We start from the raw sequence: 210,489 nt of genomic DNA, 5'->3' as shown, positions 1-210,489 counted from the left end.
TCGACCTCGGCGCCCGCACCCCCGAGGAGACCGCCGTCTCCGTCGCCGCCGAAATCGTCGCCCACCGCCGCGGCGGCAGCTGCCTGCCCCTCTCCGCCGGCGACGGCCCCATCCATCACGACCTGGCGGCGGTCGCGGCAGAATCCGAGCGGCAGCCGCGGCCGCACGCGGCCTGAGCACCGGGTGGTCCGGGTGCGGGGCCGCGTCCGCGGCGCGACGCTGGAGACCTGAGGACCGGCCCCCACCCGGCGAGGTCCGAGCGGCCCGCCGGTCGTCCGCCGCACCGAAGGGACCACCGCCATGCGCATGCTCGTCCAGGCCTCGATCGACACCGAGCGCTCCAACGCCGTGGTCGCCGCGGGAAAGATGCCCGAGTCAGTGGAGCAGATGCTCAGCATCCTCAAGCCCGAGGCCGCCTACTTCTACCCGCTGCACGGCCGCCGCGGCTTCACCATGGTGGTGGACATCGCCGACGAGGCCGACCTGATCCCCCTCGTCGAACCGCTCTGGACGGAGATGGGCGCCGACGTCGAGGTGGTCCCCTGCCTCACCGCCCAGGAACTCCAGGCCGGCCTCGCCCGCTTCGCCGCCCAATCCTGAACCGCCCCGCCCCGGAGGTCAGTCGGCCTCGCCTGCGGGCACCACCCATCGCGTCGGCTGGCCGGTGACCTGCGCGATCATGTCGTAGTCACCGTCGTAGTGCAGCACGGTGACGCCGTGGCGCTCCGCCGTCGCGGCGATCACCAGGTCGGCCGTCGACACCGCCCGCCAGTTGCCCGCACCGACCAGCAGCACTTGGACGTCCAGCGCCCGGTCCCAGACCTCGTCGGTCGTCGGCAGCCAGTCGAAGCCGCGCATCTCGTCACGGATGCGCTCGGCCTCCGCCTTCGACCGGGCGCTGCGCAGGACCTCCAGTTCCACCGCCGCGCAGACGGCCAGCAGGCCGGCGTTGTGGAGCGGCTCCACCGCCCTGCGGACGGCCTGCTTGGGGAATCGGGCGAGCGCCGAGGTGTCGATCAGAAAGCGTTCCGTCATGCCGCCCGGTGCTCCGCATCACCCTCCACCGGCCCGGTGAGGTCCGGAAGGCCGCCCTCGGCCAGCCAGCTCAGGAAGGACTCGCGTTTCCGCCGCTTGATCGCATCGGCGAGCGCGGCGTTCACCGTGGCCACCTTCGTGGTGGTGCCGAAGATCTCCGCGGCCTCGGCCAGCAGCTCGTCGTCCACGTCTATCACCGTGCGCGTCATGGCAACCTCCCGAGGCCGTGATATCGAATCTCATGCTATCCGATATCACGGCCCCGGAGGCGTCAGCCGATGTCGAGGCGGGCGAGGCGGCGCAGCAGGGCCGGGCTGAGGCGGCCGAGGAGGCGGGCGGCCTTGGCCTCGAAGGTGACCGGGACGACCGGCTTGCCGGTGCGGACGGCGCGGAGGATCTCCGCGGCGACCTTCTCGGGCGGGAAACCCCGGCGGGCGTACGCCTTGGTGGCCTTGGCCCGCTTGGCGGCCTGCTCGTCCGGGTCGGTGCCGGAGAAGGTGGTCGTGCTGGTGATGTTGGTCGCCACGATGCCCGGGCAGATCGCGGAGACGCCGATCCCGTGCGGGGCGAGTTCGGCCCGCAGGCAGTCGGAGAGCATGAGCACCCCGGCCTTGCTGGTGGCGTACGCGGCCAGCGACTTCGCCGGCAGGTAGGCCGCCGCCGAGGCCAGGTTGACGATGTGTCCGCCCCCGCCGCGGGCCACCATCAGGGCGCCGAAGGCGCGGCAGCCGTGGATGACGCCCCAGAGGTTGACGTCCAGGACGCGCTGCCACTCCTTCTCGGTGGTCTGCAGGAAGGTGCCGGCGTGGCCGATCCCGGCGTTGTTGACCACCACGTCGGGCACGCCGTGCTCGGCGGCGACCTGTCGGGCGAAGGCGTCGACGGCCTCGCCGTCGGAGACGTCCACCCGGTGGGCGTGCGCCCGCGGGCCGACCAGGCCGCAGAGGTCGGCGGTGCGTTCGGCGGCGGCGAGGTCGAGGTCGCAGACCACCACCCGGTCCCCCTGCTCGGCGAAGGCCAGGGCGGTGGCCCGGCCGATGCCGCTGCCGCCGCCGGTGACCACCGCGAGCCGGCCGCTCACCGGCGGGCCCTGGACATGCCCGGCGGCGACCCGGGCCACGTGCTCGCGGACGAACCGGGCCACCGTGCCGCCCTTCTCCAGCAGCGCGGACCAGTGGCCGGCGTCCAGGGTGCGGCGGGTCAGGTGCGGCACCCAGCGCTCCAGGCCCTCGGAGAGGAAGGTGGAGACGTAGCGGTCCCGCTCCAGGGTGATCAGCTGGACGGGCACCTCGGTCGGCCGCTCCCGCGGACTGCGCAGCACCGGACGGAAGTTGGCCCGGTACAGCTCGATCCCGCGGACGGCGTCCCGGCCGAGGGTCGGCTGCGGGTGGCCGGCCCGCGGGGTGACGGCCTCCATCCGGTGCAGCACCGTCGGCCAGGCGCGGGCCAGGAAGAGCCGCCAGACGGCCGGTGCCAGGTAGGGCAGTTGGAAGGCCGTGATGTACCAGGAGTGCACGCCCTGGACGAGCAGCTGGCGCAGGTGCCGCGGGGTGGGGCGGCGCATCCGGTGCCTGATCCAGTGGCCGATGTGGTCGAGCGACGGCCCGGAGACGGTGGTGTAGGAGGCGATCCGCCGCTGCGCGCCGGGCTCGGTGACGGCCTCCCAGGACTGGATGGAACCCCAGTCGTGGGCCACCACGTGCACCGGCTCGTCCGGGCTGACGGCGTCGGCGACGGCGAACAGGTCGGCGCCGAGGTGCTCCAGCCGGTAGCCGTCCCGGGCGGCGGGCACACCGGAGCCGCCGGCGCCGCGGACGTCGTAGCGGACCACGTGGTGGTCGGTGGCGAGGTCGGCGGCGACGTCGTCCCAGACCGCGTGGGTGTCCGGGTAGCCGTGCACCAGCAGGACGGTCGGCCGGGCCGGGTCGCCCTGCTCGTACACGGCCAGCGGCAGCCCGCCGGAGTGGACGGTGCGGCGGCGGATGGTCATGCGGCCTCCTCCTGGAGCGTCCAGCGCCGCACGTGCGGCAGGTCGTCGTCGAGCCAGAACGCGTCGTCGTCCGTGACGACGAGCAGCTCCTCGAACTTGATGCCCACGTCCCGGAAGCCGATGTGCGGCTCGACCGCCCACAGGCCCGGGGTGGGGGCGTGCCGGGACGACCGGCCGTCCGCCCACAGCGGGGAGCGGCCGTGCAGCCGCTCGCCGATCAGCTCCCGGCCGAGCGTCTGGAGTGTACGCACGCCGAAGCCGAAGAGGGTGACACCGGCCGGGCCGCGGGCGGTCGTCCGGGTGACCCGGTGGCCGATCACCCGGCCGGGGTAGACCCGGTGCCGGTTGTCGTAGCCGTGCACGGCGAGCTGGGCGTCCACCGCCGCGTACACCTCGTTCAGCGGCTTGCGGGCCCTGACCTCGGCGAGGATCAGCTCCCGGTAGACCTTCAGGTCGGCGGCGAGGCGGTCCCAGACCGGGTTCTCGCCGACCTTGCCGCCGTAGCCGATGTCCGCGGTGTAGCCGTCCACCACCGGCGCGCAGTCCAGCACGTACGGCATGCCCTCCTCCAGCCGGCGGCTCCCGGCGAAGAACTGCAGCGGGGTGCGGAAGTGCCGGAAGGCCGTGCGGTCGCCGAACCAGGCGAACGGCACGTGGAAGTAGTCCTGCACCCCGGCCCGCTCCAGGCAGCGGCGCAGTTGCGCGGTGGCCTGCCGCTCGGTGACGCCGGGTTCGATCCAGGCGGCGACCTGCTCCGCGCAGTGGTAGGCGAGTTGCTGCGTCTCGCGGAACCTGGCGAGGTCGCGCTCGTCGTACGGGAAGGTCATGTGCGGGCTCCTCAGAGGTCCAGGACGAGGGTCTCGCCCTCGGCCGCGCGGGAGACGCAGGGCAGCAGGGCGCCGCCCGCGCGCTCGGCCGGGGTCAGCCGGCGGTCGCGGTGCTCGGGCGTGCCGTCCAGCACCCGCACCCGGCAGGTGCCGCAGAATCCCTGCTTGCAGGAGTACGGCAGGTCGGGACGGAGCCCACGGGCCACGTCCAGGGCGGAACGGTCCGCGGGGACGGCGAGTTCGGGACCGCCGGTGCCGAGCCGGACGGTGAACGGATGCCCGCCGGAGACCGGCGCCGCGCCGAACCGCTCGAAGTGCAGGGCGCGGGCCGGCGAGGCGTCGAACGCCCGCTGGACGGCGGCCAGCATCGGCGCCGGGCCGCAGCAGTAGACGGCCGCGCCGCGCGGGGCCCGGGCGAGCAGCTCCGCGGCGTCCGGGACGCCGTCGCGGTCGTCGGTGCGGATCTCCACCCGGGCCGGGTCGAGGGCGCGCAGTTCCTCGGTGAACGGCAGCGCCGCGGCCGTCCTGCCGGTGTGCACCAGCCGCCAGTCCAGACCGAGCGCCCGCGCCTGACGGGCCATCGGCAGCAGCGGGGTGATGCCGATCCCGCCGGCCAGCAGCAGCACCGCGGGCTCCGCGCAGAAGGCGAAGCCGTTGCGCGGGCGGGCGGCGGTCAGTCGGCTGCCGACCGCGACCTCGTCGTGCAGCTCCACGGACCCGCCGCCGCCGTCGGCGACCCGGCGCACCGCGATCCGGTAGCGGTGCCGGTCCGCGGGATCCCCGCAGAGCGAGTAGTGCCGCTGACGGCCCGAGGGCAGGGTGAGGAGCAGACGGGCACCGGGCTGCCAGGACGGCAGCGGGCCGCCCGAGGGCTCGGCGAGGTGGACGGCGACGACGTCCTCGGCGACCGTGCCGTGGCCGGTGACCACCAGGCGCAGCGGCGGGACGGGGGCGGGGGCCGGCCTGCGGGGACTGCGGCGCAGCCCGGGGCTGCCGAGCGCCGGACTGTAGCGGTCGCCGAACGCGGTGAGCCACCGCATGAACCGGTCGTCCCGGGGACGGCCGTACAGGTCGGGCGGCGGAGTGACGAGATCCATCGGTGGCGGCTCCGTGGCAGGTCGGAATCGGACGGGGGAGGCATCCCCCAGGGCGCGTGGGGGATGCCTGCGTCCCTGGGGGGTGCCCCCTCAGTGGGTGGCGGCCGCGCGGGCGGCCGGGGAGGTGGCGAGGTAGCCGAGGGCCTGGCTGGAGGAGCCCTCCTGGGTGGGGTGGTAGCCGGGCTTGAAGTAGCGGGCGGCGGAGCGGGCCATCGCCTTCGGGTCGGGCAGCAGTCCGCGGCGGGCCTGCACCTGCGCCTCCCGCCAGGTCGGCCGGATCCGGCCGCGGAGTTCGGGGTCGGCGGCGAGCAGGAACCGGACGCCCCGCACCCACAGGTGCACCAGCAGCGGCCCGGAGACGAGCATCCCCCGCATCCGCCGCAGGTAGCCGGGGTCGAGGTGGACGAGCAGGTCGTAGGCGACGCTGCGGTGCTCGACCTCTTCGGCGCCGTGCCAGCGCAGCAGGTCGAGCATGGTGGGGTCGGCCTGGGCGCGGTCGAGGCCGGGCGAGTTGAGGGCCCAGTTGCCGAGGAAGGCGGTGAAGTGCTCGATCGCGGCCACGAAGGCGACCCGTTCGATGATGTTCTCTCGGCGCCGACGGCCCGTCAGTCCGGGCTTGTCGCCGAGGACGCGGTGGAAGATCCAGCCGATCTGGCGGATGTAGGGGCGGGGGTCGAGGCCCTGGCCGAGCAGGTGGTCGAGGACTTCCTGGTGGGCTTCGGCGTGGATGGCCTCCTGGCCGATGAAGCCGAGGACCTCCTCGCGGAGCCGGTCGTCGGTGATCATCGGCAGGGCGTCCGAGAAGACCCGGACGAACCAGCGCTCGCCCTCCGGGAGGAGGAGGTGGAGCACGTTGATGGTGTGGGTGGCGAACGGCTCGTCGGGGATCCAGTGCAGCGGCAGGCTGGACCAGTCGAACTGCACGTCGCGGGGTTCCAGGACGAGGTCGTCGTGGATGCGCGGCGGCGGGGTGGTGCTGGGCATGGGGGGAGCCTCCTGGCCTGCTGTGGCGGCTTCGGCCCTGGCAACGTACTCGCGGGTAGCAGGCCCGGCAAGGGCCTTATCGACATTGAGTCTAATAAGTTTCGCGTCCACCACACGCCTCGCCCGGCCGGGACGGTGGAGGTGTGGCTCAGTCCGGTACGGGCACCGGCGGACGCAGCGCCGCCCGGAGCGCCGTCAGGAAGGACTCGACCGCCGGCCAGGTCATCAGCAGGGCGTGGTCGTCCGGCGAGCCGTCGTCCGGGTCCGTCCGGAGCCGGGCGCGTTCCGCCGCCCGCCCGGCCGGCTCGGCGCCGATGCCGACCACGACCAGGAGGAACGGCGCCGCGAGGCGGCCGACGAACACGTCGGTGCCGGGCCGCAACGGCCTCCTGCCCGTGGCGGGGAGGCGCCGCACGCCCCGGCTACACCGCCATGGCGAGCATCAGCGGGGCTGCGCGCAGCGAGAGGAGTTCGGCGGCGGCGCGCAGGCGGTGGGTCTCGGTGGCGGGCAGGGAGGTGGCCAGGCAGCCGACGGTGGCGCCGGCGGTGACGGGGACGGCCGCGCAGACGGTGCCCAGCGCGTACTCCTGGAGGTCGAGCACGGGGACGGTGGCGGGCTGCCGGTCCAGGCGGTGCAGCAGCTGCTCGGTGTCGGTGATGGTGCGGGAGGTGAGCCGGGCGACGGGGTGGCGGGCGAGGTGGTCGCGGCGGCCGTCGTGGTCGAGCTGGCCGAGCAGGCACTTGCCCATGGCGCTGGCGTGGGCCGTCGCCCGGAAGTCCACCCACTCCTGGACGGCCGGGGCGTGGTCGGTGGCGGAGACGGCCTCCACGCTCAGTTCGCCGTCGTGGTAGCGCGTGAAGTAGACGGCGGCGCCGAGTTCGTCCCGCAGGTCGGCGAGCCGCCGGTGCAGCCGGGCCCGGACGAGCTGTTCGCGGTTCTGCTGGCCGAGCACGGTGAGCGCGCCGCCGAGCAGCCAGACGCCGTCGTCGAAGAGCAGGTAGCCCTCGCACTCCAGGGTCTCGGCCAGTTCCTGCACCGCCGCGGCCTGGACGCCGAGTTCGCGGGCCAGCCGGGCGGTGTCGACGCCGTGCGGGTGCCGGTCGACGGCCTCCAGCAGGCGCAGTGCGCGGTGCAGCGGCCCGTATGGGTTCGGGTGGCCGTGGGTGGGGCCGGTCCGGCGGCCCCGGCTCGGTGCCGGCATGGGCGTCCCCTTCCGCTCGCGCGAGTGCGCGGCGCGGCCGCGCACGTCCAGCCTAGCCGCGGAGGGGCCGCCTTGGCCGCCCGTACGACCGGATGCGGCACGGTTCGTGAGCGTCCGTCAGATTCCGGGGGGTCTTGTGGTAAGGCGAAGGGCCCCTCCCCCACTGCCCAGGGGGGAGAGGCCCGGTCGGGGTGTCCGGTCAGGCGTCGTCGCCGGCGCGGAGCTTCTTCACCGCGGCCTCCAGACGGCTGCCGTACTCCTCGTCGGCCGCGTGGAAGTGGGCGAGGTTCTTCTCCACGATGTCCTCGCGGCTCACCTGGGCGAGGAAGCCTGCCAGGTTGGCGATCAGGCGGTCCTTCTCGCCGTCGGACATCAGCCGGTAGAGCTCGCCGGCCTGGAAGAAGTCGTCGTCCTTGGTGTGGGCCGGGGTGGTGTAGGTGCCGGTGTGGCCCTCCAACCGGACGGGGGCGGCGAGCGCGTCGCCGGTCTGCGCCGGGCCGTCGAAGGAGTTCGGCTCGTAGTTCTTGGCGCGGCCGGCCGTGTTGAGGGCGCCCAGGCCGTCGCGGCCGTAGTTGTTCACCTCGGTGGCGCGCGGGGCGTTCACCGGCAGCTGGGTGTGGTTGACGCCGAGGCGGTAGCGCTGGGCGTCGGCGTAGGCGAACAGGCGGCCCTGGAGCATCTTGTCCGGGGACGGGCCGATGCCGGGCACGAAGTTGTTCGGCGAGAAGGCGGCCTGCTCGACCTCGGCGAAGACGTTCTCCGGGTTCTTGTTGAGCACCAGGCGGCCGACCTTGACCAGCGGGTAGTCGGCGTGCGGCCACACCTTGGTGAGGTCGAAGGGGTTGAAGCGGTAGGTGGCGGCCTCGGCGACCGGCATCAGCTGGACGTACAGCGTCCAGGACGGGAAGACGCCGCGCTCGATGGCCTGGTGGAGGTCGCGCTGGTGGCTGTCGGCGTCGCCGCCGACCACCTCGGCGGCCTGCGAGCCGTCCAGCGAGCGGATGCCCTGGTTGGTCTTGAAGTGGTACTTCACCCAGTAGGCGTCGCCCTGCTCGTTGACCCACTGGTAGGTGTGCGAGCCGTAGCCGTTCATGTGGCGGTAGGAGGCCGGGATGCCGCGGTCGCCGAACAGCCAGGTGATCTGGTGGGTGGCCTCGGGGGCGTGCGCCCAGAAGTCCCAGACGTTCTCGGCCTCGGTGATGCCGGTGTACGGGTCGCGCTTCTGCGAGTGGATGAAGTCGGGGAACTTGATCGGGTCCTTGATGAAGAACACCGGGGTGTTGTTGCCGACCAGGTCGTAGTTGCCGTCGGCGGTGTAGAACTTCAGCGCGAAGCCGCGGGGGTCACGGACCGCGTCGCTGGCGCCCAGGTTGCCGGCCACCGTGGAGAAGCGCAGGAAGACGTCGGTGCGCTTGCCGACGGCCGACAGGAAGTCCGCCCGGGTGTACTGCGAGACCTCGTCGGTGACCTCGAAGTAGCCGTAGGCGCCGGAGCCTCGGGCGTGCACCACGCGCTCCGGGATGCGCTCGCGGTTGAACCGGGCGAGCTTCTCCAGCAGCTGCTGGTCCTGGATCAGCAGCGGGCCGTACTCGCCGGCCGAGGCGGAGTTCTGGTTGTCGGCGACGGGCGCGCCGGACTCGGTGGTCAGGGTCTTCGGCATGAGGGTCCTTCAGTAGCAGCGGTGCGGTGCAGGGGGTCTGGGATCAGACGCCGAGGAGGCGCCAGAGGGCGGCGCGGCGGCGGGAGGTGTGCTCGCCGTCCGGACCGTCGGCCGGGGCGAGGGCGGCTGCGGCGGCACCGGCCGCGGCGGCGTCCCGGAGCGGCCGGGCGGCGGTCAGCCCGGCGGCCTCGTCGGCGGTCAGGCCGGCCGCGGCGAGGGCGGACTCGGCCTCGGCGGCGGGCAGCGCGTCGAACCAGCGCAGGGCGAGGGCGGCGCGGCCCGCCTCGGTCAGGCGGCCGGTGAGCCGGAGCCGGGCGAGGCCGCCGTCGGGGTAGACGTTGATCTTCACGTGGGTGGCGGTGCGGCCGGTGTCGAACCGGAAGCGGTGCCGGGTGTCGGGCTGCAGCCGGGTGCGGGGCAGCAGCGGGAACCAGCCGGCCGTGTCGGTGGCGGGGTCGCCGCCGGCGGAGGCGTCGTAGCCCACCAGGTCGGCCCAGCCGGGGGCGTTGGCGACGAAGTGGGTGGTGTCCACCTCGGCGGCCAGGACCTCGCCGCCCCCGGCCAGGGCGATCCGGACCCAGTCGTTGGCCTTGTCGCGCCGACGCCGGGTCTCCCAGCCCTCGCCCATGACGGTGGCGCGGCCGGGAGCGTTCAGGTTGTGCGGGGAGGAGAAGTAGCGGTCCGAGGCGGCCTCGGCGACGCCGCCGGTCTCCTGGGCGGCGAGGTCGAAGGTGAGGCCGTCGAGCTCGCGCGGGTCGGGCAGCACCTCGCCGTGCACCCGCAGCCGGGCGACGCCGCCGTCCGGCCAGATGTTGAGCCGGACGTGCGTCCAGCGGGTGCCGTCGTCGACCGCGAACTCGTGCGCGGTGTCGCCCTTCAGCGGGGTGCGCGGCACCAGGTCCGTCCACTCGGCGGCCTCGACCTCGGCGGGCGAGGGGTGGCCGGGTACGGAGGCGGCCTGGACGGAGGCGGTCTCCGGGTAGTTGCCGGTGAAGTGCGCGGTGTCGACGACCACGCCGCGGATCACGCCCGCCGCGCCGAGCCGGACGATCGCCCAGTCGTGGTCCTCGTCGGTCGGGTGCGGCTGGTCGGCCGAGGCGCCGCGGCGGCGGCGGGACTCCCAGCCGTCCATGATCTGGCCCTTGTGGCCGAAGGTGTGCGGCCGGAACTCGGCGGGCCGGGCGACCAGCAGGTTCTCCGCGTCGGCGAAGGTGTCCTCGTTGGTGGCGACGACGCCGGCGCCCAGCCGGCGGGAGGCCAGGTCGACCAGCTCGGTGAAGGGCGCGGCCGCGGTCTTCTCGGTGCTCAACTCGACTCTCCTCAAGGACGGGTGATCTGCCGGCCGAACGGCTCGCCGGCGGTGTCGACCACCCGGCCGCGGAGCCAGGTGGTGCGCACCGCGCCGGTGAGGGTGCGGCCGGCGTACGGGGTGACGGGGTTGCGGTGGTGCAGCTGCTCGGCGTGCACCGCGAAGTCGGCGTCCGGGTCGAAGGCGACGAGGTCGGCGTCGTACCCGGGGGCGATGGCGCCCTTGGTGCCGGTGAGGCCGACCAGGGCTGCCGGGCCGGAGGCCATCCAGCGGACGACGTCCGCGAGGGCGTGGCCGCGGCGGCGGGCCTCCGTCCAGACCGCGGGCAGGCCGACCTGCAGGGAGGCGATGCCGCCCCAGGCCGCGGCGAAGTCGCCGCTGCCGCCGTAGCGCCGGAGCAGCTTCAGGTCCGGGGTGGACGGCGAGTGGTCGGAGACGACGGCGGCGAACTCGCCGGCCGCGAGGGCCGCCCAGAGGGCGTCCCGGTTGGACTCGGAGCGGATCGGCGGGCAGCACTTGAAGGCGGTGTCGCCGTCCGGCACCTCCTCCGCGGTGAGGGTGAGGTAGTGCGGGCAGGTCTCGGCGGTCACCTGCACGCCGTCCTCCCGGGCCTGCCGCAGCAGCGGCAGCACGGCGGCCGAGGAGACGTGCAGGATGTGCACCCGGGTGCCGGTGCGGCGGGCGGTGTCGAGCAGCCGGGCGACGGCGGCGGCCTCGGCGTCGTCGGGCCGGGAGGCCAGGAAGTCGCGGTAGTGCACGCCGGGCTGCTGCGGGGCGGCGTCGAGGACGGCCGGGTCCTCGGCGTGGATGATCGCGAGCGCGCCGAGCCGGGCCTGCTCGGCGAGCGCGGACTCCAGGTCCTCCTGGGTGGCCAGGTGCGGGAACTCGTCCACGCCGGACGGGGCGAGGAAGCTCTTGAAGCCGAAGACGCCGGCCTCGTGCAGCGCCGCCAGGTCGCCGGTGTTGCCGGGCACCGCGCCGCCCCAGAAGCCGAGGTCGACCCAGGCCTGGCCCTCGGCGGTCTTCCGCTTGGCCTCCAGCCCGGCGGGCGTGGTGGTCGGCGGGACGGAGTTCAGCGGCATGTCGACGATCGTGGTGACACCTCCGGCGGCGGCCGCCCGGGTGGCCGTGGCGAAGCCCTCCCACTCGGTGCGGCCGGGCTCGTTGACGTGCACGTGGGTGTCGACCAGGCCGGGCAGCAGGGCGGTGTCGCCGAGGTCGGTGAGGTGGCGGTCCCCCGCGAGCAGCGAGCCGTGCGCGGCGACCTGGGCGATCCGCCCGTCCTGGACGAGGACGTCGGCCGGGCGCTCGCCGTCCGGCAGGACGACCCGGCGGGAGCGGATCACGGCCGGGGTGGACGACGTGTCGCTGAGGGGCATCGGGACCTCCGAAACGAGGGTACGAGCGGGGAGTGCCGAAGGCGCGCAGGGGAGTTGGGCCGCCGTCGGGTGCCGGACGGCGGCGAGTGCTCGGAGCCTAGGCCCGCCTTCAACAAAACGTCAATGTAGGAATCCACAAGGGGCTGCGGGCTACCGGCCGAGCAGTTCGGCGGCCAGCCGCTCCCCCGCGGTCTCGGCGAGTTCGCCGGCCCTGGTCATGCTCTCGCCCGGCCGCTCGGCCAGGTCGGTGAGCGCCACGGCCGCGGCGAAGCCCGCCGCCCGCCACTCCGGCTCCGACAGTTCCAGCCGTCCGGCCACGGCGGCCACCCGAACCCCCGCCCGGGTGGCCGCCGCGGCGACGCCGGCGGGGGCCTTGCCGTGGAGCGTCTGCGCGTCCAGGCATCCCTCACCGGTGACGACGAGGCGCGCCCCACGCACTGCCTCGTCGAAGCCCAGGAGATCGAGGAGGAGCTCGATCCCGGGCCGCATGGTGGCGCCGAGCAGGGCCAGGGCGGCGAAGCCGACCCCTCCTGCCGCCCCGGCGCCGGGGGCGTCGCGGACGTCCCGGCCGGTGACCGCCCGGACGGCGTCCGCCCAGACGGTCAGACCTTCCTCCAGGACCACCAGGTCGTCGCCGTCCGCGCCCTTCTGCGGGCCGTACACGGCGGTGGCGCCGCGCGGCCCGAGCAGCGGGTTGTCGACGTCGCAGGCGACCACCACGTCCACCCCGGAGAGCGGGTCGGCCAGCGGTCCGAGGTCGATCCGGGCGAGCCGGCGCAGGGCCGCGCCGCCCGGCGGCAGCTCGCCGCCGTCCGCGTCGTACAGGCCGACGCCGAGCGCCTGGACCATGCCCGCGCCGCCGTCGGTGCAGGCGCTGCCGCCGAGGCCGAGCACGATCCGCGCGGCGCCGAGCGAGACGGCCCGGGCGATCAGCTGGCCGACCCCGTAGGAGCCGGCCGCCAGCGGGGCGGTGCGGCCGCCGGGGAGCCGGGCGAGGCCGGAGGCCTGCGCCAGCTCGACCACGGCGGTGTCGCCGCGGACGGCGATCGCCGCGTCCACCGGCAGACCGGTCGGGCCCGCCACCTTGACCGCGACCCGCTCGAAGCCGGCCGCGAGGGCGGCCGCCAGGGTGCCCTCGCCGCCGTCGGCGACCGGGAGCTCCCGGACCTCGGTGCCGGGGGCGGCGCGGCGGACGCCGGCGGCGATCCGGGCGGCGACCTCGGCGCCCTCCAGGGAGCCCTTGAACTTGTCGGGCGCGACGACCACATGACCCTGAGCGGGGGTGGCGGGCATGGTGGTGGCCTTTCTACGGGAACGTCTACGTACTGGCACTACCCAGGTGGGCGGGGGTTGCGCAGGTACCGCCCACCCGGGGGCGTGGTGGGCCCCCTCTCCGCCGTTCCCCTCGTCCCGCTTCCGACGTTCGAGGGGCTCCCCTCGGCAGGAGAGGGGGCCGGGGCGGCGCGCACGGGCACGACCGAAGTGCCTACCGGGAGGGTGGCGCGCCGCCGGCCTGGGACGACCGGCAGGGGGCGGGCAGGGCCGCGGCCCGCTGCCGGTCGGGATGCCGCCTCCTGGCGGCGCGGGCACGACCGGACAGGTACACGCCGCCAGGAGGAGTCGGGGGGACGGGCCGGGTCAGACCGTCCGGCCGGAGAGCCGCTCGACGCCGCGCAGCAGGGCGGAGTGGTCGAGCGAGCCGTCGCCGTTGGCGCGGGCGGAGGCGACCAGCTGGGCCACCACGGCACCGACCGGCAGGGCGGCGCCGACGGCGCGGGCGGCGTCGGTGACGATGCCCATGTCCTTGTGGTGCAGGTCGATCCGGAAGCCGGGGGCGAACTCGCGGTTCAGCATGTTGGCCCGCTTGCGGTTGAGCACGGTGGAGCCGGCCAGGCCGCCGCCGAGCACCTCCAGCGCGGCCTGCAGGTCGACGCCGGCGTTCTCCAGGAAGACCACGGCCTCGGCGAGGACCTGGATGTTGACGGCCACGATCAGCTGGTTGGCGGCCTTCACGGTCTGGCCGGCGCCGGCCGGGCCGACGTGGATCACCGTGGTGCCGAGGGCGTCGAGCAGCGGCTTGGCCTCGGCGAAGTCCTCCGCCGCGCCGCCGACCATGATCGACAGGACGGCCTCGATCGCGCCGGCCTCGCCGCCGGAGACCGGGGCGTCCAGGGTGCGCACGCCGCGATCCTTGGCCGCGGCCTCGACCTTGATGGAGGTCTGCGGGGTGATCGAGGACATGTCGATCACCAGGGTGCCCGGCTGCGCGTTCTCCAGGACACCGCCCTCGCCCAGGATCACCTGCTCGACCTGCGGGTCGGCCGGGACCATGGTGATGACGACCTCGGCGTCCTTCACCGCGTCGGCGATGCTGGTGGCGCCGTGGCCGCCGGCGGCGACCAGGGCGTCGATCTGCGGCTGGGTGAGGTTGTAGCCGGTGACGTGGTGGCCGGCCCGGACCAGGTTGGCGGCCATCGGGCTGCCCATGATGCCGAGGCCGATGAAGGCGATCTTGCGGCTCATCGCGTCGTGCTCCTTGCGTTGGGGAGGTGGTGGGAGGGGGCTCAGCCGGCGCGCAGCTCGCGCGGGAGCCACGCGAAGCTGTCGGCGCTGACGCCGGTGGAGGGCTTGTACTCCAGGCCGATCCGGCCCTGGTAGCCGGCGGCGGTGAGCCGGGCGAAGAGGTCCTCGAAGTCGAGTCCGCCGGTGCCGGGCTCGTTGCGGGCCGGGACGTCGGCGATCTGCACGTGGCCGATCCGGTCGGCGTACGTCGAGATCACCGCCGCCAGGTCCTCGCCGTTCCTGGCCAGGTGGTAGAGGTCGCAGAGGAACTTGGCGTTGCCGAGGCCGGTGGCCGCGTTGACCTTGTCGACGACCTCGACCGCCGCCTCGGCGCTGAGCAGCGCGTAGTCCGGGGACTCGACCGCGTTGAGGGTCTCGATCAGCAGGACCGCGCCGACGGAGTGCGCGGCCCGGGCGGCGAGGACGAGGTTCTCCAGCGCCAGGGCGTCCTGCTCGGCCGGGTCGGCGCCCGCCACCCGGTTGCCGTAGAGGGCGTTCAGCGCCTTGGTGCCGAGGGAGTCGGCGAGGGCCGCGGCGACCGGGACGTTGGCCCGGAAGCGCTCGCTCTCGGCCGGCACCGAGGCGGTGCCGCGGGCGCCCTTGACGAGGTCGTCGAGGAAGTTGAGGCCGGTGAGCTGCACGCCGGCGTCGGTGAAGGCCTTGCGGAGCGCGTCCAGCTCGGCCTGCGAGGGGTCGTGCTCCTCGCCGAAGGGCCACCAGAGCTCGGCGGCGGTGAAGCCGGCCGCGGCCGCGGCGGCGGGGCGCTCCAGCAGCGGGAGCTCGTTGAACAGGATCGACAGGTTGACCGTGTAGCTGTGCGCGGCGGCGGCAGTCACGTGCTCACCTTCCCTCTCTTCCGTTCCCGACTTCCACGATCCGGAAGGGGGATTCTGTCTGGTGGAAGCTTCGCCGAGGAGCTTCCGGGCCGTCAAGGCCGTCGCAACAATTTGTTGAAGTGGCCGAACGGCGCCGGTCGCACCGCCCGCGGCCTGTCCGATCACCCAGCCGCCCCGCACCCCCGCACGCCCGGTCCGACCCTTGCGCGGGCCGTCTAGAGTGAGCGCGTGCGATTGATGGTGGAGTTCACGACAGAACCGTTCGAGCTGGACGGCTTCCCGGACCACGCCAAGGCTGCCCGCCGGGTCGTGGACGAGGCCGGCCTCGACGTCTCGGTCGGGCCCTTCGGCACCAGCGCCGAGGGCGACGCCGAGCAGACCCTGGCCGCGGTGACGCGCCTGCTGCGCGAGACCCTGGAGGCCGGGGCGACCCGGATCTCCGTCCAGATCAGCGTGCTCGGCGACGAGCAGTCCCCGGAAGGAGGGGGTACGCCGTGAGCAGCGCCCTGGAACACCCGCTCACCGCCGCGATAAAGCCGCTGCTGGACGCGGTGGGCGCCACCGCGGTCGAGCCGGCCGAGGCGCGCCCGGACGACGTCGTCCTGGAGTGGGACGGCGAGGCGGCCGTGGCGGTGCGGCTCCCGCACCTGAGCAGTGCGCTGGACCGACTGCTCGCGGAGATGGTGCGCCAGTTCGACGGGCGTCCGCTGACCGAGCTCGACCGGGCCGAGAAGCAGCACGTGGTCGCCCTGCTGGAGGAACGCGGGGCGTTCACCGTCCGCCACGGGGTGGAGACGGTGGCCTCGGCGCTCGGCGTCAGCCGCTTCACGGTCTACAACTACCTGAACCGGCAGGAAGGCTCCCGGAAGGGCTGACACCGCCCGCCCCGAGTCTCCACCGCCCGCCGCGCCGGACCCATTGGCGGATCCCACACGACATCCCCCGGCAACCCGGCCCGCCGCGAAACGTAACCACCAACCGTTCAACAAAGTGTTGACGGTCCGCGGTGGTGGATCTAGCTTGTGCGAGTGGCACCACTCTTCAGGAGGTCCACCCGTGACCAACGAATCCACCGCTCCGACCGCGGACGCCGGGGCGCTTGAGTCCCTGGCGGCGGCCCCGGCCGCCGATCTGCGGGAGACGCTGCTGGAGATCTGCTCCAGCCCCCGCTGGGCCGAGGCGGTCGCGGCCGCCCGGCCGTGGCGGGACCGCACGGCCCTGCTCGACGCCAACGCCGCCGCCATGGCCGTCCTCGACACCGCGGACCTCGCCGACGCGATGGCCGGCCACGCCCGGATCGGCACCCCGAAGGCCGGCGACGCCACCTCCGAGCGCGAGCAGGCCGGTATCCGGGGAGCCGACAGCGCGCTCCTCGACGACCTGCGCGAGGCCAACGCCGCCTACGAGGCGAAGTTCGGCCACGTGTTCCTGATCTGCGCGACCGGCCGCACGGCCGCGACCATGCTCGCCTCGCTGCGCGAGCGCCACTCCAACGACGCCGCCACCGAGCGCGAGATCGTCCGCGGCGAGCTGCGCAAGATCAACGACATCCGCATCAACCGACTGCTCGACGGGGCCTAGACTCCTGACGGTCAGTCAATTCCTGCCATCAGTAAGGCGCTTCAACCCATGACTGGCATCTCCACGCACGTGCTCGACACCAGCCTCGGCCGCCCGGCCGAGGGCGTGCCAGTCGAGCTGGCACTGCACACCGAGGGTGGCTGGAAGGTGCTCGGCACCTCCGCCACGGACTCCGACGGCCGGGCCAAGGACCTGCCGGCCGCGGAGGCGGGCTCGGTCGTCCGGCTGCTCTTCGACACCACCGCGTACTACGCGGCCCGGGGCGAGGCGGCGCCGTTCTTCCCCGAGGTGGCGATCGTCTTCACGGTCGCGCCCGCGCAGCACCACTACCACGTGCCGTTGCTGCTCAACCCGTTCGGCTACTCGGTCTACCGCGGAAGCTAGAAGACCGACCTGGAACCTTAGGAGCCATGCCATGGCCCACGTGCTCGGCCAGAACCAGTACGGCAAGGCGGAGAACCGCATCGTCCGGGTCTACCGCGACTCCACCCGGCACGAGATCAAGGACCTGAACGTCTCGGTCTCCCTGCAGGGCGAGTTCGAGGACGTCCACCTCACCGGCTCCAACGCCAACTGCCTGCCCACCGACACGACGAAGAACACCGTCTACGCCTTCGCCAAGGAGTACGGCATCGAGTCGGCGGAGGCCTTCGGCATCACGCTGGCCCGCCACTTCGTCGAGAACACCGAGCGCGGTGTGGTGCACAGCGCCCGCATCCGCATCGAGGAGTACACCTGGGACCGCATCCGGACCCCGGACAGCTCCGCCCGCTTCATCGGCTCCGAGGAGGTCGGCCACTCCTTCGTCCGCAACGGCCAGGAGGTACGCACCTCCGAGATCGTGTTCGACGGCGAGTCCGTCCAGGTGATCTCCGGACTCAAGGACCTGGTCGTGATGAACACGACCAACTCCGAGTTCTGGGGCTACATCAAGGACAAGTACACCACCCTCCAGGAGGCCTACGACCGCATCCTGGCGACCCAGGTGACGGCCCGTTGGAAGTACGGCTACACCGGCCGCGACGACGAGCCGCAGCCGAACTGGAACCGCTCCTACAACCACGTGAAGCGCCACATGCTGGAGGCCTTCGCCGAGACGTACTCCTACTCGCTGCAGCAGACCCTGCACGCGATGGGCACCCGGGTGCTGAACAACCGCGCCGAGGTGGACGAGGTCCGCCTGGAGCTCCCCAACAAGCACCACTTCCTCGTCGACCTGGAGCCCTTCGGCCTCAAGAACGAGAACGAGGTGTACTACGCCGCCGACCGGATGTACGGCCTGATCGAGGGCACCGTCCACCGCGAGGGCGTCGTCCCGGTCATACCCGTCGCCTGACCGGACCGGCACCCGCCCGCCACGGGCCGGACGGCGCCGCCGCGGGGCCCCTGTGCTTCCCCGCGCCGGCCTCCGCACCCCGTCCGGCCCGCCCCACCCGCCGCCCGCCCGCGGCACACCCCCAGCCCTCGCCCCAAGGAGTTCACGCCATGGCAGTCCAGCCCCCACCCGCCGACCAGCGGATCGTGATCGAGAACGTCGCCGTCGCGACGGTGGACGCAGACGACACCGAGTACGCCCGCGGCCACGTGGTGATCCTCGGCAACCGGATCGAGTCGGTCGGCGACGGCCCCGCCCCGCAGTGGCTGGACAACGTGGTGCGCCGGATCAACGGCGAGGGTCATCTGGTCACCCCGGGCCTGGTCAACACCCACCACCACTTCTACCAGTGGATCACCCGCGGCCTCGCCCAGGACGACATCCTCTTCGACTGGCTGGTCGCGCTCTACCCGACCTGGGCCCGGATCGACGAGAAGCTGGTGCACGCCGCCACCCAGGGCTCGGCCGCCGCGCTGCTCAAGTCCGGCTGCACCACCGCCTCCGACCACCACTACGTCTTCCCGCAGGGCGGCGGCGACGTCCTCGGCGCCTCGATCGAGGGCGTGCAGGAGCTCGGCCTGCGCTTCACCGCGCTGCGCGGCTCGATGGACCGCAGCAAGAAGGACGGCGGCCTGCCGCCGGACCACGCGGTGGAACGGACCGAGGACATCCTGATCGCCTCCGAGGCCGCCGTCGACACGTGGCACGACGCCTCCTTCGGCTCGATGCTGCACGTGGCCCTCGCGCCCTGCTCGCCCTTCTCGGTCTCCACCGAACTCCTCAGGGAGTCGGCCGTGCTGGCCCGCCGCAAGGGCGTCCGGCTGCACACCCACGGCTCGGAGACGGCCGAGGAGGAGCAGTTCTGCAAGGAGCTGTTCGGCATGGGCCCGACCGACTACTTCGAGTCCACCGGCTGGCTCGGCGAGGACGTGTGGATGGCGCACTGCGTCCACATGAACGACTCCGACATCGCCAAGTTCGCCGAGACCGGCACCGGTGTCGCCCACTGCCCCTCGTCCAACGCCCGTCTGGCGGCCGGCATCGCCCGCGTCCCGGACATGCTGAAGGCCGGCGTGCCGGTGGGCCTCGGCGTCGACGGCACCGCCTCCAACGAGTCCGGCGAGCTCGGCACCGAGCTGCGCAACGCGCTGCTGATCAACCGCCTGCACGGCCGCCCCGACGCGCTGACGGCACGCCAGTCGCTGCGTCTGGGCACCATGGGCGGCGCCCGGGTGCTCGGCCGGCAGAACGAGATCGGCTCCATCGAGGCCGGCAAGCTCGCCGACCTGGCCCTGTGGAAGGTCGACGGCATCATGCACTCCTCGATCGCCGACCCGGTGGCCGCGCTCACCATGGGCGCCCTGCCGCCGCTGGCGGTGCTGTTCGTCAACGGCAACGCCGTCGTCGAGAAGGGCGTGCTGACCACCGTCGACGAGGACCGGATCGCGCTGGCCTGCGCCCGCGCCGCGAAGGAGCTCGCCTCCCGCGCCTGACCCCCCGCACTCCGGGCCGTACCAGGGACGGTACGCCACCCGGACTCCGTGGCCCCCGGCCGGCCCACAGCGGGCCGGCGGCCGTACGGAGCGCGGCCCCCGGACCCACGGCGAGGGTCCGGGGGCTGCGGCGCGCCCGGATGTGACGGACCCGACATCGACGGTCCGGTGCCTTGCCCTCCGGGAGGACCCTGCTGACCTGCTCGGACGCCCGCTCCATGCGGGCCCCGTCCCGGGACCGCCGAGTCCCGTCCGCCCGGTGACGGCAACGCGAGATGCGACACGGACGGGAGCGGGGGAACCAGGTAAGTCGCCCTGGCCCCGCGCGCATGCTCGCGTACGGCCAGGGCTCGGGGTGAAGCCGCCCACCGGGCGGCCGGGCCACCTGACGGCCCGAATCCGACAGCTCACCTCGCAGGCGTCGTCGAGGAACAACTCCATGCCTGTTTCCGCCATCGCCCTCAAGGTGGGCGAGGTCGCCGGGCTCGGCCTGCTGGCCGTCCCCTTCCTGGGCAGCGCCGAGGCCGCCAGCATGCCCGAGGTGACCCAGGACCGGCTCGCGCCGGTCGCCATGGCCGCGAACACCGCGGCAGCCGCCTCCCTCTCCGTCCACTCCTCCGCCTGCTTCACCGCCCGGAGGATCGGCGTCGCCGTCCGCGACGCCGCCGGCAACAAGCTGGACTTCCCCGGCAGCGGCCGCAACGTGCGGATCTGCCCCGACGGGGTCACCGTCACCACCGCCGCCCGCGCCCTGCCGGCCGGCGTCTACACCGCCTTCGGCACCTGGCAGGACGCCGACCGGCGCTGGCACGACCTCCCGGTGCAGACGCTCGACGTCCGCGCCTCGGGCACCGCCGCGCCGGCCCCGAGCCCGACCGCGGCCGCCCCGAGTCCCTCCCCCACGGCGAGCGCCACCCCGGCGCCGAGCACGCCGACCGCGGCCCCGACCACGGCGGCACCCAGCTTCACCGCCTCCCCGTCGGCGAGCTCCTCCCCCACCTCGACGGCCGGTGCGCCGACCTGATCGGACGACTTCGACGGCGTCAACGTGCCGCTCGGCAGCTGGACGGGCTGCTCCAACGGCCCGTCCATCACCGCCAGCCACTGCTCCGGGCTGCCGGCCGCGGTGGACAGCAAGTGGTGGGCCTACCCGGACGGCTGGAAGGACACCAGCAAGAACGGCACCTACTCGCCGTCGAGGACGATGTCCATCGCCAACGGCCAGATGAACCTCCACCTCAACCGGGACTCCTCCGGCACCTGGGTCTCCGCGCCGGCGCCCAAGCTCCCCTCCCCCACCGGCGACGGCGTCCAGTACGGGCGCTTCGAGGTGACCTGGAAGGCGACCTCGGCCTCCGGCTACAAGATGGCGTGGCTGCTCTGGCCGGACGACGGCATCTGGCCGCAGCACGGCGAGATCGACTTCCCCGAGGGCGACCTCAACGGTTCGATCGGCGCCTTCATGCACCGCGCCGACGCCACCTCGGGCAGCGACCAGGACGCCTACTCCAGCGGCGTCCCGACCGCCGGCGCGTGGCACACCTCGGCGGTCGACTGGCAGAAGGACGGCGTGACCTTCTACCTGGACGGCAAGGTGATCGGGCGCTCCACCGCGCGCATCCCCGCCAACTCGATGCACTGGGTGCTGCAGTCCGAGACGGCCCTCGGCGGCACCGTGCCCGCCGTGGGCTCCTCGGCGGACATCGCCGTCGACTCGGTCAAGTTCTGGAAGGCGGGCTGACCTTCCGCGTCCGCCCGGCCGGCGCCCCCCCGGGGGGCGCCGGTCAGGCGGTGCGGCCGAGGGTGGCCAGGTAGGCCCGCCAGCCGCCGTGGCCGGTGATCTCGCGGTGCACCCCGCGCTCGAGCTCACCGCGGCGCAGCACCATGGACAGGCACGGCGTGCCGTCCGAGAGGGCGATCACGCCGAGCTCCAACTCCGGGGGCTCGCCCGGCAGGACGGCGTCCCGCAGGTGCTCCAGCGGGAGGTCGTAGAGCTCGCCCTCGATCGCCGCGCTGCCGCCCGGGTCGGGCAGCAGGCCGGGGCAGACGTCGCGGACGGAGAAGAAGCGGTGGCCGGGTGCGGTGCGGACCGGGCCGACCAGGTACTCGGCGACCAGCGGGTGGAACGGGCCGCCGGTCATCGCCTGGCCGTTGAAGAAGATGAGCGCCATGGGGAAGTGCCTCCGAACGCGGGTGTTCCGTACGGCTCCCGGCGTCTGGGCAGCGGGAGCCGTACGGAACGGTGAATTGCGGCGGACGAGTTCGACGTCCTGGCGGGCGTCGGGCCGCTCGCCCGGCGGATAGGTTGGGGTCAGTCGAGCAGGGGCAGCGCGGGCAGGGTGAGGAAGTCGACGAACTCCTCGGCCAGGGCGACCTGCTCGAAGAGCCGGGCGGCCTCCGTCCAGCGCCCGGCGGCGTAGGCGGCGTCCCCGAGCTCGGTGCGCAGTTCGGCGAGTTCCTCGGCCACGAGCCGGCGGACGAGCTCCGCGGTGGCCTTCTCGCCGGTGTCGGCGAGGACGACGCCGTTGTTGATCCACTGCCAGATCTGCGAGCGGGAGATCTCGGCGGTGGCGGCGTCCTCCATCATGTTGAAGATGCCGACCGCGCCGAGGCCGCGCAGCCAGGCCTCGATGTAGCGGACGCCGACCTGGACGGCGTTGTGCAGGCCCGCGCGGGTGCAGCTGCCGCCGGCACCGGCGATGTCGAGCAGCTGCTCGGCGGTGACGGGCTCGGGCGAGCCCGGCGAGGACTTCTGGTTCGGCCGGTCGCCGAGCACGGCGTCGAAGCAGGACCGGGCGACCGGGACGAGGTCCGGGTGGGCGACCCAGGAGCCGTCGAAGCCGCCGGCGGCCTCGCGGTCCTTGTCGGCCTTGACCTTCTCCAGGGCGGCCGCGTTGACCTCCGGGTCCTTGCGGGAGGGGATGAACGCGGCCATGCCGCCGATCGCGTGGGCGCCGCGGCGGTGGCAGGTCTGCACCAGCAGGCGGGTGTAGGCGGCCATGAAGGGCGAGGCCATGGTGACGGTGTTGCGGTCCGGCAGGATGTAGTGGTCGCCGGCGTCGCGGAAGTTCTTCACGATCGAGAAGAGGTAGTCCCAGCGGCCGGCGTTGAGCCCGGCGGCGTGGTCGCGCAGCTCGAAGAGGATCTCCTCCATCTCGAAGGCCGCGGTGATGGTCTCGATCAGGACGGTGGCGCGGATCGTGCCGTGCGGGATGCCGAGCTCGGCCTGCGCGTGGGTGAAGACGTCGTTCCACAGCCGGGCCTCGAGGTGGCTCTCGGTCTTCGGCAGGTAGAAGTAGGGCCCGGAGTTGGGGTCCTCGGCGCCGCGGGCGATCAGCCGGGCGGCGTTGTGGAAGAAGTACAGGCCGAAGTCGAAGAGGCCGCCGGAGACCGGGGCGCCGTCCACCAGCAGGTGGGTCTCGTCGAGGTGCCAGCCGCGCGGGCGGACCACCACGGTGGCGAGTTCGGCGGCGGGCCTCAGGGTGTACGCCTTGCCGGCCGGCGAGGTGAAGTCGATCCGTCCCTCGAAGGCGTCGATCAGGTTGACCTGGCCGGAGACCACGTTCTCCCAGGTGGGCGAGGTGGCGTCCTCGAAGTCGGCGAGCCAGACCCGGGCACCGGAGTTGAGGGCGTTGATCACCATCTTGCGGTCGGTCGGGCCGGTGATCTCGACCCGGCGGTCCTGGAGGGCGCGCGGGGCCTCGGCGACCTGCCAGTCCCCGGCGCGGACGTCGGCCGTCCCGGGCAGGAAGTCGAGGGTGCCGGCCGCGGCGATCTCGGCGCGGCGGGTCTTCCGTCGGGCGAGGAGCTCCTGGCGGCGGCCTTCGAAGGCACGGTGGAGCCCGACGACGAAGGAGACGGCCTCCGGCGTGAGCACCTCCTCGGCGCGGGCGACGCGCGGACCGGCGACCGTGACGACCGGGGCGGCGGACGACGCGCCGGCGGATCCCTGATCTGCAGCCATGGGCAGGACACTCCTTGGACGGTTGAGCCAGCACTGGGGGTTCCGATGGGAACTCCCGAGATCCGGACCCCCCTACGGGCGGGTTCCGTTCTGTACAGTGGAGCCTAGTTTCCGCGATACAGAATTTCAACGGTTTGTTGATGTGATCGGCGGGACTCTACTCCTCCCCCGAGAGCGAAGGGAACACCGGTGGTCAGCACCCCCGCCGCAGACCGGACAGGCACCGACCGCACCGGCGGCGTGCAGTCCGTCGAGCGCGCCTTCCTCCTCCTCGAGGCACTGGCCGAGGCCGGTGGCACGGCCGCGCTCAGTGAGCTGTCCGCCAGCTCCGGCCTGCCGATGCCGACGATCCACCGACTCATCCGTACCCTCGTCCAGCAGGGATATGTCCGGCAGGACACCGCCCGTCGGTACACGCTCGGCCCGCGGCTGATCCGGCTCGGCGAGACGGCCGGCCGCCTGCTGGGCAGTTGGGCCCGCCCGTACCTCGCGGAGCTGATGGAGGCCACCGGGGAGACGGCGAACCTCGCCGTCCTGGAGGGCGGCGAGGTGGTGTACGTGGGCCAGGTGCAGTCCCGGCGCTCGATGCGGATGTTCACCGAGGTCGGCCGCCGGGTGCAGCCGCACTGCACCGGCGTCGGCAAGGCACTGCTGGCCCAACTCCCGCAGGAGGAGGCCCGTGCGGTCCTCGGCAGCCGGCCGCTGCAGGCGCACACCCCGTTCACCCACACCGACCCGGCCGAGCTGCTGGAGCACCTCGCGGCGGCCCGGGAGGCCGGGTACGTGGTCGACGACCAGGAGCAGGAGATCGGCGTCCGGTGCATCGCGGTCGCCGTGCCCGGCGCGCCCACGCCCACCGCGCTCTCGGTGTCCGGCCCGGAGGCCCGGATCAGGGCGCTGGAGGCGCAGGACGGCGAGGCCGCCCTGGTGCCGGTGATGCGCCAGATCGCCGAACGGCTCGGCCGGGTGCTGGCGCCCTGACGGGACGCCAGCAGCCTTGGCCGGACGGGGGTTCAGTGCAGGCTGAGCTCCCCGACCTGCTCGATCACCACCTGGTGCACGGTGAGTTCCGGCTCCGTGCCCACCAGCCGGAAGATCCTCGGCGCGGCCGGCCGCTCCGGCGCGTTGCGGACGGCCTCCAGGGCCGCCATGTCCCGCCACAGGCTCTGCACCCGCCAATGACCGGCCGGGCCTCGGAGCAGTTCGGTGCGGACGAGACCCTCGGGCAGCGGTCCCGACACCAGCTCGCGGTACAGGGCCACCAACTCGGCCTCGCGCTCCGGCGCGACGACCGCGCCGACCTCACTCAGAACCTGTTCGGTCATGGCACTCACCTCCGGATCTCCAACGTACGCCGAGAGCGGCCCGTCCGCGCAGCCGCCGAACGGGGCCCTTCGCCGCGCACTTGGCGCGTCCGCTTGGTCACGCTGAGCTTCCGTGCGCGCTCCGGCGGACGCCTCAGCGGTAGACCCGGACGTAGTCGGCGGCGGCGGTGATCGGCTCGGCGCCGTCGGGGCCGGGGTGGTACTTCCCGGCGACCACGGAGAGGTTGAGGATCAGGTACGCCGACCAGCGCCGGCCCACGCCGCGGCCGTCCGACCAGACGCGCTCGCCGTTGACGTACCAGTCGACCGAGTTGGTGCCGTACCGGGTGCCGATGGTCACCCACTTGCCGGGCGCGACGGCGTCCGCGTCGGTGTAGTACTTGGCGCCGCGGCGGACGTGGTTGGTGAGTTCCAGCAGGTGCGGATTGTCGGGGTGGTACTCGAAGCTGTCCACCTCGCTGCCGCCGTTGCGCCAGGTCCACAGCGCGGGCCAGGCGCCTGCGCCCTCGGGGAGTTGGACCTTCGTCTCGACGTAGTCGCCGGCGTGCACCCGGAAGCCCTCATCGGAGCCCTCGGTGGTGAGCAGGCCCGTCTCCCAGGCGCGGCGGCCGTTCTCCAGCCGCTGCTCGGACCGGGTGGCGGTGAAGACGGCGGCGCCGTCGGCGGTCTCGACCGCACCCGGGTTCAGCAGGTCGAGCTTGTTGTCGTCCGGGTTGTGGTCGCCGTAGCGGTACGCGCTGCTGCGGTCGCCGACCCACTTGGAGCCCCAGGCTATCGAGCCGTCGAACTCCTCGGACCAGACCAACGAGCCGCCGGGCAGCGGGATGTCGGGATCGTCCGGGGTCGGCGTCGGGCCGGGCGGCGTCGGCCCGGTGGAGGAGGGCGCGACGGTCAGGGTCTGCTGGGCGAGGTCGTGCCAGGCGTTGGCGTAGTCCTGCCAGTAGCCGAAGGCCGTGTACGTTCCGGCCGGCAGGGTGCGGGAGCCGGTGGTGATCGTGACACCGCCCGGGCAGATCCGGACGTTGGTCGCCGCACCGGGGAAGTCCAGGTTGTGCCCGGCCCCGTCACGCACGGCGACGCCGACGGTCCTGGCGGTGATGCAGACCAGGGAGTGCACGGTGAGCTGCGCGCTCGCGGCGGTGCCCTCGGTCATCCCGGCGGGGGCGAGTCCGTCCTGGGTGACGAGCCGGACGGCCTCGGCGTGGCCGGCGAGCGGCAGCGCGAGCAGCATCGCCGCGGCCGCCGCCACGCCGAGGCGTGCCGGTCTGATGGAAAAAGGCATGGCGGTGTCCTCGAAGGTGCCCACGGGTGGGCCGAGTTCGGCTTTCGGGCAGGGTCGGGCCGCCGCACGGCACGGCTCGTCCCCGGGTCGACGCACAAACGGTGCAGGGCGCGTCGACACGCCGATTCGGCTCCCCCGTTCCCGTCCGAATTCCGTGCTCGTGGTGCTCGCGGCAGGCTGGACGGGAATCGGCGTACCGGCCGCGAGGTCCGCAGGGGCGGAACATCGCGGCCAGAGTAAGCACACGGTTCGACGGCGGACAACTGCCGACTGCTCACCATCTGTCGATGCGTGAAGAATTCATGAAGACTTCGACGCAGCAGCCGACTCACTTGAAAAATAGGAGAGTTGAGGGAGTTTGACGGCCATTCGAGTGCAATAGCGGACCATCCGGAATCGCCCCCGCTCGCCACGCTGAGTGACCGACAGGTCCAGACCACGTGGCCGTCCACGACGCGCCGGAACCCCCGGCCCGGCCGCCTTCTGCCGAGTCGGCGTCAATTCCCTTTCAGGAAAGTCGATGTGAGGCGGAAACGTCGATCCGGCGACGGGCGGCCGACCGCGAAGGCCGACGCTCGCCACGGAAATTCGACTACGGAGCATCAGTCGCGGCGTCCAACTGCCGCCCCGGACAGCGGGATCGACGCCTTTGCCGGCGGCCGGCGACGGTGGCGGACGCCGGGGGCGGGAACGGCGGCCGTGTGCTCCCATCGGTGGAGCCCCGGCGTGTCCGGGTCGGCCCGGGGCGTGTCCTCGATCGCAGTCGGCCGGACATGGTGGGGAACGATCACGGCGTCCGCTAGGTTGAACGGGTGCGGCCGCCGGGGCCGCAGCACCCGCCGAGATTCCGAGGAAACGCCCGAGATGACCGCGCCTCTGCCGGGTTTCGCCGGCCACACCTATCTCTTCCAGGTCGACAACGGCGCCGCCTTCCGGAACTCCTACTCCGCCGACGGCAAGCGGCTGCGCTGGGAGGGCCTCGGCGAGTCGGCCGGGCAGTTCGAGGACGTGTCGCTGCACGTCGCCCAGGTCGGCCAGCAGCTCTGGTTCGTGAGCTGGACGGAGCAGAGCGGGATCACCGTCAGCCACGTGATGGACCTCGCCGCCCTCACCGTGCGGGTCTTCTGGACGTACGAGGGCGAGGGCGGGCGGGTCGGCGAGCTGCACACCGGCACGCTGGAGCAGCTCAGCTGAGTTCGGCGGGCCCGGTCCGCCGGTGCGGAGCCGGGGCCGGTCAGGCCCCGGCCACCAGGTGCTGGGAGAGCCACTCGAGCGAGGGCGGCAGCAGCTGCGACCAGGTGCGGAAGTTGTGGCCGCCCTGCGGGACCCAGGCGGTGTTGGCGGTCATCGGCGCCTTCACCGCCTTCTGGAACGCCTCGGTGCCCGGCTTGTAGGTGCCGTCCCCGGCCTGCGGGCCGGCCAGCAGCACCGAGACCTTGGGCTGCGGCAGGTTGTTGAGCCGCCACATCAGGTCCGCCTCGTTGCGCCGCTGCTGGCTGCCCTTGAAGAGGTCGCCGGTGGTCGCGTCCTCGGCGGCCTTGTAGTAGCCCGAGAGGGAGACGGCGGTCGGGAAGACCTCCGGGTGGCGCATGGCCATCTTCAGAGCGCAGTACCCGCCGGTGGAGTTGCCGACCACGCCCCAGGCCGCCGGCTCGGCGGCCACTCGGTAGCTCTCGGCAACCACCCGGGGGACGTCCTTGGTGAAGTAGGTCTCGGACTGCGCGCCGCCGGGGATGTCCTCGCACTCGGTGTCGGCCGGCATCGCCGGCGAGGGCCGCATCAGCACCAGCACGGTCGGCTGCATCTTGCCGCTCTGCATCAACTGGAGGGCGGCCGACGGGTAGTTCAGCCGGGTGATGAGGTTCTTGGCGTCGCCGGGGAAGCCGGTCATCACCACGGCCGCCGGGAAGCGCTTCTGGGCGTCGGCCGGCTGGAAGTACTGCGGGGGCAGGTAGACGTACGCGTCGGTGCTCAGCCCGGAGTGCGAGCCGGTGATCCGCACGGACTGGATCTCGCCGGTCCGTTCGGGGCCGCCGCTGCCGCCCTCCACCGGCTCCTTGCCGAGCAACTGCGCCTTGACCACCGGCACCGCCGCGGCGGGCCGGCCCTCGACCGAGGCCTGGACGCTGACCGGCCCGGTGTCGCCGGTGCCGAGCAGGTCGTCCCAGCTGCTGTAGAAGGCGAAGTAGTTGTTGGCCACCAGGCCGATCGCGCAGAGCACCGCGAGCTGGGTGGTCAGCAGGGCGGCGATCCGGCCGAGCACCGCCGTCCAGGTCGTCCGGGCGAGCCTGGGCCACCACAGCACCGTCGCCGCCAGCAGCAGGACCGCGAGGGCGGTCGCGATCGCCAGGACCGTACTGCTGGTCAGACCCATGATTCCGCCACTCCCCGAGATTCCCGCGTGCGCCACGGCGCGGCCGCCCCCGCGTCCACGGGAAGGCCCCCGGTGAACGCACGCCGAACGGGGTGCTTCCGGTTCCACCGGGGGTCGGCCGGTTCGGCGGGCCGTCCCGGGCCCGCTGCCGCCGACCGACAAGTATGCACGTCCGGGCGGTCCCTCCGGTGCACGGGACGGCGCGCACGGGGCTCTCCCGGGCCGCCGGGTGACGCAACTCACCCGCAAGGGTCGTGCATCGGGGCGGTGCCGGCGGTCGGCCGCGTCCGGCGGACCGTCAGCGCAGCGGACCGTCAGCGCAGCGGACCGTCAGCGCAGCGGACCGTCAGCGCAGCGGACCGTCAGCGCAGCGGCACGACGGCGACCGGGCAGTAGGCGTGGTGCAGCACGGCGTGCACGGCCCCGCCGAGGCGCAGCCCGAAGTGCGCGGCGGGCTGCCGGCGGGAGACGACCAGCAGCGCGGCCTGCCGGGAGGCGTCGACGAGGGTCCCGGCGGCGCCGCCGCCGACCTGGCGGGCCTCGAAGGCGACGTCGGGGAAGTCCTCGCGGACGGGGTCGCAGGTGCGGAGCAGCAGTTGCTGGTGCAGCCGGGCCTCCTCGCCGAGCTCGTCCACCATGGGTGCCATGTGGCCGACGTCGGCGACCACCGGCGACCAGGTGTGCAGGGCGCGCACCGGCAGCCCGGTGAGCTCTGCGGTGCGCAGCGCGAACCGCAGGGCGGGGGCGTCCCGTTCGTCGCGGACGGCGACCAGCACGTGGTTGCCGACGTGCTCGGTGCCGCGGACGACGACGACCGGGCAGGCCGAGTGGGCGGCGACCCGCAGGCTCACCGAGCCGAGCAGCAGGGAGGCGAAGCCGCCGTGGCCGCGGGTGCCGACCACGGCGAGTTCGGCGTGCTCGGCGGCGGTGAGCACGGCCTCCGCGGCGTCCCGCGGGACGACGTCGCCGGTGAGGCGCAGCGCCGGGTGGGAGGCCCGGACCTTGCCCAGTGCCTCCTCCAGGACGGCTTCGGCGTCGTGCAGGATGAGGTCGGTGACCGCCGATCCGGTGCGTGGCGAGAGCGTCACCGTGCCGGTGTTGACCGCGTGCACCAGGTGGAGCGGGCAGTCGCGGCGGGCGGCTTCACGGGCGGCCCAGTCGGCGGCGGCCGCGGCGTGCGCGGAACCGTCGACGCCGACGACGACGCCTGCGGGGGATCTGCTGTTCATGGTCGGCTCCCGGTGTGCGCCGACGCCCGGACGGCCCGCGCGGGCGGGTCGTCGGGGCGGTCGGCCCTGTGGTTCCAGGATGCTCCTCCGGCGGGGTCGCGGCACGGCCCGGTCACCAGGCGAAGGCCGCCGCGGGGTTGTCGGTGAGGACGAGGGCGGCGAGCTCGGGGCCGAGCCGGGGGCGCAGCCGGTGCAGCAGGTACGGCATGCCGGGGTTGCCGCGGGCGGCGGCGGTGGTGGTGTCGCCGCCGAGCAGCAGGCGGTGGGCGTGGCCGGCGTCGGCGAGGGCGTGCAGGCACTCCAGCAGCCGGTGGTCGGTGGCGTGGTTGGCGCGGGAGGGGCCGTCGAAGGCGAGGTAGGCGCCGGAGGCGGCGAGTTCGCGGTGCAGGCCGGGATCGGGGAAGCGGTTGAGGTGGCCGAGGAGCACCCGGTGCGGCGGAACGCCGAGGCGGTCGCAGAGCAGTTCCAGGACGTCCTGGGCGCCGGTGCCGAGTTCGTGGTGGACGCCGATGGGGGCGCCGGTGGCGTGGTGGGCCTCGGCGGCGGCGGTCATCGTCCACCGGGCGTGGGCGTCGAGGCCGTGGTAGCCGCCGGCGACCTTGATCAGTCCGGCCCGGTCGCGGAGTTCGGCGGTGAACAGGGCGGCGAGGTCGAGCCGGCGCAGCGCGTCGGGGTCGTCGTAGTGGGCGGCCTGGTGCAGGCCGGTGGCGGCGACCAGGTGGAGGCCGGTGGTCTCGGCGAGTTCGACCAGGTCGTCGAGGCGGCGGCCGAGCCCGAAGGGCGTCCACTGGACGACGGCGCCGCCGCCGAGGGCGGCGAAGGCGCGCAGTTCGTCCTCGGCGGCGGCCGGGTCGTCGAGTTCCTGTCCGGGCAGCAGGGCGCTGCGCAGGAAGAGGTGGTCGTGGCTGTTGGTGGTGCCGAGGCGTTCGGGCGGGACGGGGCCGAGCACGGTGTGCACGGCCGGGGTTCGGTCCGCGGTCATCTCAGTCCTTGGCCGGCAGGAGGGGTTCGGGTCGCGACAGGTGCAGCACACGGTAGGCGGTGGAGTGGCCCTCGGCGGGCGTTTCGGGCGGGGTGTCGGCCCAGAGGGCGAAGTGGACGAGTTCCCAGCGGGCCGGGTCGAGGGCGACGGCCGCGGTGTGCAGGCCGGGGGCGTCGCCGAGGGCGGCGAGGGCGCGGGCGGTCTCCTCGCCGGGGTCGGTGCCGGGCGGCAGTGACCGGGTGGTGCGGGTGGCGGTGGTGGGCGGGGTGTCGGCGGCGGGGCCGGTGTGGAGTCCGGCGCCGATCCAGTGCCGGACGGCGGGGCGGCCGAAGTCGGCGCTGAGGCCTCGGAAGCCGGGGCCGGTGAGGAAGTCGGTCATGCCGGCGGCGGTGCGCCACAGGTAGAAGGGGGCGTAGGCGTTGACCGGGGAGCCGAGGGTGCCGGTCTCGCGGACCAGGTAGGCCTTGATGCCGAGGCCCGGGAGGGCGTCCGTCAGGTGCCCGCGGGTGGCGACCCGGTGGTGGACGATGCCCATGTCGTAGTCGGCGGGCAGGGTGATCTCGTACTGCATGGCCTGCACGGGTGCTCCCCGGTCTAGGCGGCGCGCAGCAGCGCGAGTGCGCCGCGGACGGCCTGGTGGAAGGGTTCGGGGTCGCCGGCGGCGCGGGCGAGGACGTAGCCGCCCTGGACGACGGCGACGATCGCGGCGGCGGTGTCGGCCGGGTCGCCGCCGGGGGCGAGGTCGCCGGCGGCGACGCCCTCGGCGACGACCTCGGCGATCCGGCCGCGCAGCCAGGCGAAGGTCTCCTCGACGGGGGCGCGCAGCCGGGGGTCGGCGACGACCTCCGGGTCCTGTGCCATCCGGCCGATCCGGCAGCCGCGCAGGACCTCGCGCTCGCGTTCCAGGTAGCCGGCGATCCGCTCGTAGGCGGTGCCGGGGGCGGCGAGGCGTTCCTCGGCGAGGGCGCGCAGCTGTTCGGCGCTGCGGGCGAGGGCGGTCGCGGCGAGGTCGGGCTTGCCGTCGAAGTGGTGGTACATGCTGCCCTGGCCGGCGCCTGCGCGCTGCTGGATGGCGCGCGGGCTGGTGCCGACGTAGCCGCGTTCCCAGAGGAGCTCCTGGGTGCTCTCGATCAGGCGGTCCTGGGTGCTCATGGAAAGCGACTGTACATACCAGTAGGTACAGACTCAACCGGCGACCGCGGAAAAGCCTCCGGGCGCCGCTCCTCCCCACGTGGGAGCGGCGCCCGGAGCGGAGTGTGCCGGGTCAGGCCGGGACGCGCTCCGGCTCGGCGGCGGCGGTGCCCGCCGGGTCGGCCGCCACCGGCGCGGGCCAGCGGCGGGCGAGCGGGGCGGGCAGCCACCAGTTGAGCCGGCCGAGCAGGGTCATCGTCGCGGGGACGAGCACCAGCCGGACGACCGTGGCGTCGATGAGCACCGCGACGGCCATGCCGACGCCCATCATCTTCACGGTGATGTCCGGGTCGATCGCGAAGCCGGTGAAGACGGCCACCATGATGGCGGCGGCGCTGCTGATGACCCGCCCGGTCGCGGACAGGCCGCGCACCACCGAGCCCTTGGCATCGCCGGTGGCGAGCCAGTCCTCCCGGACGCGGTCGAGCAGGAAGACCTCGTAGTCCATGGAGAGGCCGAACAGCACGGTGAACATCAGGATCGGCACCCAGCTGGAGACCGGCACCTCGTGCGGCAGGCCGAGCGCCCGGGCACCGGTGTCGGACTGGAAGACCGCCGTCATCACGCCGTAGGCGGCGGCCACCGAGAGCAGGTTCATCGCCGCGGCCTTCACCGCGATGACCGGCGCCCGGAACAGCACGGTGAGCAGGATCAGCGAGAGCGCGACCACCACCGGCACCACCACCCACAGCCGGTCGGAGAGCCGGTCGGAGATGTCGGAGAAGGCGGCGACCGTGCCGGTGATCTCGGCGCCCTCGGGCAGTACGTCGGTGCGCAGCGACTTCAGCAGGTCGGCGGTGCGCTCGTCCTGCGGGCCGGTGGCGGGGGTGACGGTGACGACGGCGGCGTCCTGCGCCCGGTTGACCAGAGGCGGCCGCACGGCGGCGACGCCCGGCCGGGCCTTCAGGGTGTCCAGCAGCGCCGGCAGCTTCTCCTGCGGCACCTTCTTCAGGTCGACGGCGACGTTCAGCGGCCCGTTGGCGCCGGGCCCGAACGCGTCGGCGGTGAGGTCGTACGCCTTGCGCGTGGTGCTGGACGACGCCTGGCTGCCGGCGTCCTGCGGCCAGGTGCGCATGTGCAGCATCGGGGCGGCCAGGGCGAGCAGCACCACCAGCGAGCCGAGCGCGGCGGCGACCGGGCGGCGGCCGATCAGCCGGGCCCAGCGCTCGGTGCGGGTCGGGCCCGCCTGGGTGCGGCGCTGCGGTTCGCGGCGCTCGGCACGGCGCAGCAGCCGGTCGCCGGCGAGCGAGCAGAGCGCCGGGACGAGGGTCAGCGCGGCCAGCATCACGGCGCCGACCACGGCGAAGGTGGCGTAGCCGAACGAGGAGTAGGTGGGCAGGCCGGCCAGCTTCAGGCCGAACAGCGCGACCAGCACCGTCGATCCGGCCACCACCACGGAGGCGCCGGCGGTGGCGGTCGCCTCGGCGGCGGCCTGCTGCTTCGTCAGGCCCTTGCGCAGGCCCTCGACGTGGCGGCTGACGAGCAGCAGGGCGTAGTCGATGCCGACGCCGAGGCCGACCATCGAGGCCACCGTCGGCGCGGTCGGGCTGATGTCGGTGACCGCGGCGAGCAGCGTGGTGAGACCGGTGCCGAGGCCGAGGCCGGCCAGGGCGACGACCAGCGGCAGGCCGGCCGAGACCACCGTGCCGAGCGCGATCACCAGGATCACCAGGGCGGCGCCCATGCCGATCATCTCGGCGGCGCCGTTCGGCGCGGTGAAGTTCTCCGGCAGCTGTCCGCCGAACTCGACCTGCAGGCCGGACCGCTCGGTCGGCTTCGCGGCCTCGCGCAGCGCGTCCAGGCCGGCGGAGCCCTTGAAGTCGGTGACCGGGACGGAGTAGTCCACGGTGATCAGGGCGGTGTCGCCGCGGGCGGACAGCACCGGCTGCGCCACCGAGGACACCTTGGGCAGGGCGGCGAGGCCGTCGCGCAGCGCCGCCAGCCGGTCGGCGGGCACCGGCCCGCCCCGGCGGTCGTGGACGACGACCCGGGCGTTCGCCCCGGACATCTCCGGGAAGCGCTCCTTCAGCAGGTCGGCGCCGGCGGTGGAGCGGGTGCCGGGGACGCGGTAGTCGTCGTGCGGGGTACCGCCGAAGGCGGCGGCCAGGCCGAGGGCGAGGCCCAGCAGCAGCACCCATCCGAGGACGGTGCGCCAGGGCCGGGCGGCGGATGCGCCGCCGAGGCGGCCGAGCAGGGTAGACATCGTCGGGGCCTTTCGGCAGTCCGGTGGTCGATACCCGTTCAGCCTGCGGGGTGCCGCTTGGAACCCACTTGGTGCCGGGCGACGGCCTCCGCGTCCGGGACGGCCGGCAGGCCGTGCAGCGCGGCCAGCGCCTCCGCCTCCCAGCGCGGGGACTCCCAGCGGCGGGCCACCTCGGCGGCCTGCGCGAAGTACCCGGCGGCCTCCGCGGTGCGGCCGAGCATCCGGGCCAGCTCGCCGAGCGACTGCGCGACCGGCCGCAGCGCGACGGAGGTCGACGCGGCGCCGGCCACCAGGCCGCGCAGCGGCCGCAGTTCGGCGATCAGCTCGGCCGCCTCGGCCCGCTCGTCCAGGGCGACCACCGCGGCGGCGCGCAGCGCGAGGAAGAAGGAGCGGTAGTAGTCGGGCTGGACGGGCGGCCGGACGGCCCGGGCCGCCCGGGCCTCCTCGGTGCGGCCCAGCGCGGCGAGGGCCAGCGCCTCCACGTCGGCGACCAGGCGCCCGTACAGCGCGGTGACGGCACGCAGCCGGGGCAGTTCTCTGCCGATCCGGCCCTCCTGGACGGCGATGGTGAGGTCGGCGAGCGCCCCGAAGCCCTCGGCGTGCACCGAGGCCCGGGCGGTCAGCCCGGCGACGGCCTGCCGGTACAGCTCGGCGGCCTCCGCGGTGCGGCCCGCGGCGAGTTCCAGCATGCCGCGGTGGCAGCGGCCGACGTCGACCAGTTCGAGCAGCCCGTACCGTTCGGCGATCGCCGCGGCGGCCGCGATGTGGCGGCGCAGCGCGGGCAGGTCGCCGGCGACGGCGGCGGCCGTGGCGTACAGCTGCTCGGCCTGCCAGCGGTAGGCCGGCAGGTCGTGCCGGCGGGCCAGCGCGGCGAGCTCGTCGGCGATCACGGCCCGCTGGGGGGCGCCGAGTTCGAAGTCGCAGATCCGGGCGGACGCGGCCAGGGCGAGTGCCAGCAGCCGGGGGTCGCCCTCGGCGCGGGCGATGGCGAGCGCCTCGTCGGCGGCGGCGGTGCCGATCGGCTCCCCCGCGCAGTTGCACTCGTGGGTGAGGGCGTCCAGCAGCCGGCAGCGGGTCGCGGGCGGCAGGTCGGTGCGGCGCAGCAGCCGCTGCAGCGTCTCCACCGCCCGGTCGTCGTAGCTGCCGTAGGGGTGGGCGACCCACGGGGTGGGTTCCGTCCAGGCCGTCCAGGCCTCGATCTCCAGGTCCTCCCGGCCGGTCTCCTCGGCGAGGGCGACCGCCTGGCTGCGGGTCGCGGTGGCGGCGGAGATCGCCCCGGCCCGGACCTGGGCCCGCAGCAGCGCGCCGAGCAGGGCGATCCGGCGGGCCGGCCGGTCGTCGCCGTCCTCCGGCACCCGGTCGAGGTTGTCCAGGGCCTGCTGCAGCAGGTCGGCGCAGGTCTGGTGGGCGTAGCGGCGCTCGGCGGCCTCGGCGGCGCGCACGCAGGCGTCGACGGCGCGCTGCGCGGTGGCGGAGGAGGCGGCGGCCGTCCAGTGGTGGGCCAGCGCGGCGAGGCGGGCCGGCCGCAGCGCGCACAGCGCTTCCGCGAACCGGCCGTGCAGCCGCGCCCGGCGCAGCCCGCTGAGGTCGCCGTACAGGGTGTCGCGGACCAGCGCGTGCGCGAACCGGACGGCCCCGGGCCGGGGTTCGGTGAGCAGCCCGCCCGCGACGGCCGCCTCCAGCGCGTCCAGCAGGCCCTCCTCCTCCGCGCCGGAGGCGTGCACCAGCAGCTCGACCTCCGTCTCCCGGCCGGCGACCGAGGCCAGCCGCAGCGCCTCGACGGTGGCCGGCGGCAGCCGGTCGAACCGCCGCCGCAGCACGTCCCGGACGCCCTGCGGCACCTCCTGGACGGCCACCAGCGCGCCCTCCCCGGCCAGCAGGTGGGCGCTCTCCACCAGGTAGAACGGGTTGCCGCCGGTGCGTTCGGCGAGCGCGCGGACGGTGTCCGCGTCGACGGGGGTGTCACAGACCGCGCCGATCAGGGTGCCGGCCTCGGCCTCGTCCAGCCCGCCCAGCGCGATCCGGTACGGCGAGCAGCGGGCGAAGGTGCCGAGCAGATCGGTGAGCCGCCCCTCGCCGGGCCGGTGCGCGCACACCAGCATCAAACGCTCGGGCCCCTGCGCGGCGGCCAGTTCGGCGGCCAGCGCACGGGTCTCCTGGTCCGCCGCGTGCAGGTCGTCGAGGATCACCGCGACGGGCGCCTGCTCCGTCGCGGCCTCCAGCCAGCGGACGACCGCCCGGTGCAACCGGAAGCGGCCGGTCAGGGCGTCCCGCCGACGGGACGGGTCGTCCTCGCCGAGCAGCGGGGCGAGTTCCGCCGCCGTCGCCGCGCTCGGCGGATGCTGCCGGGCCAGCTCGCGCAGCGCCTCCGTCCACGCCCAGGCCGGCGGGGCACCCTCCGTCTCCGGGCACCGGCCGGTGGCCACCAGCCAGCCGCTGCGCCGCAGTTCGCCGCTCAGCCGGGCGAGCAGGGTGGACTTGCCGGCCCCGGCCTCGCCGGAGACCAGCACCACCGACCGGCCGCCGGGGGCGGTCGCGGCCGTCGCCGCCTCGCGCAGGGTGCGCTGCTCGGCCTCCCGGCCGACGAACGGCGGCTCGGGCGGGCCGCCGCCGCAGCCCGGCCCGGCGGTGCACGCCGGACCGGACGGACGGGCCGGCGGAAGGTCGGCGGCCGGGATCGGCACGGCCAGCAGGTCGGTGCGCTGCCGGAGGATCGCCGACTCCAGCTCGGCCAGCGCCGGCCCCGGGTCCAGGCCGAGTTCGGCGGTGAGCACGGTACGGGCACGGCGCAGCGCCTCCAGCGCCTCGGCCTGCCGGCCGGCGCCCCACAGCGCCCGGGCCAGCAGCCGCCAGCCCTCCTCGCGCAGCGGATGCTCCTCGGTCAGCGCCAGCGCGGCGGCCGCCGCCTCACCGGCCCGGCCCTCGTCCAGGGCCGCCACCACCGCGGACTCCCGCGCGGCCAACCGCAGTTCACCGAGCCGGGTGATCTCGGCCGCGGCCCAGGGCTCGTCGGCGAACTCGGCGAAGGCCGTCCCCCGCCAGAGCGCCAAAGCCTCGTCGAACAGCCGGGACACCGGGTGCCCGAGCCGCTCCGCGGCCTGCTCGGCGAACGGCCGCAGCTCGCGGGCGTCCCGCAGCCGCTGCTCGAAGTCCCAGGCGTCGACACCGGACGCCGGCATGGTCAGGGCGTAGCCGGGGGCACGGCTGACCAGCAGCCGGGCGGGCTCGCGGGGACCGCGCTCGGGTTCGAGCAGGCGCCGCAGGTTGGAGACGTACGCCTGCAGGGAGGCGGCGGCCTTGGCCGGGGGGCGGCCCTGCCACAGGTCGTCGATCAGCCGGTCCACCGGGACGACGGCACCGCGGGCCACCAGCAGCCGGGCGAGCACACCACGCTGCCGCGGGCCGCCGAGGCCGACCGCCGCCCCCGCCACCTGCGCCGTCAACGTGCCCAGCACCGATATCCGCACCATCGTGCAGCGAGCCTATGCGATGGCGCCCACGCGGCTCCAAGTGGACTCCAAGCGGAGGGGCAGCACCACCAGGGCAGCACCTCAGGGGCGCGTGGGGGCACCTCTAGTGGTGCGCCCCTCGGAGGAGGACTGCCGAGAGGGGGACGAAGCCGCCCCCGGTGCCTTCGGTGTCGCCGCCGGCGGTGCGGCGGAGCATGGCGAGGGCGATGCGTTCGCCCTGGGCCTTGGCGCGGTCGGCGGTGGGGCCGGTGTGGAGGCCGTCGACGGAAGCGTGCCAGAGCTGGACCCAGCGGCCGAAGTGGGCGGCCGTGAGGGGGCGCTGCCGGTGCAGTCCGAGGTGCGGGGCGAAGGCGTTGCGCCGGTACTCGCCGCTCCGCAGCAGGGCGCTCGCCCAGAAGTCGGTGATGTGCGGGAGGTGGGTCTCCAGGTCGAGCCGGGCGACCTCGGTGAAGTGCGGGCCGATCAGCGGGTCGGCGAAGGCGGCGGCGTAGAAGCGCCGCAGCAGCGGCTCCAGGTCGGCGCGGTCGGTGATGTCGGGACGCGTCACCGGCGGGCTCCTCTCCGTGCGGCCCGGCGGCCCGTCCGGCCGCCGCGGCCAGGCTACGCCCGGGGTGTCCGGTTCCGGCAGGGTCGTTGGTCCCTGCGACCCGGCCGCCACCTGGCAGGATGCCGGTATGACCCATCTCCCCTCGGACGACCGCTACGCGTCCATGACCTACCGGCGGGCCGGGCGCAGCGGTGTGCAGCTGCCCGCGGTGTCGCTCGGCCTGTGGCACAACTTCGGTGACTCGCAGCCGCTGGAGGTGCAGCGCGCGGTGCTGCGCCGGGCCTTCGACCGCGGCGTGACCCACTTCGACCTGGCGAACAACTACGGCCCGCCGTACGGCAGTGCCGAGCGCAACTTCGGCTACCTGTTCGCGCAGGACTTCAAGCCGTACCGGGACGAGTTGTTCATCGCGTCCAAGGCGGGCTACGACATGTGGCCGGGGCCGTACGGCGACGGCGGCTCGCGCAAGTACCTGCTGTCCAGTCTCGACCAGTCGCTGGGCCGGATGGGCCTGGATTACGTCGACGTCTTCTACTCGCACCGCTACGACCCCACGACTCCGCTGGAGGAGACGATGGGGGCGCTGGACCGGGCGGTCCGCTCGGGCAAGGCGCTGTACGCGGCGATCTCCAACTACCCGGCCGAGCAGCACCGCGAGGCGGTGGAGATCCTGCGCGGCATGGGCACGCCGGTGCTGATGAACCAGATCAGCTACTCGATCCTGAACCGCACCCCGGAGGACGGGCTGCTGGACGCGATCGGCGAGACCCGGACCAGCATGATCGCCTTCTCGCCGCTGGCTCAGGGGCTGCTGACCGACCGCTACCTGTCGGGCGAGGTGCCGGCCGGTTCGCGGATGTCGGTCGGCCACTTCCTGCGCGAGGAGGCGCTGACCGGGCAGAAGCTGGAGCAGCTGCGGGCGCTGAACAAGGTGGCCGAGCAGCGCGGTCAGACCCTCGCCCAGCTGGCGCTGTCGTGGGTGCTGCGGGACGAGCGGGTGGTCTCGGTGATCATCGGTGCGTCGAGCGTGGCCCAGCTCGACCAGAACCTCGACGCGCTGAAGGCCGGTCCGCTGACCGCCGAGGAGCTCGCCGAGATCGACCGGCTCAGCCGCTGAGCCCGACGGCCCGACCGGCCTGCGCCGTCGGTCGTGCCACCGGCCGGGGGGGGGGGTGGGGGGGGGGCCGGCGGCGGGGGCCCTCTGTGGCCCCCGGGTCCACCCCCCCGGGGGGGGGGCGGCCGGCCCCCCGCCCCCCCCCCCGGCCGTCGTGCTGCTGCGTCCGTTCAGACGGCGGGCGCGTACTTGTAGCCGACCCGGCGGACGGTGACGATGCTGTCGCGGTGCGCCGCGCCGAGCTTGCGCCGCAGGCGGGCGACGTGCACGTCGACGGTGCGGCCGTCGCCGACGTGGCCGTAGCCCCAGACGGCGGTGACCAGGTGGTCGCGGGTGTGCACCCGGTGCGGGTGCTCGGTGAGGTGGGCGAGCAGCTCGAACTCCAGGTAGGTGAGGTCGAGCTGGACGCCGTCGACGTGGGCGGTGCGCCGGTCGGTGTCGACGCTGATGCCGTGCGCGGACGGCCGGGCGGCGGCCCGAGGCCGCTCGGCCGGGGCGACGGCGGCCGGGGCGGCCGTGGGCGCGGGGGCCTGGTCTGCGGGGACGAGCAGCAGGTAGCCGACCAGCGGGTGCCCGGTGGAGGCGCCGAGCTCGGCGCCGTACTGGGCGAGCAGGCCCTGGGGCAGGGCGGACGGCGGCAGTGCGACGACCGTGGCGCCCTCCGGCAGGCCGGCGGGCAGCAGGGCGGCGGGCTGCCGCTCGGGCGCGGGCCGGGTCTGCTGGGGCGCTGCGGCGGTGGTGTGCGGGGCCGGGGTGGTGGTGTGCGGGGCGGCGGTGGTGCTCGGGTACCAGCGCTCGGTGCCGCCGGGGACGGCGGCCACGGAGCGGACGGCCCGCAGGTGCGGGGTGGCGGCGGTGACGGTACGGGTGGCCGTGGAGGTGGAGGACATGGTGGGCTCTCTTCGCGCGGGACGGATTCGGGTGGTCGTCTGCGCGTCGGGCCTTGCGCGGAAGTGGCGCTGACGGTCGGTCAGTCCACCGCAAGGGCGGGACGCGCGCTAGGCGGTCCGACAGGTCTGGTCGAAGAGGTGCGGCTGGCGGGACGGCCAGAACGGTTCGAGCTCGGGGCGGAACGGGTCCACGGTCGGGTCTCCGGGTGGGCGCAGGGCGGAAGGCGCCGGGCAGCCGTCAGGACGCGGCCCGGCCGGGGGTTCGGGGACGGGGATCGGCGCCGGGCTGGCCCGGGCCGGTGGGGTCCGTCAGTGACAGCAGGCGCTGCAGACCAGCGCCTGGTCGATGTGGCGGCGTACGGTGAGCGCCGGCACGGCGGGGGCGGGCAGGACCGTGCCGCGGAACGCGTCTGCGGTCATGTCGACTGCCTCCTCCCCCAGGGGCACGGCGCGGGGCGCGCAACGTGCAACGGGTACGAGCCTTCCACGCCCGGACGGCCGCAGGCAACCCCGACGGCCCGGCCGTCCGCCATCCGGGACCCTCGCGTCCCGCCATTCGGACACCGGTCCGGACGGGCCTGGTGAAGCCCTGGTGACGGGCCGTCCGACCGAACGGTCCGTCACCCCTCGGCGGCGCCCGTGGGGTCGAGGCCGGCCTGCGCGGCGGCGTGCTCGACCAGCCGGATCAGCAGCTCCTTGCCGTCCTCGCGGCTGCGCGCGTCGCACAGCAGCACCGGGATGCCGGGGTCCAGGTCGAGCGCGGCGCGGACGTCCTCCGGCGCGTAGACCTCGGTGCCCTCGAAGCAGTTGACGGCGACCACGAACGGGATGCGGCGCTGCTCGAAGAAGTCCACCGAGGGGAAGGAGTCGGCGAGCCGCCGGGTGTCGGCGAGCACCACCGCGCCGAGCGCGCCCTGCGCCAGCTCGTCCCAGACGAACCAGAACCGGTCCTGGCCGGGGGTGCCGAAGAGGTAGAGCGCGAGGCCGGGCCGCAGGTCGATCCGGCCGAAGTCCATCGCGACGGTGGTGCTGCGCTTGGCCTCGACCCCGGAGGTGTCGTCGACCGGGCGGCCGCGCTCGCTGAGGAGCTCCTCGGTGCGCAGCGGGCGGATCTCGCTGACCGCCCCGACCAGGGTGGTCTTGCCGGCGCCGAAGCCGCCGGCGACCAGGATCTTCAGGGCCGTGGAGGACCAGAGGGCGGACCGGGTGTCCGCGGGGGCGTCAGAGTGCACGGAGGCCATTGATCACGTCTCGCAGGAGTTGCTCGTCGGGTCGCTGGGCGAGCGGCACGGGCCGGGTGACGGTGATCAGCCCGGCGTCGTTGAGGTCGCCGAGCAGCACCCGGACGACGCTGACCGGCAGGTCGCAGTAGGAGCCGAGCTCGGCGACGCTCAGCGGCTCGTCGCGGCAGAGCGCCAGCAGGGCGTGGTGGGTGGCGTCGAGGGCGGGCTCGTGGTCGGCCCCGCCCCCGGCGGCCGTGGCGCGCACCAGGGAGATGAGGTCGAACAGGCCCTCGTCGACCGGCCTGGCCGCCCGTCCCCTGGTCACCGAGAACAGCCGCACCACCGGCCCCGCGTCGTCGTCGAACCAGCGGTCGTCCGCGGCGCTGCGCGGCGTGAAGAGGTCGATCTCCGGCTCGGTGTCGTAGGGGTCGTCGTACGGGTCCTCGTACGGCCCGTCCTGCGGTGCGTCGTCCTCGGCGGCCATCCCGTCGGTCATCTCCCTTGCGCGGCGGACTCGGTGCGCGGCTCGGCGGCGAGGTGCTCGCCCACCCGCTTGACCAGCAGCGCCATCTCGTAGGCGATCTGGCCGACGTCGGACTCGGCGTCGCTGAGCACGGCCAGGCAGCTGCCGTCGCCGGCCGCGGTGATGAAGAGGAAGGCCTCGTCGAGCTCCACCATGGTCTGGCGGACCCCGCCGACCCGGAAGTGCCGGCCGGCGCCCTTGGCCAGGCTGTGGAAACCGGAGGCGACGGCCGCGAGGTGCTCGGCGTCCTCGCGGGCCAGGCCGCTGGAGACGCCGGTCGCCAGACCGTCGCTGGACAGGATCACCGCATGCCTCAGGGTCGCGACGCGGCCCACCAGGTCGTCCAGGAGCCAGTTCAGGTCTCCGGACGGCTGTGTCGTTGCGGTCATTTCTCGGTTCCTTCCGCTGGGGCGGGTGGTGCGGGTGGTACGGGGTTTCCTTGGCGTACGGGGTACAGCTGGGGCCGCGGGCGCGCGGCCGGCAGAGCAGGTGGGACGGGTGCAGAGGGTAGCGCCACCCGGGGCGGTACGGGGACCCCGACCCGCGGTCGACCGGATTGCGGTGGTTCGGGGGCGTCGGGCAGGTCCGGCACCACGGTCAGCGAGGCGGGCTGCAGGCGGTCGCCGCGGCCGCGGGCGTAGCCGCGCTGGAAGGAGGCGAAGGCGGCCCTGGCCTCCTCCGGCGAGCGCTCGCGGACGGGTTCGGCGGCCTGCTGTTCGCCCTCCTGCCGCAGCTGGGGGGCGAGGCTGGCCTGCCGGACGCGCTTGGGCAGCAGCCCGCCGGCGACCGGCGCGGGGGTCTTTGCGGGCGCCGGGGCGGGCGCGGCGGCGGGGGTGTCGGCCGGCTCTGCGGCCGGCTCTGCGGCCGGGGCCTCGGCGGGGCCCTCCGGGCGGCGGTGGCGGCCGGTGCCGGCCGCCTCCGGGACGCCGGTGCGCCGGCGGGGCAGTCCGCCGGGGGTGGAGGCGGGTTCGGCGTTCGAGGGCTTCGGGCCGCCGTTGATCCGCGGGGCGCTGCGCGCCCTGCTGGCGCGGCCGCCGCTGCCGGAGTCCGCCGCGGCCCCGGTGGGGACGGCGGCCGGGCGGGCCGGCTCGGCGGCCGGACGGCCGGAGAACTGGTCGGCCATCACCTCGTTGGCGTCGGCCAGCAGCTCGCGCGGGACGAGCACCACGGCGGTGGAGCCGCCGTACGGCGAGGGCCGCAGGTGCACCCGGATGCCGTGCCGACGGGCCAGGCGGCTGACCACGAACAGGCCGAGCCGGTCGGTGTCGGCGAGGTCGAACTCCTGCTCCACGGCGAGCCGCTGGTTGATCTCCTCCAGCGCGTGCTCGCTCAGGCCGAGGCCGCGGTCGTCGATCTCCAGGCAGAAGCCGTGCGCGACGACCTCGCCCTGCACCGTGACCTGGGCGTGCGGCGGGGAGAAGACCGTGGCGTTCTCGATGAGTTCGGCGACGAGGTGGGTGACGTCGGCGACCGCGCTGCCGAGCAGGCCGGTGCCGGGGAAGGGCCGGACGATCACCCGGGCGTAGTCCTCGACCTCGCCGACCGCGGCCCGCACGACGTCGACCATCCGGACGGGCTTGCGCCAGGCGCGGCCGGGCGAGCCGCCGGAGAGGATGATCAGGCCCTCGGAGTGGCGCCGCATGCGGGTGGTGAGGTGGTCGAGCCGGAAGAGGTCCTCCAGCTCGGTCGGGTCCTCGGTGCGGCGCTCCATCGCGTCCAGCAGGGTGAGCTGGCGGTGCAGCAGCACCTGGCTGCGGCGGGCGAGGTTGACGAAGACGGCGGCGACGCCGCGCCGCAGTTCGGCCTGTTCGACGAGGGCCTCCACGGCGACCACCTGGACGTCGTGGAAGGCCCTGCCGACCTGGCCGATCTCGGCGGCGCCGAACTCGAGGTCGGGTGTCTCGGCCGCGACGTCGACGCTCTCGCCGCGGCGCAGCCGTCCCATCATCTGCGGCAGCCGGGTGCCGGAGAGCTCCTGGGCGGCGTTGCGCAGCGCCACCAGCTCGCGGACGTGGCCGCGGCCGATCCGGTAGGAGATGAGGACGGAGAGGACGACGGCGAGCAGGCCGATCAGACCGGCGACGGCACCGCGGACGATCTGGTTGATCGCGTAGGACTCGGCGCGCTCCCCGATCCGGTCGGCGAGCCGGGTGTTGAGGTCGGCGTAGGAGGCGAGCACCGGGGTCGCGGACTCGCGCCACGGGTCCTTGGGGTTGGCGTGGACGGCGGCGACGCGCTGCACCGAGGAGTCGAAGTTGGCCTCGGCGGCGGCGAGCGCCATCCAGTTGTCGGAGCTGCGCAGGTCGGCGTAGTCGCGCTGGTCGGTGAGGTCGAGCTCGCCGGCGTAGACGCTGAACAGCGCCTGCTGGGAGTGCATGTTGTCCAGCGCGACCTGGATCATCTCGTCGCCGGGCTTGTCGGTGACCCGCAGCGCCTGCATCGCGGCGACCTCGCAGGAGAGGTACTCGCGGGCGCGGACGAGCTCGGTGAGCAGCATGGTCTGCCGGGGCAGCTGACCGCTCTGCCGGCCGGCGAAGGAGGAGCGGAACGGGAAGACCGTCTCCACCAGGTCGCTGTAGGCGAGCAGCTCGTGGTCCCAGCTGACGACGTCGCGCAGGGCCTGGCCGCGGATCGCGGAGAGCTGGTCGGCGGCGGTGAGGATGTCCTGGTACTTCGTCCGCTGCTGGGCGTCGAGCCGGCCGAGCGCCTCGGTGTCGTTGAGGTAGCGCAGTTCGCGCAGGCTGTGGTCGGTGGCGGCCTGGGCGTGCTCGTAGGCGTCCTTGTTCGGCTGCGAGCCGGGGTCGGCGAGGCGGAGGACGGCGGTGCGGCGCTCCTCCTGGAGATCCAGGGTGTACTGGTCGACCGGCTTGACCAGTTCATGGAAAGATGAGCTGACGTCGAACTGGCTGCGGACGTCCCCGGTGGTGACCAGGGTCGCGTAGACCCACAGCCCGGTGAGCGCCACGATGGGCACCATGAGCAGCGCGATGATCTTCGCGCGGATCGAGCTGCTGCGCAGACGCATGGGGTCCTCGGTCGGGATGGAGCCAAGCGCGGACAGGGGTGCGGTTCGGGCGGGCGGTCGCGCCTCCCCGATCGGGCATGGGTGTCCCGGCGGAGGGCCGGGCCGTCGGATCTGCGTGACTCTACACCGCGCTGACCACCCGTTCGAAGGGTCGCAGCCATCCCTTCCGGCGCCTGTCCGATTGATCCTGGATTGCTCCCCGGGCGACCGCTCTCCGCTGTCACCGGGGGGTGCACTCGGTGCCGATCGCGCCGGGACGTCCCCGGGCCTCTGGGCAGCGCGGCCGGAGATCCGGTAGCTTCGCTGCCGATCCGTCCGCCGGCCGGGCAGGCCGACCGCGCGGGGGAAGACGGGGATCGGGGGCGGTGTGCGCGAGGTCAGCAGCCCCGCCCTGTCCGAGCCGGCCGCCGGCGGGCTCGCCGACTCGGTGTTCGACACGGCCGAGCAGAGCCCGGGGCTGATCCAGCTCTCCCGGCTCGTGGACGGGGTGTGGCAGCCGGTGACGGCGCTCCAGTTCCGGGACGAGGTGCTCGCCCTCGCCAAGGGGCTGCTCACCCGGGGCGTGCGCTACGGCGACCGGGTCGCCGTCATGTCCGGCACCTGTTACGAGTGGACGCTCTTCGACTACGCGCTCTGGGCGGTCGGCGCGATCCCGGTGCCGGTGTACCCGACCTCGGCGCCCGAACAGGTCCGCTGGATCCTCGCCGAGACGCAGGCGGTGGCCTGCGTGGTGGAGCACGAGGACCACGCGATGACGGTCGGCGCGGTCTGCGACGCGCTGCCCGAGCTCACCGGCATCTGGCAGCTGGACCGGGACTGCGTCGGCGCGCTGATCGAGGACGGCCGGGGCGTGCCGGACGCGCTGGTGCACCGCCAGCGGCTCGGGGTCACCGCCGAGAGCATCGCCACCGTCATCTACACCTCGGGCACCACCGGCCGCCCCAAGGGCTGCCTGCTCACCCACGGCAACTTCACCGCCGAGGCGGACGCCCTGCTGGAGGGCTGGGACGAGATCTTCCGGGACACCGGCGGCGTGCCGCCGGCCACCCTGCTCTTCCTGCCGCTGGCCCACGTCTACGGCCGGATGGTGCAGGTCGCCGCCGTCCGCGGCGGCATCCGGATCGGCCACCACGGGCAGCTCACCACGGACAGCCTGCTGCCGGCGCTGGAGTCCTTCCGGCCGACCTTCCTGCACGCGGTGCCGTACGTCTTCGAGAAGATCTACCAGCGCGCCCGGGAGCGGGCGGAGGAGGCCGGCAAGGCCGAGCTGTTCGACCTGGCCGCGGAGACGGCGGTCACCTGGGCGGCCGCCCGCGAGCGGAAGGCGCTCGGCCACGGCCCGGGGCCGAACACGGCGCTGCGGGTGCGGCACGCCGCCTACGACCGGCTGGTGTACCAGCGGCTGCGGGCGGTGCTCGGCGGGCGGGTGCGCAACATCATGTCCGGCGGCTCGACGCTGGGCCGCGAGCTCGGCCTGTTCTTCGCCGGGGCGGGCATGACGGTGTACGAGGGGTACGGCCTGACCGAGACCACCGCCGCGGTGACGGCCAACCCGCCGGGGCGGCCCAAGTTCGGCACGGTGGGCCGGCCGGTGCCCGGGGCGGCGGTGGCGATCGCCGACGACGGCGAGGTGTGGGTGACCGGCGGCACGGTCTTCTCCGGCTACCTCAACCACCCGCGGTGCACCGAGGCGGCGCTCGTCCGGGGCTGGCTGGCCACCGGCGACCTCGGCGAGCTGGACGAGGACGGCTACCTCACCATCACCGGCCGCAAGAAGGAACTGATCGTCACCAGCAGCGGCAAGAACCTCGCCCCGGGCGCCCTGGAGGAACGGGTGCGCTCGCACCCGCTGGTGGCCCAGTGCCTGGTGGTCGGCGACGACCGCCCGTACGTGGCGGCCCTGGTCACCCTGGACCCGCAGGCGCTCGCGCACTGGCTGAAGCTGCGCGGCCGCGAACAGCTGGACGTGTGGGGGGCGCTCGCCGACACCGATCTGCACGGGGAGATCCAGCGGGCGGTGGCGGCGGCCAACACCGCCGTCTCGCGGGCCGAGTCGATCCGCGCCTTCCGGCTGCTGCCCAAGGAGTTCAGCGCCGAGGACGGGCTGCTGACGCCCTCGCTGAAGATGCGGCGCAGCGCGATCCAGGCCTACTACGCGGAGGACATCGAGGAGCTGTACGCGCCCTGACGGCCCGCCGCGCCGCGCGGGGCGCGGGCACGGCGGGCCGGTGGGGGGTCAGGCCGCGGCGCTGAACGAGGGCAGGTAGCCGCCGGACTGGCCGGCCTTGTTGGGGTGGTAGCTCTCGTCGACGGGCAGCGTGGTGCTGTTGAGCCACTGGGTGGACGAGCCGCAGATCTCGTGCTCGGTGAAGATGCTGCGGACGTCCTTGAAGGTGAAGCCGGCGTTGGCCGCGCGCTTGGCGATGACCGAGTCGAGGGTGTCGGCGGCGCCGTTGATCGCGGTGCGCTTGGTGTCGCCGATCCCGAAGATGCAGCTGCCGCCGATCTTGTAGAGGTGCGGGTAGCCGAGCACCACGACGTGCGCGTTGGGGGCCTTGCTGCGGATCGCCGAGTACACCGCGTCGAGCTGGCCGGGCAGGGTGTTGGTGGCGTAGGACTTCGCGGTCGCCACCGCGCTCAGGCAGCTGCTCTCGGAGTTGAGCACGCAGGTCTGCATGGTGCTGGCGAAGCCGGCGTCGTTGCCGCCGATGGTGATGCTCACCAGGGTGGTGCTCGAACTGAGTGCGGAGACCTGGTTGTTCAGCACGTCGCCGGTCTTCGCGCCGGAGCAGGCGACGAAGCTGAACGAGGTGGGGGCGTTGGCGTTCTTCCAGAGGTACGGGTAGGCATTGGTGCTGCGCTTGCAACTGGCGCTGTCGCTGGTGTAGCTGCCCGCTCCGACGCCCGCGGAGTACGAGTCGCCGAGGGCGACGTAGCGCGCTCCGGCGGCCGAGGCGTCGGTGGCGGTGATCAGGGTGGCGAGGGAGAGCGCGAGCGCCGTGGCCGCGACGGGCAGGACTCTGGTGCGAGGCATGGGGGAACCTCCGGGTGGGGGGGTGAATGCAATCCGGAAGTGGGGGTGACCCGGATCACACTGTTGTGATACCAGGCAGTAGCCTCGCCGGATAGTGCCCATGCCAAAGTTGTTGACGGAGCATCGGGTGTGGCACCGTCACGTCACCGCGGTGCCATCCGGAATTCCGATGGAAACCTTTTCTGAAAGCAGGATTGACGGTTCGTCAAAGAATCCTGGGAGTCACCCGAAGAGGACGCAGCCGGCCGGCGGGAGCTCCTCGATCGTCTCGTTCGCCGAGGCCGGCACCCCGAGGTGCACCACCGCCGCGGTCACCGCCGCCCGGGCCTGGCGGACGCCCTGCGGGCCCCAGCCCAGCAGTTCGACCGCGAGGCCGGGGGCGACCAGCAGCCGCCGGTAGTGCCGGCCCGAGGCCGGGTCCGGCTGCGAGGGGCCCACCCGGCGCAGCGCCGCCGCCATCCGGACGCGGGCGCACTCGTGCCCGCCGTTCGCCGAGCCCACCCGGTCGTAGAGGTAGCCGAGGTACCGGGGGCGGCCGATCACCGCCTGCGCCTCCTCCCCCGCCTCCCGGGCGAGGGCCGCGGCCGGGTCCCCCCCGTCCTCCTGTTCCAGCGAGCCGCCGGGCAGGCTGACGATGCCGTCCCTCGGGTTGACCAGGGTGAGCACCCGCCCGTCCGGGGCGAACAGCCAGCCCCAGGACTGCTTGACCGGCAGCCCGGCCGGCACGGCCTCGCCGGGCCGCCAGGGCCAGCCCGCGATCGGCCGGCGCCGGACCCTCCCGAGCAGGTCGGCGATCTCCGCGCTGTACTCGATGCGGTTCACGCGTGTCCCCTCCGGTCCCGGGCCGCCGGCGCGCCCGGTCGGCGGCCGGGGAGCGGGTGCGGCGGGCCGCCGCCCGCTCCGACTGTTGATCTTCCCCGAACATCCGGTCGATGAACAGTCCTGGCCGCCGCCCGGGGCACACCCGCAACGCCGCCGTGCCCGCGCCGCGACCCTACCGCCCGTCACCGACCGTCCGCCCGCGATCACGGATCGGCGCCGGCCCGGTGGTCGCCGCCCCGACCTGACGGTGCCGCACGTTAGGGTCGATGCCCATGCGACTGCTGCATACCTCCGACTGGCACCTCGGCCGCTCCTTCCACCGGGAGAGCCTGCACGACGCCCAGCGCGCCTTCCTCGACCACCTGGTCGCGGTGGCCGCGGCGGAGCGGGTGGACGCGGTGCTGGTCGCGGGCGACGTGTACGACCGGGCGCTGCCCGGCCTGGAGGCGGTCGCGCTCTTCGACGACGTCCTCGTCCGCCTCGCCGGGCTCGGCGTGCCGACGGTCTTCATCAGCGGGAACCACGACTCGGCCCGGCGGCTCGGTGTCGCCGCCCGGCTGATCGACCGGTCCGGCATCCACCTGCGCACCGACCCGGACGGCTGCGCCGAGCCCGTGCTGCTCGCCGACGCGCACGGGCCGGTGGCCGTCTACGGCCTGCCGTACCTGGAGCCGGCCCTGGTCCGCGAGCGCTTCGGGCTGGATCGCGGCGGCCACGAGCAGGTGCTCGGCGCCGCGATGGACGCCGTCCGCGCCGACCTCGCCGAGCGTCCGGCCGGCACCCGCGCGGTCGTCCTCGCGCACGCCTTCGTGACCGGCGGCGCCCCCAGCGACAGCGAGCGCGACATCACCGTCGGCGGGGTGGCGAGCGTGCCCGCCGCGGTCTTCGACGGCGTCCACTACGCCGCCCTCGGCCACCTGCACGGCAGTCAGCGGCTCGCCCCGCACCTGCGCTACAGCGGCTCCCCGCTGGCCTACTCGTTCTCCGAGGCCGACCACCGCAAGACCATGTGGCTGATCGAGCTGGACGCCGACGGCTCGATCGCGGAGGAGCGCCGGATCGACTGCCCGCAGCCGCGCGCGCTGGCCCGGCTGCGCGGCCGCCTCGCCGACCTGCTCGCCGCCGAGGAGCACGCCTGGGCCGAGGACTGCTGGGTGCAGGCCACCCTCACGGACGCCGCCCGGCCCCCCGAGCCGATGGAGTCGCTGCGCCGCCGCTTCCCGCACACCCTCCAGCTGCTCTTCGAGCCCGAGCCGGCCGAGGGCGACCCGCACCCCTCGTACGCGGCCCGGGTCACCGGGCGCTCCGACCTGGAGATCGCCGAGGGTTTCGTCCGGCACGTCCGGCCCGGCAGCGACCTCGGCGCGCACGAGCGTGACTGGCTCACCGAGGGCTTCGAGACCGTCCGCCGCGAGGCCGAGCTCGCCCGGGAGGCCGCCCGATGAGGCTGCACCGGCTGACCCTCACCGCCTTCGGCCCGTTCGCGGGCACCGAGGAGGTGGACTTCGACCGCCTCGCCTCGACGGGGCTCTTCCTGCTGCGCGGCGCGACCGGCGCCGGCAAGTCCAGCGTGCTCGACGCGGTCTGCTACGCCCTCTACGGCGAGGTGCCCGGCGCCCGCCGGGGCAACCCGCTGCGCAGCGACCACGCCGCGCCCGGCCTGCTCACCGAGGTCCGGCTCGACCTCACACTGGGCAGCCGGCGGCTGGAGATCACCCGCAGCCCCGAGCAGCAGCGGCCCAAGCTGCGCGGCACCGGCACCACCACCGAGAAGCCGCAGACCCTGCTGCGCGAGTGGGCCGCGGACGCCGGCGGCGGCACCCCCGGCTGGCGGGCCGTCAGCCGCTCCCACCAGGAGGCCGGCGAGGAGATCCGCCGCCTGGTCGGCATGAGCCGCGAGCAGTTCTGCCAGGTCGTCCTGCTGCCGCAGGGCGACTTCGCGCGTTTCCTGCGGGCCGACACCAAGCAGCGCGCCGAACTGCTCGGCCGGCTCTTCGACACCCAGCGGTTCGGCCAGGTCGAGCGCTGGCTCGCCGAGCGCCGGCTCCGCCAGGAGGCGGCCGTCCGCGACGGCCGGCAGCGGCTGCGCGACCTGGCCGCCCGGGCCGCCGAGGCCGCCGGCCCGGGCGGCGAACCCGCGGACGACTGGCTGCCCGCCGAGGACGGCTCCGCGGCGAGCGCCGCCGGCCTGGTCGACGGGGTGCTCGGCTGGGCCGCGATCCTGCGCAGCCAGGCCGCCGAGCAGCGGGCCGTGGCCGACGCCGCCCTCGCCGCGGCCCGGCAGGCACAGGCCGACGCGGACGGGCGGCGGCGGGCCGCGGACACCCTCGCCGAGCAGCAGCTCCGGCACGCGGCGGCGGTCGGCACCGCCCGGCGGCTGGCCGAGGAGGGCGCGGCGCTCGGTCCCGAGCGCCGCCGGCTCGCCGCGGCCCGGGCCGCCCTGGGGGTGGAGTCCGCGCTCCGGCTGCGGGCCGCCGCCGAGCACGCGCACGCCGCGGCCGCCGAGGCGGAGGAGCAGTGCCGGGCCGCCCTGCGGCGGCGCTTCGCCGCGGTGCCGGTACGGGCCGGTGCCGCGGGCTCCGACACCGGCGGGGGCGCAGGCGCCGACGGCGGGCTCGGGACGCTGCTGCCGCACCAGGCCGGGCCGGCCGGGGCACGGCCGGTCGCCGGGGCGGACGCGGCCGCGCTGGCCGCCGAGGAGCGCCGGCTGCGCACCGCGGTCGGCGAGCTCACCGCCGCCCGGGCCGCCGAGCGCCGCCACGACGAGGCCGGACGCGAGGCCGCCGACCTGACGCACCGCCGGGACACCGCCGAACAGCTCGTCGAGGACGCCCGGGACTGGCTGGCCGAGGTCGACGCCCGGCTGAAGGCGCTGCAGGCCGAGCGGGCCGCCGCGGAGGACGCCGCCGGGACGGTGCTCCGGCTGGACGAACGGCGGGCCGAGCTCGCCGGCCGCCGCGCCGCCGCCGACCGCCGGGACACCGTGCGGGCCGACCTCGCCCGCGCCGAGCAGCACGAGCGGGGCGCCCACGACCTGGCCCTGACCGCCCGGGCGACCGCCCTCGACCTGCAGGAGCGCCGACTGGCCGGGATGGCCGCCGAACTCGCCGGTGCGCTGCGGGCCGGCGACCCCTGCCGGGTGTGCGGCGCGGCCGAGCACCCGGCCCCGGCCCGCCCCGGCGAGGGGCAGGTCACGGCCGGGGACCAGCGGCGCGCCGCCGCCGCCCAGGCCGACGCCGAACAGCGGCTGGAGGACGCCCGGCGCACGGTGGCCGGGCTGCGGGCCGACGAGTCCGCGGCCCTGGCCGTCGCCGGCGAGACGGCCTCCGCCGAGCTCGCCGAGCAGTTGGCGGCCGTGGAGGCGGAGCGGTCGGCTGCCGTCCGGCGGGCCGACGCCCTCGGCACGACCGTCCGGCGGATCGAGCAGCTCACCACCGAACAGCGCCGCCGCGAGGAGCAGCTGCGGGCCGGCGGTGCGGACGCCGCCGCCGCCAACGCCCGGCTGCAGGACCTCGCCGCGGAGCGGCTGCGGCTCACCGAGCTGATCACCGGCGCCCGGGGCGACGCCCCGTCGGTGGCCGCCCGCGCCCGGCAGCTGGACGAGAACGCCCGGGCGGTGGCCGCGGCCCTGAACGCCGTGCACGCGGCGGCGGAGGCGTCCGGACGGCTGTCCGAGGCCGAGCGGGAGCTGCTGCGGGCCACCGCCGAGGCCGGGTTCGCCACCCCGGACGAGGCCCGCGCCGCGGTCCTGCCCGCGGCCGGCAGGTCCGCGTTGGAGGCCCGGCTGGAGGCGCACGACCGGGCGGTGGCCGCGGTCGAGGCCGAGCTGGTCCGTCCCGAGCTGGTGGCCGCCGCGGCGCTGCCGCCCGCGGATCCGGTCGCGGCGGGGGCCGGTCAGGCGCGGGCCGCCGACCGGTTGCAGCGGGCCGCGGCGGAGGCCGGTGCCGCGGAGCGGCGCTGTGCCGCGCTGGCCCGGATCGGCGCCGAGCTGGCGGGGCTGGCCGCGGCGCTGGCCCCCGAGCTCGCCGAGTTCGGCCGGATCAGCCGGCTCGCCGCCCTGGTGGCCGGTGCCCCGGCGGAGAACGCGCTGCGGATGCGGCTGGAGTCGTACGTGCTGGCGGCCCGGCTGGAGCAGGTGGCCGCGGCGGCGAGCGACCGGCTGGTGCGGATGTCGGGCGGCCGCTACACCCTGGTGCACAGTGACGGCCCGGTCGCCGGCACCAAGCGCTCCGGCCTGTCGCTGCGGGTGGTGGACGCCTGGACGGGCCGGGACCGCGACACCGCGACGCTCTCCGGCGGCGAGAGCTTCTTCGCCTCGCTGGCCCTGGCCCTCGGCCTGGCCGACGTGGTGACGGACGAGGCGGGCGGCATGCCGTTGGACACCCTCTTCATCGACGAGGGCTTCGGCAGCCTCGACGAGCAGACCCTGGAGGAGGTCATGGACGTCCTCGACGGCCTGCGCGAGCGGGACCGCGCGGTCGGCATCGTCAGCCACGTCGCCGATCTGCGCAGCCGGATCCCCTCCCAGTTGGTCGTCCGCAAGCAGCGGCACGGCTCGACCCTGGCCGTCGCCGACCGGGAGGACGCCTGAACCTCCGTCAGCGGTGTTCCGGCCGGGGCGCGGCGGGCCCGCCGACCGTGGTGACGGGTGGTCAGCCCGCGCAGGCGATCCGCTGGGCCTGCTGCCAGGTGCAGACCGCGCAGAGCGTCGAGCCGACGTGGTCGGCCGGGTACTCGGTCGGCTCGCCGCACAGGACGCAGTCCGCGCGCGGGCCGGTGCCGGCCGCCGGGGTGAGGCCCTGCACGGCCCGGCCGGCGGCGGGGGCGAGCTCGCAGACGGCGTCCGTCGCGGCAGCGGTGGAGGTGTCGGGCTCGGTCATGGTCGGCCTCCTCGGTGATGGTGGGCGTCCGGGGCCCGGGCGGGTGGGCGGCGGCACCGTCGGCAACGCCGGACGGCGGGCGGGTACGCCCGTCAGCCGAGGAAGCTGAGCCGCACCGTCCGCCGCGGGTTGTCGACGTTGGTGTCGACCAGGACGACGGACTGCCAGATGCCGAGCGCGAGCTTGCCGCCGATCACCGGCAGGGTGGCGTGCGGGGCGACCAGCCCGGGCAGCACGTGGTCGCGGCCGTGGCCGGGGGTGCCGTGCCGGTGCCGCCAGCGGCCGTCCGCGGGCAGCAGGTCGCGGAGCACGGCGAGCAGGTCGTCGTCGCTGCCGGCGCCCGTCTCGATCACGGCGATGCCCGCGGTGGCGTGCGGGACGAAGACGTTGAGCAGCCCGTCGCGGCCGGCGGCCGCGGTGGTGAGGAAGGCCGCGCAGCGCTCGGTGATGTCGAGGGCGACCTCACCGGCGCCGGTGGTGGTCTCGAAGGTCAGCGTGTGGAAGGTGTCCGCCATGGGGCCATCCTGACGCATGGCCGCCGCGGACCGGCGGATGTCCCGGGGAGTGGGACGGAGGCATGACGAAGACCCGGCGGACGGTGACTGTCCGTCGGGTCGTCGGCCGGGCACGGCCCGGCCGGCGCGCGGCGCCCGCTGCCGGGCCGCCGCCGCGCTGCTAGTGCCGGCTGCCGAACAGGCTGCGGCGCAGGCGGCGCAGCGGAGTGAGCAGCGACACCCGGGCGGTGCGCCGGGGCGCGGCCTGCGTGCCGGTCGCACCGGTGCCGCGCGGCGTGAGCTCCCTTATCAGGCCGAGGGCCTCGGCCGTGTCGACCGCCGAGAGCGCGGGCGCGCCGAGTACGGCCAGGTGGCGGTCGATCCGGCGGCCGGTCGTGCCGACACCGCACTGGATCGCCGGCACTCGCGGCCGGGGTCGCACTTGCATCTGTTCCATCGTTTCCCACCCCTACGAGGCGCCAGGGCCGTGAGGCGAAGACTATCCGTGAGTGGCTCTCCGCGCGCAAGCGTCCTGGTGTTCTGCCACCGTATCGTGCGAACGGATCTGACACTTCACCAGATGGCCGTGGTCTCGGTCACGACTGGGCATCGATCACCGGCGACACAGCACCGCAGGTCGGGCATATCGGACGCGCTTCAAACCTGTCGACGGCAGCACGCCGGGTGCCGCAGCCGCGTACGGCGGCACGGGCCCGGCGCGCAGGGGGCGGGAGGAGCTCCGGGGGTGCGGCCGGCGGGCAGCCCGCGCGGGTGACGCGGCGGCCGGCCGGGTCACCGGTGCGGGTGAGAGTGCGGGCCTGCGCCGCGGCCCGGCCCGCCTACGGGGGATCATCCGGAGTGCCTTCACAACTTGAACGCGTCCGAGGGATTGACGCGACGGAAACCTACAAGCAATATTTCCTCAGACACGGAGTTCCCGAGCCACCCCTCGAGACTCCTGTCGAATGAGTTCGACAGATGAAGAAAACTTCCGACACCTGCTGAGTCACTGTCCGGCCGTCTCGACGCTGCGGCGGCCCGACTCAGGTGCGGTGACGGACCGGCGGTCGGTCGTTGAGGGTCGGCCGGACCGCCAAACCGGACTGCCGGTGCCGCCGCTCGCACGGCGCGGCACCGGCGGTCGCGTTTTCCGGCCGCCGTCCGGGGCCGCTGCCCAGTCCCCGGACGGCGGGCCGTGACGTCCGCGCCCGTCGGCGCCCTCTCGACCCCCGCCGCGCCTTCACAGTCCGAAGCAGTCGGACCGGGACACATCCCGACACCACGCCGATCACTTTCTGTCAACCGGCCGTCCACTTGCGCTCGCTACAGTGGGCTGTACCGGGCGAGCAGCCGCCGACCCACCTGTCCTGCGCGGAGTGAACACGAGCGTGATCCCCCTCCTCAGCATCGTCCTGCCGGTCCACGGAGTGGAGCGCTTCCTCCCCGACTGCCTGGACTCCCTGCGCACGGAGACCGCCGCCACCGGTGAGGTCGAGATCATCGCGGTGGACGACCTCTCCCCCGACGGCTGCGGGGCGATCCTCGACCGGTACGCGGCCGACGACCCCCGGCTGCGGGTCCGCCACCTCACCGAGAACCGCGGCCTCGGCGGCGCCCGCGAGGCCGGGCTGGCCGAGGCCGGCGGCCGCTGGGTCTGGTTCGTCGACAGCGACGACCGGCTGCTGGACGGCGCCCTCGACGCCGTCCTCGCCGAGCTGCGCGCCGAGGAGGAGCGGGCCGCGTCCGGGCTACCCCCGGCCGACGTGCTGCTCACCGACTTCGTGCACGTCTACAACGACGGCGGGACCGCACCCAACCCCTGGCACCACCACCTGACCGGGCCCGAGCTGGCCGCCGGCTGCACCGCGGCCGACCACCCCGACCTGCTGCGCGCCGTGATGGCGGTGTGGAACAAGGTGCTGCGCCGCGACTACCTGCTGGGCCTCGGCGTCTCCTTCGGCCGCGGCTACTACGAGGACATCTCCGTCACCTACCCGGCGCTGCTCGCCGCGGGCCGGCTGCGGTTCCTGGACCGCCCCTGCTACGCGTACCGCCGCGGCCGCCCGGGGGCGATCACCAGCACCCCCTCCCCCAAGCACGCCGACGCCTTCGCCCAGTACGAGGAGATCTTCGCCTTCCTGGACCGGCGCCCCCACCCGCTGCGGGCGACCGTCTTCGAGCGGACCGTCCGGCAGGCCCTCACCGTCTACGACACGCCGGGCCTGGTGCCGCCGGCGTCCCGCCCGGACTTCTTCCGCCGGATCACCGAGCACATCGCCCGGCACCGCCCGCCCGGCCACCTCTTCCCGCGCGGGCCGCGCGGACTGTCCTACCGGCTCGCCGCCCGCGGCGCCCGCCGCTCCTACGACGAACTGCGCCGCACGCGCGCCCTGCCGCGGGCCGCCCGCCGCGGCACCCTGGCCGTCGCCCCGGCCGTCCGCCGGGTGGTGCGCGGCGGCGCCCGGTTCGCCGTCTACAACGCCTTCCGCCGGCTGCCGATGGACGAGCACCTCGCGGTGTACGCCGCCTACTGGCACCGCGGCTACGCCTGCAACCCGGCCGCCATCTACGAGCGCGCCCGCGAACTGGCCCCGCAGATCCGCGGCGTGTGGGTGGTGGAGACCCCCGCCCAGGCCGCCGCGCTGCCGCCCGGGGTGCCGTACGTGCTGCTCAACTCCCCCGGCTACCTGCGGGCGATGGCCACCGCCAAGTACTTCGTCAACAACGTCAACTTCCCGCACACCATGGGCAAGCGGCCGGGCTCCGTGCACCTGCAGACCCAGCACGGCACCCCGCTCAAGAGCATGGGGATGGACCTGAAGGACCATCCGATCGCTGCGGACGGCATGGACTTCGGCCGTCTCCAGGAGGCCGTCGACCGCTGGGACTACCTGGTCTCCCCCAATCCGCACACCAGCGAGCACTTCGCCCGCGCCTTCCCCGGCCGGTACCGGATCCTGGAGACCGGCTACCCGCGCAACGACCGGCTGGCGCTCGCCACCGCCGAGGAGTGCGCCGCCGTCCGCGAGGCGCTCGGCATCCGCACCGGGCAGCGCACCGTGCTCTACGCGCCGACCCACCGGGAGGCCCGCGGCGGCTACCTGCCGCTGCTCGACCTGCCCGAGCTGGCCCGCCGGCTCGGCCCCGGCCACACCCTGCTGGTGCGCACCCACTACTTCCACACCGGCGGTGCGGGCGACCTCACCGCCGGACCCGACGCCGCCCGCATCGTGGACGTCTCCGACCATCCGGTGGTCGAGGACCTGTACCTCGCCTCGGACGCGCTGGTCACGGACTACTCCTCGATGATGTTCGACTACGCCGTGCTGGACCGGCCGATCACGCTCTTCGCCCCGGACTGGGACGAGTACCGGGCCGTCCGCGGCGTCTACTTCGACCTGCTCGCCGAGCCGCCCGGCGCGGTCGCCACCACCACCGGGCAGGCGGCCGACGCCCTGCTGGCCGGCGACCCGGCCCCGCAGCTGCGGGCGCGCTTCCGCGAGCGGTTCTGCCCGTGGGACGACGGGCACGCCGCCGAGCGCGTCGTCCGGGAGGTCTTCCCGACCGGCGCGCAGGCCGCCGCCCCGGACCGCCGGGTGCTCACGGCCTGACACCGCCCCGGCGCACCGGGTGACGGCCCGTCAGCCTACCGCCTCCGGCTGCGCGACCGCGCGGGTGCGCAGCGTGACGAGGATCTCGGTCGACCCGCCCCGGGAGGGAGTGGACGGACGCCGGGGTGCATGTCGTAATGTGCGGACTGATCCCGCGCCGACCGGTCGGGACACCGTCGGCCGGCCAGGGAGGGCCCATGCTCAACCTCATCACGAAGCTCGTGCTCAAGCCGCTGGCGAAGACCGTCTACCGGCCGGTCGTCGAGGGCCTGGAGCACGTGCCTCGCAAGGGTGGGGTGATCCTGGCCAGCAACCACCTGTCCTTCATCGACAGCGTGGTGATCCCGCTGACGGCCCCGCGCCAGGTGTACTTCCTGGCCAAGGCCGAGTACTTCACCGGCACCGGGCTCAAGGGTGCGGTCTCCCGCGCGTTCTTCACCTCGGTGATCAACGCCGTGCCGGTCGAACGCGGTGAGATCCGCGCGGCCGCCGCCTCGCTGGAGCAGGCGCTGGAGATCCTCAACGACGGCAAGGCCTTCGGCATCTACCCGGAGGGCACCCGTTCGCTGGACGGCCGGCTCTACAAGGGCAAGACGGGCGTGGCCTGGCTGGCGCTGACCGCCGGCGTGCCGGTCGTCCCGGTCGCCCTGGAGGGCCCGCAGGAGATCCTGCCGGTCGGCCGCCGGATCCCGCGGATCCGCCGGGTGACGGTCCGCTTCGGCAAGCCCCTGCACTTCCCGGAGCTGCACGGCCAGGCCCGTTCGGCCCGGGCCCGCCGCCAGGTCACCGACGAGGTGATGGCGGCGATCCACGAGCTGTCCGGCCAGGAGCTGGCCGAGGCCTACAACGAGGCGCCGAAGGCCGCCTGATCCCGTCCGCGGCCGAGGAAGGCCGCCAGCCGGGCGTTCAGCGCGTCCCCGCCCACCACGGGCAGCCCGTGGTGGGTCACCCCCTCCAGCACCGCCACCTCGCCGTCCGGCAGCGCCCTGCGGGCCGCCGCGGCGACCTTCCGTGCGTCGTGCGCCCCGCTGCGGCCGGCCACCAGCACCAGCACGGGGCCGCGCAGCGCGGCGGCGTCCGGTCGGCGCAGCCGCAGCGGCCGGGCCAGGTCGGGCAGGCCGACGCCCTGCCCGTACACCTCGGCGCAGTCCGGGTCGGCGGTGCCCTCGGTCTCCCGGGCCAGCAGGGCGAGGGCGTTCGCCCGGGTGGGGCGGAGCAGCAGCGGCAGCGCGCGCAGCACGTAGCCGGGCCGGAAGCCGGCGAAGCACTGGGTGGGGTCGAGCAGGGCGAGCCGGTCGACCCGTTGCGGCCTGCGCTCCGCGTACCCGAACGCCAGCAGGGCGCCGTAGGAGTGGCCGCAGAGGTCGGCGCGCCCGGCGCCGAGCCCGTCCAGCAGCGCGTCCAGCCAGGCGGCGAGGTCGTCACCGGTGCGCAGCGGCCGGCCGCCGCGGGCGCTGCGTCCGGCGTCGCCGGGCAGGTCGACCGCGAGCACCCGGTGCTGCCCGCCGAGGGCGGCGGCGGTGCCGGCCCAGACCGCGCCGGTGGCGCCGCCGCCGGGCAGCAGGACGAGCGGCGGCGCACCGGCCGGGCCGTGGGCGTGCACCCGGGTGGTGCCGTACGGGGTGGGGACGTCGAGTTCGGCGGTGCCGGCCGGCCAGCGGGCCAGCAGGGCGTCGTAGGCGGCGTCGAAGTCCTGGTGCGTGCGGGACGCGGTGGTGGACACGGTTGACCCCCGGTCGTCTCGGTGACGGTGTCTCGTTGACCAATTCTCTCGCTGAACGAGAGAATAATCCCGGAGGGGTCGACGAAGGAAGGACGGTCGGGTGCGGTGACGGAGGAACGGCCGGAGGGGCCGGCGATGGACCTGGTGCACCTGCTGCGTGCGGTGACGGTGGAGTTCGACCTGCTCGGCGCGGAGTTCGCGGCCCGGCACGGCCTGCACCCGACGGACCTGCGGGCGCTCATCCACCTGCTGGACGCGGCCCGGGCCGGCGAGACCGTCACCCCCGGCCGGCTCGGCGCGGCGCTGCGGCTCAACTCGGCCGGCACCACCGGCCTGGTCGACCGGCTGGAACGGCTCGGCCTGGTGGCGCGCACCCGGGACGACCGGGACCGCCGCCGGGTGCTGCTCACCGTGGACGAGAAGGCGGTCGGGCTCGGCTGGTCGTTCTTCGGCCCGATGATCGGGGCCCTGGTGGGCGCGGCGGACGACTTCGACGCCTCGGAACTCGCGACCGTCCGCCGCTACCTGACGGCCGCGCTGGCGGCCGCCGCCGCGGCCCGCGAATCCACCGACTGACACCGGGCCCGGCTCGCGGGAGGGGGCGCACCACCAGGGGGTGCGGATGCACCGCCAGGGGCGCGTGGGGGCACCCGCGTGGTGCCCCCGTGAGGACACTCCCTAGGCGGCCTCCTCGCGGCGGAGCAGGGCGGCGTAGTGGCCGCCGCGGTCGAGGAGTTCCTCGTGGCTGCCGAGCTCCAGCACCTCGCCGGCGTCGAGCACGGCGATCTGGTCGGCGTGCCGGACGGTGGAGAGCCGGTGGGCGATGGTGATGGTGGTGCGGCCGACGGCGAGCGCGTCGATGGCCTGTTGGACGGCGGCCTCGGTGCGGTTGTCGAGGGCGCTGGTGGCCTCGTCCAGGATCAGCACGGGCGGGTTGCGCAGGATGGTGCGGGCGATCGCGAGGCGCTGCTTCTCGCCGCCGGAGAAGCGGTAGCCGCGTTCGCCGACCAGGGTGTCGTAGCCGTCCGGCAGGGCGGCGATCATGGAGTGGATCTGGGCGGCCTCGGCGGCCGCGACGAGTTCCTCGTCGGTGGCGTCGGGTTTGGCGAAGCGCAGGTTGTCGGCGACCGAGGCGTGGAAGAGGTAGGTCTCCTGGGAGACCACGCCGACCGCGCGGGCCAGGGTGTCGAAGGAGAGTTCGCGGACGTCGGTGCCGTCGATGCAGACCCGCCCGCCGGTGACGTCGTACAGCCGCGGGACGAGGTAGCTGAGGGTGGTCTTGCCGGAGCCGGTCTCGCCGACCACGGCGAGCGAGCTGCCGGCCGGGACCTTGAGGTCGACGCCGGCGAGGGTGGGGCGGTCCTGGTCGCCCTGGTAGCGGAACTCGACGCCCTCGAAGGTGACGTCGCCGCGGACGCGGTCCAGGCGGACCGGGCGGTCCGGCTCGGCGATCTCCACCGGCAGGTCGAGATATTCGAAGATCCGCTGGAAGAGCGCCAGCGAGACCTGCACCTGCACCCCGGTGGAGAGCAGGCTGACGGTCGGCCGGAAGAGGCCCTGCTGCAGCGAGACGAAGGCGACGAGGGTGCCGACCGAGACGATCGGGGCGCCGCCGGCGGAGGTCAGTCCGGCGGCCCAGTAGATCAGTGCGGGCATCGCGGCCATCACGACCTGGATGGTGGACATCCGCCAGCGCCCGGCCATGTTGACCCGGACCTCCAGGTCGGCGAGCTCGTCCGACTGGCGGGTGAAGTCCCGGGAGAGCGAGTCGGCGCGGCCCATGGTGCGGCCGAGCAGGATGCCGCTGACCGAGAGCGACTCCTGGACGGCGGAGCTCATCGCGGCGAGCTTGTGCTGCCGCTCGGTGGTGATCTTCTTCCGCTCGTTGCCGACCCGGCGGCTGATCCAGACGAAGACCGGGAGGAGCAGCAGCGAGACGACGGTCAGCCGCCAGTCGAGGGCGACCATGGCGACGACCGTGGCGACGACGCCGGTGAGGTTGGAGACCAGCGAGGTGGCGGTCATGGTGACGGTGGACTGCATGCCGCCGATGTCGTTGGCGATCCGGGACTGCACCTCGCCGGTGCGGGTGCGGGTGAAGAAGGCCAGTGACATCCGCTGCAGGTGGGCGTAGACGGCGGTGCGCAGGTCGTGCATGACGCGCTGGCCGACCACGGTGGATATCAGGGTCTGCAGCACGTTGAAGATGCTGTTGACGACCGCGGCGGCGATCATGCCGAGGCAGAGCAGGGTGAGCAGCCCGGTGCGGCCCTGCGGGATCGCGGTGTCCAGGGTGGCCCGCAGCAGGAACGGGGTGACCACCGAGACGACCGCGGAGGCCGCGACCAGCAGGCCGACCACGGCGAGCCGCCCGCGGTAGGGCCGGAACAGCGCGAGGATGCGGCGGAGCTGGGCGGGCGGGGGCTGCTCCGCCCGGTCCCGTTCGGGCGGGGTCCAGTCGATCCGGTCGAGTTTCAAGGGCGACCTCCGGGGCGGGGGCGGGCGGGACCGCCGGGCAAGGGCTGCATCATCATTAGCCTAACTAATAATGAGCATGGCCCTATTCCTGGCGGTCCGGCCGCGCCACCCCGGTCCGGCGCTCAGTTCGGCCCGTAGCTGCGCCCGGCCCTGGAGGAGATCGCACCCGCCCGGCCGCTCGGCACCAGCCGGGCCAGCGCCACCGCCAGCTTGTAGCGCTTGCCGGGCACCGAGACGGTCTTGCCCAGCACCAGGTCGCGCAGCGAGTCGTCGACCACGCGGTCGGCGTCCAGCCAGCCCCAGGAGGGGATGTTCGAGGTGCCCATGCCGGCCCGCTGGTGGAACTCGGTCCGGGTGAAGCCGGGGCAGAGCGCCTGCAGCCGGACCCCGCTGCCGGCGATGTCGCGGGCGACGCCCTGGGTGAAGCTGACCACCCACGCCTTGCTGGCCCCGTAGGTGCCGCGCGGGAAGAAGGCGGCGACCGAGGCGACGTTGACCACCGCGCCGCGGCCCCGCTCGCGCATCCCGGGCACGGCCGCGCTCGTGATCCGCAGGACGGCCTCGACGTGCACCTTGAGCATGTCCAGCTCGGCCCCGAGCGGGACCTGGAGGAAGGCGCCCTTGTTCCCGAAGCCGGCGTTGTTGACCAGGATGTCGACCGGGTGCTCGGCGTCCCGCAGCCGTTCCTCGACCGCGGTGATGCCCGCGTCGGTGGCGAGGTCGGCGGTGAGCGTCTCGACCCGGACGCCGAAGCGCTTGCCGAGGTCCGCGGCGGCCGCCTCCAGCCGCTCGGTGTCACGGGCGACCAGGACGAGGTCACGGCCGTCCCTGGCGAGGCGTCGGGCGAAGGCGGCACCGATCCCCGCGGTGGCGCCGGTGATGAGAGCAGTGGTCATGCGCCGACCGTACCGGGTCGAACCGCCGGGGCGCACGGGCGCCGCCCGCCCGGGACGGACCCGGGGACGGGCGGCGCGGTGGGGCTGCGCCGGGTCAGGCCCGGTAGGCGGCCCAGGAGTTGGTCATCCGGGTCACCTGGCCCGGGGTGAACTGGTACATGCAGGAGTCGTACGTGTAGTCCATGAAGTTGTGGATCGGGTCGACGCCGGTCTTGGTGGTGCAGGTGTCGCGGCCGGTCGGGCAGGCGTACGCGGCGCTCTTCTCGGCCGGGGTGTCGGCCACGTAGTCGCCGTTGCCGTTGCAGCCGCCCTGGAAGGTGTGGTAAAGCCCGAGCCAGTGGCCGACCTCGTGGGTGGCGGTGTCGCCCTCGTTGTAGTTGGTGGCCGAGCCGCCGGGCACGGAGGCGTCGAGCATCACCACGCCGTCGTCGGTCGGGTTGGAGGAGTACGAGCTCGGGAAGGTCGCCCAGCCGAGCAGGCTCTGGCCGAGGCTTGCGGTGTAGAGGTTGAGCGCGTTGGCACCGCCCTTGCGCAGGGTGGACTTCATCTGCTTCTCGGCGCTGGAGCCGGGGGTGATGCCGTTGTACCAGGAGGCGTTGTCCGTGTAGTCGGTGCCGGCCAGGGTGAAGGTGAAGGGCGTCGCGGTGTTGCCGGTGCCCTGGCCACCGTACGCGGCGTTCAGCACCGAGAGCTGGCTCGCGATCGTCCCGGCCGACAGCTTGCCCGTCGTGCCGGAGTGGATGACGTGGACGTAGACCGGGATGCTCGTCGCCGCCAGGGCCGAGTCGGCGAGCAGCTGGGAGCCCTGGGAGGTCTTGGCCAGCTTGGCGACCCGGGCCTTCAGCTCGGCGTCCATCGCCTGGGCCTGCACGTCGGTGACGGCGTTCGGCTCGTGCGCGGTGGAGCCGGCGGCACGGCGGGCGGCGGCGTCCTCGCCCCCGGTGCAGGCCGAGGCGCTCGGCGCGGCCAGCACCGTGGAGGAGGCCGGCAGGGCCAGCTGACCCACCGACAGGACGCCGGCGAGTGCGGCCGCGGCGAGCAGCCGGTTGCCGCGGAGGGCCGCGAGGGCAGGACGGATGACACGGGCAGAACGGCGCATCTGCTCTCCCGAGGAGGGTGTGGGGGAATGGCGGCGTTGGGGGCCGCCGAGCAGAGGCTACGCATTCCCGCCGTGCACGTGTCAGATGCGTTCCGGCCGCGAAATAGTACGGACAAATCACTCAAATGCCGGAGGTTTACCGGCCATTGGGCTGTTCATGGGGAGCTTTTACGCCAACGTAACCGCACCCGGTTGGCCGAAAGCCGTCAGGGCCGGGGCGCCGGATTCCGCCACCCCGGCCCGAGACTGACGGTCAGTCCGCCGTGCCGTCCACTCGACCCGCCGCCGGTTCGCCCGGAAGCGTGCCGGTGCTCCGGGCCGCGGTGTCGGCCTCGCCGCCCGCGCCGACCGGCCGCAGCCGCTGGTCCGCGGTCGCCCTCAGCTCCGGCTCCAGCCGGGCCATGTCGCGGCGGCCGCCGAGCGCCACCACCGAGGGCACCAGCCAGCGGACCGGCTGCATGCCGCGCAGCCAGGCCTGCGCGTACACGTGCACCGAGCGGCGGGCGATGCCGGCGATCAGCCGGTCCACCGCCGGTCCGAGCGGGTACGTCTTGTTGGCGGGCCAGGGCAGCCGGGCCCGCATCTGCTTCAGCACGGTGTCCTGGTCGGCGCCGCGCACCATGTCGGTGTCGGTCCAGCTGAGGTAGCCGACACCGACCCTGACGCCCTGGTGCGCCACCTCGGCGCGCAGCGCATGGGCGAACGCCTCGACGCCCGCCTTGCTGGCGCAGTACGCGGACATCAGCGGAGCCGGGGTCAGCGCGGCCAGCGAGGCGATCTGCAGCAGGTAGCCGCGGCTCTCGGTCAGCGCGGGCAGGAAGGCCCGGGCGGTGGCCACGCTGCCGAGCAGGTTGACCTCGATCACCCGGGTGAAGGCCCGGTGGTCGCTGTCCAGCAGCGGGCCGCCGATGGCGATGCCGGCGTTGGCCACCACGGTGTCGATCCGGCCGTAGCGGTCCTGGATCTGCCGGGCGACGGCGCTCAGTGCCTCCAGGTCGGTGACGTCGGCCTCCCAGGCGGAGGCGTGCGGACCGCACTCGGCGGCGACCGCCTTCAGCTCGGCCGGCTCCAGGCCGACCAGCGCCACCTTGGCGCCCTGCGCGGAGAGCCGGCGGGCCATCAGGGCACCGATGCCGCGGGCGGCACCGGTCACCACCACGACCTGGGAGGACAGGGGCGGGTTCATGCGGTGGCGCTCCTCTGCTTGTCGGCGCGGGTGTCGGCGCGGGTGTCGGCGGTGAGGGTGACGATCCGGCGGATCTCGGCGGCGACCTCGGCGGGCCGCTCCATCGGGGACATGTGCCCGACGCCCGGCAGCTCCAGCAGGCCCTGCGGGTCGGGCAGTGCGGCGGCCATCCGGCGGGCGTGCACCGGCGGGGTCAGCCGGTCCCTGCTGCCCACCACCACGGTGGTCGGCGCGGTCAGCCTCGCCAGGCCCGCGGTGACGTCCAGCTCGCCGAGCACCTTCGCCCAGCCGTGCCGGACGGAGGTCGGGCAGGCGTGCACGATCCGGGCGCAGGCGTCCACCCGGGCCGCGGGCGTGCCCGGGCCCATCGTGGCGTACTTCAGCAGGGCGCGGCTGACACCGTTGACCGGGCCGAGCGGCAGCTTCGACTCCAGCACCGCGCGGTGCAGCGCCCGCCGCAGCCCGGCGCCGCGGACGGCCGCCGGGACGACCAGCAGTTCGGCGACCAGGTCGGCCGGGCCGGTGCTGATCAGCAGCGCGCCCGCCGTCCGGGCGGCGACCCCGCCGCGGTCGGCCGCGGCCATGATCGTCATGCCGCCCATGCTGTGGCCGGCCAGCACCGCGCGGCCGCCGTCCGGCAGGACGTCGGTGAGCACGGCCTCCAGGTCGTCGGCCAGCCGGGCCGTGCCGTACCCGGCGGGGCCGGACGGCACGTCGCTGCGGCCGTGGCCGCGCTGGTCGTAGGCGACCACCCGGTGGTCGGCGGCGAGCCGGTTGACCACCGGCGCCCAGAACGGGGTGGAGCAGGTCCAGCCGTGGGCGAGGACGACCACCGGGGCGCCGGTCGGCCCGTACAGCTCCACGTTGAGCCCGGTGCCGTCGGCGGAGCGGACCCGCCTGATCGCGGCCGGGTCGGGCAGTACGCAGTCCGCGTCGATCACGCCGGCACCTCCTCGGCGGGTGCCGCGGCGGTGACGGCCGCGGGGCGTTTGATCAGCTCGTACTCGGCGAGGTCCACCCGGCGGGTGGCACGACGGAAGGCGGTCGTCGACGCGGGCCACAGCACGGTGTTCTTCCCGCTGTCGTCGAGGTACCAGCTGACGCAGCCTCCGGTCGTCCAGACCGTGCGGTCCATCCGGTGCTGCAGTTCGAGGTTCCAGTGCCTCTGGGCGACGGCGGTGGGCTGCATGGCCGTCGCGCCGACCGCGTCCAGGGTGGTGAGCGCGTCCACCAGGTAGTTCAGCTGCGACTCGATCATCAGGATCATCGAGCTGTTGCCGAGACCGGTGTTCGGGCCGATCACGAAGAACAGGTTGGGGAAGCCGCGCACGGTGGAGCCGCGCAGCGCCTCCATGCCGCCCTTCCACTCCTCGGCCAGGCTGCGCCCGCCGATGCCGAAGACCCGCTGGGCGATCGGCATGTCGGTGACGTGGAAGCCGGTGCCGAAGACGATCGCGTCCACCTCGTGCTCGCTGCCGTCCCCGGCCACCAGGGTCGAGCCGCGGACCTCGGCGAGCCGGGAGGGGACCACGTCGGTGTTGGCCGCGGCCAGCGCCGGGTAGTAGGTGTTGCTCAGCAGGATGCGCTTGCAGCCGATCCGGTAGTCCGGGGTCAGCCGGGCCCGCAGCGCCGGGTCCGCGACACCGCGGGCGATGTGCTTCTCGGCGATCCTCTGGACGAGCTTCAGCAGGCCGGGGCGGCGGACGAAGGCGTCCACCTGGAGCTCGCGCAGCGCGAAGAGCGTGCCGCGGCGCAGCGCTCCGGTCGGCGGCAGGGCGCCGTGCAGCCACTTCTCCAGGCCGGTGATCTCGCGGTCGCGGCGCGGCAGCACCCAGGCCGGGGTGCGCTGGAAGACCGTGAGCCGGCCGACCTGCGGCTGGATCGCCGGGATGATCTGGGCCGCGGAGGCACCGGTGCCGACGACCGCGACCCGCTTGCCGGCCAGGTCGTAGTCGTGGTCCCAGCGGGAGGAGTGGAACACCGTGCCGGGGAAGTCGGCGAGGCCGGGGACGTCCGGGATCTGCGGGTCGGCGAGCGGCCCGGCGGCGGAGACCACGGCGTCGGCCGTCCAGGTGCCGGCGGACGTGGTGAGCCGCCAGCGGGCCGGGCCCTCCTCCCAGCGCGCCTCGGTGACCTCGGCGTTGAACCGCAGGTGCGGGCGGAGCCCGAAGGTGTCGGTGACCTTCTCCAGGTAGGCGCGGATGTCGGGCTGGCCGGAGAAGCTGCGCGGCCACTGCGGGTTCGGCGCGAAGGAGAAGGAGTACAGGTGCGAGGGGACGTCGCAGGCGCAGCCCGGGTAGCTGTTGTCGCGCCAGGTGCCGCCGACGGCCGCGGCCCGCTCCAGGATGACGAAGTCGGTGATGCCCGCCCGGCGGAGCCGGACGCCGGCGCCGAGGCCGCCGAAGCCGGAGCCGATCACGGCGACCCGCACGTGCGGATGGTCGGTCGCGCCCGCGGCGGGTGCGGCGGGCTGCTTGCTGCGCGATGCCATGCGGCGGCTCCAGGGCAGGTGGCGAGGGTGGGGGGGTGAGGTACGGGGTGCGGGTGGATCCGGGCGGAGCTGGTGGAACGGCGGGGACTGTCGAGCCTAACCGTGCCAGTAATCACTGGCATGATTGGCAGAGTAGCCGCTGCCGCCCCCGTGCGGAAGGAGCCGGACACGACGTCTCGCGGCGCGACCGCCCTATGCTGAGCGGCGTGGCGGAGATCACCAGCAGCAGCGGGCAGCCCCGCGAGTACCGCGTCGAGGAGCTCGCCGCGGCCGCCGGCATCACCACCCGGACCCTGCGCTTCTACCGCGAACGCAAGCTCCTGCAGCCGCCCCGCAAGGAGGGCCGGATCGCCTGGTACGGCGAGCAGCACCTCGCCCGGCTGAAGATGATCGGCGAACTGCTGGAGCGCGGCCACACCCTCGGCGGCATCGCCGAACTCATCGGCGCCGGCGAGAGCGGCCGCGACGTCGCCGACCTGATCGGCCTGCGCGACGAGATCGCCGCCCCCTGGTCCGACGAGACCCCCGTCCGGCTCGGCTGGGACGAACTCCTCGCCGCCTTCGGCGACCAGCTCACCCCCGAGAACACCGCCGAGTCCATCGCCCAGGGCTACATCACCGTCGAGGACGACGGCATCACCCACATCAGCCGCCGCCTGATGGACGCCACCCTCGCCCTGGTCGCCGAGGGCGTCCCGCTCGCCGCCGTCCTCGACGTCAGCCGCAGGACCCAGGAACACCTCGACGCCGTCGCCGAGGCCTTCACCGAACTCGCCCGCGACCACCTGCTCGGCAAGCTCGCCCACGTCGACGACCTCACCCCCGAGGAGGCCGCCGGACTGACCGAGCGGATCCGCCGGGTCCGCCCGCTCGCCCGGGCCACCGCCGACGCCCAGTTCATGCTCGCCATGGACCGCACCGTCCGGGCCGCGTACGACAAGCTGCTCTCCGAGGGCTGCTGACCGGCGGCCCGCGCCGTTTCGGCCGCGATGTTTCGGGCGGCGGTATTTCGGTCGGCAACGAACCCTCCGGCCGGTACCGTGCGCGGCATGGAGCAGACACTCACCGACGCCGCCGCGCCGCTCGACGGACGCGCCCTCGGCGCGGCCGCCACCACCGTCGCGCTGTGGGCCTCCGCCTTCGTCGTCATCCGCGACGCCGGCACCTCCTTCGGCCCCGGGGCACTCGCCCTCGGCCGGCTCGCCGTCGGCGCGATCGCCCTGATCGTCCTGCTGGCCGCCCGTGGCGAGGGGCTGCCGCCGCGGGCCGCCTGGCCCGGCATCGCCGCCTCCGGAGTGCTCTGGTTCGGGTTCTACATGGTGGCGCTCAACTGGGGCGAGCAGCAGGTCGACGCGGGCACCGCCGCGATGGTGGTCAACATCGGCCCGCTGCTCATCGCCCTGCTCGGCGGCTGGCTGCTCAAGGAGGGCTTCCCGCGCGGACTGGTCGCCGGGATCGCGGTCTCCTTCACGGGCGCCGTGGTGACCGGGCTGTCGATGTCCGGCGACGGCGGGCACGGCTCGCTGCTCGGCATCGTGCTCTGCCTGCTGTCCGCCGCGGCGTACGCGGCGGGCGTGGTGCTCCAGAAGCCCGCGCTGCGGCACGCCACTCCCCTGCAGACCACCGCCTTCGGCTGCCTGATCGGCGCGGTCGCCTGCCTGCCGTTCGCGCCCGGCCTGGTGCACGACCTCGGCCGGGCCCCGGCCTCCGCCGTCCTCGGCCTGGTCTACCTCGGCCTCTTCCCGACCGCCCTCGCCTTCACCACCTGGGCCTACGCCCTCTCCCGCACCACCGCCGGCCGGATGGGCGCCACCACGTACGCCGTTCCCGCCCTGGTGGTGCTGATGGCCTGGCTCCTCCTCGGCGAACTCCCCGCCCCCCTCGCCCTGGCCGGCGGAGCCCTCTGCCTCACCGGCGTGGCCGTCTCCCGCAGGGCCTAGAGAAGACGGCAGCACCCCTGGTCCACCCGTACTCACGACTCCAGGCGGCGGACGCGTTCGCCGTCGGGGGTGCGGGGGCAGGTGGTGCAGGCCTCGTCCGGGCGGACGGCGTAGTAGAGGCAGCAGCCCTGGCGGGTGCGGGTCCAGTGGCGGCGGCCCTCCGTGCCGGGGAGGCGGCGGAAGGCCGCGGCGCCGCTGAAGGGCGGGGTGCCGCCGGGCAGCAGGACGGAGGCGGCGGTGACCGCCCGGTCCTCCTCGCCGAGGGTCCGGCCGAGGTACCAGAGGGCGGAGACCAGGTCGTCGGTGACCATGCCCCAGAGGGCGTGGGGTCCGCGCCGGACGTACGGCTGGAAGGCGCCGAGCACCGGCCCCGCGTGGGCGGCGACCGCCGTCCGCAGGCCGTCCGGTCCGTGCGGTCCGTCCTCGGGGAGGTCGGCGAGCAGGGCGAGGTCTCCGGTGGACTCCTCGATCCAGAGGGCGCCGGGGGCGATCCGGGCGGCCCGTCCGTCGAGGTACCAGGGCCCGGCGGTGAGCAGGCAGAGCGACCACAGGTAATGGTGGAGGAGCCGGGACGCGGCGACGTGGGGCCGCGGGGCAGTGCCGTGCGCGGCCTCGATGCGGGCGGCCTCGGCGGCGACGAGGGATTCGGCGCGGGCGGCCAGGGCGTCTCCGGGGCACCAGCGTTCGCGGTCGGCCGGCGGTCCGTCGAGCAGGGTGACCGGCAGCGCCGGGCAGATGTCGACAAGACGCCGAATCGACGCGGGTGACCCGGCGGCGGAGGCGCGCGCGGCCGTCAGCTGGAGCATCGGAGGACTCCCGTGATCAACTAAGGTATGCCTCACCTTACATGGACCTGACGGTCCGTCGACACGCCGACACCCCGACAGATCGGCCGATTTGACGTGATTAGGTACGCCTAACCTAAGGTTCCGTTCCGTGTCCACCGCAGAGCGTCCCGTGGCCGAAGCCCGCACCGCCGCCACCGGCCCCGGCCGGACCGCGGTTTCCGGGCGCCGCCCCCGGGCACGATCGACCGCACCGGACCGGCTGCCTGACCGCCCGTCGGGCGGCCGACCCCGCCGCCCGACGCCGACACGTGCCCGCCCCCGCGCCCCGCGGGCCCCTGCCACCACCCGAGGACGACGCCCATGCGGCTGTACCTGCTCGCCCTGAACCCGACCGATTCGGTCACCGAGGGCTTCCTGCCCGCCGCCGAACGGCTCGGCCTCTCGGTCACCGTGCTCACCGACCAGCCGGACGCCCACCGCGAGGCCTACCGCGGGCTGGCCGTGCCGCCCGAGGTGCTGGGCTGCGAGGTCCGCGACTTCCGCGAGGTCGTCGGCACGCTCTCCCGTCACCACGCACCGGACGCGGTCTTCAGCAACAGCGACCACCTACAGACCCAGACCGCCCTGGCGGCCGACTACTTCGGACTTCCGGCCAAGGACTGGCGGGCCACCCTGCGGGCGAAGAACAAGGCGCAGCTCCGCCGTCACCTCGCCGCGGCCGGCCAGGACGCCGTCCGCGCCCTCGAACTCGCCCCGGGGCAGCCGGTGTCCGAGCTCGACCCGCCGTACCCGTGCGTGGTCAAGCCGCGCGAGGGGGTCGCCAGCGAGGACGTCGCCCTGGTCGCCGACGCCGCCGAACTCGCCGCCCACTGCGCCGCGGTGCGCCGGCGGCGGCCGCAGGACGCCCTGGTGGTCGAGGAGTTCCTGGAGGGCGAGCTGCACACCCTGGAGACGCTCGGCGACGGCACCCGCCGCCAGGTGCTCGGCGGGTTCCGCACCCGGCTCTCCCCGCCGCCGCACTTCGTCGAGGAGGCACTGGAGTTCGTCGCCGAGCACCCCGCGTCGGTGGTCGACCAGGTGCTGGCCCAGCTGGACGCCCTCGGGGTGGGGCTCGGCGCCTGCCACACCGAGTTCGTCGTCCAGCCGGACGGCCGGGCCCGCATCATCGAGGTCAACTACCGTGCCATCGGCGACCAGTGCGACCTGATGCTGGCCGAGCTGCTGGACATCCCGTACTTCGAACTCGTGCTCCGCGTCCACCTCGGCGAGGCGCTCCCGGACGACCTGGACGCCCGCACCGGCACGCACGGCCACAACCGGCCGGTGCTCGCCGACCGGGCCGGCACCCTCACCGCCGCCCCGCCCGCGCAGGAGCACGAGGAGGACGGCATCCGCCTGGTCTACCGGCCGTTCCGCCCGATCGGCGAGCACCACGAGCACCACCGCACCAACCGGGACTACCTCGGCGTGGTCTGGGCGGTCGGCGCCGACCGCACGGCCGTGGACGCCGCGGTCGACCGGTTCCTCGCCGCCAACCGCTGGGAGATCACCCCGTGACCGCGGCCGTCCGCGCGGACGACCCGGAGGAGCTGCTGACCCGCCGCGTGCTCGGTGCACTGCACCGCGAGGACGTGCTCGGGCTGCGCTCGGCCGCTGCGCTCGAAGAGCGGCCGGACGGCGTCTGGCTGCGCGGCGGCCGGCTCGCCCTGCCGGTCACCGAGGACGGGTTCCAGAGCCGCTGGACGGCCCGCCGCCCGCTGCTGGAGGTCGACGGCCGCCCGCTGACCGACCTCGACGAGATCCTCGCCGCGGTCGCCGGCCTCGCCGACCCGCGCGACCGGGAGGGCCACACCGCCTTCGCCGAGGAGTGCCGGCAGGCGCTCGCCACCATGCGGCTGCACGACCTGGCCCGGCCGGCCGTGCTCGACGGCCTCGCCGAGCGCCTCGGCCCCGACCCGGCCGACTGGACGGGCCCGGCCGCCTCGCTCGGCTTCGACACCCTCGCCGCCTACCTCGACCACCCGGTGCACCCCGCCGGACGGGGCCGGGCCGGCCTCACCGACGACCAGCTGCGCGGCCACGCACCCGAGTTCCACCCCGCCTTCGAACTGCGCTGGCTGATCCTGCCCGAGGCGGCCGTCACCCGGCACGGAGTCGGCCCGCTGCCCGCGTGGTGGCCAGCCCCGGCCGACCTCGGCGAGCCCGGCCCGGGTTTCGCCCTGCCCGTCCACCCGCTCACCGCGACACCCGGCCTGGCCGCGCCGGTGCCCGGTGCCCGGCTCGCCGAGCGGCCGTACCTGACCGTCCGCCCGACCCTGTCGATGCGCACCGTCGCGGTCGTCGAGGACCCGTCCGTCCACCTCAAACTGCCCGTGGCCACCGCCACCCTGGGCCTGCGCAACCGGCGCACCATCAAGCCCGGCAGCCTGGTCGACGGCGCCGCCGGGCAGCGCCTGCTGGAGGCCGTCACCGCCCGCGAGCCCCGGTTCGCCGGCACCGTGCTGCACGCCGACGAGCAGTGCTTCGCCCACGCCGGCCACGAGCTCCTCGCCGTCCTGCTGCGCCGCCAACCCGCGGGCCTGGAGGGGGCGGTGACCGTTCCGCTGGCCGCCCTGCTCGCCCCCTCCCCCGGCGGGCGCACCGTCCTCGACCACCTCGCCGACCGGTTCCACGGCGGCGAGGTGCTGCGCCTCTACGACGAGCTGCTGCAGCTGCTGCTCGACTGGCACACCACGCTCTTCTCGTACGGCATCGCCCTGGAGGCGCACCAGCAGAACACCTCGCTGGTGCTGGACCGCCCCGGCGGCCGCACCCGGATGCGGCTGCTGCTCAAGGACGACGACGGCCCCCGCCTCAACATCGCCCGCCTCGGCGAACTGGCGCCGTACGCCGACGCGTTCGACGACGCCCGGATCGCCGGCACGGACGACCGGCCGGTCACCGACCTGTTCACCACCATCACCGGCCACCTGTGCACTGGCGCCCTCGCCTTCGGGCTCGCCGCCCTCGGCCGCGCCCCGCTCGCACGGACCCTCGGACTGCTGCGCACCCGGCTCACCGAGGCCGTCGACCGGCTCGGCCCGGCCGGCGCCCCGCTGCGCACCGCCCTGCTCGACGCCCGGGAACTGCCGGTGAAGGCGATGGTCACCGCCGGCACCCTGCTCAGCAAGGAGCGCTCCGGCGCGGCCGACATCAACAAGCACTACACCACCGGGCCCAACTACCTGCTGGAGGCGCCCAGGTGAGCACACCCGCAGGCGCCCGCCGCCCACACCCGCGAGGGAGCAACCGGATGACCCCACGGCTCGACGCCCGCCGCACCTGCGCCCCCACCGGGCTGCCCAGCGCCGACCACGCCGTCGCGCACACCCTGCTCAACTGCCTGCTGCGCGAGGTCTCCGCACCCGAGCACCAGACCGCCGTCCTGGACGGCCACCTGGTCGTCCGGCTGCCCCGCCGCGGCGCGCTGCTGCGGGTCGCGCTGCGCCGCACCTCGCTCTCCGGCGCGCACCGCTTCACCGGCCCCGTCCTCGCCCGCACCGCCGACGCCCCGCGCGCGAGCAGCCTGCGGGAGGGCGCCTGGCGGGAGCTGGGCTGGCGGGAGCTCGCCGAGCAGGTCGAGGCGGAACTCGGCCACCGCGGCGGCACCGCCAACGACGAGTTCCTCGCCCAACTCGCCTCCAGCCACGCCGGGGTGACCGCCGCCCTGGCCGACCGCCCGGAGCCCGGGCCGGACCGCTACCTGGAGTCCGAGCAGGCGCTGCTGTTCGGGCACCGCTTCCACCCCGCGCCCAAGGCCCGCTCCGCCGGGCGCACCGCCGACCCGGCCGCCTGGACGGCCTACGCGCCCGAGGCCCGGGCGGCCTTCCGGCTGCGCCACCTCGCCGTCCGCGCCGAGCTGCTCGCCGAGGACGCCGTCGACCCCGCCGCGGCCGCCCTGCTCGACGGGCTGCGCGGCGCCGTCCCGGCCGGCTACCGGCTGCTGCCCGCCCACCCGTGGCAGTTCTCGCTGCTGCGCGATCACCCGGCGCTCACCGCCGCGCTCGCCTGCGGCGACGTGCTCGACCTGGGCCCGGGCGGCGCGCCGTTCACCGCCACCGCCTCCGTCCGCACGCTCTACGGCGCCGGCGCCTTCCTCAAGTTCAGCCTCAACGTGCGGATCACCAACTGCCTGCGCAAGAACGCCGCGTACGAGCTGGCCGGCGCCGTCGCGCTCACCCGGCTGCTGGCCGGGCCGTTCGCCGACCTCGCCCGGCGCTTCCCGGACGCCGCCGTGCTGCGCGAACCCGCCTTCCGCACGCTGGCCCTGCCCGGCCCGGACGGCCGCCCCGACACCGCGCTGTACGAGGGCCTCGGCCTGATCGTCCGCGAGGGCCTGGCCGGCGCCGTCCGCCCCGGCCTCACGCCGCTGCTGGCCGCCGCCGTCGCCGACGAGTACCCGACCAGCTCGGCGCAGGTCGCCGCCCTGCTGGACGGCGCAGGCCCGGCCGCCGCCCGCGACTGGTGGGCCCGCTACCTGCGGCTGATCGTCCCGCCGGTGCTCGCCGCCTACTTCGACCACGACGTGGTGCTGGAACCGCACCTGCAGAACGTGCTGGTCTGCGTGGACGGCGACGGGCGGCCCGGGCAGGTGCTCTTCCGCGACCTGGAGGGCACCAAGCTGCTGCCCGGCCGGCACGGCGCGGCGCTCGCGGGCCTGCCGCCCGAGGTCGCCGGGCCGATGACCTACGACGCCGACCGCGGCTGGGACCGGGTGGTCTACTGCCTGCTGGTCAACCACCTCTCCGAGCTGCTCGCCGCCCTCGCCGACCAGGCTCCGCCCGCCCGGTCCGGCCGGCTGGAGGCCGACCTCTGGGCCGAACTGCGCACCGTGCTGGACGAGTGCGCCGACGCGCACGGCCGCCCGGCCCGGCTGACCGCCCTGCTGGACGGAGCCCCGCTGCCCGCCAAGGCCAACCTGCTGACCCGCTGGGAACGCCTCCCCGACCGGCAGGCCGGCTACGTGCGGCTGCCTTCGCCGCTCGCCCCCGAGGTGCTCGCCGAGGCCGCCCGCAGCGGGGCCGCCCGGTGAACGCCGCCCCGGGCGCCCTGGTCGCCCGCCGCGTCGAGGCGCTCGCCCCGGAGGAGCTGCCCGCCTTCCTGTACGACCTGCCGGCGCTGCGCGCCCACGCCGCCGCCGTCCGGGCCGCGCTGCCCGCCCGGGTCGAGCTGTACTACGCCGCGAAGGCCAACCCGGAGCCGGCCCTGCTGACCGCCCTGCGACCGTACGTGGACGGCTACGAGGTCTCCTCCGGCGGCGAGGCCGCCCACGTCGGGGCCGCGGTGCCGGGCGCGCCGACCGCGTTCGGCGGCCCCGGCAAGACCCCGTCCGAGATCGCCGCCGCCCTGGCCGCCGGGGTGCACCGCTGGCACGTGGAGAGCGTCCACGAGCTGCGCCTGCTCGCGGCCTCCGGCGCGGCCGTGGACGTCCTGCTGCGGGCCAACCTGCCGGTGGCCGAGGGCCGCCTCGACGGTGTCGCCCTGGCCATGGGCGGCCGGCCCAGCCCGTTCGGCATGGACCCGGCTGGCGTCGAGGAGTGCCTGCGACTGCTGGAGGCCCCCGGCTCCGGCCGGCTACGGCTGCGCGGCATCCACGCCCACCTCGCCAGCGGCCTCGACGCGGCGGGCCAACTCGCCCTCACCGAGCGGATCGTGGACTACACCGCCGGCCTCGGCCTGGCCGAGGCCAACGTCGGCGGCGGCATGGCGGTGGACTACGCCGACCCCGGCCGCCGCTTCGACTGGACGGCCTACGGCACCGGCCTGGAGGAGCTGCTCGACCGGCACCCCGGACTGCGGCTGCGGATCGAACCGGGCCGCTCGCTCACCGCCTACTGCGGCTGGTACGCGACCGAGGTGCTGGACCTCAAGCACAGCCACGGCGAGGACTTCGCGGTCGTCCGCGGCGGCACCCACCACCTGCGGACCCCGGCCACCCGGGGCCACGCCCAGCCCTTCGCCGTGCTGCCGTCCGAGCACTGGCCGTACCCGTGGGAGCGGCCGACCGCGGCGGGCCCGGCGGTCACCCTCTCGGGCCAGCTCTGCACGCCGAAGGACGTGCTGGCCGCCCGGGTGCCCGCGGCGGGCCTGCGGGCGGGCGACCGGGTGGTGTTCGCCATGGCGGGCGCCTACGCCTGGAACATCTCCCACCACGAGTTCCTCCTGCACCCCCACCCGGGCTTCCACTTCCTGGACGGGTAGCGGTCCCGGGTGCGCCCGGTGGTCCCGGGGCCGCCGCAGGTCGGGGGTGGCCGGGCGTGGGAGAGTGGTACCCGGCGAAGGGAGCGTTCGGGTGCTGATGGAGAAGGTGGCGGAGATCCTCGCCGAGGCGTCGGCGGAGGCGGTCGAGCCCCGGTTCCGGGCCCTCGCGGCGGGCGAGGTGCTGGAGAAGGCACCCGGTGAGATCGTCACCGTCGCCGACCGGGAGGCCGAGGTGATCATCTCCCGGCGGCTGCGCGAGCTGCTGCCGGTGCCGGTGGTCGGCGAGGAGGCGGTGGCCGCCGATCCGTCGCTGGCCCGGGCGCTCTCCACCGAGCCGGCGTGCTGGCTGGTGGACCCGGTCGACGGCACCGCGAACTTCGTCGCCGGCCGCCCGGACTTCGCGGTGATGGCCTCGCTCGTCCGGGCCGGCCGTACGGTCGCCTCCTGGATCTACCAGCCGGTCGGCGGCGTCTGCTACTCCGCCGAACTCGGCGCCGGCGCCTGGCGGGACGGGCAGCGGATCGTCCGGCAGCCGGCCGCCCCGGAGCCGGCGACGTGGCGCGGCTCGGTGAAGAGCCGCTTCCTCGACCCGGTGCTGCACCACCAGCTGCAGACCAATGCCCGGGTGTTCGGCGAGGTGTCCGCCGGCCGGCGGTCGGCCGGCATGGAGTACCCGCAGCTCGCCGACGGCCGGCAGGAGTTCATCCTCTACTGGCGCACCCTGCCCTGGGACCACGCCCCCGGTTCGCTGCTGGTGACGAAGGCCGGCGGCGTGTCCGCACGGCTCGACGGCAGCGAGTACCGCCCGGAGCCGCCGGGCGGTCTCGACGGGCTGCTGGTCGCCTGCGACCCGGCGGTGTGGGACCGCACCCAGGAGATCCTGCTCGGCGCCGCCGTGCACTGACCCCCGGCGGCCTCGGCTACCAGAGCACCGGGAGGCGCTCCGGCAGCCGCTTGATGAAGCCGGGGCGCCAGGCGAGCTGCTCGACGGGCAGGGCGAGCCGCAGCTCCGGCAGCCGCTGGACCAGCGCGGTCAGTGCGATCCCGGCGTGGGTGCGGCCGAGCGCGGAGGCGGGGCAGAAGTGCCGGCCGGCGCCGAAGGCGAGGTGCGGGTTCTCCGGGCGGTCGAAGTCGATCCGCTCGGGGTGCGGGAAGACCTCCGGGTCGTGGTTGGCGCCCTCGACCAGGACGAGCACCAGTTCGCCCTTCCGGACGAGCACCTCGCCCAGCTGGACGTCGGCCAGGGCGAGCCGGGGCAGCGCGTCGCCGATGGACAGGTTCCAGCGCAGCAGTTCCTCGACCGCGCGGTCGATCACGCCCGGCTCGGTGCGGATCCGCCCGGCCAGCTCCGGCTGCCGCACCAGCATGATCACGGCGTGCAGCAGGAAGGACGAGGTGGAGACCGCTCCGGCGCCGAACAGCGAGAGCGCCACGGTGGCGAGCAGCTCGTCGGAGATCCGGTCGGCGGCCTCCGGCGAGCGGCGCAGTTCGGCGAAGCGGCCGAGCAGGCCCTCGGTGGGCTCCGGGTCGGCGTTGAGCCGGTCGACCATGTAGCCGAGGTCCTTGTACCAGTTGGCGGCCGAGCCCTCGAAGGGGGTGGGGCTGGTGAGGAAGGCGACGTCGATGCCGGCCATCAGCCGCCGCCAGTCGTCGGTGGGGATGCCGAGCAGCCGGCAGTGCAGGGCGGCCGAGTAGGGCTCGGTGAAGCCGTCGCGCAGTTCGCCGGGGGCGCCCTGCTCGATCAGCCGGTCGATCAGCCGGTGCGCCTCGGCGGCCAGCCAGGGTGCCAACTCCTTGTCGGCGCGCGGGTTGAGGGTCTTCATGACGGCCTGCCGCAGCCCGGCGCTGTTGATGTTGCCCATGTTGTTGACCACCTCGGGCGGGATGGTCAGGGCGTACTGGCGCGGGACGCCGGGGTCGGCGGTGTCCTTGAGGCTGAACCGCTCGTCCTCCAGCACCTGCCGGGCGAGGTCGAAGCTGCTGACCAGCCAGGCCGGATCGCCGGTCATGGTGCGGACCTTGGCCACCGGGTGCTTCGCGCGGAGGGCGGCCACCTCCTCGGGGACGAGGTCGCCCCGGCGGGAGAGCGGGAAGGTGAACTCGGGCTGTTCGGTGACGGTCATCGGGCTCCTCGTGGTGGCAGGGGTGGGGGTGGTGCGGTGATCGGGGTTCAGGCTGCGCGGCGGTCGGCAGTGGCATCGGCATCGGCGGGGCGGACGACCGCGTAGGCCTGGCCGGGGGCTGCGCGCAGCCCGTCCGACCGGCCGAACAGCACGGGGGTGAGCGGCAGTTCGAGGTGGTAGCAGGCGACGGAGCTGGGCACGCCGAGCAGGGCCGGGGTGTCCAGGAAGAACGGCAGCTCGGCCGCGATGTAGCGCAGGCCGGCGGCGAGTTGGTCGGCGGTCGGGGCGGCGCCGTCGAGCCGGGCGCGGAGGAAGCCGAGGGCCATCCGCTCGGCGGCCTCACGAAAGGGCCGGTCGTCCGCCAGGGCGGCCAGCACCTCCGTGCGCAGGCGGCGGTACGTCTCGTCGCCGGTGAAGTCGGAGAGGGCGTGGGTGCGGACGCCCGGGCGGCCGGCGTCGGCGGCGCCGCGTTCGACGCGCCGCCGGGTGGCCTTGACCTCCTTGGCGGCGCGGCGGGCGGCGGCGTCCGGCGGGTAGCCCTGGGCGCCGAACTGGGCGTCCACGTGCAGGTCGGCGTGGACGATGTCCACCGTGTCGAAGAACTCCTTCCCCCAGTAGACGAGTTGGGTGATGCGGCGGGCGCTGAAATAGCTGTTCCCGGGGCTGACGCCGATCAGCAGGTGGTCGCCGCGGGCGAAGACCCGACGGCACCGCTCGGAGTACGGGAATGCCTGGAATTCGTCGATCGTGGTGCTCAGCAGTGTTTCGCTCATGCCGATTCCTCCGCCGGACGGGGACGGGTGCGGACGGCTCCGGATTCACCGGGCCGGAGGTGCGCGTGCAGGGTGGCCGCACGGGTCCGGCGCCGGGGTGGGGCGCTGCGGACGGGGCCGGGGAGTGGGGGCGGGCAGGCTCAGATCGCCCGCGAGCAGGCCGAAGACGGCACGGCGGAGCCCCCTCGCGCCGCTAGTCCCGGGGAGCCGTGTGCTCCCGGTGTGGCGGCGACCACGAGAAGCTACCGCCGATCTTCACCGGGTCGGCAAGCCTGCCCCGGGGATTGGCGGAATTCCCACCGGGCGCGGCTGAAAAGTGCTGGACAAGCGTCGTACCGTATGTCCACGGAACGAATGTTCACCGATTAACGAATCGCCGGAGGAATGGCCAGTGTACCTTCCTCCGAAATGAACTGACCGACCGTCATCCGCCGCTGTGCGATTCCTCCGCCCGGCGCCCGGCCGCCAGGACGGCGGCGAGGACGGCGTCCACGTCCGCGGGTGCGGTGTGCGGGTTCAGCAGGGTGAGCTTCAGGCGGACGCGGCCGGGGCCGTCACCCGGGAGTTCGGTGCGGCCGACGACCGCGCGGCCGGTGCGCAGCAGCTCGCGGCGGAGTTCGGCGTTGAGCCGGTCGAGCCGGGCGGGGGCGGCCGACCGGGTCCGGTGGCGGAAGACCACGGTGGTGAGCACCGGCAGGCAGTGGAGTTCCAGCTCGGGTTCGGCGGCGACGGCCTCGGCCGCGTACCGGGCCAGCCGGTGGCAGGCGTCGACCAGGGCGCCGAGGCCGGAGCGGCCGAGCACGGCGAGGGTGACGGCGAGCTTGAAGGCGTCCGGGCGGCGGGTGGTGCGCAGCGAGAGGCCGAGCAGGCTGGGGTAGCCCGCCTCCTCGTCGTCGGCCGGGTTGAGGTAGACGGCCCGGCGGGCGAGCGGGGCGTAGGTGTCGGCGCGGCGGACGAGGAAGACGCCCGCGGCGGCGGGCTGCCAGCCGAGCTTGTGCCAGTCGAGCGCGAGCGAGTCGGCGCGGCCGATGCCGTCGAGCAGCGGGGCGAGGCGGTCGGAGAGCAGGGCGCCGCCGCCGTACGCGGCGTCGACGTGCAGCCAGGCGCCGTACTGCGCGGCGAGGTCGGCGGCGCGGTGCAGCGGGTCGATCGCACCGGTGTCCGTGGTGCCGGCGGTGGCGACCACGGCGATCGGGATCTCGCCGCGGCGGACGGTGTCGGCGAGGGCGTCGGCCAGGGCGCGGCCGTCCATCCGCAGGGTGCGGTCGACGGGGACGGGCCGGACGGCCCGTTCGCCGAGGCCGAGGACGGCGGCGGCGCGCTGGACGGAGAAGTGCGCGGCGGCGGAGGCGAGGATCCGCGGGCGGGCCCCGGCGGGGAGGCCGTGCAGTTCGGCGCCGGGGAAGGCACGGTCGCGGGCGAGCATCAGGCCCATCAGGTTGGACTCGCTGCCGCCCGAGGTGAGGACGCCCGCGGCCGTCGCCGGGAGGCCCGCCAGGGCGGCGAGTTCGGCGAGCAGGGCGGTCTCGAGGGCGGTGGCGGCGGGGGCCTGGTCCCAGGAGTCCTGGGAGGGGTTGAGGGCGCTGACGGCGAGGTCCGCGGCGGCGGCGACGGCCAGGGGCGGGCAGTGCAGGTGGGCCGCGCAGGCGGGGTCGGCCGGGTCGGCGGCGTACCCGGCGAGCAGCCGGGTGAGCCGGGCCAGGGCGTCGGGGCCGGACGGGGCGGCGAGGGCGTCGCGGACGAGTCCGGTGATGTCGTCGGGCCTGCCGGCCGGGATCGGGCCGCCGCGGTCCTCGGCCCCGGCGGCGAGCGCGGTCAGCACCTCGTCCAGCAGCGGCCGCAGCGCGGCGGGGCCGGCCCTGCCGCCGGAGAGGGCGTCGGAGCCGGCCGGGGGTCTCACGGCTGCGCCCGGGAGGCGGCCTCGACGGCGTCGGCGAGCCGGTCGAGGACGGCGTCGGCCTGTTCGTCGGTGATGGTGAGCGGCGGCAGCAGGCGGAGCACCGCGCCGTGGCGGCCGCCGAGTTCGACGATCAGGCCGCGCTGCAGGCAGGCCTCGCGGACCCGGACGGCGAGCGCCGGGTCGGCGGGCAGGGCGCCGCAGCTGTCGGGGGTGCCGGCCGGGTCGACGAGTTCGACGCCGAGCATCAGGCCGCGGCCGCGGACGTCGCCGATCACCGGGAGGTGGCCCTGCAGGCCGGCGAGCCGGGCGGCCATCCGTGCGCCGACCGTGCGGGAGCGCTCGACCAGGCCCTGTGCGGCGACGTACCGCAGGGTGGCGGCGCCGGCCGCCATGGCGAGCGTGTTGCCGCGGAAGGTGCCGGTGTGCGCGCCGGGCCGCCACCCGTCGTAGTCCTCGCGGTAGACGACGGCGGCCAGCGGGAGGCTGCCGCCGATGGCCTTGGAGAGGACGATCGCGTCCGGTTCGATGCCGCTGTGCTCCACCGCCCACATGGCGCCGGTGCGGCCGACGCCGGTCTGCACCTCGTCGACGATCAGCGGGATGCCGCGGTCGGCGGTGATCCGGCGCATGGTGCGCAGCCAGTCGTCCGGGGCCGGGACGACCCCGCCCTCGCCCTGGACGGCCTCCAGGATCATCGCGGCGGGGGCGGTGACTCCGCCGGCCGGGTCGTCCAGCAGCCGTCCGGTGTAGGCGGCGGACAGCTCGGCGCCGCGCTCGCCGCCCACCCCGAAGGGGCAGCGGTAGGGGTACGGGTAGGGCAGCCGGGTGACTTCGCCGCCGCCGGGCAGCGGCGCCTTGACGGCGACCGAGCCGGTGACGGCGAGCGCCCCGGCCGTCATGCCGTGGTAGGCGCCGGTGAAGGCGAGGGCGCCGCTGCGGCCGGTGGCGGTCTGCATGAGCTTGAGGGCGGCCTCGACGGCGTCGGTACCGGCCGGGCCGCAGAAGTGCACCTTGGCGCGGGCGGCGAAGGCGGGCGGCAGCGCCTCGAAGAGGGCGGTGGTGAAGTCGTCCTTCTCGGCGGTGGCGATGTCGAGGAGGTGGAGCGGGGCGCCGCCGTCGAGGGTGCGGCGGATGGCCTCCAGCACGACGGGGTGGTTGTGGCCGAGGACGAGGGTGCCGGCCCCGCTGAGGCAGTCGAGGTAGCGCCGCCCGTCGGCCCCCTCCACGGTCATGCCGTTGGCCCGGACCGGCACGATCGGGAAGGACCGGGCGTAGGTGCGGGCGGCGGACTCGCGGATGCGCTGGCGGCGCAGGATGGCGTCACCGGCCGGGGCGGCGGTGTCGACGGTGGGGCTCACGGACGGGCTCTCCTCGCGAAGTTAGGTAAGCCTAACTTTACCGGCTGGAGCCGGTCCGCCGCCGCAGGATCGGACATTTCCCCCGAGTCCACCCCGGGCACGGCTCCGCCCTGCCCCAACGAGCCGGCCGCCGAAAGGTCACGGCCCGAGTGGGTGCGACAGCTGCGGCCGCCCCGCCGCCCGGCGCACCGCCCCCTCCCCGACCGGCCCCTAGACTGCGGTGCATGGCCGAGGAGGATCGCGCGGAGCGCGCACGCACCCGGGAGTTCTTCGCGGTCCGGGCCGCGGGGTGGGACGCGAAGTTCCCCGACGACGGACCGCGCTACGCCGCGGCGATCGCCGAACTGGCACCCGGCGAGGGCGCGTTCGTGATCGACGCCGGCTGCGGCACCGGGCGGGCGCTGCCGCTGCTGAGGGACGCGGTCGGGCCCCGGGGCACCGTGCTCGGGGTGGACCTGACGCCGGAGATGCTGGCCGTGGCCTCGGCCCACCGCGCGGCGGCCGCGCTGGTGCAGGCCGACTGCGCCCGGCTGCCGCTGCCCGACGCGGTGGCCGACCTGGTGTTCGGCGCCGGCCTGATCTCCCATCTGCCCGGCCCCGCCGAGGGCCTGCGCGAACTCGCCCGGGTGACCAGGCCCGGCGGCCGCCTCGCGCTCTACCACCCGATCGGGCGGGCCGCGCTCGCCGCCCGGCACGGCCGCGCGCTCACCCCGGACGACCTGCGGGCCGAGCCCAACCTCCGCCCGCTGCTGGCCGCGAACGGCTGGCGGACGCTCTCGTACACCGACGCCGACGAGCGCTTCCTCGCCGTCGCCGAACGGGTCTGATCAGCCGCGCCAGCGGTAGCAGAGCTCGGGGCGGCCGACCTGGCCGTACTGCGGCTCCCGGACGGCGAGCCCGGTGTCGACCAGGTGCTCCAGGTAGCGGCGGGCGGTGATCCGCGAGACCCCGGCGGCGGTGCCCGCCGCGGCCGCGGAGAGCCCGGCGTCGGCGGCCCGCAGCACCCCGGCCACGGTCTCCAGCGTCGGGGCGCTCAACCCCTTGGGCAGCGCGGACCGTTCGGGGGTGCGGAGCAGGGCGAACGCCTGGTCGACCTCGTCCTGGCCGACCGCCTCGCCGGGCCGGCCGAGGCTGGCCCGGTAGCGGGCGTAGCGGTCCAGCCGTTCGCGCAGCGCCGCGCTGCTGAACGGCTTCAGCAGGTACTGGACGACGCCCGCCGACACGGCCTGGCGGACCATCGCCAGGTCCCGGGCGGAGGTGACGGCGATGACGTCCGTGGTGTGGCCGGCCGCCCGCAGGGTGCGGCAGAGCTGCAGCCCGTGGCCGTCCGGCAGGTAGAGGTCGAGCAGGGCCAGGTCGACGGGGGTGCCGGCGGCCCGGGCCCGTTCCAGGGCGCGCAGCGCCCCGGCGCAGCTGTGCACGGTGGCGGCCACCCGGAAGCCGGGGGTGCGGGCGACGTAGAGGGCGTGCGCGTCGGCGGCCACCGGGTCGTCCTCGACCACCAGTACGGAGATCTCGGCGGTCATCGGGCGGCCTCCCGCTGGAGCGGCAGCCGGACGGTGAGCACGGCGCCGCGGTCGCGACCGACCTCGACGGTGCCGCCGTTGCGGCGGGCGGTCTGGGCGACGAGCGCGAGGCCGAGGCCGCGGCCGTGCTGCTTGGTCGTCCAGCCGCGGCGGAACACCTCGCCGGCGGCGGTCGCGTCGATGCCCGCGCCGGTGTCGGCGACCCGGAGCAGCAGGTGGCCTCCCTCGACCCGGGCCATGACGGTGACCTCGGGCGGGCCGGGGTGCTCGGCGGCGTTCTCGATGGCCGCGTCGACGGCGTTGTCGATCAGGTTGCCGAGCACGGTGACCAGGTCGCGCGGGGCGAGGTCGGGCGGCAGCACGCCGTCGTCGATCCGGCTGTCCTCGGTGAGGACGAGGTCGACGCCGCGTTCCGCGGCCTGCGAGGCCTTGCCCAGCAGCAGGGCGGCGAGGACGGGTTCGCCGACCGCGCCGACGACCTTGTCGGTGAGCCGCTGGGCGAGCTCGAGTTCGGCGGTGGCGAAGTCCACCGCGTCCTGGTGGCGGCCGAGTTCGACCAGCGAGACGACGGCGTGGAGCCGGTTGGCGGCCTCGTGGGCCTGGGCACCGAGGGCGTCGGCGAAACCCCGGACGCTGTCCAGTTCGCCGGTGAGCGACTGGAGTTCGGTGTGGTCGCGGAGGGTGAGCACGCTGCCGAGGCCGGTGCCGATCGGCGAGGTGTTGAGCACCACGACCCGCTCCGCGGTCAGGTGCACCTCGTCGTGGGCCGGTTCCGGCCCGAGCACGGCCCGCACCAGCGACTCGGGCAGGCCGAGCGCGTCGAACGGCAGGCCCTCCACCTCGCCCTGCAGGCCGAGGAGTTCGCGGGCGGCGTCGTTGCAGAGCACCACCCGGTGGGAGCGGTCGAGCAGCACCAGGCCCTCGCGGACGGAGTGCAGGGTGGCCTGGTGGTAGTCGTACAGGTGGCTGAGTTCGGCGGCGCCCATGCCGTGGGTGTGCCGGCGCAGCCGGGCGTTGGCGAGGTAGGTGCCGGCGCCGCCGAGCGCGAGGGCGCCCGCGGCGACGCCGGCCTGGGCGAGCAGCGGGCCGCGCAGCCGGGCGCTGATCGACTCCAGGGTGATGCCGGAGCTGACCAGGCCGACCACCCGGCCGTGCCCGTCGAGGATCGGGGTGACGACCCGGACGGAGGGGCCGAGGGTGCCGGTGTAGGTCTCGCTGGTGGTGCGGCCGGCGAGCGCGCCGTCGGTGTGGCCGAGGAAGGGGCGGCCGATCTGGGCCGGGTCGCGGTGCGCCCAGCGGATGCCGTGGGTGTCCATGACGGTGACGAAGTCCACGCCGGTGTCCCGGCGGACCCGTTCGGCGTAGGGCTGGAGCACGGCGGTCGGGTCCGGGCCGGTGGCGGCCTCGGCGACGGCCGGTGCGTCGGCGACGGCCCGGGCGGCGGCGGTGACCTGGCGGACCGCGGCGTCGTGGGTGCGGTGCTCGGTGAAGAGGTAGGCGAGGACGGCGCCGCCGGCGACCACCGCGGCGACGATCACCACCTGGACGGCGAAGAGCTGCCCGGCGAGGCTGCGCAGCGGTCGGCGCGCGGGACGGTCCCCCGCGGCCGGTCGGACCGGCGGGGCCGTGCGGGCCGGACGGCCTGGGCGGATGCGCATACCGGCCAGTGTGCACGGTCCTCCCCCGGCGGCGGCACCGTCCGGTGTGAACTCTATGAACGCAAACGTGACCCCCGTCACTCCGGCGCCCATAGTCTTCACCGGCCCTCCCCCCGGGGCCGTCAGGGACAGCTGGGCGAAGGAGCCGGAATGTCGAGCGCAGGAGCAGTCCGCCGCAGAGCCGACCGTACGCACTACCTCTACCTGGCGGTGATCGCGGCGGTGGCCGCGGGCATCGTCGTCGGCCTCGCCGCGCCGGACGCGGCGGTGGAGCTGAAGCCGATCGGCACGGGTTTCGTCAATCTCATCAAGATGATGATCAGCCCGGTGATCTTCTGCACCATCGTGCTCGGCATCGGCTCGGTCACCAAGGCGGCCAAGGTCGGCCGGGTCGGCGGGCTGGCGCTCGGCTACTTCCTGGTGATGTCCACCGTGGCGCTGGGCATCGGCCTGCTGGTGGGCAACCTGATCGAGCCCGGCTCCGGGCTGCACCTCACGAGCGCCCTGGCCAAGTCCGGGCACGCCCAGGCGGCCGCGGGCGAGGCCACCGGGACGGCCGACTTCCTGCTCGGCATCATCCCGACGACGCTCTTCTCCGCCCTCACCGAGGGCAAGGTGCTGCAGACCCTGCTGGTGGCCCTGCTGGCCGGCTTCGCCCTGCAGGCGATGGGCCCGGTCGGCGCGCCGGTGCTGCGCGGCGTCGAGCACCTGCAGCGGCTGGTGTTCCGCATCATGTCGATGATCATGTGGGTGGCCCCGATCGGCGCCTTCGGCGCGATCGCCGCGGTGGTCGGCGCCACCGGCACCGCCGCGCTGAAGAGCCTCGCCATGATCATGTTCGGCTTCTACCTGACCTGTGCGCTGTTCGTCGCCGTGGTGCTCGGCCTGCTGCTGCGGCTGGTGGCCGGGGTCAACGTGTTCTCGCTGCTGCGCTACCTCGGCCGGGAGTTCCTGCTGATCCTCTCCACCTCGTCCTCGGAGAGCGCGCTGCCCCGGCTGATCGCCAAGATGGAGCACCTCGGGGTGAGCCGTCCGGTCGTCGGCATCACCGTGCCGACCGGCTACAGCTTCAACCTGGACGGCACCGCGATCTACCTCACCATGGCCTCCATCTTCATCTCGGAGGCGATGGACAAGCCGATGTCGCTGGGCCAGCAGCTCTCGCTGCTGCTCTTCATGGTGATCGCCAGCAAGGGCGCGGCCGGGGTCACCGGCGCCGGCCTGGCCACGCTGGCCGGCGGCCTGCAGTCGCACCGGCCGGAGCTGGTCGACGGCGTCGGCCTGATCGTCGGCATCGACCGCTTCATGTCGGAGGCGCGGGCGCTCACCAACTTCGCCGGCAACGCGGTGGCCACCGTGCTGATCGGCCACTGGACGGGCGGGCTCGACCGCGAGCGGCTCGACCTCGTCCTGGCCGGCGGCCTGCCGTTCGACGAGTCCGCGCTCGCCGACCCGCACACCGGCGCCGTCCCCGCGCAGCCGCAGGCACCGGAGGTGGAGACCACCAAGGCCTGAGGCCGCGGCCCGGTCGGCGCCCCCCGGACCCTCGGGGGGCGCCGTCGTGCGTGCCGGGCACCGCCCGGACCGGGGTCAGGCCTCGGCGGTGCCGCTGACGGCCCAGGCCAGGCCGGTGGCCGGGTCCTCCAGCGCGAGGTGCAGGTACCAGAGCTCGTCGCGCGGCTCCGACCAGGCGAGGCAGCGCAGCCGGGCGACCAGGGCGTTGACCTCGGCCGCGACCGGCCGGGCGGTGCCGGCCATCGCGGCGAGCAGGTGCCAGACGGCGAGGCGGCCGTGGGCGGTGCCGAGCCGGGGCGTGCCGGAGGCCGCCTGGACGAGGGCCGGGTACGCGGCGGCGAAGGGCAGGTGCCCGGCCAGCACCCGGCGTCCGGGGGCGAGCCGGGCGGCGGCGTCGGGGGCCGTGCCCTGCACGCAGACCGCGGTGAGCCAGGGCGCGAGCGTGTGCGACAGCCGGGCCCCGGCGAAGCCGGCGACCGGCCGGCCGGCGGCCGGGAGGTCGAGGCGGACGAGGTCCTCGCGGGTGTCGGGCAGCGCGAACAGCGCCCGCCGGGCTCCGCCGGCCGGCAGGTAGTCGCGCACCCGCACGCCCTCCTCCCAGCCGGCCTGCTCCCAGGGCTCCAGCGCGAACGGCACGCCCTCCGGGTCGGCCTCGGCGCGGCCGGCGACCTCCTCGCCGAGCAGGGCGCGGGTGTGGGCGACCAGCCGCCGCACCGGCGCGGGCTCCAGCAGCGGGGCGAGCCGGCGCCAGGAGTGCCGGGTGGCGAGGACCTCCCAGAGCGGTCCCGCGTCGTGGTCGTGCTCGCCGGCGGCGGCGTGCGGGCCGCCGTCCCGGTCGAAGAGCCGGGCGGCGTGCTCCGGCGGGGCCTTGTACGCGAGGAGGTGCCCGATCGGGCCGGCCGTGCGGGGGGAGGTACCGCGCAGCCGCCGGAACAGTCCGAGCAGTTCCGGCCAGCGGCCCGCCGCCGCCAGCTCCCCCGCCTGCCGCTCCACGTACGTGATCATTCCGTCAATGTACGTCGGCACCGCGCCCGCGGACCGCCGGGTGACGGTGTGTCGGACCGGGCCCGCCCGGGCGGACGGGACGGACGGGGGCCGCCGCGACCGGCCCGGACGCGGGCACGGCGGAGCGCCGCGCGGCGACCCCGGAACGGACCGACCGCGCGGTACGGTACCGCCTCCACGACACGCAGGCTTCATACAGACCTAAGATGCCTGATATACAGGTGGGCATGACGATGCCTATCGACCAGCGCCTCGGCCACCACATCAAGCGCGCCGAGCAGGAGCTGATCGCGGCCAAGCATGCGGCACTGCGCCCGTTCAAGCTCAACACCCCGCAGTACACCGTGCTGCTGGTGCTGTCGGAGGAGCCCGGGCTGTCCGGGGCGGCACTGGCCCGGCGCTGCCTGGTCACCCCGCAGACGATGTCCTCCGTGCTGGGCACCCTGGAGGGGCGCGGACTCGTCGAACGCAAGCCGCACCCGATCCACCAGCACATCCTGGAGGCCCGGCTGACCAGGAGCGGCCGCACCCTGCTGGCCAAGGCCGACCAGGCGGCGATGGCGGTGGAGCAGGCCCTCGACGCGGAGTTCGACGCCGAGGAGCGCGAGCGGCTGCTGGCCCTGCTGGGCCGCGCCACGGCGGCGCTGGCGAACGCGCCGACCGGCGCCTGAGCCCGCGCCGTCCCGTGGCGCGGGCCCGGACCGGACGGCGGCTCAGCCGGTCGGCAGGACCCGGAGGCTGCCGCGCGCCACGGTCTCGCCGCCCTGCTCCATGACGACCTCGACCGCCGTCCCGTGCACCGAGGCGGCACCCGCCTCGGCCCGGACGAGACAGGGCCCGTCGAACTCCACGTACCGGCGGAAGGACGCCGAGAGCGCGGTGACCAGCGGCGCGGGCCGGCCGGTGGCGAGGCAGGCGGCCTGCCGCATCGCCTCGACCAGCACCATGCCGGGCACGTGGTCGACCTCGTGGTCGAACAGCACCGGGTGGCTGCGCTCCGAGCGGACCTGCCAGACCTGCGGCTGGTCGGTGGGCGCGAGCACCACGTCGGCGGCCCGGTCGCGGCCGACCAGCGGCGGCGGCACGGGCAGCGGCGGCAGCGGCCGCTCGAAGGCGGCGGCGAGCCGGTCGCCGCGCAGCCTGCGGTAGGCACCCGGGGTGGTGCAGCTGAGCGCGCCGGTGGCGGTGCCGAGGGCCCGGCCGTCGCGCAGCACGTGCATCCGGATCCGCATGCCGGCGAGGCCGGTGCCGCGCCGGCGGACGTCCTCACAGGTGGCCATGAGCGAGAGGTTGGCGGGCGCGCCGGTGAAGGCGAGCGCGGCCGGGTCGGCCTCGAAGGCCACGTCCCACATGAGGAAGTGCCGGTCGAGCGGGACGCCGAAGGCGGTGTGCGCGACGACCAGGCCGGCCTGGCGGACGGTCTCCGCCATCAGGACGGGGTCGTACCAGCGGTCGGCGACCGGCAGGTGGAAGCCGTGGCCGCGGGGCCATTGCGCGCCGAGGACGAAGTCCAGGTCGCCGACCGGTCGGCAGTCCGTCAGGAGCACCTCCGACACCGCGGCCCGGTGCACGAGCGCGCGGTCGACCGTGCGGGCGAACAGCACGTCCTCCGGACGCAGGTCCAGCATCTGGGACACCGTACAAATCCCCCTTCAGGTGTTCACCGGGTGTCCCCAATCCTACAGACCAACCGGTTTGTTTTCGAAGGGGTTTCCGAGTCAGGCCGACCGGTTTTGTCATCCCTTTACTGAACGCCGACGGAGCGTCAGAAAGCCGTCACCGGACGCTCGTCGGTACGCCGCCCGGGCGGCACCCGGACGTGGTGCGGCCCCTCCCGGGCGTCCGCCGCCGCGCCCGGACGCCGCCCGGACGCGGCCGAGCCGCGGGGCACGGCCCGGCCGTCCGGGCACGCGCACCGCGGCTCGCCGCCGGGGCCCGCTCAGCGCAGGGCGGCCCCGGAGAGCAGCCCCCAGGAGGCGAGCCGTTCGGCCGCCTCGTCCTCGGCCCGGTACACCGGTTCGCCGAGCGGGCCGGCCGGCTGGTCCAGGGCCCAGCGCAACAGGGCGGCGCCGATGTTCATACCGCCGCCGAAGCCGGCCAGCAGCACCAGGTCCCCGCGCTCCAGCCCGCCGCGGCGGTGCACCGCGTCCAGGGTGACGGCCACCGAGGCGGCGCCGGTGTTGGCGTGCCGGTCGACCGTCAGGTGCATGGTGGCGCCGGGCAGTCCGAGCTCCGACCACACCTGGTTCAGCATCACCCCGTTGGCCTGGTGCGGGACGAAGTGCCGCACCTCGCGGGCGGGCACCTCGGCCCGCCGGAGCAGCGTGGAGACCGCGCCGGGCAGTGCCTCGTGGACGAAGCCGCGCACCGCCCGCCCGTCCATCCGGAACCAGTGCCCGCCCTCGGCGACCGTCTCCGCCGAGGCCGGCCGGCGGCTGCCGCCGGCCGCGACGCCGATCAGCCGGTGCTGGTCGCCGCGGCCCTGCAACAGCGTCTGCACCACGCCGAGCCCGGCCGGGACGGGCCCGAGCACGGCGGCGCCCGCGCCGTCGCCGAACAGCACGGCCGTCCTCCGGTCCTCCCGGTCGAGGATCCGGGAGTAGATGTCCGCGCCGATCACCAGTCCGTACGGCGCGGCGGGGTCGGTGCCGCCACGGAGCATCTGGGTGCCGACGGCCAGCCCGTACACGAAGCCGCTGCACACGGCGTTGACGTCGAAGGCGGCCGCCCGGCGGGCGCCGATCAGGTGCTGCACGATGCTGGCGGTGGCGGGCTGCGGATGGTCCGGGGTGGACGTCGCGACCACCACGAAGGCGAGCCGGTCGGCCGTCACCCCGGCCTGCCGGAGCGCTCTGCGGGCCGCCTCGGCGGCCAGGTCGGAGGTGGCCTCGTGCGGGGCTGCGCGGTGCCGCCGGCCGATGCCCGTCCGCTCCTCGATCCACTCCGCGGTCACGCCCGCCCCGGCCGCGACCTCCTCGTTGCTGACGACCTCCGCGGGCACGTACGAGCCGGTGCCCACGATGCCGATCGGTGTCATGGTCCCCTCCTGTCGTCGGTGCGGGCCTGTCGCCGCGCGGTACGGCCCCGGCCGGGTGCCGTCCGCGCCGCTCCCCCGGGCCCGCCGGGCGGGGGTGCGCAGCACATGCTCAGACCGCAGCCCGCACCGGCTCGGCGGGCACCAGCCGCTGCCAGCCGGCGAGTTCGGCGTGCGCGGTGAGCACCGGGTCGTCGCCGACCGCGACCGGCCGGCCCACCGCGGCCAGCAGCGGGATGTCGCTGGAGTGGTCCCCGTACGCGGCGCAGCGGGCGAGGTCCAGGCCGCGGACGCCGGCGACCGCCGAGGCGACCCGGCCCTTGACCGCGCCGATCACCGGGACGACCACCTCGCCGGTGAGCCGGCCGCCGCGGACCACCGGCCGGGTGCCGACCGTCCAGTCCGCCCGCAGCTGGGCGGCGATCGGGTCGAGGCAGGCGAAGAAGGAGCCGGAGACCAGGACGAGGGCGTCGCCCGCGGCCCGGTGCCGCTCGGCCGCGGCGACCGTCTCCGGTACGAACAGGTCGTCCTCGACGGCCCGTTCGAACCAGGCCTCGCCGGCCGCGGCGAGCCGCTCCGCGCTCTCCCTGGCGTACAGCCGGTAGTAGGCGCGGTTGACGACCTGCCGGGGCGTGCCGGCCGCGGCGGCGGCCCGGAGGTCGGCGGTGAGCCGGGCGAAGGTGCCCTCCGGCTCGCCGCGGCGGCGCAGGTAGAACTCCAGGAAGTGGAACATGCTCTTGACCCGGACGAGGGTCTCGTCCACGTCGAAGAACGCGGCGGCGGTGCTGGACATCGGTCTCCCCCTGCTGTGCTGTCGGTCGGTCACGGGCCGGGCCGCACCGGGCGGTGCGCCCGGGCCCGCCGGGTACGCGTACAGCCTGCTAGCCGCGGATGCGTGCCAGCGAGAGGACGAACCGGGCGATCGACTCGCCGTTCTGGCGGGCGTCCACCACGACCGGCAGCTGGGTGACGGCGGCGCCGGGCTCGGCCTCGTCCAGGTCGAGCGGGCCGCCCTGGGTGTAGTAGGCGTGCTCGCCGGCCTCCGCGCCGAGCGGCTTCTCGTCGCCCGGGGTCGCCGTCAGCACCGTCCGCGGCTCCAGTTCGCCGAACCGGGCGAAGGTGACGGCCAGGTCGACCGGGAAGGTCTTGGCGGCGGACAGTCCGCGGGTGTCCAGCGCGGTGAACAGGGCGAGCTGGCGGGCGGCCTCGGCGAGCACCATGCCCGGCAGGTGGTCCTGCGGGTGGTCGAACATGCTCGGGTTGCCGGCCGGTATCCGCAGCACCGCGGTGGCACCGCCGTCGGCGAGCCGCGGGTCGAGGAGCACCACGTTGCGCGGGTCGGCGCGGCCGACCAGGTCCGGGGCGGCCGGCAGGCCGGGGCCGCCCGTGCCGCCGGTCTGCGGCGGCAGCAGCGCGGTGCTGGGCAGCTCGGCGCCGTCGCGGTTGCGCAGGCGCATCTCGCGGTAGCCGGCCGGGTCGCGGAAGCGCAGGCCGACGCCGGCCCAGCCGATCACGGTGCCGTCCACGGTGAGGTCGACGCGGTGGTCGAGCCCGGTCACCCGGCCCTCGCGGACCCGGCGGTCCGTCACCGTCACCTTGAGCACCAGGTCGAGCGGGCTGTCGCCGATGGTCAGCAGCTGCGGCCGGATCAGGTGGATCCGCAGGAAGGTCAGGATGAACTTGTGGTCGGTCGGGATGCCGTGGAACAGGTGCGCCCCGGCCAGGGTGGCCTGCCGCGCGGCCTCCAGCAGCAGCACCGGGTCGTGGGTGCCGGGCCGGAGCAGGTGGTCGCCGTAGTAGGCGTGCGAGCGGGGCAGCTGGGCGGCGGCCGTGTAGTGGCCGTCCTCGTCCCCGCGCAGGTCGGTGACGAAGACCTCGCCGACGGCGTCCCGGTGGACCAGTCCGCGGTCCAGGGTGGTGGCCCAGGACAGCGGGACGGCCTCGGCCGGGTGGCTCGGTGCCTCGACGGGGGCGAGCGGTGCGGTGGTCATGCGGTTCCTCCTCGTTGCTCCTCGGATGCGGCCCAGGGGTCGGCCTGGCACCGGTGCGGCGGGCGCCCTCGGTCCGGGTGCCCGCGGCGGGCGGGCCCGCCGGGCCGCGGCCGCCGCCCGGCGGGGGGCGGCCGCGGTCCGGGCGGCGGGGCGCCGCGGTGGTTGCGGTGGTGGTTCGGTGGTGGCTGCGGGGGGCCGGCCGGTGGCGCGGCCCGCCGTCAGTACCGGGTGCCGACGGCGGTGGCGCCGAGCCGGGTCAGCAGTGCCAGGTCCTCGGCCTCCAGCGCGAGGTCGCCGCCGCGGGCGTTCTCCTCCAGGTAGGCGAGCCGCTTGGTGCCGGGGATCGGCACCACGTGCTCGCCCTGGGCCAGCACCCAGGCCAGCGCGACCTGCGAGGGCGTCGCCCCGTAGCGGGCGGCGACCTCGGCCACGCCCTCGGCCAGCTTCTGGTTGGCCACGATCGCCTCCGGCTGGAAGCGCGGGTTGCCCTGCCGCCAGTCCTCGCCCTCCAGTGCGGCGGCCGAGGTGATGGCGCCGGTCAGGAAGGCGCGGCCGAGCGGCGAGTAGGCGATGAAGCCGGCGCCGTGGCGGGCCGCCCACGGCACCACCTCGTCGAGCTGGTCCTGGCTCCACAGCGACAGCTCGCTCTGCACGGTGGCCACCGGGTGGACGGCGTGCGCGGCGTCGAGCTGCTCGACGGTCGCCTCGGAGAGGCCGATCGCGCCGACCTTGCCCTCGCGGACGAGCTCCGCGAGCACGCCCCAGGACTCCTCGACCGGCACCGCCGGGTCGACCCGGTGCAGCTGGTAGAGGTCGATCCGGTCGACGCCGAGGCGGCGCAGCGAGCCCTCGGCGGCGGCGCGCAGGTGCTCGGGACGGCCGTCGGGCAGGATCTCGCCGTCCCGGACGACCAGGCCGGCCTTGCTGGCGAGCACGATCTCGTCCCGCCGGTCGCGGATCGCGCGGCCGACCAGCTCCTCGTTGGTGTGCGGGCCGTAGACGTCCGCGGTGTCGATCAGGGTGACGCCGAGGTCGATCGCCCGGTGGATCACCCGGACCGACTCGGCGTCGTCGCGGCGGGTCGGGCTGTACGCGAAGCTCATGCCCATGCAGCCGAGACCGATCGCGCCGACGGTGATCCCGGTGCTGCCCAACTGTCGTGTGCGCATGGTGCGGTGTTCTCCTCTGTCGAATGGCGGTGCGGGGTTCGGGGGTGTGGGGGCGGTGGTGGGGCCGGGTGCGTCCGGCGCGGGCACGGGGGCGGCCCGCGCCGGACGCGGTCAGGAGGTGCCCGTGAGCTCCCGGTCGCGGACCACCGCGAAGGTGGTGACCGCGCCGATCAGCGCGAGCACGGCGAGGACGACGAATCCGGTGTGCATCGCCGAGGTGAGGGCGTCGGCGGCCGCGTCCGAGGCGGCGGTGCGGACCCCGGCGGGCAGGGTGCCGAGCTGCTCGCCCAGCCGGCCCTGCACGGCGCCGCCGGCCAGGGCGCGTTCGCCGGCCGTGTCCAGCCCCGGCACCCGGCCCTGCAGGCCCGCGGCGGAGAGGCCGGCCAGCAGCGCGCCGGCCCCGGCGATGGCGACCGACTCGCCGGTGATGCGCATGGTGTTGAAGATGCCGGAGGCCATTCCGGAGCGCTCGACCGGGACGACGCTGACCGCGGCGTTGTCCATCACGCCGAAGGCGCTGCCCACGCCGACGCCGAACACCGCGAGCGGTCCGGTCAGTTGCGCCCAGCCGGCGTCCGGGCCGAGCACCACCAGCCAGAGCGATCCGGCGGCGATCAGCGCGGAGCTGGCGGCGAGCATCACCCGCAGCGGCAGCCTGGCGGCGATCTTCCCGGCGACCAGCGGCAGGGCCAGCACCGGCAGGGTGAGCGGCAGCAGCAGTGCGCCGGCCTCGGTGGCGCTGCGGCCGCCGACGCCCTGCAGGTACTGCGGCAGGTAGACCAGCAGCACCACGAACCCGAAGGTGATGGTGAACGGCTGGCAGACCACCACCACGAAGGTCGGCCGGCGGAACAGCGACAGGTCGAACATCGGCCGCTCGACGCGCAGTTCGACCAGCACGAAGAGCAGCATGAACAGGGCCGCGCCGACCAGTGAGCCGATCGCGGCGACGCCCGTCCAGCCCTGCTCCGGGCCTTCGACGAAGTACAGCGCCAGCAGGGCCAGGCTGCCGCTGAAGGTCACCAGTCCGCCCCGGTCGATCCGGCGGGCGGCCGGGTCGCGGGACTCGGGCAGCCGCGGCACCAGGGCGAGCACGACCGCACCGAGCACGACGTTCAGCAGGAACACCGCCCGCCAGCCGGCCGAGGCCACCAGCACACCGGCGACCAGCGGGCCGAGCGCCAGGCCGAAGCCGAAGGAGGCACCGAGCACGCCGAACGCCCTGGCCCGGGCCGGTCCGTCGAAGGAGGCGGCGAGGATCGCCGCGCCGCTGGTGAGGACACCGGCGGCGCCGACGCCCTGCAGCGCCCGGGCGAGGTCGACCAGCACGATGTTCGGCACCAGCGCGCAGACCAGCGACATCGCCAGGAACACCTGGACGCCGATCAGCAGCACCCGCCGCCGGCCGAAGCGGTCCGCGAGGCCGCCGGCGGCCAGCAGGCAGGCCGCGAAGGTGACGCCGTAGGCGTTCTGCACCCACTGCGCGGCGCCGACGCCGGCCCCCAGGTCGGTCGCCAGCGCCGGGAGCGCCACGGCCGGCCCGGTGACGGTGAGCGGCAGCATCACGCTGGCCAGCGCGACCGCCACCATGATCGCCGGCCCGCCGGCCGCCCGGCCCGCGCGCGGCGCGGCCAGGTCCTGCTCCGCCAGGACGCTCATCACTTCCCCCATCCATCAGTCATCTACGTACTTCACAAACCGAGACGACCATAAGATATCTTATGGACAGCGTCAATCTGCTACTCAGCCTCCGGGCGGACGAGGAGTCAGTTCCATGACAGACAAAGCGATCACCGCATCGGACGTCGACGTCCTGGTCGTCGGCGGAGGACCGACCGGCATGCTCGCCGCCTGCGAACTGCTGCGTCGCGGCGTCCGGGTCAGGATCGTCGACCGGGCCCCGGCCGCCGCCCGCCTCCCCAAGGCCCTGCTGCTCTGGCCGCGCACCCTGGACGTGCTCGACGACCTCGGCATGCTGGACGCGATCCGCGCCGCCTCCGTCCGGATCAACGCCTTCCGGTACTACTCCGACCGGCGGCCGCTCGGCACCTTCGACTTCACCGAGGACCTCGCCCCGCTCTGCCTGCCGCAGAGCGCCACCGAGGACGTCGTCGAGGCCCGGCTGCACGAACTTGGCGGCAAGGTGGAGCGCGGCGTCCGCCTGCTCTGCTTCGACAACCTCGACTTCTCCGGCCGGGTCGAGGCCACCGACGGGGTCACCGCCGTGCTGGAGCACCGGGACGGCCGGATCGAGCGCACCCGGGTGCCCTTCGTCATCGGCGCCGACGGGGCCGGCAGCGCCGTCCGGGCCCAGATCGGCACCGGCTTCCTCGGCAGCACCTACGAGACCGCCTTCGCCCTGGTGGACGCTCCGATCGAGGGTGAGCTCCCGGCCGACCAGGCGCACTACTACCAGTCCCCGAAGGGCGCGCTGGTCGTCGTCGCGCTGCCCGACGGCATCTTCCGCTTCTTCTCCAGCCTGCCGCCCGGCCAGGACGTCGGCGTCGCGATGATGCAGGAGATCGTCGACGAGCGCGGCCCGCAGGGCGTCCGGATCGGCGAGCCGGTCTGGCAGAGCGTCTTCCGGGTGCACGCCCGGCACGCCGGGGACTTCCGGCTCGGCCGGGTCTTCCTCGCCGGCGACGCCGCCCACGTGCACAGCCCGGCCGGCGGCCAGGGCCTCAACACGGGTCTGCAGGACGCCCACAACCTCGCCTGGAGGCTCGCGGCGGTGATCCACGGCGAGGCGCCCGCCACCCTGCTCGACGGCTACGGGCCGGAGCGCTCCGCGGTCGCCCGGCGGGTCGTCCGCGACACCGACATCCAGACCCGCGCCTGGCTGGTGGACGGCCCGGCCGAGGTCCTGCTCCGGGACGCCGCCTTCCGGCTGGGCGACCGCACCGGCCTGCTCTCCCGGCTCTACGGACCGGTGATGGCCGGGCGCCGGCTCGCCTACCCGCCCGTCCGGGAGACCCAGGACCCGTCCGGGCTCACCGGCTGCCGCCTCCGCGGACGGTTGCCCGGCGGGCTGCGGACCGGCGCCGTGCTGCCCCGCCCGCTGGCCGCCGCGACCGCACCGGCCGGCTCCGGCGAGGAGCCCGCCGGCTGGACCCTCGCCGCCGTCGGCCCGGCCGGCTGGGCCGCCGAACTGGACCGCCGCACCGCCGGCCGCCCCGGGGTGCGGACCGCCCGCGTCCCGCTGCCCGCCGCGGCCCGGCACACCGGCTGCCACCGGCCCGGCTACTACCTCGTCCGCCCCGACGGGCACATCGCCGCCCACGGCCACGCCCGCGACCTCGACCGCCTCAGCGCCGAACTCACCGCCCAGCTCGGACCGGCCGCCCGCGGCTGAGACGCCGGCGGGCACGCCCGTCGACCGCCGTACCCGTGCCCGGCCGCCGTCCCGGCCGGGCCCCGCTCACGGCCCCTTCGCACCTCACCAGCCCCGGTCAGCGCTCCACCCGCGACGGGAACCGCCCGTCCACACCCTCCCGGAGGACCCTGATGACCGACCTCGCCCCGCCCGTGGACCCGATCGTGCCGTTCCTGGAGCCGGTCTTCGACCTGCACCGCGGCGGCAAGCTGGAGACCCGCTCGACCGTGCCGCTGCGCGGCGCCGACGACCTGTCGCTCGCCTACACCCCCGGGGTCGCCCGGGTCTGCACCGCCATCGCCGAACACCCCGAGCTGGCGCACGAGTTCACCTGGGCTGCGAACACCGTCGCGGTGGTCAGCGACGGCACCGCCGTGCTCGGCCTCGGCGACATCGGCCCGGCCGCGGCCCTGCCGGTGATGGAGGGCAAGGCCCTGCTGTTCAAGGAGTTCGCCGGCGTGGACGCGGTGCCGATCTGCCTCGGCACCACCGACACCGAGGCGTTGATCGCCACCGTGCGGCACCTCGCGCCGAGCTTCGGCGGCATCAACCTGGAGGACATCAGCGCCCCGCGCTGCTTCGAGATCGAGGATCGCCTGCGCGCCGAGCTCGACATCCCGGTCTTCCACGACGACCAGCACGGCACCGCCGTGGTCGCCCTCGCCGCCCTGCGCAACGCCGCCCGGGTGACCGGACGGCCGCTGTCAAAGATGCGCGCCGTGGTGGCGGGTGCGGGCGCCTCCGGCGTCGCCGTCAGCCGGATCCTGCTCGCCGCCGGGATCGGGGACATCGCGGTCGGCGACAGCAAGGGCCTGCTGCACCCCGGCCGGACCGACCTCAACCCGGTGAAGGCCGCGCTCGCCGCGGACAGCAACCGGGCCGGCCACCGGGGTTCGATCGAGGGGGCGCTGCGCGGCGCCGACGTGTTCATCGGGCTCTCCGGGGCGACGGTCGCCGAGTCGGCGGTGGCCGCGATGGCCCCGGACGCGATCGTCTTCGCGCTCTCCAACCCGACGCCGGAGATCGAGCCGTCCGTCGCCCGCCGGTACGCCGCCGTGGTGGCCACCGGCCGCAGCGACCACCCCAACCAGATCAACAACGTGCTCGCCTTCCCCGGGATCTTCCGGGGCGCCCTGGACGTCCGGGCGCGCACCGTCACCGAGGGCATGAAGCTCGCGGCGGCCGCGGCCATCGCCGAGGTGGTGGCCGACGAGCTGTCCGCGGACCGGATCGTCCCCAGCCCCTTCGACCCCCGGGTGGCCCCCGCCGTGGCCGCGGCCGTGGCCGCCGAGGCCCGCTCGGCGGGGGTGGCCCGCCGCTGACCGCCCCTCCGGCGAGGCAGGACACCGAACGGCCCGGGGCCGGACCGCCCGTCGGCGGTCCGGCCCGGGGCCTCCGCGCAGCTCAGGCCGCGGGCACCGCCGCGGCGACGACCTCGAACGCGTCGGGTGCGCCGGCCACGGCCTGACGCAGGGTCAGGTGCCGGGCGAGGACGCACTCCCGCACCCAGTCGCACAGGTACCGGTCCGAGGCCGCGCCCGCGACCGTGCGGACGGAGAGCTGCAGGCGCTCGGTGGGCAGCCCGGCGTCGAGCACCTCGGCCTCGGCCGCCGCGACCTCCTCCACCGAGGCGGCCAGTGCGACGAGTTCGGCCCGGCCGAAGCGGGCTCCCCGGAAGGACAGGACGTCCGCCGAGCGGCCGCGGACCCGCACCCCCGGCTGCACAGCGCCGCACGGGCAGTCGGCGAACTCGCCGGTGTCGCCGGTGCGGTAGCGCACCAGCGGGGTGACGGCCAGCTCGTGCAGGGTGCTGACCAGGATCTCGCCGTCCACCAGCTCTACGTACTGGTGCGGCAGCGGGTGGAAGACGTCGCGGGCGCAGCGCGGCCCGTTGCAGCCGATCGCCCAGGCCTCGACCGAGCCGTACAGACCCCAGACGGCGGCGTCGGGGAGGACCTCGGCGAGCAGCCGGGCGATGGCGCCGTCCAGGCCGACGCCCACCCAGAGCAGGGTGCGCAGCCAGGCCGGGCGGCGGCCGGTGAGCCGGCAGTGTTCGAGCAGGGCGCGCAGGGTGGGGGTGTCCGCGGCGAGCGCGGTGGCGCCGCACTGCTCGAAGAAGTCGACGAGGCGGCCGAGGTCGTCGGTGTCGGGGGTGCCGTAGGGAATGGCGGAGCAGCCGGAGAGGGCGGCGAGCGCGTTGCACAGGTCGTGGACCGGCCAGAGCCGGGTGCCTCGGGAGAGGTTGAGCAGGACGTCGCCGGGGGCGAGCGGGGACCAGGCGCGCTGGATGTCTCCGGCGAACAGGCAGCTCGGCACCAGGGTCGCGGAGGGTTCGGCGGTGGTGCCGCCGCCGAGGTAGAGCACGGCGCCGCGGTCCTTGGCGAGGCCGCCGCGGACGCCGGACCAGACCGCCGCGCGGAGTTCGTCGGCGGAGAGCGGGGCGAGGACGCGGAGGTCGGCGGGGCGGCCGCCCGCCGCGCCGCGGTATTTCTCCGCGAGGCCGGGAAAGCCGACGGCCCGGTCCAGGAGCGCCCGGACCTGCGGTGCGGTCGGTTCGGCCGCCCCGGCCGCAAATCCCCCCGTCTGCAGTGACATGCGCCGCGTCCTTTCACGAATCGACGGTTTTCCGAGGCGCGCACGCACGTTCCACGCATCGGTAGGAACGATTCAAGAACCGACCGACCGGTTTGTCAATTGCCGAGGTCAGCGGGCACGGCTCCGCAGTCCGCGGCCAGGAACGGACAGCCGTCGGCGGGCGGCGCGGCGAGCCCGGGCAGCACCGCCCCCCAGAGCCGGGCGACCATCTCGGTACGGCTGACGCCCGCGTTGCGCTCGCAGATGAGCAGCACGCCGGCGGCCATCGCGGTCAGCGCCATCGCCGCCTCCTCCGGCACCACGCCCTCGCGGAGTTCGCCGCGGTCCGCCGCGGAGGCGAGCAGCGCGCCGATCGGCGCCATCCACTCGGGCGGCCCGTCGCCGGCCGCCAGCGCGAAGCCCTCGACGCCGTCGAGCCGGACGCCGGAGCGGCAGACCGGGTCGCGGTCCAGCAGTCCGGCGACGGCCACCGCGACGTCCACCACGGCGTCCAGACCTGCGCCGGGGCCGTGGGCGGCCACGCACTCGGCGGTGAGCCGACGCAGCTCGCAGCGGGCCTCGGCGCGCACCGCCTCGATCAGCTCGCCCTTGGAGCGGAAGTGGTAGTACAGCGCCCCCTTGGACACCCCGGCGGCCCGGCTGATCGCATCCAGGCCCGGCAGCGCGTCACCGCCCAGCACCTCCACCGCCGACTCGTCCAGCGCCGTGGCGGCGGCGACGATCAAGCTCCGCCTGGTCCGTTCGGCGCGCTCCTGACTGGGCACGGCACCCACCTCTCCCCTGCTTCCCACAACCGCGCTCCGGCCTCCGCGGGCGGTCCGACCGGGCCCGCAGGCCCGGTCGCGGCTCCCGCCGCGGAGTGAAACCGACCGGAGTCGCTGTTATATAAGTATCAAATGACCAGATCACGACAAGTATTTCCCCCGGCGCCGAGCCCATTCGGGAAATCACGAAGACGGCACAGACTCGCCGCATCGGACGGCTCGACGGGCCGGTGACGGCCGGGGGCGGGGGGATATCCGGGGAACGCCGGGGAAGCGCCGGAATCCTCGGGACGCCGGGCGGAACGGGAAGCGGCGGGGCGGCACCCGGCGACGCGTGCGCCGCAGGGCCGCCGGGTCCGGAGCCGGAGCCGAGGTGCGGGGCGTCAGCCGGCCGGCACCGGCTCGGGCGCGGTCAGCCGGAGGCGGCCGATCCACTCCGGCACGGCCAGGCCCGGCAGGATGAACGCCCAGAGCTCGGCGAGCCGCTCCTCGAGGTCCTCGCGGCGGGTGAACACCTGGGACACGATCTGGGTGCCGGTGAAGGAGCTGATGACGAACCGGGCGGCGGCGTCGACGTCCAGGTCGAGCCGGACGGAGCCCTCCCCCTGGGCGCGCAGCAGCAGGGTGCGGACCAGGTCGATCGAGGCGACGTACGGGCCCGGCGAGGGCTCGGAGAAGGAGCTCTCGATGGCGAGCCGGATGCTCGCCCGCACGGTCGGGCTCTCCCGCAGGGCCGCCGCCATCGCGTACGACACGTCGACGATGGCCTGCAGGAAGGGGCCGGTGGCGGTGGCGGCGCTCTCCAGGGTGCCGACCTCGGCGCCCTGGATCTCCTCCGCGATGGCCTCCTTGGACGGGAAGTGGAAGTACAGGGCGCCCTTGGTGACGCCGGCCCGGGCCAGGATCTCCGACACGCTCGCACCCGCGAAGCCGCTGTGGTCGAAGACTTCGGCCGCGGCCTCGACGATCCGTTGGCGCGTCCGCTCCGCCCTCTCCTGTCTCACCATGGCCACCCTCCCGACCTCGCAGCAGTTCGCAGCGCATCGTAGTGCACCGGCCGGTACAGCCGACGGTAAAACAGTCGATCCCGTAGGTTTGTTCCGATGATCGGACGCCTGTACACAGGCGCAATCGGGCCGGTCGCACCTGATGCCCCGACATGCATACGGACCGGTCGGTATGCAGAACGGCCCGCCCGGAGGTCCGGACGGGCCGTGCGGCGATCGGGCGTGCTGCGGACGTGTTCTGACATGCGGACGTGCTGCGGGGCCCTGCCACCGTCGGGGTCAGCGCACGGTGTAGCCGCCGTCCACCGGCAGGACGGCGCCGGTGACGAAGGAGGCGCGGTCGCTGCAGAGCCAGGCGGCCGCCTCGGCGATCTCCTCCGGTGCGGCCGTCCGCGGCTGCGGGGTCGCCTCGTGCAGCCGGGCCTCGATGTCGGGCCGGATCGCCAGCCACTGCTCGATCATCTCCGACCTGGTGGTGCCCGGGGCCACCGCGTTGACCCGGATCCCCTGGGCGCCGTACTCGTTGGCCGCCGCCTTGGTCAGGCCGACGACCGCGTGCTTGGAGACCACGTACGGCGCGGCGACCGGGGTGGCGACCAGCCCGGCGACACTGCTGGTGTTGACGATCGCCCCGCCGCCGGCGGCCAGCATGGCGGGTATCTCGTGCCGCATGCAGGACCAGACGCCGCGCAGGTTCACGTCGATGATCCGGTCGAACACCTCCTGCTCCATCAGGTGCAGCGGGGTCTGCTCGGCACCGTACCCGGCGTTGTTGAACGCGGCGTCGAGGCGGCCGTAGCGCGCCACGGCCGTCTGCACCGCCCGGGCGACCTCGGCGTCCGAGGTCACGTCGGTGACGGCGTAGCAGGCCTCCAGTCCCTTGCCGGTGAGCTCGTCGACGAGGTCGGCGAGCTGCTGCTCGCGGCGGGCGGCGAGGACGACGGCCGCACCCTCGGCGGCGAAGACCCGCGCGGCGGCGGCACCGATCCCGCTGCTCGCACCGGTGATCAGCGCGACCTTGCCGCTGAGCAGGGCATTCTGGACGGACATGGGCTCTCCCCCTGGGGTTCGCGGTCGGACACGGGACGGCGGGACACCGGCCCGCGTGCGGGTGCGGCGGTCCGGTGCCCCGCCCTCACGGGACCCCGGACCGCCGCACCCCGGACACCGCACAGCCTACGAACCACCGCTGACGGTCGATCAGGCGGAGTGGCTCCGGGTCGGGCGCAGGGGCGGCCGGCTCGCACCGCCGAAGGGTCTTCCTACGCCTTGCGGTTGGGGACGGACCAGCCGCCGGGCTTGTCGAAGCCGGTGGTCGCCAGCGTGACGAAGAAGTGGGGACCGACGATGTGGCCCTTCGCGACCACGTCCAGGTAGGCGGCGGCCGGGGTGCCGTTCAGGTGGGCCGTGAAGGCCGCCTCGTCGGTGAAGGTCTCCAGGAAGACGAACCGGGTCGGGTCGGCCGGGTCCGGCACGAAGTGGAAGCCGAGGGTGCCGGGTTCGCCGGTCAGCGAGAGGTAGCCGTCCGCCTTCGCGACCTTGAGGAACTCCTCCCGGTACGCCGGCTGCACGTTGGTGAACTCGGCGACCACGGTGAACACGTGGCCGTCGTCGCCACCGCTGGGCGCGACCCGGCCGGTGCCGTCGTCGGTCGCGAGCGAGTAGTTGGCCACGGTGGTGGCGGGGCCGGTGACGCCGAAGGCCGCGAGCAGGGCCGCGAAGTTCCGGGCGTAGGGGCCGCGGCGGTGGGCACGGTGCGCGGCGGCGGAGGAGAAGGTCTCCGCGACGACGATCCGGTCGGGGTGGTCCGGGTCCGGCACGACGTGGACGCTCTCGGTGCCGGGCTCGTGGCGGCGGGAGGCGTAGCCCTCCTGCTGGGCGGCGGCGATGACGGTGTCGCGCGCGCCGGCCGGGATGTGCTCGTAGGCGGAGATCACCGTGTAGGCGACGCTGCTGTCGCCGAGGTTGGGCATGGTGTCACCGGAGCGGGCGGCCAGCGCACCGGGGGCGGTGCCGGCCAGCAGGGCGGCGGCGAGGGCGACGGGGAGCAGGGCTCTGACGGGTCTCATGGGTGGACGTCCTTCCGGATGGGTGCGGTCGGGTGGGACCGGCCGCCCTGGGCGGGCGGCCGGAGTCGGTGGTGTGGGAGCCGGTGGTGCCGGAGCCGGTGGTGCCGGAGTCGGTGGTGCCGGACGGAGGGCGGCAGCGGGCCGCAGCGGGTGCGGCGGGGGCAACAGGCACGTCGGGCGTTCGGACCTGGGCGGTCGGTGCCGCCATGAGCCGCGGAGTGTTCACACGGCGGGCGGGGCCGCGACCGGCGCGGGAATCCCGGCGGGCCCGTGCGGGCCGCGTTCGTCCGGGCCTGCGAGAGCGGGTCGTCCGGGTGGCACGTCGAACCGCCCTCCACCGGACGGGGGAGGCCGGGGGACGGCGCGCGGGTGCGGGGTCTGCGCGGCGGGGGCCGCTCCGGGCGGTCCCCGCCGCGGTCGCCGCCGCCGCGACGGGGACGCGGCAGCGGACGGATCGGGCCGGGGTCGGATCAGGCCGGGGTCGGATCAGGCCGGGTAGACGTCGCCGGGCAGCTTGCGGTCGGCGCCGACGGTGGCGATGTGCCAGTAGGGGTAGGGGACGCGGGCCTCGCTCACCTTGTCCAGGGTGGCCACCTCGTCGGCGGAGAGCTCCCACTCCATCGCCTTGAGGTTGTCCTCCAGCTGGTGGAGCTTGGTCGCACCGATCACCGCGGAGGTGATCTGCGGCCGGGACAGCACCCAGTTGATGGCGACCTGGGCGACGGTGGCGCCGCGCGCCTCGGCGATCCGGGCCATCTCGTCGACGATGTCGTACGCCTGCTCCTGGTCGGTGAGCGGCGCGGACTCGGCGGGGGTGGCCTCGGCGAGCCGGCTGCCCGCGGGGCGGCCCTCGCCGCGGCGGTACTTGCCGGTGAGGAAGCCGCCGGCGAGCGGGCTCCAGGCGGTGATGCCGACCTTCTGGTCCTGGGCCAGCGGGATGATCTCCCACTCCAGGTCGCGGGCGCCGAGGTTGTAGTAGCCCTGGTAGCAGACGAAGCGCTCCAGGTTGCGGCGCTCGGAGACGGAGAGCGCCTTCATCAGCTGCCAGGCGGCGAAGTTGGAGACGCCGATGTAGCGGACCTTGCCGGAGCGGACGAGGTCGTCGAGCACCCGGAGGGTCTCGTCGAGCGAGGTCCGCGGGTCGAAGCCGTGCAGGTGGTAGAGGTCGATGTAGTCGGTGCGCAGCCGGCGCAGGCTCGCGTCGACGGCCGCGTTGAGGTGGTGGCGGGTGGAGCCGAAGTCGTTCGGGCCCTCGCCGTCCACCCGCCAGCGACCCTTGGTGCCGATGACCACGCGGTCGCGGACCTTCGACAGCGTCCGGCCGAAGAACTCCTCGCCCATGCCGTTCTTGTAGACGTCCGCGGTGTCGAAGAAGTTGATGCCGGAGTCCAACGCGAGGTCCATCAGGCTGTGCACGTCCTGGTCCTGGACGGTGCCGAACTCGGACCAGTTGCGGTCGGGCGCCCCGAGGAAGGAGGCACCTCCGCCGAAGGTCATCGCGCCGAAGCAGAGCTCGGACACGGCCAGGCCGGTGTCGCCCAGGTAGCGGTAGCGCATCGGGGGTCTCCCTGTCGGTTCGTGGAACGGCGCCCCTGTCCCGGGGCAGCCACTGTAAGACTCGGGAAAACCATAAGATGTCGAATATCCATCGTCAAGCAGAAGGAAGTGAAAGAACCTCCACTGCCATCAGATATCGAATGGTGCTACGGTTTCGATCCGACCGCGCATGACGGATCGTCATGCACACCGCCGACTCGGCGGTGAACAACCGGAGGAGAGCACCATGAGCACTGTGACCGTGGTCGGCCGGGCCGTCGCCAAGCCCGGCAAGCGGGACGAACTGGAGCGCCGCCTGCGTGCGGTGATCGCTCCGACGCACGCGGAGGAGGAGAGCATCCACTACTCCATGCACCAGGACCTGGACGACCCCGACGTGTTCCTCGCCATCGAGCGCTGGCCCGGCCGCGAGGCGCTCGAGCGCCACCTCGGCACCCCGCACCTGACCGAGCTCGCCGCACTCCTCGACGACCTGCTCGCCGAGCCGCTGGAGCTGCGGGTGCTCGGCCAGCTGCACGAGGGCGACTCCCCCAAGGGCGTGCTGTGAGCCGCACGGCCGTGGCCGTGCTCGGCACCGGCATCATGGGCACCGGCATGGCCCGCAGCCTGTGCCGGGCCGGCCTCGACGTCCGGGTGTGGAACCGCACCCGCTCCGCCGCCGAACCGCTGGCCGCCGCGGGCGCGGCGGTCGCCGGCACCCCCGCCGAGGCGGTGCGTGGCGCCGACGTCGTGATCACCATGCTCACCGACGGCCCGACCGTGCTGGAGGTGGTCCGGTCGGCCGCCGACGGGCTGACGGCCGGGCAGGTCTGGTTGCAGACCTCCACGGTGGGCCCGAGCGGCTTCGCCCCGCTCGCCGCGTTCGCCGTCGAGCACGGCCTCGACCTGGTCGACGCCCCCGTCCTGGGCACCCGGCAGCCCGCCGAGGCCGGCCGGCTGGTGGTCTTCGCGGCCGGCTCGCAGCGTGCCCGCGCCGCCGCCGTCCACGTGCTGGCGGCGGTCGCCGACCGCACCGTCTGGCTGGCCGACGACCCGGCGGGCGCGGCCGCCTCCCGGCTGAAGCTGGTCGTCAACAGCTGGGTGCTGGCCACCGCCACCGGCGCCGCCGAGGCGATCGCCCTGGCCGAGGGCCTCGGCCTGGACGCCCGGGTGTTCGCCGGGACCGTCGCCGGCGGCGGCCTCGACAGCCCCTACCTGCAGGGCAAGGCCGCGGCCGTCGCCGCCGGGGACTTCTCCCCCGCCTTCGGCCTGGCCACCGCGGCGAAGGACGCCCGGCTGATCCTCGCCGAGGCCGAGGCCGCCGGGCTGCGGCTGGACATGGCGGCGGCCGTCGCCACCCGCTTCGCCCGCGCCGTCGAGCAGGGCCACGGCGGCAAGGACCTCGCCGCCACCTACCTGGTCAGCACCGACGGCTGACCGGTCCCCGCACCACCGCACCGCACCGACCAACCCACGAGTCCGAGGGGACACCGCATGCGCGCGATCGTCAACACCCCTGCCACCGGTGACGTGGCCTTCCGCGAGGTCGCCGAACCCACCGCGGCCGCCGGCGACGTCCTCGTCGACGTCAAGGCGTTCTCCGTCAACCGCGGCGAGATCCTCAACCTGCCCACCAACGACGAGGGCTGGCGGCCCGGCTGGGACGTCGCCGGCGTGGTCGCGGAGACCGCGAACGGCTTCACCGCCGGCCAGCGCGTGGTGGCGCTCTCGCTCGCCGACGGCTCCTGGGCCGAGCGGATCGCCGTGCCGGCCGGCTTCGTCGCCGCCCTGCCGGACACCGTCGGCTTCGCGGAGGCCGCCACCCTGCCGGTCGCCGCGCTCACGGCGCTGCGTCTGGTCCGTGAGTCCGGCACCCTGCTCGGCCGGCGGGTGCTGGTCACCGGTGCGGCGGGCGGCGTCGGACGGATCCTCGTCCAGCTGGCCGCCGCGGCCGGCGCGGAGGTCACCGCCGTCGCCCGCAACGCCGAACGCGCCAAGGGCCTCACCGAGCTGGGCGCCACCGCCGTGGTCACCGACCCGGCCGAGGCCGAGGGCCCCTTCGCGGTGGTGTACGAGGCCGCCGGCGGTGCCTCGCTCACCGCGGCGCTGGAGCTGGTCGGCCCCGGCGGCACCGTGTTCAGCTACGGCAACTCCTCCGGCGAGGACACCCCGGTCTCCTTCTTCCGCTTCTTCGGCGGGCACGAGCAGGCCGTCCTGCGGCACTTCGTCTTCGTCACCGGCGCACCGGTGGACGAGGACCTCGCCGCGCTGGCCCGGCTGGTCGGCGCGGGGTCGCTCTCGGTGGAGATCGCCTACCGCGAGGACTGGGAGCGGATCAACGAGGCGCTCGCCGCCGTCCGCGAGCGCCGGGTGGCCGGCAAGGCCGTGCTCACCGTCGGCTGACTCCCGGCCACCGGCCCGCCCCTCACCACCGGCCGGCGGCACGGACCGCGGGGCGGGAAGGCTGCGGTGCCTCCCGCCCCGCTCCGGTGCCGCCGCCCGTCCCGGCCCGCGCCGCCTCAGCGGCGGGTGTCGGCGAGCAGCCGGGCGGCGTGCACCCGGCCCGCGTGCTCCACCAGATCGACCAGCACCTGCTTGCCGGACGCCCGCCGCCGGGCGTCGCAGGCCACCACCGGGGTGTCCGCGTCGAGGTCGAGCGCGCGGGCCACCTCCTCCGGGCCGAAGTCCCGGGTGCCGGCGAAGCGGTTCACCGCGACGACGAACGGGATCCCCCGGTGCTCGAAGAAGTCCACCGCCGGGAAGCAGTCGGTCAGCCGCCGGGTGTCGGCGAGCACCACCGCGCCGAGCGCGCCCTGCGCCAGCTCGTCCCAGAGGAACCAGAACCGGTCCTGGCCGGGGGTGCCGAACAGGTACACCGACAGGCCCTCGCGGATGGTGATCCGGCCGAAGTCCATCGCCACCGTGGTGGTGATCTTCTGCTCCACCCCGCCCAGGTCGTCCACGCCGCGGCCGGCCGCGGTCAGCTGTTCCTCGGTGCGCAGCGGCCGGATCTCGCTGACCGAACCGACCAGCGTCGTCTTGCCGACCCCGAAGCCCCCGGCGACCAGGATCTTCAGGGCGAGCACGGAGCCGTCAGAGTGCGCGGAGTCCATTGATGACCTCCTGGAGGACGTGCTCGTCGGGGAGCAGGGCGGGCGGGACGGGACGGCTGACCCGGATGTACTCGGCGTCCAGCAGGTCGCCGAGCAGCACCCGCACCACGCCGAGCGGCAGGTCGACGTCGGCGGCGATCTCCGCGACGGAGAGCGCGTTGCCGCGGCAGAGGTCGAGGATGACGGCCTGTTCGGGGCCGACAGGCACCTCGATGCCCTCGGGGACGTCGCTGACCACCAGGGCGATCAGGTCGAACTCCGCCCCGGTCGGCCGGGTGCGGCCCTTGGTCATCGCGTACGGCCGGACCATCGGGCCGGCCGCGTCGTCGTACCACTGGACGGGCTCGTCGGGCGGCGGCGGGTAGCCGAACGGACTGCCCGGCAGGTAGCGGCGCGGCGGGTACGGCATCGGTCTCAGCCCCCCGCCGTACTGCGCGGCGCCGCGTACAGGTGCTCGCCGACCCGGCGCACCAGCCGGGCCATCTCGTAGGCGATCAGCCCGAGGTCGGCGGCGGCGGTGGAGAAGACGGCGAGGCAGGTGCCCTGGCCGGCTGCCGCCACGAAGAGGTAGCCGTGCTCCAGCTCGACCATGGTCTGCCGGACCTCGCCGGCCTCGAAGTGCCGGCCGGCGCCCTTGGCCAGGCTGTGGAAGCCGGAGGCGACCGCGGCCAGGTGCTCGCCGTCCTCCCGGCCGAGCCCTGCGGAGGTTCCCATCGCCAGGCCGTCCGCGGAGAGCATCACGGCGAACCTCACCTCGGCGACCCGGGCGACGAGTTCGTCGAGCAGCCAGTTGAGCTCGCCCGCGTGGTGCGTGGTCCCGATCATCGGTGCTCTCCTCCGGTGGGGTTCGGTCGGATCGGTTGCTCGGTGGCGCCGCGGGCCCAGCCGCGCTGGAAGGCGGACATCGCGGCGCGGGCCTCCTCGGGGTTCCGGCCGGCCGGCGGACCGTCCCCGCGCGGTGCGGTCGGCGGCCGGACGGGGGCCTCGCGCAGCTGCGGGACGAGGCTGGCCTGCCGCACCCGGCGCGGCAGTTCGCCGTCGCCCCCGCTCTCGCCGTCCGCGGCGGCGCCGGGCCGGACGGCTGCGGCGGCCGACGCGGCCGGGGCTGGAGCGGCCGCCGGACGGCGGGCCGGTGCGGGCGACGGTGCGGGCAACGGCAGGGGGGCAGGCGTTGCGGGGCGGGCGGGCGGTGCGGAGCGGGCGGGCGGCACCACGGGGACGCCCGGTGCGGGCCGGCTGCCGTCGGCGCGGAACGGCGTCGGCCGCAGCACGCCCGGGTCGTCCCCGAGGGCGCCGAAGGGCGCGGCGGTCGGCAGCGGGCGGACGGGCGGCGGGTCCTGCAGCTCGGGCTCCGGGGCCGGGACGGCGGCAGGGGCAGGGGCCGCAGCGGGGGTCCGGGCCGCCTCCGGTCGTGCGTCGGCGGCCGGCTCCGTCCCGGCGGCCGGACCGGCCGGTGACCCGGTCTCCAGCAGGGCGGTCGGCAGCAGCACCACCGCGGTGGTGCCGCCGTACGCGGAGGGCCGCAGCGACACCCGGACACCGTGCCGGCGGGCGAGGCGACTGACCACGAAGAGGCCGAGCCGGTCGCTGTCGAAGAGGTCGACCTGCTCGGAGGCCTCGATCCGGCGGTTGGCGTCGGCCATCGCCTCGGGGCCCATGCCGAGGCCGCGGTCCTCGATCTCCACGGCGTAGCCGTTGCCGACCTGCTCGCCGCGGACGTGCACCCTGGTGTGCGGCGGCGAGAAGCCGGTGGCGTTCTCGACGAGTTCGGCGACCAGGTGGGTGAGGTCGGCGACGGCCTGCCCGGAGACCGCCGCGGGCGGCAGCCGGTGCACCTCGACCCGGGCGTACTCCTCGACCTCGGCGACGGCGGCCCGCACCACGTCCATCAGCGGGACGGGCTTGCGCCAGGCCCGCCCGGGGGCTGCCCCGGAGAGGATGATCAGGCCCTCGGCGTGGCGGCGCATCCGGGTGGTGAGGTGGTCCAGGCGGAAGAGGTCGGCCAGCTCGGCCGGGTCCTCGGTACGGCGCTCCATCGCGTCCAGCAGGGTGAGCTGGCGGTGCACCAGGACCTGGCTGCGCCGGGCGAGGTTGACGAACACGCCGGACACCCCGGACAGCACCTCGGCGCGCTCCACCGCGGCGGTGACGGCCGCCCGCTGCACCCGGCCGAGGGCGCCGTGCACCTGGCCGATCTCGTCGCCGCCGTGCGGCCGCAGCGGCGCCTCGGCGGCGATGTCGATCTCCTCGCCGGCGCGCAGCCGCCGCATGGTCGCGGGCAGGGTGCGGCCGGCGAGTTCGAGGGCGGAGTTGCGCAGCCGGACGAGTTCGGTGACCAGGCCGCGGCCGACCTGGACGGAGATCAGCAGCGAGGCGAGCACGGCGGCGAGGCCGAGCAGCACGGCGAGCCCGGCCGGGGTGAACAGCCCGAGCGCATACGGGTCGGAGCGTTCGGCGGCCGCGCTGTCGGCGGCCCGCTCCACGTCGGCCAGGCCGCGGGCGGTGGCGTCGGCGAGATCGGCCCAGCGGTCGGCGGGCGCGGCCTGCAGGGCGCCGCGGCCGTCGGGTGCGTCCCGGACGGCGTCCTCCAGGCGCGCGAGTTCGCGGTAGTCCGCGCCGCCGGTGACGGCCTGCAGGGCGGAGCGGTCGGCCGGGCGCAGGTCGCGGGAGGCGGTCTGCTCGAAGAGCCGCCGGGCGTAGACGGCGGCGCCGAAGTCGCGCCGCTGGGGCTCGTCGAGGCGGCCTGCGGCCTGGCCGGCCCGCAGCAGGCTGTCCTCCCTGGCGAGCAGTTCGCGGGCCCGGGAGAACTCCAGCAGCACCCGGGCGTCGGAGGCGACCCGGTGGTCCTGCAGGGCGGTGACCGAACCGGTGACCTCCAGGGCGCGGTCGATCGCGGCGGTGTAGGCGGCGTACGTCTCGGGCCAGCCGGCCTGGTGCTGGAGGACCTTGGCGCGCAGCGCGGGCAGGGCGGCGACGGCGGCGGTGAGTTCGTCGACCCGGCCGGCGGTCTCGTCACCGAGGCCCTCGGCGTCGGCCCGGTTGTAGCCGTCGGCGAGGTGCAGCGGGGCGGCGGCCCGGTCGGTCGCGGCGGCGGCCTCGCGCAGCGTGTTCTCCCGGCCGGGCGGCCCGCCGGCCAGCAGCTGCCCGGCGGCGGTGCGTTCGGCCTGCAGGCCGGTGACGGTGGCGGCGACGGGGTCGAGCACCGTCCGGGTGACGGCCTTGAGGTGCAGGGTGTCCCAGACGCCGCGGGCGGTGGTGACGGTGGCGAAGGACCAGAGCGCCAGCACCGAGACGACCGGCACCATCAGCAGGGCGACGATCCTGGCGCGGACGGTGCGGGGGCGCAGCCGCAGCCCGCCGGAGCGGACCGGGGCCGCCGGCGGTGCGGGGTGGCCGTGGGCGTCGGCGGCCTCCTCCCGGGCCTGTGGGCCGCGGTGCCGGCCGGCGGGCCCGGTCGGGCCGGGGCTGCGTCCGGCGGAGCTCGGTCCGGTGGCCGGTGCGGTGCGCGGGGTGCCGCGGCTTGCTCGCATGGGGCGCGGGGTCCTTTCGAGCGGTGGCGTCGGGGGCGCTCGTGACCGTGGTGGGCGGTCCTAGGGCTTGTCTGACGATTCGCGTCGCATCGCCGCGCGGCGTCGGGCGCCCGACCGGGCGTGCCGCCGTATCGGCCTCGTACTGGACGTACTCGGGCGATGCGGCGGTGCGTCCGGTCGTGGGGGCACCTCCCGGCCGAAGGCTGGGGGAGATCCGGCGTCGCGCGCGCGGCGGGAATCGTCAGACAAGCCCTAGGCGGCGCGGTCGAGGTCGGCGGCGCCGAGGTCCTCGATGGCGAGTTCGCCGGCCTCGCGGTAGGCGGCGCGCTCCTGGGCGGTGGGGGACAGTGCGACGAACGCGGAGGTGAGGAAGAGGAAGGAGCCGAGGCCGACGGCCAGCGGGAAGACGAACTGCATCGGGGTCGCGCCGCCGAGGTCGGTGCGGGCCGGGTCCAGGTGGACGTGGACGGCGGCCATGCCGGTGTAGTGCATGCAGCTGACCGCGACGCCCATGATCAGGGCGGCGCCGCCTGCGGCCACCAGGGTGCGGATGGCGACGGCGGCCCAGAGCGCCGCGGTGGCGGCGCCCACGGCGATCGCGACGGACAGCACCACGGTGGCGGGGGCGTACTCGACGGTGCCGTGCAGCCGCAGTGCGGCCATGCCGAGGTAGTGCATGGCGGCGACGCCGACACCGGTGGTGAGGCCGCCGAGCAGGATGCTGCGGCCGCGGTGCCGGCCGTAGCCGACGGTGAAGACGCCGAGGCCGACGACGACGACGGCGACGAGCAGGCTGAGCACGGTGAGCGGGACGTCGTAGCGCAGCTCGGTGCCCTCGACGGTGAAGCCGAACATCGCGACGAAGTGCATGGTCCAGATCCCGGAGCCGATCGCGGCGGCGGCGGTGAGCAGCCAGTTGCGGCGGGACGGCCCGCTCGCGGACAGCGCCCGGAGGGTACACCGCAGCCCGAGCGCGGCACCGACGCAGGCCATCAGGTACGACAGCGCCGGGGTCGGCCAGCCGAAGCTGACGTGGTTCATGGTTCCCATCAGGGCCTCCGAAGGACGTGACCGGACGGTCGGTCATATGCCGTTCGCACGTGCGAAGGGCTTCTCGGATGCGGTGGACGCTACCCAGCGTTCACAAATGGTCACCGGAAGATGTGAAAAGCTGCCCGTCGAACCCGGCGGGTGTGCTCGAATGGGCGGACCCCGTGTGCCGGAATGACCGATGCCCTGTCATGTCCGTTTGTGGACAGGGCTCGTACGTCGCCCTTCTGCCCGCGCACCGGCGCGGTTGGGGTCACGCCACGACGGCCCGCACGACGCGCCCCACCCGTTGCGCGGGGGCATCCCTCCCCACGGTCGCGTCGACCGTGGCCCCCCACCCCTCGCGGGCCCGCGAAGGAGTCCGTTCCCCCATGCCCCCTGTCCTCTCCCGTCCCCGGACGGCCGTCACGGCGCTGGCGGTGAGCTGCGGCCTGGCGGTGTCCTGGCTGTCCGGCCTGCACAGCACCGCCACGGCCGCCACCGAGGCCACCTCCGACACCTACACCTGGAGCAACGCCAGGGTCGACGGCGGCGGCTTCGTCCCCGGCATCGTCTTCAACCAGGCCGAGAAGGACCTGGTCTACGCCCGCACCGACATCGGCGGCGCCTACCGCCAGGACCCGGCCCCGTGAAGTAGCGGCTGGCCGAACAGGGAGGCGCATCACCAGGGGCGTGTGGGGGCACCACCCGGCCGAAGGCTGGGGGAGAACTGCGCGATTCGGATGCGGGCCACCGAACAGGCCAGGGCTCGACCCTAATTGTCCGGACACCCGCCCCCGCGCGCAGTTCTCCCCCAGCCTTCGGCCGGGTGGCGCCCCCACACGCCCCTGGGTGAATCCTTACCTCCGGGTGAGGCGGATGCGGACGGGGCCGCGGGCCTCCAGGGTGATGGCCTGGCCGAGCGGGACCTCGGTGTCGACGGTCTCGACCTCGAACTCCCGCAGGACGGCGGCCAGTGCCAGCACCGACTCCAGCATCGAGAAGTGCTGGCCGATGCAGGCCCGCGGCCCTCCGCCGAACGGGAACCAGGCGTAGCGGTGCCGCCCGGCCTCCCGTTCCGGGGTGAACCGTTCCGGGTCGAAGCGCTCCGGCTCCTCCCAGTGCCCGGGGTGGCGGTGCGTCACGTACGGGGAGACGAGGACGTCCGCACCGGCGGGGATCCGGACGCCGCCGATCTCGCTGTCGGCGACCGCGCGGCGGCCGATCACCGCGGCGGCCGGGAACAGCCGCATGGCTTCCTTCAGCACGGCCGTGGTGTAGGGCAGGGCGGCGAGGTCGTCGGCCTGCGGCGGCCGGTCGCCGAGCACGGCGAGGGCTTCCTCGCGGGCGCGCTTCTGTTCGGCGGGGTGCTTGCCGAGCAGGTGCAGGGCGAAGGCGAGCGAGGTGGCGGTGGTCTCGTGGCCGGCCAGCAGGAAGATCAGGACCTGGTCGCGGAGTTCGGACGGGTCGAGCCGTTCGCCGTCCTCGCCGCGGGCGGCGGCGAGGAGTCCGAGCAGGTCGTCGGAGTCCTGTCCGGCGCGGCGGGCGATGATGGCGTCGCAGATGGCGTACAGCTCGCGTTCGGCGGCCTGGGCCTCGCGGTTGCCGGGGGTGGGCCACTGCCGGGGGATCCGGACGGGGGCGAAGCCGCGGTCGCGGACGTACGCGCCGAGCACCGGGAAGGAGCGGCGGACGGCGCCGATGGCCTCTTCCACGTCGGTGCCGAAGAGGATCCGGGCGACGGCCCGCAGCGCGAAGCCGGACATCTCCTCGGCGGCGTCGACGACGCCGCCGGGCACGGCGGTCCAGCGCTCGACGAGGGCGGCGGACTCCTGGGCGATCGCGTCGGCGTAGCCGTCCACCCGGCGTTTGGTGAACAGTGGTTGGACGAGCCGGCGTTGGCGCTGGTAGTCGGCGTCCTGGGCGGTGAGCAGGCCGTTGCCGAGGCTGAGCCGGACCTCCTCGTACAGGGTGTTGTCCTTGCGGAAGTCGGCCGCGCGGGTGGCGAGCACCTGCTGGGCGCCCTCCGGCGAGAACACCATGTAGAACTCGACGCGCAGGCCGGGCGGCCCGGCGGTGAAGCGCACCACGTCGCCGTGCTCGCGGTGCGCGGCGAGGTAGGCGGCGAGCGGGTCTCTGGTCAGGTCGAGCATCGAGCCGATCAGCGGCAGCCCCGTCGGGCCGGGTGTCCGGGTGGTGGCCTGCACAGTGTCCCCCTCGGGTCGGACCTCTCCTGGTTCCATGGTGACTGAGTGGACGTCAGGAGAGTAGGGCGTGCGTGCGGACCGGACGTGACGATCCGCACACACACCCGGCCCGGGTCACTCGTACTCGGTGCCGCCCTTGCGGGTGAGGTAGGCCCCGCCGACCGCCTTGGCGATCGCCCGGCCGCCGGTGACGGGGCTGTACCGCTCGGCCTGCGTGCGGACGACGACGCCCTCGCGGATGTGCAGCTCCTTGCCGGAGACGGTCTCCCGGCCGTCGGCGAACTCCAGCACCACGGCCTGGTCGTAGGGTCCGCGCCACAGCTCGGGCACCACCGGCAGTTCGCCGTCGAGCACCTCGGCGGCGTCGAGCCAGCGCAGCTGCCCGTCGACGACGGCCGACACGTCGAACACGGCGTAGCCGGGGAGTTCGGTGCGGCCGGAGGCGCCGTAGGAGAGGTCCTGCACGCCGGCGCCGAAGACCTCGCCGAAGACGCCGACCCGACTGGCGCCGATCCGCTCGGCGAGGGCCGCGGCCGCCTCGGGGACGCCGTGCGCGCGCACGGCCCGCCAGTACAGGTTGGTGTCGTCCTCCTTGAGGGCGAGGCCCTGGGCGCCGATGCCCTTGGAGGAGACCTGCACCTCGCCGGACTCGGCGTGGTAGGTGACCAGGCAGCAGCTGCCGTGCACCTTCTCGGTGACGACGACGGGCTCGCCGGGCTCGAAGACGGTCGGGAAGCGCTTGAGGTTCTCGACGTCCACCCAGGGCAGCAGGTCGGGGGCGGCCTCGACGTCGCCGTTCATGTGGGTGGGGACCGGCGGACGCCACTTGGTGATGCCGAGGCGCTCCGCGAAGTCCTCGCCGCTCTCGGCGGCGGCGGCCAGGTCGACGTCCGCCAGTTCGCCCGGGCGGCAGACGATGCCCTGCGAGAGCTCGCCGCGCAGCCGGACGGCCTTGACCCGGTCGGCGTTGGAGCCGGCCAGGCGCCCGGTCAGTCCGAGCTCCTCGATCAGCGCGGCCGGCAGCACGGCCTGCTCGGGGATGTACACCGCGGTCTCGCCGGTGCGGTACGCGCCCTTGGCGACCACCGCCCGGTACAGGCCGATCTGCGCCAGCTCCAGGGCGTCGGCGTTGGGGTGCTCCAGGATGGTCAGGTGTTCCGCGGTGACGCGCAGTGTGGACATCGGTGTCCCTCCCCGTTCGATACGACGGGGAACACTCTGGCGGCGGCCCGGCTGCAGGGCCAGGGATTTTCGGCCCGGGGCATCGCACATGCGAGAGACGGGGCGTCCACATGCTGGCCTGTGCGATGAAACAGGGGACGTTCGGCCCGCATCTACGACAGTATGATCGCCGTTGTCACCGCACCTCCGCGCCTCCCAGCGGCGCGGCAGAAGGGGAACCCCCATGAGCACCGCAAGACGCCGTTCCGCCGTCGCCGCCCTCGCCGCGGTCGCCCTCGCCGCCGGCCTCACCGCCTGCGGCAGCAGCGGCACCTCGAGCAGCAACGCCGCGCCGGCGTCCTCCGCCGCCTCCGCGGGTGCCCCGTCCTCGGCCGCCAAGGTCTCCGGCAACCTGACCGTCTTCGCCGCAGCCTCGCTGAAGGAGACCTTCACCGCGCTCGGCAAGAAGTTCGAGGCCGCCAACCCCGGCCTGAAGGTGACCTTCAACTTCGGCGGCAGCTCGGCGCTCGCCCAGAGCATCGTCTCCGGCGCCCCCGCGGACGTCTTCGCCGCCGCCAGCCCGGCCACCATGAAGACCGTCAGCGACGCCAGGGCCGCCGAGGGCGCGCCCCAGGTGTTCGTGCGGAACACGCTGGAGATCGCGGTCCCCAGGGGCAACCCGAAGCACATCACCGGCCTCAAGGGCCTCTCCGGGGTCAAGGTCGCGCTGTGCGCCAAGGAGGTGCCCTGCGGCGCAGCCGCCCTGAAGGCCCTCCAGGCCGGTGGGGTGAACATCACCCCCGTCACCCTGGAGCAGGACGTCAAGGGCGCCCTGACCAAGGTCGAGCTCGGCGAGGTCGACGCCTCGCTCGTGTACCGGACCGATGTGCAGGCCGATGCTGCGAAGATCGACGGTGTGGAGTTCCCCGAGGCGGCCAAGGCCGTGAACGACTACCCGATCGCCGCGCTGGCCAAGGCGCCCAACGCCCCGGCCGCTGCCGCCTTCGTCGCGTACATCCGGTCCGCCGAGGCCGCCCGGGCCCTCACCGCCGCGGGCTTCCAGGCGCCGTGAGGCCCGCCCCGGCCGCGACCCGCCGCCGCGCCCGGCGCGGCGGCGGGCGGGTGCCGTACGCCCTGCTCCTGCCGGCCCTGCTGGGCCTGGCCTTCCTCGTCCTGCCGCTGGTCGGGCTGCTGGTGCGTGCGCCGTGGAGCGCGCTGCCCGAGCAGCTCTCCAGCCCCGAGGTGTGGCAGGCGCTCAGGCTCTCGCTGATCTGCGCAACGGCGGCCACGGGGGTGTCGCTGGTGCTCGGAGTGCCGCTGGCCTGGCTGCTCGCCCGCACCGAGCTGCCCGGCCGGCGGCTGGTGCGGGCCCTGGTCACCCTGCCGCTGGTGCTGCCTCCGGTGGTCGGCGGCGTCGCCCTGCTGCTCGTCCTCGGCCGCAACGGCATCGTCGGCCGCTGGCTGGACTCGGCCTTCGGCATCACCCTGCCGTTCACCACGCCCGGCGTGGTGCTCGCCGAGGCCTTCGTCGCCATGCCGTTCCTGGTGATCAGCGTGGAGGGCGCGCTGCGCGCCGCCGACCCGCGCTACGAGGAGGCCGCGGCCACCCTCGGCGCCTCCCGGCTCACCGCCTTCCGCCGGGTCACCCTGCCGCTGATCGCCCCCGGCATCGGGGCCGGCGCGGTGCTCGCCTGGGCGCGGGCGCTCGGCGAGTTCGGCGCCACGATCACCTTCGCCGGCAACTTCCCGGGCCGCACCCAGACCATGCCGCTCGCCGTCTACCTGGCGATGGAGTCCGAGCCGGAGGCGGCGATCGCGCTCAGCCTCGTCCTGCTCGCGGTGTCGATCGCCGTCCTCGCGGGCCTGCGGGAACGCTGGATGTCGACGCCGTGACCCACCCCCGGAGCACCCGGTGACCCCGCCCGCCCTGGACGCCCTGCTGCGGGTCGACCGTGCCGCGTTCTCGCTCGACCTCTCGCTCACGGCCGCCCCCGGTGAGGTGCTGGCCCTGCTCGGGCCGAACGGCGCCGGCAAGTCCACCGCGCTGCGCGCCCTCGCCGGGCTGCTGCCGCTCACCGACGGCCGGCTCGCCCTGGACGGCACGGTGCTGGAGGACCCGGCGGCCGGCCTGCACACCCCCGCCGAGGAGCGCCCGGTCGGCGTGGTCTTCCAGGACTACCTGCTCTTCCCGCACCTCGGCGCGCTCGACAACGTCGCCTTCGGCCTGCGCTGCCAGGGCCTGCGCAAGGCCGCCGCCCGGGAGGCCGCCCGACCCTGGCTGGAGCGGATGGGGCTCGCCGAGCACGCCGCCAGCCGCCCGCGCAGCCTCTCCGGCGGCCAGGCGCAGCGGGTGGCGCTGGCCCGGGCGCTCGCCGTCCGGCCGCGGCTGCTGCTGCTCGACGAGCCGCTCGCCGCCCTGGACGCCCGGACGCGGCTCGACGTCCGGGCGCAACTGCGGCGGCACCTCGCCGAGTTCGAGGCCGTCGCGGTGCTCGTCACGCACGACCCTCTGGACGCCATGGTGCTCGCCGACCGGCTGGTGGTGATCGAGGACGGCCGCGAGGTGCAGTCCGGCACGCCCGCGGACATCGCCCGGCACCCGCGCACCGACTACATCGCCCGGCTGGTCGGCCTCAACCTGTACCGGGGCACCGCCGACGGACACACCGTCACCCTGCCGGACGGCACCGCCCTCGCCACCACCGAGCGGCTCACCGGCCAGGCGTTCGTGGCCTTCCCGCCGGACGCGGTGACCCTGCACCGCGGCCGCCCCGATTCCAGCGCCCGCAACGCCTGGCCGCTCACCGTCGCCGGCCTCGACCTGCACGGCGACCGGATCCGGGTCGACCTCACCGGCCCGCTCCCGCTCGCCGCCGACCTCACCCCCGGCGCCGCCGCCGAACTCGACCTGGCCCCCGGCCGCGAGGTCTGGGCCACCGTCAAGGCCGCCCAGACCCACGCCTACCCGGCCTGAGGTCAGGCCTTCTTCACCTTCTTCTCGAACACGGAGAAGTCCACGACCTGGTCGGCCGGCGGCTCCTGCACGGTGAAGGGCTTGTCGAACTCGCTGAAGTCGAAGGCGGCCGGCTCCTTGCCCTGGAGCTGCTCCATGCGGACCAGGTAGGGCTTGCCCTCGGTGGCGATGTGGAGGGTGACGGTCTCGCCGTCCTCGGTGGTGACGGTCAGGCCGAAGGTCTTCACACCGTTGGTGGTGCCGGCGCTGCCCTTGGCGATCTTCTCCTTGCCCTTGTCGCTGTCGTCGGCGAACAGGCCCTTGATCAGGTTGCACATCATGGCGGCCTCCGCCAGCTCCGCCCGGCTGTCGCCGCCGGTGATGAAACGCCCCTTGAAGAGTTCGGCGGCGACCGCGGCGTCCTGCGCGGTGGCACCCGGCTCCTTCGCCACGGCCTTCTTCCAGGTCGTCTCGTCCGCCTTCAGCCAGGTCTTGGTGCCCGAGTGCCGGAGCTCGAACTGGCCGACCTCGGGGGAGGCGACGGTGCCGCTGCAGTTCCCCTGCTTGTCGGAGGTCAGGTGGACGGCCAGCTTGCCGCCGTCCACGGTGAGTTCCCCGTCGACCTTCACCGAGGCGAGGGCCGCCATCGCGGCGTGCGCCTGGTCGGAGATCTGGTCCGCGGTCAGGGTGTCCACGGCCAGCGTGGGCACGGGGCTGGCCGACGGCTTGGCCGGCGCAGGGGCGGCTGCCGGGCCGTTCTTGTCACCGTTGCACGCCGTGGCACCGGTGGCCAGCAGGGCACACAGGACGGACGCGGCGACGGAACGCTTGGAAAGCATGGGGATCCCTCTTCGACGGAACACGAGCGGGGATCAGTATGGGACCGGGGGGTGACACTCCCTCCGCCGGGGTCCGCCCGCTTGACCAGGCCTTTCCACATCCGCGGCGCGCCGCACGCGGACGTGCCGTCACGCCGGGGTGACGAAGCCGGACTCGTACGCGGTGACGACGGCCCGGGTGCGGTCGCGGGCGCCGAGTTTGCCGAGGACGGCGCTGACGTGGGTCTTGACGGTCTGGACCCCGAGCACCAGCTCGGCGGCGATCTCCGCGTTGGACAGGCCGCGGGCCATCAGCCGCAGCACCTCGGCCTCGCGGGCGGTCAGCGCGGCGCGGGCCAGGGTCGCGGCGGCCCCGGCGTCGCTGCGGCCGGCCGCGAGCCGGCGGACGGCCGCGGGGAAGAGCAGCGAATCGCCGGCCTCGGCCAGCCGGACGGCGTGCACGATCTCGGCCGGGCGGGCCCGCTTGAGCAGGAACCCGGCGGCGCCGGCCCGCAGCGCCTCGTACACGTAGTCGTCGTTCTCGAAGGTGGTGAGGACGAGGATCCGCGGCGGGGCGTCGGTGTCGCGGAGGATCGCGCGGGTCGCGGTGAGGCCGTCGACCTCGGGCATCCGGACGTCCATCAGCACCACGTGCGGCCGCAGCGAGCGGACCAGGCCGAGCGCTTCGGCGCCGTCCGCCGCCTCCCCCGCCACGCGCAGGTCGCCCTGGGCCTCCAGGACGGCCCGCAGCCCCGTCCGGACGAGTTCCTCGTCGTCCACCAGCAGGATGTCGATCATTCGGCCAACCGTACCGGCAGGCTGACGGACAGCACCCAGTCGCCGTCCCTGCGGCCGGCCTCGGCCGCCCCGCCGAGCAGCACGGCCCGCTCCCGGACTCCGCGCAGTCCCCGGCCGCCGCGGCCGGTGCGGCCCTGCCGGTGTCCGTCGGCGGGCAGGGCGGTGGCGCAGTGCAGGTCGAGCCGGCCGGCGTCGACCGCGGCCCGGACCCTGATCGGCGTGCCGGGCGCGTGCTTGAGGGCGTTGGTGACGCCCTCCTGGACGATCCGGTAGGCCTCGCGGGAGACGACGCCCGGCAGCCGGGCGGCGAGGGCCGGGTCGACCGCCGCCTCGACGGGGCTCCCCGCGGCCCGGGCGGCGTCGAACAGCGCGGGCACCCGGTCGAGTCCGGGCCGCTCGGCGGCGGCGCCGTCGGGGGTCTCGCGGAGCAGGACGAGCATCCGTTCCAGGTCCTCCATGGCCTGCCGGCCGGTGGTCTCGATCGCCTCCAGGGCCTTCTCCCGGAAGGCCGGGTCGGCGACCTCCCGGGCGGCGCCGGCCTGCAGCACGGTGACGGTGAGGGCGTGGCCGATCGAGTCGTGCAACTCCCGGGCGAGCCGGTTGCGTTCCAGCAGGCGTTCGGCGCGCAGCTCCGCGGCGGCCAGCCGGTCCGCCGCCGAGGGGCCCAGCAGCCGTACGGCCAGGGCGAGTTGGAGCCGTCCGGCGAGGACGATCAGCCAGAGCAGGGCGAGGCAGAACGGTGGCACCAGCAGCGGCCCCCAGGGCGGGGCGGTCAGCAGGTCGACGGCGGTCGTCAGCCCGCGGACGGTGGCCAGCCCGGCCGCGAAGCCGAGGCCGACCCGGGCGACCAGCCACCCCGCCGTACGGCCGCGGTCGCGCCAGCCCGCGGACGGCGCGACGCCGATGGTCTCCTCCCGGCCGGGCGCCAGCAGCAGCCCGGCGAGCACCCCCTCGGCCCGGCGGGTGGCCGGCAGCAGCGCGGCGAGGCCGAGCAACGCCGAGTCGAGCGCCGCGCTCACCGCCACCACCCACCACAGCGGCCGTCCGGTCTCGGTGCCCGGGTACACCAGCAGGACGACGGCGACGAACACCGTCCCGGTCATCAGGTGCAGCCAGCGCGCGTAGGTGGCGGCCTGGAGCAGCGGGGCGAGGAAGCGGGGCACGGCACCGATCCTCCCAGCTCGGCGCGGTGCGCCGCCTCCCTCCCGGGAGGGAGACGGTCCACTCCCGGGCGGGATCCCCCGGCGCCGCCGGCCCGGTTGGCTGGAGGCATCGACCAGGGGAGGTACGACGGTGATCGAGGTCAGGAACCTGACCAAGCGGTACGGCGCGACGACGGCCGTGGACGGACTGGACTTCCGGGTGGAGCCGGGCCGGGTGACCGGTTTCCTCGGCCCGAACGGCGCCGGGAAGTCCACCACGCTGCGGATGGTGCTCGGGCTGGACCGGCCGACCGCGGGCGAGGCGCTGGTGCACGGCCGCCCGTACGCCGAGCTGGAGGCGCCGCTGCGCCGGGTGGGCGCCCTGCTGGACGCCCACGCGGTGCACGGCGGCCGGACGGCCCGCGGCCATCTGCGCTGGCTCGCGGCGAGCAACGGCCTGCCGCGGCGCCGGATCGACGAGGTGCTGCAGCAGGTCGGGCTGGCCGAGGCCGCCGACCGGCGGATCAGGGGTTTCTCGCTCGGCATGCGGCAGCGGCTCGGGGTCGCCGCCGCCCTGCTCGGCGACCCGCCGGTGCTGTTGCTGGACGAGCCGGTGAACGGCCTCGACCCGGAGGGCATCCGGTGGATCCGCACCCTGCTGCGCGGCCTCGCCGGTGAGGGCCGGGCGGTGCTGGTCTCCTCCCACCTGATGGCCGAGATGGCGCTCACCGCGGACCACCTGGTGGTGGTCGGCCGGGGCCGGCTGCTGGCCGACCTGTCCACCGAGGCCTTCCTGGCGCGGCACGGGCGGACGCGGGTCCGGGTGCGCGCCGTCGACCCGCTGAAGCTGGCCGACCTGCTGCGCACCTCGGGCACGGCGGCCGAACCGGTGGAGGGCGGCGCCTGGGAGGTCTCCGGCGCCGCCCCGGAGGAGATCGGCGCGCTGGCCGCCCGGCACGGTGTCGCCCTGTACGAACTGTCGTTGCTGCAGGACTCGTTGGAGGAGGCTTTCATGCGGATGACCGCGGACGCGGTGGAGTACCGGGCGGTGGCGGCATGAGCGCGGCGTTCGCCCTGCGCGCGGAGTGGGTCAAGTTCACCACGCTGCGCTCCCAGTGGATCACCCCGCTGCTCGCGGTGCTGCTCACCACCGGCATCACCGCCGCCGTGCAGGCCGCGTACGGCCGCGTCGACACCTCACTGGAGGACGACCCGGCCGGCGGCATCTACTACGGCCTGCTGTTCGGCCACGTCGCGGTGGTCTGCAGCGGCATCCTGCTGATCGGCCAGGAGTACGCCTCCGGCACGGTGCGGGCCTCGCTCGCGGCGGTGCCGCGGCGCGGCCGGTTCTACGCGGGGAAGCTGCTGCTCGGCACCGGGGTCGGCCTGGTCGTCGGCCTGCTCTCGGTGGCCGGCGCGCACCTGGCGACCTCCGCGACGGTGGGCCTGGACCTCGGGCAGCCCGGGGCGGTGCGCAGCATCGTCGCCGGTGTGCTGTACCACCCGCTGCTGCTGGTGATCTGCCTCGGCGCCACCGCGATGCTGCGCAACCTCACCGCCGCGACGGGACTGCTGACGCCCGCGGTCTTCCTCGGCACGACCTTCCTCACCGCGGTGCCCGGGGTCCGCGAAGCGGCGTACTTCCTGCCGGACCGGGCCGGCCTGTACGCGATGAACTACCGCGCCGACCCGGCCGTCCCCTACGGCCACTGGACGGGCCTGCTGGTGATGGCGCTCTGGGCGGCGGCCGCCGCGTGGGGCGGGTTGGTCTCGCTGCGGCGGCACGACGCCTGACCCGGCCGGCCCGCGGCGGGGACGGGCGGGCCGGCGGGTAGGGTGACTCCCGTGCATCTGGCTGTTCTGCCACCTCCCGCCGCCTGAGCGGGCGGCGAGGCCACGGAAGACCGTGACTCCGGGGTGAGGCCCCGGGGCGGTCGGCGCTGCCCGCGGACGGGACCACGCGACCGACCTCTTCTGTGGGAGAACACCCATGTCCACCCCCTCCGCCCTGCCCGTCGGCCGGGGCCTGCTCTACATCACCTTCTCCGCGACGGCCTGGGGCACCGCGGGCGCGGCCGCCGCGCTGCTGTACCAGGGCAGCGGGCTCGGCCCGCTCGCCCTCACCTCCTGGCGGTCCGTCGGCGGCGTCGTCCTGCTGCTGGCCGTCCGGGCCTGCACCGGGCGCCGGCGCGGTGACCGGCGGCGGCCGGCGGGCGCGGTGCTGCCGCTGCGGCGCCGGGTCGCCCGGATCGCCGTCAACGGCCTCGGGCTGACGGTCTTCCAGGCCGCGTACTTCGTCGCCGTCCAGCAGACCGGCCTGGCGGTGGCCACCGTGGTGACCCTCGGGTCGGCGCCGGTCCTGGTCGCGGTCGGCGCCCGGCTGACCATGGGCGAGCGCCTCGGCGGCGCCGGCGTCGTGGCCGTCTCGGGGGCGCTGGCCGGACTGGCCGTCCTCGTCCTCGGGGACGGCGGCAGCGGCGAGGTCCGGCCCGCCGGGGTGATGTGGGCGCTGGTGTCGGCCTCCGGGTACGGCTGCATCACCCTGTACACCCGCCGGCTCGGCCGGGCCGGGGAGTCGCAGAGCCCGTCGGCGACCACCCTGTGGTCGTTCGCGGTCTGCGCGGTCTGCCTGCTGCCGTTCGCCCTCGCCGAGGGGGTGCTGCCGCAGTCCGCGGGCCTCGGCCGGACGGTGCTGCTGCTGGTCTACCTGGCCTCCGTGCCCACCGCGCTCGCCTACGCGCTGTACTTCGCGGGCGCCGCGGTCGTCCGGGCCACCACGGCCTCGGTGATCGCGCTGATCGAACCGGTCAGCGCGACGGGGATCGCCGTCCTGCTGCTTGGCGAGCACCTGACCACGGCGACGGCCGCCGGCACGGCCGTGCTGCTCGCCTCGGTCACCGGACTGGCCGTCTCCGAGGCCCGCCCGGCGGCCCGTCCCCGCCCGGCCTGAGGGGTCCGCCCGTAGGGGCGCGTGGGGGCACCCCCCCTGACGGCCGCACCCCGGGTCGCGCGGTTCCCTCCGCCTCCTGACCGCGTGTCAGCCGCGTTGGAGGGCCAGCAGGCGGTAGCGGGGCTGCGGGCGGGGGCGGTCCTGGTCGGGGAGGGCGGCGAGGTCACGGCAGAGTCGGGCGCTGCCGTCCGGGCCGGCGGCGGTGGCCCAGGGGATGCGGCCGGCTTCGACGGCGCGGCGCCAGTCCGCGGGGCTGCGGCCCTGGCCGGTGCCGTCGAAGCCGGTCTCGGCGGTGGGCCGCAGCCCGTGACGGCCACCGGCCTCCAGCACCGTGCGGTGGCCGTCGGCGGGCGTCCGGCCGTGGGCCTCCCGCAGGGGTGCGGTGAGCCGGGCGACGTCGCTGTCGGTGCCGAAGGCGGCGGCGTTCTTGTCCACCGTGGTGATCACCACCCCGCCGGGGCGGAGCACCCGGGCGGCCTCGGCGAGCACCGGTCCGGCGTCCGGCAGCAGGTGGAGCAGCCAGACCAGGACGACGGCGTCCGCCCGGCCGCCGGCGAGCGGCAGCCGGCCGGCGTCACCGAGCACCACGCGGCCGGGCAGCCGCCCGGCGGCGACCGCGGCCATGCCGCCGGAGCGGTCGACGCCGAGGACGGTCCGGCCGGGACGGCGGAGCCGCGCGGTGACGATGCCGGTGCCGCAGGCGACGTCCACCACGAGGGCCGCGGCGGGCGGCAGCAGCCGTTCGACCGCGGCCGCGGCCGCCCCGGCGCGTTCCTCCCCGCCGCGGGTGGCGTCGTAGGTCGCGGCCTCGCCGTCGTAGTCGAGCACGGGCTACCGGAGAGCGGGGTGGTCGGCGACGACGGTGCAGCTGCCGGGGGCGATCTCGGTGAATCCGGCGTCGCGGACGAGGGGCAGGCCGCTCTCGGTGAGGGCGGCCCAGTCCTCGGGGACGGCGGTGCGGACGGCGAGCGCGAAGCCGCTCTCGGCCCACTCCTTGCGGCGGGTGTCGTCCAGCCGCCACCAGGCGAGCTGGGCGGCGTGGCCGGTCTGCGCCATGGTCTTGCCGGCGCTCATCTCCAGATCGGGGTTGAGCCAGAGCACCGGCAGCCCCCCGGCCGGGGCGGCGGGCGCCTCGGGGTCGTCCAGGTCGGTGCCGGAGACCTGGAGCTTGGCGAGTTCCTTCGGCCAGCCGTCGAGCGGGACGGGCGGGAAGACCCGGACCTCCGCGGTGGCGCCGGTGACGGTGATCCCGGGCAGCTCGCCGGCCTTGCGCCACTCGCCGCCGCGGGCCCGCCGGACGACCTTGCGGATCCGGGCGTCCTCCCACGCGGCGACCCGCTCGGCCCACTCGCCGTCCCCGTCGGTGACCCGGGGGTCGGCGAGCAGGGTCAGCACGGCGCGGGCCGAGGTCTCCAGCGCGTCGGTGCGGGCGGGCGGGTCGGCCCGCTCGATCCGGACGACCAGGGGCAGCACGTACTGCTCCTTGCTGTCGCGGTCGACGGGCTCGTCGGGGGTGCTCGGGGCGGCGAAGGGAGAACTCACCCCACCAGCATGCCAGCAGCCGCCGCGGCGTCAGCGGCGGTATCCGCGCTGGGGGTCGCGCTCCTCGGCGTCCTCGTAGCCGAGGAACCAGCCCTCGGGGTGGGTGGCGGCCAGCAGCTGGTCGATCCGGTCGGCGGTCTCCAGGTCGGGGTCGCCCTCGTCGGGCCCGTAGACGCCGAAGAGTTCGTCGGCGCAGCCGTCCCAGTCGTAGTCGTAGAGGTCGGCGGGCAGGTCGCCCATCATGTCGGCGACGGACTCGGGCTGGGCGCCGAGCAGGCTGCGGGCGTCGGCGAGGGCCATCCGCAGCGCCACCTCCTCGGCGAGGCAGCGGGGCAGCGGCCATTCGCCGAGCGAGAGGTCCTCGGCGAGGTCGTCGAAGGTGCGGGCGAGGGCCCGACGCCAGGTGCGGTGCATCGACCAGGTGCGGCGGGGCAGCCGGGCGTAGACCGTCCAGTCGGGCTCGTCGCCCTCGGTGACGGGCTCGTCCTCGTGCTCCTCCAGGTCGTCGTAGGCGGCGTCGGCGAGGCCGACCAGCTGGGTGTGCAGCAGACAGGCGGTGCGCGGGGTGAGCGTCCAGTCGGCGCCCTCGCCGTCCTCGCCGTCGAGCGGGAAGAGCTCGGCGAAGTCGGGGGCGAAGTCGTCGGTGACGCTGATCTCCAGGGTGCCGCCGAGCGCCTCGATGCCGGGGACGGCGGCGACCAGCCGGTCCGGGTGGAGCAGCACGCCGAGCGCCGCGTTCGGGTCGTCGGCGACCTCGCGGAGCAGTTCGCTGCGCTGCCCGACGGGGTCGGCCCCGTCGAAGTCCAGCTCGTCGACGGCCGCCAGCGCGGCGGCGCGCAGTGCCGGCCAGTCGGTGATGCGGATCCCGAGCACCACCGTCGCCTCGATCTCCTGCGCGCCGGAGTCCTCCGCCGCGCCCGGCCCCTGCGGATGATCGCTTCGCTCGCCCATGCGCCTACAGTACGGCCAGGGCGGCCCCGGAATCACCGGTGTCCGCCACCTTCTTCCGCGTGGTGGGCGGCGCGCGCCGGGGCGCCGCCCCGGCAGTGGGCCGGTGGTGGCCCTCAGGGGCAGCCGTCGTCCTCGGAGGCGTCCAGTTCGACGTGCACGGCGGACGGCTCGACGGTGACGGTGGCGCTGCTGCGCCAGCCGTCGAAGGACTTGGTGAGGCCGACGGAGGACCACGGGCCGCCGCCGGTGGTGGTCTCGTGCCGCCAGCCGGTCCGCGCGGCGAGGTGGCGGAGCCGCTGCTCGGTGGGTGCGGTGCGCGGGCCGGTGTAGTCGGCCGTGACCGTGGGCGGCATCCGGCCGTGCGGGGTGTCCCGGCAGGGCCACCTCCGCGCCGCGGCGGTGCTGCCGAGGGCCGTGGCGAGGGCGTCGAGCAGGGGGTCGCCGGCGAGCCGGTCGAGCCGGGCGTCCGCGGTGCGCGAGGGGTACTCGCCGGCTCCGGGCCGCGACGGCCACGCGACGGTGTCGCCGACCGCCATGACGATCACGAGCAGCCCGAGGCCGATGCCCTGCAGCACGGCCTTCAGCACGGCGGGATTCCCATGGCGGAGGACCCTATCGGACGAGGATCGGGCGCCCACCGGCGAGCCGGGGCGGCTTCCCGCGGCCCGTCACCGATGGTGGGGGCATGGGAAACATCGACGAGTACGGCGGCGGGCAGCGCCCGGACGCCGAGGTGCTGGTGGTGACCACCAACGACGTGCCCGGGCACCGGGTCGAGCACGTGATCGGCGAGGTCTTCGGCCTGACGGTGCGCAGCCGGCACATCGGCTCGCAGATCGGCGCGGGACTGAAGTCGCTGGTCGGCGGCGAGCTGAAGGGCCTGACCAAGACCCTGGTGGAGAGCCGCAACCAGGCGATGAGCCGGCTGATCGAGCAGACGAAGGCGCGCGGGGGCAACGCGGTGCTGATGATGCGCTTCGACGTGTCGGAGGCCGCCGACGTGGGAACGGAGATCTGCGCCTACGGCACCGCCGCCCGGATCGTCCCCCTCGGCTGACCCGCCGTCGACGGCCCGGTCCCGCCGGACGGGTGGGTCCGGGCCGTCGGCGTGCCTGCCGGAACATGTGCGGCTTGTGCAATGTTCCACAGGCATGACCGTTGAAGTCGAAACTACCTGGGGCGTGCCGCGCGAGGTGGACGTCGTGGTGATCGGCGCCGGGCAGGCCGGCCTGTCCGCCGCGTACCACCTGCGGCGGCGCGGCTTCGAGCCGTACCGCGGCTTCGTGGTGCTCGACGCGGACACCGCCCCGGGCGGCGCCTGGGCACACCGCTCCCCCTCGCTGCGGATGGCCACCGTGCACGGGTTCCACGACCTGCCGGACTTCGAACTGCCCGCCGTCGACCCGCAGGCACCGGCCAACACGGTCGTCCCGGGATACTTCGCGGCCTACGAGGCGAAGCACGCACTGCCCGTGCTGCGGCCGGTGCGGGTGCGGGCCGTCCGGTCGCTGCCGGACGGCCGGCTCCGGGTCGAGACGGACCGCGGCGACTGGACGGCACGGGCACTGGTCAACGCCACCGGCACCTGGACCAGGCCGTTCCTGCCGCACTACCCCGGCCGGTTCGAGGGCCGGCAGCTGCACTACGCGGACTACCGCGGGCCCGAGGAGTTCGCCGGGCAGCGCGTGATGGTGGTCGGCGGCGGCGCCTCCGCGATCCAGGTGCTGTCCGAGGTCGGCGCCGTCGCGGAGACGGTGTGGGTGACCCGGCGGCCGCCCGTCTACCGGGACGGCCCGTTCACCCCCGAGGCCGGGCGGGCCGCGGTGGCCCTGGTCGAGCAGCGGGTCCGGGAGGGCCTGCCGGTGCGGAGCGTGGTGAGCGTGACCGGACTCGGCCCGTCGGTGGCGTACCGGCGGGCCGAGGAGCTGGGCGTGCTCGAACGCCGGCCGATGTTCGACCGGCTGACCGCGCACGGCGCCGTCTGGGACGGCGTCGAGGAGCACGTGGACGCCGTCGTCTGGGCGACCGGCTTCCGGCCCGAGGTGACGCACCTGGCGCCGCTCGGCCTGCGGGGGCCCGGCGGCGGCATCCGGATGGAGGGCACCCGCGCCGCCGCCGACCCGAGGATCCACCTGGTCGGCTACGGCCCCTCCGCCAGCACCGTCGGAGCCAACCGCGCCGGCCGCACGGCAGCCAACGCCATCGCCGAACTGCTCGGGACACCCGCCCAGGGGCGGCCCCCTCACGCGGGCATCCGGGGTACCGCCCAGGGGCGCGGGGAACCGCGCAGTCCGAGGGTGGGCGTCACGACACTTCGGGCCAACCCCTGATCCGTACGGTGACCCGCATCCGAATCGCGCAGTCCCCCGCGCCCCTGGGTGGTTGCCTCACGTCCCGATTGCACAGTTCTCCCCCAGCCTTCGGCCGGGAGGTGCCCCCACGCGCCTCTGAGGGGTTGCCCTACTCCGAAAGCTCCTACCGGTCGAAGTCGATGGTGACCTTGTCGGTGACGGGGCGGGCCTGGCAGGTGAGGACGTAGCCGGCGGCGACCTCCTTCTCCTCCAGGGCGAAGTTGCGCCGCATCTCGACCTCGCCGTCGCAGACCAGCGCGCGGCAGGTGCCGCACACCCCGCCCTTGCAGGCGAACGGCAGGTCGGGGCGGGAGCGCTGGGCGCCGTCCAGCACCGAGCGGTCGCGGGGCAGTGCGAGCACGCTGGACCGGCCGTCGAGGACGACGGTGACCTCGCTGAGGTCACCGGAGACGGGCTGTTCCTCGCCCCGCTCGTACTCGGGCTCGTCCTCGGCGTGGAAGAGCTCCTGGTGGACCCGGTCGGCGGGCACGCCGAGTTCGGTGAGCAGGTGCTTGGCGCCGACGACCATGCCGTAGGGACCGCAGAGCCACCAGTGGTCGACCTCGGGGGTGTCGAGGAGGGCGCCGATCAGGGCCTTCATCCGGTCCGGGTCGAGGCGGCCGCTGAGCAGTTCGGCGTCGCGGCTCTCCCGGGAGAGGACGTGGACGAGCTGGAAGCGGCCGAGGTGGCGGTCCTTCAGGTCGGCGAGCTCGTCGGAGAACATGACGGTGTCGCTGCGGCGGTTGCCGTAGAGCAGGGTGACGCGGGAGCCGGGGTGGGCGTCGAGCACGGAGCCGGCGATGGAGAGCATCGGGGTGATGCCGGAGCCTGCGGCGATGAGCACGTGTTCGGCGGGCTCGTCGAGTTCGGGGGTGAACAGGCCGGTCGGGGGCATCACCTCGACGGGTTCGCCGACCCGGGCGTCGCGGACCAGCCAGCGGGAGAACAGCCCGCCGGGCACTTCCCGCACGGCGATCCGCAGCGACCCGCCGACGGGCGAGCAGAGCGAGTACGAGCGGCGCTCGTCGGCGCCGTCGACGATGCGGCGCAGGGTGAGCGTCTGGCCGGGCCGGAAGGCGAAGTCCTCGGCGAGGGTGTCCGGTACCTCGAAGGTGACCGCGACGGCGTCCTCGCAGAGCGGTTCCAGGGCTGCGATGCGCAGCTCGTGGAAGGTCGGGCGGCGGACGGCCATCTAGATCTCCTTGATCCGGTCGAACGGCTCGCGGCAGCTGCGGCAGCGCCACAGCGCCTTGCAGGCGGTGGAGCCGAAACGGGAGAGCTCCTCGGTGTCGGTGGAACCGCACTGCGGGCAGGTCACCGCGCGGCGGGTCGGGCCGAGCCGCAGCACTCCGCCGGAGGGCGGCCCGCCGGCGGACGGGGGTGCGATGCCGGCTTCGGTGAGCTTGCGCCGGCCCTCGTCGCTGATCAGGTCGGTGGACCACGGCGGGTCGAGCCGCAGCCGCACGGTGACGTCGGTGTAGCCGGCCTCCCGCAGCCGGGCGTCCACGTCGGCGGCCATCTCGGCGACGGCGGGGCAGCCCGAGTAGGTGGGGGTGAGCCAGGCGGTGACGGCGTCGCCGCTCTCCTCGACGTCGGCGAGCACGCCGAGGTCGGCGAGGGTGAGCATGGGCAGCTCGGGGTCGGTGACGGCGGCGGCCGCCTCCCAGGCGCGGGTGGTGGTGGTCACCATGTCGCCCCCGGATGGGCGCGGGCGACGACCTGCAGTTCGGCGAGCAGCGGGCCGAGGGCCTCGGTGTGGACGCCGTCGCGGCCGGCCCGGCCGCCGACGTACGCTAGCGGGGCGGCGTCCGGCACGGTGAGGGTGGCCTCGGCGATGTCGTCGGCGAGCAGCGCCAGCACGGGCACGCGCAGGGCGGCCGGGTCGGTGCCGAGCCGCAGTTCGACGGGGTGCGGGGTGAAGAGTTCGTCGAGCAGCGGCCAGACGGCGTCGAGGCCGGCCTGCATCCGCTCGTGCGAGTACGGGGTGCCGTCGCCGAGGCGCAGCAGCCACTCCTGGGCCCACTCGCGGTGGTAGGCGAGTTCCTTGGTGCCGGCGGCTGCGACGGCGGCGAGCACCGGGTCGGCGTGGTGGACGAGCCGCTGGTAGAGGGCCTGCCGGGCGGTGGCGAAGGCGAGGATCCGGGCGACGGTGTGCGCGAAGTCGCCGTTGGGCACCTCGACCAGCCGGACGTTGCGGAACTCGTGGTCCTCGCGCCAGTAGGCGAGGTCGTCCTCGGTGCGGCCGGAACCGTCGGCCTGGCCGGCCCGGGTGAGCAGCCGGCGGGCCTGGCCGAGCAGGTCGAGGCCGAGGTTGGCGAGGGCGACCTCCTCCTCCAGCTCGGGCGCCCGGGTGCACCATTCGATGAGCCGCTGGGAGAGCACCAGGGCGTCGTCACCGAGCATCTGGCAGTACGCGGCGAGGTCGGCGCCCTCGACGCCGTCCGGCAGCGCGGTGTCGACGCCGAGCAGCGGGTCGGCGAAGCCGGTGCCGTACGCCCAGCGGGCCTCGCCCTCGGGCTCGGGCCCGGCCTCGCTGAGCGTCAGGTACACGTGGTCGTCGGTCATGTCGGCATCCCCTGGTCGGACGGAGCGGGCTCAGATGTGCGGGACATCCTCGGGGATGTCGTAGAAGGTCGGGTGGCGGTAGACCTTGTCGCCGCTGGGGGCGAAGAACGGGTCCTGCTCGTCCGGGGTGGAGGCGGTGATCGCGGCGGAGGGCACCACCCAGAGGCTGACGCCCTCGTTGCGGCGGGTGTAGAGGTCGCGGGCGGCGAGCAGCGCCATCCGGTCGTCGGCGGCGTGCAGCGAGCCCACGTGGACGTGGTTCAGGCCGCGCCGCGGGCGGACGAACACCTCGTAGAGCGGCCAGCCGGCCCGGTTCGCGTTCACTGTGCGCTCCGCTTCTTCTCCGCGTACGCCAGGGCCGCCTCGCGGACCCAGGCACCGTCCTCGTGGGCGGCCCGGCGGCGCTCGACGCGCTGCGCGTTGCAGGGGCCCTGCCCGGTGATCACCTTCTTGAGCTCCGACCAGTCGGGCTCGCCGAAGTCCCAGCTGCCGCGCTCCTCGTTCCAGCTCAGGGCCGGGTCGGGGAGGGTGACGCCGAGGTGCTCGGCCTGCGGCACGGTCATGTCGACGAAGCGCTGGCGCAGGTCGTCGTTGGAGTGCCGCTTGATCCGCCAGGCCATCGACCGGGCGCTGTTCGGGGAGTCGTCGTCCGGCGGGCCGAACATCATCAGCGACGGCCACCACCAGCGGTCGACCGCGTCCTGCACCATCCGGCGCTGGGCGTCGGTGCCGCGCATCAGCGTCATCAGCAGCTCGTAGCCCTGCCGCTGGTGGAAGGACTCCTCCTTGCAGATGCGAACCATCGCCCGGGCGTACGGGCCGTAGCTGCAGCGGCACAGCGGCACCTGGTTGCAGATCGCGGCGCCGTCCACCAGCCAGCCGATCACGCCGACGTCGGCGAAGGTCAGCGTCGGGTAGTTGAAGATCGACGAGTACTTCTGACGGCCGCTGATGAGCTTCTCGGTGAGCTCGGCCCGGTCGACGCCGAGGGTCTCGGCGGCCGCGTACAGGTACAGGCCGTGGCCGGCCTCGTCCTGCGCCTTGGCGAGCAGGATCGCCTTGCGGCGCAGGGAGGGGGCCCGGGTGAGCCAGTTGCCCTCCGGCTGCATGCCGATGATCTCCGAGTGCGCGTGCTGCGCGATCTGGCGGACCAGGGTCGCCCGGTAGGCGTCCGGCATCCAGTCGCGCGGTTCGATCCGCTGCTCGGCACCCACCACAGCGTCGAAGCGCCCCTCCAGGGTCGCCTCGCTCAGCTCCGTCGCCGTCACTCCACCCACCTCCCGACTGACCGTTCGGTCGGTCCCATTCTGTACGGCCGGACCCCGGCCTGACAAGGCACGGTCCACGGCGGTCGCGGAGGGCGGGGGAACGGGGCGCCGCGGCGCCGGGCGCGAGCGGCCGGGCGGGCGCGGGTGGCAGGGGGCCGGGCGGGTCCGTGCACGGAGGACCCGGCGGGCCCGGGCGGGCGGTCCGGGCGGGGTCACCGCCCGGACCGGGGCCGGGGGGATCAGGCGCGGTCGCGCAGGCGGGGCAGCGGTACGGCGAGGAGCGCCGCCAGCAGGGCGATCCGCGGGGCGAACTGGTCGACCAGCACGTGTTCGTGCCGGGCGTGCGGACCGCGGCCGACGGCGCCGAGGCCGTCCAGGGTGGGCAGGCCGCGGGCGCCGGCGAGGTTGGTGTCGCCTGCGCCGCCGGCCGGGGCGCCGTCCAGCTGCTCGCCGAGCGCCGCGGCCAGTGAACGGACGTGCCGCAGCAGCGGGTTGACGGGACGCTCGGGCCAGGCCGGCCGACTGGACAGCACCTCGGTGCGGACCTTGGCGCCGGGCCGCAGCGCGGTGAGGTGGGAGAGGGTGTCGAGGGCGCGGCGCTGCGCCTCGGCGGTGGCGAAGCGCAGGCCGAGTTCGGCCTCCGCCCGGCCGGCGATCACGTTGGCGCGGGTGCCGCCGGTGATCCGGCCGGTGTTGAGCTCGGTGCCGGGCATCCGGCCGAGCCCGCGGACGGCGACCAGCTGGTCGACCAGTTCGTCGACGGCGGAGACGCCTTCGGCGGCGTTGTTGCCGGCGTGCGCCTCCCGCCCGGTGACGCTGAGCAGAACGCGGGTGGAGCCGCGCCTGGCGGTCTTGAGCCGGCCGTCGGGGTGGGACGGCTCCAGGCCCAGGACGGCCGCGGCGCCCGGGAGTTGGCGTTCGACCAGGCGCCGCCCGTCCGGGCTGCCGACCTCCTCGTCGGAGACCACCACCAGGCGGACCGTCCGGTGCGGGCGCTGTCCGAGGTCGGCGAGCAGAGCGAAGGCGCCCTCCAGCAGGGCGAGTCCGGCCTTCATGTCGAGCACGCCGGGGCCGCTGAGCCGGCCGTCCTCCTCCTCGACCGGCCAGTCGGCGAGGGTGCCGGCCGGCCAGACGGTGTCGTGGTGGCCGACCACCAGCAGGTGGGGCAGGGACTCCTCGCGGCCGGGCCACTCCAGGACCAGGTGGTCGCCGGCCGGCCCCTTCTCGCGGTGGGCGCGCGCGCCGGTGGCGCGGAAGCCGGCCGACAGTTCTTCGGCGAGGGCGTCGAGTCGGGGGGCGTCGCCGCTGGGCGACTCCAGGGCGGCGAGGGCGGCGCAGCGGCGGCGTACGGCGCCGGCGAGGGTGCGGGCCCGGGTGGTGAGCGCCTGCGGGAGTCCCGGCAGGGCGGGCAGGCCGGGTGCGGCTGCGGGGGCCGCCGGGTCGGCGGTCCGGGTCGGGGCGGGCGCCGCCGCGGTATTCGCGGGTTCGCCGTCGGCGGCGCGGTCGGCCGCGGGTTGTCCGGCCGCCGCTCCGGCCGGTGCCGTTCCCGGCTCGGCCGGGAGGACGGTATGCGGGCTCACCTCGCACCTCCACAACCCGGGGCGGTCGGGGCGGCCGACCGGGGTTGTGGCGGCCGTGGGGGTCGGGCGGCGGCCGGGACCGGTGTCCGGTCGGGCAGCGGTCGATGGTGCAACCTCGGACTGGGTGACACGTCGTCCTCCTCGCTCGCTCCGGCGGCCCCGGCGTCCGGGGTCCGTGGACGGCGCCCCCGGTGCGCGGTGCGGCCGGGCACCGGTAACCGGGGAGGCTCGGGAAGTGAGCCTAGAAGACCCGATCACCTTCGTGCGAGGTGGCCCGGTGCTGCGCGGCCCGTCCCGCGACGGGTGCGCGCGTCCCGGTCCCCACGATGGACCTGCGGTGTCGCTTCGGCAGTCCGAACCGCCCGCGGGCGGCCGATCCACGTCCGACGGGTGACGGCCGATCAGCCTTTGATATCGGTCACCCCCGCCTCGCACCCACGCCGGCCATCGGATGACAGATATTGAAATCTGTCATCCGACATGCCATAGTCGAATCGTCACCGCACTCCGCCCTCGACCCCGGGAGCCCCGATGCCCACCACGCCCACGGCGCCTGCCCGCACCACCCTCGGCACCACCGGCCCGGAGACCTCCGCCCTCGGCCTCGGCCTGATGGGCATGTCCGACCTGTACGGCCCCGCCGACGAGGCCGAGTCGATCGCCACGATCCACGCCGCCCTCGACGCCGGCGTCACCCTGATGGACACCGGTGACTTCTACGGCATGGGCCACAACGAGCTGCTGCTGCACGAGGCGCTCCGCGGCCGCGACCGCGAGACGGTGCAGATCAGCGTCAAGTTCGGCGCCCAGCGCGGCCCGGACGACAGCTGGCTCGGCTACGACGCGAGCCCGGCCGCCACCAAGTCCGCCCTGGCCTACACCCTGCGCCGGCTGCGCACCGACCACGTCGACGTCTACCGCCCGGCCCGGCTCGACCCGGACGTGCCGATCGAGGAGACCGTCGGCGCGATCGCCGAACTGGTGAAGGCCGGCTACGTCCGGCACATCGGCCTCTCCGAGGTCGGCGCCGAGACGCTGCGCCGCGCCGCGGCCGTGCACCCGATCAGCGACCTGCAGATCGAGTACTCGCTGCTCTCCCGGTCCCTGGAGGCCGAGGTACTGCCCGTGGCGCGCGAGCTCGGCATCGGCATCACCGCCTACGGGGTGCTCTCCCGCGGCCTGCTCAGCGGCCACTGGAACGCCGACCGGGAGATCGGCGCGAGCGACTTCCGCGGCCACAGCCCGCGCTTCCAGGGCGAGAACCTGACCCGCAACCTGGCCCTGGTCGAGGCGCTGCGCTCGGTGGCCGAGGCGAAGGGCGCCACCGTCGCCCAGGCCGCGATCGCCTGGGTCGCCTCCCGCGGCGCGGACGTCGTGCCGCTGGTCGGCGCCCGCCGCCGCGACCGGCTCGCCGAGGCACTCGGCTCGCTGGACGTCCGCCTCACCGCCGCCGACCTCGCCGCGATCGAGGCCGCCGTGCCGGAGGGGTCGGCCGCAGGCGACCGGTACGCTGCGGCACAGATGGCGATGCTGGACAGCGAGCGCTGAGCAGCCGCCCGCCGTACCGACACCGAAGGACGACCTCCCCGTGGCCACGGACAACGCACTCACCGCCGAGCAGATCCTGAGCACGGCGGAGGACGTCCTGCGGCGGTTCGGTCCGGCGAAGGCCACCGTGGTCGACATCGCCCGCGCCCTCGGCGTCAGCCACGGCAGCGTCTACCGGCACTTCCCCAGCAAGGCGGCGCTGCGCGAGGCCGTCACCCAGCGCTGGCTGGACCGGGCCCACGACGAACTCGCGGCGATCGCCGCCGAGCCGGGCCCGGCCGCCGAGCGGCTGCACCGCTGGCTGGCCACGCTGTTCGCCGCCAAGCGGCAGAAGGCGCTGGAGGACCCGGAGCTGTTCGCCACCTACATGGTGCTGGTCGGCGAGGTCAGCGGGACGGTGGAGGAGCACGTCGACACGCTGGTCGCGCAGATCCGGCAGATCGTCGAGGACGGCGTCCGGCGCGGCGAGTTCCGCGACGCCCCGGCCGGACCGGTGGCCCGCTCGGTCTTCCTCGCCACCGCGCACTTCCACGACCCGGCGCACGCCGCCGAGTGGTCCCGCCCGGCCGCCCAGGACGACTTCGAGGCCCTCTGGTCGCTCCTGCTGGAGGGCCTGCGCGGCCGCTGACGCGGCGCCGCACGCCCGCACCCGCCGCACCGGAGATCCACCGGCCCGGAAATCCGCTGGTCCGGGCCGCCCCGCCGCGGGGAGAATGCCGCCATCGGTCATTCTCACCCGGAGGACAACATGCGCGCGCCGGCCGCGGCCCTGGACAGCCTGCAGGGCCTCGCCCTCGGAGACTCCTTCGGCGACCGCTGGTTCTCGCCGCGCGTCGACGAGGCCGCCGCCGAGCAGGCCGCCCGGATCGCGCGGCCCGGGCCGTGGAAGTGGACCGACGACACCGCGATGGCGCTGGTCGTCGTCCAGCACCTCGACCGCTGCGGCGAGGTGCGGCAGGACGACCTCGCCCGCGAGTTCGCCGCCGCCTACACCGCCGCACCGCACCGCAAGTACGGGCCGTCGATGCACCAGGTGATGCGGGCCGTGCACGGGGGTGCGGACTGGCGGACCGTCACCGCCGGGGTGTTCGGCGGCCAGGGTTCGCACGGGAACGGCGCCGCGATGCGGGTCGCCCCGCTCGGCGCCTGGTTCGCCGACGACCTCGCCGTCGTCGCCGAGCAGGCCGGGCTCTCCGCCCGGACCACCCACCACCACCCGGAGGCCACCGCCGGGGCGGTCGCGGTGGCGGTCGCCGCGGCCCTCGCCGCCCGCAGCCGCGGCTCCGCCGCCCCGGGCCGGTCGGAGTTCCTGCTGGAGGTCGCCGGCCACCTGCCGGAGAGCGACGTCCGGTCCGGCCTGCGCACGGCCGCCCGCTTCCCGGCGGGCACCACCGTGCGGCACGCGGCCGTCGTGCTCGGCTCCGGTGCCCGGCTCTCCGCCCAGGACACCGTCCCGTTCGCCCTCTGGTCGGCCGCCGGCGCCCTCGACTCCCTCCCCGACACCCTCTGGGAAACCCTCGGCGGCTGGGGCGACATGGACACCACCTGCGCCGTCGCCGGCGGCGTCACCGCCGCCCGCACCGGCCTCACCGACGTCCCCGCCGCCTGGCTGGACGCCCGCGAGCCCCTCCCCGCCTGGGCGTCCCCGCAGCCCTGACGGCGGGACCGTCGGGCGGCGGGGCCCGGGCCGGCGTCAGCCCCCGGCCGCGGCCCGCACAGGAGGCGGCCCAGCCTGCGGGCATGACGGACGACGACCGCGTCCTTCCCGCCGCCCTCGCCGAGGTGGCCGGCATCGGCTTCGACTTCGACGAGGGCGAGGGGGTGGACTTCGAGCCCTACGACGCCTTCCTGAGCGCCGAGGAGACCACGGACCGGCTGCGCGCCTGGACGGGCGACCCGGAGCTGGACGGGGACGCCTTCCGGGTGTTCGGGCAGGACGGCACCGGGGGCTACGGCGCGATCTGGCTGGCGCACCCCGGGCGGCCGCTGGCCGAGCAGCCGGTGGTCTTCCTCGGGTCGGAGGGCGAGACCGGGGTGGTCGCCTGCGACCTGGGCTCGTACCTGTGGCTGCTCGCGGACGGGTCCGGCCCGCGCGAGGCGGTCGAGCACCCGGGGCGGGAGGCCCGTCCGAACGCGGAGTCGGCCGCCGTCGCGGAGCGCCTGGCGCCGGGCGCCCGCCGTCCGGCCGCCGAGGTGGCCGCGGAGGCCGCCCGGCGGCACCCGGACTTCGAGGACATGGTCTTGGAGCTCTGCCGCTGAGCACGCGGCCGGACGCGCGGCCGGACGCGCAGAAGCCGCCGACCGTGGTGGGGAAGCGGTCGGCGGCCGTGCCGTGCGGCGTGCCGCGGTGTCAGGCGACGGTGCAGGCGGAGCCGTTCAGGGTGAAGGCGCTCGGGGCCGGGTTGGCGGAGCCGTAGGTGGCCTGGAAGCCGAAGCCGGTGGAGGCGCCGGCGGCCAGTGCCCCGTTGTAGCCGAGGTCGGTGGCGGTGACCGCGGTGCCGGACTGCGTCACCTTGGCGTTCCAGGCGCTGGTGACCTTCTGGTCGCCGCCGAAGGTCCACTTCAGCGTCCAGCCGGTGATCGCGACGGTGCCGGTGTTCCTGACCGTCACGTCGGCGGTGAAACCGCCCGTCCAGGAGTTGGCCTTGTAGGCGACCGAGCAGGCCTCACTGCCGGTCGGCGGCTGCGAGGTCGGCGGCTGGCTGGTCGGGGGCTGGGACGTCGGCGGCTGCGAGGTCGGCGGCTGGCTGGTCGGCGGGGTGCTCGGGTCGGTGGCGTTCTGGGCCAGCTGGTAGGCGATGTCCGGGACGAAGGTGCCCGCGGCGGCCGCGCAGCCGTCGGCCTCGCCCGGGGGCTTCACCCACAGGAAGGCGTCGATCGCGGCGTCGCCGGTGGCCGCGGTCGGGTAGTTGCCGATCTTCCGGCCGGTCGGGTCGCACCAGGCGCTGCCCGCCGGGCCGTTGCCGTTGCGGCTGGTGTCGATCACGGCGTGCAGGTTGGCCGGGTTGCCGAGGGCGGAGAGCACGGACTTGGCGTAACCGACCTCGCCCGAGGTGGTGTTGAAGTTGGAGACGTTGGTGAAGAAGCCGTCCGCGTTGGTGAGGATGCCCGCGCTGCGCAGCCGGTTGGCCTGCTCGGAGGCGCTGTTCCAGGTGGAGTGGCCGCCGTCCAGGTAGACCTTGGCGTTGGGGGCGGCCGCGTGGATGGCCGCGCCGGCCCGGGAGAGCGAGGCGAAGCGGTCGGTCTGCTGCTGGGCGGAGAGGCAGGTGGTGAGCGCGATGGAGTCGGGCTCCAGGACGACGACCGAGCGCCCGCTGCCGAGGCCCGCCGCGAACTTGGTGACCCAGGCGTCGTAGGCGGCGAGGTCGGGGGCGCCGCCGGCGGAGGCGCCGCCGCAGTCCCGGTTGGGGATCTCGTAGACCACCAGCACCGGCACCTGGCCGGCCGCGGAGGCCGCGCCGGTGATCGCGCGGACGTCCGAGGTCACGGTCTCCGGCTTGTAGTTGGCGAACCAGACGCCCTGCGGCTGGCTGGCGATCCGCTTGGAGATCACCGGGGTGCGGGAGTCGTTGGGGTTGGCCGCGACCCACTTGACGACCTGGGAGGCCGGGTCCTTCCAGAACTGGGTGTCCGCGGGCAGGCTGCCCTGGACGGCGGCGCCGGCGCCGGTCTGGGTGCCGGCCAGCACCGAGACGGCCACCGCGCCGGCGGCGAGCGCCAGGGCTGCGGCGCGGCCTCGGCGGGCGGTGTGCCGGGGGCGGTCCGGGGTGGGGCGGCCGGGTGCCGGGGCGGCCCGTCGGACGCCGTCGGGGGTGCTCACAGTGGTCCTCCGCGTGCTCTCGGGTGGGAGAGGATGGGACGGCCGCCGGATATGGGAGCGCTCCCGCGCGGCCGGGGCAGATGCTAGCCGTGCCCGGCCGTGGGCGTAATCCCTTGCGCAGAAGGAGTTTTCGACGATGTTCGACGACCGGGAGACCGTGCCGGATCCGCCCTGGTGGGAGCGCTCCCGCAACGGAGTGAAGAAATCCGCCGCCGGCGGGCCCGCAGCGGGGCCCACCGGGGCGCGCGGTCAGTCCCGGGAGTTGCCGAACAGCAGGCGGTAGGCGATCAGCAGCACCAGGGCGCCGCCGATGGCGGAGACCCAGGTCGCCAGGTCGAAGAACTCCTTGGCCACCGGCCGGTGCAGCACGGTCGAGGAGATCCAGCCGCCGACGAACGAGCCGGCGATGCCGATGAGTGTGGTCACGATGAGGCCGCCCGGGTCGCGCCCGGGCAGCAGGAACTTGGCGATGGCCCCGGCGATCAGGCCGAGGACGATCCAGCTGATGAAACCCATACCTGTCTCCTTGCCCTCCGGGGTCCAACGCCGAACCGCGGTGCCCCGAAGGACGTCCGGCACGTCCCGCCCGGTTCCCGAACACCGCCCGAACACCCGCCCGGGCCGTCCGCCCCCCGTGCCGGCGCTGCCCCGGCCCCGCCCCGGCTCCCGCCGTGACCGCCACCGCCCGCGTGTGGGAGAGTCGGCGACCCCGGGCCGGACGGGCCCGACACGAGGAGGCGCCGATGACCGCGGGCACACAGGCCGGCCGGGTGCTGGTGGTGGACGACGACGCCGCGATCCGCCGCTCGCTGGAGCGCGGGCTGCGCCTCAGCGGCTTCACCGTGGGCGTGGCCGCGGACGGCGCGGCGGCGCTCGCCCGGGCCGCCGCCGACTCCCCCGACGTGCTGGTGCTGGACGTGTCGATGCCCGGCCTCAGCGGCACCGAGGTCTGCCGGGCGCTGCGGGCCCGCGGCGACGACACCCCCGTGCTGATGCTCTCCGCCCTGGACGAGCTCGCCGACCGGGTCGCCGGCCTGCAGGCCGGCGCCGACGACTACCTGGTGAAGCCGTTCGCCCTGGAGGAGCTGGTGCTGCGGCTGCACGCCCTGCTCCGCCGCCGCCCCGCGCCCCCGTCCGACCTGCTGCGCGCGGGCCCGCTCACCGTCGACCCGGCCACCCGCCAGGTGCACTGGGAGGGCGCCGAACTGCACCTCACCCGGCGCGAGTTCGAGCTGCTCGCGCAGCTCGTCCGGAACGCCGGGCTGGTGCTCACCCGGGACCAGCTGCTCGATCGGGTCTGGGGCTACGACTTCGACGTGCGCAGCGACGCCGTGGACACCTTCATCAGCTACCTGCGCCGCAAGCTGGAGGACGGCGGCCGGCCGCGGCTGATCCACACCGTCCGCGGTGTGGGCTTCGTGCTGCGGGTGCCCGCCGACGGGGGTGCCCGGTGAAGCTCTCCACCCGGATCGCCCTGTCGGTGACGGTGCTGGTGCCGCTGCTGGTGCTGGCCGCGGGGCTGCTGCTGCTCGGCCTCGTCCACCGGGACCTGCTGCGCCAACAGGACGAGGTGCTGCGGGCCCGGGCGGCCGCGGTGCTGCCCAACGCCCGGACGCTGCTCGCCGCGAGCGCCGGCAACCGGCCGAAGGCGGAACAGAACCAGCAGCGCAAGGTGCTGGACGGCGCACTGGACTCCGGGGTCAGACTGGCGGCCGCGGACGGCGCCGTCCGGCTGGCGGTGGGCCCGCAGCCGGTCGAGTCCGTGGTGCTGCCGGCGGCCGGGTCCGGCCCGGCGACGGTGCGGGACGGCGGGCGGGCCTGGCGGGTGCTGGCGGTGCCGGTGGACGGCACGGCCCCGGGCACGCTCTGGCTGGTGCAGCCGTCCACGGCGGTCGACCCGCAGGTGAAGGCGGTCCGCCGGCGGGTGCTGCTGGTCGCGGTGCTGGCCGCCCCGGCCGCCGGTCTGCTGGCCTTCGGTCTTGCGGGGCGGGCGACCGCCTCGCTGCGGACGCTGAGCGGCCGGGCCGCCGCGCTCGACCCGCGCACCGGCGCGGGCTCCCTCGACCACCGGCGCAGCGGCGTCACCGAGGTCGACGAACTCGCCGCCGCGTTCTCGCTGCTGCTCGCCCGCTACGACGAGCAGGCGGGCCGGACGGCGCAGGCGCTGGAGACGGCCCGGTCGTTCTCCTCCGCGGCGGCGCACGAACTGCGCACCCCGCTGACGGCGATGCGGACCAACCTGGACGTGCTGGCCGCCCATCCGGACCTGCCGCCCGCCGACCGGGCCGAGATCGTCGGCGAACTCGCCGAGGACCACGGCCGGTTGGAGGACCTGCTGAACGCGCTGCGGACACTGGCCGGCGGCGACCTGGTGGAGCTGTCGGCGTTCGCCCCGCTCGACCTGGGCGAGCTGGTGGAGGCGGCCGCGGCGGAGGCCGGCCGGCGGCACCCGCAGGCCCGGCTGGAGGTCGAAGCAACGCCCGGGGTGCGGGTGTTCGGCTGGGAGGCGGGGCTGCGCATCCTGCTGGCCAACCTGATCGGGAACGCCGCGGTGCACGGCCGGACGGACGGCGGCCCGGCCCGGATCGCCGTCCGGCTGCGGGCCGGGCGCAGCGGTTCGGCGGTGCTGACGGTCGACGACCGCGGGCCCGGCGTGCCGCCGCAGGAGCGGACGGCGGTCTTCGCCCGCTTCCACCGGCGGCAGGACAGCCCCGGTTCGGGCCTGGGCCTCACCCTGGTGGCGCAGCAGGCGGCGCTGCACCGCGGCACGGTGGCGGTCACGGAGGGGCCGGACGGCACGGGCTGCCGCTTCGAGGTGCGGCTGCCGCTGCTGCGTCCGGAGGAGCCGACCCTGGTGCTGCCGGCCCGCCGGGACTGGATCACCCGCTGAACGCCGCGGCCCCGCACCGGGGCCGGGCTCCGGGCGGTCACAGGGTTTCCACAAGAAGCCGTCCTACGCTCCCCGGCGTCCGATCAACCAGGTATCCGGAGGAGAGACCGACATGCCCATGAACCGCAAGGCCGCCGCGATCGGCGCACTCGCCCTGGCCGGCTCCGTGCTCGCCGGTGCGGCCCCGGCCCAGGCCGCCGAGACCCCGAAGGGCGACGGCGCCAAGGCGATCTGCAAGCGCGTGCCGGCCACCCAGGCCCGCCTCGACAAGGCCCTGAAGCGGCTGAACGGCGATGCCACGGTGGTCGGTTCGGTGGCCCGCCTGGAGAAGCGGGTGGCCGAGGCGAAGTCCGCCGGGCACACCGAGGTGTACACCTACCTGAACGACCGGCTGGACTTCCGCAAGACCCTGGTGCCGACGCTGGAGCTCCGCCAGAAGGACCTGAAGGCCGTCGCCGACTGGTGCGGCAAGCAGGGCTCGTCCTCGGCGGGCTCCAAGTGAGCCGCCGGGCCGGTGCCGCGGTGGCGGCCCTCGCCGCGGCCGCCGCGCTGCTGCTGACGGGCTGCGGTCCGCACCAGGGCGGCGGCGACAAGGCCGCGCAGTCGCAGCAGGACGACGGCCAGACCCAGCAGATGCAGCAGAAGCTGGACGCGGCGGAGAGCGCCGCCGCGCAGGCGGACGGCGACGCCACGCAGAACAACTGACGCACCGCCCGCCGAGCGGCCCGTCCCGGACGATCCGGGGCGGGCCGCTCCGCCGTTCGCGGTGCGCCGGGCGGCCGGGCGTGCCTTCCGCCGGGTGGACGCGGCTTGACGCGCCCCTCCCCCGTCGTGAACGATCGGCGCATGAAGCCCGGCACCGCTCTGGTCTGCCGCCTGCACGTCGATCTGCGACGCCAGGCGAGCGACATGTGTGCCCGCTGACGGTTCCTCCTCGCCCCGTGTCGTTCTCCGGGGCCGGCGCCTGATCCGTCGGGTGCCGTCCGGGACCGTCCGCTCCTGAAGCTCCCCTCCCCCGGTCGGCGCACCGCTGTGCCCGGTGCGCCCGCCGCCCCTCCGGTCATCCGAGGACACGTCATGAGCCTGGACTTCGCCGTACCCGTTTCCGCCCCCGACACCGCTGTCACCGGCCCGGACGCCACCGGCCCGGACAGCACCGCCCCCGAGTCCGGCGGCACCGCCCGTCCGCTGTCGCCGAACGCCCTGCGGGCGATCGTCCGCGACCTCGCCGAGCAGCCCGACCGCTGGATCCACCGGGTGCGCCTGGCCACCGGGGACCGCTGGTACGAGCGGCTGGTGAGCGCCGAGGACCACGAGGTGTGGCTGATCAGCTGGCTGCCGGGGCAGTCCACCGGGTTCCACGACCACGGCGGTTCGCGCGGCGCGTTCGCGGTGGCGCTGGGTGAACTGGAGGAACTGTCGCTGGGCGGGCCGGAGGACGGGCTGCTGGTGCGGCGGGTCGCGCCGGGGGCGGTGCGGGCGTTCGGCGCCGCGTACCTGCACGACGTGCGCAACACCTCGGCCGGGCCGGCCGTGACGATCCACGCGTACTCGCCGCCGCTGAGCGGGATGACGCGTTACGACCTGCGGGCCGGCGGCCTGGTCCGCACCGCGGAGGAGGGACCGGAGCAGTGGTGACGACGGTGGAGGAGCTGGTGGCGCGGGCCCGGGCCGGGGTGTACCGGCCCGGCCCGGCGGAGGCGTTCGCGGCGATGGCCGAGGGGGCGCTGCTGGTGGACATCCGGCCGGTGGCGCAGCGGGGCCGCGAGGGCGGCATCCCGGGCGCGCTGGTGATCGAACGGAACGTGCTGGAGTGGCGGCTCGACCCGGCGGGCAGCCACCGGATCCCGGAGGCGGTGGACCACGGGGTGCACTGGATCGTGGTCTGCTCCGAGGGCTACGCCTCCAGCCTGGCTGCGGCGAGCCTGCGGGAGCTCGGGCTGCACCGGGCGACCGACCTGGACGGCGGCTACGTCGCGTGGGAGGCGGCGGGTCTGCCCACCCTTTCGGCGGCCGCGGGTTTGACCTGACGGGCCCCCGGGGATTCGATCAGGTGTTTGTTTGTCACATTCGCATCATGCGTCACCACCTCACGGCGCATCAGAACGACCGAGCACCCTGGAACCACACGTGATCACTTTCGAGGGCGCCGCCAAGCGGCACCCGGACGGCACCGTGGCCGTCGAGGGCCTGGACCTCGACGTCCCGGCCGGCCGAATAACCGTGCTCGTGGGCCCGTCCGGCTGCGGCAAGACCACCCTGCTGCGGATGGTCAACCGCATGGTCGAACCGACCTCCGGCCGGGTGCTGCTGAACGGCGAGGACGTCGCCTCGCTGCCCGCCGCCCGGCTGCGCCGGGGCATCGGCTACGTCATCCAGCAGGCCGGGCTGTTCCCGCACCGCCGGGTGCTGGACAACATCGCGACCGTGCCCCGGCTGCTCGGCCGGGACCGCCGGACGGCCCGGGCCCGCGCCGCCGAACTGCTGGAGCTGGTCGGCCTGCCGCCGGAGACCGCCCGCCGCTACCCCTTCCAGCTCTCCGGCGGACAACAGCAGCGGGTCGGCGTGGCCCGCGCGCTGGCCGCCGATCCGCCGGTGCTGCTGATGGACGAGCCGTTCAGCGCGGTCGACCCGGTCGTCCGGGCCGGCCTGCAGGAGGAACTGCTGCGGCTGCAGTCCGAGTTGAACAAGACCGTGCTGTTCGTGACGCACGACATCGAGGAGGCCGTGCGACTCGGCGACCGGGTGGTGGTGCTGCGCGAGCACGGCCGGATCGCCCAGTGCGCCGACCCGCACACCCTGCTCACCGCGCCCGCGGACGACGGCGTGGCCGCCTTCCTCGGCCGTGACCGGGGCCTGCGCGGGCTCGGCCTGCGGCCGGCCGCCGCGGTCGCGCTGCTGCCCGTCGGCACCGACCTGCACGGCTGGCGGCTCGCGGTGGACGCGGGCGGCCGCCCGACCGCCTGGGAGGGCAACGGCGAGCGCCGGCCCGCCCCCGTCTTCGCCCCCGCCGCCGACAGCCTGCGGTCCGCCCTGGACGCCGCGGTGCTCTCCCCCGCCGGCGCCGCCGTCGCCGTGGACGGGGACGGCCGGGCGACCGGCCTGGCCACCCGGGCCGCCGTGCTCGCCGCGCTCGGCCCGGCCGTCCCGGAGCCCGCTGCCGGGGAGACCGCTTCCGGGCGGCCCGGCGTCGAGGAGCCCGCCGGTGGACGGTGAACCGCTCGTCCGCTGGCACTGGATCGGCGACCACCTCGGCTACCTGCGCGACCTCGCGCTGGACCACGCGGTGATCTCCCTCGTCCCGGTGCTGATCGCCCTGCTCGCCGCCGTCCCGCTCGGCCTCCTCTGCGCCCGGCTGCCCCGGCTCTACCAACCGCTCGCCGCGGTCTTCAACGTGGTGTACGCGCTGCCCGCGATCGCCGTCTTCGTGGTGCTCATCCCGTACACCGGCCTGGCCACCCGGGCCACCGTGATGGTGCCGCTCACCTGCTACGCGCTCGCCGTGCTGCTGCCCGCCACCGTCGACGGCCTGCGGGCCGTGCCGGAGGACGTCCGGCAGGCGGCCACCGCCCTCGGCTACGGGCCCTGGCACCGCCTCGCCGCCGTCGAACTCCCCGCCTCCGTGCCGTACCTGGTCGCCGGGGTGCGGGTGGCCGCGGTCTCCTCGATCTCGCTCGCCGCGGTGGGCGCCCTGGTCGGCCGCGGCGGCCTGGGCTACCTCTTCGTCGACGGCTTCCAGCGGACCTTCCCGACCCCGATCCTCGCCGGGATCGCGCTGGTCGTGCTGCTCGCCCTCGTCACCGACCTGCTGCTGGTGCTGGCCCGCCGGCTGCTCGCCCCCTGGGCCGCCGGAGGTGCCCGGTGAACTGGCTCGGCTGGCTGACCACCTTCTTCACCGCCCCCGCCCGGCGCAGCGGACCCGACGCGATCGGCCACCGGATCGCCGAGCACCTGGTGTTCTGCGGGGAGGCCCTGCTGTGGGCCGCGGTGCTCGCCGTCCCGCTCGGGCTGCTGATCGGCTACACCGGCCGCGGCACCTTCGTGGTGACCGCGCTGACCGGCGCCGCCCGGGCACTGCCCACGCTCGGCCTGGTCACCCTCGCCGTGCTGCTCGCGGGCGTCGGCGACACCGCCGTGCTCGTCCCGCTGGTGGCGCTGGCCGCGCCGCCGCTGCTGGTCGCCGCCGCCGAGGGCGTCCGCGGCACCGACCCGGCCGTCCGGGACGCCGCGCTCGGCATCGGGCTGACCCACCGCCAGGTGCTCGGGCAGGTCTGCCTGCCCGCCGCCGCGCCGGTGCTGCTCGCCGGGCTGCGCACCGCCACCGTGCAGACGATCGCGACCGCGACCGTCGCCGCCTACGTCGGCCTCGGCGGCCTCGGCCGCTACGTCGTCGACGGCCTGGCCACCAAGGACTACCCGGCCACCGTCGGCGGCGCCCTGCTGGTCGTCCTGCTGGCCGTGGCCGCGCAGCTGCTCTTCGCCCCGCTGATCCGCCGCGCCTCGCCGCCGCAGGCCCGGCTCACCCGCACCACCCGCCGTACCCGTACGCCTCGAACGAAGGAAGCCCGATGACCGCCCGACTCGTCCGCACGCTCACCGCCGCCGCACTCGCGCTGGGCGCGGCGGCCTGCTCCTCCTCGTCGGGCGACCCGCTCGCCTCCGACGGCGGATCCGCCAAGCCCGCCGACGGCAGGACCGTCGTCGTCGGCTCCGCCAACTTCCCGGAGAACGTGCTGCTCGCCTCGATCTACTCCCGGGCGCTGAAGGCCAAGGGCGTCAAGGTCGAGGAGAAGTTCAACATCGGCAGCCGCGAGGTGCTGTACGGGCAGCTCAAGAGCGGCAGCCTGACCGTGCTGCCCGAGTACAACGGCGCCCTGCTCGCCTACCTGGACCCGAAGACCACCGCCGCCGGCACCGAGGCCGTCGACGCCGAGCTGGGGCGCAAGCTGCCCGCCGAACTCGGCATCCTCGACCCGGCCGCCGCCGAGGACAAGGACTCCCTGACGGTCAGCAAGGAGACCGCCGACCGGCTGAAGCTCACCTCGGTCGCTGACCTCGCCGGGAAGGCGGGCGACCTGGTGGTCGGCGGGCCGCCGGAGTTCAAGTCCCGCCGCGAGCAGCAGTTCAAGGACGTCTACGGGCTGACCTTCAAGGAGTGGAAGCCGACCGCCGACACCACCGCGAACGCGCTCAAGGACGGCACCGTCCAGGTCGGCAACGTCTTCACCACCGACCCGCGGATCGTCCAGCTCGGCCTGGTCGCGCTCGCCGACCCGAAGAACCTCTTCAGCGTGCAGAACGTCGTCCCGCTGGTGAACAGGGCCGGGGTGGACGCCACCGCCACGGCCGCGCTGAACGCCGTCTCCGCCAAGCTCGACACCGCCGGCCTCACCGCCCTGATGAAGCGGGTCGCCGTCGACAAGGAGGACCCGTCGGCGGTCGCCGCCGACTGGCTGAAGGCCAACGGCCTGGGCTGACCGCCGGCGCCCGAAAACCCGGTGACCGGCGCCGGGCGGACGATCATGATGGCTCGTATGACCGACGACACCGTGACCGTCCGCCCGGAGATCCTCGACTACTACAACCGCGGGGCCGAACAGGGCCGGCTGCAGCGCGAGCACAACCGGCTGGAGTTCTGGCGCACCCGGGACGTGCTGCGCCGGCTGCTCGGCCCCGCCCCGCTGCGGGTGCTGGACGTCGGCGGCGGGGCGGGCGTGCACGCCGAATGGCTGGCCGCCGACGGCCACGAGGTCGACCTGCTCGACCCGGTGCCGCTGCACGTCGAACAGGCGTCCGCGCTGCCCGGCGTCCGCGCCGCCCTGGGCGACGCCCGCGCGCTGGAGGCCGCCGACGGCTCGTACGATGCGGTGCTGCTGCTCGGGCCGCTCTACCACCTGACCGAACACGCCGACCGGCTCCGGGCGCTCGCCGAGGCCCGCCGGGTCTGCCGACCGGGCGGTGCGGTGGTCGCCGCCACCATCAACCGGTACGCCGGGCTGCACGACCAGCTGCGGATCGGCCGCTACTTCGAGCCCGGCCCGCGCGCGGCCACCGACGCCTGCGCGGCCACCGGCCTGCTCGGCGGCACCGCCGACAACCCGCTCTTCACCACCGCCTGGTTCCACCACCCGGCCGACGTCCTCGACGAGTTCGCCGCCGCCGGCCTGCCGGACGCCCGGCAGTACGGGCTGGAGGGCGCGGTCTGGCTGATGGGCGACGTCAACACGTGGCTGGACGACCCGGAGCGCCGCGACACCGTGCTCACGGCCCTGCGCACCACCGAGTCGGAGCCCTCCCTGCTCGGCATCAGCGGCCACCTGCTGACCGCGGCGACCGCCCCGAGCTGACGGTTTGCGCCGGTAGGACCGTCAGATCGTAGGATCGCGCGCATGACTGACGGGCGGAGCACGGTGCAGGGGTGGGGCGGACCGGCGGGCACGGGCGAGCCGGACTGGGCGGCGATGGCCGACCGGCACCAGCAGGAGGTCAAGCGTCGCAAGCAGCTGCAGATCGTCGGCGGCGTGGTCGCCGCCACCCTGGTCGTCGGCGGGATCACCGCCACCGCGGTCGGACTGTCCGGCTCCGACCGCAGGGACGGGCCCTCGACGGCGGCCGGCAGCGGCACCCCCGCCACCGGCGGTCCCGCCGGCTCCGAGCCGGTCGACGTCGGAACGAGCGCCGTGCCGAGCACCTCTGCCGGGGCGTCGGCCTCCCCCGGCGCCCCGGGCAGCCCCTCGGCGCATCCGAGCACCTCTCCGAGCGGCGCCCGGACCTCGGCCGGCGCACCCTCCTCCGCCGCGCCCGCGGACCCGCTCACGATCATCTCCTCGGCCGCCACCGACACGGCGCCGCTCGACCCGGCCGCGCTCTTCCCGGCCACCGCCACCGTCGACGGCCGCACCTGGACCCGGCTCACCACCGCCACCACCGACCCCTGCTGGAAGGCCACCACCGGCGGCCTCGGCGACGTGCTCGCCGCCCACGGCTGCCGCAGCATCCTCCGGGCCACCTACACCACCGGCTCCAGTGCGGTGACCGTCGGCATCGCCGTCCTCGACACCAAGGCCCAGGCCGACGCCGTGGCAGCCGGGCACAAGGGCCAGGTCCAGGGACTGGTGCCGGCCGGCCACACCTCGTACTGCACCAGCGCCGGCTGCGCCAACACCCACGCGGCCGTGGGGCGCTACGGCTACTACACGGTCGCCGGCACGGTGAAGCCCGGCGGCACCGCCCAGGAGCCGGTGGCCACCGCCGCCCAGGCCGACTTCGCCGGCCGCGCACGCGCCGCCCTGCTGGCCCGCGGCCGCCGCTGACAGACCGCTACGCCGCCTGCCCGGCAGAAGGCTTGCGGGACCGGCACAGCGTCAGGAAGGCCGTGAGCGAGAGCAGCGCGCTGCCGAGCACCACCGCGCCCAGCAGCACCGCCGACGGCTCGCCGCCCGCGCTGCTGAGCGGGGCGACCACGGCTCCGCAGAGGAAGGTGCCGAGGCCGAGCAGGGCGGAGGCGGAGCCTGCCGCGTGCGGGGCCGTGGTGAGCGCCTGCGCCGCCGAGTTCGGGCCGACCACGCCCATGGCCGCCATCAGCAGGCACATCGCCGGGCAGACCGCGGCCAGGCCGAGGTCCCATGCCCCGGTGAAGAGGGTGAGCGCGAGCCCGGCCGCCCCGGCGGTCACCAGGCCCAGCAGCATCAGCGTGTCGGGGCGCAGCCGGGTGACCAGCACCCGGCCGTTGAGCTGGGTGGAGGCCATCAGGGCCACCGAGTTGACGGCGAAGAGCAGGCTGTAGGTCTGCGGCGAGACCCGGTAGACCTCCTGCAGCACGGTGGAGGACCCGCTGACGTAGGCGAAGAGCGCACCGAAGGCGAAGGTGCTGGTGAGGACGTAGCCGAGGAAGCTCCGGTCGCGGAGCAGCCCGCCGACGGCCCGCAGGGTGGTGGTCAGGCCGCCGCGGTGGCGGCGTTCGGGCGGCAGCGACTCGTGCAGGGCGACCGCGGCGAGCACGGTGAGGACGGCGCCGAGTCCGGCGAGGACGGCGAAGGTGCCGCGCCAGTCGGTCACGTGCAGCAGTTGGGCGCCGAGCACGGGCGCGACGATCGGGGCCAGGCCGGAGATCATCGCCAGCGAGGCCATGAAGCGGATCATCGCGACGCCCTCGTAGCGGTCGCGGGCCACGGCCCGGGCGATCACCAGGCCGGCCGCGCCGGCGACGCCCTGCACGAAGCGGGCGGCGACGAGCACGCCGAGGCCGGGGGCGAGGGCGCAGACCAGGGTGGCGAGGGAGTAGACCGCGATGCCGGCGAGCAGCGGGCGGCGGCGGCCGTGCCGGTCGCTCAGCGGGCCGAACACCAGCTGGCCGGCGGCCATGCCGAACAGTTGCGCGGTGAAGGTCAGTTGGACGGCGGGTGCGGTGGCGTGCAGGTCCGCGGCGAGCGAGGGCAGGACCGGCAGGTAGAGGTCGGTGGTGAAGGGGCCGAGCGCGACCAGGCCGCCGAGGGCGGCGACGGTGGCCCGGCCGGGCCGGGCAGCGGTCGCCGGGCCGGCGGCGGGGGTGGTCCGCTCGCCGCCGGCGTCGACGGTCGGGCCTGCCATGGCGCTCCTCGGGATCGGATCGGTGGTGGCTGCTCGGCGCGGCCGGCCGCGGGTGCCGGGATTCGTACCGTAACCCGGTGTGCCCGGCTCAGGCTCGGGCGGCGTCCGGCCGTTCGGCCGCACCGAAGCTGCGGACGACCTCGATGGTGCCGACGATGTGCCGATTGAACTCCGCCAGCTCCTCGGCGGGGACCCAGAGTTCGAGGATGGTCTCGCCGCCGGCCTGCCGGACGGGGAAGCGCTCCAGGTAGGCGCTCTCGACCTCGAACCGGGTGACGTAGCCGGCGCCGGAGGCGGGCACGTTCCAGTCCCGGGCGATCCGGACGGCGTAGTCCTCGTTGAGCACCGGGTAGAAGATCGGCTGCTCCGGCAGGCGGGGCGGCCAGGCGCGCCATCCGGAGGCCTCGACGAGCGCGAGCTCCTTCGGGCCTGTCGGACGCCAGAGGGTGGTGGTCTGCATACACTCGACCGTATCGGCCGCCGGCCCCACCCGGCGACGCATTTTCGGCCTTCAACTTCCCTTAAGGCACCGGCTCTTGATGTGCACACGAGGGACTGCTTTGCTGGGTCCGGATGGAGTTAGGAAACTTTCCTGACGGTTCCCGCGACACCCACGACGAACGGAGAACCATGCCCTCGCACGCCCTGCGGCGCCGCGTCCGCCCCGCGCTCGCCCTCGCCGGCGCGGCCGCCCTCGCCGCCGGCACCTTCGCCCTGGCGCCGGCCGGACAGGCCGCCACCGCCACGGCCGCCGACCCGGCGGGCCTCAACGCCCCGTACGAGTACCTCGGCTGGGGCAGCCCGCAGAAGCCGACCGACGTGATGGCGGCGACCGGGGTCAAGCAGTTCACCCTCGCCTTCCTGCTCAGCGACGGCGGCTGCAACCCCAAGTGGGACGGCAGCCGACCGCTGACCGGCGGCAGCGACCAGAGCGCGATCAACGCGATCCGGGCGGCCGGCGGGGACGTGGTGGTCTCCTTCGGCGGCTGGAGCGGCAACAAGCTCGGCGAGAAGTGCACCTCGGCGAGCGCCCTGGCCGCGGCCTACCAGAAGGTGATCGACGCCTACGGGCTCAAGGCGATCGACGTGGACATCGAGAACACCGAGGTGGCGAGCGCGACCGTCCGGCAGCGGGTGGTCTCCGCCCTGAAGACGGTCGAGAGCAGGAACCCGGGCATCCGCACCTACCTGACCTTCGGCACCACGCCCACCGGCCCCGACGCCAACGGCCTCGACCTGATCAAGAAGGGCGCCGCGGCCGGGCTCGCCCTCGACGGCTGGACGATCATGCCCTTCGACTTCGGCAGCCACAGCGGCTCCATGGGCAGCGTCTCCACCAAGGCCGCCGACGGCCTGCAGAAGGCGGTGGCGAGCGCGTACGGCTACGACAGCGCCACCGCGTACCGGCACATCGGCATCTCCTCGATGAACGGGAAGACCGACGAGGCCGACGAGACCGTCTCCACCGGCGACTTCACCACCATGCTGAACTACGCCAAGGCGCACCACCTGGCCCGGTTCACCTTCTGGGCGGTCAACCGGGACCGGGCCTGCCCCTCCGGCACCCAGGCCGGCGACTCCTGCAGCGGGATCTCCCAGTCGGCGTACGCCTTCACGAAGATCGTCGCCGGCTACCACGGCTGAGCCGGGCGGCACCGACGCTGCGGCGGCGGTCAGCGCGGGGCGATCAGCGCGGCCTCGGCGAAGTTGTCCCAGTGGGCGGCCGCGCCGAGCGGGATGCAGGCCCAGTCCTTCATCGGCCGGCCGCCCATCGGATCGAACAGGTGGGCGCCCGGCAGCCGCAGCGCCTCCGCGAGGGCGGGCGTGTCCCGGCCCAGCCGGCACACCAACTCGCCCTCGCGCAGGCCGGCGAAGGCCTTGCCCGCGGCGTCCTTCAGACAGGGCATGCCGAACATCTTCGACTGCGTCGCGCCCCGCGGGGCGAGCTCCTCGGCGATCTCCGCGTAGCGCGCGGCCGGGTCCGACGGTTCCGTCATGGCGCCATGGTGGCACCCGGCCCGGAACGGCGGCGCACGCCACGCGGACGGGTCCGGGCCGACCGGGGCCTTGAGTGCGGACGGCCGGACATGTAAGGATTGAGACCCGTGAGCATCCCTGTACACACGCTTCCCGCCTCCCCGCTCCGCGTCGCCGTGGCGCAGGCCCCGCTCGTCCCGCTGGACATCGTCGCGAACACCGCAACCGCAGCCGCGCTGGTCCGCCGGGCCGCCGCGCAGGGCGCCCGGCTGCTGCTGCTCTCCGAACTCTTCCTGACCGGTTACGAGACCGCCGGCATCGCCGCCGCCCCGGACACCCTGACCGTCGCCCCGGACGACCCCCGGCTCGCCCCGCTCGCCGCCGCCTGCGCCGGGACCGGCACCGCCGTGGTGGTCGGCGCCCCCGTCCGCGACCGGGAGACCGGCACGCTGCACATCGCCGCCCTCGCCCTGGACGGGTCCGGCCGGACGGCCGCCGTCTACCGCAAGCAGTTCGCCACCCCCGACGAGCGCGCCGCCGGCTTCTCCCCCGGCACCGGCGGCTGCACCCTGGAACTCGACGGCTGGCGGCTCGGCATCGGCGTCTGCTGGGACTCCGGCTTCCCCGAACACGCCCGCGCCGCCGCCCTCGACGGCGCCCACGCCTACCTGGTGGGCGCCCTGTTCGGCACCGGCCCCGGCGCCCACCAGCGCCGCACCGTCTTCCCCGCCCGGGCCCTCGACAACACCCTGTACGTCCTGCTGGCCAACCACGTCGGCCGCTCCGGGCCGTACACCGGTTGCGGGCGCAGCGCCGCCTGGGGCCCGGACGGGCACCTGCTGGCCGAGGCCGCCGAGGACGCACCGGAGCTGCTCACCGTCGACCTCGACCCGGCCGCCCTGGCCCGCGCCCGCACCGACGACCCCGTCCTCCTCCAGCCCGGCCTCACCACCACCCCGCCCCGAACCACTGCATTTCTGGGCACCACCGGGGGCGGGGGGAACTGCGCGATCCGGGAGTGGTCGCCGTGACGGATCGGGCCGAGCCGTGAACAGTACGGCAGCCCACATCCGAATTGCGCAGTTCCCCCCGCCCCTATCGGCTCGCCCAGCTCTCCGTCCCGGAATTCCCCGGCTCGTCGGGCGTTGTGCTGTGCAGGAGGTGTCCCACCATGGGTGACGAGGAGCAGTTCCGCATCGAGCACGACTCGATGGGCGAGGTCCGGGTGCCGGCGGCCGCCAAGTGGCAGGCGCAGACGCAGCGCGCGGTGCAGAACTTCCCGGTCTCCGGCCAGCGGCTGGAGCGCTCGCACATCGCGGCGCTGGCCCGGATCAAGGCCGCCGCGGCGAAGGTCAACGCGGAGCTGGGCGTGCTGGACGCGCCGACGGCGCAGGCGATCGCGGCCGCCGCCGAGGAGGTGGCGGAGGGCCGCTGGGACGACCAGTTCCCGGTGGACGTCTTCCAGACCGGCTCCGGCACCTCGTCCAACATGAACACCAACGAGGTGATCGCCACCCTGGCCGGGGAGCGGCTCGGCCGGCCGGTGCACCCCAACGACCACGTGAACGCGAGCCAGTCGTCGAACGACGTGTTCCCCTCGTCGATCCACGTCGCGGCGACGGGGGCGGTCGGCGACGAGCTGGTGCCGGCGCTGGAGCACCTGGCGGCCGCGCTGGAGCGCAAGTCCGCCGAGTTCGCCGAGGTGGTCAAGTCCGGCCGGACGCACCTGATGGACGCCACCCCCGTCACCCTCGGCCAGGAGTTCGGCGGGTACGCGGCCCAGGTGAGGTACGGCGTGGAGCGGCTGCGTGCCACGCTGCCGCGGGTCGCCGAACTGCCGCTCGGCGGTACGGCGGTGGGTACCGGCATCAACACCCCGCCGGGGTTCTCCGCCGCGGTGATCGCGGAGGTCGCCCGGGCGACCGGGCTGCCGCTCACCGAGGCCCGCGACCACTTCGAGGCCCAGGGCGCCCGCGACGGGCTGGTCGAACTGAGCGGCCAGCTGCGGACGGTGGCGGTCGGCTTCACGAAGATCGCGAACGACCTGCGGTGGATGGGCTCCGGCCCGCGCACCGGTCTCGGCGAGCTCAACCTGCCGGACCTGCAGCCCGGTTCGTCGATCATGCCGGGCAAGGTGAACCCGGTGATCCCCGAGGTGGTGCTGATGGTGGCCGCCCAGGTGATCGGCAACGACACGACCGTGACGGTGGCCGGCGCGAGCGGCAACTTCGAGCTGAACGTGATGCTGCCGGTGATCGCGCGCAACGTGCTGGAGTCGGTGCGGCTGCTGGCGTCGGCGGCCCGGCTGCTGGCCGACCGCACGGTCGACGGGCTGACCGCGAACGCCGAGCGGGCCCGGGAGTACGCGGAGTCCTCGCCGTCGGTGGTCACGCCGCTGAACCGGTACATCGGCTACGAGGAGGCCGCGAAGGTGGCCAAGCAGTCGCTGGCCGAACGCAAGACGATCCGCCAGGTGGTGCTGGAGCGCGGCTACGTCGAGCGCGGCCTGCTGACGGAGGCGCAGTTGGACGAGGCGCTGGACGTGCTGCGCATGACCCGTCCCTGACGGCCCGTCCGCGGACCGGGTCGCCGGAACGGCCGGTGGAACGGTCGACGGGTGCGGACCGTGGGGTCCGCACCCGTCGGAGGGTTGTCCGTGTCGGTCTCCGTCATCCGCGGCTCCTACCCATCTTCGAGGACATGCCGGTCATCGCCATGGCGATCGCCGCACCTGCCAGGCAGGCCATCACGGCGCCCGTCACGCAGTTGGTCCAGATCGTCCGGTAGAACGCCTGGTCTCCGACGGTCGCCCAGGGGGCGATGATCGTCCAGACGCCGAGCGCCAGTCCGGCGTAGGCGCGTGCGTGGGTGCGCTCGAAGGCGGTCGCGTAGCCGCCCAGCAGGAAGGCGAAGGTGAGACCGCAGATCAGGTTGCTCAGGGTCACGCCCTGGATGCCGCCCGCGGCGGGGAAGAGGGCGAACCCGACCACCCACGGGGAGATCGCCAGGAAGATGCCGGCGATGATGCAGAGCGCCTCGACGCCCTGCGCGAGCATCGTCGAGGTGACGCGCTCGTAGTGTTCACGCATTGCAAGGATGTCCGGATGGCGCTCCATACCCGGAAGCTGGGTCGACACCGGGAACCACCTCCAAGGTCAGTGACGAGGCAGGCGACTGCCCCCATACCCGTCGAGTCCCTTATCTAACCTTTACGCCCGATTATTACCCATTTGCTGTCATTCGGCAGGTCGCTCGACCCTCAGCCCGGCATCGATCCGCAGGAACGCGGCGACCGCCTCGGCCTCCCCGTCCAGCCCGTCCCGCACCGCCGCCGGCAGTGCCCGGAAGGGCTCGACCACCAGGGCGCCCTTCTCCCGCCGCCAGCTGCCGAGCACCCGGCCGTCCGCCACCAGGGCCGGCTTCACGATCCCGCCGCCCGCGTTGATCCGCCGGGCGAACTCCGGCGCCAGCACGGCGTCCCGGTTCCGGTAGCCGATCACGTAGTTGTCGAAGGCCCCGAGCAGTCGCACCACCGGCGGCCCGGCCGGCGGCGACCCGGCACCGGGCGCCGCGAACAGGCCCGGTGCGACCTCCTCCGGCCCGGCCGCGGCGACGGCCCGCCGGGCCTCGCGCACCGGCAGGCCGGACCAGGCCGCGAAGTCGGCGGCCTCCGCCGGACCGAAGGCCGCCAGGTAGCGGCCGGCCAGCTCGGCGGCCGGGTCCTCGGGCGCGGGGCGGCCCTGCGGCAGCGGCAGGTAGCCGGGATCGCGCGGCGCCACGTCGGCACCCCGGCAGAGCAGCCCGTGCGCCGTCGCCCAGCCCATCAGGTGGGCCGGGGCCTGGCCCGTCGGGTCGATCCCGAGGCCCTGGCCGTTCAGCAGCCGGACGAGTTCGGCGCGTCCGCGCGGCACGTCCAGCAGTGCGGGCAGCAGCTCCCCGGCGCGGGCGCAGACCTCCTCGGTGAGCCCGAGTTCGCGGCGCCGCCGGGCGCCGGCGGCCAGGTTGCGGGCGGCGAACAGGCCGAGCATCCAGCGCGCGTCCTCGGCGGGCACCAGGTGCAGCGTGCCGCGCATCAGCGCGAGCACCACCGTCTCCCCCGCGGCGAGCGCCCGCCCCGGCTCGGTCGGGTCCGCCACGCCGCGTGCCCGTAGCCCCAGCCGGGCCGCCCCGGCGTCCTGCGCCTGCACGCCCCCCGACGTCCCGGCGGCCGCCGCGGCCCGCATCCGTGCCCGCCCGAACTGCGCCTGCATCCGCCGCCGCAGCAGCTCCACCTCGTCCACCCGGCCATTCTTCCGCCGGGGTGGACCGCGTGAGGTGCGTCTCACGCGGCGGGCCCGCATTGCCTATGCAACTCGTTGCATAGCAGGATGCGGGCATGGCACTGGAGCACGCGATCCTCGTCTCCCTCCTGGAGCAGCCCGGGTCGGGCTACGAACTGGCCCGCCGCTTCGACCGCTCCATCGGGCGCTTCTGGACGGCCACCCACCAGCAGATCTACCGGGTGCTGCGGCGGATGGAGGCGGACGGCTGGGTCGCCGCGGAGGAGGTCGCCCAGGACGGGCGCCCGGACAAGAAGGTGTACTCGGCGACCGCGGCGGGCCGCGGTGTCCTGGTCGGCTGGCTGCGCGAGCCGGTCGAACCGGAGACCGTCCGGCACGAACTCGCCGTGAAGATCCGCGCCGCCGCCTTCGACGACCCGGCCGCGCTCGTCCCCGAGGTCGAGCGGCACCGCGCGGAGCACGCCGCCCTGCTCGCCCGCTACCTCTCCGGCGAGCAGCGCGACTTCCCCGACCCGGACGCCCTCGACGCCCAGCAGCGCCTCCAGCACGTGGTGCTGCGCGGCGGCATCGAGTACGAGCGGATGATCCTCGCCTGGCTGGACGACGTGCTCGCCACCCTGCACCGCCTGCAAGCCACGCCACCCTCGACCCCTGGGACCTGATGATGCAGCTGTTCAACCCGCGCTCCTACGACCCCGCGCAGTTCGACGACACCACCCGCCGGTTGCTGCGCGCCACCGTCGACTGGTTCGAGTCGCGCGGCAAGAAGGCGCTGATCGACACCTACATCGACCGCGCCTGGTACGCGGACTTCCTGGAGTTCGCCGCCAAGGAGGGCCTGTTCGCGGAGTTCCTGACGCCGTCCTCGGCCGACCCGGCGAAGCGCTGGGACACCGCCCGGATCGCCGAGCTCAACGAGATCCTCGGCTTCTACGGCCTCGGCTACTGGTACACCTGGCAGGTCACCATCCTCGGCCTCGGCCCGGTCTGGCAGAGCGAGAACGAGGCCGTCCGCGCCCGCGCCGCGCAGCTGCTCTCCGAGGGCCACGTGATGGCCTTCGGCCTGTCCGAGCGCAGCCACGGCGCCGACATCTACTCCACCGACATGGTGCTCACCCCGGACGGCGAGGGCGGCTTCACCGCCACCGGCTCCAAGTACTACATCGGCAACGGCAACGTGGCCGGCCTGGTGTCGGTCTTCGGCCGCCGCTCCGACGTGGAGGGCCCGGAGGGCTACGTCTTCTTCGCCGCCGACAGCCGGCACGAGGCGTACCACCTGGTCAAGAACGTGGTGAACGCGCAGATGTACGTCAGCGAGTTCCGACTGGAGGAGTACCCGGTGCGCGCCGAGGACGTGCTGCACACCGGCAAGGCCGCCTTCGACGCCGCGCTGAACACCGTCAACGTCGGCAAGTTCAACCTGTGCACCGCCTCGATCGGCATCTGCGAGCACGCGATGTACGAGGCCGTGACGCACGCCCACAACCGGGTGCTGTACGGCAAGCGGGTCACCGAGTTCGCCCACGTGAAGCGCGAACTGACGGACGCGTACGCGCGACTGGTCGCGATGAAGCTGTTCAGCTCCCGCTCGGTGGACTACTTCCGCACCGCCTCGCCGGAGGACCGCCGCTACCTGCTCTTCAACCCGATGACCAAGATGAAGGTCACCACCGAGGGCGAGAAGGTCATCGACCTGATGTGGGACGTCATCGCGGCCAAGGGCTTCGAGGCGGACACCTACTTCGACAAGGCCGCCAAGGACATCCGCGGCCTGCCGAAGCTGGAGGGCACCGTCCACGTCAACCTGGCGCTGATCCTCAAGTTCATGGGCAACTACCTGTTCAACCCGGCCGGGTTCGCGCCGGTGCCGAACCGGGTGGACGCCGCGGACGACGAGTTCCTGTTCCGCCAGGGCCCGGCCCGGGGCCTCGGCGCGATCCGCTTCCACGACTGGCGCACCGCCTACGACGCGCACGCCGCCGTGCCGAACGTGGCCCGCTTCCGCGAGCAGGCGGACGGCCTCTGCGCGCTGCTGCTCGCCCACGCGCCGAGCGCCGAGCAGCAGCAGGACCTGGACTTCCTGCTGGAGATCGGCCAGCTCTTCGCGCTGGTCGTCTACGGCCAGCTGGTGCTGGAGCAGGCGGAGCTGACCGGCCTCGACGGCGACGTCCTGGACCAGATCTTCGACGCCCTGGTGCGGGACTTCTCCGCGCACGCCACCGAGCTGCACGGCAAGTCCTCCACCACCGAGGAGCAGGCCGCCTGGGCGCTGGCGCACGTCCGCCGCCCGGTGGCCGACGCCGAACGCGCCGCCCGGGTCTGGGCGAAGGTCGAGGCGCTGTCCGGCGCCTACGAGATGCAGCCGTAGGTCGGTCCCGGGAGGGGGTGCCGCCTCTCCGGCACCCCCTCCGCCCTGCCCGTCAGAAGGTCAGTTTCCAGCCGGCGATCGTGCCGGTGTCCTGCGCGGCCACGTCCTGCACCTTCAACTTCCAGGTTCCGTTGGCCACTTCGCTGGAGGCGTTGACGGTGTAGGTGGTGATCACGTTGTCGGCCGAGTCGTTGGAGCTGGAGTTCTTCAGCCGGTAGCTGCTGCCGTCCGGTGCGACCAGGTCGATCACCAGGTCACCGCGCCAGGTGTGCTTGATGTCCACGCCGACCTGCAGCGCGGCGGGCGCGTTGCCGGCCACCCCGGAGACGGTGATCGAGGAGGTCACCGCGGCCCCCGCGTCCGGGATCGCCACGGCGGTGGTGTTCTCGAAGACCTTGCCGGGCGGCGGCGCGCTCTCGGTGCCGAGCGTCCAGACCGCGTGGGCGATCGCGTCGCTCATCCGGTCCAGGGCGGTGTCGTCGATGTTGGCGCTGGTGTCGCAGGACGCGTGGTAGCAGCGGTCGAAGGCCTGGCCCGCGGTGCCGCCCCACTTGCTCGCCTGGGCGCTGGTCTTGGTGTAGTCGGCGCCGCTGAACAGGCCGCCCACCGGGATGCCGGCGTTCTTGAACGGCGCGTGGTCCGAGCGGCCGTCGCCCTCGGTCTCCGGCTCGGTGGCCACGCCGATCCCGGAGAAGTACGTCTTGAACAGGTTGTCCAGCTTGGTGTCGTCGTCGTAGACGAAGTAGCCGGGGTTCGGCGAGCCGATCATGTCGAAGTTGAGGTACGCCTCGATGCTCGAACGATCGGTGCTGGACAGGCTGTTGACATAGTTCTTGGAACCGACCATGCCGTACTCCTCGGCGCCCCACCAGCCGAACCGCAGGTGCTTGGTGGGCTGCAGGCCGGCCCGCGACACGGCGAGCGCGACCTCCAGGATGCCGGCCGAGCCGGAACCGTTGTCGTTGATCCCGGGCCCGCCGGTGACGGAGTCCAGGTGGGAGCCGGCCATCACCGTGTGCGAGGCGTCGCCGCCCGGCCAGTCGGCGATCAGGTTGTAGCCGGTGGCGCCGTTGTACGTGAAGGTCTTCAGCGCGGTGGTGTAGCCGGCCGCGTCGAGCTTGGCCTTCACGTAGTCGACCGAGGCCTTGTACCCGGCCCGGCCGTGCGCCCGGTTGCCGCCGTTGGCGGTGGCTATGGACTGCAGCTGGGCGAGGTGCGCCTTGACGTTGGCGACCGGGATGTCGGGGGCCGCCGCGAGCGCGGCAGCGGGGGCGGGCCCGGCGGACGCGGAGGGGGCGAGCAGCGTCGCGGCGAGCGTGGCGGCGGCGACGGCGGCCAGGGCGGCGGGACGGCGCAGGCGGGATCGCCGCTGCGCACGCCGGAGGGCATGCAGGGACACGTAGGACTCCGGATTCCGGTGGGGCAGAACGGGACCTGACGGTGCGGCCGCCCGGTGGGGTGGGGGTGGGCGGCCGTGATTTGACGCGCTCATGATGGTCAGGCTTCGGTCAAGCCTCCGTCAAGAGGCCTTCACGCAACGGCCGTTCGCCTGACACCCGTTCACCGGCGCAACCCCGGACGGAGCAGCACCGGGCGCCGGTCAGGTCCGTGCCCGGCACAGTGGCCAGGAGTGCCCCCGCTGCGAAAGGTCCGCCGTCGTGCCGCCGAACCCCCGCCCCCGCCCCGTCCGCCGCCTGCTGGCCGCCGCGCTGCTGGCCACCGCCCTGCTGCCCGCCGCCCCGGCCGCCGCGGCCGAACACCTGCGCACCGTCTACGGCCGCCCCGTCCCCTTCGGCGACGGCGCCGCACACACCTATGCCCGCCTGCGCGGCGACGAGCCCGTCGAGATCGGCGTCGCCCTGACCCGCGGCTCGCTGACCGACCTGCCCACCGAACCCGCCGACGGCCGGCACTGCTACGACCGGGACGGTGACGGCACCGTCGACCCCATGCACGAGTGCGCCGGCGGCCACGAGTACGCGCTCGCCCTGCCCCGGGCCCTGCACGGCCTGCCCGGGATGCCGCTGGACTTCGCCCTGCTCGACTGGGACCCGGCCGGCCACGGCCCGCCGAAGGTCTACGACCGCCCCCACCTCGACGTGCACTTCTACCTGCAGTCCGACGCCGAACGGCAGGCGATCCGCCCCGGCCCGTGCGGCATCCTGATCGACTGCACCGACTACGCGACGGCCACCAGGCCGCTGCCGCCCGAATACCTGCCCGCCGACTACACCGACAAGGGCCTCGCCCAGGTCGCCATGGGCAACCACCTCACCGACCTCACCGGCGAGGAGTGGCACGGCGGAGGATTCACCCGCACCTTTGTGTACGGCACCTACGACGCCCGGATCACCTTCCTGGAGCCGATGGTCACGCTCGCCGCGCTGCAGGCCGCCGAGGGCGCCGACCCGGCCGACGCGTGCCGGCCGGTCAAGCAGCCGCAGGCCTGGCAGGTGCCCGGCTGGTACCCGCGCGCCTACTGCGTGCGGCACTCGGCCGAGAGCGGCGAGTACACCGTCTCCCTGGAGGACTTCGCCCGGCACGCCTGAGACCCGCCGCCCCACCCGACCCCACCTGGAGGCCCCATGCCGCCCGTCGGACTGCTCGCCCGCATCGAGGCCAAGCCGGAACACGCCGAGGAGGTCGCCGAGCTGCTGCTCGGCGCGCTGCCGATGGCCGTCGAGGAGGTGGACACCCGGACCTGGTTCGCCTTCCGTGAGAGCGAGACCGTCTTCGGCATCTTCGACACCTTCGACGACGCCCAGGGCCGCGAGTACCACCTCCAGGGCCGGATCGCCGCCGCCCTCATGGAGGCCGCCCCCCGCCTCCTCGCCGCCCCGCCCGACATCCGCTACGTGGACGTCCTCGCGGCGGCGCTGCCGTAGCGGGCGGCAGCGGTCGGGGGGCGCCGGGGGCACCTCCCGGCCGAAGGTCCGGGGGCGGAACTGCGCGGTCCGGGCACGGGTGTCGGAACAGGACCCGGTCGACCCCTGGTCCGTACGACGGCCCGCATCCGGATCGCGCGGTTCCCCGCACCCCTGGGGGTGTGCCCGGCACGGACGTACGGTGGACGTGGAGAGGCTCAGCCATGTACTACCCCGACCGCGAGGAAGCGGGCCGCCGGCTGGCGGCCGAACTGCAGCGGTGGCGCGGGGCCGACCCGGTCGTGGTGGCGCTGCCGCGCGGGGGCGTCCCGGTCGCCGCGCCGGTGGCCCGGGCGCTGCGGGCGCCGCTGGACATCTGTGTGATCCGCAAGCTCGGCGTGCCCTTCCAGCCGGAGCTGGGCATGGGGGCGATCGGCGAGGACGGCGCCCGGGTGGTCAACGACGCGGTGGTGCGCGGTGCCCGGGTCTCGCCCGAGCAGCTCGCCGAGGTCGAGCGGGAGGAGCGGGCCGAGCTGGAGCGCCGCGCCGAGCGGTACCGCCGGGGCCGCTCGCCCGTTCCGCTGGCCGGCCGGACGGTGATCGTGGTGGACGACGGGGTGGCGACCGGCTCGACCGCGCTGGCGGCCTGCCGGATCGTCCGTGCCCGCGGGGCGGCCCGGGTGGTGCTGGCGGTGCCGGTGGCGCCGCAGGACTGGGCGGCCCGGCTGGGCGGGGACGTCGACGACCTGGTCTGCCCGCACACCCCGGCCCGGTTCTGGGCGATCGGCGAGTTCTACACGGACTTCTCGCAGACCTCGGACGCCGAGGTGATCGCCCTGCTCGACGAGGCCGCGGCCCGGCAGCAGCAGCCGGAGGACCCGGAGATCACCCTGGAGGCGGGCGGCGTGGAGCTGCTGGGGGTGCTGACCCGGCCGCAGGACGCCCTCGGCCTGGTGCTGTTCGCGCACGGCAGCGGCAGCGGCCGGCTCAGTCCGCGCAACCGGTACGTGGCGGGCGAACTCAACCGGGCCGGGCTGGCGACGCTGCTGTTCGACCTGCTCACCCCGGCAGAGGAGATCGACCGGGAGAAGGTCTTCGACACGGAGCTGCTCGGCCGGCGGCTGGCGGAGGTGACCCGGCTGGTCACGGCGCGGCCGGACTGCGCCGGACTGCCGGTCGGCTACTTCGGCGCGAGCACCGGCGCGGCCGCGGCGCTGCGGGCGGCCGCCGAGCCGGGTCCGCGGGTGGCCGCGGTGGTCTCCCGCGGCGGGCGGCCGGACCTGGCCGGGCCGGTGCTGGGCGGGGTGTCGGCGCCGGTGCTGCTGATCGTCGGCGGGGCCGACCGCACGGTGCTGGAGCTGAACCGGCGGGCACAGGCGCAGCTGGGGGCGCCGGCGTCGCTGGCGGTCGTCCCGGACGCCGGCCACCTCTTCGAGGAGCCCGGTGCGCTGGAGGCGGTCGCCGCCCTGGCCGCGGACTGGTTCGCGCAGCACCTCTCGCCGGTGGACCGATGACTGGGCAATCCGTACAGCCCGCCAGGCCCCGACCTGCTCACCTTGTACACATTGATCAGTGGAAATCGCAGCTGTTGCCCAACCTCCGGACCGAAGGCAAGCTCTGCGCAACCGCTACCGCCCGACCCCTCGCGGTGCGGAGAACCTCAACGTGGAGGAGCACCGATGACCGCCAACGCCGTGGAACTCACCCCCGCCGAGCTGGAGGCCGGCCTCGACGCCGAGCAGCTCCGCACGCTCGTCGGCCTGGTCGAGCACGACCCCGCGGGCGACCCCTTCCCGGTGACCGCCCAGGACGCGGTGGTGTTCGTCGTCGGCAACGCCACCCAGACGGCGCAGTTCTACCAGGCCGTGTTCGGCATGGAGCTGGTCGCCTACTCCGGCCCGGAGACCGGCCGCCGCGACCGCAAGGCCTTCGTGCTGCGCTCCGGCTCGTGCCGCTTCGTGATCAAGGGCGGTGTCTCCCCGGACAGCCCGCTGCTGGACCACCACCGCCGGCACGGCGACGGCGTGGTCGACCTGGCGCTGGAGGTGCCGGACGTCGACAAGTGCATCGCGCACGCCCGCGCCCAGGGCGCCACCGTCCTGGAGGAGCCGAACGACGTCTCCGACGAGAACGGCACCGTGCGCCGCGCCGCGATCGCCACCTACGGCGAGACCCGGCACACCCTGATCGACCGCTCCCGCTACAACGGCCCGTACCTGCCCGGCTACGTCGTCGCCGAGACCAGGGTGCAGCGGCCCGCGGGCGCGCCGAAGCGGCTCTTCCAGGCGCTGGACCACGCGGTCGGCAACGTGGAGCTCGGCCGGATGGACGAGTGGGTCTCGTTCTACAACCGGGTCATGGGCTTCGTGAACATGGCCGAGTTCGTCGGCGACGACATCGCCACCGAGTACTCCGCGCTGATGTCCAAGGTCGTCGCGAGCGGCAACCACCGGGTGAAGTTCCCGCTGAACGAGCCGGCGATCGCGAAGAAGAAGTCGCAGATCGACGAGTACCTGGAGTTCTACACCGGCGCCGGCTGCCAGCACATGGCCCTCGCCACCAACGACATCCTCACCACCGTCGACGTGCTGCGTTCGCGCGGCGTCGAGTTCCTCAACACCCCGGACTCCTACTACGACGACCCGGCGCTGCGCGAGCGGATCGGCAAGGTCCGCGTGCCGATCGAGGAGCTGAAGTCCCGCGGCATCCTGGTCGACCGCGACGAGGACGGCTACCTGCTGCAGATCTTCACCAAGCCGATCGGCGACCGCCCGACCGTCTTCTACGAGTTCATCGAGCGGCACGGTTCGCTGGGCTTCGGCAAGGGCAACTTCAAGGCGCTCTTCGAGGCCATCGAGCGCGAGCAGGAGAAGCGCGGAAACCTCTGACCCACCCCCTGACGAGGAGACCGGGACATGGCGCACTACCGGCAGCTGGGCGACGTCCCGCCCAAGCGGCACACCCAGCACCGCACGCCCGAGGGCGGGCTGTACTACGAGGAGTTGATGGGCGAGGAGGGCTTCAGCTCGGACTCCTCGCTGCTCTACCACCGGGGCATCCCCTCGGCGATCGTGGACGCCCGGCCGTGGGAGCTGCCGAGCCAGGCCACCACGCCCAACCTTCCGCTGATCCCCCGCCACCTGAAGCTGCACCAGCTCTTCGGCGAGGAGTGGAAGGGCACCGACGTGGTGGCCGGGCGCCGCCTCGTCCTCGGCAACTCCGACGTGCGGATCTCGTACGTGGTCGCCGGGGCGCCCAGCGAGCTGTACCGCAACGGGCTCGGCGACGAGTGCGTGTACGTGGAGGACGGCGAGGCCACCGTGGAGACGGTGTTCGGCTCGCTGGACGTCCACCGCGGCGACTACGTGATCATCCCGCGGGCCACCACGCACCGCTGGGTGCCCACCGGCGAGGGCCCGCTGCGCGCGTACTGCATCGAGGCGAACAGCCACATCACCCCGCCGAAGCGCTACCTGTCCCGGTTCGGGCAGCTGCTGGAGCACGCGCCGTACTGCGAGCGGGACCTGCGCGGGCCGGTCGGGCCGCTGCTGGTCGACGGCGCCGACGTCGACGTGCTGGTCAAGCACCGCGGCACCAACGGCGTGGTCGGTACCCGCTACACCGTGCCGCACCACCCGTTCGACGTGGTCGGCTGGGACGGCTGCCTGTACCCGTACGCCTTCAACGTCGAGGACTACGAGCCGATCACCGGCCGGATCCACCAGCCGCCGCCGGTGCACCAGGTGTTCGAGGGCAACAACTTCGTCATCTGCAACTTCGTGCCGCGCAAGGTGGACTACCACCCGCTGTCGATCCCGGTGCCGTACTACCACTCCAACGTGGACAGCGACGAGGTCATGTTCTACTGCGGCGGCGACTACGAGGCCCGCAAGGGCTCGGGCATCGGCCAGGGCTCGATCTCGCTGCACCCCGGCGGCCACACCCACGGCCCGCAGCCGGGCGCGTACGAGCGCTCGATCGGCGTCGAGTTCTTCGACGAGCTCGCCGTCATGGTCGACACCTTCAAGCCGCTGGAGCTCGGCGAGGGCGGCACCGCGAGCGAGGACCCGGGCTACGCCTGGACGTGGTCGGGCGGACGGGGGCCGGGCCGGTGACGCCGCTGTACGCAGGGCTCTTCGACGACGCCGCGCTCTTCCCGCCCGGCGACCTGCCGCTCGCCGAGGCCGTGCCGGCCCACCGCGGCCACCGCACCGCCTGGTACGCGGAGACGGTCGGCCCGTTCCTCTGCGGCCCCGGCAAGCTGGCCGAGCTGGTGCGCACCGCCGGCCCCGGCCCGCTGCCGGTCGGGCTGGTACTGCCGGGGGGCGGCGCGGGCCCGGCCGCGGCGCTCAAGGAGGCCGCCGGCCTCGACGTGGTGAGCATCGAGATCGCCACCGACGACGTCGCCGCCACCGTGGCGCAGCTCGCCGCCGAACTGCCCGAGGGCATCGCCGCGGCCGTCGAACTGCCGCGCGACGGCCGGACGGAGGACTCGCTGGACGCCCTGGCCGGCACCCCCCACCGGGCCAAGTACCGCACCGGCGGGCTCACCGCCGGGGCCTTCCCGCCGGTCGGCGAGCTGGCCGCCTTCCTGGTCGGCTGCGCCGAGCGGGCGGTGCCGTACAAGTGCACCGCCGGGCTGCACCACGCCGTCCGGCACACCGACCCGGCGACCGGCTTCGAGCACCACGGCTTCCTCAACGTGCTGCTGGCCGCCGCCGCGGGCGACCGGGACGGCGCGGTGGCGGCGCTGGAGGAGCGCTCGCCCGCCGTGGTCGCCGCCGCGGTCGCCGCACTGACGGGCGACCGGGTCGCCGCCGCCCGCCGCTCGTTCACCTCCTTCGGCACCTGCAGCATCGCCGAACCCCTCGCCGACCTGGCCGATCTCGGCCTGCTCCACCCACCCACGCTGGAGGACCGTTGACCTGGCTCGCCATCCCGCAGGACTCGCCGTACGGCATCCACAACCTGCCGTACGGCGTCTTCAGCGCGAACGACCAGCCCGGCCGCCGCCGGATCGGCGTCCGGATCGGCGACCACGTGCTGGACGCCGGCGCGGCCGCCCGGGCCGTCGGCGCGCCGTCCGTGCTGCTCGACGCCGACACCCTCAACCCGCTGATGGCGGCCGGCCACCGCACCTGGCGGGAGGTCCGCGGTGCCGTCACCGAGTGGCTCGGCGACGAGGCGCACCGCCCGGCGGTCGCCCCCTGCCTGCTGCCGCTCGCCGAGGTCGAACTGCACCTGCCGTTCGAGGTCGCCGACTACGTCGACTTCTACGCCTCCGAGCACCACGCCTCCAACCTCGGCCGGATCTTCCGCCCGGGCTCGGAGCCGCTCACCCCCAACTGGAAGCACCTGCCGATCGGCTACCACGGCCGGGCCGGCACGGTGGTCGTCTCCGGCACGCCGGTCGTCCGCCCGAGCGGCCAGCGCAAGGCCCCCGCCGACGCGGCGCCGAGCTTCGGCAAGTCCCGCCGGCTCGACATCGAGGCCGAGGTCGGCTTCGTCGTCGGCGCGCCGAGCGAGCTCGGCACGGCCGTCCCGATGTCGGCCTTCCGCGAGCACGTCTTCGGCGTCTGCCTGCTCAACGACTGGTCCGCACGCGACATCCAGGCGTGGGAGTACGTGCCGCTCGGCCCCTTCCTGGGCAAGTCCTTCGCGACCTCGGTCTCGCCCTGGATCGTCCCGCTGGACGCCCTGGAGCACGCCCGGGTCGCGCCGCCCGCCCGCGACGTGGAGCCGCTCGGCTACCTCGACGACCGCGGCGGCGAGCCCTGGGGCCTCGACCTGGCCATCGAGGTGTCGCTGAACGGGCACCGGATCTCCCGGCCGCCGTTCGCCACCATGTACTGGACGGCCGCCCAGCAGCTCGCCCACATGACGGTCAACGGCGCCTCGCTGCGCACCGGCGACCTGTTCGCCTCCGGCACCGTCAGCGGCCCCGAGGTGGACACCCGCGGCGCCCTGATCGAGCTCACCTGGAACGGCGAGAACCCGGTCAAGCTGCCCGACGGCACCAGCCGCACCTTCCTGGAGGACGGGGACGAGGTGGTGATGACCGCCACCGCCCCCGGCCCCGACGGCAGCCGGATCGGCTTCGGCGAGGTCACCGGCCGCATCCTGCCCTGACCCGCGGGCCGCCCCGGCGCACCGCCCGGTCGCCTGCCCCGCCCGCCCCGCTCAGCCGGGGTGGACGGGGCAGGCGACCGGGCGGAAGGTCTTCCGCGGCCCGCTGACCGGACGCAGTTCGGCCTGCCAGCGGTCGTCGATCACCCCGCGGCTGAGCCGCAGCAGCTGGTTGGCCCCCTCGGCCAGCCGGCCCCGGTAGTCGTCGACCGCCGACCCGTCCTCGGCCACCGCCAGGGCGACGCCCTCGACGAAGCAGATCGGGCAGCCCTCGGTCAGCCGCACCGAGGTGCTCACCGGCTCGTCCGCGATGCCCTGGACGAGCACCGTGCCGAACGGCGCCACCGCCAGGACCAGGAGTCTCGGGCCGTCCGCCCGCTCCGCCGCCGCCAGGATCTCCCCCCGCAGCTCCGCGGGGGCGGCGACTCTGACCCGGCCGAGCACCGCGACGGCGAGCGCGACCTGCAGCAGGGCCAGCGCCAGCACCGCGAAGACGACCGGCACCAGCCAGCCCGCGCCCGGCCCGAGCCCCCGCCAGAGCGCGATCCCGCCCACGACCACGATCAGCGCCATGCTGCCCGCGTTGGGGCCGCGCCGGAAGGTCGTCCGTCCGAGCAGCAGCACCAGCGCCACCGCGAGGGTGATGTCCAGAAAGGTTCCCATGCCCGCCCCTCACCGCCGGTCCCGCCGACCGGTCACCCGTATCGTTTCCCCCGGCACGGTCATCGAGACGGGAGCAGGGGCATGAGTGTGCAGGTCCGACGGGACGGCGGGGCGGGACGGATCGTCCTGGACCGGCCGAGGGCGCTGAACGCGCTCACCCACGGGATGCTCCTGGAGATCCGCGACACCCTGCTGGCCTGGGCCGACGACGACACCGTGCGCACCGTGGTGCTCACCGGCGCCGGGGAGCGCGGGTTGTGCGCGGGCGCCGACATCCGGGAGCTCCACGACGACGCGCGGGCCGGCGGGGCCGGCGCCCGGGTGTTCTTCGCCGACGAGTACCGGCTGAACCACCTGATCTCCCGCTACCCCAAGCCGTACGTCGCCGTGATGGACGGCATCACCATGGGCGGCGGCGTCGGCCTCTCCGGGCACGGCTCCGTCCGGGTCGTCACCGAGCGGTCGAACGTCGCCATGCCGGAGACCCGGATCGGCCTGATGCCGGACGTCGGCGGCAGCCGGCTGCTCGCCCTCGCCCCCGGCGGGCTCGGCACCCACCTCGCGCTCACCTCCGGCTCGATGGGCCCCGGCGACGCGCTGCTGTGCGGCTTCGCCGACCACTTCGTGCCCGTCGCCGCGCTGGAGTCGTTCACCGCCGCGCTCGCCGGCACCGACCCGGCCGAGGCGCTCGCCGCGCACGCCGCCGAACCGCCGGCCGCCCTCGCCGGGCACCGCGGCTGGATAGACCACTGCTACGCCCCCGACACCGTCGAGGAGATCCTCGACCGGCTCGACGCCGCCGGCGAGAGCGCGGCGGCCGCGGCCGCCGCGGAGATCCGCGCCAAGTCGCCGACCGCCCTCAAGGTCACCCTCGCCGCGCTGCGCCGGGCCCGCGGCCACCACAGCCTCGGCGAGACCCTGGAGCAGGAGTACGTGATCTCCTGCACCGCGCTGGACTCGCACGACCTGGTCGAGGGGATCCGCGCCCAGGTGGTCGACAAGGACCGCAACCCGCAGTGGAAGCCGGCCGCGCTCGCCGACGTCACCGCCGAGGACGTGGCCCGCTTCTTCGCGCCGACCGGCGACCCGCTCGGCCTGGGCCCGGCCTGAGGTGACGACCGTCTCGCCTGGCGAGACTGGCGCACCGACCGGTCGGTCGGAGATCGTATCCACCGTCAGGACGCGCGCCGAGCGGCGGCGCAGCGAAGGGAGTCAAGGACGATGACCGAGTACGAGACGATCCTGGTGGACCGCAAGGGCCGGGTCGGCGTCATCACGCTCAACCGGCCGAAGGCGCTCAACGCGCTGAACACGCAGCTGATGAACGAGGTCGTGGCCGCCGCCACCGCCTTCGACCGCGACCCGGAGATCGGCTGCCTGGTCGTCACCGGCTCGGAGAAGGCCTTCGCGGCCGGCGCCGACATCAAGGAGATGCAGGGCAACCGCTTCCCCGACGTCTACCTGGACGACTGGCTCGGCCCGTGGGACCGGCTCGGCCAGCTCCGCAAGCCCGTGGTCGCCGCGGTCGCCGGCTTCGCCCTCGGCGGCGGCTGCGAACTCGCCATGCTCTGCGACATCCTGATCGCCGCCGACACCGCGAAGTTCGGCCAGCCGGAGATCAAGCTCGGCGTGATCCCCGGCATCGGCGGCTCGCAGCGGCTCACCCGCGCCGTCGGCAAGGCCAAGGCGATGGAGCTCTGCCTGACCGGCCGGATGATGGGCGCCGAGGAGGCCGAGCGGGCCGGCCTGGTCTCCCGGATCGTCCCCGCCGCCGACCTGCTGACCGAGGCGATGGCCGTCGCGGAGACCGTCGCCGCGATGTCGGCGCCGGCCGCGGTGATGATGAAGGAGAGCGTCAACCGCGCCTTCGAGACCACCCTCGCCGAGGGCGTCCGCTTCGAGCGCCGGCTGTTCCACGCGGCCTTCGCCACGGCCGACCAGAAGGAGGGCATGGCCGCCTTCGCCGAGAAGCGCAAGCCCGAGTTCCAGGGCCGCTGACGGCCCGTCGGCCCCGCCCGGCCCCGGTGCGCGATCCATTGCGCACCGGGGCCGCTGCCTGCGACGATCGCAGCTCGCGACAGCAGGGGGTTCGACCATGTGGAGTTTCTTCCGCCGGCGCCGGAACGGTGGGGCCGCACCGGCCGACGCCCCGCTGCCCGCACCCGCCGCGGCCGCGGCACGATCGGCCGCCCCGGCCCGCAGCGGCGCCGGCCCGGCGATCAGCCTCGACAAGCTGCAGGCCACCGCGCCCTCCCTGGTGTCGCTGTACAAGACGGCCGGGGTCTCGCTGCGCAAGCAGGGCCTGGACGGCCGGCGCGCCGCCGTCTACCTGGTGCTCGACCACTCAGCCTCGATGAGCGGCCTCTACCGGGACGGCTCGGTGCAGCGCCTCGCCGAGCAGTCGCTGGCGCTCTCCGCCAACCTCGACGACGACGGCACCGTCCCGGTGGTGCTCTTCAACGACCGGGCGTACGAGGCCCAGGAGGTCGTGATCGGGCGCCACGACGGCGCGGTGCAGCAGGTGCGGGCGGCGGTCGGCGCCAAGTTCGGCGGCACCCGGTACGCCCCGGCGATGAAGGCCGTGCTGAAGCACTACGCGGAGTGCGGGGCGACCGACCCGGCCTTCGTGATCTTCCAGACGGACGGCGCCGCCTTCGACAAGAAGGACGTGCTGGCGCTGATCCGCTCCTCCTCGCAGCTGCCGGTCTTCTGGCAGTTCCTCGGCTTCGGCGAGCACGACGCCAAGCACTTCGCCTTCCTCCGCTCACTGACCGGCCTGGCCGGCCGGGCCACGCCGAACGCCGGCTTCTGCGCCACCGGCCGCCACCCGCGCTCGCTCGCCGACGACACGCTGTACGGGCGGCTGCTGGCCGCCTACCCCGCGTGGCTGGAGGCGGCGAAGGCGGCCGGCGTCACCGGCTGACCGTCACGGCTCCGACGCCACGGGCCCGGCGGCCGGCGGTTCCGGACTGCGAGGTTCGGGACTGCGAGGTTCGGGACTGCGAGGTTGCGGCGGTACGGCGGGCGGCACAGGCGTGGCGAGCCGGGCCAGGCCGCTGCGGGTGGCGGCGACCACGACCCGGTCGCCCGCCGCCAGCCGGCGGGCCCGGTCCGCGAAGTTCCACTGCAGGTCGGCGGGCCGCCGGGCGAGCCGGACGGCGAGCACCCGGACGCCGCCGGGCTGCTCGATGCCGTGCAGGTCCTGGCCTGCCAGGCCCGAGGCGTCGTCGACGGCGACCTCGGCGATCAGCAGCACGTGCCGGTACACCGAGAGGGTGCCCAGCACCTCACGGCCCATCAGCGCCGCGGCGAAGGCCGGCGCGGACAGGTACGAGACGGAGCGGGAGGCGACGTTGCCGAGCGTCGCGTAGACGTGGTGCGCGAAGTCGTCGTCGAACAGCCGGACCACGATCCGCATGTCCGGCCGGACGGCGCGGGCCTCCAGCGCCGCCTCCAGGTTCGCCGCGTCGTCGCTGGTGACGGCGGCCAGCGCCCGGGCCTTGTGGATCCGGGCCCGGCGCAGCTGGCTCTCCAGCGGGGCGTCACCGACCAGCACGGGGATGCCCCGCGCCCGGACGGCCGCGATGCCGCGGGCCTGCGGGTCCCGTTCGACGCAGACCACCGGCACGCCGGTGTCCTGCACCAGGGTGGCCACCCGGATGCCGACGCTGCCGAGGCCGACCACCACGACGTGGCCGCGCACCCCGGCGCTGGGGGCCCGTGGGACGCCGCGGCGGCCGCTGGCCAGCGCCTCGACCACGACGGCGGTGGCCACCGGCATGAAGGTGATCCCGCAGAAGGTGATGACCACCTGGGCGGCCCTGGCCCAGATCCCGCCCGGCGCGCCCGCCGCCGGGTCGTCCGGCTGGGCGGCGCCCGCGAGGTCGAGCAGCGCGAGGTAGAGCGTCCAGCCGACGTCCCGGTGGGCGAGGTAGAGCACGGCGGTGCTGAACAGCACGGCGGCGAACGCGGTGCTGAGCACCAGCCGCATCCGGACGCCGGTGACGTAGCGCAGCGCGTCGAGCAGCGTCCAGCGCAGCCTGGAGGTCCACGGGATGCGCAGCGGCGGTTCCGAGCCGAGGGCCTGCAGGGCGGCCAGCCCTCCCTGGCCGGCGGCCGGTGCGGGCGGACCGGCGGGGTCGGCGCCGGGCGGGCCGTTGTCGCCGTATCTTCGCGCCAGTTCGATGAACTCGGCGGCGCGGCCGGCGGTCTCCGGCAGCAGCCGCAGCCGGGACAGGTCCTGCCGGTCGATCCGGTCGGCGACGAGGCAGAGCCGGCCCGCGCCGATGTCCTCGTCGTACGCGACGTAGAGGTAGCGTCCGCCGACCGGCACCGAGTTGGGGCGGCCGAGGACGCCGTTGGCGAAGGCCGGGGCGGCGGTGGCGGAGCCGGAGAGCGCCGCGCAGTTGGGCAGCAGCCGTTCGATGTGTTCGCCGAGTCGCTGGTTGAACATCCGCAGCACGATCCGGATGCCCGGGTTGGTGCCCTGGGCGGTCAGCGCCGCGTGGATGTTCTGCTGGTCGTCGCCGTCGACCAGGGCGATGCCGAGCGCGCCTTCGACCCCGGCGGCCCGCAGCGCCTCCTCGGTCACCGTGCCGTGCTCCAGTACGGCGGCGACGCCGGGCAGTCGCCCGATCCGCGGTCCGTGGTCGCGGTCCCGGTCCGGCAGCACGGCGACCACCGGCACCTCGTAGTGCTCCGTCAGCTCCAGCACCAGCCGGTGGGCCAGCGCGTTCCCGCCGCACACGATGTAGTGCCCGCGGTGTCCGTCCCCTGTCATACCGGTGAAGCGTATGCGCAGAATCCTTCCGGCAGGCGGCCGGAAGGTGTCTGACGCGTGATCAGTTCACTGTGCCGCGGCCGGTGTTGCGCGGCCTCCCGGCGCGGTGTCAGGCGGTGGCGGTGACGCCGGCGACGAGGAGCAGCAGGACGGAGGAGACGGCGGTCATCCGGCGGGCCGCGGTCGGGGTGGAGCCGAGGGTGGTGCGGGCGCGGCCGGCGGCCAGGGCGACGGCGGCGTAGACCACGGCGCAGGACAGGACGTTGAGCGCGCCGAGGGCGAGGACCTGGCCGCCGACCGGGAGGGCGGCCGCGGGGTCGACGAACTGCGGGACGAGGGAGAGGTAGAGCAGCAGGCCCTTGGGGTTGAGCAGGGCGGTGAGGACGCTCTGCCGCAGCACGGCGCGGGCGGGCTGGGGCCGGGCCTCGGGCAGGCTGCCGCCGTCGCGGCGCAGCGAGAGCAGCATGGTGACGGCGAGCACCGCGAGGTAGGCGGCGCCGGCCCAGCGGAGGGTGGGCAGGACGGCGGGGACGGCGCGCAGGGCGGCGGCGAGTCCGGCGGCGGAGAGCAGGGTGTGGACGGTGTAGCCGGCGCAGACCCCGGCTACGGCGAGCAGCGCGGCGCGGCGGCCCTGGCCGAGCCCGCGGGCGGCGATGAGCAGCCAGTCGGGTCCGGGGGTGCAGACCAGCAGGAGGTCCACCCCCAGGAAGAGGATCAGGGCGTGTACGTCCATGGCGGTGCGGTGCTCTCCGTGGCCGGCGGTCGGGTGTCGGTGACCGAAGGTAGCCGGAACGGCTGAGCAGCCGATGACCTGTTTGCGCAGTTCAGCGGGGTCGTTTGGCAGAATGTTGCGTCATGGACCGCACTGACCGCAGAATCCTCCACGAGCTCCAGCAGGACGGCCGGCTGACCAACGCCGAGCTGGCCGACCGGGTCGGCCTGACGCCCTCGCCCTGCCTGCGGCGGGTGCGGCAGCTGGAGCGGTCCGGGGTGATCCGCGGGTACCGGGCGATGCTGGACGGCGCGGCGGTCGGCTGCGGCTTCCAGCCCTTCGTGACGGTGGTGATGCGGCACGAGGACCGGGCGACGGTCGCCGAGTTCGAGCAGCGGGTGGCCGAGCTGCCCGAGGTGGTCGAGGCGCACCGGCTGTTCGGCGACCCGGACTACCTGCTGAAGATCGCGGTGGCGGACGTCGCCGCGTACGAGCGGTTCATCACCGACGTGCTGTCCGGTCTGCCGGGGATCGCGCAGGTCAACTCGCTGATGACGATGAAGCGGGTGAAGGAGGACACCGGCCTGCCGGTCCGGCCCGCCGCGGGCTCCCGCGGCTGATCCCCGTCGCACCGGGACCCACCGCCCCCGGACCCGGACCCGCCGCGCCCGCTCCCCGCTACGCGGCCACCCGTGCGGGTGGTCCCCGGCCGCCGTTCGGCAGCCCAGCGATTGCCGCCCCCGCGGACCGGCCGGACACTCGGAAAGGCCCGGAACACGGACGACGGAACGAGGTGGAGACCATGGCGGTCTGCGTGGTGTGCAAGAACGACTACTGGCTGTCCTTCGAGATCAAGACGGTCAGCGGCGACACGTACACCTTCGACAGCTTCGAGTGCGCGATGGAGAAGCTCGCGCCGCGCTGCGAGCACTGCAGCGTGCGGATCGTCGGCCACGGTGTGGAGGTGGCCGGCATGTTCTTCTGCTGCGGCAACTGTGCGCGGGCCAACGGCGGGCTGGGCGACCAGATCCGCGACGCGGTCGGCGCCCACCCCGGCAGCTGAGCGGGCGGCCCGGCCGCCGCCCGAGGGCGGCGGCCGGGTGGAGTGCGCCGGACGGCGAGCTGCTCAGATGCGGGCGTGCGAGCCGATGTCCGCGGTGAACTCCTCCGTCATCGCCGGGGTGACGGTCGGCCGGCACTGGGCGATGGCGGCGAGGTAGTCCTCCGTGGCGGCCCCTGCCGCGGCCGCCCGCTCCCCCTCGGCGGGCTCGCCGAGATCGCGTTCGAACGCCGCCTGGGCCGCGATCCGGGCGGCGTGTTCGATGTCGGCGGGGGTGAACAGCCCGCTGGCGGCCACCAGGGCGTCGAGGTCGACCCCCGGCCGGCCCGCCGCGTACCGGGACCAGATCGCACGGCGGGCCGCCGCGTCCGGGGTGCCGATCGGGACGAGGTAGTCGAACCGGCCGTGGCGCAGGAAGGCCGGGTCGAGCGAGCGGATCGAGTTGGTGGCGCACACCAGCAGGCGCTCCTCCCCCTCGCGGAACCCCGGGATCAGCTTGAGCAGTTCGTTGGTGACCCCGTGCATGCCGCCGGCCGCGCCCTCGCCGCGCACCGGGGCGATCTCCTCGACCTCGTCGATGAAGACCAGCACCCGCTCCAGTTCGGCGATCCGGGCGAAGGCCGTGCGCAGTGCCGCGGCGAGGTTGCCCTCGTCGGCGAGCCGCGACGGCAGCAGTTCCACGAACGGCCAGCCGAGCCGGGAGGCGACCGCCCGGGCGAAGGTGGTCTTCCCGGTGCCGGGCGGGCCGAACAGCGCGACGGCCCGCGGCGGCCGGACGCCGTGCCGGGCGGCCCGCTCGGGCTCGGCGAGCGGCAGCACCACCCGGCGTTCGATCAGCGCCTTCTCGGCCTCCATGCCGGCCACCTTCTGCCACAGGTCGCCGGGCAGCACCCGGCCGCCGAGCTCCTCCAGCAGACCGGCCGACGGCCCGTGCTGCGGCTCGGTCTTCTCGAAGTAGGCGACCGCCGGCCGGCGACTGTACCCGGCGTTGTGCAGGCCCTCGCCGAGCTGCTCCTCCTCCGGCAGGACGTAGGCGATCCGCCGGACCCGGCGGTCCATCAGCCGGCGTTCGAGCTCGCGGAGCAGGGCGCTGGCGAGTCCCCGGCCGCGCCAGCCCGGGGCGATGGCGATCCGCATCACCCAGGCCCGGTCCCCCGCGACGTGGGCGAGGGCCGCGCCGATCGGGGCGCCGCGGCTGACCGCGACCACCGCCGGCTGCCGGGAGGTGAGCGCGGTGATGCACTCGGCCAGCGAGAACACCGATTCCTGGCCGAGGCCGGCGGTGGTGTCGATGAGATGGACGACCGCCGCCAGGTCGTCCTCGCGGTAGTCGTGGATCAGCCACTCGGTGGTGGACACCTGCACGGTGCGCGCCTCTCGTCCGTCCTGGTGGGATGCCAGGACGGTAGGGGGAGGCGGTGGACGGCGGCGCCTGCCGGAGCGGACAAGCGACCGGGTGCGAACCGTACGGACTGCGGGTGGCCGGCCGCGCCGCGAAAGGGCAGGTCGGGGAGGACCGGGAAGCCCGGAGGACTCAGCAAGCCCGGAGGACCCAGGAAGCTCCGAGGGGCTCAGAAGGTGAAGCGCAGCGAGCGGACCCGGTGGTCGAAGCTGGACGGGATCAGCACCGGCTCGCCGACCGAACGCAGCTCGGGCATCCGGGTGAACAGCTCGCGGAAGAGCACCTTCATCTCCTGCCGGGCCAGGTAGGCGCCGAGGCAGAAGTGCGGGCCGCCGCCGCCGAAGCCGAGGTGCGGGTTGGGCGAGCGGGTGATGTCGAAGGCGTCCGGGTCGGTGAAGACCGCCTCGTCCCGGTTGGCGGAGGCGAAGAACAGCACCACCTTGTCGCCCTGGGCGAGCCGGGTGCCGTTGAGGACGTGGTCGACCGCGACGGTGCGGCGGAACTGGATGATCGGGCTGGAGTGCCGGACGATCTCCTCCGCCGCGCCGCCGATCCGCGCGTCGAAGTCCTCCGTCAGCAGGGCGCGTTGGGCCGGGTGGCTGGTGAGCAGGTGCAGGCCGTGGGCGAGCGCGTTGCGAGTGGTCTCCACGCCGGCGACCAGCAGCAGCGAGAAGAAGGCGCCCAGCTCGCGGGCGTTGAGGTGGCGGCCGTCGACGTCGGCGGTGACCAGGGCGGAGATCAGGTCCTCGGTCGGCCGGCGGCGGCGCTCGCGGCCGAGCGCCGCGATCACCAACTGCATCCGGGCCAGCGCCCGCAGGCCCCGCCCGGGCACCCGCAGCCGGCCGCGGGCCACCCCGGTGTGCTCCGAGGCGTGGTTGACCTGGGCGAGGATCTGCCGCCGCTGCCGCTCGGGGATGCCCATCATGTTGCAGATCACCTGGTAGGGCAGCTCCGCGGCGACGGCGGTGACGAAGTCCTCCGGGCGGCGGTCGAGCACCTCGTCGGCGAGGCGCACCGCGACCCGGCGGATGTCCTCCTCGACCCGGGAGATCAGCCGCGGGGTGAAGGCGCGGGAGACGATCCGGCGCAGGTCGGCGTGGCGCGGGTCGTCCAGGTTGACCATCGAGTCGCCGAACACCGTCCGCACCCATCGGGCCGGCTCGGGCGTGGTCACGCCCGGGCCGCTGATGAACACCTCGGGGGTGCGGCTGGCGGCGACCACGTCGGCGTGCCGGACGAGCGCGAGGAAGCTCCGGCCGGTGGCCCGGTGGGTGAAGCGCACCGGGCCGTCCAGGCGCCTGAGTTCGGCGAAGGCCGCGGACCGGTCGGCCTCCGGCAGCCGCCAGAAGCCGGGATCGGCGAGGTCGACGCCTGCGGGGGCGGGCGGGGTCGCGGTGGCCTGGGTGCCTGCCGGTGCGCTCATGACGGCTTTTATCTTCCACCCGGTGGCGGAAAGTCAAATCGCCGTCACTCGCTGTGGTTTCACTTCCCCAGGTCGATGGCGTGATCCGATCGGTGGGCCGGGTCGGAGCCGCTGCCGAGGGCGTCGTCCTCGTCGTCGTCCTCGGCGTCGTCCGACTCGTCCGACGGCTCCACCGGAGCCAGGTCGCGGGCCAGCAGGGTGGCGCCGGCCACCGCGCCGGGCATCGCCAGCACCGTCACGAACGGCACCAGGAACAGCAGCACCAGCGGCACGCCGAAGCCGAGCGCCAGACCGAGGCGGGACCGCAGCAGGCACAGCCGCTCCTTCTGCGGGACGCTGCGGCGCTGCAGCGCCACTGCGGTGAGCTCGGCGGTCAGGAAGTAGCCGGACACCACGAAGCCGATCGCCGGGACGGCGGTCTGGCCGACCACCGGCAGGAAGCCGCAGAGGAAGAGCACCAGGCCGATCGCGGCGACCCGGACGAGGACGTACAGGCTGTCCCGCGCCGAGATCCACAGCTCGCGCCAGAGCGGTACGTCGGGGCGGGCCGGAGCGCCGCCCTCCGTCTCGTCGACCTTCTCGCAGAGCGACTCGTAGAACGGCTGGCCGACCAGCAGGGTCACCGCGGTGAAGGTGATCACCGACAGCAGCCCGCCGACGGCGACCGCGGTCACCGCGAGCGCACCGCGCAGCAGGCCCTGCCAGGGCGAGCCCCAGCCGTCGGCGAACGGCGTCGCCCGGTCGGCGAGGTCCCCCGCGTACAGCACGAGCGCCGTCATCGCACCGGCGTACCCGACCAGGGTGATCAGCGCCGGGATCATCCCGAAGCCCCACCAGCGCCCGTGCCGGGCCACCCAGCGCTGGCCCTTGAGGAGGTACCCGATCCCCGCCGCAACATCTCGCATGGCCCCAGCCTACGGGCCGGGCGCACCCCATGATCGCCTGCGGGGTCGCGGTCGCGGCACAAGGGGGTAACGGGTCGTCCCGGCCACGGGCGCCCGGAGCCCGGGCGGTGACGGACCGTCCGTCGGACGACCGCCGGGAACCGTCTTCGAAGGGCGCTCAGGAGGGCCTCCAGGGGCGCGGGGAACTGCGCAATTCGGATGCGGGCCACCGCGCGGACCAGGGTGAGCCGGATCGGTCAGGAGCACCGATCCCGGACTGCGCAGTTCCCCGCGCCCCTGGACGGCGGCCGGGAGGTGCCCCCACGCGCCCCTGTGTGGCATCCACACGCCTTGAAGACGCGTCCTAGTGGGCCCGGCGGGCCTGCAGCAGCCGGTGTGCGCAGGTGGCGAGCAGCAGTTCGGCCTGTGCCTCGGGGTCGGCGACCGCCGTCCCGAGCAGCCCCTCGATCCGCTCCAGCCGCTGGTAGAGCGACTGCCGGCCGATGTGCAGCAGGGCGGCGGTGCGGGTCGGCGAGCAGCCGTGGCGCAGGTGCACCTCCAGGGTGCGCACCAGGTCGCCGACGTGCCGGGACTCCCACGCCAGCAGCGGGCCGAGCACGTCACCGGCCAGCCGGGACCACCGCTCCGGGCCACCGGAACGGGTCAGTTCCCGCTCCAGGGCGAAGGCGCGGGCAGTGGTGACGTACGGCTGCTGCGGGCCGGGGCCGCACGGCTCGGCGGACGGCACGGTGACGGCGAGTCCGAGGGTGGCGACGGCCTCCCGCAGGCTCTCCCCGAAGCGCACCCAGCCGGCCGCGGCGGGGACGGCCGGCCCGAGGGCGACCACCGCTCCCGGCGGGGACGCCTCCTGCAGCACGGCCCGGACGGCACGCACCGGGTCCGGGGCGGGCGGCACCGCCAGCAGCGCGAACAGACCGCCCCGGAGCTCGGCCGCCAGGGCGGTGCCCGGCAGCCGGCCCAGCAGCCGGTCGGGCAGTCGGTCGAGCGGCGGCGTGGTGGAACGGGCCGGCGCCGCCTGCCGGTGGCCGCGGGCCGCCAGGCCCAGCACCCGGTGACCCTCCGGTGGCCGGAATCCGGCCGGGGCGGCGCGGGCGGCGGCTCCGGCGCGGGCCGCGTCCGTCCCGTCCAGCAGAGCGTCGATCAGCGCCCGCGCACCCGAGGGGTCCGGGGGGAGCCGCGGGCCGGGGGCCGCCCGGCCGGCCGCCGGACGGGGACCGATCGCGCAGTTCACCGCCTCGGCCACCCGGGCGAACGGCACCACCCGGCGCAGCGCCACCAGCGGCAGCCCCAGCCGCTCCGCCTCGGCCGTGACGCCGGCCGGCATCCGCGGCAGCGCCCGGCCGACCTCGGCGAACAGTGCCGCCGCGCCGCGCCCGGCCAGCTCACGGACCCAGGCGAGCTGCCGCTGCGGGGTGGCCCGGGCCAGTCCGTGGCCGTCGGTGAGCAGGAGTTCGCCGCCGGACAGCACGGCGCAGCCCTCGGGGACCCCGCCGGTGTGCACCCGGCGGACGGGCCGGTCCAGCCCGCCCCGGCCGGCGAGCAGCAGCGGGGCCGCCGGCCCGAGGACGTCGAGGGCGAGGACCTCGCGGACGGTGAGTGCGGGCACGGCGGCCTCCCGGCTGGTGAACGTGACGGGTGGGACGGACGGGTGCGGCTCGCGGCAGGTGGACGGGCGGGACGTGCCGCCGGGTGGGGAATCGGACCCGGCAACGCGTCGGACCGGGCGCCAGGGAGGGTACGCACCCTTCGTTGCCACGGTGTTTCGGATCGGGAGGTGGAGCCGGTGGATGTGCAGGAGATGCTCGCGGTCGCGGTCGAGGAGGCCCGCGCCGGGCTGGCGGAGGGCGGGATCCCGATCGGGGCCGCGCTCTTCGACGAGCACGGCGAACTGCTCGGACGCGGTCGCAACCGCCGCGTCCAGGACGACGATCCGTCGATGCACGCGGAGACGGCGGCGTTCCGGGCGGCCGGCCGGATGCGCGGCTACCGCCGGACCACGATGGTCACCACGCTGTCGCCCTGCTGGTACTGCTCCGGCCTGGTCCGGCAGTTCGGCATCGGCCGGGTCGTCGTCGGCGAGGCCCGGACGTTCAGCGGCGGCCACGACTGGCTGGCCGAACACGGCGTGCTGGTCACCGTCCTGGAGGACCCCGAGTGCATCCGGCTGATGACCGACTTCGTGACCGCCCGCCCGGAGCTGTGGTTCGAGGACATCGGCGAGTGAGCCGGGGAGGAGCGGACGGCACGGCAGAGGCACGGATCCCCACCGTCGACCTCCGGGCGTGGACGGACGGCACGGCGGGCGAGCGCGCCGCGATCGCGCGCAGCGTCGACGAGGCGCTCGGCCGCGCGGGATTCCTGCTGCTCACCGGGCACGGTGCGACCGAACGGGAGCGGGCCGAGGTCCGGGCGGCGGCCCGCGGGTTCTTCGCCCTGCCGGAGGCGGTGAAACAGCGCTACGCCGTCGCGGTCGGCGGCCGCGGCTGGCTCGGCCCCGGCGCCGAGGCGAACGGCTACGCCGAGGGCACCGAGACCCCGCCCGACCTCAAGGAGTCCTGGACGGTCGGCGCCGACCGGCCCACCGGCGACGAGGAGGTGGACGACTACTGGTTCCGGCCGAACGTCTGGCCGACCGCCGAGGCACCGCGCCTGCAGGCCCTGGTGGAGAGGTACATGGCGAGGATGCGGACCGTCGCCGACGAGACGCTGCGGCTGCTCGCGGCGGCCCTCGGACAGCCCGGGGACTTCTTCACCCGGCACACCGGCGCCCCCACCTACACCTGCAACATCAACTGGTACCCCTCGGCCGGCACGCTCGGCGAACCACTGCCCGGCCAGTACCGGATCGGCCCGCACACCGACTTCGGCACGGTGACCCTGCTCGACCGCCAGCAGGGCCGCGGCGGGCTCCAGATCTGGACGGAGGAACAGGGCTGGGCCGGCGCCCCCTGGGACCCGGCCGCGCTCACCGTCAACATCGGCGACCTGATGGCCCGCTGGACGGGCGACCGCTGGCGGTCCGGACGCCACCGCGTCCTGCCGCCCTCCCCCGAGGCCCCCGACGAGGAGCTCATGTCCCTGGTCTACTTCTACGAGTGCGACCCGCACACCCGCGTCAGCCCGCTGCCCGCGCCGATCGGACGGGTGGCGCACCCGCCGGTCGACTCCACGGCCTACCTGCGGGCCAAACTGGACGCCATCACCGTCGGCTGACCGCACCGGCACCCGGCCCGGACACGGCCGTGCCCGCCGCCCCCGGTCGGGGAGTCGGCGGGCACGGACCCGGCACGGTCGGTCCGGTCAGGCACGGACCTCGGAGACGGCGGCGCCCAGCGCCTCCTTGATGCGGGGGCCGAGGCGGGTGAAGCCCAGCTCCTTCATCGCGGCGCGGAGCAGCTCGTCGTCCGAACGCTCGGTGCCGTCACCGTCCAGCCAGCCCACCAGCGCCACCAGCTCGGCCGGGGTGTAGGCGGTCACCGCCTTGCCCGGGGTGATCTCCGGCTTCTCCGGCCGACCACCGGCAGCCGCCTCGACGACCGGCTCGGCAGCAGGCTCCTCGACGACGACCTCGGGCTCGACCCCGGCCACCGGCTCCTCGACGACGGGCTCCTCGACCTCGACGGCCGCCTCCGGCTCAACGACAGCCTCGGGCTCGGCAACCGGCTCGGCCTCGACCACGGGCTCGACCTCGGCGGCAGCCTCCGCCTCGACGGCCGGCTCCTCCACGACGGGCTCGGGCTCGACCTCGGCCACCGGCTCGACGTCGGCGACGGCCTCGACGGTCTCCTCGACCTCAACCACCGGCTCGGGCTCGGCCTCGACCACGGGCTCGACCTCGGCGGCAGCCTCCGCCTCGACGGCCGGCTCCTCCACGACGGGCTCGGGCTCGACCTCAGCCACCGGCTCGACGTCGGCGACGGCCTCGACGGTCTCCTCGACCTCAACCACCGGCTCCTCGACGGTCTCCTCGACCTCAGCGACCGGCTCGGCCTCGACAACCGGCTCGACCTCGGCGGCAGCCTCCGCCTCGACGGCCGGCTCCTCCACGACGGGCTCGGGCTCGACCTCGGCCACCGGCTCGACGTCGGCGACGGCCTCGACGGCCTCCTCGACCGCGACCTCGGCCGCCACCGGCTCGGCCTCGACCTCGGCCTCGACCTGAGCCTCAGCCTCCGCGCTCTCCTCCGCGACGGCCTCGACCTCGGCAACCTCGGCGACCTCGGCGACCTCGACCGCCTCAGCAACCTCGACGGCCTCGACGGCCTCCGCGGTCTGCTCGCCCCGCGGACCGGCCGCGAGCGCCTGGCGGGCGGCTTCCTCCGCGTCCGTACCGTCCTCGGCGGCACCGGCAGCACCGGCGGTGTGCCGGTCGTACGCGGCGAGGGCGACCTCACGATCGGCCTGACGCTCCGTCAGCTCCGCGAGCAGGCCGTCGAGGCCCTCCTCGGCGAGTGCGGTGCGGAGGGAGGCGAGGGCGGGCAGCCGGAAGAGGGTGCCCTCGTCGGCGGCCAGGCGGTCGACCAGGTCGGCGAGTTCGCCGAGCGGCAGGGACTCCGGCTCCTGGCCGGGCAGCAGGCGGCCGAGGGCGCGGACGGCGGTGCCGAGCGAGTCGATGGCCTGGGCGGTCTCGGCGAGCAGGGCGCCGTCGACCGGGACGGCCGGGTCGGCGCCACCGGTGGCGAGGGCGGACCAGTCGCTGCGGGCGCCGGCGGCCGCGGCGAGGGCGGCGTGCAGGTCGGCGCGGCCGATCTTCTTGCCGCCGGTGAGCGCCTTGGCCTGCGAGCGCAGCGTCCAGCGGCGGCCGATCGACAGCTTCACGTTCTGCTCGGTGCGCCAGCGGCGGGTACCGGTGGCGGCGGCGAGGGCGTCGAGGTCGGCGGAGAAGGCCTCGGCGCTGAGCGTGGTGGTGGCGGACTGGACGCGCTGCAGGACGTCGAGCAGGGTGCCGAGGCCGAGCAGGGTGTCCGGGACGTCCAGTCCGGCCTTGGCGGCGAGGCCGCTGACCGCGCCGCCGACGGCGCGGATCTCGAGGCTGCGCAGTTCGGCGAGGACGGTGGAGGCGGCGCGCGCGTCCTCGCCCTCGGTGACGGTGGTGGCTGCGGCGAGCCACGGGTTGGCGTCGGGGGTCAGGGTGAAGCCGCCCTGGTCGGCGTACCGGCCGAGCTCCTCGCGGGTGTCCGGCCCGGCTTCGCCGTCCGGAGTGGCAGCCGGGGCCGGCACCGAGGCGTCGGCGTCGTTCAGGTAGCGCACTGTCATGTGGAAGTCCGGTTCGTGGCGGGTGACGGGAGGGGGGTTCTGCGGAGAGAGGCGCCGAGATGCGGCTCGGCGGGTACGGCGCGAGGGCCAGAATACGGGTGCCCGTTCGACGGGCGCGAGCACCTGGCGCGTTGTTGCGGAGCTGTGCCGTGTCATGGCCCGGTCCGGGGTGCGAGGTGCCGGACGTCGCTGAGCGTGACCGGCGGGAGGAAGTCGCGCAGGGGTTCGCGGTGCCACCACTCGCCTGTGGACCTGAGCCGGCGCCAACTGCTGTACCGGTAGCGGTAGAGACGGGCGCGGACGAAGGTGGGCGGGGTGTCCGGGAAGGGGTTGTGGCGGAGCAGCCGGAGGGTGTCGGGGTCGTTGACGAGCAGCCGGGCGACCAGTGGGGCGAACCAGGGCCGGGCGTAGGAGGGGGAGATGGCGGCGAACCACATGAGCCAGTCGAGACGGAGGTGGTAGGGGGCGATCTGTCGCGGCATACGCCGGAGTTCGCCCGGTTTGCCCCGGAATCCATAGGCGTGCCAGCGGGTGTCGGGGCCGGGGAGTTGGGCGTCGGTGCCCTCCAGGACGATCTCGTGTCGGATCCGGGTGACCGAGCCGAAGGCGCCGTAGCTGTTCACCAGATGGAGTCGGTCGTAGGACCGGTTCATCGCCTGGTGGGGTGAGAGCAGGTTGCGGGCGGGCCGGTAGCTGAGGACGAGCACGCCGGCGGTGAACGCGAGCACCAGCACCTCGTACCAGACGGGGGCGGCGGAGTGGTGCGGGGCATCGGGGAGCGGGAGCACGCGGCCGGCGGTGCCGGCGTCGACCGCGGAGAGCGCCAGGGCGATGGTGAGCCAGTTCAGCCAGGCGAAGTTGCCGGAGAGGACCAGCCAGAGCTGGGTGACGGCCATCAGGGCGGCGGCGATGCTCGCCCCCGGCTGGGGCAGGAAGAGCGCGAACGGCACGAGTAGTTGGACGGTGTGGTTGGCCGCGACCTCGACCCGGTGCAGCGGTTTCGGCAGGTGGTGGAAGAACCAGCTGAGCGGGCCGGGCATCGGCTGGGTCTCGTGGTGGTAGTAGAGGCAGGTGAGGTCGCGCCAGCAGGCGTCGCCGCGCCACTTGATCAGTCCGGCGCCGAACTCGACGCGGAAGAGCAGCCAGCGCAGCAGCCACAGGACGGTGACCGGCGGGGCGACGTCGCCGTTGCCGAGGAAGACGGCGAGCACCCCGGACTCCAGCAGCAGCGACTCCCAGCCGAAGGCGTACCAGGTCTGGCCGACGTTGACGACGGAGAGGTACAGCACCCAGAGCAGCGCCCACCAGGGCATCGCGGCCCAGAGCGGCACGAGGTCGCCCGCCCCGGCGGCCAGCGCGGCGGAGAGGGCGGCTCCGGCCCACGCGGTGGCGGCGAAGGCCCGGTCGCTGTAGTGCCAGTGGAACAGGCTGGGCGAGCGCCGGAAGGGGACGGCGGCGGTGAAGCGCGGGACGGGGAGCATGCCGCGCTCGCCGATCAGGGCGCGGAACTGGTTGGCCGCGGCGACGAACCCCACGGTGTAGAGCAGCGCGACCAGCCGCTGGAAGACCTGGCGGGCGAGCCAGTAGTCGGGGGCCGCGAACCACTCCACCTCGTGCGCTCCTCGGTCGTCCGCGCTCGGACCGTCCATGCCTACCACTGCGAGGCCGGTCCGGCGCGCGGTGGCGTCCGTCCGGGCCGCCGACTTCATCCGGAAGGCGCACGGGGCGGGAGGGGCCACGGGGGCGGGCGCGCCGGCCGCAGGGCGGGACGGGGCTCCCGCGGTCCGCCCGGACTGTGATCTCATACCGGATGTTCAGTACCGAACCAGGGAGACACCCATGACATCGGCTTCGCCGCAGCCAGCCGCCGACCCGTCCTGTCCAGATCCGTCCCGGTCCGTCCCTGTGAGTACTCCCGTCGCGGCCCCGAAGGACGCCGCTCCCCCGCGCGGCCTGTCCGGCGCGGTCTGGGGCGCGCTCGGCATCGTCTACGTGGTGTGGGGCTCGACCTACCTGGCGATCCGGGTCGTGGTGGAGACCATGCCGCCGTTCCTGTCCGGGGCGATGCGCTTCGTCGCAGCGGGGCTGGTGCTGGCGGTGCTGATCGCCGTCCGCCAGGGGCCCGCCGCGCTGCGGGTGTCCTCGCGCGAGCTGGGTTCGGCGGTCCTGGTCGGCCTGCTGCTGCTGGTCGGCGGCAACGGCATGGTGGTGCTGGCGGAGCAGTCGGTGCCGTCCGGGCTGGCCGCGCTGATGGTGGCGAGCGTGCCGCTGTGGGTCGTGGTGCTGCGCCGGGTGCTGGGGCACCGGACGCCGGCGGCCACCCTGGGCGGGGTGCTGGTCGGCCTGCTCGGGCTGGTGGTGCTGAGCGCACCGGGCCTGACCGGCGAGGTGCGGCTGCCGGGCCTGGTCGCACTGCTGGTCGGCTCACTGCTGTGGGCCTGCGGCTCGGTGCTGGCGGGCCGGCTGCCGATGCCGGCCAATCCGCTGACGGCCAGCGTGTACGAAATGCTGGCGGGCGGCGCCGGGGCGCTGGTGCTGGCCCTCGTCCGGCACGAGCCGCAGGGCTTCGACCCGGCCGCGGTGTCGGGGGCGTCCTGGGCCGGGCTCGCCTATCTGGTGGTGTTCGGTTCGCTGATCGCGTTCAGCGCGTACGCCTGGCTGCTGCAGCGCGCACCGCTGCCGCTGGTGGCCACCTACGCGTACGTGAACCCGGTGGTCGCGGTGCTGCTCGGCTGGACGGTCCTGTCCGAGGCGCTGACCTGGCCGATCGCGGTCGGCGGCGGCGTGGTGGTGGCCGGGGTGTGCCTGGTGGTGCGGACCGAGCGCTGATCGGACGGGCCCGCACCGTCGGGTGGCCGGGCCCCGTCCATGAGTTGAGAAGTTGACGGCATCACCGGCCGGAGGGGGGTCGGAGGGAGATCATGTATTCAACAAGGTAACAATGTGGTCGAGAAATCTTAGTGAACGTTTTACTTGTTGACGGGCCTCGGCGTCGGCGGATTGACTTCCTGCTCGCCGCACTCCGCGGCGCTGTCAGGGAGGCACCACCCACCATGAACGCAATGACGCGTCGCATCCTCGCCGGCACGGCCGCTGTGTCGGCGGCGCTGTCACTGGCCGCGTGCGGCTCGGGCAGTAGTGCGAGCACCTCCTCCGGCACGAAGACCATCGGTCTGCTGCTGCCGGAGAAGTCGTCGTCGACCCGGTACGAGAGCTTCGACAAGCCGCTGATCGAGGCCTCCGTCGCCGCGCTGTGCACCAAGTGCGAGGTCGACTACGCCAACGCGGACGGCGACGAGACCGTCCAGAAGCAGCAGTTCGACGCACTGCTGGCCAAGGGCGTGAAGGTCATCCTCCTCGACCCGGTGAACTCGGGCGCCACGGCGACCTGGGTGGACGCCGCCGCCAAGAAGGGCGTGAAGGTCATCGCGTACGACCGCCTCGCCGCGGGCAAGGTCGCCGCCTACATCTCCTTCGACAACGAGCGCACCGGCGAGCTCCAGGGCCAGGCCCTGCTGGACGCGCTGGGCAGCAAGGCGTCGAACGCCAATGTCGTGATGATCAACGGGGCCGAGTCGGACCCGAACGCCGCCCAGTTCAAGAAGGGCGCGCACAAGATCCTCGACGAGAAGGTCAAGAAGATCGTCTACGAGCAGTCGGGCGAGTGGAAGCCCGAACTCGCGGCCACCAAGGTCAACGAGGCGATCGGCCACTTCGGCAAGACCGGCATCCAGGCGGTCTACTCCGCCAACGACGGCATGGCCTCGTCGATCATCGGCGCGCTCAAGGGTGCGGGCATGAACGTGCCGGTCGGCGGCCAGGACGCCTCGCTCGACGCGATCCAGCGGATCCTGACCGGCGACCAGACGTACACCATCTACAAGCCGTACAAGCCCGAGGCCGACGCCGCCGCCACCATGGCCGTCTACCTCGTGAAGGGCCTCGACATCACCTCGGTCGCGAGCGCCATGACCGAGAGCAACGGCCTGCAGATCCCGTCGATGCTGCTCAGCCCGATCGTCGTCACCAAGGAGAAGGTGGCCTCGACCGTCATCGCCGGCAACCTCTACAAGGCCAAGGAGGTCTGCACCCCGCAGGTCGCCCAGGCCTGCCAGGAAGCCGGCATCGAGGTCAAGTGACACCCTGCGGCCACCCGGCGGCGGGCGTCAGCCCCGCGCCCGCTGGGTGGCCGCGATGCATCCCAGCACCAGGAGCGCCGCGACCGGCGCCGCCGGGGAGAACCGCTCCCCCAGCACCAGCACCGCCCAGCCCAGCGTGAGCAGCGGCTGCGCGAGCTGCAGCTGACTGGCCTTGGGCACGCCGATCGCCGCCATCCCCCGGTACCAGAGCACGAAGCCGCCGAACTGCGAGATCGCCGCCGTGTAGGCGAGACCGGCCAGCGCCCGCGGCCCCGCGTGGACCGGCTCCGCGGCCAGGGCCAGGCCCGCCGCCAGCGCCGATACGGGCAGCGCCGCGACCACCGCCCAGGCGATCACCTGCCAGCCGGGCATCGAGCGGGCCAGCCGCCCGCCCTCCGCGTAGCCCGCCGCGCACACCGCCAGCGCCGCGACCAGCAGCAGGTCCGCACGGCTCAGCGCACCGCGGCTCTGCTGCACCGTGAAGCCGAGCACCACCGCCGCCCCGGCCAGCGCCGCCCACCAGAAGCCCCGGGACGGCCGCCCGCCCGAGCGCAGCGCCGCCACCACGGCGGTGGCCAGCGGCAGCAGGCCGATCACCACCGCCGAGTGCGCGGTGGACGAGGTCTGCAGGGCCAGCGTGGTGAGCAGCGGGAACCCGAGGACGCAGCCGACCGCCACGGCCGCCAGGCCCGGCCAGTGCGCCCGGTCCGGCAGCGGCACCCGGGCGGCGAGCAGACCGGCGCCGGCCACGGCCGCCGCGAGCACCCCGCGCAGGCCGGCGGCCGTCCACGGCCCGAAGCCGGTGAGCGCCCAGGCGGTGGCCGGGAAGCTGAAGGAGAAGGCGAGGACGCCCAGGGCGGCGAGTGCGGTGCCGCCGACCGCTACTGGACGGGCGGCGATAGCGCTATCGTGTGCTGTCATGCACGAGCGTAGCAGTGGGGCGGATCTTGCCGCGATTCTCCGGTCCGAACTTGACCGCTACCCGGTCGGCGGCCGACTGCCGTCCAGCCGGGCCCTGATGGAACGCCACCAGGTGAGCCCGGTGACGGTCGCCCGGGCGATCGCCCTGCTGGCGGCCGAGGGGCTGGTCGTCTCCCGTCCGGGCGCCGGGGTCTTCCGGGCCGCGGCACCGCGCCCGGTGCCGGTCGCCGGGGACACCTCCTGGCAGGAAGTCGCCCTCAGCGCCGAGGCCGGGGTGCCGCCGGCCCGGTCCGCCGACGCCTCCGGGGTGCTCGGCGCGCTCGCCGTCCAGCCCGCCGAGGTGATCGACCTCAACGGCGGCTACCTGCACTCCTCGCTGCTGCCCGAACAGGCGCTGGCCGGGGCCCTCGCCCGGGCCGGCCGGCGGCCCGGCGCCTGGAGCAGGCCGCCGCTGGAGGGCCTGCCCGAGCTGCGCACCTGGTTCGCCCGCGACATCGGCGGGACGGTGAGCGCCTCCGAGGTGCTGGTGGCCGCGGGCGGCCAGAGCGCCCTCACCGCCGCGCTGCGCTCGCTGGCCGCACCCGGTGCGCCCGTCCTGGTGGAGTCCCCCACCTACCCGGGGCTGCTGGCGGTGGCCCGCGCGGCCGGGCTGCGCCCCGTCCCGGTGCCGGTGGACGCCGACGGCGTGCGGCCCGGTCTGCTCGCCGACGCCTTCGCGGCCAGCGGGGCACGGGTGTTCGTCTGCCAGCCGCTCTACCAGAACCCGACCGGGGCGGTGCTGTCGGCCGCCCGGCGGCCCGAGGTGCTGCGCATCGCCCGGGCGGCCGGCGCCTTCGTGGTCGAGGACGACTTCGCCCGGCGGCTCGCGCACGCCGACGCCCCGCCGCCCCCGCCGCCGCTGGCCGCGGACGACCCGGACGGCGTGGTGGTGCACATCCGCTCGCTGACCAAGCCCACCTCGGCCAACCTGCGGGTCGCGGCACTCACCGCCCGCGGCCCTGCCCTGGAGCGGCTGCGGGCCGTCCAGGCCGTCGACAGCTTCTTCGTGCCGCGGCCGCTGCAGGAGGCGGCGCTGGAACTGGTCGGCGCACCGGCCTGGGCGCACCACCTGCGGTCCCTGGCCGGGCGGTTGCAGGAACGCCGGACGGCGCTCGCCGGTGCGCTCGGGCGGCTGCGGCCCGAGCTGCTCCCGCAGCGGCTGCCCGCCGGCGGCCACCACCTGTGGCTGCGGCTGCCCGACGGAACCGACCCGCAGCAGCTCGCCGCCGCCGCGCTGCGCGCCGGCGTCGCCGTCACGCCGGGACGCGCCTACTTCACCGCCGAGCCGCCGGCCCCGCACCTGCGGGCGGGCTACGGTGCGGCCGAGGGCGTCGACCGGCTGGTGGCCGGGGCGGAGCGGCTGGCCGCGGCCCTCGACGGGATGGCTTGATCCGTACGCCCCGATCGGCTCGTCCGGCCCCGTGGCGGCCGGCGGGCCGGGGCGCCGTACGCGCCCCGGCCGGAAGCGGTCAGCCCGACAGGCCCGGGCGGCCCTGCGGGTACGGGGGGAGCATTTCGCCGGGGCTGCGGCCGGACTGCTGCAGCCGGTCCACCAGCAGCGCGGCGAGGGTGCCGAGCTCCTCCTCGGTGCGGGACTGCGCGGTGACGTCCATGCCCACCGTCAGCACGCCGTTCACCATGCCCGTGCGGGCGTTGCGCAGCGGGGTGCAGGTGAAGGTGTACACCTGCTCGGCGCGCCGGGCACCCGGCAGGTAGGACTGCACCCGGATGTCCTTGAGCACGGTGGACCGGCCGGTGCGGTGGGCCTCGCCGACCGCGAGCGGCAGACCGGCGGCGGCCAGCTGCGGGTAGGCCTGGGCCAGGTCGGAGTACGGGCCGGGGGCGCCGAAGATGCCCGCGTGCTCGGCGTTGGCGTAGCGGATCGCGTTGTCGACGCCGTCGGTGAGCATGATCGGGAAGGGCGAGCCGTCGAAGGCCGCGAACATCTCCTGCTGCTGGGCGAGCAGGTTGTCGCGCAGCCGGATCTCGGAGAGCAGCGCCTCGGCCAGGTGCTGGATGTCCTTGAGGCGCTCGCGGCCCCACTGGCGCGGCTCGCGGTCCAGCACGCAGACCGTGCCGATGACGGTGTTGGTGTCGTCCACCAGCGGGGCGCCGAGGTAGGCGCGCACGCCCAGCTCGTCGACGACCGGGTTACCGGCGAACCGGGGGTAGGCCAGGATGTCGTCCAGCGCCAGCGGCGAGCGCTGCGCCACCACGTGCGGGCAGAACCCGTGGCTGAGCGGCATCTCGCGGGCCGGGAGGTCGAAGGCGATGCCGCGGTCGGCCCAGGTGTCGTCCTCGACGGGCTGGGTCTGCGCGGGATTTGGCGGGATGTAGAGCCCGCGGAACATCTGGCGCTCGTCGTTGATGAAGTTGACCATCGCGATCGGGGCGCGGGTGATGCTGGCCGCGAGGTGCGCGAAACGGTCGAAGGCCTCGTCCGGGCTGGGGTCGTTGAGTCCCAGGTCGCGGAGCCGGCGGGTCCGTCCGGACTCGCCCCCACCGCCCGGATAGGCGTTCTGAGCGCTCATCACATCAGTCATGGCGGACATGGTGTCAGAACCCCTTGCCGACCGGATCGGCGACGTCTCGTCAGATGCTCGGGAACAGGAGGGAAAGATCCATTCCCATCCGGAACACGATCAAATCCTGCCCCGAAAACGTCACACCCGTTTCACGCCAATCCATGATCACGCTCTGGAGGTGCGCAGTGACGCATATGACAATGAGTGCTTGCCGAGGACGGGTCACCCGTCCAACCGCGCGCGGCCCTCAACGGCGCGGCGGCCGTTCCGACCGTCCCCCACCCCCGGTCACCCCTGCGCGGGCGGCGGGACGGCGGCGCTCCCGACCGACGAGAGGACGCCCATGCTGGGCCAGGACTACTTCACCGACGAGCGGCACGAGCAACTGCGCGCCGAGGTCAGGGAGTTCGCCGAGAAGGAGGTACGACCGCAGATCGCCCGGATGGAGGCGGAGCGCACCGTCGAGCACGACCTCGCACGGGAGATCGCCCGCAGAGGATGGATCGGCGTCACCATCCCCCGGGTGTACGGCGGCATGGGGCTCGGCCACCTGGCCAAGACCGTCGTCATCGAGGAACTCTCCCGGGTCAGCGGCGCGATGGGCGCCATCGCCCAGGCCTCCCAGCTCGGCGTGGCCAAGGTCATCCACTTCGGCTCCGAGCAGCAACGCAGGCAGTGGCTGCCGCAGTTCGCGGACGGCCGGGCGCTGCCGACCATCGCGGTCACCGAGCCGGAGTCCGGCGGCCACGTGCTCGGCATGTCCGGCACCGCCCGCAAGCGCGGCCGCGACTACGTGCTGAACGGCCGCAAGTGGTTCGTCGGCAACTCGCACATCGGCGACGTGCACGGCGTGGTGTTCCGCACCGGCAAGGGCTCCCGCGGCCTCTCCGCCTTCCTGGTGCCCGGCGACGCACCCGGCTTCCGGCTCGGCGACCCCGGCTGCCAGAGCGGTCTGCACGGCTTCAGCTTCGGCGAGCTGGTCTTCGAGGACTGCCGCATCCCGGCCGCCAACCGCCTCGGCGACGAGGGCACCGGTCTGGACGTCGCCTACTCCTCCAGCATCCTGTACGGCCGGCCGAACCTCGCCGCGGTCGCCCTCGGCATCCACCGGGCGATCGTCGAGGACACCGTCGCCTTCGCCGAGGAACGCTCGCTCTACGGCAAGCCGCTGGCCGAACTCCCCAACATCAGCCTGAAGATCGGCGAGATGCAGTCCCGGCTGATGACCGCACGGCTGGCCGCGTACCACGCCGCCCACCTGCTGGACCTCGGCCGGCCGTGCGACGCGGAACTCATGAACTCCAAGCTGGTGAACACCGAGTACGCCCTGGACTCGGCGCGCAACGCGATGGAGATCCACGCCGCCCGCGGCCTGCAGTCGGACTTCCGGATCGAGCGCTACCTGCGCGACGCCACGCACGTCTACCCGCCGGCCGGCACCTCCGACGTCCAGCGGCTGCGCCTCGGCCAGGTGGCCGCCGGCAGCTACGGCGTGCAGTGGTCGGAGAAGCTCGCCGAGCTGGTCAAGGTGCACAGCACGGTCTGGGCCCCGCAGGCGCTCGCGGTCTGATCGGCGCCCGGCGTCCGCCCGGCGCGCCCGGCGCCGGGCGGACCCGAACACCCCTCGCACAGTCCACATTCCGTCAGATGATGTTGCTCTTCGGCCAGTCGGGGCTGGTACCGTGCTGCCGTCGACGGCCAGGCCGTGCGGAGCCAATTGATGACGGACAGTCAACAAGCGGTATATCCTTCCCGCTCGCCCCCGCCGGCACCCGTCGACTCGCACGGGCTCACGCCGTCTGCACCCGCACGAGGAATCAGATGCCAGGCATACCGGCCCAGCGCCCCGGCCACCGCGCCGGCCGCACCGGCTCCCTCCGTACCTCCCTCCTCCCCCTGGTGCTGGTGCCCTGCGCCGGCCTCGCCGTCGCCTGGGGGTACGCCGGCGTCCTGCTGCTGCACGCCGGGCAGGGCCTGGCCTTCGCGCTCGGCACCGCCGTCGTGGCCGCGGTGCTGGCCTGGAGCCTCGTCCAGGGTCGCCGCACCGCCCAGGTGCTCACCGCCAGGATGGACGGCCTGCGGGAGATCACCCGCACCCTCGCCGAGACCGAACTGCCCGGCGTCGTCCGGCAGATCGAGGCCGGTGAGAGCGTGCCGGAGCCGGCCGACGGCCGCGCCGCCCGCCGCTCCGACGGGGACGAGATCCAGCAGGTCGCCGAGGCCGTCGACGCCGTCCGGCGGACCGCGGTCGCGGCCATCGTCCAGCAGGCGCAGAGCCGCGAGGGCACCAAGAAGGTCTTCCTCAACATCGCCCGCCGCACCCAGGTGCTGATCCACCGCCAGATCACCATGCTGGACGAGCTGGAGCGCCGCCACGAGGAGCCGGAGCTGCTCAAGGAGCTGTTCGCGGTCGACCACCTGGCCACCCGGATGCGTCGCAACGCCGAGAACCTCGTCGTCCTCGGCGGCGCGCTGCCCGCCCGCCGCTGGCGCAACGCCGTGCCGATGGTCAACGTGCTGCGCTCGGCGGTCTCCGAGACCGAGAACTACGCCCGGGTGGTCGTCCAGGGCGTGCCGCGCACCGCGCTGGCCGGCCAGGCCGTCGCCGACGTCATCCACCTGGTCGCCGAACTCATCGAGAACGGCACCACCTTCTCCCCGCCCTACACCCAGGTGCTGGTCTCGGCGCAGGAGGTCCCCAAGGGCCTCGCCGTCGAGGTCGAGGACCGCGGCCTCGGCATGTCCGAGGAGGAGTACGAGCGGCTCAACGCCTACCTCGCCGACCCGCCGGAGCTGGACGTCGCCGCGCTCGGCGACGACCTGCGGCTGGGCCTGTTCGTGGTCTCCCGGCTGGCCGGCCGGCACGACATCCAGGTCGCGCTGCGCCCCTCGCCCTACGGCGGCACCCGCGCGGTCGTCCTGCTGCCCACCGCGCTGCTGGAGGCCGCTCCGGCGCCCACCGGCTTCCCCGGCCTGCCGTTCGGCGCCCGGGTGGCCGAGCAGCCCGCCGCCCGTCCCGCGGGCGGACTCACCGCGGGCGCGCCGATCCCCGGCCTGCCGGGCGCGGTGGTCTCCGCCGTGCCGTTCCGTGCGCCGACCGCGCCCGACCTTCCCGCCGTCCCGGCGCAGTCCGCGCCTTCGGCCGAACCCGCCGGGCCCGTGGCGCCCGAGCCGGCGCCGGTCGCCGAACGGGCCGTCCACGAGACCGCCCCGGAGCCGCGCGAGCTGCCCACCCGGCGGTCGCAGCCGCCCGCGCTGCCCGCCGCCGGGACCTCCTACGTCCGGCCGGCCGTGGCCGAGCCGCCCGCCGTCCCGGACGTCCAGGAACTGCAGGACCCGCAGGACCTCACCGCCGGGGACGAGCTGCGCACCCCGAAGGTGCTGCCGAAGCGGGTGCGCAACGCCAGTCTCGCCGACCAGCTCCGCGAGGCCGCCGCGGCCGAGCGCGCCACCGGCGGCGGTACCCCGGCCGCCGGCGCGGCCGCCCGGCCGGACCGGCCCGCCCCGGAGGACGACCCCTCGCCGCAGCGCTCGCGCGCCACCATGGCCGCCATCCAGCGCGGCACCCGGACGGCCCGCGACAGTGCGCCGCCGAAGGCGTTCCCCGCCGGGGAGCCCGCCGGGGCCTCCGCCGAGACCCCCACCACCACCGCACCCGACCATGCCCCTGCTCGCGAGGACCAGCCCTGATGACGACCCAGCACACCGAAACCCAGCGCGATCTCAACTGGCTGCTGGACGAGTTGGTCTCCCGGGTACCGGAGACCAGGCACGCCGTGGTGCTGTCCGAGGACGGGCTGCTCGTCGGCATGGACAAGAACCTGGACCGCGCCGACGGCGAGCACCTCTCCGCCGTCGCGTCCGGGCTGCAGAGCCTCGCCCGCGGCGCCGGCCAGCGCTTCGACGGCGGCCGCGTCCGGCAGACCGTGATCGAGATGGACCACCTGTTCCTCTTCGTCACCACCGCGGGCCAGGGCGCCCGGCTGGCCGTGCTCACCTCCGAGGCGGTCGACGCGGGCCTGATGGCCTACGAGATCAACATGCTCGTCAAGCAGGTCGGTGCCTACCTCACCGCCGCGCCGCGCAGCGATGCGGGCCGGGAGCGGGCGGGTGACCTTGCGTGACCCCCGAGGAGGCGTGGTTCGACCGGGAGGCCGGGCATCTCGTCCGCCCTTACGCGATCACCGGCGGGCGGACGGAGTCGGGCCGCACCGACTACTCGCTGATCACCCTGGTGGTCACCGCCGACCCGCGCGTCGACACCACCCGGCTGGGGCCCGAACCGGCGGCGATCCTCGGCATGTGCCGGGAGCGGCCGCTGGCGGTCGCCGAGATCGCGGCCCAGCTCGACCTGCCGGTGAGCGTGGTCAAGGTGCTGCTCGGCGACCTCGCCGACGCCTCGCTGATCATCACGCGGGCACCGGTCCCACTGGCCGAGGTGCCGGACCTGGCCCTCGTCCAGGCCGTCATCGACGGCGTGCGCAATCTCTGAGAACAGCTGAGGAGCAAGCACGATGACCCAGAGCCTGGTCCCCGGGGCGGTCAAGATCCTGGTGGCCGGCGGTTTCGGCGTGGGCAAGACCACCATGGTCGGCTCGGTCAGCGAGATCGAGCCGCTGTCGACCGAGGAGCGGATCACCCAGGCCAGCGTCGGCGTGGACAGCCTCGACGGCGTCCGCGACAAGTCGACGACCACGGTCGCGATGGACTTCGGCCGGATCACCCTCCGGGACGACCTGGTGCTCTACCTCTTCGGCACCCCGGGGCAGTTCCGCTTCTGGTTCATGTGGGACGACCTGGCGCTCGGCGCCCTCGGCGCGATCGTCCTGGCGGACACCCGGCGGCTGGAGTCCAGCTTCGCCGCGGTGGACTACTTCGAGCAGCGCGGGGTGCCGTTCGCGGTGGGCGTGAACTGCTTCCACGGCCGCCGCGAGGCGAGCGCCGAGGACGTCCGCGCCGCACTGGACCTCGACGAGTCGGTGCCGGTGGTGCTCTGCGACGTCCGCGACCGGGCCTCCAGCAAGGAGGTGCTGCTCGCCCTCCTGGACCGCGTCCGCACCGGAGCCCTCGCGGCGGCGGGCCAGTCGGCCTGACCGGGCGACCAGCCAGGAGTGAGCGGGGCATCTCCCGGCCGGCTGGGGCACGTGGCGCAGGTCGCTACCGGGATGTCGGCGTACCGCCCTGCACGCCGGCACTGACCGGTGCCCAGTGGGCGACGATCCGCTGGGTGCACTCCGACGACGGTCGTTGTTGACAGCGGTATCTGACTTCGGGTTGGGTTCTGCCGACAACTTCATCATGGTCACAGGCACTGATCCGGCTATCACCGGGGAGCCTCCGGAAGAAACGGGCCGACGGCCCGGAGTAGAACCGGACGGGAGCGGCCCGTCACAGCCGTCAATGAGGGGCTGTCCGCCGAGCGGACGGCAAACGGGGTGGTACCGCGGCGTCCGCACACTCGGACGGCGTCCCCGTACACGCACAGTCGACGCGCGCACGAGGAGTACCGCCATGGCCGACAGGCCGGATTCATCTACGTACCCTGCTGTTCCCGCCCAGCCGTCCTTTCCGGCGATCGAGCACGAGGTGCTCGACTTCTGGGAGACCGACGGGACGTTCGGCGCCTCCGTGAAGGACCGCCCGGCCGGCGAGGACGGGAGCAACGAGTACGTCGTCTACGACGGGCCGCCCTTCGCCAACGGGCTGCCCCATTACGGCCACCTGCTGACCGGATACGTCAAGGACACGGTCCCCCGGTACCGGACGATGCGCGGCCAGCGCGTCGAGCGCCGCTTCGGCTGGGACACCCACGGCTTGCCGGCCGAGGTCGAGGCGGAACGCCAGCTGGGCATCAAGCACAAGTCCGAGATCGACACCATGGGCGTCGCGGCGTTCAACGACGCTTGCCGCACATCCGTGCTCCGCTACACCTCCGAGTGGCGCGACTACGTCAGGCGCCAGGCCCGCTGGGTCGACTTCGACAACGATTACAAGACCCTCGACCTCTCCTACATGGAGTCGGTCATGTGGGCCTTCAGGCAGCTCTGGGACAAGGGGCTGATCTACTCCGGATTCCAGGTTCTCTGGTACTGCTGGCGCTGCGAGACGCCGCTGTCGGCGACCGAGACCAAGATGGACGACGTCTACGCCGACCGCCAGGACCCGGCGGTCACGGTGGGTCTGCGGCTGTCTGCAGACGGCGCAGGCTCGCTGGCCGACCTGGACGGCGCCCTGGCGCTGATCTGGACCACCACGCCGTGGACGCTGCCCTCGAACCTCGCCGTCGCGGTCCACCCGGACATCGATTACGCCCTGGTGGAGACCGGGCCGGACCACGGCTGTGAGCGGTATGTGATCGCCGAGGCCAGGATCGGGCACTACGCGCGCGAGCTGGGCGAGGATCCGACTGTCCTGCGCCGGTTCAAGGGTGCCGAGCTGGTGGGCCGCCCGTACACGCCACCCTTCGACTTCTTCACGGGCCGGGCGAACGCCCACCGTGTTCTCGCGGCCGACTACGTGACGGTCGACGACGGCACCGGTCTGGTCCACCTTGCGCCGGCCTTCGGTGAGGAGGACAAGGCCGTCACGGACGCCGCCGGCATCGAGGCCGTCGTCCCGGTCGATGCCCGTGGCAGGTTCGGCCCCGAGGTGCCGCCGTACGCGGGGCTGCAGGTCTTCGAGGCCAACAAGGCAATCATCAGGGACCTGCGCAACCGGGCGCCGCACACCGCGGGGGTGCTGCTCCGGCACGAGACGTACGACCACCCGTACCCGCACTGCTGGCGGTGCAACAGCCCGCTCATCCAGCGCGCGGTCGACAGTTGGTTCATGAGGGTCACTGCGATCCGGGACCGGATGGTCGAGCTCAACGGGCAGATCGAGTGGGTGCCGTCGCACATCAGGGACGGGCAGTTCGGCAAGTGGCTCGCCGGTGCCCGGGACTGGAACATCTCACGCAACCGGTACTGGGGATCACCGATCCCGGTCTGGGTGTCCGACGACCCGCGGTACCCGAGGACCGATGTCTACGGGTCGCTCGACGAACTCGAACGGGACTTCGGCGTGCGGCCGCTGGACCTGCACCGGCCGCACATCGACGAGCTCACGCGGCCCAACCCGGACGATCCGACCGGGAAGTCCATGATGCGGCGGGTGCCGGAGGTGCTGGACTGCTGGTTCGAGTCCGGCTCGATGCCGTTCGCCCAGGTCCACTACCCGTTCGAGAACGCAGACTGGTTCGAGCGCCACTACCCGGGCGACTTCATCGTCGAGTACAACGGCCAGACCCGGGGTTGGTTCTACACCCTCCACGTGCTGGCGACGGCGCTGTTCGACCGGGCGGCGTTCTCCTCGGCCCTCGCGCACGGCATCGTGCTCGGCGACGACGGGCAGAAGATGTCGAAGTCCCGGCGTAACTACCCGGACGTCAACGAGGTCTTCGAACGCGACGGGTCCGACGCGATGCGCTGGTTCCTCTTCGTCTCCCCGATCCTCCGCGGCGGCAACCTCGTCGTCACCGACCAGGGCATCCGCGACGGGGTTCGGCAGGCAATCCTGCCGCTGTGGAACACCTGGTCCTTCCTGTCCCTGTACGGCACGGCCGCGGGTCGCCGCGGCGTCTGGCGCACGGACAGCCGCCACGTCCTGGACCGGTATGTGCTTGCCCGGACCGCCTCGCTGGTGGACGGCGTCACGGCGGCGATGGAGACCCACGACATCGCGGCAGCATGCGAGCGGATCCGCGACCACGCCGAGGTCCTGACCAACTGGTACGTCCGCCGGTCGCGGAAGCGGTTCTGGGAGGGCGACGGCGATGCCATCGACACGCTGCACACCGTCATGGAGGTGACCGCCCGGGTCGTGGCGCCGGTGCTGCCCTTCACCTCCGAGCGGATCTGGCAGGGGCTCACGGGCGGCCGTTCGGTCCATCTGGAGGACTGGCCGCGCTCGGCGGATCTGCCGCACGACGACGACCTGGTCACGGCCATGGACCGGGTGCGGCAGATCGCGTCGGCGGCTCTGTCCCTCCGCAAGGCGCGCGGACTGCGGGTCCGGCTGCCGCTCGCCAGGCTGACCGTGGCGGCCGCGGACACTGCTGCCCTCGCGCCGTTCTCGGACATCCTGCGCGAGGAGGTCAACGTCAAGGCCGTCGAACTCACCTCCGAAGTGGACCGGTTCGGCCGCTTCGAGATCGCCGTCAACGCGAAGGCCTGCGGGCCGCGGCTGGGCGGAGCCACCCAGCAGGTGATCCGCGCGGTCAAGGCCGGCGACTGGAAGCAGGACGCCGGGGGCGGCGTGACCGCGGCGGGGATCGAGTTGCTGCCGGGCGAGTTCACCGAGCGGCTGGTCGCGTCGGACCCGGACGGCACCGCCGCCCTGCCCGGCAACAGCGGCCTGGTGGTGCTTGACACGGCAGTGACCGACGAGCTGTCCGCCGAAGGGCTGGCCAGGGACGCCGTCCGCCTGGTGCAGCAGGCCCGGCGGGAGGCCGGCCTCGACCTGTCCGAGCGCGTCGAGCTGGTCGTCGAGGCGTCGGGCGCCGCGCTCGATGCTGTCCGTGCGCACGAGGAGTTCGTCGCCGGCGAGGTCCTCGCGGACAGCGTCGCCTACCGGGCCGTCGCCGAGCCGACGCTCGTCGGCACCGTCGCCGACGGGACACCGGTGCGGGTGCTGCTGAACCGCCGCTGACGGCCGGGCCACAACCCGTCCGCCTGCCGAAGCAGCAGGTGGACGGGTTGTGCCATGGCCGGATCAGTCCACCTGGATTCCCTTCCCGCGATCCCCGCCGCCAGCCACAGTAGGTCTGCGGAGCTTCTCGGGAGAAAGGGCGTCCATGGTTTCGTCGACGGTGCCGACGGACACGTTCCACGTGGTCAAGAGCGTGCACGGACAGTACAGCGTCTGGCCAACAGACCTTGACATACCGTCCGGCTGGGGCCTCGGCGGCATGACCGGAGACCGGGAGGAGTGCCTCGCCGAGATCGACCGGATCTGGCCCGATCCGGTCGCCGCTCCCGCCGGTGCGGGCGATGCGACCGGCGACACCCTGCTGTCGCTCTTCGAGCGGACCGTGGCCGCCCACGGTGAACGGCCCGCCGTCCGGGACGATCACACCGCGCTCGACTACCGCGAGCTGGACGAGCGCTCCTCGGCGCTCGCCGCCCGGCTGCGGGGGCTCGGTGTCGGCGCCGAGGACCGGGTGGCCGTCTACCTGGAGCGGGGCGTCGACGTCTTCGTCGCCCTCCTCGGCATCCTGAAGAGCGGCGCGGCCTACGTCGCGGTCGATCCGCGCTACCCGGACGAGCGGCGCGACCTGATGATCTCGGGCAGCGGTGCGAGGCTGGTGCTGTGCCGTCCGGGCTGGGCGGAGCGCCTGGCGGGAGTCGACCGCCCGGTGGTGGAGTGGTCCGGCGCGCCGGTCGACGGGCCCGTTCCGGCGGTGCCCGTCACCGTCACCCCTGCGAACGCCGCCTGCGTGCTCTTCACCTCGGGCACGACCGGGGTACCCAAGGGGGTGGTGCTGGAGCACCGCAACCTGGTCAACTTCGCGACGAACCCGGCACTGCCCGAACTGCGGCCCGAAGACCGCACCGGCCAGATCTCCAGCCTGTCCTTCGACGCCTTCCACTTCGAGACGTGGTGCAGCTTCGCGGCCGGCGCCGAGATCGCCGTCCTGCCGGCCCTCGCAGACCTGATCGGCACCGACCTCCAGCGCGACCTGCGGCGCAACGGCATCACGGCGCTGCTCGCCCCCACCATGGCGGTCAACCAGCTGGTAGCGGAGGACCGCGACTCTTTCGCCCCGCTGCGCATTCTGCACACGGGCGGCGACGTGGTCACCCCGTCCGCCTGCCGCAGCATCCTGTCGGGCCGCTTCCGGGGACGGTTCCACAACCTGTACGGGCCCACCGAAACCACTACGGCATGCACGGCCCACCCTGTCACCGAGGTCACGGCGGACGCCGGCACCGTGCCGATCGGCCGCGCCGTTGACGGCGCCCGTCTGCACGTCCTGGGCCCGGACCTCCAGTCGGTGGCCCCCGGCGGGACGGGCGTGCTGCACGTCGGCGGCGTGGGTGTCGGGCGCGGCTACATCGGGCAGCCAGGTCTGACGGCCCGGCAGTTCCTGCCGGATCCGACCGCGGCGGACGGCAGCCGCATGTACGTCACCGGCGACCTCGTCCGGCTGGACGGCGACGGGGTACTGGAGTTCGTCGGGCGAGCCGACAACCAGGTGAAGATCAGGGGCTACCGGGTTGAGCCCGGAGAGGTCGAGCGCGCCCTGTGCCAGTGGGACGAGGTCCGCGACGCGGCAGTGCTCCCGGCCGGCACCGGCGAGGACCGCTGGCTCGCCGCGTTCGTCGTCCCGTACGACGCCCTCACGCCGAAGGACGTCCGCGCCTTCGCCGAGGCGAAGCTGCCGGACTTCATGGTGCCCAGTTCGGTCCTGGTCCTCCCCGAGATCCCTGCCAACTCGCACGGCAAGCGGGACTGGTCCGCCATGCAGGCCCTGCTGGAGGAGGCCCGTCGGCGCGAGTCGGAGCGGGTGGAGCCCGGCACGGCGACGGAGATCGGTCTGGCGGCGATCTGGGAGGACCTGCTCGCCGCCGAGCACGTCGGCGCCGACGACGACTTCTTCGCGCTCGGCGGGCACTCCCTGTTGGCCTTCCGCATGCAGCGCAGGATCGGCAAGGACCTCGGAGTGGCCGTGGCGTTCAGCGACATCGTCGAGAACAGCTCCCTGCGGGAGCTCGCCGCCGTCATCGACGACCTTCGCGACGGGAGCGGGGAATGACCGGGACCGCGTCCACCGCGATCGACCTCTCGGACCCCGGCCTGTTCGTCCGCGGGGAGCACCACGAAGCGTTCCGACGGCTGCGCGCCGAGGAGCCCGTATGGTGGAACAGGACCGCCGACGGGGGCTTCTGGGCCCTCACCACCTACGACGACATCGTTGCGGTGTACCGCGACCACGCGACCTTCAGCTCGGAGGGCGGGGCGATCCTCGGCGGGTCGCTCCGCAGCGAGCGGGACACCGCGGCCGGTCGGATGCTGGTGGCGACCGACCCGCCGCGTCACCGCATGCTCCGTGCCCAGATGCACCCGGCGTTCGCGCCGGAGATGATCGGGCGGACCAGGGAACAGGTGGAGCTGCTGGTCGACGCCGCCCTGGAACGCGCCCTGGCCGACGGCGGTTGCGACTTCGTGACCGACGTGGCGGCGGAACTGCCGGCCGGCGCCCTGATGGCCATGGCCGACATCGGCCACACGGACGCCCACCACCTGATCGGGCTGACCCGGCGGATGATGGCGTTCCGTGAGGCCGGTCAGGGCTACGACGACAGCGACGCCCGCATCCGGCTGGCCGAGGTACAGAGCGAGATCTTCGACTTCTTCGCCGACCTGATGGCCGAGCGGCGCCGCCGTCCGGGCGCGGACTTCGTCAGCATGCTGCTGGCCGCCGAGGTCAACGGGCGACGGCTCTCGGAGTCCGACGTCCTCTACAACTGCATGAATATCGCCGTGGGCGGCAACGAGACGACGCTCTACACGGCGTGCGCGGGTCTCGCGGCCTTCATGGAGCACCCCGGTGAGTTCGACCGGCTGGTCGCCGACCCCGGATTGCTCGACACCGCACTGGAGGAGCTGCTGCGCTGGGGCTCGGTGAACGCCTATGTCCAGCGCATCGCCCTCAAGGACACCGAGATCGGCGGGCGGCTGATCCGCCGCGGCGAGTCGGTGACGCTCTGGAACGTCTCCGGCAACCGCGACGAGAAGCAGTTCCCGGCCGCCGACCGGTTCGACGTTGCCCGCACGCCCAACCGGCACCTCGCCCTCGGCAACGGGGTGCACCGCTGCGTCGGCGCGCCGACCGGACTGGCGGAGCTGGGCGTCCTGTTCGGCAGGCTCGCCGAGCAGGGGATCCGGGCCGAGGAAGCCGGACCGATGGAGCGGCTGCAGTCGAACTTCATCCTCGGCATCACCCGGCTGCCGGTCACGCTGACGAGGACCCGGCCATGAGCCTGCTCACGGCGGTGCTCCGTCACGCCGACCTGCGCCCCGACACGATCGCCGTCACTGACGGAACCGGCGCCTGGTCCTACCGTGAACTGGTCCACCGGGCCCGGGCCCTGGCCGCCGGCTACCGCGAGGCCGGGGTGACCGCGGGAGGCCGGGTGGTGCTGCTACTGCCACCCGGCCGCGAGGCGGTCGCCGCTGCCCTCGCCGCGTTCTGGACGGGCGCCGCCTACGTGCCCGTGGACCCCGTCCAGCCGGCCGGACGCCTGCGCGCGATGCTGGAAGACTGTGCCCCGCAGTTGGTGGTGGGACAGACCCCAGCGGCGGCGGACGGCCCGTCCTCGACGGTCCGGAGCGTGTCGTCCCTGCTCTCGCCGGCCCCGGCCGGCGAGGCGGCGGCCGGAGCCGACGACGACCTCGCCTACATCGTCCACACCTCGGGATCCACCGGCCGCCCCAAGGGCGTCATGGTCGAGCACGGCAGCGTCCTCAACCTGATCGACGAGCTGGACGTCCGTGCACCCGTCCCGGACGGCTGGACGGGATCGTGGTGGTGCAGCCCCGATTTCGACGTCGCCGTGTGGGAGCAGTGGGCGCCGCTGGTCCGGGGCGGCACGCTGTGCGTGGTACCCGCCGCAGAGCGCCTCGACCCCCGAAGGTTCCTCGCGTTCCTGGACCGGGAAGCGGTCGGGAGCTGCTACGTGCCGCCGAGCTTCCTCACCGTCCTGCGGGACCGGCTGCGCGACGAGCCGGAATCGGGCGGCTCACTGCGCCGGGTCCTGGTGGGCGTCGAGCCGATCCCGCTCGGGCTGCTCCAGGAGATCAAGGCGCTCCGGCCCGGACTGCAGATCGTCAACGGCTACGGTCCCGCCGAAACCACGGTCTGCTGCACCCTCTACGTGGTGCCCGACGGGCCGGGGGAATCCGCCGGCCGCACCCCGATCGGTACGGCCGTCACCGGCAACCTGCTGCGGATCATCGGACCGGACGGTCGGCCCGCCGCCGACGGGGCAGGCGAGCTGCTCATCGGCGGTGCCGGCGTCGCCCGCGGGTACGTCGCCGCGACGGCCGAGCAGCACGGGCGGTTCGACCCGCCGGAGGCCGGTACCGGCACGGAGCGCTGGTACCGGACCGGAGACCTGGTGCGGACGCTGCCCGACGGCAACCTCGAATACCTCGGGCGGGCCGACCGGCAGCTCAAGCTACGCGGCTACCGCGTCGAGCCCGCGGAGGTCGAGTTCGCCCTGCGGTCGGTGCTGCCCGTGCGCGAGGTGGTGGTCGATCAGCGGGACCTCCCCGGCATCGGTCCGGCCCTCGTTGCCTACGTGGTGGCGGACGCCGCCTTCTCCGCCGACCGGGTACGGCAACGGCTGCGCGGGCTCCTTCCCGTGTACGCCGTTCCGAGCCGCCTGGTCGCCGTCGCAGAACTCCCACTCACCCGCAACGGCAAGGTCGACCGGGACGCGCTGCGCGAACGGCCCCTGGACGACGTTCCGGAGACCGCACCCGGGCTCCCCGCCGGAGCACTTGCCGAAGGGGCCGACGGGCAGGCGGTCGCCAAGGAGATCGACGGGCAGGCAGTCGCCCTGGTGTGGGCGCGGATCCTGCGCACCGCCGAGGTGCCGGACCCCGGACTTGGCTTCGTGGACCTGGGCGGGGCGTCACTGGGCGCGGTCCGGGCCGCGGCCGAACTGGAGACCCTCACCGGGCAGGCCGTGTCGGCGGCCGACGTCCTGCACGCGGTCTCAGCGACGGAGCTGGCGCAGCGGCTGCGCGGCACCCGGGCCGAGGAGCCCGCGCAGCCGTCCGGCACCACCGGACGGATCGACGGCGAGCTGAGCGTCAACCAGCTCGGCATCTGGCTCCACGACCTGACGGAACCGCTGCAGTCCGCCTACCTGGAGCCGGTCTGCTTCGAGCTGAACGGGCCGTTGGACATCGACCGACTGACACGGGCCGTCCGGCGCGCGGCGGCGGCCCACCTGTCGTTCGGCGCGGTGATCGAGGACGAGGACGGGGACGGCGGGCCGGTGATGCGGCTCGGCCGTCACACCGTCGAGCCGGTGGAGATCGAGATCCCCGAGGGAACCGACCGAGCCGGCGTGCAGGCGCTGCTGCGCGCGGAGGCCACTGCGCCGATGGCGCTCGACGAGGGACCGTTGATGCGCTGCCGGCTGTTCCGGCTCGCCCCGGACCGGGCGCTGCTGCTGTTTGTCTGGCACCACCTGGTGGCGGACGGCTGGTCGGTGCGGCTCTTCCTGGACGAGCTGGCCGCCTGCTACCGCGATGTCGGCCGGGTGGCGCAGGCGCCCGCGGTGACCGTCTGCGACCTGAACGCCCGGCAGAACGCGGAACTCGGCACGCCCGCGGCCGGCGCCAGGCTCAGGAGAGCGGCGGCCCGGCTGGCCGGAGCCCCGGCCGAGGCCTTCCCGAGTGCCCACGCGGCCGGGGCCGCCGCCCGCCGCGGGGGCCGCGCCGGCGCGGGGCCGGGCGCGGTGCAGCGCCTGCAGCTCGCCGGCGGCTTCGGGGCGGACCTCGCCAAGGCGGCGCGCGGACGGGGGCTCACCCCCTTCGTGTTGGTCTCCGCGGCGTACCGCCTCGCGGCCGCCGAGGCCCTGGGGCTGGGCGAGTTCCTGCTGGGCTGCGCGACCTCGGGACGCCGGCACCCCGACGCCATGGCGGTCGCCGGGTGCCTCATCAACACCGTGCTCATGCGGTTCGGCCCGCTCCCGCCCGCCCGGGACGACCTCCTGCAGGACACCGCCCGGGAGATCGAGCGTGCCCTATCGGCCCAGGAGGACCTGCCCTTCGCGGCGCTGGTCGCCCGGATGCGGCAGGCCGACCGGACGCTGCCCAAGCGGATGCCCCAGCTGTACCTGAGCGTCGACGACGACTACCCGCTGACGCTGCCCGGGCTCGACTGCCGGGTCGTGCCGGTCGATCCGCACCGCGCCAAGTTCGACGCGACGCTGGTGCTGCGAATGTCGCCGGCCGAGGTGTCCGGCGTCTTCGAGCACCTGCTCGACAGTGTCGGACGCGACCGCGCCGAGCATTTCGTGGACGCTTTCCGCCGCCACCTCCGGGATTTGGCGGGCCACTCATCGACACACAAGGAGGAAGAACGCCAGTGGACCTCGTGAATCGTGTGCGCCGGAGTCCGGCCGCTCTGCTCGGTACAGGGCCGAGCCGACTGCTGGTCTCGGCCAGCCTGGCCGGCAGCATCGGCCTCGGCATGTACGGCTCGGGCAGTCTGCTGTTCTTCACCCGGGTCCAGCACCTGTCGATCGCCCAAGTGGGATCCGGTCTGTCGATCGCCGCGGTGGTGGCGCTGTTGGTCGGCATACCAGCTGGCCGGGCGGCCGACGTGGTGGGCGCCCGCCGGATGGTGGTGGGCGCCGGGCTGCTGCAGGCCGTCCTGCTGTGCGCCGCCCTGACGACCGGCTCCTCCTACCCGCTCTACCTCGTGGTGATGTGCCTCCTCGGCGCGGCCAAGCAGGCGGAACAGGTCGCCCGCGGTGCCGTGGTCGCGACCGTCTGCACCGCGGACGAGCGGGTCGAGGTGCAGGCGAGGATGCGCAGTGTCTTCAACATCGGCGTGACGGTCGGCATCCTGCTGGCCGGTGCCGCCACGGCGTGGGACACCCGGGCCGCCTACGCGGGCCTGATGGTGGCCAACGCCGTTACGGCCGTGTGCGCCGCGGGGATCATCATGCGCCTGCCCGCCACCGCGGGCCGACCGCGCGGTGCTGCCTCCGGAGACCGGTGGGAGGCGCTGCGGGACTACCCGTACCTCGCTGTCGCCGTCCTGTGCGGCTTCGTGGCGATCGCCGACGCGGCCCTTACCGTGGGGCTGCCGCTGTGGGTGGTCGACTACACGTCCGCGCCGCGGCCCGTCGGAGTCTGGTTGCTGGCCGTCAACACCGTCCTGATCAGTCTCTTCCAGGTCTGGGCCAGCCGCGGGGCGAAGACCGCCGAGGGGGCGCGGCGTCTTCTGCGCCGGTCCTGCGCGGCGACGGCTGCCGCGTGTTTCGTGTTCGTGTTCGCCGCCTGGGTGCCCGCCGTCCCGGCCGTTCTCGCCCTGGTGGTCGCGGTCGGTGTGCTGACGCTCGGTGAACTCTGGGGTTCGGCCGCTGCCTGGTTCCTGCGGTACAGCTTGGCGAAGGAGGGGGCGCAAGGCGAGTACGGCGGCGTCTTCGGCCTTGCGACCGGTATTCCGGCGATGCTCGGCCCGGGCATGGTGACCTTCATGATGACCGAGTGGCGTGGCTGGAGCTGGGTGGCCGTCGGCGTGCTCGGACTGCTCGCGGCGGCGGTGTCGCCGAGCGTGCTGCGCCGGGCGGAGACGGCCAAGGCGGTCCGGGAGCGCGTGCCCGTCGACGTGGCGGCCGTCCCCGCGGCAGCGGGCTGAGCGGCACCCCGGCACCCCCGTACGGCGAGTGGGGCCCGAGGGTTGGATACGCGGGGGCCCCGCGCCGG

Annotated in this window: 191 protein-coding genes, 1 pseudogene and 1 riboswitch; of the genes and pseudogenes, 90 read left to right on the top strand and 102 right to left on the bottom strand. The window is 74.7% G+C overall.

All coding sequences use genetic code 11. The features are described 5' to 3' along the window. Nucleotides 1–300 precede the first annotated feature (300 nt). Entirely contained in the window at nt 301–600 is a 300-nt protein-coding gene (locus tag AB0442_RS04465) for a hypothetical protein (RefSeq protein WP_366160524.1), read from the top strand. An 18-nt stretch (nt 601–618) separates the two neighbouring features. Here the strand turns inward: AB0442_RS04465 and AB0442_RS04460 are convergent, their stop codons facing one another. The 14 genes from AB0442_RS04460 to AB0442_RS04395 form a co-directional block, all read right to left on the bottom strand. Continuing rightward, the gene (locus tag AB0442_RS04460; protein ID WP_366160522.1) at nt 619–1,035 is read right to left on the bottom strand and encodes a PIN domain nuclease; all 417 of its coding nucleotides are present in this window, start codon (nt 1,033–1,035) and stop codon (nt 619–621) included. After that, on the bottom strand, nt 1,032–1,244 hold the full coding sequence (locus tag AB0442_RS04455) for a type II toxin-antitoxin system VapB family antitoxin (protein WP_366160520.1): 213 nt from the start codon (nt 1,242–1,244) through the stop codon (nt 1,032–1,034). The genes AB0442_RS04460 and AB0442_RS04455 overlap by 4 nt, the downstream gene beginning before the upstream one ends. Before the next feature lie 62 nt (nt 1,245–1,306). After that, nucleotides 1,307–3,025 (bottom strand): SDR family oxidoreductase, encoded by a 1,719-nt coding sequence (locus tag AB0442_RS04450; RefSeq protein ID WP_366160518.1) that lies wholly within the window; start codon nt 3,023–3,025, stop codon nt 1,307–1,309. After that, entirely contained in the window at nt 3,022–3,852 is an 831-nt protein-coding gene (locus tag AB0442_RS04445) for a M24 family metallopeptidase (protein ID WP_359983940.1), read from the bottom strand. Before AB0442_RS04445 ends, AB0442_RS04450 begins: the two co-directional genes overlap by 4 nt. 11 nt (nt 3,853–3,863) lie before the next feature. Then, a complete protein-coding gene (locus AB0442_RS04440; protein ID WP_366160517.1) occupies nt 3,864–4,949 on the bottom strand; it encodes a PDR/VanB family oxidoreductase in 1,086 nt (361 codons plus the stop codon). Between the two features lie 90 nt (nt 4,950–5,039). Then, a complete protein-coding gene (locus tag AB0442_RS04435; protein ID WP_366160516.1) occupies nt 5,040–5,933 on the bottom strand; it encodes a metal-dependent hydrolase in 894 nt (297 codons plus the stop codon). A 148-nt stretch (nt 5,934–6,081) separates the two neighbouring features. Next, nucleotides 6,082–6,315, bottom strand: a complete 234-nt coding sequence (locus AB0442_RS04430) for a hypothetical protein (RefSeq protein WP_366160515.1) — start codon at nt 6,313–6,315, stop codon at nt 6,082–6,084. 40 nt (nt 6,316–6,355) lie between these two features. Then, nucleotides 6,356–7,135 carry an IclR family transcriptional regulator C-terminal domain-containing protein gene (locus AB0442_RS04425; RefSeq protein WP_366160514.1) on the bottom strand — a complete coding sequence of 260 codons (780 nt, stop codon included), beginning with the start codon at nt 7,133–7,135 and terminating at the stop codon, nt 6,356–6,358. A 199-nt stretch (nt 7,136–7,334) separates the two neighbouring features. Next, a complete protein-coding gene (locus AB0442_RS04420; protein WP_366160513.1) occupies nt 7,335–8,795 on the bottom strand; it encodes a catalase in 1,461 nt (486 codons plus the stop codon). A gap of 43 nt (nt 8,796–8,838) precedes the next feature. Continuing rightward, the gene (alc, locus tag AB0442_RS04415; RefSeq protein ID WP_363545631.1) at nt 8,839–10,104 is read right to left on the bottom strand and encodes an allantoicase; all 1,266 of its coding nucleotides are present in this window, start codon (nt 10,102–10,104) and stop codon (nt 8,839–8,841) included. An 11-nt stretch (nt 10,105–10,115) separates the two neighbouring features. Further along, complete coding sequence (allB, locus tag AB0442_RS04410) at nt 10,116–11,483, bottom strand: allantoinase AllB (RefSeq protein ID WP_366160511.1); 1,368 nt, start codon at nt 11,481–11,483, stop codon at nt 10,116–10,118. Nucleotides 11,484–11,633: 150 nt separating this feature from the next. Continuing rightward, nucleotides 11,634–12,776, bottom strand: a complete 1,143-nt coding sequence (locus tag AB0442_RS04405) for a glycerate kinase (RefSeq protein WP_363545637.1) — start codon at nt 12,774–12,776, stop codon at nt 11,634–11,636. Between the two features lie 345 nt (nt 12,777–13,121). Then, nucleotides 13,122–14,006: a 2-hydroxy-3-oxopropionate reductase gene (locus tag AB0442_RS04400; protein WP_366160510.1), complete on the bottom strand. Its 885-nt coding sequence runs from the start codon at nt 14,004–14,006 to the stop codon at nt 13,122–13,124. Between the two features lie 41 nt (nt 14,007–14,047). Next, on the bottom strand, nt 14,048–14,881 hold the full coding sequence (locus tag AB0442_RS04395; protein WP_366160508.1) for a TIM barrel protein: 834 nt from the start codon (nt 14,879–14,881) through the stop codon (nt 14,048–14,050). Between the two features lie 228 nt (nt 14,882–15,109). Between AB0442_RS04395 and AB0442_RS04390 the strand changes: the two genes are divergently transcribed. From AB0442_RS04390 to AB0442_RS04355, 8 genes are all read left to right on the top strand, one after another. Next, the gene (locus tag AB0442_RS04390; protein WP_363545646.1) at nt 15,110–15,379 is read left to right on the top strand and encodes a thiamine-binding protein; all 270 of its coding nucleotides are present in this window, start codon (nt 15,110–15,112) and stop codon (nt 15,377–15,379) included. Then, nucleotides 15,376–15,756: a helix-turn-helix domain-containing protein gene (locus AB0442_RS04385; protein ID WP_366160506.1), complete on the top strand. Its 381-nt coding sequence runs from the start codon at nt 15,376–15,378 to the stop codon at nt 15,754–15,756. Before AB0442_RS04390 ends, AB0442_RS04385 begins: the two co-directional genes overlap by 4 nt. 181 nt (nt 15,757–15,937) lie before the next feature. Continuing rightward, nucleotides 15,938–16,462: a 2-oxo-4-hydroxy-4-carboxy-5-ureidoimidazoline decarboxylase gene (uraD, locus tag AB0442_RS04380; protein WP_366160504.1), complete on the top strand. Its 525-nt coding sequence runs from the start codon at nt 15,938–15,940 to the stop codon at nt 16,460–16,462. A 48-nt stretch (nt 16,463–16,510) separates the two neighbouring features. Further along, nucleotides 16,511–16,846, top strand: coding sequence for a hydroxyisourate hydrolase (gene uraH, locus AB0442_RS04375; RefSeq protein WP_344627572.1), 336 nt, complete (start codon nt 16,511–16,513; stop codon nt 16,844–16,846). 31 nt (nt 16,847–16,877) lie between these two features. Next, nucleotides 16,878–17,798, top strand: coding sequence for a factor-independent urate hydroxylase (gene pucL / locus AB0442_RS04370; RefSeq protein WP_359985952.1), 921 nt, complete (start codon nt 16,878–16,880; stop codon nt 17,796–17,798). 149 nt (nt 17,799–17,947) lie between these two features. Next, entirely contained in the window at nt 17,948–19,330 is a 1,383-nt protein-coding gene (locus tag AB0442_RS04365) for an 8-oxoguanine deaminase (protein ID WP_363545656.1), read from the top strand. A 259-nt stretch (nt 19,331–19,589) separates the two neighbouring features. Next, nucleotides 19,590–19,766, top strand: a riboswitch (cyclic di-AMP (ydaO/yuaA leader). 3 nt (nt 19,767–19,769) lie between these two features. Beyond that, a complete protein-coding gene (locus AB0442_RS04360; protein WP_366160502.1) occupies nt 19,770–20,354 on the top strand; it encodes a hypothetical protein in 585 nt (194 codons plus the stop codon). Between the two features lie 24 nt (nt 20,355–20,378). Further along, nucleotides 20,379–21,071, top strand: a complete 693-nt coding sequence (locus tag AB0442_RS04355) for a glycoside hydrolase family 16 protein (protein WP_366160500.1) — start codon at nt 20,379–20,381, stop codon at nt 21,069–21,071. Nucleotides 21,072–21,114: 43 nt separating this feature from the next. Here AB0442_RS04355 and AB0442_RS04350 read toward each other — a convergent pair whose 3' ends face one another. Both AB0442_RS04350 and aceB read right to left on the bottom strand, forming a co-directional pair. Further along, nucleotides 21,115–21,501, bottom strand: coding sequence for a gamma-glutamylcyclotransferase (locus AB0442_RS04350; protein WP_344627575.1), 387 nt, complete (start codon nt 21,499–21,501; stop codon nt 21,115–21,117). A 140-nt stretch (nt 21,502–21,641) separates the two neighbouring features. After that, the gene (gene aceB / locus AB0442_RS04345) at nt 21,642–23,294 is read right to left on the bottom strand and encodes a malate synthase A (RefSeq protein ID WP_363545662.1); all 1,653 of its coding nucleotides are present in this window, start codon (nt 23,292–23,294) and stop codon (nt 21,642–21,644) included. 189 nt (nt 23,295–23,483) lie between these two features. On the opposite strand from aceB, the gene AB0442_RS04340 reads away from it, so the two are divergent. Next, nucleotides 23,484–24,275: an IclR family transcriptional regulator gene (locus AB0442_RS04340; protein ID WP_366160498.1), complete on the top strand. Its 792-nt coding sequence runs from the start codon at nt 23,484–23,486 to the stop codon at nt 24,273–24,275. Nucleotides 24,276–24,307: 32 nt separating this feature from the next. Here the strand turns inward: AB0442_RS04340 and AB0442_RS04335 are convergent, their stop codons facing one another. Further along, complete coding sequence (locus tag AB0442_RS04335) at nt 24,308–24,619, bottom strand: antibiotic biosynthesis monooxygenase (protein ID WP_366160497.1); 312 nt, start codon at nt 24,617–24,619, stop codon at nt 24,308–24,310. Nucleotides 24,620–24,752: 133 nt separating this feature from the next. Next, a complete protein-coding gene (locus AB0442_RS04330) occupies nt 24,753–25,901 on the bottom strand; it encodes a hypothetical protein (protein ID WP_366160495.1) in 1,149 nt (382 codons plus the stop codon). Nucleotides 25,902–26,765: 864 nt separating this feature from the next. Between AB0442_RS04330 and AB0442_RS04325 the strand changes: the two genes are divergently transcribed. After that, nucleotides 26,766–27,095, top strand: coding sequence for a hypothetical protein (locus AB0442_RS04325; protein ID WP_344627580.1), 330 nt, complete (start codon nt 26,766–26,768; stop codon nt 27,093–27,095). Between the two features lie 40 nt (nt 27,096–27,135). Here the strand turns inward: AB0442_RS04325 and AB0442_RS04320 are convergent, their stop codons facing one another. The 8 genes from AB0442_RS04320 to AB0442_RS04285 form a co-directional block, all read right to left on the bottom strand. Continuing rightward, entirely contained in the window at nt 27,136–28,275 is a 1,140-nt protein-coding gene (locus tag AB0442_RS04320; RefSeq protein ID WP_344627581.1) for an alpha/beta hydrolase-fold protein, read from the bottom strand. A 362-nt stretch (nt 28,276–28,637) separates the two neighbouring features. Beyond that, the gene (locus AB0442_RS04315) at nt 28,638–29,504 is read right to left on the bottom strand and encodes a universal stress protein (protein WP_366160493.1); all 867 of its coding nucleotides are present in this window, start codon (nt 29,502–29,504) and stop codon (nt 28,638–28,640) included. 112 nt (nt 29,505–29,616) lie between these two features. Further along, nucleotides 29,617–30,486 carry a phosphotriesterase gene (locus tag AB0442_RS04310; protein ID WP_366160491.1) on the bottom strand — a complete coding sequence of 290 codons (870 nt, stop codon included), beginning with the start codon at nt 30,484–30,486 and terminating at the stop codon, nt 29,617–29,619. A 1-nt stretch (nt 30,487) separates the two neighbouring features. Beyond that, entirely contained in the window at nt 30,488–31,066 is a 579-nt protein-coding gene (locus tag AB0442_RS04305) for a DUF4865 family protein (RefSeq protein ID WP_366160489.1), read from the bottom strand. Nucleotides 31,067–31,080: 14 nt separating this feature from the next. Continuing rightward, complete coding sequence (locus AB0442_RS04300; RefSeq protein WP_366160488.1) at nt 31,081–31,638, bottom strand: TetR/AcrR family transcriptional regulator; 558 nt, start codon at nt 31,636–31,638, stop codon at nt 31,081–31,083. A 112-nt stretch (nt 31,639–31,750) separates the two neighbouring features. Further along, on the bottom strand, nt 31,751–33,880 hold the full coding sequence (locus AB0442_RS04295) for an MMPL family transporter (RefSeq protein WP_366160487.1): 2,130 nt from the start codon (nt 33,878–33,880) through the stop codon (nt 31,751–31,753). A gap of 38 nt (nt 33,881–33,918) precedes the next feature. Beyond that, nucleotides 33,919–37,350 carry a BTAD domain-containing putative transcriptional regulator gene (locus tag AB0442_RS04290; protein ID WP_366160486.1) on the bottom strand — a complete coding sequence of 1,144 codons (3,432 nt, stop codon included), beginning with the start codon at nt 37,348–37,350 and terminating at the stop codon, nt 33,919–33,921. Nucleotides 37,351–37,453: 103 nt separating this feature from the next. Continuing rightward, a complete protein-coding gene (locus AB0442_RS04285) occupies nt 37,454–37,897 on the bottom strand; it encodes a group III truncated hemoglobin (protein ID WP_366160485.1) in 444 nt (147 codons plus the stop codon). A 127-nt stretch (nt 37,898–38,024) separates the two neighbouring features. Between AB0442_RS04285 and AB0442_RS04280 the strand changes: the two genes are divergently transcribed. Beyond that, nucleotides 38,025–39,014: an aldo/keto reductase gene (locus tag AB0442_RS04280; protein ID WP_366160484.1), complete on the top strand. Its 990-nt coding sequence runs from the start codon at nt 38,025–38,027 to the stop codon at nt 39,012–39,014. Nucleotides 39,015–39,181: 167 nt separating this feature from the next. On the opposite strand, the gene AB0442_RS04275 is transcribed toward AB0442_RS04280, so the two are convergent. From AB0442_RS04275 to AB0442_RS04255, 5 genes are all read right to left on the bottom strand, one after another. Further along, nucleotides 39,182–39,901: a winged helix-turn-helix domain-containing protein gene (locus AB0442_RS04275; protein ID WP_366160483.1), complete on the bottom strand. Its 720-nt coding sequence runs from the start codon at nt 39,899–39,901 to the stop codon at nt 39,182–39,184. A gap of 620 nt (nt 39,902–40,521) precedes the next feature. Then, nucleotides 40,522–41,142: an ATP/GTP-binding protein gene (locus tag AB0442_RS04270; RefSeq protein WP_363545700.1), complete on the bottom strand. Its 621-nt coding sequence runs from the start codon at nt 41,140–41,142 to the stop codon at nt 40,522–40,524. Next, complete coding sequence (locus AB0442_RS04265; protein ID WP_366160482.1) at nt 41,123–41,620, bottom strand: DUF742 domain-containing protein; 498 nt, start codon at nt 41,618–41,620, stop codon at nt 41,123–41,125. Before AB0442_RS04265 ends, AB0442_RS04270 begins: the two co-directional genes overlap by 20 nt. Next, on the bottom strand, nt 41,617–42,036 hold the full coding sequence (locus tag AB0442_RS04260) for a roadblock/LC7 domain-containing protein (RefSeq protein WP_344628256.1): 420 nt from the start codon (nt 42,034–42,036) through the stop codon (nt 41,617–41,619). The genes AB0442_RS04265 and AB0442_RS04260 overlap by 4 nt, the downstream gene beginning before the upstream one ends. Next, nucleotides 42,033–44,672: a nitrate- and nitrite sensing domain-containing protein gene (locus AB0442_RS04255; protein WP_366160481.1), complete on the bottom strand. Its 2,640-nt coding sequence runs from the start codon at nt 44,670–44,672 to the stop codon at nt 42,033–42,035. Before AB0442_RS04255 ends, AB0442_RS04260 begins: the two co-directional genes overlap by 4 nt. Before the next feature lie 367 nt (nt 44,673–45,039). On the opposite strand from AB0442_RS04255, the gene AB0442_RS04250 reads away from it, so the two are divergent. Beyond that, a complete protein-coding gene (locus tag AB0442_RS04250; protein WP_366160480.1) occupies nt 45,040–46,860 on the top strand; it encodes a long-chain fatty acid--CoA ligase in 1,821 nt (606 codons plus the stop codon). Nucleotides 46,861–46,908: 48 nt separating this feature from the next. Here the strand turns inward: AB0442_RS04250 and AB0442_RS04245 are convergent, their stop codons facing one another. After that, a complete protein-coding gene (locus tag AB0442_RS04245; protein ID WP_366160479.1) occupies nt 46,909–47,706 on the bottom strand; it encodes an SGNH/GDSL hydrolase family protein in 798 nt (265 codons plus the stop codon). 222 nt (nt 47,707–47,928) lie between these two features. Next, on the bottom strand, nt 47,929–48,528 hold the full coding sequence (locus AB0442_RS04240; RefSeq protein ID WP_366160477.1) for an NUDIX hydrolase: 600 nt from the start codon (nt 48,526–48,528) through the stop codon (nt 47,929–47,931). A 272-nt stretch (nt 48,529–48,800) separates the two neighbouring features. On the opposite strand from AB0442_RS04240, the gene AB0442_RS04235 reads away from it, so the two are divergent. Both AB0442_RS04235 and AB0442_RS04230 read left to right on the top strand, forming a co-directional pair. Continuing rightward, nucleotides 48,801–49,973, top strand: coding sequence for an exonuclease SbcCD subunit D (locus AB0442_RS04235; RefSeq protein ID WP_366160475.1), 1,173 nt, complete (start codon nt 48,801–48,803; stop codon nt 49,971–49,973). Beyond that, entirely contained in the window at nt 49,970–53,119 is a 3,150-nt protein-coding gene (locus AB0442_RS04230; RefSeq protein ID WP_366160474.1) for an SMC family ATPase, read from the top strand. The genes AB0442_RS04235 and AB0442_RS04230 overlap by 4 nt, the downstream gene beginning before the upstream one ends. 61 nt (nt 53,120–53,180) lie before the next feature. Here AB0442_RS04230 and AB0442_RS04225 read toward each other — a convergent pair whose 3' ends face one another. From AB0442_RS04225 to AB0442_RS04215, 3 genes are all read right to left on the bottom strand, one after another. Further along, nucleotides 53,181–53,408 (bottom strand): hypothetical protein, encoded by a 228-nt coding sequence (locus AB0442_RS04225; RefSeq protein WP_366160473.1) that lies wholly within the window; start codon nt 53,406–53,408, stop codon nt 53,181–53,183. A 92-nt stretch (nt 53,409–53,500) separates the two neighbouring features. Then, nucleotides 53,501–53,923: a YjbQ family protein gene (locus AB0442_RS04220; protein ID WP_363545723.1), complete on the bottom strand. Its 423-nt coding sequence runs from the start codon at nt 53,921–53,923 to the stop codon at nt 53,501–53,503. A gap of 160 nt (nt 53,924–54,083) precedes the next feature. Then, complete coding sequence (locus AB0442_RS04215; protein WP_363545726.1) at nt 54,084–54,359, bottom strand: hypothetical protein; 276 nt, start codon at nt 54,357–54,359, stop codon at nt 54,084–54,086. A 919-nt stretch (nt 54,360–55,278) separates the two neighbouring features. Between AB0442_RS04215 and AB0442_RS04210 the strand changes: the two genes are divergently transcribed. Both AB0442_RS04210 and AB0442_RS04205 read left to right on the top strand, forming a co-directional pair. Beyond that, on the top strand, nt 55,279–57,513 hold the full coding sequence (locus AB0442_RS04210) for a bifunctional glycosyltransferase family 2 protein/CDP-glycerol:glycerophosphate glycerophosphotransferase (RefSeq protein WP_366160472.1): 2,235 nt from the start codon (nt 55,279–55,281) through the stop codon (nt 57,511–57,513). Nucleotides 57,514–57,710: 197 nt separating this feature from the next. Beyond that, on the top strand, nt 57,711–58,382 hold the full coding sequence (locus tag AB0442_RS04205; protein ID WP_030265561.1) for a lysophospholipid acyltransferase family protein: 672 nt from the start codon (nt 57,711–57,713) through the stop codon (nt 58,380–58,382). On the opposite strand, the gene AB0442_RS04200 is transcribed toward AB0442_RS04205, so the two are convergent. Then, a complete protein-coding gene (locus AB0442_RS04200) occupies nt 58,355–59,236 on the bottom strand; it encodes an alpha/beta fold hydrolase (RefSeq protein ID WP_366160471.1) in 882 nt (293 codons plus the stop codon). The genes AB0442_RS04205 and AB0442_RS04200 overlap by 28 nt on opposite strands. Nucleotides 59,237–59,371: 135 nt before the next feature. On the opposite strand from AB0442_RS04200, the gene AB0442_RS04195 reads away from it, so the two are divergent. After that, nucleotides 59,372–59,812 (top strand): helix-turn-helix domain-containing protein, encoded by a 441-nt coding sequence (locus AB0442_RS04195; RefSeq protein ID WP_366160535.1) that lies wholly within the window; start codon nt 59,372–59,374, stop codon nt 59,810–59,812. 102 nt (nt 59,813–59,914) lie between these two features. On the opposite strand, the gene AB0442_RS04190 is transcribed toward AB0442_RS04195, so the two are convergent. From AB0442_RS04190 to AB0442_RS04165, 6 genes are all read right to left on the bottom strand, one after another. After that, nucleotides 59,915–61,714, bottom strand: coding sequence for an ABC transporter ATP-binding protein (locus tag AB0442_RS04190; RefSeq protein ID WP_366160469.1), 1,800 nt, complete (start codon nt 61,712–61,714; stop codon nt 59,915–59,917). A 122-nt stretch (nt 61,715–61,836) separates the two neighbouring features. After that, complete coding sequence (locus tag AB0442_RS04185) at nt 61,837–62,610, bottom strand: SDR family NAD(P)-dependent oxidoreductase (protein ID WP_366160468.1); 774 nt, start codon at nt 62,608–62,610, stop codon at nt 61,837–61,839. A 94-nt stretch (nt 62,611–62,704) separates the two neighbouring features. Beyond that, a complete protein-coding gene (locus tag AB0442_RS04180) occupies nt 62,705–63,709 on the bottom strand; it encodes a zinc metalloprotease (RefSeq protein ID WP_366160467.1) in 1,005 nt (334 codons plus the stop codon). A 253-nt stretch (nt 63,710–63,962) separates the two neighbouring features. After that, on the bottom strand, nt 63,963–64,895 hold the full coding sequence (locus tag AB0442_RS04175) for an SDR family oxidoreductase (RefSeq protein WP_359982138.1): 933 nt from the start codon (nt 64,893–64,895) through the stop codon (nt 63,963–63,965). Next, nucleotides 64,892–65,836, bottom strand: coding sequence for an alpha/beta hydrolase (locus tag AB0442_RS04170; protein ID WP_366160465.1), 945 nt, complete (start codon nt 65,834–65,836; stop codon nt 64,892–64,894). Before AB0442_RS04170 ends, AB0442_RS04175 begins: the two co-directional genes overlap by 4 nt. Then, nucleotides 65,833–67,386 (bottom strand): NAD(P)/FAD-dependent oxidoreductase, encoded by a 1,554-nt coding sequence (locus AB0442_RS04165; RefSeq protein WP_366160464.1) that lies wholly within the window; start codon nt 67,384–67,386, stop codon nt 65,833–65,835. The genes AB0442_RS04170 and AB0442_RS04165 overlap by 4 nt, the downstream gene beginning before the upstream one ends. 206 nt (nt 67,387–67,592) lie before the next feature. Between AB0442_RS04165 and AB0442_RS04160 the strand changes: the two genes are divergently transcribed. Both AB0442_RS04160 and AB0442_RS04155 read left to right on the top strand, forming a co-directional pair. Next, entirely contained in the window at nt 67,593–68,348 is a 756-nt protein-coding gene (locus tag AB0442_RS04160; RefSeq protein ID WP_366160462.1) for a MerR family transcriptional regulator, read from the top strand. Between the two features lie 87 nt (nt 68,349–68,435). Continuing rightward, the gene (locus tag AB0442_RS04155) at nt 68,436–69,326 is read left to right on the top strand and encodes a DMT family transporter (protein ID WP_366160461.1); all 891 of its coding nucleotides are present in this window, start codon (nt 68,436–68,438) and stop codon (nt 69,324–69,326) included. Between the two features lie 32 nt (nt 69,327–69,358). Here the strand turns inward: AB0442_RS04155 and AB0442_RS04150 are convergent, their stop codons facing one another. Continuing rightward, the gene (locus tag AB0442_RS04150) at nt 69,359–70,132 is read right to left on the bottom strand and encodes a (2Fe-2S)-binding protein (protein ID WP_366160460.1); all 774 of its coding nucleotides are present in this window, start codon (nt 70,130–70,132) and stop codon (nt 69,359–69,361) included. A 342-nt stretch (nt 70,133–70,474) separates the two neighbouring features. On the opposite strand from AB0442_RS04150, the gene AB0442_RS04145 reads away from it, so the two are divergent. The 5 genes from AB0442_RS04145 (at nt 70,475) to AB0442_RS04125 (ending at nt 77,258) form a co-directional block, all read left to right on the top strand. Beyond that, a complete protein-coding gene (locus tag AB0442_RS04145) occupies nt 70,475–71,671 on the top strand; it encodes an ATP-grasp domain-containing protein (RefSeq protein ID WP_366160459.1) in 1,197 nt (398 codons plus the stop codon). After that, the gene (locus AB0442_RS04140) at nt 71,668–73,359 is read left to right on the top strand and encodes an IucA/IucC family protein (protein ID WP_366160458.1); all 1,692 of its coding nucleotides are present in this window, start codon (nt 71,668–71,670) and stop codon (nt 73,357–73,359) included. The genes AB0442_RS04145 and AB0442_RS04140 overlap by 4 nt, the downstream gene beginning before the upstream one ends. A gap of 47 nt (nt 73,360–73,406) precedes the next feature. Next, nucleotides 73,407–75,185 (top strand): IucA/IucC family protein, encoded by a 1,779-nt coding sequence (locus AB0442_RS04135; RefSeq protein ID WP_366160457.1) that lies wholly within the window; start codon nt 73,407–73,409, stop codon nt 75,183–75,185. Then, the gene (locus tag AB0442_RS04130; RefSeq protein ID WP_366160456.1) at nt 75,182–76,354 is read left to right on the top strand and encodes a type III PLP-dependent enzyme; all 1,173 of its coding nucleotides are present in this window, start codon (nt 75,182–75,184) and stop codon (nt 76,352–76,354) included. The genes AB0442_RS04135 and AB0442_RS04130 overlap by 4 nt, the downstream gene beginning before the upstream one ends. Before the next feature lie 97 nt (nt 76,355–76,451). Further along, nucleotides 76,452–77,258 carry an inositol monophosphatase gene (locus AB0442_RS04125; RefSeq protein ID WP_366160533.1) on the top strand — a complete coding sequence of 269 codons (807 nt, stop codon included), beginning with the start codon at nt 76,452–76,454 and terminating at the stop codon, nt 77,256–77,258. A gap of 16 nt (nt 77,259–77,274) precedes the next feature. On the opposite strand, the gene AB0442_RS04120 is transcribed toward AB0442_RS04125, so the two are convergent. The 4 genes from AB0442_RS04120 to AB0442_RS04105 form a co-directional block, all read right to left on the bottom strand. Further along, nucleotides 77,275–78,477, bottom strand: a complete 1,203-nt coding sequence (locus AB0442_RS04120) for a cytochrome P450 (protein WP_366160455.1) — start codon at nt 78,475–78,477, stop codon at nt 77,275–77,277. A 47-nt stretch (nt 78,478–78,524) separates the two neighbouring features. After that, nucleotides 78,525–79,250: a tRNA-dependent cyclodipeptide synthase gene (locus AB0442_RS04115; RefSeq protein ID WP_366160454.1), complete on the bottom strand. Its 726-nt coding sequence runs from the start codon at nt 79,248–79,250 to the stop codon at nt 78,525–78,527. Nucleotides 79,251–79,674: 424 nt separating this feature from the next. Then, nucleotides 79,675–81,150, bottom strand: coding sequence for a pyridoxal-dependent decarboxylase (locus AB0442_RS04110; protein WP_366160453.1), 1,476 nt, complete (start codon nt 81,148–81,150; stop codon nt 79,675–79,677). Further along, nucleotides 81,147–82,508 (bottom strand): diaminobutyrate--2-oxoglutarate transaminase family protein, encoded by a 1,362-nt coding sequence (locus AB0442_RS04105; protein WP_366160452.1) that lies wholly within the window; start codon nt 82,506–82,508, stop codon nt 81,147–81,149. The genes AB0442_RS04110 and AB0442_RS04105 overlap by 4 nt, the downstream gene beginning before the upstream one ends. A gap of 224 nt (nt 82,509–82,732) precedes the next feature. Here AB0442_RS04105 and AB0442_RS04100 point away from each other — a divergent pair, with 224 nt between their 5' ends. Beyond that, nucleotides 82,733–83,335 carry a methyltransferase domain-containing protein gene (locus tag AB0442_RS04100; RefSeq protein ID WP_366160451.1) on the top strand — a complete coding sequence of 201 codons (603 nt, stop codon included), beginning with the start codon at nt 82,733–82,735 and terminating at the stop codon, nt 83,333–83,335. On the opposite strand, the gene AB0442_RS04095 is transcribed toward AB0442_RS04100, so the two are convergent. Together AB0442_RS04095 and AB0442_RS04090 are read right to left on the bottom strand one after the other, a co-directional pair. Next, nucleotides 83,336–84,034: a response regulator gene (locus tag AB0442_RS04095; protein WP_363546182.1), complete on the bottom strand. Its 699-nt coding sequence runs from the start codon at nt 84,032–84,034 to the stop codon at nt 83,336–83,338. Then, nucleotides 84,031–85,692 (bottom strand): sensor histidine kinase, encoded by a 1,662-nt coding sequence (locus tag AB0442_RS04090; RefSeq protein WP_363546179.1) that lies wholly within the window; start codon nt 85,690–85,692, stop codon nt 84,031–84,033. Before AB0442_RS04090 ends, AB0442_RS04095 begins: the two co-directional genes overlap by 4 nt. Before the next feature lie 150 nt (nt 85,693–85,842). Between AB0442_RS04090 and AB0442_RS04085 the strand changes: the two genes are divergently transcribed. Further along, nucleotides 85,843–87,207: a cation:dicarboxylase symporter family transporter gene (locus AB0442_RS04085; RefSeq protein ID WP_366160450.1), complete on the top strand. Its 1,365-nt coding sequence runs from the start codon at nt 85,843–85,845 to the stop codon at nt 87,205–87,207. 75 nt (nt 87,208–87,282) lie between these two features. Here the strand turns inward: AB0442_RS04085 and AB0442_RS04080 are convergent, their stop codons facing one another. Continuing rightward, on the bottom strand, nt 87,283–88,212 hold the full coding sequence (locus tag AB0442_RS04080; protein ID WP_363546173.1) for a hypothetical protein: 930 nt from the start codon (nt 88,210–88,212) through the stop codon (nt 87,283–87,285). A gap of 227 nt (nt 88,213–88,439) precedes the next feature. Here AB0442_RS04080 and AB0442_RS04075 point away from each other — a divergent pair, with 227 nt between their 5' ends. Then, nucleotides 88,440–88,883: a MarR family transcriptional regulator gene (locus tag AB0442_RS04075; RefSeq protein WP_366160448.1), complete on the top strand. Its 444-nt coding sequence runs from the start codon at nt 88,440–88,442 to the stop codon at nt 88,881–88,883. A gap of 42 nt (nt 88,884–88,925) precedes the next feature. Here the strand turns inward: AB0442_RS04075 and AB0442_RS04070 are convergent, their stop codons facing one another. The 6 genes from AB0442_RS04070 to AB0442_RS04045 form a co-directional block, all read right to left on the bottom strand. Beyond that, nucleotides 88,926–89,840, bottom strand: a complete 915-nt coding sequence (locus tag AB0442_RS04070; RefSeq protein WP_366160447.1) for a ScbA/BarX family gamma-butyrolactone biosynthesis protein — start codon at nt 89,838–89,840, stop codon at nt 88,926–88,928. 311 nt (nt 89,841–90,151) lie between these two features. Then, nucleotides 90,152–91,249, bottom strand: coding sequence for a ketoacyl-ACP synthase III (locus AB0442_RS04065; protein WP_366160446.1), 1,098 nt, complete (start codon nt 91,247–91,249; stop codon nt 90,152–90,154). 109 nt (nt 91,250–91,358) lie between these two features. Then, nucleotides 91,359–92,039, bottom strand: coding sequence for an HAD-IB family hydrolase (locus AB0442_RS04060; RefSeq protein ID WP_366160445.1), 681 nt, complete (start codon nt 92,037–92,039; stop codon nt 91,359–91,361). Between the two features lie 88 nt (nt 92,040–92,127). Further along, entirely contained in the window at nt 92,128–93,237 is a 1,110-nt protein-coding gene (locus tag AB0442_RS04055) for a ScbA/BarX family gamma-butyrolactone biosynthesis protein (protein WP_366160444.1), read from the bottom strand. Between the two features lie 218 nt (nt 93,238–93,455). Then, nucleotides 93,456–94,406 (bottom strand): aldo/keto reductase, encoded by a 951-nt coding sequence (locus tag AB0442_RS04050; protein WP_366160443.1) that lies wholly within the window; start codon nt 94,404–94,406, stop codon nt 93,456–93,458. A 111-nt stretch (nt 94,407–94,517) separates the two neighbouring features. Next, the gene (locus AB0442_RS04045; protein ID WP_366160442.1) at nt 94,518–96,065 is read right to left on the bottom strand and encodes an MFS transporter; all 1,548 of its coding nucleotides are present in this window, start codon (nt 96,063–96,065) and stop codon (nt 94,518–94,520) included. Between the two features lie 115 nt (nt 96,066–96,180). Here AB0442_RS04045 and AB0442_RS04040 point away from each other — a divergent pair, with 115 nt between their 5' ends. Together AB0442_RS04040 and AB0442_RS04035 are read left to right on the top strand one after the other, a co-directional pair. Beyond that, nucleotides 96,181–97,758, top strand: a complete 1,578-nt coding sequence (locus AB0442_RS04040; protein ID WP_366160441.1) for an FAD-dependent monooxygenase — start codon at nt 96,181–96,183, stop codon at nt 97,756–97,758. A 152-nt stretch (nt 97,759–97,910) separates the two neighbouring features. Then, a complete protein-coding gene (locus AB0442_RS04035) occupies nt 97,911–99,101 on the top strand; it encodes an NADP-dependent malic enzyme (protein WP_366160440.1) in 1,191 nt (396 codons plus the stop codon). Nucleotides 99,102–99,183: 82 nt separating this feature from the next. On the opposite strand, the gene AB0442_RS04030 is transcribed toward AB0442_RS04035, so the two are convergent. The 6 genes from AB0442_RS04030 to AB0442_RS04005 form a co-directional block, all read right to left on the bottom strand. Next, nucleotides 99,184–100,374, bottom strand: coding sequence for a hypothetical protein (locus AB0442_RS04030; RefSeq protein ID WP_366160438.1), 1,191 nt, complete (start codon nt 100,372–100,374; stop codon nt 99,184–99,186). Nucleotides 100,375–100,469: 95 nt separating this feature from the next. Next, complete coding sequence (locus tag AB0442_RS04025) at nt 100,470–101,138, bottom strand: TetR/AcrR family transcriptional regulator (RefSeq protein ID WP_366160437.1); 669 nt, start codon at nt 101,136–101,138, stop codon at nt 100,470–100,472. Between the two features lie 383 nt (nt 101,139–101,521). Continuing rightward, nucleotides 101,522–102,145: a ScbR family autoregulator-binding transcription factor gene (locus tag AB0442_RS04020; RefSeq protein WP_344628178.1), complete on the bottom strand. Its 624-nt coding sequence runs from the start codon at nt 102,143–102,145 to the stop codon at nt 101,522–101,524. A gap of 279 nt (nt 102,146–102,424) precedes the next feature. Beyond that, a complete protein-coding gene (locus tag AB0442_RS04015) occupies nt 102,425–103,195 on the bottom strand; it encodes a glucose 1-dehydrogenase (RefSeq protein WP_366160436.1) in 771 nt (256 codons plus the stop codon). Nucleotides 103,196–103,407: 212 nt separating this feature from the next. Beyond that, nucleotides 103,408–104,214, bottom strand: a complete 807-nt coding sequence (locus AB0442_RS04010; protein WP_366160435.1) for an antibiotic biosynthesis monooxygenase — start codon at nt 104,212–104,214, stop codon at nt 103,408–103,410. Between the two features lie 486 nt (nt 104,215–104,700). Further along, nucleotides 104,701–105,771, bottom strand: coding sequence for an aldo/keto reductase (locus AB0442_RS04005; protein ID WP_366160433.1), 1,071 nt, complete (start codon nt 105,769–105,771; stop codon nt 104,701–104,703). 226 nt (nt 105,772–105,997) lie between these two features. On the opposite strand from AB0442_RS04005, the gene AB0442_RS04000 reads away from it, so the two are divergent. From AB0442_RS04000 to AB0442_RS03990, 3 genes are read left to right on the top strand one after another with little or no spacing between them, the layout of a single operon-like run. Continuing rightward, nucleotides 105,998–106,318 carry a putative quinol monooxygenase gene (locus AB0442_RS04000; RefSeq protein ID WP_363546128.1) on the top strand — a complete coding sequence of 107 codons (321 nt, stop codon included), beginning with the start codon at nt 105,998–106,000 and terminating at the stop codon, nt 106,316–106,318. Continuing rightward, nucleotides 106,315–107,187, top strand: a complete 873-nt coding sequence (locus tag AB0442_RS03995) for an NAD(P)-dependent oxidoreductase (RefSeq protein ID WP_366160432.1) — start codon at nt 106,315–106,317, stop codon at nt 107,185–107,187. The genes AB0442_RS04000 and AB0442_RS03995 overlap by 4 nt, the downstream gene beginning before the upstream one ends. 57 nt (nt 107,188–107,244) lie before the next feature. Further along, nucleotides 107,245–108,153: a zinc-binding dehydrogenase gene (locus tag AB0442_RS03990; protein WP_363546124.1), complete on the top strand. Its 909-nt coding sequence runs from the start codon at nt 107,245–107,247 to the stop codon at nt 108,151–108,153. A 116-nt stretch (nt 108,154–108,269) separates the two neighbouring features. On the opposite strand, the gene AB0442_RS03985 is transcribed toward AB0442_RS03990, so the two are convergent. The 5 genes from AB0442_RS03985 to AB0442_RS03965 form a co-directional block, all read right to left on the bottom strand. After that, the gene (locus AB0442_RS03985) at nt 108,270–108,863 is read right to left on the bottom strand and encodes an ATP/GTP-binding protein (protein ID WP_366160431.1); all 594 of its coding nucleotides are present in this window, start codon (nt 108,861–108,863) and stop codon (nt 108,270–108,272) included. Beyond that, complete coding sequence (locus AB0442_RS03980) at nt 108,844–109,272, bottom strand: DUF742 domain-containing protein (RefSeq protein ID WP_366160429.1); 429 nt, start codon at nt 109,270–109,272, stop codon at nt 108,844–108,846. Before AB0442_RS03980 ends, AB0442_RS03985 begins: the two co-directional genes overlap by 20 nt. A 5-nt stretch (nt 109,273–109,277) precedes the next feature. Continuing rightward, nucleotides 109,278–109,688 carry a roadblock/LC7 domain-containing protein gene (locus AB0442_RS03975; protein ID WP_363546121.1) on the bottom strand — a complete coding sequence of 137 codons (411 nt, stop codon included), beginning with the start codon at nt 109,686–109,688 and terminating at the stop codon, nt 109,278–109,280. Further along, nucleotides 109,685–112,393 carry an ATP-binding protein gene (locus AB0442_RS03970; protein WP_366160428.1) on the bottom strand — a complete coding sequence of 903 codons (2,709 nt, stop codon included), beginning with the start codon at nt 112,391–112,393 and terminating at the stop codon, nt 109,685–109,687. The genes AB0442_RS03975 and AB0442_RS03970 overlap by 4 nt, the downstream gene beginning before the upstream one ends. Before the next feature lie 252 nt (nt 112,394–112,645). Further along, nucleotides 112,646–113,443 carry an MHYT domain-containing protein gene (locus tag AB0442_RS03965; protein ID WP_366160427.1) on the bottom strand — a complete coding sequence of 266 codons (798 nt, stop codon included), beginning with the start codon at nt 113,441–113,443 and terminating at the stop codon, nt 112,646–112,648. Between the two features lie 371 nt (nt 113,444–113,814). Here AB0442_RS03965 and AB0442_RS03960 point away from each other — a divergent pair. Continuing rightward, nucleotides 113,815–114,057 (top strand): annotated as a pseudogene (locus tag AB0442_RS03960) (hypothetical protein); the annotation flags it as partial. A 225-nt stretch (nt 114,058–114,282) separates the two neighbouring features. Here AB0442_RS03960 and AB0442_RS03955 read toward each other — a convergent pair. Further along, nucleotides 114,283–115,629, bottom strand: coding sequence for a cytochrome P450 (locus tag AB0442_RS03955; RefSeq protein ID WP_366160425.1), 1,347 nt, complete (start codon nt 115,627–115,629; stop codon nt 114,283–114,285). A gap of 114 nt (nt 115,630–115,743) precedes the next feature. Next, nucleotides 115,744–116,811, bottom strand: coding sequence for an RNA ligase (ATP) (locus AB0442_RS03950; protein WP_366160424.1), 1,068 nt, complete (start codon nt 116,809–116,811; stop codon nt 115,744–115,746). A 223-nt stretch (nt 116,812–117,034) separates the two neighbouring features. On the opposite strand from AB0442_RS03950, the gene modA reads away from it, so the two are divergent. From modA to AB0442_RS03935, 3 genes are read left to right on the top strand one after another with little or no spacing between them, the layout of a single operon-like run. Then, the gene (modA, locus tag AB0442_RS03945) at nt 117,035–117,862 is read left to right on the top strand and encodes a molybdate ABC transporter substrate-binding protein (RefSeq protein WP_366160422.1); all 828 of its coding nucleotides are present in this window, start codon (nt 117,035–117,037) and stop codon (nt 117,860–117,862) included. A gap of 50 nt (nt 117,863–117,912) precedes the next feature. After that, on the top strand, nt 117,913–118,683 hold the full coding sequence (locus AB0442_RS03940) for an ABC transporter permease (protein ID WP_344623719.1): 771 nt from the start codon (nt 117,913–117,915) through the stop codon (nt 118,681–118,683). A 19-nt stretch (nt 118,684–118,702) separates the two neighbouring features. Next, on the top strand, nt 118,703–119,764 hold the full coding sequence (locus AB0442_RS03935; RefSeq protein WP_366160421.1) for an ABC transporter ATP-binding protein: 1,062 nt from the start codon (nt 118,703–118,705) through the stop codon (nt 119,762–119,764). A 2-nt stretch (nt 119,765–119,766) separates the two neighbouring features. Here the strand turns inward: AB0442_RS03935 and AB0442_RS03930 are convergent, their stop codons facing one another. The 3 genes from AB0442_RS03930 to AB0442_RS03920 form a co-directional block, all read right to left on the bottom strand. Next, a complete protein-coding gene (locus tag AB0442_RS03930) occupies nt 119,767–120,582 on the bottom strand; it encodes a hypothetical protein (protein WP_366160420.1) in 816 nt (271 codons plus the stop codon). Between the two features lie 129 nt (nt 120,583–120,711). Continuing rightward, complete coding sequence (locus AB0442_RS03925; RefSeq protein WP_366160418.1) at nt 120,712–121,359, bottom strand: response regulator transcription factor; 648 nt, start codon at nt 121,357–121,359, stop codon at nt 120,712–120,714. Beyond that, complete coding sequence (locus tag AB0442_RS03920) at nt 121,356–122,522, bottom strand: histidine kinase (RefSeq protein WP_366160417.1); 1,167 nt, start codon at nt 122,520–122,522, stop codon at nt 121,356–121,358. Before AB0442_RS03920 ends, AB0442_RS03925 begins: the two co-directional genes overlap by 4 nt. Nucleotides 122,523–122,652: 130 nt before the next feature. Here AB0442_RS03920 and AB0442_RS03915 point away from each other — a divergent pair, with 130 nt between their 5' ends. From AB0442_RS03915 to AB0442_RS03905, 3 genes are all read left to right on the top strand, one after another. After that, a complete protein-coding gene (locus AB0442_RS03915) occupies nt 122,653–123,561 on the top strand; it encodes an ABC transporter ATP-binding protein (protein WP_363546095.1) in 909 nt (302 codons plus the stop codon). After that, nucleotides 123,558–124,295 carry a hypothetical protein gene (locus AB0442_RS03910; RefSeq protein WP_366160416.1) on the top strand — a complete coding sequence of 246 codons (738 nt, stop codon included), beginning with the start codon at nt 123,558–123,560 and terminating at the stop codon, nt 124,293–124,295. Before AB0442_RS03915 ends, AB0442_RS03910 begins: the two co-directional genes overlap by 4 nt. A gap of 196 nt (nt 124,296–124,491) precedes the next feature. Then, nucleotides 124,492–125,451 (top strand): EamA family transporter, encoded by a 960-nt coding sequence (locus AB0442_RS03905; RefSeq protein WP_366160415.1) that lies wholly within the window; start codon nt 124,492–124,494, stop codon nt 125,449–125,451. Nucleotides 125,452–125,538: 87 nt separating this feature from the next. On the opposite strand, the gene AB0442_RS03900 is transcribed toward AB0442_RS03905, so the two are convergent. From AB0442_RS03900 to AB0442_RS03885, 4 genes are all read right to left on the bottom strand, one after another. Next, nucleotides 125,539–126,279 carry a methyltransferase domain-containing protein gene (locus AB0442_RS03900; protein WP_366160414.1) on the bottom strand — a complete coding sequence of 247 codons (741 nt, stop codon included), beginning with the start codon at nt 126,277–126,279 and terminating at the stop codon, nt 125,539–125,541. A 3-nt stretch (nt 126,280–126,282) separates the two neighbouring features. After that, nucleotides 126,283–126,993 carry an aminoacyl-tRNA hydrolase gene (locus AB0442_RS03895; RefSeq protein ID WP_366160412.1) on the bottom strand — a complete coding sequence of 237 codons (711 nt, stop codon included), beginning with the start codon at nt 126,991–126,993 and terminating at the stop codon, nt 126,283–126,285. 30 nt (nt 126,994–127,023) lie between these two features. Continuing rightward, nucleotides 127,024–127,944, bottom strand: coding sequence for a hypothetical protein (locus AB0442_RS03890; RefSeq protein WP_363546080.1), 921 nt, complete (start codon nt 127,942–127,944; stop codon nt 127,024–127,026). Between the two features lie 113 nt (nt 127,945–128,057). Further along, on the bottom strand, nt 128,058–128,531 hold the full coding sequence (locus AB0442_RS03885) for a hypothetical protein (RefSeq protein ID WP_366160410.1): 474 nt from the start codon (nt 128,529–128,531) through the stop codon (nt 128,058–128,060). Between the two features lie 98 nt (nt 128,532–128,629). On the opposite strand from AB0442_RS03885, the gene AB0442_RS03880 reads away from it, so the two are divergent. Both AB0442_RS03880 and AB0442_RS03875 read left to right on the top strand, forming a co-directional pair. Next, entirely contained in the window at nt 128,630–129,001 is a 372-nt protein-coding gene (locus AB0442_RS03880) for a YbjQ family protein (protein ID WP_366160409.1), read from the top strand. 94 nt (nt 129,002–129,095) lie between these two features. After that, nucleotides 129,096–130,274, top strand: a complete 1,179-nt coding sequence (locus tag AB0442_RS03875) for an FAD-dependent oxidoreductase (RefSeq protein WP_366160407.1) — start codon at nt 129,096–129,098, stop codon at nt 130,272–130,274. A gap of 145 nt (nt 130,275–130,419) precedes the next feature. On the opposite strand, the gene paaE is transcribed toward AB0442_RS03875, so the two are convergent. The 6 genes from paaE to AB0442_RS03845 all read right to left on the bottom strand — a co-directional run bounded on the left by paaE (nt 130,420) and on the right by AB0442_RS03845 (nt 135,708). After that, nucleotides 130,420–131,487: a 1,2-phenylacetyl-CoA epoxidase subunit PaaE gene (gene paaE / locus AB0442_RS03870; RefSeq protein WP_366160406.1), complete on the bottom strand. Its 1,068-nt coding sequence runs from the start codon at nt 131,485–131,487 to the stop codon at nt 130,420–130,422. Beyond that, a complete protein-coding gene (gene paaD / locus AB0442_RS03865; RefSeq protein WP_366160405.1) occupies nt 131,488–131,985 on the bottom strand; it encodes a 1,2-phenylacetyl-CoA epoxidase subunit PaaD in 498 nt (165 codons plus the stop codon). Beyond that, nucleotides 131,979–132,860 carry a 1,2-phenylacetyl-CoA epoxidase subunit PaaC gene (gene paaC / locus AB0442_RS03860; RefSeq protein WP_366160404.1) on the bottom strand — a complete coding sequence of 294 codons (882 nt, stop codon included), beginning with the start codon at nt 132,858–132,860 and terminating at the stop codon, nt 131,979–131,981. The genes paaD and paaC overlap by 7 nt, the downstream gene beginning before the upstream one ends. 30 nt (nt 132,861–132,890) lie before the next feature. Continuing rightward, nucleotides 132,891–133,184 carry a 1,2-phenylacetyl-CoA epoxidase subunit PaaB gene (paaB, locus tag AB0442_RS03855; RefSeq protein WP_030265759.1) on the bottom strand — a complete coding sequence of 98 codons (294 nt, stop codon included), beginning with the start codon at nt 133,182–133,184 and terminating at the stop codon, nt 132,891–132,893. Then, nucleotides 133,181–134,113, bottom strand: a complete 933-nt coding sequence (paaA, locus tag AB0442_RS03850) for a 1,2-phenylacetyl-CoA epoxidase subunit PaaA (RefSeq protein ID WP_363546211.1) — start codon at nt 134,111–134,113, stop codon at nt 133,181–133,183. Before paaA ends, paaB begins: the two co-directional genes overlap by 4 nt. Before the next feature lie 254 nt (nt 134,114–134,367). Further along, complete coding sequence (locus AB0442_RS03845; RefSeq protein ID WP_366160402.1) at nt 134,368–135,708, bottom strand: M20 family metallopeptidase; 1,341 nt, start codon at nt 135,706–135,708, stop codon at nt 134,368–134,370. 531 nt (nt 135,709–136,239) lie between these two features. Here AB0442_RS03845 and AB0442_RS03840 point away from each other — a divergent pair. The 4 genes from AB0442_RS03840 to AB0442_RS03825 all read left to right on the top strand — a co-directional run bounded on the left by AB0442_RS03840 (nt 136,240) and on the right by AB0442_RS03825 (nt 139,515). Then, nucleotides 136,240–137,256 carry an aldo/keto reductase gene (locus AB0442_RS03840; RefSeq protein WP_366160401.1) on the top strand — a complete coding sequence of 339 codons (1,017 nt, stop codon included), beginning with the start codon at nt 136,240–136,242 and terminating at the stop codon, nt 137,254–137,256. A gap of 40 nt (nt 137,257–137,296) precedes the next feature. After that, on the top strand, nt 137,297–137,884 hold the full coding sequence (locus AB0442_RS03835; protein WP_030265773.1) for a TetR family transcriptional regulator: 588 nt from the start codon (nt 137,297–137,299) through the stop codon (nt 137,882–137,884). 120 nt (nt 137,885–138,004) lie between these two features. Beyond that, complete coding sequence (locus AB0442_RS03830; protein WP_366160400.1) at nt 138,005–138,913, top strand: ADP-ribosylglycohydrolase family protein; 909 nt, start codon at nt 138,005–138,007, stop codon at nt 138,911–138,913. Nucleotides 138,914–138,996: 83 nt separating this feature from the next. Further along, on the top strand, nt 138,997–139,515 hold the full coding sequence (locus AB0442_RS03825) for an SMI1/KNR4 family protein (RefSeq protein WP_366160399.1): 519 nt from the start codon (nt 138,997–138,999) through the stop codon (nt 139,513–139,515). Between the two features lie 91 nt (nt 139,516–139,606). Here AB0442_RS03825 and AB0442_RS03820 read toward each other — a convergent pair whose 3' ends face one another. Further along, nucleotides 139,607–141,076, bottom strand: a complete 1,470-nt coding sequence (locus AB0442_RS03820) for a glycoside hydrolase family 6 protein (RefSeq protein ID WP_366160397.1) — start codon at nt 141,074–141,076, stop codon at nt 139,607–139,609. A gap of 249 nt (nt 141,077–141,325) precedes the next feature. After that, the gene (locus tag AB0442_RS03815; RefSeq protein ID WP_030265783.1) at nt 141,326–141,592 is read right to left on the bottom strand and encodes a GlsB/YeaQ/YmgE family stress response membrane protein; all 267 of its coding nucleotides are present in this window, start codon (nt 141,590–141,592) and stop codon (nt 141,326–141,328) included. A gap of 227 nt (nt 141,593–141,819) precedes the next feature. Here AB0442_RS03815 and AB0442_RS03810 point away from each other — a divergent pair, with 227 nt between their 5' ends. From AB0442_RS03810 to AB0442_RS03755, 12 genes are all read left to right on the top strand, one after another. Further along, complete coding sequence (locus AB0442_RS03810; protein WP_366160395.1) at nt 141,820–142,530, top strand: response regulator transcription factor; 711 nt, start codon at nt 141,820–141,822, stop codon at nt 142,528–142,530. Then, the gene (locus tag AB0442_RS03805; RefSeq protein ID WP_366160393.1) at nt 142,527–143,966 is read left to right on the top strand and encodes a HAMP domain-containing sensor histidine kinase; all 1,440 of its coding nucleotides are present in this window, start codon (nt 142,527–142,529) and stop codon (nt 143,964–143,966) included. Before AB0442_RS03810 ends, AB0442_RS03805 begins: the two co-directional genes overlap by 4 nt. Nucleotides 143,967–144,078: 112 nt before the next feature. Further along, nucleotides 144,079–144,468, top strand: a complete 390-nt coding sequence (locus AB0442_RS03800) for a hypothetical protein (RefSeq protein WP_030265793.1) — start codon at nt 144,079–144,081, stop codon at nt 144,466–144,468. Next, a complete protein-coding gene (locus tag AB0442_RS03795; protein WP_263102824.1) occupies nt 144,465–144,671 on the top strand; it encodes a hypothetical protein in 207 nt (68 codons plus the stop codon). The genes AB0442_RS03800 and AB0442_RS03795 overlap by 4 nt, the downstream gene beginning before the upstream one ends. 372 nt (nt 144,672–145,043) lie before the next feature. Then, entirely contained in the window at nt 145,044–145,604 is a 561-nt protein-coding gene (locus AB0442_RS03790; protein WP_366160392.1) for a cysteine dioxygenase family protein, read from the top strand. Further along, on the top strand, nt 145,598–145,996 hold the full coding sequence (locus AB0442_RS03785; RefSeq protein WP_366160391.1) for a rhodanese-like domain-containing protein: 399 nt from the start codon (nt 145,598–145,600) through the stop codon (nt 145,994–145,996). Before AB0442_RS03790 ends, AB0442_RS03785 begins: the two co-directional genes overlap by 7 nt. A gap of 100 nt (nt 145,997–146,096) precedes the next feature. Beyond that, nucleotides 146,097–147,182, top strand: a complete 1,086-nt coding sequence (locus tag AB0442_RS03780; RefSeq protein WP_366160390.1) for an ATP-binding cassette domain-containing protein — start codon at nt 146,097–146,099, stop codon at nt 147,180–147,182. Then, nucleotides 147,172–147,831: an ABC transporter permease gene (locus tag AB0442_RS03775; RefSeq protein WP_366160388.1), complete on the top strand. Its 660-nt coding sequence runs from the start codon at nt 147,172–147,174 to the stop codon at nt 147,829–147,831. Before AB0442_RS03780 ends, AB0442_RS03775 begins: the two co-directional genes overlap by 11 nt. Continuing rightward, nucleotides 147,828–148,538, top strand: a complete 711-nt coding sequence (locus AB0442_RS03770) for an ABC transporter permease subunit (RefSeq protein ID WP_366160387.1) — start codon at nt 147,828–147,830, stop codon at nt 148,536–148,538. The genes AB0442_RS03775 and AB0442_RS03770 overlap by 4 nt, the downstream gene beginning before the upstream one ends. After that, on the top strand, nt 148,535–149,443 hold the full coding sequence (locus AB0442_RS03765) for an ABC transporter substrate-binding protein (RefSeq protein ID WP_366160386.1): 909 nt from the start codon (nt 148,535–148,537) through the stop codon (nt 149,441–149,443). Before AB0442_RS03770 ends, AB0442_RS03765 begins: the two co-directional genes overlap by 4 nt. 57 nt (nt 149,444–149,500) lie before the next feature. Continuing rightward, the gene (locus AB0442_RS03760; RefSeq protein WP_366160385.1) at nt 149,501–150,313 is read left to right on the top strand and encodes a class I SAM-dependent methyltransferase; all 813 of its coding nucleotides are present in this window, start codon (nt 149,501–149,503) and stop codon (nt 150,311–150,313) included. Between the two features lie 42 nt (nt 150,314–150,355). After that, the gene (locus AB0442_RS03755; protein ID WP_366160383.1) at nt 150,356–151,279 is read left to right on the top strand and encodes a hypothetical protein; all 924 of its coding nucleotides are present in this window, start codon (nt 150,356–150,358) and stop codon (nt 151,277–151,279) included. Nucleotides 151,280–151,286: 7 nt separating this feature from the next. Here the strand turns inward: AB0442_RS03755 and AB0442_RS03750 are convergent, their stop codons facing one another. Continuing rightward, the gene (locus AB0442_RS03750; RefSeq protein ID WP_366160381.1) at nt 151,287–152,555 is read right to left on the bottom strand and encodes a multidrug effflux MFS transporter; all 1,269 of its coding nucleotides are present in this window, start codon (nt 152,553–152,555) and stop codon (nt 151,287–151,289) included. An 88-nt stretch (nt 152,556–152,643) separates the two neighbouring features. Further along, nucleotides 152,644–153,015 carry an ADP-ribosylation/crystallin J1 gene (locus AB0442_RS03745; protein ID WP_363545934.1) on the bottom strand — a complete coding sequence of 124 codons (372 nt, stop codon included), beginning with the start codon at nt 153,013–153,015 and terminating at the stop codon, nt 152,644–152,646. Between the two features lie 170 nt (nt 153,016–153,185). Between AB0442_RS03745 and AB0442_RS03740 the strand changes: the two genes are divergently transcribed. Then, on the top strand, nt 153,186–154,199 hold the full coding sequence (locus tag AB0442_RS03740) for a chitinase (protein WP_366160379.1): 1,014 nt from the start codon (nt 153,186–153,188) through the stop codon (nt 154,197–154,199). A 29-nt stretch (nt 154,200–154,228) separates the two neighbouring features. Here AB0442_RS03740 and AB0442_RS03735 read toward each other — a convergent pair whose 3' ends face one another. Further along, on the bottom strand, nt 154,229–154,552 hold the full coding sequence (locus AB0442_RS03735; RefSeq protein WP_363545940.1) for a hypothetical protein: 324 nt from the start codon (nt 154,550–154,552) through the stop codon (nt 154,229–154,231). A gap of 108 nt (nt 154,553–154,660) precedes the next feature. Between AB0442_RS03735 and AB0442_RS03730 the strand changes: the two genes are divergently transcribed. Both AB0442_RS03730 and AB0442_RS03725 read left to right on the top strand, forming a co-directional pair. Continuing rightward, entirely contained in the window at nt 154,661–155,563 is a 903-nt protein-coding gene (locus AB0442_RS03730) for a carbon-nitrogen hydrolase family protein (protein WP_366160378.1), read from the top strand. 140 nt (nt 155,564–155,703) lie between these two features. Further along, nucleotides 155,704–157,098 (top strand): class II fumarate hydratase, encoded by a 1,395-nt coding sequence (locus AB0442_RS03725; RefSeq protein ID WP_366160376.1) that lies wholly within the window; start codon nt 155,704–155,706, stop codon nt 157,096–157,098. 103 nt (nt 157,099–157,201) lie between these two features. Here AB0442_RS03725 and AB0442_RS03720 read toward each other — a convergent pair whose 3' ends face one another. Beyond that, on the bottom strand, nt 157,202–157,621 hold the full coding sequence (locus tag AB0442_RS03720; protein WP_363545948.1) for an SPW repeat protein: 420 nt from the start codon (nt 157,619–157,621) through the stop codon (nt 157,202–157,204). Nucleotides 157,622–157,768: 147 nt separating this feature from the next. Continuing rightward, entirely contained in the window at nt 157,769–158,812 is a 1,044-nt protein-coding gene (locus AB0442_RS03715) for a winged helix DNA-binding domain-containing protein (protein WP_366160375.1), read from the bottom strand. Nucleotides 158,813–158,907: 95 nt separating this feature from the next. Between AB0442_RS03715 and AB0442_RS03710 the strand changes: the two genes are divergently transcribed. Both AB0442_RS03710 and AB0442_RS03705 read left to right on the top strand, forming a co-directional pair. Then, the gene (locus tag AB0442_RS03710) at nt 158,908–159,474 is read left to right on the top strand and encodes a PadR family transcriptional regulator (protein ID WP_366160374.1); all 567 of its coding nucleotides are present in this window, start codon (nt 158,908–158,910) and stop codon (nt 159,472–159,474) included. Continuing rightward, the gene (locus AB0442_RS03705; protein WP_363545955.1) at nt 159,474–161,180 is read left to right on the top strand and encodes an acyl-CoA dehydrogenase family protein; all 1,707 of its coding nucleotides are present in this window, start codon (nt 159,474–159,476) and stop codon (nt 161,178–161,180) included. Before AB0442_RS03710 ends, AB0442_RS03705 begins: the two co-directional genes overlap by 1 nt. Nucleotides 161,181–161,232: 52 nt before the next feature. Here AB0442_RS03705 and AB0442_RS03700 read toward each other — a convergent pair whose 3' ends face one another. Beyond that, entirely contained in the window at nt 161,233–162,573 is a 1,341-nt protein-coding gene (locus AB0442_RS03700; RefSeq protein WP_366160530.1) for a M28 family metallopeptidase, read from the bottom strand. A gap of 265 nt (nt 162,574–162,838) precedes the next feature. On the opposite strand from AB0442_RS03700, the gene AB0442_RS03695 reads away from it, so the two are divergent. The 7 genes from AB0442_RS03695 to fahA all read left to right on the top strand — a co-directional run bounded on the left by AB0442_RS03695 (nt 162,839) and on the right by fahA (nt 170,173). Continuing rightward, entirely contained in the window at nt 162,839–163,729 is an 891-nt protein-coding gene (locus tag AB0442_RS03695; RefSeq protein ID WP_366160373.1) for a hypothetical protein, read from the top strand. 36 nt (nt 163,730–163,765) lie between these two features. Then, nucleotides 163,766–164,065, top strand: coding sequence for an antibiotic biosynthesis monooxygenase (locus AB0442_RS03690; protein WP_344623677.1), 300 nt, complete (start codon nt 163,766–163,768; stop codon nt 164,063–164,065). Between the two features lie 203 nt (nt 164,066–164,268). Beyond that, nucleotides 164,269–165,558, top strand: a complete 1,290-nt coding sequence (locus AB0442_RS03685) for a phosphoribosyltransferase family protein (protein ID WP_366160372.1) — start codon at nt 164,269–164,271, stop codon at nt 165,556–165,558. A gap of 165 nt (nt 165,559–165,723) precedes the next feature. Continuing rightward, the gene (gene hppD / locus AB0442_RS03680; protein WP_263102847.1) at nt 165,724–166,932 is read left to right on the top strand and encodes a 4-hydroxyphenylpyruvate dioxygenase; all 1,209 of its coding nucleotides are present in this window, start codon (nt 165,724–165,726) and stop codon (nt 166,930–166,932) included. 27 nt (nt 166,933–166,959) lie between these two features. After that, nucleotides 166,960–168,159: a cupin domain-containing protein gene (locus AB0442_RS03675; RefSeq protein WP_366160371.1), complete on the top strand. Its 1,200-nt coding sequence runs from the start codon at nt 166,960–166,962 to the stop codon at nt 168,157–168,159. Next, a complete protein-coding gene (locus AB0442_RS03670) occupies nt 168,156–168,968 on the top strand; it encodes a hypothetical protein (RefSeq protein ID WP_366160370.1) in 813 nt (270 codons plus the stop codon). The genes AB0442_RS03675 and AB0442_RS03670 overlap by 4 nt, the downstream gene beginning before the upstream one ends. Further along, on the top strand, nt 168,965–170,173 hold the full coding sequence (gene fahA / locus AB0442_RS03665; RefSeq protein ID WP_366160369.1) for a fumarylacetoacetase: 1,209 nt from the start codon (nt 168,965–168,967) through the stop codon (nt 170,171–170,173). Before AB0442_RS03670 ends, fahA begins: the two co-directional genes overlap by 4 nt. Nucleotides 170,174–170,224: 51 nt before the next feature. On the opposite strand, the gene AB0442_RS03660 is transcribed toward fahA, so the two are convergent. Then, nucleotides 170,225–170,833, bottom strand: coding sequence for a hypothetical protein (locus AB0442_RS03660; protein ID WP_344623671.1), 609 nt, complete (start codon nt 170,831–170,833; stop codon nt 170,225–170,227). A gap of 81 nt (nt 170,834–170,914) precedes the next feature. Between AB0442_RS03660 and AB0442_RS03655 the strand changes: the two genes are divergently transcribed. From AB0442_RS03655 to AB0442_RS03645, 3 genes are all read left to right on the top strand, one after another. Beyond that, nucleotides 170,915–171,943, top strand: a complete 1,029-nt coding sequence (locus AB0442_RS03655; protein WP_366160368.1) for an enoyl-CoA hydratase/isomerase family protein — start codon at nt 170,915–170,917, stop codon at nt 171,941–171,943. 111 nt (nt 171,944–172,054) lie between these two features. Then, nucleotides 172,055–172,831, top strand: a complete 777-nt coding sequence (locus AB0442_RS03650) for an enoyl-CoA hydratase (protein ID WP_366160366.1) — start codon at nt 172,055–172,057, stop codon at nt 172,829–172,831. 97 nt (nt 172,832–172,928) lie between these two features. After that, nucleotides 172,929–173,756, top strand: a complete 828-nt coding sequence (locus AB0442_RS03645; RefSeq protein ID WP_366160364.1) for a VWA domain-containing protein — start codon at nt 172,929–172,931, stop codon at nt 173,754–173,756. 3 nt (nt 173,757–173,759) lie between these two features. On the opposite strand, the gene AB0442_RS03640 is transcribed toward AB0442_RS03645, so the two are convergent. Both AB0442_RS03640 and AB0442_RS03635 read right to left on the bottom strand, forming a co-directional pair. After that, nucleotides 173,760–175,613, bottom strand: a complete 1,854-nt coding sequence (locus AB0442_RS03640) for an NAD-binding protein (RefSeq protein ID WP_366160363.1) — start codon at nt 175,611–175,613, stop codon at nt 173,760–173,762. A 109-nt stretch (nt 175,614–175,722) separates the two neighbouring features. Beyond that, nucleotides 175,723–176,346 carry a LysE family translocator gene (locus AB0442_RS03635; protein ID WP_363545986.1) on the bottom strand — a complete coding sequence of 208 codons (624 nt, stop codon included), beginning with the start codon at nt 176,344–176,346 and terminating at the stop codon, nt 175,723–175,725. A 122-nt stretch (nt 176,347–176,468) separates the two neighbouring features. Between AB0442_RS03635 and AB0442_RS03630 the strand changes: the two genes are divergently transcribed. Both AB0442_RS03630 and AB0442_RS03625 read left to right on the top strand, forming a co-directional pair. Beyond that, a complete protein-coding gene (locus tag AB0442_RS03630) occupies nt 176,469–176,945 on the top strand; it encodes an Lrp/AsnC family transcriptional regulator (RefSeq protein WP_344623665.1) in 477 nt (158 codons plus the stop codon). A 182-nt stretch (nt 176,946–177,127) separates the two neighbouring features. Continuing rightward, complete coding sequence (locus AB0442_RS03625; protein WP_030265899.1) at nt 177,128–177,388, top strand: hypothetical protein; 261 nt, start codon at nt 177,128–177,130, stop codon at nt 177,386–177,388. 63 nt (nt 177,389–177,451) lie between these two features. Here the strand turns inward: AB0442_RS03625 and AB0442_RS03620 are convergent, their stop codons facing one another. From AB0442_RS03620 to AB0442_RS03605, 4 genes are all read right to left on the bottom strand, one after another. After that, nucleotides 177,452–178,750 carry a bifunctional GNAT family N-acetyltransferase/ATP-binding protein gene (locus AB0442_RS03620; protein ID WP_366160362.1) on the bottom strand — a complete coding sequence of 433 codons (1,299 nt, stop codon included), beginning with the start codon at nt 178,748–178,750 and terminating at the stop codon, nt 177,452–177,454. 206 nt (nt 178,751–178,956) lie between these two features. Then, complete coding sequence (locus AB0442_RS03615; protein WP_366160360.1) at nt 178,957–180,210, bottom strand: cytochrome P450; 1,254 nt, start codon at nt 180,208–180,210, stop codon at nt 178,957–178,959. A gap of 59 nt (nt 180,211–180,269) precedes the next feature. After that, nucleotides 180,270–181,115 carry an EI24 domain-containing protein gene (locus AB0442_RS03610; protein WP_366160358.1) on the bottom strand — a complete coding sequence of 282 codons (846 nt, stop codon included), beginning with the start codon at nt 181,113–181,115 and terminating at the stop codon, nt 180,270–180,272. A gap of 343 nt (nt 181,116–181,458) precedes the next feature. Continuing rightward, nucleotides 181,459–182,721, bottom strand: coding sequence for a PucR family transcriptional regulator ligand-binding domain-containing protein (locus AB0442_RS03605; RefSeq protein ID WP_366160357.1), 1,263 nt, complete (start codon nt 182,719–182,721; stop codon nt 181,459–181,461). A gap of 192 nt (nt 182,722–182,913) precedes the next feature. Here AB0442_RS03605 and AB0442_RS03600 point away from each other — a divergent pair, with 192 nt between their 5' ends. Next, nucleotides 182,914–183,339 (top strand): nucleoside deaminase, encoded by a 426-nt coding sequence (locus AB0442_RS03600; RefSeq protein WP_366160528.1) that lies wholly within the window; start codon nt 182,914–182,916, stop codon nt 183,337–183,339. After that, entirely contained in the window at nt 183,336–184,328 is a 993-nt protein-coding gene (locus tag AB0442_RS03595) for a 2-oxoglutarate and iron-dependent oxygenase domain-containing protein (RefSeq protein WP_366160356.1), read from the top strand. The genes AB0442_RS03600 and AB0442_RS03595 overlap by 4 nt, the downstream gene beginning before the upstream one ends. A gap of 87 nt (nt 184,329–184,415) precedes the next feature. Here the strand turns inward: AB0442_RS03595 and AB0442_RS03590 are convergent, their stop codons facing one another. Then, entirely contained in the window at nt 184,416–186,371 is a 1,956-nt protein-coding gene (locus AB0442_RS03590; protein ID WP_366160354.1) for a hypothetical protein, read from the bottom strand. Between the two features lie 152 nt (nt 186,372–186,523). Further along, nucleotides 186,524–187,981, bottom strand: coding sequence for a lipase maturation factor family protein (locus AB0442_RS03585; protein ID WP_366160526.1), 1,458 nt, complete (start codon nt 187,979–187,981; stop codon nt 186,524–186,526). 295 nt (nt 187,982–188,276) lie between these two features. Here AB0442_RS03585 and AB0442_RS03580 point away from each other — a divergent pair, with 295 nt between their 5' ends. Both AB0442_RS03580 and AB0442_RS03575 read left to right on the top strand, forming a co-directional pair. Beyond that, nucleotides 188,277–189,200: an EamA family transporter gene (locus tag AB0442_RS03580; RefSeq protein WP_366160353.1), complete on the top strand. Its 924-nt coding sequence runs from the start codon at nt 188,277–188,279 to the stop codon at nt 189,198–189,200. A gap of 224 nt (nt 189,201–189,424) precedes the next feature. Next, nucleotides 189,425–190,510: a substrate-binding domain-containing protein gene (locus tag AB0442_RS03575; RefSeq protein WP_366160351.1), complete on the top strand. Its 1,086-nt coding sequence runs from the start codon at nt 189,425–189,427 to the stop codon at nt 190,508–190,510. A gap of 27 nt (nt 190,511–190,537) precedes the next feature. On the opposite strand, the gene AB0442_RS03570 is transcribed toward AB0442_RS03575, so the two are convergent. Beyond that, nucleotides 190,538–191,431 (bottom strand): DMT family transporter, encoded by an 894-nt coding sequence (locus AB0442_RS03570; RefSeq protein ID WP_366160349.1) that lies wholly within the window; start codon nt 191,429–191,431, stop codon nt 190,538–190,540. Here AB0442_RS03570 and AB0442_RS03565 point away from each other — a divergent pair. Continuing rightward, nucleotides 191,430–192,860 carry a PLP-dependent aminotransferase family protein gene (locus AB0442_RS03565; protein WP_366160347.1) on the top strand — a complete coding sequence of 477 codons (1,431 nt, stop codon included), beginning with the start codon at nt 191,430–191,432 and terminating at the stop codon, nt 192,858–192,860. The genes AB0442_RS03570 and AB0442_RS03565 overlap by 2 nt on opposite strands. Before the next feature lie 79 nt (nt 192,861–192,939). On the opposite strand, the gene AB0442_RS03560 is transcribed toward AB0442_RS03565, so the two are convergent. Then, a complete protein-coding gene (locus AB0442_RS03560) occupies nt 192,940–194,013 on the bottom strand; it encodes a GAF domain-containing protein (RefSeq protein ID WP_366160346.1) in 1,074 nt (357 codons plus the stop codon). A 325-nt stretch (nt 194,014–194,338) separates the two neighbouring features. On the opposite strand from AB0442_RS03560, the gene AB0442_RS03555 reads away from it, so the two are divergent. The 10 genes from AB0442_RS03555 to AB0442_RS03510 all read left to right on the top strand — a co-directional run bounded on the left by AB0442_RS03555 (nt 194,339) and on the right by AB0442_RS03510 (nt 210,421). Further along, nucleotides 194,339–195,565, top strand: a complete 1,227-nt coding sequence (locus AB0442_RS03555) for an acyl-CoA dehydrogenase family protein (protein ID WP_363546017.1) — start codon at nt 194,339–194,341, stop codon at nt 195,563–195,565. A 251-nt stretch (nt 195,566–195,816) separates the two neighbouring features. Next, nucleotides 195,817–197,685, top strand: a complete 1,869-nt coding sequence (locus tag AB0442_RS03550) for an ATP-binding protein (protein WP_366160345.1) — start codon at nt 195,817–195,819, stop codon at nt 197,683–197,685. Beyond that, a complete protein-coding gene (locus AB0442_RS03545) occupies nt 197,685–198,119 on the top strand; it encodes a roadblock/LC7 domain-containing protein (RefSeq protein ID WP_366160343.1) in 435 nt (144 codons plus the stop codon). The genes AB0442_RS03550 and AB0442_RS03545 overlap by 1 nt, the downstream gene beginning before the upstream one ends. Continuing rightward, nucleotides 198,116–198,487, top strand: coding sequence for a DUF742 domain-containing protein (locus tag AB0442_RS03540; protein WP_263102871.1), 372 nt, complete (start codon nt 198,116–198,118; stop codon nt 198,485–198,487). The genes AB0442_RS03545 and AB0442_RS03540 overlap by 4 nt, the downstream gene beginning before the upstream one ends. 22 nt (nt 198,488–198,509) lie before the next feature. Then, entirely contained in the window at nt 198,510–199,088 is a 579-nt protein-coding gene (locus AB0442_RS03535; protein ID WP_366160342.1) for an ATP/GTP-binding protein, read from the top strand. Nucleotides 199,089–199,506: 418 nt separating this feature from the next. Continuing rightward, nucleotides 199,507–202,683: an isoleucine--tRNA ligase gene (ileS, locus tag AB0442_RS03530; RefSeq protein WP_366160341.1), complete on the top strand. Its 3,177-nt coding sequence runs from the start codon at nt 199,507–199,509 to the stop codon at nt 202,681–202,683. 145 nt (nt 202,684–202,828) lie between these two features. After that, on the top strand, nt 202,829–204,790 hold the full coding sequence (locus tag AB0442_RS03525; RefSeq protein ID WP_366160340.1) for an amino acid adenylation domain-containing protein: 1,962 nt from the start codon (nt 202,829–202,831) through the stop codon (nt 204,788–204,790). Further along, nucleotides 204,787–206,016, top strand: a complete 1,230-nt coding sequence (locus AB0442_RS03520; protein ID WP_366160339.1) for a cytochrome P450 — start codon at nt 204,787–204,789, stop codon at nt 206,014–206,016. Before AB0442_RS03525 ends, AB0442_RS03520 begins: the two co-directional genes overlap by 4 nt. After that, nucleotides 206,013–209,153, top strand: a complete 3,141-nt coding sequence (locus tag AB0442_RS03515) for an amino acid adenylation domain-containing protein (protein ID WP_366160338.1) — start codon at nt 206,013–206,015, stop codon at nt 209,151–209,153. Before AB0442_RS03520 ends, AB0442_RS03515 begins: the two co-directional genes overlap by 4 nt. Continuing rightward, nucleotides 209,141–210,421, top strand: a complete 1,281-nt coding sequence (locus AB0442_RS03510; RefSeq protein ID WP_366160336.1) for an MFS transporter — start codon at nt 209,141–209,143, stop codon at nt 210,419–210,421. Before AB0442_RS03515 ends, AB0442_RS03510 begins: the two co-directional genes overlap by 13 nt. Nucleotides 210,422–210,489: the final 68 nt, after the last annotated feature.

The organism is Kitasatospora sp. NPDC085895 (assembly GCF_040702125.1).
In the GTDB taxonomy this organism is placed as follows: Bacteria; Actinomycetota; Actinomycetes; order Streptomycetales; family Streptomycetaceae; genus Kitasatospora; species Kitasatospora arboriphila.
Note: the sequence above shows the minus strand (reverse complement) of the source record. Positions and strands in the feature narration are given on the sequence as shown.

Coding starts and splice junctions, on each gene's coding strand:
- AB0442_RS04465 (WP_366160524.1), top strand. CDS start 301: ATGCGCATGCTCGTCCAGGCCTCGATCGACACCGAGCGCTCCAACGCC.
- AB0442_RS04460 (WP_366160522.1), bottom strand. CDS start 1,035: ATGACGGAACGCTTTCTGATCGACACCTCGGCGCTCGCCCGATTCCCC.
- AB0442_RS04455 (WP_366160520.1), bottom strand. CDS start 1,244: ATGACGCGCACGGTGATAGACGTGGACGACGAGCTGCTGGCCGAGGCC.
- AB0442_RS04450 (WP_366160518.1), bottom strand. CDS start 3,025: ATGACCATCCGCCGCCGCACCGTCCACTCCGGCGGGCTGCCGCTGGCC.
- AB0442_RS04445 (WP_359983940.1), bottom strand. CDS start 3,852: ATGACCTTCCCGTACGACGAGCGCGACCTCGCCAGGTTCCGCGAGACG.
- AB0442_RS04440 (WP_366160517.1), bottom strand. CDS start 4,949: ATGGATCTCGTCACTCCGCCGCCCGACCTGTACGGCCGTCCCCGGGAC.
- AB0442_RS04435 (WP_366160516.1), bottom strand. CDS start 5,933: ATGCCCAGCACCACCCCGCCGCCGCGCATCCACGACGACCTCGTCCTG.
- AB0442_RS04425 (WP_366160514.1), bottom strand. CDS start 7,135: ATGCCGGCACCGAGCCGGGGCCGCCGGACCGGCCCCACCCACGGCCAC.
- AB0442_RS04420 (WP_366160513.1), bottom strand. CDS start 8,795: ATGCCGAAGACCCTGACCACCGAGTCCGGCGCGCCCGTCGCCGACAAC.
- allB (WP_366160511.1), bottom strand. CDS start 11,483: ATGCCCCTCAGCGACACGTCGTCCACCCCGGCCGTGATCCGCTCCCGC.
- AB0442_RS04405 (WP_363545637.1), bottom strand. CDS start 12,776: ATGCCCGCCACCCCCGCTCAGGGTCATGTGGTCGTCGCGCCCGACAAG.
- AB0442_RS04400 (WP_366160510.1), bottom strand. CDS start 14,006: ATGAGCCGCAAGATCGCCTTCATCGGCCTCGGCATCATGGGCAGCCCG.
- uraH (WP_344627572.1), top strand. CDS start 16,511: ATGACTGGCATCTCCACGCACGTGCTCGACACCAGCCTCGGCCGCCCG.
- pucL (WP_359985952.1), top strand. CDS start 16,878: ATGGCCCACGTGCTCGGCCAGAACCAGTACGGCAAGGCGGAGAACCGC.
- AB0442_RS04365 (WP_363545656.1), top strand. CDS start 17,948: ATGGCAGTCCAGCCCCCACCCGCCGACCAGCGGATCGTGATCGAGAAC.
- AB0442_RS04360 (WP_366160502.1), top strand. CDS start 19,770: ATGCCTGTTTCCGCCATCGCCCTCAAGGTGGGCGAGGTCGCCGGGCTC.
- AB0442_RS04350 (WP_344627575.1), bottom strand. CDS start 21,501: ATGGCGCTCATCTTCTTCAACGGCCAGGCGATGACCGGCGGCCCGTTC.
- aceB (WP_363545662.1), bottom strand. CDS start 23,294: ATGGCTGCAGATCAGGGATCCGCCGGCGCGTCGTCCGCCGCCCCGGTC.
- AB0442_RS04335 (WP_366160497.1), bottom strand. CDS start 24,619: ATGACCGAACAGGTTCTGAGTGAGGTCGGCGCGGTCGTCGCGCCGGAG.
- AB0442_RS04330 (WP_366160495.1), bottom strand. CDS start 25,901: ATGCCTTTTTCCATCAGACCGGCACGCCTCGGCGTGGCGGCGGCCGCG.
- AB0442_RS04325 (WP_344627580.1), top strand. CDS start 26,766: ATGACCGCGCCTCTGCCGGGTTTCGCCGGCCACACCTATCTCTTCCAG.
- AB0442_RS04320 (WP_344627581.1), bottom strand. CDS start 28,275: ATGGGTCTGACCAGCAGTACGGTCCTGGCGATCGCGACCGCCCTCGCG.
- AB0442_RS04315 (WP_366160493.1), bottom strand. CDS start 29,504: ATGAACAGCAGATCCCCCGCAGGCGTCGTCGTCGGCGTCGACGGTTCC.
- AB0442_RS04310 (WP_366160491.1), bottom strand. CDS start 30,486: ATGACCGCGGACCGAACCCCGGCCGTGCACACCGTGCTCGGCCCCGTC.
- AB0442_RS04300 (WP_366160488.1), bottom strand. CDS start 31,638: ATGAGCACCCAGGACCGCCTGATCGAGAGCACCCAGGAGCTCCTCTGG.
- AB0442_RS04295 (WP_366160487.1), bottom strand. CDS start 33,880: ATGTCTACCCTGCTCGGCCGCCTCGGCGGCGCATCCGCCGCCCGGCCC.
- AB0442_RS04290 (WP_366160486.1), bottom strand. CDS start 37,350: ATGGTGCGGATATCGGTGCTGGGCACGTTGACGGCGCAGGTGGCGGGG.
- AB0442_RS04280 (WP_366160484.1), top strand. CDS start 38,025: ATGACCCATCTCCCCTCGGACGACCGCTACGCGTCCATGACCTACCGG.
- AB0442_RS04275 (WP_366160483.1), bottom strand. CDS start 39,901: ATGTCCTCCACCTCCACGGCCACCCGTACCGTCACCGCCGCCACCCCG.
- AB0442_RS04270 (WP_363545700.1), bottom strand. CDS start 41,142: ATGGCCTCCGTGCACTCTGACGCCCCCGCGGACACCCGGTCCGCCCTC.
- AB0442_RS04265 (WP_366160482.1), bottom strand. CDS start 41,620: ATGACCGACGGGATGGCCGCCGAGGACGACGCACCGCAGGACGGGCCG.
- AB0442_RS04260 (WP_344628256.1), bottom strand. CDS start 42,036: ATGACCGCAACGACACAGCCGTCCGGAGACCTGAACTGGCTCCTGGAC.
- AB0442_RS04255 (WP_366160481.1), bottom strand. CDS start 44,672: ATGCGTCTGCGCAGCAGCTCGATCCGCGCGAAGATCATCGCGCTGCTC.
- AB0442_RS04245 (WP_366160479.1), bottom strand. CDS start 47,706: ATGCCTCGCACCAGAGTCCTGCCCGTCGCGGCCACGGCGCTCGCGCTC.
- AB0442_RS04235 (WP_366160475.1), top strand. CDS start 48,801: ATGCGACTGCTGCATACCTCCGACTGGCACCTCGGCCGCTCCTTCCAC.
- AB0442_RS04230 (WP_366160474.1), top strand. CDS start 49,970: ATGAGGCTGCACCGGCTGACCCTCACCGCCTTCGGCCCGTTCGCGGGC.
- AB0442_RS04225 (WP_366160473.1), bottom strand. CDS start 53,408: ATGACCGAGCCCGACACCTCCACCGCTGCCGCGACGGACGCCGTCTGC.
- AB0442_RS04220 (WP_363545723.1), bottom strand. CDS start 53,923: ATGGCGGACACCTTCCACACGCTGACCTTCGAGACCACCACCGGCGCC.
- AB0442_RS04215 (WP_363545726.1), bottom strand. CDS start 54,359: ATGGAACAGATGCAAGTGCGACCCCGGCCGCGAGTGCCGGCGATCCAG.
- AB0442_RS04205 (WP_030265561.1), top strand. CDS start 57,711: ATGCTCAACCTCATCACGAAGCTCGTGCTCAAGCCGCTGGCGAAGACC.
- AB0442_RS04195 (WP_366160535.1), top strand. CDS start 59,372: ATGGACCTGGTGCACCTGCTGCGTGCGGTGACGGTGGAGTTCGACCTG.
- AB0442_RS04185 (WP_366160468.1), bottom strand. CDS start 62,610: ATGACCACTGCTCTCATCACCGGCGCCACCGCGGGGATCGGTGCCGCC.
- AB0442_RS04180 (WP_366160467.1), bottom strand. CDS start 63,709: ATGCGCCGTTCTGCCCGTGTCATCCGTCCTGCCCTCGCGGCCCTCCGC.
- AB0442_RS04175 (WP_359982138.1), bottom strand. CDS start 64,895: ATGAACCCGCCCCTGTCCTCCCAGGTCGTGGTGGTGACCGGTGCCGCC.
- AB0442_RS04165 (WP_366160464.1), bottom strand. CDS start 67,386: ATGGCATCGCGCAGCAAGCAGCCCGCCGCACCCGCCGCGGGCGCGACC.
- AB0442_RS04155 (WP_366160461.1), top strand. CDS start 68,436: ATGGAGCAGACACTCACCGACGCCGCCGCGCCGCTCGACGGACGCGCC.
- AB0442_RS04150 (WP_366160460.1), bottom strand. CDS start 70,132: ATGCTCCAGCTGACGGCCGCGCGCGCCTCCGCCGCCGGGTCACCCGCG.
- AB0442_RS04145 (WP_366160459.1), top strand. CDS start 70,475: ATGCGGCTGTACCTGCTCGCCCTGAACCCGACCGATTCGGTCACCGAG.
- AB0442_RS04135 (WP_366160457.1), top strand. CDS start 73,407: ATGACCCCACGGCTCGACGCCCGCCGCACCTGCGCCCCCACCGGGCTG.
- AB0442_RS04125 (WP_366160533.1), top strand. CDS start 76,452: ATGGAGAAGGTGGCGGAGATCCTCGCCGAGGCGTCGGCGGAGGCGGTC.
- AB0442_RS04120 (WP_366160455.1), bottom strand. CDS start 78,477: ATGACCGTCACCGAACAGCCCGAGTTCACCTTCCCGCTCTCCCGCCGG.
- AB0442_RS04115 (WP_366160454.1), bottom strand. CDS start 79,250: ATGAGCGAAACACTGCTGAGCACCACGATCGACGAATTCCAGGCATTC.
- AB0442_RS04100 (WP_366160451.1), top strand. CDS start 82,733: ATGGCCGAGGAGGATCGCGCGGAGCGCGCACGCACCCGGGAGTTCTTC.
- AB0442_RS04095 (WP_363546182.1), bottom strand. CDS start 84,034: ATGACCGCCGAGATCTCCGTACTGGTGGTCGAGGACGACCCGGTGGCC.
- AB0442_RS04090 (WP_363546179.1), bottom strand. CDS start 85,692: ATGCGCATCCGCCCAGGCCGTCCGGCCCGCACGGCCCCGCCGGTCCGA.
- AB0442_RS04085 (WP_366160450.1), top strand. CDS start 85,843: ATGTCGAGCGCAGGAGCAGTCCGCCGCAGAGCCGACCGTACGCACTAC.
- AB0442_RS04080 (WP_363546173.1), bottom strand. CDS start 88,212: ATGATCACGTACGTGGAGCGGCAGGCGGGGGAGCTGGCGGCGGCGGGC.
- AB0442_RS04075 (WP_366160448.1), top strand. CDS start 88,440: ATGACGATGCCTATCGACCAGCGCCTCGGCCACCACATCAAGCGCGCC.
- AB0442_RS04070 (WP_366160447.1), bottom strand. CDS start 89,840: ATGCTGGACCTGCGTCCGGAGGACGTGCTGTTCGCCCGCACGGTCGAC.
- AB0442_RS04065 (WP_366160446.1), bottom strand. CDS start 91,249: ATGACACCGATCGGCATCGTGGGCACCGGCTCGTACGTGCCCGCGGAG.
- AB0442_RS04060 (WP_366160445.1), bottom strand. CDS start 92,039: ATGTCCAGCACCGCCGCCGCGTTCTTCGACGTGGACGAGACCCTCGTC.
- AB0442_RS04055 (WP_366160444.1), bottom strand. CDS start 93,237: ATGACCACCGCACCGCTCGCCCCCGTCGAGGCACCGAGCCACCCGGCC.
- AB0442_RS04050 (WP_366160443.1), bottom strand. CDS start 94,406: ATGCGCACACGACAGTTGGGCAGCACCGGGATCACCGTCGGCGCGATC.
- AB0442_RS04045 (WP_366160442.1), bottom strand. CDS start 96,065: ATGAGCGTCCTGGCGGAGCAGGACCTGGCCGCGCCGCGCGCGGGCCGG.
- AB0442_RS04040 (WP_366160441.1), top strand. CDS start 96,181: ATGACAGACAAAGCGATCACCGCATCGGACGTCGACGTCCTGGTCGTC.
- AB0442_RS04035 (WP_366160440.1), top strand. CDS start 97,911: ATGACCGACCTCGCCCCGCCCGTGGACCCGATCGTGCCGTTCCTGGAG.
- AB0442_RS04030 (WP_366160438.1), bottom strand. CDS start 100,374: ATGTCACTGCAGACGGGGGGATTTGCGGCCGGGGCGGCCGAACCGACC.
- AB0442_RS04020 (WP_344628178.1), bottom strand. CDS start 102,145: ATGGTGAGACAGGAGAGGGCGGAGCGGACGCGCCAACGGATCGTCGAG.
- AB0442_RS04015 (WP_366160436.1), bottom strand. CDS start 103,195: ATGTCCGTCCAGAATGCCCTGCTCAGCGGCAAGGTCGCGCTGATCACC.
- AB0442_RS04010 (WP_366160435.1), bottom strand. CDS start 104,214: ATGAGACCCGTCAGAGCCCTGCTCCCCGTCGCCCTCGCCGCCGCCCTG.
- AB0442_RS04005 (WP_366160433.1), bottom strand. CDS start 105,771: ATGCGCTACCGCTACCTGGGCGACACCGGCCTGGCCGTGTCCGAGCTC.
- AB0442_RS04000 (WP_363546128.1), top strand. CDS start 105,998: ATGAGCACTGTGACCGTGGTCGGCCGGGCCGTCGCCAAGCCCGGCAAG.
- AB0442_RS03990 (WP_363546124.1), top strand. CDS start 107,245: ATGCGCGCGATCGTCAACACCCCTGCCACCGGTGACGTGGCCTTCCGC.
- AB0442_RS03985 (WP_366160431.1), bottom strand. CDS start 108,863: ATGGACTCCGCGCACTCTGACGGCTCCGTGCTCGCCCTGAAGATCCTG.
- AB0442_RS03980 (WP_366160429.1), bottom strand. CDS start 109,272: ATGCCGTACCCGCCGCGCCGCTACCTGCCGGGCAGTCCGTTCGGCTAC.
- AB0442_RS03975 (WP_363546121.1), bottom strand. CDS start 109,688: ATGATCGGGACCACGCACCACGCGGGCGAGCTCAACTGGCTGCTCGAC.
- AB0442_RS03970 (WP_366160428.1), bottom strand. CDS start 112,393: ATGCGAGCAAGCCGCGGCACCCCGCGCACCGCACCGGCCACCGGACCG.
- AB0442_RS03965 (WP_366160427.1), bottom strand. CDS start 113,443: ATGGGAACCATGAACCACGTCAGCTTCGGCTGGCCGACCCCGGCGCTG.
- AB0442_RS03950 (WP_366160424.1), bottom strand. CDS start 116,811: ATGTCCACACTGCGCGTCACCGCGGAACACCTGACCATCCTGGAGCAC.
- modA (WP_366160422.1), top strand. CDS start 117,035: ATGAGCACCGCAAGACGCCGTTCCGCCGTCGCCGCCCTCGCCGCGGTC.
- AB0442_RS03930 (WP_366160420.1), bottom strand. CDS start 120,582: ATGCTTTCCAAGCGTTCCGTCGCCGCGTCCGTCCTGTGTGCCCTGCTG.
- AB0442_RS03925 (WP_366160418.1), bottom strand. CDS start 121,359: ATGATCGACATCCTGCTGGTGGACGACGAGGAACTCGTCCGGACGGGG.
- AB0442_RS03910 (WP_366160416.1), top strand. CDS start 123,558: ATGAGCGCGGCGTTCGCCCTGCGCGCGGAGTGGGTCAAGTTCACCACG.
- AB0442_RS03905 (WP_366160415.1), top strand. CDS start 124,492: ATGTCCACCCCCTCCGCCCTGCCCGTCGGCCGGGGCCTGCTCTACATC.
- AB0442_RS03890 (WP_363546080.1), bottom strand. CDS start 127,944: ATGGGCGAGCGAAGCGATCATCCGCAGGGGCCGGGCGCGGCGGAGGAC.
- AB0442_RS03880 (WP_366160409.1), top strand. CDS start 128,630: ATGGGAAACATCGACGAGTACGGCGGCGGGCAGCGCCCGGACGCCGAG.
- AB0442_RS03875 (WP_366160407.1), top strand. CDS start 129,096: ATGACCGTTGAAGTCGAAACTACCTGGGGCGTGCCGCGCGAGGTGGAC.
- paaE (WP_366160406.1), bottom strand. CDS start 131,487: ATGGCCGTCCGCCGCCCGACCTTCCACGAGCTGCGCATCGCAGCCCTG.
- paaD (WP_366160405.1), bottom strand. CDS start 131,985: ATGGTGACCACCACCACCCGCGCCTGGGAGGCGGCCGCCGCCGTCACC.
- paaC (WP_366160404.1), bottom strand. CDS start 132,860: ATGACCGACGACCACGTGTACCTGACGCTCAGCGAGGCCGGGCCCGAG.
- AB0442_RS03840 (WP_366160401.1), top strand. CDS start 136,240: ATGCCCACCACGCCCACGGCGCCTGCCCGCACCACCCTCGGCACCACC.
- AB0442_RS03830 (WP_366160400.1), top strand. CDS start 138,005: ATGCGCGCGCCGGCCGCGGCCCTGGACAGCCTGCAGGGCCTCGCCCTC.
- AB0442_RS03825 (WP_366160399.1), top strand. CDS start 138,997: ATGACGGACGACGACCGCGTCCTTCCCGCCGCCCTCGCCGAGGTGGCC.
- AB0442_RS03815 (WP_030265783.1), bottom strand. CDS start 141,592: ATGGGTTTCATCAGCTGGATCGTCCTCGGCCTGATCGCCGGGGCCATC.
- AB0442_RS03810 (WP_366160395.1), top strand. CDS start 141,820: ATGACCGCGGGCACACAGGCCGGCCGGGTGCTGGTGGTGGACGACGAC.
- AB0442_RS03800 (WP_030265793.1), top strand. CDS start 144,079: ATGCCCATGAACCGCAAGGCCGCCGCGATCGGCGCACTCGCCCTGGCC.
- AB0442_RS03790 (WP_366160392.1), top strand. CDS start 145,044: ATGAGCCTGGACTTCGCCGTACCCGTTTCCGCCCCCGACACCGCTGTC.
- AB0442_RS03765 (WP_366160386.1), top strand. CDS start 148,535: ATGACCGCCCGACTCGTCCGCACGCTCACCGCCGCCGCACTCGCGCTG.
- AB0442_RS03760 (WP_366160385.1), top strand. CDS start 149,501: ATGACCGACGACACCGTGACCGTCCGCCCGGAGATCCTCGACTACTAC.
- AB0442_RS03755 (WP_366160383.1), top strand. CDS start 150,356: ATGACTGACGGGCGGAGCACGGTGCAGGGGTGGGGCGGACCGGCGGGC.
- AB0442_RS03750 (WP_366160381.1), bottom strand. CDS start 152,555: ATGGCAGGCCCGACCGTCGACGCCGGCGGCGAGCGGACCACCCCCGCC.
- AB0442_RS03745 (WP_363545934.1), bottom strand. CDS start 153,015: ATGCAGACCACCACCCTCTGGCGTCCGACAGGCCCGAAGGAGCTCGCG.
- AB0442_RS03740 (WP_366160379.1), top strand. CDS start 153,186: ATGCCCTCGCACGCCCTGCGGCGCCGCGTCCGCCCCGCGCTCGCCCTC.
- AB0442_RS03735 (WP_363545940.1), bottom strand. CDS start 154,552: ATGACGGAACCGTCGGACCCGGCCGCGCGCTACGCGGAGATCGCCGAG.
- AB0442_RS03725 (WP_366160376.1), top strand. CDS start 155,704: ATGGGTGACGAGGAGCAGTTCCGCATCGAGCACGACTCGATGGGCGAG.
- AB0442_RS03720 (WP_363545948.1), bottom strand. CDS start 157,621: ATGCGTGAACACTACGAGCGCGTCACCTCGACGATGCTCGCGCAGGGC.
- AB0442_RS03710 (WP_366160374.1), top strand. CDS start 158,908: ATGGCACTGGAGCACGCGATCCTCGTCTCCCTCCTGGAGCAGCCCGGG.
- AB0442_RS03705 (WP_363545955.1), top strand. CDS start 159,474: ATGATGCAGCTGTTCAACCCGCGCTCCTACGACCCCGCGCAGTTCGAC.
- AB0442_RS03690 (WP_344623677.1), top strand. CDS start 163,766: ATGCCGCCCGTCGGACTGCTCGCCCGCATCGAGGCCAAGCCGGAACAC.
- AB0442_RS03685 (WP_366160372.1), top strand. CDS start 164,269: ATGTACTACCCCGACCGCGAGGAAGCGGGCCGCCGGCTGGCGGCCGAA.
- hppD (WP_263102847.1), top strand. CDS start 165,724: ATGACCGCCAACGCCGTGGAACTCACCCCCGCCGAGCTGGAGGCCGGC.
- AB0442_RS03675 (WP_366160371.1), top strand. CDS start 166,960: ATGGCGCACTACCGGCAGCTGGGCGACGTCCCGCCCAAGCGGCACACC.
- AB0442_RS03660 (WP_344623671.1), bottom strand. CDS start 170,833: ATGGGAACCTTTCTGGACATCACCCTCGCGGTGGCGCTGGTGCTGCTG.
- AB0442_RS03655 (WP_366160368.1), top strand. CDS start 170,915: ATGAGTGTGCAGGTCCGACGGGACGGCGGGGCGGGACGGATCGTCCTG.
- AB0442_RS03650 (WP_366160366.1), top strand. CDS start 172,055: ATGACCGAGTACGAGACGATCCTGGTGGACCGCAAGGGCCGGGTCGGC.
- AB0442_RS03645 (WP_366160364.1), top strand. CDS start 172,929: ATGTGGAGTTTCTTCCGCCGGCGCCGGAACGGTGGGGCCGCACCGGCC.
- AB0442_RS03640 (WP_366160363.1), bottom strand. CDS start 175,613: ATGACAGGGGACGGACACCGCGGGCACTACATCGTGTGCGGCGGGAAC.
- AB0442_RS03635 (WP_363545986.1), bottom strand. CDS start 176,346: ATGGACGTACACGCCCTGATCCTCTTCCTGGGGGTGGACCTCCTGCTG.
- AB0442_RS03630 (WP_344623665.1), top strand. CDS start 176,469: ATGGACCGCACTGACCGCAGAATCCTCCACGAGCTCCAGCAGGACGGC.
- AB0442_RS03625 (WP_030265899.1), top strand. CDS start 177,128: ATGGCGGTCTGCGTGGTGTGCAAGAACGACTACTGGCTGTCCTTCGAG.
- AB0442_RS03615 (WP_366160360.1), bottom strand. CDS start 180,210: ATGAGCGCACCGGCAGGCACCCAGGCCACCGCGACCCCGCCCGCCCCC.
- AB0442_RS03610 (WP_366160358.1), bottom strand. CDS start 181,115: ATGCGAGATGTTGCGGCGGGGATCGGGTACCTCCTCAAGGGCCAGCGC.
- AB0442_RS03600 (WP_366160528.1), top strand. CDS start 182,914: ATGCTCGCGGTCGCGGTCGAGGAGGCCCGCGCCGGGCTGGCGGAGGGC.
- AB0442_RS03590 (WP_366160354.1), bottom strand. CDS start 186,371: ATGACAGTGCGCTACCTGAACGACGCCGACGCCTCGGTGCCGGCCCCG.
- AB0442_RS03575 (WP_366160351.1), top strand. CDS start 189,425: ATGAACGCAATGACGCGTCGCATCCTCGCCGGCACGGCCGCTGTGTCG.
- AB0442_RS03565 (WP_366160347.1), top strand. CDS start 191,430: ATGCACGAGCGTAGCAGTGGGGCGGATCTTGCCGCGATTCTCCGGTCC.
- AB0442_RS03570 (WP_366160349.1), bottom strand. CDS start 191,431: ATGACAGCACACGATAGCGCTATCGCCGCCCGTCCAGTAGCGGTCGGC.
- AB0442_RS03560 (WP_366160346.1), bottom strand. CDS start 194,013: ATGACTGATGTGATGAGCGCTCAGAACGCCTATCCGGGCGGTGGGGGC.
- AB0442_RS03555 (WP_363546017.1), top strand. CDS start 194,339: ATGCTGGGCCAGGACTACTTCACCGACGAGCGGCACGAGCAACTGCGC.
- AB0442_RS03550 (WP_366160345.1), top strand. CDS start 195,817: ATGCCAGGCATACCGGCCCAGCGCCCCGGCCACCGCGCCGGCCGCACC.
- AB0442_RS03545 (WP_366160343.1), top strand. CDS start 197,685: ATGACGACCCAGCACACCGAAACCCAGCGCGATCTCAACTGGCTGCTG.
- AB0442_RS03535 (WP_366160342.1), top strand. CDS start 198,510: ATGACCCAGAGCCTGGTCCCCGGGGCGGTCAAGATCCTGGTGGCCGGC.
- ileS (WP_366160341.1), top strand. CDS start 199,507: ATGGCCGACAGGCCGGATTCATCTACGTACCCTGCTGTTCCCGCCCAG.
- AB0442_RS03525 (WP_366160340.1), top strand. CDS start 202,829: ATGGTTTCGTCGACGGTGCCGACGGACACGTTCCACGTGGTCAAGAGC.
- AB0442_RS03520 (WP_366160339.1), top strand. CDS start 204,787: ATGACCGGGACCGCGTCCACCGCGATCGACCTCTCGGACCCCGGCCTG.
- AB0442_RS03515 (WP_366160338.1), top strand. CDS start 206,013: ATGAGCCTGCTCACGGCGGTGCTCCGTCACGCCGACCTGCGCCCCGAC.